Source organism: Thermococcus alcaliphilus, assembly GCF_024054535.1.
Classification (GTDB): Archaea; Methanobacteriota_B; Thermococci; order Thermococcales; family Thermococcaceae; genus Thermococcus_A; species Thermococcus_A alcaliphilus.
In genome coordinates this window covers 1-193,689 of sequence record NZ_JAMXLV010000018.1, presented here as the reverse complement: position 1 = coordinate 193,689, position 193,689 = coordinate 1, and the positions used below count along the sequence as shown (strand labels likewise).

Sequence of the window (193,689 nt, the reverse complement as noted above, 5' to 3'; positions counted from 1 at the left end):
GACTATGTATTGTCTGCTTATGAGGAAGTTCAATGCGTATCTTATGTCTCTGCAGGCGAATGGGTTGAAGAACTTCTTCTCACCAACTGTGATGAGATATGGGTTGTCGTCGTCGTGGACGGGGTTGACTTCAATGTCGTTGTAACCGGATGCTGACTTGATTAGGCTTAAGTTGGCCAGCACTTCTTGGGATAGTCCTTGGTAGAGTGACTGAGCAGTATCCCATAGGAAAATGTCCAGCTTCCCAGCCGCAACATCAAGAATGGCTGCTACTTCGTCGGATCGGGTTTCAATATGGATAACATCTGCTGCTGGGCCCTTTTCAGTTGTTTGTGCACTTGCAAGTTTGGGGGTAGTTGTCAAAACGCTAAAAAGCATCAAAAATATTATTATCCCTATAGCAAGTTTTTTGCTTCTCATTAGACATCCCTCTATTCATTATTAAGTTGCTATTTAACAAGCCTTAAGAATTTTAGCTGGATATCTAATTTTAGCAATATACTACCGTATTTATGTTTTTACTAATATATAAAGTTTTTTACAATCTTCTGCGTAAGGTGAGAATAGTTTTCTTTAAAATTATGGGATACTAAACAAACCAAAGATAAGTCAAATAGAGTTAAATTTGTCTTTTATCACGTTCGCTATTTTCTCCTTTTGCATCATGGGGTAGATTTTGTAAAGTTTGTAAATGAAATAAGCCGCTCCTGTGAGAATTCCGGCTATTACGAAGGGAATTTTTGACGGCAACGGAAGGCCGCGATGCCACTTGTAGAGAAGGTAGTTCTGGTAGTAGAAAAGGTAAGCTAAAACCGTGATTATAGCCCCCTCAATTCCAGCCTCTATCAGCTTTTTTTGATATTCTTCCATTTTACTCCCTCTCTTCACTTTGGGAAAAGTTAAAAACCTTCATTAATAACCTTTTTGATGAGTTGAGATGAGCGAATACTTTCCCTATAACTCCTTAAGGCCAAACCAAGAAGAGTTCATCAAGCTAGTGGATAATGCAGTAAGGAACGGCGAAAATCTTGTCATTGAGGCTCCAACAGGCTTTGGAAAAACTGTAAGCGTGTTGGCTGGAGCTTTACCCTATGCCAAGGATATGGGATACAAGATAATCTACCTCGCAAGAACGCATAAGCAGATGGACAGAGTTATAGAAGAGCTCAAAGCCATAAGCAAGAAAACCCATGTAAGCGGAGTTGAATTCAGGAGCAGAAAAGAACTTTGCCTCCACCAGTATATTCAAAACTTTGCCCCCGACGCTTACAATGCGATGATAGTCTGCAAGAATCTCAAAAAGCTTGGCAAATGCGAGTTTTTTGAAAACTTAAAGAAAAAGAAGGAAGAATTTGACGAACTTGTCCAGTACTTCATTCAAACGCCTGCGGAACCTATAACAGTACTCACCTATTCTAAAATGTTTGACTTCTGTCCTTACGAGCTTACCCGGAAGGTTGCACTTAATTCTGATGTGATAGTAGCGAGCTATCTCTACATGATAAATCCCGCTATCAGAGAGAACTTTATGAGCTATTTTGATTTTGACTACTCTGATTTGATAGTGATCTTCGATGAAGCACATAATCTGCCAGATCAGGCAATAAATGCCCTAAGCGACAAGGTAAGCATCCATAGCATCAACAGGGCAATAAAAGAAGCCGATGAATACAAGGAACACGAGATTGCCAATTTTTTGAGCATCTTTCTAAAGGGATTGGAGAATCTCTATCAGGAAAAATTGAAGGATATGAAGGTTGAAGAAGTTCCCATACTTCCTGAAAGCATCTTTTACCACGTTTTTGACGTTCTGGGAATTAATGAGAGACAGCTTATTAGAATTCTCGATCAGATGGTAAAGGCTGGGGATGCAATAAGGGAGGACAAAATCGAGAGAAACCTTCCTCCGAGGAGCTATGTCGGAAGGGTAGGGGAGTTTTTGCTCCTTTGGTTTGCCCTTATCGGGAAGGAGGATTATCTCTTTTTGATGAGCAGAGATAAAGGCTTCTCTCTTGAGCTTGTGGCATTGGATCCTTCAAAAGCTCTGAGTTTTATTAAGAATGTGCAATCGGCAATCTTCATGTCTGGAACGCTAACTCCCCTAGAGGCTTTTGCAGACATAATGGGAGTAGAGGGCAGGCTTAAAAAATTCCCCCGGATGGTTAAGAGAGAAAATGCCCTTGTTTTAGTTGCTAGGGATGTCTCCACAAGGGGGGACGAGAGAAGCCTTGAACTTTACAAGAAGCTTGCTAGATATGTTGTTGAAGCAGCAAAGCTCATCCCAAAAAACGTTGGCGTCTTCACGGCTTCTTATGAAGTCCTCGAAGGACTTTTATCTGCCAATGTTGATGTACGGATAAGAGAAGAGACTGGAAAAAAGGTATTTATCGAGAAGAAAGGGGCCTCTTCAAAAGAGAACGACCTTTTGGTGATGGCATTTAAGAAGGAAGCAAAGAAGGATGGTGCTGTTTTGCTTGGTGTGATGGGAGGAAGGAACAGTGAGGGGCAGGATTACAGCGGAGATGAAATGAACGGCGTTGTTTTAGTGGGCATTCCCTATGCGAGGCCAACGCCGAGGGTTCAAGCTCAAATAAGGTACTTCGAAAACAAGTTCCCTGGGAAGGGAAGGTACTATGGTTATATTTTACCGGCTCATAGGAAGCTCGTTCAGGCTGCTGGAAGGGTTCATAGGAGTGAGGAGGAAAAAGGAGCAATAATAGTCTTGGATTACCGCTTGCTCTGGAAGTCTGTTCAAAGAGACCTCCCAGATTGGATGAGAGAAACACTGAAGCCCGTTACTTTAACATCAATGAAGAGACACCTTATAGACTTTTATAGGGGAGAAAAAATTAAAGTTGAAGGGACTTAATCCCTCTTCTCCACAATATAGTATGCAACTGCCCCAATTAGGCCGAACAGCAGTGCCACAATTATCCATAGAATTTTTCTGCCAATGCTCATTTCTTTTTGGTTCTTGGCGATGTCGTAAGCCACCCATAAGAGGCTCAAAAGCCCAATGATCAAGCTTATTGCCCACCACATTCCCAGCATGATTTCACCTCGAAGTATTTGTTACTATAGGACTTTATAAAGATTTCTAATTAGAAAGAGTAAACAAGAAACAAAACACACATCATGGGCACCAATTGGAGGTATATGACAAAAGAGCAGAAGAACATGGTGTCAAACTTGATTTAAAAGTCAGAATATAAAAGAAAGGAAAGAATTCACTCCTTCTTAACGTGCTTTTCGACGAATTCCTTGAGAATGTCCTTGAGTTTTGGATATCCTATCTCTTCAAGCTCGTACTTGACTCTGACGGCTGGCTTGTTGAGGTTCATGAATCTTCTAAGATCAACTGGGGTTCCCATGATGACCACATCTGCATCTGCTCTGTTGATGGTCTCCTCAAGCTCCTTGATCTGCTTCTTACCATATCCCATTGCTGGTAGGATAACATCAAGGTGTGGGTACTTCTTGTATGTTTCAACTATTGAGCCAACGGCATAGGGTCTTGGGTCGATGATCTCTTTGGCCCCGAACTTCTTGGCTGCAACGTAGCCTGCTCCGTATTTCATTCCACCGTGTGTGAGTGTTGGACCGTCCTCAACCACGAGAACTCTCTTGCCCTTAATGAGCTCTGGCTTGTCAACGAAGATTGGAGAAGCGGCTTCAATTACAATGGCGTTCGGGTTGACTTTCTCTATGCTCTCCCTTACCTTTTGAATGTCATCTCTGTTTGCTGTATCAATCTTGTTTATAATTATCACATCGGCTGCTCTGAAGTTGGTCTCACCTGGGTGGTACTTAAGCTCGTGTCCAGGTCTGTGTGGGTCGGTAACTACTATCCAGAGGTCTGGAACATAGAATGGAAAGTCGTTGTTTCCGCCGTCCCAGAGGATTATGTCAGCCTCTTTCTCCGCCTCGCGGAGTATCTTCTCGTAGTCAACGCCAGCATAGACGACCATGCCCCTCTCTATGTATGGCTCGTATTCCTCTCTCTCCTCGATGGTGCACTCGTACTTGTCGAGGTCTTCAAAGGTTGCAAACCTCTGGACAACCTGCTTTCTCAAGTCTCCATAGGGCATTGGGTGTCTTATGGCAACTACTTTGTAGCCCATCTCTTGAAGGAGCTGGGCAACTTTCCTTGATGTTTGGCTCTTTCCACAACCTGTTCTAACTGCTGTAACCGCTACAACTGGCTTGGTGCTTTTTATCATTGTGCTCTTTGGCCCAAGGAGCCAGAAGTCAGCGCCAGCGGCATGTGCCCTTGAGGCAAGGTGCATAACGTGTTCATGGGAAACATCTGAGTAAGCGAACACAACTATGTCAATGTCGTGTTCTTTGATTATCTTCTCAAGATCGTCCTCACTCCATATTGGGATTCCGTTTGGATAAAGCTCACCAGCAAGCTCTGGTGGGTAAATTCTACCCTCGATGTCTGGAATCTGGGTGGCTGTAAAAGCTACCACTTCATATTCGGGATTGTCTCTGAAGAACGTGTTGAAGTTGTGGAAATCCCTTCCTGCCGCACCAAGAATTACGACCCTCTTTCTTTTCTTTTCGGCCATTTCTATCACCTCAAAATATTTTGGTTTAGGCAAATAGTGTTTGAATTTTGGCATTTATAACTATTTTTGTTGCCTAATGAAATATTTCGTCCAAAAATCTTCATTTTGCCCTCGTTAATCAAAAAGAAGTTTCGATAATAATAGTACAAAACTAGACATAAGAGAACACCTATTGTTTTGGTAGTATTGTTTTAAGCATAAGCTCATTTCCACTAACCGTTACTTGGGCTTCCAATTTGGTTAACTCATTAGCCTTTTTAGTGAGAAGGTTTTGAATTTCCTGAAGAGCCCTATCATCGTTCCATAGACTCTTCCATATCACCAGATAGTGCGTGGAGTTTTCCGCTAGGATTATTTTATCCCCTCGCCATGCTATAGAGGTTTTTAGGGCCTCTTCTTGGTCTACGCCATTAGTCACAAGAAGGAGATAGAAATAGAACTCCCCGAGTCGATCTTCGTGAATTATCCTGTAACCTCTGTCTAAGCTTATCTCCACTTCTTGGGGAAGAACTTTGGCTAAATAAAGCTCTGGATGCATTATCTGCTGGGTTGTTTGTGGTGGATTTGTGTAGGCTTCATTAACAAGCTCCCAACCTCCTTTTTGGTAGAGGTATTCGACGAATTTGTCACCAAAAACATAGGGAAAGTACCCAAAGTTTATGGGAGGATCTTTGAGGTATAAGGAGGTTATTTTCTTTATTCTGATACCGTGCTTCTTGCAATAAAGGTCAGCAGTTAAGTCTGCATCACCCTCAATTAGGGCTTTAATAGCAAGGCTACCGTCAAGTGTCTCTGGGTACTTTGGGTCGAAGTACTGCTTTTGTATCACGTGGGTAAATTCATGGGCTAGAACCCTCTTGGCGGTATCTCCCGTTTTAAAAAAGTTTTCCGAGATTATGTAAACTTTATTCCCGGAGGTAACCGCTATCCATGAGGCAGTTTCTTTTTCTCTTGTTTTTGTGAGGTTATAGTCAAGCGGAACAAGAAAGGTCATCTTGTATATTAGCTCCCATTTTTTGATCTCTTGGTAATCCTCTCTGCTTGGACCCCATTTTTTAAGGGCTTCTTCCTTAGTAAGGACAATTATTTTTGGATTCTCCTTAAAACTAAGCCCCCTTATTTCTTCTACTTCTTTCGATATGTTGGAGGCTATCTGAAGCACTTGCTGAGCATCTTCGCTTGGATAGGAGTAGTTGTGATACAAAAACGCAATAAAGAAAATGCCTATGAGAAAAAGGGCAAGGAGAGATTTGTTCCTCATTTAACCACCAGAAATGCAGAAATCACTCCTTAAACTCGACGAACTCTTCCTTCATGCCATCTTTGGTTATTGTAACCACCTGAATCTTCCTTTCTCCCGTGTAAACATCTCTCTTACCTGCTGTCCTGACTGCCCTTATAGCCAATTCTCTAGCCTCTTCGATTGTCATATCTTCCTTGTACCCGTCTTCAAGTATTGCTATTGCAAATGGACTACCAGAACCCGTTGCAGTGTAGTTATCAAAGATAAGCCCTCCCAAAGGATCGAGGCTTGCAAGTGTTGGTTCCTCAACGTAACCACCGATGATTATCTGCACCATGTAAGGGAACCATTTGCTCTCGTTGAGTATGTTGCTAAGAAGGTTTGCCATAGCCTTTGCCGTCATGGGTTTTCCCCAGGTGAATTGGTAGTATCTAGCCTCAGCTTCAAGCATTCTCGCTAAAGCCTGCAAATCTCCGACGCTTCCCGCGGTTGTTATTGCTATCTTGTCGGTTATGGGCAAAATTTTCTTTATGTTGAGGGTTTCCACCATGTGATCGAGAGAAGCTTGAGTGTCTGCTGCCAATACTACTCCATCTTTCAATTTAATTCCAACGGTGGTTGTTCCGGTTTTCTTTTCCATATCTTCTCACCTCTAGATGTGTATTCCTTAGAAGAGTTTTAAACCTTTGGGAATATAAGCTAAGCTAAAGCGGATTTAAAAATAATCGAAGGAGTATTCAACCTTCAAGCATGTCTTTGCAGCTCTCGCAGACCCATCTTTCATAGCCTTCGTGGACAACCCTGTGGAGCTGAGCATACTGCCCACAAACCTCGCATATTCCGTAAACTTCTCCCTCTTCTTTTTCAGCTTCCTCTTCCTCGTGATTGTAGGCATTTACCGCTGCAAGGAGATCTGCCGCCGTTACAAAGCCCATTGGCATTCCAAGCTTTGTTACAAGGAGTCTCCTCACTCCTTTTTCCATCATAAGTTCGATTGCATCCTGAATGTCATAGTCGTATTCTATCGTTATGGGGTCTTTTGTCATTATCTCACTGATTTTTACCTCTTTAGGGTCCTTCCCCTTGGCAACTACCTTGTTGAGAATGTCTCTGTCCGTAACGATACCTATTATCTCGTCTTTGTCCATGACAACCGCACTGCTTACTTTGTTCCTTGCGAGAATTTTCGCAACTTTTTCAACAGTTTCGGTTGGTCTAACAACAACTGCCTTCCTTTTAACTATTTGCTCCACAGTAATTTTTGGCATCATTGTTATTCCCTCCTGATTCATGTTGAACTACGATAAGAAACTTAAAAATGTTTTGGGATTAAATTTTCTTTTTCATTAGGTATCGAGAAACTAGGAAAAACCCTACCACAAATACTAAAACCGCCAAAATGTATGGTATTGGTGAACTCTCAACTAACTTGGGTGTAACCGTTTCGTTAATACCCTCAAGCCCTGGAGAAGGGGCTCGTTCAATAGCGTATGTTGCATTCTTGGCAACTAATTGGGGTTCTTCTTGGAGGAGCCTGTCAAATAGTACATAAACTCCCGAAGCTAGAAGCCCGGCTATTCCCAAGCTTATAATCTGTATTTTCTCAAAAACTCTTAGGAAACGTTTTTTGACTGGCATTCCTCTAGGAAGCAGAAGAATTGGCTTTGATGCAGCCCTGTAGAGCTTCACCTCTTGTAACCTCTTCCCGTATTTTTTCCCTGCAATTTCTACAAGCCCTACCCTTACCATTTTATCTATGTGATAGGAAACAGTTGACATTGGGATTCCAAGCTCCCTTGCTATTTCTGACATTGAGAGCGTCTTTTCTTGCAGAAGTCCCAGTATTAGAAGTGAAGTTTCATTTGCAAGAATTTGAGCCAATTCTTTAGCCTTCTCATCTCTCACATCAATTGTTTCAAATTCCACCTGCTACACCAAGATTATTTGGCAATAAAAATATTAAAACCTTTGTTTTCACTTCAAAAGGGATTGAAGTAAAAATCTGAGTAAAGTTATGAAAAGGAAAGAAAAGCTAAATTCATGGCTTCTCGAGGATGATCTCGATTGTTGAAGTGTTGGCTGTTCTTCCATCAGCTGTTGGGAGCTCCTCTGTGCCGATCTTTATCTCCTTAACCCTAACCTCTGGAAGGAACCTGTTCCTGACGATCTCTGCAACGTCAACGGCCCTGCTGATAGCCCTACCTCTTGCTCTGATGCTAACTTCCTTTGCACCCTCGTTGAACTGGGTTATTACGGCCAATACATAGTTCATAACAGGCTTCTTTCCTATGAAGACAACATGCTCCTCTGCCATTTTTGACACCCTCCGAAAGTTTTGTCAATAGCAAACTTTGGATATGTGGTTAAATACTTTTCGGTTAAATACCAGAGTTTCCAAATATGTCCTAAAAACTCAAGAAGTTGAGTTTTAGTTTTAACATCTTTGTGTACATTAGAAAATCTTTTTAAGGTTGATTATTACAAAAAATTGGTGATACGATGGCTATTCATCCAATTGATTACAGGTACGGTAGTGAGGAAATGAAACGCATTTGGGAGGAAGAAAATAAGCTCCAAAAACTTCTTGAGGTTGAGGCCGCCTTAGCAAGAGCCCATGCAAAGCTCGGCAACATCCCCGAAGAGAGCGCGAGGATAATCAGCGAAAGGGCAAACACAAAATGGGTAAAAGTTGAGAGAGTTAAGGAAATCGAGGCTGAGATTCACCACGATATAATGGCCGTTGTTAAGGCATTAAGTGAGGTTTGTGGAGGGCATGGAAAATACGTCCATCTTGGAGCGACTTCCAATGATATAATAGACACCGCCAACGCTCTTCTTATTAAAGAATCTTTGGAGATTGTTTTAAAAGATCTGAGGGAGCTCCGTTCAATACTCAAAAACCTCGCAAAGGAGCATAAATATACAGTGTGCATTGGAAGAACTCACGGCCAGCATGCCGTCCCAACAACTTATGGAATGAAGTTTGCCATCTGGCTAGATGAAATCCAAAGACATATTGATAGAATTGAAGAGGCCAAGGAGAGAATCCTTGTAGGGCAGATGAGTGGTGCTGTTGGAACAATGGCATCCTTTGGCGAAAAAGGGCTTGAACTTCAGCGTTTAGTTATGGAGGATCTTGGCCTTAAACCCGCAAGAATAAGCAACCAAATAATTCAGAGAGACATCTACGCAGAGCTCATGGGCATTCTAGCCTTAATAGCTTCAACCCTCGACAAAATAGCCCTTGAGATAAGAAACCTCCAGAGAACTGAGATTCTTGAAGTCAGCGAACCCTTTGGAAAGAAGCAGGTCGGCTCTTCAACAATGCCGCACAAGAGGAACCCGATAAGATGTGAAAAAGTCAGTGGGCTTGCAAGGGTTATTTATTCCAACGTTATTCCAGCTTTACTCAACAATCCGCTTTGGCATGAGAGAGACCTTACCAACTCTTCAGTTGAGCGTGTTATTCTTCCAGAGACGTTTATACTCTTAGACGAGATGTTGAAGAGCATGAAGAAGGTTTTATCTGGTTTGGAGTTTTTCCCGGAGAACATAAAGAGGAACCTCTACCTCACAAAGAACCTCATAATGGCCGAGCCGCTGATGCTCAAGCTTACGGAGAAGGGAATGGGGAGGCAAGAGGCTCACGAGTTGGTAAGGAAACTCGCCATGAAAGCATTTAAAGAGGGAAGGGACTTGTTAAAAGTAGTAAGGGAAAGTGAAGCCATGGAATATCTCACTGAAGACGATTTAAACTCCCTAAAGCCGGAAAACTACATAGGCTTGGCTCCCCAGATAGTGGATAACGTAATAGCCTACATAGAAGAGGTCGAGAGAAGAGAGAGAAGTTAGTTCCTCTCAGCTGCTTCCAAAATTTTTTTCTCTCCAAGCGGAAGGACGAGCGGTCTGGAAAGATGTTTCCTAGCATCTGGTGGAACTTCGTAAATTTTTTTCTCAAGCTGGCGGGGCAGCCTTTTTGGAATCAAGACTTTTGGCATTTTATGCCCACACTTCTTGCATTTCAGATAGTCCCCTTTGCTTTTCATCGTCCCCCCACACTTTGGGCATTTTGGCTTTTCATAAACTATTTTTTCGGCAAGCCTTATCGGGTAGAATTTTTCTAAGTTGAGAGTCAAAACACCCTCGAATTCCTTCACTCCTCCAGCTGCAATGATCTCGTCGCCTTCAATTAACATCCTAACGTATCTTCTAAATCCCTTAGTGGGCTCAAAGGCTGCAACCCTGATTGTGCTAGTTTCGTCGCTCAGCTCAAAAAACACGTGCCTTCCTTTCTCCCAGTATTCTCTACTAACTCTTCCTCTTACAACAGCACTTTCTAAGGGCTTTAATTCGCCGATCTTTCTAAACCTCAAGTGTTCATCTGTATTCTGGTTTGTTTTATAAATCTGGAAAAACTCCACAGGCTCTTCGATGATAAGGTTTTCAAATGCCCACAAGACCCTATTTTTGTCTATTCCCCTAATGCCAACCAGAACAGGGTCTTTTCCGTGGGGTGTTATTAGAACGCTCCCCTTGAAGGGGTCGACGTTATCATATGTGAAGGGATAGGTTAATCTGTCAGCTTCAAACACACTCTCTCTGTTGACCCTCCTTTCTTTTCCCCAAAATTCTCTCTTCCTATATGCCAAGAGTTCATAGGTGAAGTTTTTCAATGGATGACCAACTGCCGCTAGGGCTCCTATTATGCCCCTGCCGAGCTTGAACTTGTGGATTTCTGCATTTACTTCTCTCGCAACTTTTTCAGCATCCTCAATGGTAACGTGCTCCCATATAGCTTTATACGTAAACTCCTCCAGCTCCTTGGGAAGTTCTCCCTCCAGAAATACAACTCCGGGGTTTGTGTTCTCATGATTAAAGTCCGATAACTCCTCAACCATTTTCAGAACGAACTCTTTTATCTTTGGAATCTCCTCATCTTCCACTTCGAAACTCATTGCCACAGCTCCGTTTCCCCTTGTCTTGTACGGCACGTTTGGGTTTAGACGGATGAGCTTTGGAAGGTCTAAAGGCTCCGCTACCCTGGAGATCTCTCTATACAGCAGGGCACCTAGATAAGTGGTGCACATCCCATCCGGTGAATCCGTGTCGTCAATGCCTATGTGGAGCCTCATCATCCCTTAGGATATGCCAAATGGTTAAAAGTTTATCCATCAATGGGAAACTTTTAAATTTCCAAGCTTTATTTATAAATGATATGATGGAAAAAGAGAGATTGTTGCGAATTGTTGAAAGCATATTCAGGGGAACTGGATTTAAGGTAGCGAGAATGGAGTTTAAAGGTTCGTGCTTTGACCTAGCTGCGAGTAGGCTCTTTTTGTTGCTCTTTGTGAAAGTTCTTCAAAACATCGATTCCCTTACAGAGGAGCAGGCGGAAGATTTAAAACGTTTAGCCAAGTTCTTTGAGGCTTCTCCGCTTATTGTGGGGTTAAGATCTAAAAACGAGGAGCTTGAGGAAGGCGTAGTTTACGAGAGACATGGAATTTACGCTCTAAACCCCCAAACGCTGTATGACATTCTTGTGGAAAACGAACTACCTGCAATCTTTGCCGAGAGAGGAGGCTTTTACGTGAGGGTTAACGGAGAATACCTGCGAGAGCTTAGGGAAAGACACGGTTACAGCATTGGGGAGCTTGCTGAGCTTCTGGGGGTTTCAAGAAAGAGCCTCCAAAACTATGAGAGGGGAGAGCAGGCCATGAGCCTTGAGGTTGCCCTGAGGCTTGAAGAGCTGTTTGATGCCCCAATTGCAAAGCCCATTGATGTCCTCAACGCCAAAGTTGAAGCTAAGATGGAAGTTGAACCGGAGACAGAACTTGAAAAGGAAATTTTCAAACGCTTAGAGGATTTTGGAATGGGTGTTGTTAAAATCAAAAAAGCTCCGTTTGATGCTATCTCAAAGGAAGAGGGAGTGAAGATTTTAACCGGCATAAGCGAGAGAAAGACATCATCAACTGTGAGGAGGGCTCAAATGGTAAATGAAGTCAGCAAAATTATCCAGAGCGACGGGCTGTTCATCCTCGAAAAGACTAAAACCGAGGTTGTGGGAGAGATTCCCCTCATTCCAAAGGAGAAGCTCAACGAGATTAGGGATGCCGATGAGCTTATTGAGATGATTGAAGAACTCAAGAAGGAGATAAAGAGAAAGATATTTAGCTGAAGAAAACCTTTCTCCACATGTCTCTAATCTTGTCGACATATTTTGATGGCGATGCAACCATTACGGCCCATCTGGGTGTTTGCCTTCTCTTGAGGGCGTTTGCAAGTGGGGTAACTTTTGTTAGGGGCTTTATTTCTCCGGTGTGCATTACTACTCCAATTTCCGTTGACTTCAATCTCGGCTCGGTAAGCATTAGATCAGCCGTTGAGAATTCTATAATTACTTCTCCTTCCTTCGCTCCCACGGCATCTGCTAGTTTCCTTTCGAGCTCTTGGCGTTTCTTTATGTCTCTATAAACTGCCAACAATTCTCTTTTTTCCTCGGCGGTAAGTTCATCGGCCCCTAATAGCAATGCCGCCTTAAACAAGTCGCGGTACTTGATACGCTTGACGATTTCCCTTGGATAGCCTTCCAAATCCTCGAGCTCCACGAGAACTCTGCAGTCTGTCATCTTCCAGAACTCCCAGAGGTAGCCGTCTTCAAGGGCAAACTCCAAAGCCCTAGTCAGCATTCCCTCCGCTATCTTTACCGTGTGGTGGAAGTAGACCCTTGAGTACATCAGTGCTCTAGCTACCATCATGCCCTCAACTGCCTCAACCCCCTTCTCGTCAACAACAAGCTCATTGTTGTGAATTCTTAGAACCTTCAGAAGCCTCTCAAGGTCGATTATCCCATGGGCTACTCCGGTGTAGTGTGCATCTCTAATAAGGTAATCCAGCTGGTCTACATCTACGTCTCCATGTAGTGCCTGTCCGAGATATCTTTTTCCATATTTGCCCAGAATAAGGTCGGCAACTTCTTTTGGCTTGTATCCGTAAAAGTCAAGTATCTCAGGTATGAACTGCCTTTCTTCTATCTCTCCATCTATTATGTCAATCTTTCCAAGGATGATGTTTTGGCCGAGATGCATATGGTCGTATTCCCTCACATAGTGCTCGTATATCTGCTCGAAGGTATGTGAAAACGGACCGTGGCCGATGTCGTGAAGCAAAGCTGCTGTCTCCAGGAGGGTTTTTTCCTCTTCGCTAAGTCCCAGTTCCATGGCGAGCCTTTTTGCAATGTTGTATGTCCCTAGGGAATGCTCAAAGCGGGAGTGATTTGCACCGGGGTAGACAAGATACGCAAGGCCGAGTTGCTTTATATTCCTAAGCCTCTGAAATTCTGGAGTTTTTATGAGGTCTAAAATGAGCCCGCTTATCTTCATACTTCCATGAATGGGGTCGTGGATTATCTTTGGCTTCATAATTCTCACCTAGAATAGACTTGAGGTTTTTAAGTTAAATAATTTACCATACAAAAAGATAAAATAGGGCCTAGAGGTCTTTTCCAACTATGAAAATTCTCTTTGTCTTCCCTGGTTTTTGAGGTAAGCCTTCTCTTACTTTCTCTGCGGGGACTACCTCTACGACAAGCTCAGAGGATTTAGCCTCTTCAACCTCATATCTAACTGGGTTGTTGGCTTCGTATATTAGGCTCTTTATTTCGTCTTCTATGCCGGATGGCTTTTCTCCCACGTATCCGACCTTTATTATGGCTTTTGGTTTTGGATTACCCGGCGAGAGAGGGTGGTAGATTATCACGAAGTCCACCAAGAAGGGATATCTGTGAACGATGTCCATAACCTGATCTATGTGAAGCTTTGCCCCTCCAAGGCTTATCACGTCTTTTACCCTGATTATGTTCATGACTTTTCCATCAATTACCTTTGCTATATCTCCAATCTTATAGTTAAAGATTGGCAGTCCCGTAAGTTCGCCTTCTTTCATTATCTTGGTGATGTACATTTCGTAATAGTCCTTATACTCTGGATCCTCGTTCTCTTTTAGGACTATCAGTGATTCTGGGAAAGTGAAGGGCTCTACTTTATTTTTTTTGATAACCCTATAACCTGTTACTCCTTCTTCAGAGCTTGCATAATTATCAACTATTATTGCATTTGGAAAATTGTTAAGTATTGCATTTGCGACCTCTTGTGTAAGGGTCTCTGCTCCTACACCTATTAACTGAATGTCTTCTTTTATACTCTCCGGAAGAATGAGTCCAAGTTTATAAGCTGTTGTAGTTAAGGCAAAAATAGCAGTAGCGTTTGTCTCTCTGAGTTCTTTTATCAACAGGTCTCTATCTCTTAAATATTGGATTGGAAGGCCATGATATGCAATTTTTGGTCTTAAATTTCTAATAGCGCCAAGAACATAAAACCCAGAGGCAGATGGTAATGGCGGAAGAAACGAGGCAAGTTTGTTTGTTTCCAAATACTCTTCTACCCATGCTTTCATTTGTTCACCGGCCCTTTCAATGTCGTCTTCGGTTATTGGAATCCTTTTTGGCATTCCCGTTGTGCCACTAGTTCTCGTAAATACATGGAAAACCTCTAGACCTTTTATGTATGTTGGCCAGACCCTTTCTCTTTCATGCAGATCGTGGGGCTCTATGAATACTTTGTCAGTTAGAGAAGCAAGTGTTTCTGGTTTTAATTCATCTATATCGACATCTGAAAACTTTTCTTTCCAGAATTCCGTTGTCTTGTATGCTGTCTCGGCTGTATACCTTAAATTCTCGGGGTCTTTTTTCCCAAGCAAAATGCCGCTCATTGCTGCAACACCTTGTTATATTACTGTTGCTTTTTATTTAATCTTTTCCCCCACTCATTGTAGAAAAATTTAATAACATCCCCCACCCATTATACTTAGCAAACATCTAATTGGGAGTTCTTGGAGGATGGTAAAATGAAGTATGAAGATTTTGCAAAGGACTATGATCCCCTCAACATAACAGAAAAAGAGACTATCTCGCATCTTAGAGGAATATTTGAGTATCATCTTGAAAATACCCCCTACTGGAAGAGAATGAAAAAGAAAGTAAACTTGGATGAAATCTTTGAGGGGAAGCTTGAAGACGTTTTTGAGAACATCTTCAACTCAAATCTGGCTGTTAGTGAAAAGTACCTCCGAAACAACTGGCTTGATTTTCTTCCCAATAATTATAGGGGAAAAGTAAGATTTTACCAATCTTCTGGAACCACCCGAGAAAGGGGCATACTCCACTGGGACTACGAGTATATGAAGCTTCTTGTGAAATACTCGAAAGCGTCTTTTGACGAGATATATAAGTTAAACGAAATTTATAACGAAGAGTACAGGATGAGAGCTCTGGCTCACGGCCCTTATGGATGGTATCAAGAGGAGATAAGCGAGCTTGTGTGGTCCTATGGGGGCGTATTGTATTTTATTGGCATAGAGACATATAATCTAAAGGAAAAGGTCGAGAGATATGGAGGGAATGTGCCAGAGTTACGACCTCTTAAAATATACACTGAGAGAGTATTAGAAAAAGACAATATAAATACTGTGAAGACTGCACCACCACTTTTGTCCCTTTTTTCAAAAAAAGCTGAAGAGATACAAACAATACTCACAGGAGGACTTGATTTAACTCCACAGAAATTTAAAGAAATCCAGGAAATGTTTCCTAATGCAGAGGTTATCCCTCTCTATGGTCATTACGGTTTTGGGACTAATGTAGGAATAGTTAAAAGGGATATGCTATTATACTATCCGAACTACCCCTTTACTATAATCTTCCCTTTGGTTTGTAGAGATGAGAGAGTTGAAATTGTTAACTATAATGAAAAGGGGAAGATGGGGATAATAATGGCACGTCCTGAACTACTTGTTGTGAAGATTGAAGATGAAGATATTTATAGGGTTCCACCAACAAAACCTTTTAAGTGGGATGGATTTGGCAATCCTAAAAGAGAGGTGGGGTGAGAAAAGTGGATCCATACTCCACACTTTCAGTGCTTCCTGGAATTATAACAATGGGCTTTGATATACTGGCATTTGTGTTAATCCTCAGAATTTACTTTAAAACCAAAAGGACTTCTGCCTTTTATATAGCACTAGCTTGGTTGTTTGATTTCTTTACTGTAGTTCATTATGGCTTGATCTCCAGCACCTACACGACTGGAACGGCATATAGACTCGGATTCCTATTAACTCTGACAAGTACTTTGATATTTATTGGAATAGTTAAATGGCTTAAAGAAGAGAAAATGGGAATAGCCCCCCATTATGTTGAAGTGTTTTCTTTGTTGGGACCAATTCTAGTTCTGTACTTGATTGTAATTGGCATGCTAATGGAAGCAAAAGCCCCAGATCTCAGAGGTTTCCTAGTGTTAAGTAGTTCCCATGGAATAGCAGGGTTACTCTTCATGTGGCTTGGATACTTAGTCAGAGAAATAAAGGATATTTATGGAAAGAAGATAACTTATCTTTCAATAGTCTTGTTAATATTTGGTCTTCACTTGCTTCCAATTCCCATAACTTACACTCTTCCTGAACAGGCAATATTTGGATCAGCAGTTTCTGCCTTTCTCATAGTAGCCCTAACGGTATTAATGATAAGGCTTACATCCTCTGAAGAGTTCCTCAGGCTAAAAACAATGGAAATCCACGAAGTTGAGATAGAGCCGGGTGTCAGGATAATAAACCAAGAAGAGTACAAAAAGGTAAAAGAGAAGTTGAAAGATGCGCCTGTACTTGCGTTTGTCAGAACTTTGAACAATATCCCCGAGAATTGGACTTACTATTTCGTAACCACGGCCACCAAAGAAAGCAAAGTAGAGGCCATATCACCCATGAACTTAGAAAGGATGACAGAGCTGTCGTATAAATATCTAAAAGCAATGGAAGAAGCCGGGAGCAGAGGAATTATACTAATAGACTGCTTGGAATACTTGATCATGTACAACGAATTCACAAGCGTGATAAAGTTCCTAAACAAGCTGAAGGACTTTGTCGTGAGCCATAAGGGAACTTTGATCCTTGTTGCGGAGAGAGATGCCTTTGAAGACCAGCAGTGGGCACTGCTAACTCGCTTGCTCGAAGAAGCCAAAGAATAGCGTTTTTAGGCTTTTAAGACCTTTTCAACTTTTTTAGCATCATTTCTGGATAAAAGCTCAGAGATGCTTTTGCCTGTGGAATCTCCATACCGATGTTTATTCCAAGGCTCATTAAGTCCCTTGGAAAACGTACTTCCCATTTGGATTCAGCTGAGGAAGTTAAAAATCTGGGAGTTTTGTACTTCTCCACAAGCCTCCAGTTTTTCATCATAAACTTCAGTATGTTTGCCCTTTCATAGGGAGTTGCCTTCAGTAGAGGAGCGAGAGAAAAACCCACAGCAACATTGTTTTTAGCCGCTAGCCTCGCAAGGACGTGATCAAAACCGGAATCCTTTCTCCCGTATTCTGGGGCTATCACCGCATCAACCTTGTTCTCTATCGCGAATCTAACAACCCTTAGATTTCCCCCCTGCACATATATGAGGGTATTTGAGATCCTTTTTCTTATTTCTCTTATTAGAGAAGGCTTTTCGGTAATAATCAGCAGTGCAACATTTTTGTACTTTTCTTTAAGCCCTTTAATTTCGCTTTTAAGCTCATCAAAGTTTGGAGGATTTTTTAGGTGAACTTTCTTTGTAAAAACTACCTCATCGTACCATTCTTTGGCTTGATTGTAAGCTTCCTCACTCCTGACGTCCATTTCAATCCACTTCATTCGCTCAACCACTCCCTGATTGCCTTCACAACGCTTTCCTTTTTCATTGGGAATGCTTTGACCTTTATCTTTACTTGGATAACGTCTTCTCCTTCACCAACCTTCGCCTCTCCTAGGTATGCCTTCTGTTTGTTGAAGCGAATGAAAAACGTTCCCGTATCGTCAACCTTCTCTTCAAGGTTTTCTAAAAGATATTCCTTATCCTCTTCGCTTAAAAGTCCCTTAATGTGCTCCAACATCTTTTTTACACTTCTGCTTCTCTTTATCTCGGCGTTTATGACCTTTATCGGATTTCCGAAGTAGCCTTCGGTTTCAACTACCTCAAACTCTATGTCCTCAGAAGGAATATCCTCTGGAAAAAAAGTCCCCATAGCCTCGAGAACCTTTTCTGGATCCTCGGTTGCATGGGCAAAGGTTGACACTCTTATATGGTGAGCCTGAAGCTTTGCCATATCTTCACCCCTTTGAAGTTTTGAGAAGATTGTTTAAAAGCTTTTAACTCTCAAAATACCTATTGAATTTCATTGTTCTTCACTTCCTAAATATACCCGTCACAACAATTTTCATTGTTTGGAAAAGGTTAACTATGAAACCAGACTCCAAATTTTTCAAAATGTTATCTTCTTTTTCTTTAGGAAAACTAGCAAAACAACTACCACAACCATAAGACTGCTCAAAATAACTGTTCTCGAAGAACCCTTGTTCTTTGACCTCTCAGACAATGCCAAGAGCATCTCCGGAGTTATGTTCTTAAATTTACCGTCTTTAAAGGAATATATCATATTCTCGTTAAATACAATCCATCCTCCACAGCAAAGCGCTACCCTGTATCCATGGTTTTTAAGGGCATCCAGAAGCTCAATGCTTTTTCCTGATGTGAAATTGAATACGTGAGTTGAGTTAAACAGAAGAACTGAACTCTTTCCAGAAGCTACAAGCATGCTCCCAGGCTCAATTCCTGGTGCGGGGAACCCCTCTAATTCCTGCATGATGACTCTAAGGTAATTGCCTTCGACTTCCAGAGAGCCAACTTGGACAAGTAAAGCTCCTCTGATCTCAAATAATTCCAGCAAGACATGGATGTCCTTGACGCCCTTAATGGTTGGGATACTTGAAAGGATATAACTTTTCTTGGAGGTCGTCACCGGATAAAGTGTCGCATATTTTTCAAAGGTATGTATTTTGACGAAATCAGTGCCGTTAAATAACCATACATTAACTCTTGACTCGTTATGCGAATCTCTACTGAGAAGTACCGGCTTTCCAATCCACACCTTTGGGGGATATGGCCCTTCTCCCAACTCTCTTTTTTCTAATCTCCGATTGTAGATTAAAACCAGAGAAGAGTTCCTGATAGTGAATACTCGAACCCATCCTCCATCTGACGATACCACAAGAAAGGTTTTGCCACCATCAACAGCCAGCCCCACCGAGTATATACCGGTTTTACTGAAGTTGTACTCTCCGAGCACTTTTCCATTCTCATCAACTAAAGATTCCCCGATGAGCCAAGCGTTAAGCGCAGGGATCCAGAGCTCCTGCCCAGTGACATTAAGAGGGGCTAGGTTTTCATCTTTTAAAAGGTAGTGTTTAAACTTGAAAGTGCACTCTCCAGTGTTGGGATCATCATGGGAACCCGCTTCTATAAAAGTTAGAAAGTACTCTCTGCCATTCCACTTAATTTCTAAGTCATTATCCGTGCATAAGCTACCCCCACTAAAAGTTTTAACAAGCCTAAGGACACCATTCTGGTATGTGTAAAGGCTAACAGTTTCCCGCCTTCCCTTTTGGAGGAGCCAGTACTTGCCGTTCCAGTGTCTCACTAAATATGATGTAGTGAAATTAAGTGGTTCTACTTCAAAGGAGTAACCGTTGTAAGTTAGAGCATAAAGTTTATTCGATGTAGTGTTGAGAACCACGAATGCTACCTTGTCTCCGACAGAATAAGCGTTTATGATTTTCAGATTGTCAGTACAACCAGCCGATACTGGAATAGAGCCGATAAGTAGAAGAAAGAGAATAGAAACAAAGACAGTGTCTTTTACCACTCTGGACATTGATTCCTCACTTCATCAACATTGTTTGTATTAGCATTGTAGTAATATGCTCTCTGTGGCCAAGTATCTCCAACCACCGAATTCTTTTGTGCTGTAACATAGTCACATGCCTTATTTATTAGGTCTGGGTATGAGTTAATAGTCCCATCTACTTCCATTTCTATATATCCGTTAGGAATGCTCCATATCCAATTCAAAATCTCAACTAGTGCATCAACACCCCTTGTTAAATAGGGATACTCATTAGGAGCTCCTTCCAAAGTTCCAGTGTAATATTCTTTCCATCTTTGATAATAATGTGGCTGAACAAAGACATAAGTAAAGTATTTTGACAGGGGTTTTATGTCAGTGTTATTTAGGTTTATCTTATCGTTGACATATGGTATCCAAATTAAATGTTGCCATTTATTTTTAATGTAGTTTGAGATTTCTTGAATGTCTTCCTCATAAACAACTCCATCACTAACTTGCCATGGATTTTCAAGATACCAATAGAAGCCTATTTGATAACCACTTGTGTTATCGTATACTCCGTCAATCCATCCTTTCCAGTATTGTATCCCTCTAACTCCTCTGGTTTTACTCTCGTCGATGAGAACTGGAACCACAACAAAATAATCGATTCCTTTCAGTATCGAATCTATCCATCTTCCAAGAGATGCTCCATCTTGGTATCCATTGTTGTAGGAATATCCACTAAACGGAATATTCCCATATAATAAGTTCCCATTTTCATCTTTTGCAGCAGAATGCAGAGCTATTGCATAGGTAAATCCTCTGTCTTTCAGCTGAGATGGTGTTCCTGCGGAGGGAAATGTTTCATAATTTCCATCTTGTGCTTTAAAGTACCACAATCCATATGTGGCCGTAATATCACCTCAATAAGTAGTTATATCATAACACTTTTTAAAATTTTTGATTTTTAATACTGATATAGAGTATAAAAGAGTATAAACAGGATTTATATTGGTCTTCTTTACTTGATCTTTTTTAGGTGTAGAGCTCCTCCTATTAAAGCTACACTCGCAATTATAACTAGCAAAAGGAAAATCCAAGAAGTGTTTTCTTTTGTATCTTCCGGGACACAATATGTGCCCGAGTTGGCAGTGGAGTTTAAAGATTTGGGTTCAGAGGAAGCAGGGGCGGTTATTGGTATATTATACGTCGCATAAGGAGGCGCCAAATTCTCAAATTCGTACTTTATAGAGAGTTTGAACCCTTTTAGCTCCGGTGAAATCTTGATCCTCAACAAGAGATAAGGCTTGAGAGACTCGCCATCAAAATAAAATACATAGAGCGGTTTATCAAACAACTGCGAAAGTTCTTCCCAAGTTATCAGTTCTTTCTTCGCTTTTTCATTCAACAGGAACCTACCATCGATGGTGCCGTTTAGGTATAGAAGATACTGATAAGAAAGCCAGTATGTAAAGTTAAAGTCCAGCAAAGTTGTTCCAACATGCTTTCCGGATCTTTTGATTACCGTAAAGTTATTTTCAACGGCATCTATCTTAACGGATGGAACGATTACAATCCCCTCTTCATAAGAAAATGCCACTAAATTGTTTAACAAATCCCCGCTCCATAAATAAGATAAAAGCTCTTTGATGGGCACTTTATAGGTGGTGGAGTTGAACAAAAATACCACATAATCCCCCTCAAGTTTTCCAGGCACTGGAAGGACACTTCTCTTTACTTTGGTCAGAAGTTCAGAAAGAGTTTGTTTTGATAACCGTATTCATAATACCAACCAATATGATATGCACCGCTTGAGTTTACAAGGTAAAAGTGGGCACGCTGAGTGGTTGGATCATATTCCGCAATGCACTCCCCAAAGTTTTGGGGTTTAAGATTATAAAAACCAGTGCTCACGTAGATAACACCTTCAGTTGTCGGAGCAACAGATACCTGAAAACCTGAGGAACAAAAATCAACGGTGAGAGTTGGAGTGGCATAAACTAAGGAGTGAGCAACTAAAGAAAACAACAGCACAAAGGAAGCGAGAAGCTTTCTTCCAAAGAAAGAGTCCCATTTAACATACCACAATCCAAACTTTGCCATTGAGTCACCTCAGTCTATAGTTCTTATTATGACTACTTAAATTTTTTGATTTTTAACACTCTTATTAGTATTAATGAAATTTCACCCTGTTATTCAGGTTTAGTTTGACCATCTAAAATCACAAAAAATGATTAGAGATTAGACCTAAATGCACAAATCTAACAGAAAAGAGAATAAGAAACGCAAATTACTTACCCCTTCCTCTGTGAGCCCTAATGCTTGGTCTGACCTTCTCAGCGCCTTTGCCTTTGTTGAGCAGACCTCTGCTTCTCTTTCCAGCGCTTGTGAGCCCTCTAAAGACCCTACCCTTGTGGGCTTTTCCAGCAATCCAAGCGATCTTTGGATCTGACTTGATGACTGGGTGGTGTGGATCAACTAAGATAACCTCAAACCACTTGTACATACCGTCCTCGCCAACCCAATATGAGTTGAGAACCTCAAGGTTGGGGAACTTTCTCGCAGCTTTTTCCTCAGCAATCCACTGGAGGGACTTCTTTGGTGAGTACTTAACTTGACCCATCTTTGAGGGCTTTCTTCCGCCCCTCCACCTTGGTCTTTTCCTTCCGCCTTTTCTCACTCTAACTCTAACAAGAACGTAACCCTGCTTCGCTTGGTAGCCTAAACTTCTAGCCCTATCAAGTCTGGTTGGTCTCTCAATCCTAACAACGCTTGGCTCTCTTCTCCACTTAATCATCCTCTGCTTCAAGAGTTCTCCAACGTAGCTCTTTTTTGGGCTCTTCCAAGCTTCCCTAATGTATTTGTACATTCCCATCTTTTTCACCTCGTCCTTCACTGTTTGTGGTTCTCCGCAGAGCGGAACATCCCGCGGTTTCCACCGCCTAGTCGTGGTGAATAAAGGGCGTTGCTTTTTAAAAGTTGCGCCTCATTATTTAAAAAGCAAGCCTCAAATCTTGAGTGGGTGGTGAGAGTGAAAATAGTTCATCAAGACCCCAAGGAGGGCAAAATCAAAGTCAAGGTTGAGACGCTCGATGATCTCTGGCACCTCTATCACATTATCGAGGAAGGCGATGTTGTTTACGCTAAAACCCTCAGAAAGCAGAGCCAGAGGAGTGATTCCCTAAGGCCCGAAAAAGTCCAAGCGATACCGGTGTTTCTTGGGGTTAAAGTGGAAAAAGTAAATCTTCACAGATTCGCAAACGCCCTAAGGGTAACCGGCCCCATAGTGTATGCTTCCCGAGAAGAGGTTCCCCTCGGCAAATACCACACAATAGCAGTTGAAGAGAACGACACGATAACGATACAGAAAGAAAAATGGAAAAAGCACCATCTTGAGAGGTTAGAAGAGGCTGTCAAGGCCTCTCAAAGGGCTAAGGTTATGATAGTTGTGATTGACGAGGGGGAAGCTGACATAGCTGTAGTTAGAGAGTATGGCGTCGACATCATAGCAAACGTGACTCACAACCTTGGGGGGAAGAGGTATAACTCTGACAGGGAGAGCGAGGAGAAAAAATTCTTCCACGATCTTGCCAAAACGATGATTGAAATAATGGAGAGGGAAAATGTTGACAAGGCTATTGTGGCCGGTCCGGGATTTGCAAAGGAGAACTTTTACAAATTCTTAAGTGAGAATTATCCCGATCTAGCCAAGAAAGTTGTTATAGAAGACACAAGCGTTACGGGAAGGACTGGCATCTATGAGGTAATCAGGAGAGGCACCGTGGATAGGGTTTACCACGAAAATAGGGTTGCGAAGGAAATTCAGCTTGTAGAAAAGGTTATTGAGGAGATCTCCAAGAACGGGCTGGTTGCCTATGGCTTGAAAGAGGTCGAAGAGGCTGCAAATTACGGGGCTATAGATACGCTTTTAGTTCTGGACGAACTGCTAAAGGGAGATCACAAGGAAAAGATAGAGGAGATAATGGAGTTCGTGAGAGGCACAAGAGGAGAAATAGTAATAGTTAGTTCGGAACACGAAGGTGGCGAAAAGCTCAAGGCCCTTGGTGGCATTGCCGCACTGCTGAGGTATAAGGTGAAATGATTAATACACCTCTGCATACGCATCTCTTTCAAATTTCGGGAACCCCTCTTTCTTGCCGTTCTTAATCAATACTCTCTCCCTTTCTTCTGTGAATCTCCCAATGACAAAAGCCCCTATTCCGTTTGTTTGGAGCTTTTTGATTAATTCTCTCGTATTTTCGCTTGGTGAGATAATGATTAAAGTCCCCGTTGAAGAGACGGTTAACGGATTTACGCCGTAGAAGTTCACGACCTTCTCCACAAGCGGATGCATATAGAGGTTCTCATAATAAACCTCAAACCCCACTCCGGAGTTGTCAGCTATTTCGTGCAAAGCCGTTAAGCCGCCTTCAGTTGCGTCGTGCATTCCCCTCGCAAATTCCCTTGCCAAAAGTGCATCTCTAACAACGCTCTCAAGCCTGTACATCCCCCTTAGATGAGAGATTTCTGATGGGGAGAGTACGCTCTTGAGTTCCTCGGCTTTAAACCACGCAACCCCGACTGCGAATTCTATTGCAACTCCCTTTGTGATAACTATGTCATCTCCCGCCTTAGCTAGCGGAAGCTTTAGTTCATCCTTTCTCACGATTCCAATAGCAGTTGTTGTGGCTGTAAAGTCGTTAATGGTTTTATAAACGCCAGTGTGACCTCCCACTATGGAGGTTCCATATTTTTTGCACTCCTCTCTAAGCTCGTCCATAATAGCTTTCAGCTCTTCCTCTTTGGCTCCGGGGGGTAAAAGAAGGTCAACAATCAGCCATCTAGGCCTTGCTCCAAAAACGGCTACATCGCTTGAGGCAAAGTGGTACGTGAAAAATCCAAAATGCTCCCTTGGAACTCCAAGAACCGGGTCTGTGGCAATCACAAGGTAGTTACTCTCATCATATTCCAGAACAGCCGCATCAAAGCCCTCTTTTGGCCCAACAACGATTTTCTCATCGCCAACGGGAAGGTCAGATAGAATTATTTTTCTCAAAATTTCGTTTCTAATTTTTCCCAGAGGAAGCATTGGCAGACCTCCTTTTAATGCCTTCGAGGACAGTTTTAGCTTCTTTAAGCACTTTTTCGTTACATCTGTGGCACATTATTCTGAAAGACGGCACAAGGACGCTCATCCTTACCTTATGCTTTCTTGCAATTTTGCTTATTTCATAGTTCGCCTTATATGCCAAATCGAAGTACTCCTCCTTTATTACCTGCTCCTTGTCAATATACTGCAGAGGGCATCCTTCCCTCCACTGCCTCCTCCTTCCGTACTCATACATCCTAAAAACTCTTATATTTGCCTCTTTTGCAAGGGCCTCAACTTCTTCAGCCGTGTAGTTTATTAGGGGTCTCAAAATTGGAATCCCAATCCTCGGAATGGTGCTTAGTCTGTGGTCTCCTTCCCATTGATCCAGCAAAGCGCCTTTTATTTTGTCGTTTGCGTTGTCCCCTTTAGCGATGATGTCAAACCCATTAATCCTTGCAAACCAGTAGGTGTTTTTAAGCATGACCTTCTTACAGTGAATGCATATGGGGCCCTTTTTTCCGAGAGAGTTCCTCAGAAGGCTTTCGGTTATGTCAACGAGGTAATGCTCTACTCCAAGAGAGGCTGTAAATTTAAGCATGTGTGGAAGGGGCTCTCTCCAGCTCCATCTGTGGATGAAAGTTATTGCAGAGATATTTAAGCCAGCATTTTTGAGGAGATAAAGCGCTAAACTGCTGTCCTTGCCTCCGCTAAACATAAGCAGAATCTTCTTTTCATAGAGGCCTTCTCTACTTGCAAAGTCCTTCAGTTCCTCTATGGCCTTAGAGAGCACGGCAATCACCGGTTATGGCTTTAAGGCAACTACTCCTAGGGCTTCTTCGACTCTCTTAACTCCCTTAAACCCCACCTTTCTCAACCTCTCCATAACTCCTCTCTGGAGGTCTTTTTTCCTGTATTTCTTGCCGGGATTTCCTACGTAGTGGAATAGCCTTCCTTTTGGCTTTAAAACCCTAAACAGCTCAGCATAAAATTCTTCACTATAAAGGTGTCCAGCAAGAGAAAACCTTGGAGGATCATGTATTATTGCATCAAAGCTTTTGTCGTTAAACCTCTTTATTACCTCAAACGCATCTCCCTGGATAAGCTGAATGTTTTGGGATGTAAAAACTTCCCTGCTCCACGGGTTGAGTCGAGCAAGTTCAATGACGTTCGGATCTTTTTCAATTGTAATTACATAAGCCCCTCTTTTTGCGCTTTCTATTGCCGTATATCCCAACCCCATGCAGGTGTCTAGGACAAACTCCCCTTCTCTTGGATTTACTGCCTCTACTTTACTCCGGGTGTCTTTTAAGGGATTGGTGTCCTTTGTCCTATGCATTCTGATGCCGTTTATTTCTATGGTTGGAGGAATTGTGGGAACGAGCTTGTAAAAGCCGTCAGCGGCAATTGCGGCTTTATATAATTGCCCCTTACTCAAAAAGTAAACTGTGTTTTTGTCCTTTGCTATCCTCTTCAAGATGTCTTTTTTCACTTCACTTCCATCGGGAAAAACGACTTTATCCTCCCTAACGAGAACTACATGTGATCTGTTCGTTTTCCTTAAATCGAGGTTTACTCTAACCTCTCCCTTAGAAAGCAGTAAAATTCTGGCCTCTCTGAATGTTAGGAAGTAAATTTCTTCCATGCTCCCCACTCAAGAGAGAGAAATGCAAAGGAGTTAAAAGATTTTGGTTATCCAACGACTCTTTCAAAAACCCTTTCAAAGTTTTTGAATGCTATTGCTTCAACTTCCTTCTTGCTGAAATTCTCACTTAGTCTCTTCAAAAGCTCTGGAATTCTGCTTTCGTTTTCAAATCCCTTGACGCTTTTTCCGCTCCATCCTTTGAGGTAGTAAACGAAGTCAAAACCAAATCCGACGTGTTTGTAACCGGTTAAATCCACTATGTACTCTACGTGGGCAACCATTTTGTCCAGCGTTGGGTTTTCCTTATCTACAAAACCCGGGATTGCATTGATACCTATAACACCGTCTCTCTCTGCTAGGGCTTTTATTTGGTCGTCTTTGAGGTTTCTGGGATTTGGGCAAAGGGAGTAAGCATTCGAGTGGGAAGCTATAACCGGAAACGCCGTTGTGTCGATAACGTCCCAAAAACCCTGCTCGTTTAAATGGCTTACATCCACAACTATGCCGAGTTCTTCCGCTTTTCCAAGCACTTCTATGCCGAAGTTAGTTAGGCCTCCTTTTGTTCTCTCAAAAACACCGTCCCCTATGGCGTTTCTTAGACTCCACGTCAAAGTTAGAACCCTTAAACCTAAGGCGTAGAAAACTTCAAGCAGGTCTAGGCTATCTTCTATCGGCTCTCCACCCTCCAGTCCAAACCAGAGTGCCACTTTTCCATCCTTAATGACATTCCTCATGTCTTTTACGCTGGTCACAAGCTCAAAGCTTGGACTCTCAATGACGTCTTTGTGAAAGTTGTTCAATACCTCCAGGGCATACCTCAATGCCGTGGCTCTTTTTTCTGGTGTTGTCCAAATGGCCATTACCCTCGACTTTATTGTATCCCCGAAGAACCTCTCAAAGTTTCTCTCTAAGACTGCATTGCCGTTCTTTCTTTCCTCATAGATGTAGGTTGGCAAATCAGAATGAGCGTCGAATATCACGATTTTCACCCATAAGACTATCTGCTTTTAGTATTTTAGTATTTTCCTTAGTTCCGCTACTGTGGCGGCGCGGATATGAATGTCGGGTATCAGCTCAGCTATCTTGAAAGCACCTTCAACTTCCCCACTTTTTAGCATTCCCACGGCTATTTCTGCCATAATCTCAGAGCGCAGCTCCACGTCTTCAATGTTCATGGAAAGCTTTAACGCTTCTTTAAATCTTTCGAGTCCAGTCAGTAGCTTTATCACGTAGTGTAGATAGCGCTTGGGTATTTGGAGTTCTTGGAGATATTTAAGGGCTGTTTCGACTATGTGGCTGTACCCAAGGGTTTCGTTCTTTTTCATCCATAGTGCTACCTCTAAAAGACCAATAAATATCTTCTCATCGTTAAATGTGCGTATAATTAATTTGGTGGCGTAGATATATTTGCCTTCCGAGACGGCTTTCCTTATTTCAGGCAAACCAACTGTGGCCAGGGTTCTCGCTAGATCGATTTTCCTTTCAACAGTCGCAGCTTTTGCTGGTACGCGGAGCTTTTCAAATAAGTCATGGGCTCTCTCGTAGAATTTGATAGCCTCTTCTGAGGGGAGCTCATCTCCAACGCTTTCTATTATGTTTCCTAAGTCTATGAGGTACTCGGTCTTCTTCACATAGTTTACCCTTAGGTTGACCACTATGTCAAAAACCCTCTCAAATAGATCCAACGAGAAATCCACAAGTCCGGAAATGCCCATATAATATGCAATATTTGCAAGAGGGTGTATTTTGTCTTCAGGCTTCTTTATTTTTTCCGCTTCCTTTATTGCGTCTTCAAACAGCTCCAGGGCATATTCTGTATCTCCTATCTTGTAATATGCAGAGGCAATATTCGCGAGTGCTTTCGCTTTCTCTCCCTTGTCTTTAATTTTTTCAGAAAAATATTCTGCATCCTCCAAAAAACCATAAGCCATCTCCATGTCTTGTGGGTAAATTACCTTAGCCATAGCACTGAGAGCTAACACTTTATCTAGATTATTGTCTAGATTGTTAACTAATTCCAATGCTTCCTCATATTTTCCGTTCCTCACCAAAAACACAATATCCCCAATCTCAACCATCGTTATCAAAAAATATATTGGGGAAACAACTTAATAAACATTCCCACTTTCCTAATATCAGGTGATCCAGGATGCTTACCTTGGCCCTCTACAATTCATACGATCCCAAGAAGCTTCACGAAGCGCATCTGAGAGCCATCGCTAGAGCGGCTCCCATCTGTTATGCCTTCGATTTCCACCTTGCCCTTATAGGGTTCCCCTTTGAAAAAAAGAAACCAAATGAAATAGCTGAGGAGATATCCCAAAATACAACAATTGGGGAGGGCGGAAAATACCTCATAGAGCTTGCAAGGGCAAACAAGTTTCATCTCATTGAGTTTCCAAAAGGCGGCTTCCCTCCCCAGTTTGGGCATATTGTGGCAACTACACGGAAGCCCAATGAAAACAAGGAAATATCTTCTCATCAGCTTGCAGAAAGGGCTCTTAAAGGGGAAAGCTTTATGCTAGTTGTTGGCCTTGGAAGGCATGGACTTCCGAAGGAAATCTTTAAGTTGGCTAACTATCATTTAGATATCACCGATGGAAAGAGAATAAGTCTGGAAACATGCACTGCCATAGGATCAATACCAACGAAGATTAGAACAATCATGGAGGAATTGAAATGGAGGAAAAGTTATTAAGTGGATGGAAAGGAGACGTTGCATTTCTTCTCATCAGCCTTGTGGTTGTTTTTGCTCTTCATAGCGGTTTGAAAATTGCCCTTCATACAGACTCGCCACTGGTTATTGTAATAAGCGGCTCAATGGAACCAACATTTTACCGGGGAGACGTTGTTCTTCTCAAGGGGGTTCCTCCGAGTGAGATAAAGGTTGGGGACGTTGTGGTTTACAAGAGACCCTACACGAGGTATCCAATAATTCACAGGGTTAGGGATATAGTTGAGTACAATGGAAAAAGGTGCTTTGTGATTCAAGGTGACAACAATTGGATACACGATTTCTACCCCCTTGACATAAAGGAGTTTCCTTATCTTAAAGACTATATCGGTCTAGCTGAGGGGGATGTCCTTCCCTGCATCCCTCAAGAGGCCATTGAGGCAAAGGCACTGCTGGTCTTTCCAAAAATTGGGTATCCTCCACTAATCGTGAGAGAAAGGCTTGGACTGGGATGATGTGAAGGGTAGGTTGCTGAAGGGTGATGAGCTAATCGGCCCCTGACCGGAATCTTCCCTTCTATTTTTGTTCTTTAGGCACACATTTTTAAGCTCTAGCTCTCTTCACTCTTTGGTGATGTTATGAGGTTCATTCCCCTAATAGTTGCAAGACCTGAAGTGCAGATGGCGATAGATGAGGCAATAATGCGGGCGAGAATTGAAGGAAAAGTTGAAGATACCGTTAGGCTTTACGTTTTCAAGCCGAGTTCCATTACCATCGGTAGATTTCAGAGCGTTGAACATGATGTTAATCTTGACAAGTGCAGAGAGCTTAACATCCCTGTAGTGAGAAGAATAACCGGCGGGGGAAGCGTCTTTCACGATCAATATGGCGAGATAACCTACAGCGTGATCATAAGGGAGGATTTTCACGAGAGCTTGAAGAACATAGAAAGAAGCTACAGGTTTTTAGCGGCTCCTCTCGTCAGAGCTCTTGAAGAATTGGGAATAAGCAGTGGCTTTTCTGGGTTAAACGACATAGTGGCTAACGGCAAGAAAATCAGTGGATCTGCACAAACGAGAAGAAAAGGAATTATCCTACAGCACGGTACCTTTATGTATGCAACTAGGCTTGAAGTTCTCGCTTCAGTACTCAAAGTTTCCCGGAAAAAACTGCAAGACAAGGGGGTTTCAAGCATATGGGAAAGGGTGACAACACTTGAAAGGGAAGGGATAAGGCTCAGCAGAGATGAGGCCTACGAGCTATTGAAGTCGAAGTTCTTTGAGGAGTTCCCCCTTGAGGAAGGAGAACTGACGGATTATGAACTTGAACTTGCAGAGAAGCTTATAGAAGAAAGATACGGTAACGAAAAGTGGAACTTCCAAAAATAATGCTCAGCGATCACCTTTCCATCCTCATCTTTCGGTTCGCCCATCACTCATCATCGCATACTTTTCTTGAGGGCTTTTGTTTTTAAGGATATGCACTATCTTTTTAAACTTCCCTTGGGAGTGAAATTAGGTGGACAAAATGGTGAGCTTAATTACAGCAATAACTTTGATACTTGGCTTCTGGGGAGTTCTATATCTCGCATTTGGAAGGAGAGGAGAAGAGAAAGAAGAAGGTCTGCAGGTTGACCTTTTCGTTGCGATATGGAGAACCAAAAGGTTTGTTAACTTCATAGACAAAGTTGGGACGAAGTATAGGAAGTTCTGGAAAGGATACTCCACCCTTGGTATAATAATCGGCTTTATCGGAATGGCTTATGTTTTCTACACCCTCTTTAATCTTGCCATGCAGAATATTCGCACAAAAGCCGCCACCCCAGGTGTTCAGCTTGTTATACCGGGCATTACAATTCCCCTATGGTATGGGCTGATAGGACTTATTGTAGTTATGTTCGTTCACGAATTAAGCCACGGATTTGTTGCTAGGGCCGAGGATTTGCCCTTAAAGTCCGTTGGTCTTGTGCTTTTCTTCGTGATTCCGGGTGCGTTTGTTGAACCGGATGAGGAAGAGTTAACAAAGGCTCCTTTGCTGAGCCGTCTAAGGGTTTATGCTGCTGGCTCTATGGCGAATATTGTAACGGCTCTTCTGGCTATTCTGCTTTTGAGCTATGCTTTAAACCCCATAATACAGCCAGCGGGAGTGGAGGTTTCCAAGCTGGCTCCAGAAGGCCCTGCTAAAAGCTACCTCCAAGAGGGAGACATCATCGTGGGGATAAACGGCCAGCAGATAGCAACAGTGGAGGAATTCTTCAACATAATGAACAAAACAAAGGCTGGAGAAACGATAGAAGTTGAGGTAATACGCAAAGGGAAAAAGGAAGTCATTAACATCCCCTTGGGCTCTCACCCGGATAATCCGGAAAAAGGTTACCTCGGAGTTTATCCAGCGCAACACATAACCTCAAAGGTGGGCTTCAACGGGATCGTGCTCCCTCTGGCGTTTTCACTTTACTGGATTTACGTGCTAAATCTTGGCATAGGATTGATGAATCTCTTCCCCTTAGTCCCACTTGATGGAGGAAAGATGCTTGATGATGTTTTGAAAGCCTTCCTTCCTTCCAAAGTTGCCAAATCTATAACGTACCTATTTGTAGGGATAGGATTGTTTTTGCTCGCTGTGAATCTCTTCCCGGCTTTAAGAAGCCTTCTGGGGTGATAGAATGATCCAAATAGCCATAGCGGGTTCGAGTGATAATGAACCTCTGCCAAAAGCAGTCAAAAAGACAAAAGAATTCATCGAGGAGTTAGCTAAGCACAAAGATAAAGTAGTTCTCCTTACCGGAGGCAGAGGGGGCATTATGGAGATAGCGAGCAGGGAATTTGTAAAGTTTGGGAGAGTCGTTGTGGGAGTTCTCCCGGAGAGGCAGGAAGGAAATGAGTTCAATACAATCAGAATAAAAACCGGGATGGACTTTGCGGAGAGAAGTGCAATTATGATCAATTCAGCCGATGTTTTAGTGGTCTTGGGAGGGGGAGTAGGAACTATGGTGGAAGCATTAATGGCATATGACTATTCGAAACCCCTCGTTGTGGTCACGGACACAGGTTATCCAAGCGACAGACTTGAGCTTCTTGCTCAGGATGGCTACTTTGACCACAAAAAACTCGTGAAAGTGCACTTTACAAAAGATGCAAAGGAAGCCGCCAGGCTTGCATTGGAGCTTGCTAGATAATGTTTATCTTCCCGTTTTCTAACTTAAATATGCGCGTGGTTGGTTTAAAGCTTGGCAAAGGGGATTTTCTTATGAACATCTTCTCCTCAAGCTTTCCTTCTTGAGAGCTAAAGTCGATCTGGTACTGGCTGTAGAGGGAGAGCCATGAGAGGTATCTTTGGGAGACCCTGTCCCTGTTGAGAAGAGTTATATTTATCGGTCTCTTCCTTTTCTCATGAAGTAGAGCGTTTTCTTTTGCTGCCAAATTCTTTTGGAGGTTCCTGAGCTCTCTTTCCTCACCTATTAGAAACGCAAATCCATCCGCAGTTACCTGTATCCCAATTGGTCTCCTGTCTTTTATTCTCTCGCTCAGCATTTTTCTGTAAAGGCTCATAAACTTTGGGAGATACGTTTCCTGATCCATGTCGGCATAATAAATGTATGGCTGTTGGTAGTTTATTCCATAAAATGATGCAAAAATGTCAATTATGCCAAGATTTCCTTTTTCGCCTTCTTTAAAGATGTCAAAACCGATTCTCCTAAGCTCCATGTTCAGCATCGAAAGAGGAACTACCGAGTTGATTATCACTCCGAAATCTCCTTCTTTTATTCTTCTTTTTAGAATCTCGAAGGCGAGAGTCCATCCCTGTGAATAGGTATCATAAGTTATCAAGACAATACTGTCCTCAAGTATCCCTCCTCCCAAAGCTTCATCGAGCTGTGGAATCTTAGTATTTATGAGCTCCATAGCAATCACCAACAAAATTATTACTGTGAGTAAAGAAAAGATTTATTTAAATCTTTTCATCTATAGGGAAAGGTTTTTTAAAGAAAAGTCTCTTCCTGCAGTGAGGCGAGAGAAAAATGAAATGTACAAAGTGTGGAAGAGACGCTGTTTATCATGCGAGATACGAGGGGAAGTTTTATTGCCACAAACATTTCAATGAAATGGTTGAGAGCAAAGTAAAGCAAACCGTAAGAAAATATGGGTTAATTAAGAGAGGGGACAGAATAGCGGTGGGAGTGAGCGGTGGAAAAGACAGCGTTGTTCTTCTTCACATCCTTCACAAGCTCAGCCAGAAGTTTCCTTTTGAAATAATAGCGATAACCATAGATGAGGGAATAGCCGGTTACAGACCAGAGAGCGTTGAAATAGCGAAGAAGAATGCAAAGATGCTTGGAGTAGAGCATCGCGTCTATTCCTTCAAGGAATACATAGGCTTTACCCTCGATGAGACCGTCAATATAATGGGAAGTTTTGAAAAAGGAGAAAGGGTTGGGGCATGTTCCTATTGCGGCGTTTGGAGAAGGTGGTTGTTAAACTATGCCGCTCAAGACGTCAATGCTGACAAGCTTGCCGTTGGTCATAATTTGGACGATGAAGTTCAAATGTTTCTCATGAACATTATGCGTGGGGATGTGGCTAGACTTGGGAGAACTGGCCCTTACTATGAAGTTATTCACGAGGGTCTTGTGCCAAGAATAAAACCCCTTAGGGAAGTACCGGAGAAGGAGATAGTACTTTATGCGGTTTTGAACAACATTGAAGTAGATTTTTCTGAGTGTCCCTATGCTGTGGAGGCATTTAGGGCAGAAATCAGAGACTGGATAAATGAAATGGAAGAAAAGCACCCGGGAACTAAGTACCAAATCCTGAGAAGTTACGATAAGATGTTTCCACTTTTGGCGAAAGCTTATGCCCATAGGGATCTCAATAGATGCAAAATCTGTGGGCAGCCAACTACTGGAGAGATATGTAAGGCATGCAGCTTCAAGCTTCAAGTGCAGGAGAAGGCAAAGGAAAAGGGAATCACTTTTAGAATCGAGTGAACTCCCCATAAATTGGAATCTTTTCGCCACATCGGGGACATCTGTTGTCCCTTAGATTCCATCTCAGCACTCTGTAGCCAGAACGTATTATCAGCTTTTCGCCGCATTTAGGACAATACGTCGTTTCGTGTTCGATTGAGCCAATGTTCCCAACGTAAACGTAATTCAGATTGTACTCTTTTTGAGCGATCTTCTTTAACTTTACCAGCTTTTCTGCTGGTGTAGGCGGCTCTTTCCAGTAGTTCATCGGATAATAGCGGTTTATATGTAGGGGAACATCCTCTCCAAGCATCTTTGAGTGCATATTAAAAATCCAGTTGTAACATTCTTCAAAATCGTTGGTATTTGTAACAACAAGGTAAACCATCTCAACATGGGCTCCTAAGTTTATTGCTTCTTTGGCGTTTCTGAAAGCCTTCTTGTGATCAACACTTAGAACTTTCATCTTAGGGCACCCTTTGATGTCTATGCTGAAGCCCGAAGCTCCGCTTTCGATGAGATTTCTCAAGGCTTTGAGAGTGAAATAACCATTTGTGACCAAACAGCTGTATAGCCCCTTCCTTTTTCCGAGCTCAAAAACATCTAGGAGATAAGTGTAAAGGGTTGCTGGTTCGTTAAAGCTTGCACAAAGACCGTTATCTTCATTCTTTAAGGCTAGGCTCACGAGCTCTTCTGGCGGAACTTCCATGATCCACTCGGGAATATCGGAGAAGCTTAGATGGTAGTTTTGACACCAAGGGCAGTAGAAGTTGCATCCAAAGCCGGAGAAGGTCAATGCGGTGGAATTTGGATAGTAATGGAAGAAGGGCTTTATCTCTATGGGTCTGCTTTCGATGGCGCTCAGTTTTCCATAGCCTATGTGCACTAGTTTTCCCTCTAAATTGGTGTAGTTCCTGCATATCCCTTTCTTGCCCTCTTCTATCAAGCATCTTCTTTCACAGACAAGACACCTAACGCCCCTGCCCTGTTTTTCGTAAAGCTCTTCAATTTTCATCAGAGAAATTTGGTTTTTATTTGGCTTAAGGTTTTCTCTGAAATTCAGAGAAACCCCACGCTATAAATAAATAAGGGTACTACCCTAAATTGAGGTGAGGAATATGGAAGATGTTAAGGAACTTAAAAGTGTGCTTGAGAGGGTTGAGGGAAAGCTGATAGCGGCACAGTATATGTATGGGGCAATGTGGTTCATAGCTTTCTTAGCGGTAATGGCTCTTTACTATGTGCTTGGGGCTATTGTGGGATTTAGCAGCATTTTCTCAGCTATTTACTGGATTGGAGCGTTTGTTTTCGTTGGATGGGTAGGGATGATGGTTGGCAAGAGACTCGAAGCCCTCTTCAGATCACAGGGAAGGGTAGAAGAAGGAAGCTTCTCTATTATAGCTCTCCCTTGGATCATAGGGGCGATAATTGGATGGGTTGTAGTTCCAAGGCTTAACTTGGGGATCACGGAGGAGGCAAGTGTCGCCGCAGGCTTCCTTACGTTCATTGCCCTTGGAGTTTTTGGGATGTGGCTCGTTTTCATAAGGGCAGGAAATAAAGATAAGGGAATGATTCCGGCATTTCTGTTGCCAGCTTTAGGCGTTCCATTGGTTCTGGGAATGGAAAAGGGTGCTATGGCATGGGCAAGCTTTCTCGTTGCTGCAGGGTATGCATTAACCTCTTTGCTCTATCTTTACTTTGCCTTTAACGCCATTGAACGGTGATAAGATGAAACAACTCAAGGAGCTAACCAGTAATCACGTACTTGGAAACCCAATTAGGCTAGCTATAATGCTTTATCTCCTTCCAAGAGCCCGGGTTTTGTTTAAAGATCTACTTGAAGTGCTAGAGCTTACCCCAGGCAATCTGGATTCTCATCTTAGGGTTCTTGAAAAAGCCGGGTATGTAAAAATCAAAAAAGTCTTTTCTGATAGGCCAAGAACTGCAGTGGAAATAACTCAAAAAGGCGCTCAAGAAACTGGAGAATACTTGAGGATGCTTCGGGAAGTCCTGAATGGGATTTAATGTCCTTCTTCTGCCTTTTTCTTAAGCTCCTTGATCCTCTCAAGCCGATATTCCTCAACAAGCCTTAGGAACTCTTGAACTTCCCTTTCTTTTTCTTCCTCTTCCCAGCGCTTCAATTTTTCTTCTATTGCACCTTCGAGCTCTTTCCTATCAACTATTGCAAAGTCATCAACCCTCTTCACTTCAATCTCATTCTCATAGAGGACTGGTATTTTGTTTTCCTTTAGCGTTTCATATACAAGGTTTGGTAGTGTTTTTGCACTTATTAGGGCTTTTATCCTCCTTTCTGCAAGGTGTTCTGCTATGCTCTTTCCAGCGCCTGAAGGATTAACAACATAGAGGACGTCTTCTTTTTTAATACCCGCAGAACGCTCTAACTCTTCAATCTCTTTCCACGTCAGGTTTTCGATTACCTTCAGAGGAACTGCAGTGCCTTTAAGTTCCAACAGGTGCATCCTCTTTGCCAAGACCAAGTCTTTGCTGAGCTTTTCTATTATCGATCTCGCTTCTCTAAGTTCTTTTTCAAGGTACTCTATTCTTTTCTCTCTAATTTCCATCTCTTTCTCTCTAATAATCTTTTCCCTAATTCTCTCGTCATAGGTTGCCAATCTGTTCTCCAAGCCTTCTATAATTTTTCTCTGCTCTTCAATTACGGCTCTTAGCTCTTGATTCTCTCTCTCCAGCAGATTTATGGTATTTTCGAGTTCCCTTATCTTTTCTATGTAGGGAGTAACGTCAACAGAAGTCTCAGTTACCTCGGCAGTTTTTATTTCTTTGCTCTTTTCTTTTTCTTTTACTTTCAAAATAGCCTCTCCAAGATTGTATCCCTGTATTACGAGGGCCTTTATTTCCTCTCCCTTCTTTGTGATGCCCATCTCTCTGAGTTTTGCTTCAACATGGTCAAGCTTTGGCTTCAGGCGGAGGTATGCTTTGTAAGCTGCAGCTAATGCATCTCTTTGGTGATCGTCCTCAACGCTTATGCCTAAGTTCTTTAAAAGCTCATTCTTTTCCTCAACTTTTAAGCTCTCCCGCGGAACGAAGAGCATTGCCTTAAAAGAGCGAGAAATTTTCTCCACCAACCCAGGAGCAGGGTTCACATCGGTGGCTACTATTATTGGATGACCAACCTCGCTTATAAATCTCACAATATCACTAACAGCCATGTTCCTCTCACTGTAAAGTGCTAAAATCTCGCCGTTCAAATCCAAAGCAGCTATTCCAACGGTAATACCGGGATCAAGCCCTACAATAATGCTCTTCCTTTCTCTTATGGCGCTTTCACTCTTTAGGGGCACAAACTCAAAAGTCTTCCTCTCCACCGGGCGAATTCTTATTTCAACATCCCCTCCTTTCATAGGCTTTATAAGACCTGCAAGCTCCTCCCTGGATGTATAAACCCTAAACTCTCCCCTTTCCAGCCCCTGGTCTTTCTCTTTAATTTCAAGGTCGAAAGGTATGTCAGCCCTCTTGAGAGTCTCTTCAATTTCCCTGACTTTGTTCTGGATTAAGTTATGGACCCTTCTCCTGTATCTGTCTTGACTCCACCCACCTTTTCCTTGACTTCTCCCTCTTGAGACCTTTATAATGACCTCATCTTCAAAAGGAAGAACTTCATACCCTACTCCCTTAGCGGCTAAAAGGGCACATACCTTTGCTTCCTCATAGGGGTTGAACTTATCCCCTATTCTAATTCCATGTTCCTTAGCTAGACTCCATAGGGGTTTTTGCTCTCCAGGTCTGCCGGTTACCTGAACTATCTTTGTCCCCTGCGGAATTGCCCTTATAAATTTCCTAAGGTACTCCCCAAGCTCGTGGATGTTGTCCATGGCAACAATATCGGGTTTTTTGACCCTTATAAATCTCAGAAGTCGATAAAAAGTAAACTCACCGTGCTTGATTATCTTTCCATTAAACCAGCTAACCACGGCAAAACGTTTTGGTTCTTCACTGATTATATCAATCCCAACGATCAGAATAGGCATCACCCTCACTTCACTTACGTGTCTTATTTAAGATACACGCTTTAAAAGATTGTCTCTTCGAACTGCGGAGAAAAGCTTAAATATTCATCTGTACACAATATTGTATAAGAGGTGGTCAAAAGTGATGCTTGTATTGGATGCTTATTTTAAAAACTTTCCAGCCAGACGGAAGGTAGCGGAGTTCCTTTTTGAAAACGGACTAAGTGTGAAAAATGGAAAAATTTATCTGAGAAACGTTGAGATACCAATAAGCGAGCTTTCTCGTGTAATAGGTGTGAATAGAAAAATAATCTACCACACCATAGATTACATTGAAAACACCTATCCTCTGCGAATGATATTTGAGAAGCTAAACCCACTTCCAAGCCTTATAAACGTAGCACCCATCATGGGATGGGAGGTTCTTGAGATAGAACTTGAGAAGGAGGAGTACTCCCATGCCCTTTCTGAATTGCTTAGGTACCTTTACGAGAATGATGTTCCAATAATGGAGATATTCAGCAGGAACCTTAGGCAAGAGGACGCCAAAGCATACATCGTTATAGATGGGACTCTGCCCGTAGAGGTTTTTATGAGAATAAAGGACATCCCAGGGTTTAGAAAGCTCGTTCTCCACACTCCCGAAAAGAGCAAAGAAAAAGTTGTATGCAGTTACTGTGAAGTTAACTACTGCCCCAAAAAAGTTGTTATTGAAGGGCTAAATTACAAAGGTTAGCCCACTACCCTAAATCCTTTCTCACCCTTTGGTTCTTCCCACTCTACCTCTACCCTTGTAACCCTTGCCCAAGGCGGCCCCTGATGTGCCCACCCTATTAATGCCTCGACCCTCTCTCTTTCTCCCTCAATTACAGCCTCTACGCTTCCATCTGGGAGATTCCTTACCCATCCATTAACACCGAGTTTTCTCGCTTCTCTTTGCATGCTCCATCTAAATCCTACTCCCTGTACTCGGCCGTATATCCTTAGATGTGCCCTTACTATCTCCATCTACTCCCCCCATTAAAAGTAACCTCCATAAAATTTAAGTTTATCTTTACCAACTCTTCCCGGGTGTGTGAAATGGGTGAGATGATACTCGTATACACAACGTTTCCTGACTGGGAAAGTGCTGAAAGGATAACAAAAGAGCTGCTGGAGAGAAAACTAATTGCCTGCGCCAATTTGAGGGAACACAAGGCTTTCTACTGGTGGCAAGGAAAGATTGAAGAGGACAACGAAGTTGGTGCAGTACTAAAGACAAAAGTTGACCTCTGGAGTGAGCTCAAAGAAGCTCTAAGAGAATTGCATCCATACTCCGTGCCAGCAATAATAAGGATAGATGTGGATCACGTTAATAAAGAATACCTAGACTGGCTTTTAGAGGTAACAAAATGATCCGTAAAGTAAAGCCCCAGATAAGGGTTATCGGCTTCGATGATGGCACTTTTTCTTTTAAATCTAAGCTCAGAAAAGGTCGCACTATTTTAGTTGGCGTTGTTATGAAAGGTTCTCAAGATGTTGTAGGAGTAGTCACAAGGTGGATTGAAATCGATGGCAAAGATTCGACCGAAAAAATGATTGATGCAGTAAACAACTCTCGATTTAAGGACTTGAGGGTTATAATGCTCAAGGGAATAACGTATGCAGGGTTTAACGTCGTTGACGTGGAAAGATTAAGCAAAGAAACTGGATTGCCTGTGATAATAGTAATAAGGAAAAAGCCCGATTTAAGAGCTATGGAAGATGCCCTGAGAAAACACTTTTCAGATGCCGATGAGAGAATTGCGCTTCTTAGAAAAGCTGGGGAGATAAGGGAACTAATCCCTGGGAAAGTATTCTATCAAGCTTATGGAATCCCCCCACACCAGGCAGAGGAGATAATAAAACTAACCCAAAAGAGCTCCCTTATACCTGAACCTTTAAGATTGGCTCATATGATAGCCTCTGCCGTAATTACCGGAGAGTCTAAGAAGGAGTAGATCTAGGCTGAATCTTTGTTCTAACCAAGCCTTCAATGAAATCAGTCCCGGAGTAACCTATCGCAATCAAACCTAGAGCCATCTCGCGGGTTATCTCTTTTTCACCCCAGTAAAGGCTGACAACACCCAAAACTCCAGCTGTTGCTCCAATTAATATGCTTACAAGGAGTCTTTTTGTGTCAAAGGCATCTTTGAATTCTCTGCCTTCTGAAATAGCCTTTTCTTGTGCTTTCTTGACCCCTACAACAACCCGTAGCATCTGGCCGCTCATTCCCAAGAGCATCCCTAGGAAAAGAGAATAAAACGCTTCAGACGCCATCATCTTAAGGCCCTTATGGAATTGTGCTCCCATTCCTAATAAAGGTTGTTGGGAGATAATTACCAAACCTTTATATAGGCATCAAGGATATTATTAAATGGCGGCGGACTAGGCTGGGGGGTTCGGCGTCCCCTGGAACCCGAAACCGTCGATATGCGGGGGCCGAAGCCCGAGGGGCGGTTCCTAAATCCAGCGGCGGAAGCCGAGAGGAGCCATGAGCCCCTGTCCCACGGGGCCGGCGGTGGGAGAGGCGGAGCTGAAGGGCTCCGCTAACTCCCTTTGCCCGCCGAACCCCGCAAGGCCCGGAAGGGAGCAGCGGTAGGCGGGACGTTCGGCGCTCGTGGGGTAGCGGGGGCGAGCAAGTCTCGGTGGAAGCCGCTGGAGGAGGGTTCCCACCCTCGGGCGCGTCCGCCGCCGTAAAAATTTTAACCAAATCGGGACAATTTTCTTTTGATGATTGTTCTTTCCCAAAAATCAAAAGCTCAAAAACTACTCTTAGCTGTTGCCCTTCTTGAGCTGTTTATTGGATTATCTCATATGGGCTACGCTTATTATGTGAAGTTCACTTGGGAGTATGATGAAGCTCTCTACGACTGGGATGATGTTGGAGGAAATTACGGAGTATTTTGGCTATTTTGGGGCATTTTAACGCTTTTGTATTTATTTGGGGAGGCCAATAAAATAAAAATCCCTGTTCTGCTTTTGCTATCAGTTCCGTTATTTATGGGGGGTATTGGAGCTTTGGCTTTGGCTGATAGGTTATTTGGGCAACTTAAATTTGACGTATTCACTATTTTTGCTCTACTTTACAGCCTTTTGTTCTTTGAGTCTCTGATTGTGATAGTTTTTCTTTGGAAAAGTTCATAACCTCAAGGTTCTACCAAGGAAGGGGTGAGGTGAATGAAAAGAGCAGTTGTCTTGTTTAGTGGTGGGCTTGACAGTACGGCTTGCGTATACTGGGCAAAGAAAAATTATGATGAAGTTATCATGCTAACCATAAACTACGGCAGCAATGAGGAGAAGGTAACCAATAAAGTGGCGGAGTTTTTTTCAAAGGAGCTCAATGTTCCGCTGAAAGTCATCAAACTTGAGTTTTTGGAGGAATTCTCCAAAATTAGGGGAACAACTTTAGTTGGAGGGGAAACTCCAAAAGTCACTGCAAAGGATTTGGAGAGCATGGAAATCGCTCAAGAAACAGCAAAGAGCGTTTGGGTTCCAGCAAGGAACATAGTGCTAATATCTGTAGCCGCTTCGCTTTTGGATGCCCTTGGAGGAGGAGACATTATAGTGGGCTTCAATGCTGAAGAAGGGGTTACTTTTCCTGACAATACTCCCGAATTTGTGGAGAAAATGAACGAGATGCTAAAATATGGAACCATGGTAGATGTAAAAGTGGTCGCTCCCCTCATAAATCTGGATAAGAAGGGCATAGCAAAGCTGTTGAAAGAGCTCAATGCAAAATACGAGTATTCCAATTCATGCTACATGCCCCAAGGTTTTACGGAAGATGGGAAGCCCATTCACTGCGGCGAATGTGAGAGCTGTGTTAGGAGGCATAGGGGGCTTATTGAAGCCATCAGTGAAGACAAAACCATCTATAAAGTCAAGCCTAAGTTATAACTTAGCACTTATAACTTATACCAGTGAAAGTTAAAAGTGAGAGCTTAAAACTCCACCCTCTTTTTTACGATTTCTTCTGGCTTGATTATGCTTAGACCAGTCTTTTTTCCGAGAACCTCAATCCAGACATACCAATCCGGATTTGTGAGGTCTACTTTAGCATTTAACTCCTCCTTTATTTTTGCTCCGAGCTCTATCTCTATCTCCTTCCCAGATGAAATCCAGTTGCCCCTTCTTTTGCATCTGACTGCAAAGCTGTCTCCCTCTTTGATATATTCCTTTGCAAGCTGAAAGGCTTCCTCAAGAATCCTCTCTTTTTTGCTCTCCACGAACTTTTCTATGGGAAGTACCTTGAATATAGCCGTCGTCTCAAATTCTCTGATTCTCTCAAGGGCCTCATCTTTGCTTAAGGAAGTTCGAACTATTAGCACTCCTCTCCACTTTGTTCTCCTTACCCTTGCATCCCCAAGTGCCCATTCTAGTTCAAGGGCAGCATCTCCTTCTCTTCCACCCGGCACGGTTACAAGCAACGTTGCCATTTTCTTCACCTCTATGGACAAACTTATATATTCCTCCGCCTAAAACTTAGACTTGGTGGGTAAAATGGAAAGGCAGAGTACACTTAAAGTTTATTCCCCTCCCTCTTATGAAGTCTACGGTTTGGCAAAAAATCCTTTCGAACAGTTAGCAAGCGAGGGCATAGAGGACGTGGAGAGCATACACGTTTATCAAGAGGTAGACATGCGTCTCTCGATGATAATTTCAGAGGTAGTTGGGAATAAGAGCTCAATAGCCTTCTCCCTGATCGGCCCCCTTGGAATGGGGAAAACACAGAGGCTTAAAAGCATCTATAAAGCGATATCAGAACAAGGTGGAAAACCAATCTACATTAAAGTTGACACAAATGACATTTTGAAGCTCACGAGAGATATGTTTAACGGTCTGAAGCCTCCAAAAACAAGAACCAACATCTTTTTTGAGAACCTCTCAAAGAAGCTCGGCTTTATAGACAGGCTTGAAAAAATGCTCTCTTCAACCAAGGAGTATAAGTCTAGGGATATTGCAGAGATGCTTACAAAGGAGCTCAGCAAGTATCCATATTCCGCCCTCCTTCTTGACGAGCTGGAAAACATGCAAACGGCAAGCGAGGAGGATAAGATTCTATTTTTTGAGATGCTCAGGCATTTTATAAGCAACATGCCTCCGGGATGCATCTTTGGATTTGCATGCGTGCCGGAAGCGTACGAGGAGTACTCCAAAATCTTCCCGGCGTTCTTTATGAGGCTCCACTACGAGTTCAAGCTTAGACCCATGAGCCTTGAAGAAACCTTTGAGCTTGTCAAAAAGAGACTCAACAAGGTTAGAATAAGAGATACAGACGATCCGATATATCCCTTTACAGAGGATGCTATAAGGTTAATCCACGAGCTTGCAAAGGGCAATCCAAGGCAAATTTTAAGACTCCTGCACTATGTTTTAAGCGAGGCCAGCAAGCATAAGTTTGATCCGATAGATGACTATGTCGTCACCACAATTCTGGAAGAGCCCAAGAGCCTGGAGGAATACCTAACAAGGATTCCCAAAGAGTACAGAGACCTCGTGGAGGTTATAGTGTACAAGTTCAATGGAGGGCCAGTGAGTTATATTCAGGTTGCAAAGGAGGTCAAAAAACCAGGGGTCCAGGTTTATGAGCATCTTGAAGAGCTCATACGGCTTGGATTCTTAGTGGGAGACCCAAAGGGCAACTATAAAGTGCCAGAATACGTTAGAAAGTTCCTAGAAGAGCAGAAGGAGGGCGAGGAGTGAACTACGAAGGGCACGTGCTTAGCGGCATCTTAACCTATCCTCTTGCTGTCCTCCTTGCATCTTTTTTGAAGTATTATGCAAACATCCCTTTTGAGCTTACTGCACTTTCCATGATACTGGGATATGGGGTTTATGTTCTAGGCTCTGACCTGCCTGACCTTGATCATCCAGAGGCGCTTATACATAGGGGAGTTAAGCCTGTAGTGGCTGTAATGGTTGGCAGTGCAGTTTTTGTTAAAGGAGGGAATCTTTTATCAATTGGAAACAACGTAGTAGATCCGGTGTTTGGATGGTTTGTAGCTGGGTTGTTTGCTTTTGGCTCTTGGTACGCTTTTTCAGCCTTAATGCCCAAGCACAGGGGAATTGTCCATTCCTTAACCTTTGCACTCCTCTATGGGGTTTTGGTTTTTGCTACCTTTGAGTACGGTCTTGGGTTTAAACTTGGGGAAGCATTGTTTATTGGGTTTGCCGCATTTTTGGGATACACTCTTCATCTGATAGTCGATCGTGAGGTAAAGATAATTTAGTTCTCAAATCTGTTCCACAATGTTTTTAAATATTCAACCAAAAGTTGCAAACCGGAGGTGAGGGAAAGATGTTCAGCTTAGGGGGACTTTCACAGACAGTTGATGAAACAAAAACATGGGATGTTCTGATAATAGGAGCTGGCCCAGCAGGATTTACTGCGGCAATATATGCGGCACGCTATGGGTTGGAGACTCTTATAATCTCAAAGGACATAGGTGGAAATGTTGCCCTTACAGACCTCATTGAGAACTACCCCGGATTTCCCGATGGGATAAGCGGTGCAGAGCTTGCCAACAGAATGCATGAGCAAGTAAAAAAGCTTGGAGTGCCGATAATTTTTGATGAAGTTGAGAGAATAGACCCCGCTGAGTGTGCCTATTATGAAGGCCCATGCAAGTTCCATGTAAAGACAAAAAATGGGAAGATTTACAAGGCTAGAACCGTTATAATAGCCGTTGGGGCAGAGCCTAGGAAGCTTAGAGTTCCTGGTGAAGACAAGTTTTACGGAAGGGGAGTTAGCTACTGTGCAACCTGTGACGGTCCTCTATTCAAGGGGAAAGATGTGATAGTTGTAGGAGGCGGCAATACAGCTCTACAAGAGGCTTTGTATCTGAAGGAAATAGGGGTCAACGTTACCCTTGTTCACAGAAGAGACCAGTTCAGGGCGGACAAAATACTTCAAGACAGGTTCAAAAAAGCCGGAATTCCAGCAATTTTAAACACGGTTGTGGTTGAGATAAAGGGCAATCAGAAGGTCGAAAGCGTAGTGCTGAAAAATGTAAAAACCGGCGAAGTATTTGAGAAGAAGGTCGATGGTGTGTTTGTTTTCATAGGCTACGAGCCTAAGACAGATTTCGTTAAACACCTCGGCATTACCGATGAACAGGGATACATTCCGGTGGATATGCACATGAGAACAAAAGTAAAGGGACTCTTTGCCGCTGGGGACATAACAAACGTCTTCAAACAGATTGCAGTGGCCGTTGGACAGGGAGCAATAGCGGCTAACTCAGCAAAGGAGCTTTTGGAAGAGTGGAAAACTCAAGTGAATGAAGAGTGATTCTCCACTAAACCTTTTTTGCAAACTTTTTTTGCTGGCTTTATTGTATAACTAATGCTTAATTCCAATTATTTTCGAAACTTTTTCGAGTAAAGAAGGATTTTAGTGAGCATAAAATTATATAGGTGCAAAATATCCTATACATCGGTGAGCGAACATGGTGAAGGGACCTCAGGTTAAGGAAATCCCCGGACCGAAGGCTAGGGAAATAATAGAGAAACACCACAAGTATATGGCAACCACAACAAACGACCCAAACGAATACTTCTTGGTTATAGAGAGAACGGAGGGCAACTACTGGATTGACGTCGATGGGAATAGAATTCTCGATTTCTCCTCTGGTATAGGTGTTCTCAACGCTGGTCTTAGAAATCCGAGAGTTGTTGAAGCTTTGAAAGAGCAGCTGGACAAGGTCATCCATGCCGCTGGAACCGATTATTACAACCCCTATCAAGTAGCTCTTGCCGAAAAGCTTGACAGCATTGCCCCTGGTGACTTTGAGAAGAAGACCTTCCTTTCAAACAGCGGTACAGAAGCTAATGAGGCAGCCTTGAAGATAGCAAAGTGGTCAACCCAGAGAAAGCTCTTCATAGCCTTCATTGGGGCATTCCACGGCAGAACTCATGGAACAATGAGCTTAACCGCAAGCAAGCCCGTCCACAGGTCGAGAATGTTCCCAACAATGCCCGGCGTTGAACACGTCCCATACCCCAACCCCTACAGAAACCCATGGCACATTGACGGTTATGAGGAACCAGATGAGCTCGTAAACAGGGTAATCGAATACATCGAAGATTATCTCTTTGACCACTATGTCCCACCGGAAGAAGTGGCAGCGTTCATAGCGGAGCCAATTCAGGGTGAGGGAGGCTACGTAGTGCCACCAAAGAACTTCTTCAAGGAGCTCAAGAAAGTTGCAGACAAGCACGGCATACTCATCATAGATGATGAAGTCCAGATGGGAATGGGAAGAACGGGCAAGATGTTTGCAATTGAGCACTTTGGAATTGCTCCAGATATCATAAGCCTCGCAAAGGCCCTCGGTGGTGGAGTGCCAATTGGAGCAACGATCTTTAGGAAGGATTTGGACTTTGGTGTCCCCGGGGTACACAGCAACACTTATGGTGGAAATGCCTTGGCTTGTGTAGCAGCATTGACGGTAATTGATGAGCTTGAGAACGGCCTGATTGAAAACGCTAAAAAGCTTGAGCCACTCTTCAAGGAGAGACTTCAGGAAATGTATGATAAATACGAAATCATCGGTGACGTCAGAGGACTTGGCCTTGCTTGGGCTATTGAATTCGTAAAGGACAGAAAGACAAAAGAGTACGCAAGCAAGGAAAGAAACCAAGTTGTCGTTGAGGCACTTAAGAGAGGCCTTGCAACCCTTGGCTGTGGAAAGAGCGCTTTAAGACTAATCCCACCGCTAACAATAGACGAAGAAGAGGCCAAGATTGGTTTGGACATTCTCGAAGATGCCATCAAAACTGTTGTTGGCTGATCCTATTTTCTATTCTCTTTTTGTCCCTTCTGCGCTTGTTAGGAGTAAGCTTTTTAAGTTTAAATTTCAAGTTAAAACTTGAAAAATAAATAAAGTGGAGGGATGATAATGGCCATGGAAGCACTTGCACCATACGGTAAGTGGGTGTTAATAGCCGTTGCCGTTCTTTACTTTGTTTACCTCTTCGTGCTCAAAAAGAAAGTCTTTGAAGTTGCGGTTGGAGTGGCTTTATCTGGGATAATGGCGGCACTAGTGGCGGTAGCAACGATGCTAATCCAAGTTCCAACGCCCTTAACGAGGGGATACATCAACGTTGGAGATAGTATGGTAATGCTTGTGGCAGTCCTCTTTGGCCCCACAATAGGAGCATTCGCCGGGGGATTTGGTTCCGCAATGGCAGATTTAATTACTGGCTATGCACATTGGGCACCGTTCACTTTAGTTATAAAAGGAGTAGAGGGATTCGTCGTTGGATATCTAACTTCAAAGAAAGACGATTTTACGACAATCCTCCTAGCTACAATCCTTGGTGGAGCCCTAATGGTTCTAGGATACTTCTTCGTTGAGGTCTACTTTTACGGATGGGGAGGAGCCATAGCAGAGGTTCCAGGGAATACTCTCCAAGCAGTCACCGGAATTATCGTGGGTGGTGGAGTAGGGCACGTAATAAAGAGAAGGGTCAAGGACATGCTTGTATCACTTCAGATTTAGAGTTCTCCAATTTCCCTTATCTCCTCCCACATCTCCTTTTCTTCCCTTAAGGGTTCGAGCGATATTCTGCGTGAGGCTTTTCGGAGATGTCCGAGGAATCTTGGGTCGGCAATTATTGCGTCGCAATTAAGCTCTTTTATTACATAAACATTTAATCCAAGAGTTTTCAATTCTTTTGCGGCTTTTTCAGCAAACTTTGGGCCTACAAGCGCCACCTTTGGTTCAAACCCATCTTCTCGAATCTCTTTTATAACAGTCCTTAAGAGCTCCAAGGTTTCACCCATTTTTAGCCCCTTCTACGATTTTCACACCGCTTGATGTGCCTATTCTGTTAGCTCCAGCCTCTATCATTGCCAAAGCCTGCTCGTAAGTTCTTATACCTCCAGCAGCTTTTACTCCAAGCTTATCCCCAACAACCCTGCGCATTAACTTGACATCTTCAACGGTTGCTCCTCCAGTTCCAAATCCCGTTGATGTTTTGACAAAATCAGCCCCAGCCTCCATGGCGAGCTTACATGCTATCTCTTTTTCTTCATCGGTAAGGTAGCAAGTTTCAATTATGACCTTCACTATCGCCCCCTTCTCATGAGCAACCTTTACAACCTCTGCTATGTCATTTTTAACGTACTCGTAATCATTATCCTTCAATGCACCGATGTTAATGACCATATCAAGCTCATCCGCTCCATCTTCGAGGGCTTTCTTTGCCTCAAAAACCTTCACTTCCGTCGGCGTTGCCCCAAGCGGAAATCCAATTACACTCGCAACCTTAATCTCCGTACCCTTAAGCTGTTCCTTTGCGAGCTTTACCCTGTAGGGATTGACACAAACTGCGTAAAAGCCGTATTTCTTTGCCTCTTCACAGAGCTTTATTATGTCCTCCTTGGTGGCGTAGGGCTTTAAGTTTGTGTGGTCTATGTACTTGGCAATATCCATACCTCTCACCTCACCTTAGTTTGGGGTTATGTTGTATTTTAGGGTTTTCACCCAAAGGCTTTAAAAATTAGTCCTTGAAATACCTTCCGGGAGGCATAATGGCAGCAGAGTACATTATAACCTTTGGAATCTTTGCCTTGGGACTGCTAATGCTGATCAAGGGAAGCGACATATTTGTCGAAGCAGCTACAAGGGTTGCGAAGGGGTTTGGAGTTAGCGAGTTCATAATCGCTTTAGTATTGGCTAGCATCGCCACAACTCTGCCAGAGGTCACGACTTCTGCGATAGCTGCGTATCAAGGGCTCAGCGATATAGCCCTTGGAAACGCCATAGGGAGTGCCCTAGCAAACATAGCCCTTATTTTGGGACTGTCTGCTCTCATCATGCCGCTTGATGTTGATGAAATAGCCTGGAAGAACGCCCTTTTTATGATTGGTGTGACATTTTACGCGTGGATTTTAATGAAGGATCTTGTAATTTCTAGGATTGAAGGGTTAACGCTGATCCTGATATATCTGGGATTCCTCTATTACCTCTATAAGAAGCATGTAACGCTGGAAGAAGTTAAAGAGGGTAGAGGAAATCCCAAGAAAGATGTTGTAATTTTGTTCGCAAGCGGACTTGTGGTTGTTTTCGGGGCTAGACTTGTTGTTGAAAGCGCTGTAAAAATCGCTACAGCCCTTGGAATTCCAGAAGTGGTTATAGCCCTTACCTTGGTCTCAATTGGTACCTCTCTTCCGGAGATGGCAAACTCATTAACCGCCACACTGAAAAAAATTCCCAACATAAGCGTTGGCAACGTTGTAGGGGCCAATATACTGGATATCCTCATGGTTATCGGTATTGCGGCTTTAATAAGGCCAATAAAAGTGGATTACAGCATATATTCCTTTACAACTCCTCTAACGTTGCTTGTAATGGCGGTGCTTGCGATTTCTCTAAAGCTAAACAACAGAGTTGGGCGGAAAACAAGCGTGGTCCTCTTAGCTTTGTATGCTTATTTCCTCTATGCTAATTTCACATAACGCAGCATTCGTAAATAATCTCTACTTCCCTTATCGTTTTTGCCCACTCAATGACCTTTCTTGGCGGGTTTGTTATTCTGTCAACTCCTTCCTCTATAGCCCCTTTGTCAAACTCCAGCCTCCATTTTCCCAGAGGTCTCATACATCCGATGCTCAGCTCTCCATTGAACCTTTCTCTGGCATATTTAACAACCTTTAGGCTCTCCTCTACAGAAGGAGCTTTTACGTTCTCCATCTCCGTTCCTCTTGTGGGGATAAGCACGTCAAGAACCAAAACCTCAATTGGATACTCCACGAGCATGTCAATTGCTTTGTACTCCCACCAAACCTTTCCAAAGTCCAGACCTATGGTTATATGTGGCGCAACTTTGATCCCGTTTGATGTGAGAAGATCTATTATCTCGAGGTAGTCTCTAACGCCTTTTTCTATTTTATAAACTCTCCTAATAACATCGTCATCCCCAACAAAATCGAGAGAAACTGCATCCACATGCCTTATCCATTCCAAGTCCTTCTCGTCTATAAAACCTACATGAACATTGAGTTTTAGCTTCGTTTCTTTCTTTATCCGCTCTATCTCTGAAGAATAAAGGTCAAGTGGTACTTTCAGCCTTGAGTCCATTCCACCGCTTAAAAGACATCCCTTATAACCCTCTTTCTCAAGCGATTTGCAGTATTCGACGAGGTTATGCTTCGTTACTTTCTTCATTCCCTCAAGGTAGTGCTTCCCACAGTGGGCACAGTTTAGGGTGCAGTAGTTTCCAGTAAGGGAAATAGATGGGAAAGAAATACCCGGTATGTAAACCTTGAGCTTTTTCAAGAGAATCACTCCTCATCAACGCTTGCGTTTATCCTCTCTACGTCTTCGATAATGTCCTCCTCTTCTTCTTCGAGAAGGAACTGCTCCTCAAGCTTCTCCTCAAGGCTGATCTTTTTCTTTTCTTTCATGGTCAGCTTCTCCGCCTCAGCCACCATATTTAAAAGCACCGCTGCAAGCCTAGCAGCTGTCTCAGTCCTCATCGAGGCCTTTGCCTCAACGTCCTCATTATGGATTATCATGCTTATGTTTGCCGGTCTGAAGGTTCCATGCTGGTCTATGTATGCATCCCACAGGCTTAGGGCTATGTACTTATCCTTGCTCCCCATATAAATTCGTATCGTGTATCTCGGCTTATTTGCCATGAGCTCCACCAATCCTTGTTTGTCTCTCGTCAATAAAAGTCTTTTGAAAAAAGGTTTAAAAGCCTCAGGTGAAGTGTATAACACCCAATGAAGAGTTCAGCCTTACCTGAATCGTGATGAAGGAGTGACGGACTGGGGGGATTTCCCAATGGAAGAAGTTTACAGGCCCTTAATGGTGAGCATTTTTGGAAACCTCCTTCTAGCTATTCTGAAGGTTTTTGTGGGGTTCCTTTACTCTAGTCTGGCTTTGATTTCTGACGGCATACACTCTCTCTCGGATGTTGTGACGAGTGTTGTGGGCTATCTCGGAGTCAAAATCTCCTCTAAACCTGCCGATAAAACTCATCCTTTTGGCCATTCCAGATTTGAATCCCTGTTTGCCTTTTTTATAGGCATATTGCTCTTTCTGGTTGCTTATGAGATAGCCAGAGATGCCCTGAAAAGAATCTTCAGCGGGCATGTTATTGAAGTGAACTCAGTCATGCTTGCCGTTGTTGTGATTTCTATTGTCTCAAAGGAAGCAATGACCCAGTACGCCCTTAGAGTGGGAAAGAAGCTCAACAACCAAATACTTATTGCGGATGCCTATCACCACAGGAGCGACGCATTAAGCAGCGTAGCCGTGCTTATCGGTCTGCTCCTTCAAAGGCTGGGCTTTACCTATGGGGACGCTTTGGCAGGACTTGTCGTGGCTTTGCTTGTGGGGAAAGTGGCGGTTGAGATAGTCTTCAAGAATGTGAACTACCTAACAGGAACTTCTCCACCCTTTGAGCTGTGTGAAAAGATTAAAGAAACTGCACTCAGCGTTGAGGGTGTTGTTGGGGTGCATGACCTGAGGGCACACTACGTTGGTCCAAAGTTGCATGTTGAACTGCACATAGAGGTTCCTCCACATCTCACCCTTAAAGAGGCCCACGACATAAGCGAAGAAGTTAAAAGGAGAATCGAAAAGATTGAGGAAGTTGAGGTAGCGTTTGTCCATGTAGATATCAAAGGGATAACGGAGTGAGAGGAATGAAACTTGAAGAACTCCTGCAGAAGATAGTTCACCAAGAGAACGAGCTTTACAACCTCTACAAGCTTGGAGAGACTTTTGCTACCTATGAATACCCCTCCTTAATCGAACATTTCCAGTGGCTTGCAAGTGAAGAGCTGAGGCACAGAAATACAATCGAAAAATTCATTGGCGAGGGAACACTTGAAAACACAGCAATTATAGATTACATTGATTCTTTAAGCCTGGAGCCTTACTTCCAAGATGAGAGGGCCGAACCGCAAACCCTAACGGATCTTGTTTTAGAAGCACTCATAAGGGAAAAACACAGTTATGAGCTCTATAAAAAGCTAAGCCAGATATTCAGCGGTTCTCTAAGCGAGATATTCAGAATGATGGCTCAAGAAGAGCTCAAACATGCTTACAGGCTGAAGATTATCTATGAGGGTTTGGAAGAATAGTTGGATAAAATATCCGACTTAAGTATTTTTCTACCCTTTATTATTCCGACAGAGTCTCTCTTCAATATTTGTCATCTTGGCAATCCACACCGGGGCAAGGTATATTTACCTTACATGCTCATTATTCTCTACTGATACTTTTACTAAGGTATCACGGGATAGTAAAATAATACGACAGGGGGGTTTATATGCCAGTTGAAAAAGTGATGAAAAGAGATGGTCGAATAGTTCCTTTCGATGAGAGCCGTATAAGATGGGCTATACAAAGGGCAATGTGGGAAGTTGGAGTAAGGGATGAGAATCTTCTCGATAAGATTGTAAAGGATGTTGTTGATAGAATAAATGAGCTTTATGAGGGGCAGATCCCCCATATAGAGAACATTCAGGATATAGTAGAACTTGAGCTGATGAGAAACGGTCTTTTTGAGGTTGCTAAAGCCTACATAATCTACAGAAAGAAAAAAGCAGAAATTAGAGAAGAGAAAAGAAAAATACTGAACAAAGAGAAGCTCGACGAAATAGACAAGCGCTTTTCAATAAACGCTCTGAGAGTTCTGGCGAGTAGGTATCTCATAAAGAATGAGGAAGGAAAGATAATTGAAAGCCCAAAACAGCTATTTGAGAGAGTTGCCACTTTAGCCGCAATTCCCGATCTTCTCTATGACGAGAGGGTGTTCTCCAAAGAGGGAGGCTACACACAGGATTTGAAGAGAGTCGAGTATTATCTGCAGAACTTTGAGAACTTTGATAACGTTTACAGCATAGGCCGCTTCAAGCTCAACAAGTACCATTTTGAGAGGATGATAAACCTCTATAAGGAGCTGGCAGAAAAGGGAAAAATGAAGGTAAGCATTGACGAGTTTTTGAACATGCTTGAAAGAGGGGAGTTTGACAAATACGAAGAGGTAATCGAGGAGTTCTTCAACTTGATGGTCAACCAGGTTTTCATGCCCAACACTCCAGCACTCATAAACTCTGGAAGACCGTTGGGAATGCTTTCGGCTTGCTTTGTTGTGCCGATAGAGGATGACATGGAGAGCATAATGAAAGCAGCTCATGACGTTGCCATAATACAAAAAATGGGTGGCGGCACAGGTTTGAATTTCTCAAAACTCCGTCCAGAGGGAGATATAGTAGGAACAACAACAGGGGCAGCGTGTTTTACTGGAGACACTAGAATACTTACGGAAAAGGGTTTCATACCAATCAAAGAAATAGTACACGGGGAAAAACCAAAGATAGTCACCCACGCGGGCTTGAAGAGTATTATTGAGGCATACGATAATGGAGAAATGGAAGTTTTCAGGGTCGTTACTGAAGACGGTTATGAAGTTAAGGTTACTGAAGATCACAAATTCCTTGTCTTTGATGAGGACGGAACGCCAATCCTTAAGCCCCTCAGGGAGTTAAACATTGGTGATTACATTTACATACTTGCCTCCGAATGGGAGAGTGGTGAATACATCAGACTAAAAACAGATGTTGAACTTAAGAGCAAAGGCTACGACGTTAATTTACCAGAACTACTTGATGAGAGGCTCGCTTACCTCCTCGGAATAATATATGCTGATGGTCACATTAGACACTATTTCGAAAATGGAAGAAGAAAGAATTCTAAAATAGAAATCTATCTGAATAAAACAGAAACCGAGATAAAGGAGAAAGTTAAAAAGTATTTCAAGGAACTCTTTGGCATAGAACCTAAGGAGTTCCTCAGGGAAGAGAGCAACAAGTTAACACTGATGATACCCCCAACTAAGATTGTGAGATTCCTTGAAATAAACGGCCTTTCAAAAGATAAATCTGAGAACATACGTGTGCCCGAAGCCATTTTCAGGAGCAACCCTTCCGTCATGGCCGCTTTCTTAGCTGGATTTTTTGACGGGGACGGTTCAGTGGATCAACACTATAGAATAGCTTTCAAGTCTATTTCGAAAGATTTTATAAAAGATGCACAACTTCTGTTAATAGCTCTTGGAATAGTAACAAGCATACAAGAGTATTTCCCTTCCACTCCCGGTCACCGGACTGTTTATACCCTTAGAATCCAAACAAGAGATATGAAACTTAAAGCGTTTAGTATCTTGAAAGAGTCAGTTAAGCTCTCGAAAATAGCAGATGAAGCTATAGATAACCTAAAGGAAAACGGAAAGAACAAGAAATTCTCATTCCCATTCAATGCAATATACCGTATAAAGAACCCAGAAACCCGGGCAAAAATACAGCGAGATTACAAACTTCTTGCCTACAACTCAAAAGTCACCCACAGGGCATTCATAAAGAAGATACTGGAGCTAAAAGATGAGCTTAGGCTTGAACCGGAAGAAGTAGAGTATTTCGAAATGCTCTCAAAGCTATACCCCACAAAAATTTCAAAGATAGAACCTCTCGGAAAGGCCCATGTTTATGATCTTCAGGTTGAGGACGTTCATCTCCTTACTGGGAACGGAATTTACACCTCTAACAGCGGACCCGTATCGTTCATGCACCTCATCGATGCCGTTAGCGATGTAATAAAGCAGGGTGGAGTGAGAAGAGGAGCAAACATGGGAATCCTTGAAGTGTGGCACCCAGATATTGAGAAGTTCATCCATGCAAAAGAGCAGAATGTTGGAACAAACGTTTTAAGCAACTTCAACATAAGCGTTGGGCTGTGGGCTGACTTCTGGGAAGCCCTCAAAGAAGGGAAGAGGTATCCTCTCATCAATCCAAGAACAGGGAAAAAGGTAAAGGAAATCGATCCTAAGAGTCTTTTTGAAGAGCTAGCTTACATGGCTTGGGCAAAGGCAGATCCGGGCGTAGTGTTCTTTGACATAATAAACAGAAGAAACGTTCTGGAGCCTGCAAAGGGTGAAAAAATCCGTGCAACCAACCCATGTGTTGTTGGGGATACAAGGGTTTTAACACCCGAGGGCTACCTCAAGATTGAAGAGCTCTTTAGGATTGCAAAAGAAAGGAACGAAGAAAAAGTTGTTGCAGTTGAAGGAATAGCTGAGGAAGGAGAAGAGTTCGCTTATCCAATAACGATCCTACTTCCAAATGAAGAAGAGAAAGAAGTCATTTATGAGACTGCACACGGAAAGCAGCTCGCTGTAGCAGACCCCATTGAAACCAAAGCCTATGTCTGGAAAGTTGGAAGAAAGAAAGTGGCTAGAGTAAAGACAAAAGAGGGTTACGAGATAACCGCTACCCTTGACCATAAGATAATGACAAAGGATGGCTGGAAAGCAGTTGAAGAGCTTAAAGAAGGTGATTTAATAGCCTTGCCAAGGTTTGAGGTCGAGGATGACTTTGGAAGCGAGAGCATAGGCGAGGATGTAGCCTTTACTTTAGGATGGCTTATTGGGGATGGATATATTAACACAAATGATAAGAGGGTTTGGTTCTACTTCAACGCTGAAAAAGAAGAGGAGATAGCGCAGAAAATCTCTGAAATACTCAAGAAGCACTTTAACTCCAAAGCCGAACCTCACAGATACGGAAGTGAAATCAAGCTTGGAGTGAGGGGCGAAGCCTACAGATTCTTTGAGAAAATAGTCAAAACGAACGAAAAAAGAGTTCCAGAAATCGTTTACCGCTTAAAGCCAAATGAGATCAGAGCATTTTTAAGGGGTCTCTTCACAGCTGACGGCTACGTGGACAATGATAGTGCAATAAGACTAACTTCAAGGGATAGAGAGCTTTTAAGAGACGTCCAAGATTTACTGCTTCTATTTGGTATACTATCAAAAATCTACGAAAGGCCATACAAGGGTACATTTGAATACACAACCAAAGACGGTGAAAGGAAAATCTACGAAGCGCAAGGATATTATGAACTCGTTATAGCAAACTACAGCAGAAAGCTGTTTGCAGAAAAGATCGGCTTCGAAGGAGAAAAACAAGAAAAAATTAGACTCAATAAAACAAAAATTGACGAACCCTACGCAAGAGTTGATAGTGTGGAACTTATTGGAGAAGAAATTGTCTATGACTTAACAGTACCAGAGATTCATAGCTATGTCTCCAACGGATTTATGAGCCACAACTGTGGAGAAGAGCCCCTCTACGACTACGAATCGTGTAATCTAGCCTCTATAAACCTTGCAAAGTTCGTAAAATATGACGACGAAGGAAAGCCCTACTTCGACTGGGACGAATATGCTCAGGTTATAATGAAAGTCGCCAAATACCTCGACAACGCTATCGATGTAAACAAGTTCCCCCTACCGGAGATAGACTACAACACAAAGCTCACCAGAAGAATTGGTGTGGGAATGATGGGGTTAGCAGATGCGCTCTTCAAACTTGGCATTCCTTACAACAGTAAAGAAGGCTACGACTTTATGAGGAAGGCAACGGAATACCTGACCTTCTACGCATACAAGTACAGCATAGAGGCGGCAAAGAAGAGGGGAACCTTCCCACTTTATGAAAAGACCAAATACCCAGAGGGGGAGCTGCCAATAGAGGGCTACTACCACAGGGAGATATGGAACCTCCCATGGGATGAGCTCGTTGAAGAAATCAAGAAGTACGGCGTAAGGAATGCTATGGTGACCACATGCCCACCGACGGGAAGCGTTTCAATGATAGCAGATACCTCAAGCGGAATTGAGCCAATATTTGCCCTTGTTTACAAGAAGAGCGTCACGGTTGGCGAGTTCTATTACGTTGATCCAGTGTTTGAGGCTGAGCTTAAGAAGAGAGGACTCTACAACGATGAGATCCTTCAAAAGATAAGCGACAACTATGGTAGCGTGCAAGGCTTGGAGGAGATACCAGAAGACATGCAGAGAGTTTTTGTGACCGCAATGGATATCCACTGGCTTGATCATCTCTTAGCCCAAGCAAGCATCCAGCTCTGGCTCACCGACTCAGCAAGTAAAACGATAAACATGCCCAACGATGCAACCGTTGAAGACGTCAAGGCCGCTTACCTCTTAGCCCATGCCCTCGGATGTAAGGGAGTTACAGTTTACAGGGATGGAAGCCTGAGCGTTCAGGTGTACTCTGTGGAGGGTGAGAAGAAGAAGCGTGTACCGGCAAAGCCGAGCGAATATGCAAAGAAAATACTTAGGGAGATCGTTGAGAACGAATCGTGGCTCAAGAAGTTCATCAATGTTGAGGCGATAATAGACGGCACCAACGGGAAAGAGGCACCGACGTTTTCTTTGAGTATCTCGAGAGCCCAAAGACAGGTGGAGGAAACAGCTAAGGAGAGAAACGTAAAAGACCTTCTTGGAGTAGCCTACTGTCCGGTCTGCTATGAAAAAGATGGAGAACTCGTGGAGCTTAGGATGGAGAGCGGATGTGCCACCTGTCCAAAATGCGGCTGGAGCAAGTGCGTGATTTCTTAGTTCCTTTTTTAAATTTGTTTCATGCTGTTTTAATAAGGTGTGGGAATTCTTCAAATCGTGGTAATAATAGTATTACTATTTGTTAAGCAAAGCTTAAATACTTTGAAGTCATAAAATTAGCGATACCAAAAGCCCTTAGCGGGGGTATTAATGAGGTTCCTAATAAGAATGAGTGGAGAAAATTCAGACTTTAAAGTGCCTTATAACCATCAACATTATCTTCAAGGCCTCATATACCGGAGGATTCAAGCTGTAAACCCCGAGCTGAGCCTTAACCTGCACCGGCCAAAGGTGCCTAAGCTTTTCACTTACTCGCTCTTCATGACAGAGAAGCGAAAAACACTTCGAGGAGAGAGGTACTTCATTGGTGAGAGCAAGGCTTTCTTTTACTTCTCAACGCCCGTAGCAGAGATTGCTGAAGCATTCATTGGGGGCCTTCTTAAAGAACCGGAAGTGACGCTGTGGAATGAGAGGTTTTACGTGGAGGAGGTTAAGGCTTTAGCAGAGCCTTTCTCTTACAGCGGGAGGACTTACTCAACGCTCTCACCGATAGCCGTAACCACTTTAAAGCCCGAGCTCGGGAGGCTCAAGCATTATGATCTCTCTCCCATGGAGGGGGAGTTCTACAATAATTTGAGGGAAAATCTCAGGGAGAAGTATGTTCTGCTTTACGGGAAGGCTCCTCCAGAGGATTTTGAGGTTAGCGTATTGAAGGCAAAGCCCAAGCGCTTCGAGGTCAAGCCGGGCATCTTTCAGAGGGCTTGGCATCTCGTGTTCAAGGCTTATGGTGATGATGAGCTAATAAGGGCTGGCTATCAAGCTGGCTTTGGGGAGAAGAACAGCCTAGGCTTCGGGATGGTGAAAGTTGATGGGAGAAATGGAAAGAAAGTTTAAACAAGTAACTGGATTCACTCCTTATATGTTTCAAAAAGAAGCCATCGAACACATCTTAGAGGGCTATTCTTTAATCGTTAGAGCTCCTACTGGCTCAGGAAAAAGTGAAATGGTTCTTCTTCCATTCATATTTGAAATCAACGAGACTCTACCATCACAAATGATTTACTCACTTCCAAATAGAACCTTGGTGGAGAGCATAGGTGAGAGAGCAAGACGTTATGCTTCATACAAAAAACTCCGGGTGGCTGTTCATCATGGCAAACGGCCAGAAAGTCAACTTTTTGAGGAGGATATAATTGTGGCTACTATCGATCAGACCGCGGGGGCATATCTAAGCGTTCCTTTAAGTATGCCAAAAAGATGGGGAAATATCTTTCTGGGGACAGCTGGTTCAGCTATGCTTGTTTTTGATGAGGTTCACACACTTCATCCAGAAAAAGGCCTCTTAACTTCAGTTGCCATGAGTGTCGAGAGTGCAAAGTTAGGTATCCCATTTGTTATGATGTCTGCAACACTACCCACGAACTTTATGAAGCGACTTAAAGCGTTTGCAGAGAAAAAAGGAGGAAGAGTTGAAATAATAGACGTGGAAGATGAGGCCGAGATCAAATCAAGGGCAAAACGAAAAGTTTGGCTCAATGCCGAACCGTTATTTGACAATACACCTCTTACAGCAAAGGAGATAGAAAAACAAGCAGAAGATGTCGATAAGCTTATTGTTGTTGTTAATCAGGTTGAAAAAGCTCAACAGCTCTATCGGGAATTAAAACCTAATGTAGACAGACCCATAATTCTTATTCACTCTCGCTTCCTTGAAGAGGACAGATCCAGGAAGGAAGCACAGATCAGAGATATTTTTGGGAAGAAAGGTAAAAATGAAGCCATTTTAATCTCAACCCAAGTAATTGAAGTTGGAATGGATATATCCTCGACGAAGCTTCTAACTGAAGTATCACCCATTGATTCTCTCATCCAGAGAGCAGGAAGGGTTGCCAGATGGGGTGGGGAGGGGGAAGTTGTAGTGTACGGAGTTGACAAAGAAAAGAGATCTCCATATGCTCCGTATTTTAAAGAGCTAACTGAAGCAACAATTGAAGCCTTAAAGGATGTTGAACTTCTAGACTGGCAGACTGAAGTAAAGCTTGTTGACAAGGTTCTTTCAAAGACCTTTGAAAGCTACTTGGACCCCTATAAATTCTATGAGAGGCTTGGAGGCCTTGCAAGGGCAGTATATGAAGGTAGAAGATCGTATGTTGAAGAAAACGTTAGGGAAGCATACTCAGTTGACGTCTCAATCTTCGATGATGTGAACAATTTGAATCCTGACAAGGCTTGGAAGCTTAAGCGTATCAGACTTGACTTTAGAGTCCTCAAAGGAAAATTTGACCGTATTCTTGAAAATGGGGGAAAGATTTACCTTGTGGAGGAGAACTTTATAATCGACGAGTACTCAAGTAAATATTCTCTTACTCCAGTTTGTACCAAAGAGGAAATACAACCCTTCGAATTCTATGTAATTGAGGGCCTCAGTTATTCTTCAGAGTTGGGGTTACTCTTCGATGGAAGTGGAAATATCAGGAAATTTGATATAGAGGAGAAAAATAATGAGACGCATACATCCAGAGAGAGCAAAACGGAAAAGGAAAGTTGGGTAGAGCACTCAAGAAGGACTCTAGAGTTTCTGAGAACGTATATGCTTCCACGCTATGATTATCCGATCAGAGTGTTTGCCAAGTATTTTGACATTCCAAAAAAAGAACTTGTGAAATGGATAGAACTTAGTGTTGCTTTGCATGATCTTGGAAAACTGAACATATACTGGCAGAGAAAAGCTGGCTGGAAACCGAGAGAGGACCCAATAGCACACGGGTTTGAAAAGAAAGGTAAACTGCCTCCCCATGCCACGGTCTCTGCTAAAGCTCTCGAAAAGGTATTGTTCTCAAGTCTAGACAAGAACATTGCAAAAGCGTTTTATCTTGCTATAGCCCACCATCACTCTCCAGGAGCGAGGGAATTTTCTAAATTTAAATTATTAGACGAGTGGCGATTTCAAGTTGAGAAAGCCTTGGATAATGTTAGTGATTTGATTGATCTTTCAAAAACCCAGACAACCTCAAACAGTGGAAAATTACCTGTTGCCTACTCTCAGATCCCAGATATCCAGAAAAGAAATCCAGAATATAGGTTTTATGGTTTAGTCTCAAAAATATTGCGTATATCTGATTGGGGAGCAACGGGTGGTGGCTATGAAAGAATACTACGTTCCTAAGACTGGGCTTATATTTTTTGACATTGCGAGAGCATATGGGCTAGGCATTGTCGGGTATGCCATAGCAGATGAGCCAGATGTTATTGTGGAGGATAGCGGAATTGCATATAAGGTAACAGTGAAAGGTGATGTCGATGTAGAAAACACAGAGCAAATACAAAGCTATTTATTCTCAGACGATACCCCATACTCACAGTATTGGAAACACATTCTTAAGACATCAAACGTGAAAAACAAGTTGAAAGAAGAGACGATAGGCTTTTTTAAAAGCCCAAAAAATGTTGAAAAACTCCTTGAGAAACACTCGAAGCTCAGTACTTTCGACACGTGGATCTTTGAATCTGAAAAAAGAAAAACAACAGAAAAACAGAGTAAAAAATTACAAATACCCCAATCACTGGAATTGGGAGCTGGAAAAGGAATAAGATCCATCGTACCATCGACATTAACAGAAAAGGGTCTTGAATTACCCGGAGAACATAGGGATCAATTATACCTAGCGATTTTAGGTGCATTGAATGCTTCTGTTTATTCATTCCAAAAGTCGGGTAGTACTACCTACACGTACATCGTCTACCCTGTTCCAGGTAGGGTTGAGATAGAATATATAGTTACACGTGCCATAACTACAGAGCTCAGAGAAGCATTGACAAAATCCCACCGGGCAGGACTTCTCCCAACTTTAGCGTACATAGCGGTTGAAATAGAAATAGCGAGAAAAACATCCTTCCTAGAAGAACAAACGCTCATTCCGTCATTAGCATATGGTGTTATGGCAAGATCTCCCCAAGCTAAAGACAAGCCGTACGCTACCGGAAAATTCCCTATGAATTTAGTAAGTAAGATTCCCTCTGAGATTTTGTTTTTCTGGAGGAACATTCTGAGAAATACTCGCAAAAAGAAAGGTTACGAAGACATTGCTATAGCACTATCTAAGTTCATAGCCGAACCAACTTTGGAAAACTACTATTCTTACATTAAACTTCACTTAAGGAATGAACTGAAATCGGACTCAATAAAATTCGGATTTTATGAGAAGAATTCCCTCCTGGAGGTGCTGAAAAATGTCGAAACCTGTTGACATACCCAAGAATGAGGCCATTCGTGAATCTGAAGACAAAGATGAAAACCCAAAGCTAGCCAAGTTGTTTGAGAATGAGGCAGTCAAAGACTTTGGAATAGCCCTTAGAGATGCGTTGAACATTGGTAACGACTACTCTTCATTAGTAGAGCTAGAGTATTCAGAAACACCTGAGCAGTTCGTGGAAGTAATAAAGAGATTTCTCAGAAGATACAGGACAATAGTAAATAGGAACAAGGATCGTTATAAATTCCTGCGGATACCTAAAGAGAAAAATCTCGTTGAACTCCATAAATTGGTTGATAAATATGGTGTCAAGCTTGTTCGTTCTGCCCTTATAAGCTATGCTCTCGTGGAAAGGGAATACCCATCCAAGAAAGGAGGGGATAAGAATGAGTGAAAGCCCTGCTGAAAAAGTCTTTGAGGTTGCTATACTTGGCCGAGCTCTTTGGGAGCTCCACAGCCTCAACAACGAAGGAAACGTTGGAAACGTCGTCGAACCAAGAAGCGTCAAGATAATAGATCCAAACACTGGAAAGGCAGTAACTACTGACGGCATCTCCGGAGAGATGCTTAAACATATACATGCCGAGATGATGTGGCTCCTCGATGACAAAAGCTATCTCTGTGAGGCCTGTAAAACGCTCCATCCAGAGAGGTTCAACTACGTCGTCTCAAAGAACAAGACTAAGTTCAAAGATCCTGCACATGTTATAGAAGAAGCTGTCAAGACCTGCGACATTTGTGATATCCATGGTTTTATGGTCGAGAAGCCAACAGTTTCAAGGAAGTCCACCGTCGAGTTCGGCTGGGCTTTGGGAATTCCAGAAGTTTACAGAGATATACACCTTCACGCAAGGCACGCTTTGGGTGAGAAAGGCAAGAGACAAGAGAGTGAAGAAGGCAGAGAGGGTGGAACCCAGATGATATATCACCGACCTACGAGAACAGGTAGGTATGCAATAGTTACCGTTTTTCAACCTTGGCGCATTGGTCTTAACGAGGCGAGACAGGATATCTATAAATACGATGGGAAACGCAGAAAGGAACGCTATCAGCTTGCCCTTAAAGCATATCAGCTTATGTTCACAAGGCCTGAGGGAGCAATGACAACTACAAGATTACCTCATGTTGTTGATTTCGAAGGGGTGATAGTTTATTCTACTAATCCAGTGCCAGTACCCATAATCTCGCCCCTGAAAGATACTTACATTAGTGAGATTAAGAAGATTGCAAATACTATTGAAGGAGTCGGCGTCATAGAATTCAAAGGCGTAGCGGATTTCATGGAGAAACTCGGGGGACTAATGAATGCAGAGCCATACCAACTGGAATTTGGGGGAGAGTGAATGAGGTGGCTTAAGCTGGTCGTTCATTTCCCATCTTTCTACTCCTATAGGATTCCAGAGTATTCATCTCAGTATGCATTAACGCTACCTCTTATAGCCCCATCTACTGTAAAACTGGCAATAGTTTCAACAGCCATAAGGATAAGCGGGAAAGTTAGTGAAGGAAAAATGACATTCAATTACATAAGGGATGCCAAAGTCGGAATTAAGCCTCCAAGAGAAATAGCAATCAACAGCGTTTTTGTGAAAAGGCTCAAGAAAAAGAAAGATCAGTATGGCTTTCAGCAGAGCTTTGGCGTCAGGGAGTATGTTCACTTTTCAGAGGACGTTGAAATCTATTTAGGGCTTCCAGATGGTGTTTCCGAGGAGATAGCACACTATGCAAGGAACATAAGATATTTCGGCACGAGCGATTCATTAGCATATGTGAAACGCGTTGAATGGACTGACAAGCCTGAAAAAGGAGTATTGTTTCCCGTAGAGGATATATCAGAAATTCCTCCTGGCTCTTACATATATCCTGTGAAAGACTTTTCGTCAAAGGTAACCTTTGAGCAGATAAACCCATATTCACCAAAAAGCTCGGGTAAGCCGTATAAGACAAAATATTACCCACTAAAATTGTCTAAACCACCAGTAGAAGGCAGTAATTGGAAAGTTCTTTTTGTGTCTTAGCTTAGTTTTTCTCCCTTATATATTTCTAGGAGGGGTTCAAGCGTGAGTATAAATGATAAGTATCTCTTCAATGAACTCCTCATCACCGGCACCGAAATCAACTACCTCTTTATCTGCCCTACGAAGCTCTGGTACTTCTCGAAGGGCATCACCATGGAGCAAGAAAGTGAGTGGGTCGACTTGGGCAAATTCCTACATGAGAAGAGCTATTTCGGAGAAGAGAAAGAAGTCCAGATAGGAAGCATAAAAATAGACTTCATCAAAAAAGGAGACATTATCGAGGTTCACGAAATTAAAAAGGGCAGATCAATGGAGAAAGCCCATGAGATGCAGGCTCTCTACTACCTTTACTACCTAAAAAAGCTTGGCATAAAGGCAAAAGCTGTCATCAACTATCCCAAACTCAGAGAGACCAAAGAACTAACCTTGGATGGGAGAGAAGAAGAGGTTGAAGACGCAATAAGGGAGATCGAAAGGATAATCTCTCTTCCCGCCCCGCCGAAACCGCTCAAATCGAAGAAATGTAAAAGATGTGCTTATTATGAGCTCTGTTGGGTGTGATTGGAATGAGGAAAAAGTCCATAACCCTGCTTTCAGACGGTGCTCTTACTAGAAGGGAGAACACCCTCTATTTTGAAAACGCCCAAGGCAAAAAGCCTCTTGCCGTTGAAGGGATTTACGACATCTATATTTATGGCCACGTGAACATAAGCTCACAGGCCCTCCATTTTCTGGCCCAGAAGGGCATTGCAGTCCACTTTTTCAATCACTACGGTCATTATGATGGTTCCTTTTACCCAAGAGAAAGCCTTCACTCGGGGGATTTGCTCATCAAGCAGGCCGAGCACTACCTGAATAAAGAAAAAAGGCTTAATCTTGCAAAACTTTTTGTTACTGGTTCGGCAAAAAACATGGAGCTCAACCTAAAACGCTGGAAAATAAACGCTTCCTTTGGGGAGCTTCTAAAAGAGCTTGAAAGCGCGAGGAAGATAACGGAGGTTATGAACGTTGAGGCAAGGATAAGGCAGGAATACTATAGTCTTTGGGACAAAGTTCTGCCGGATGGATTTAAGATTGTGAAAAGGACGAGAAGACCACCAGAAAATGAAATGAACGCCCTGATAAGCTTCTTGAACTCAAGGCTCTATGCAACAATAGTTAGTGAACTCTACAACACCCAACTGGCTCCAACGGTGAGCTACCTCCATGAACCGAGTGAGAGGAGGTTCTCCCTTGCTCTTGACTTAAGTGAGATTTTCAAGCCGATAATTGCAGACAGGATAGCAAACAGGCTCGTGAAGCAGGGGATAATAAAGGAGGAACACTTCAGAGAGGAGCTAAATGGTGTCCTGCTAACAAAGGAAGGCATGAAGACCGTTTTGAAAGCCTACAATGAAGAGCTTGGCAAAAGTGTAAAACACCCCGGGCTCAAGAAGAACGTGACAAAACAGAGACTAATAAGGCTTGAGGCCTATAAGCTGATAAAACATCTCGTTGGAATCAAGGAGTACGAGCCACTGGTGGCGTGGTTTTAAAAATGGACGGGGAAACACATGAGGCTTACCCTTATCCTCCACTTCGAACCCCCATTCCTTATCCCGTATGACTATCCCCATTATCTCTACTCATTCCTACTTAATGCCATTAAACTCGCCGATAGGGAAGTCGCCAGCAGGATCCACAACAACAAGAGAGACATCAAGTTCGTTGCGTCAAAGTTCAAACCCGTTGGAAGAACAAAGAGGGTGAATGAGGGCTTGCTCGTAGAGTCAGGAACCGTGGAGCTCCACGTTGCCTCCACGGAAAAGACACTCTTAAGAGTCCTAGGTGAAGGTCTTAGATATGGAATAGGTGAGCTCCATGTGAGGGGTCAAGGGCTCCTCCACTACGAACCCAAGCTCGAAAAAACTCCCGAACATCTCTCGGGGAAGCGCTTTAAGACCCTCTCCCCCGTCAACGTCTATTATAACAACCCACCCAACGGCCTCAAACAATGGGATCTTTCTCCAGTTGGTCAGCCCAACAGCCCCTTTGAGAACGAGCCCGAAGTGTGGAAGAGACTCGTGTTTGAGAACCTGAAGTCTAAGTACTTAATGGTTTATGGAGAACCATACAACGGCGATTTTGATATTAAAGTTCTCACAAAGAAGCCAAAGAGCAAGAAATTTTTTATAAAGAGGGACGAAAAAACTGGAAAACCGATCTACACCCGGGCATGGGAGTTTGATTTTAAGATGTGGGGCGAGGAAGAGGTCCTTCGTGTAGCCTACGATCTTGGCTTAGGAATGAGGAATCCACATGGGTTTGGAATGATAGAAATGGAAAAAGGGCTCAGATAATGTCATCCAGCGGATTCTTCTCTACTCCTATTGTTTCTCTTTTCGGCATTGAGCGGAGCTTGTAAATAACGATAGAGTCCTCATTTTCATCTACAATGTCTTTGAGACCTGCCTTTATGCGCTCAAATTCTGCCAGTGTTATTTCTCCCTCAAAAACGCTGTTCTGAACCCAGTGGAGGTACTGTCTGAGGAACTTCTTAACTTTATTAACCCTTTCAACAGCAACGTCATAGACAATAATCACATACATAACTCATCGACACTAATTTTAACACGCTTTCTTTTATGTTTTTTGGAATGTTATCACGTTAGAATAGCCCTGTTTTCAGTTCACTCTTGTATTAGAGAATTAAATTTGAAATCATTCTATAAGAGGGTTCTGGAAGTCTTTAGTAACTGAAAGTTACTATCAAACAGGAGGTTATGAAACTTTGAGATTTTTGTAACGAAATTTTTTCGGAATTTTGAACTGAGGATCCCTAACACTTCTTTAATACTCTCTCCTCGTGGAAATTTAACCTTTTTGGATTTAAAGATGTTTTATGGCCTTGTTTTTGATTTTAGCTTTTGTTTTGTCTCTGGAAGTCTTGTGAACATTTTTGTGCATGAAAGAAAAGTAGTAAATTCGGGCGAGTGAGTGCTTTGAAGTCTTTTCTGAAAGCTAGAATTCTAGCTTTTTGAGGGGAGTTTTATTGACCCTTTGTGGAAAGGCTTATAAATTTTGAGTGTTCTAATTACTTTATAGGGGATTTAGAGGAAAATTCGCCCCTGTTCCAATAAGACTTTAAAAGAATTGAAAGAGCGAGCGCTCAAGGATTAATTTTGCCTCTCCTTATAGTTCCAATAAGACTTTAAAAGAATTGAAAGTTCGACAGCTCTATCTCTACACGAACTATCTCATCTGGTTCCAATAAGACTTTAAAAGAATTGAAAGAAGCAGCCAGAGCGCTTAAATGATACCTAACAGCCCTGTTCCAATAAGACTTTAAAAGAATTGAAAGAATTTATAACCGGTGGGAATACATCAAGCGAAAAGAGGGTTCCAATAAGACTTTAAAAGAATTGAAAGGCAGTCGTTTAGAGAGCCCTCACACGGCGAAGGTCCGGTTCCAATAAGACTTTAAAAGAATTGAAAGACTCCTTTATTGACAGATAGCCCTCGAATACGAGTGTGTTCCAATAAGACTTTAAAAGAATTGAAAGAACCATACATATCACCACCTCTAACTTTTTCTTCTCCCGTTCCAATAAGACTTTAAAAGAATTGAAAGACAATTAAGACGGTCTCTGTGGGGCTTATTTGCTGGGTTCCAATAAGTTCCAATAAGACTTTAAAAGAATTGAAAGAACAGTATCGGGGATAGGAAAGTTCTGACGCTTGCAGGTTCCAATAAGACTTTAAAAGAATTGAAAGCACGCCAGATCCAAGGTATGCATAGTTGCCAACCCACGTTCCAATAAGACTTTAGAAGAATTGAAAGGTAATTTACACTGACCCTAAAGCCCTTGTAAATAAAGTGTTCCAATAAGACTTTAGAAGAATTGAAAGAATAATCACCTAGCCTAACCTCTCTAACCTTTCTAGAGTTCCAATAAGACTTTAAAAGAATTGAAAGCAACGTTGTAGAGGGTCTTAATTCTAAATCTGAGTTAGTTCCAATAAGACTTTAAACCTAACACCCCCACTTCCTCATCATTATTAAATACAAAAGGATATGATGATGTTTTCTTCCCTCTTAAACCTCAGCATTTGAAAACGCTGGGTTTTTAAACTCTAACTCTTCTACTCTACCATATATCAAGGGAGGGTGAGAGAATGGACAAGGTCTATCTCACATGGTGGCAGGTGGATAGGGCAATCTTCTCACTTGCTGATAGTTTAAGAGAATACAAGCCTGATGTCATTGTTGGAATCTCGAGAGGAGGACTTATTCCAGGAGTACGGCTTAGTCACATTTTAGGAGATGTGGAGTTCAAGGTAATCGACGTAAAGTTCTACAAGGGCATTGACAAGAGGGGAGAAAAACCCACGATAACAATCCCGCTCCACGGAGACTTAAAAGGAAAGAAAGTCGTAATAGTGGACGATGTCAGCGATACTGGAAAGACGCTCCAAGTTGTTATCGAGGAAGTAAAGAAGAAAGGTGCAAAAGACATCAAGGTGGCATGCTTGGCAATGAAGCCGTGGACTTCAGTTGTGCCTGATTTTTACGTTTTCAGGACTGATAAGTGGATAGTTTTCCCATGGGAAGAGTTCCCAGTGGTGGTTAGAGAATGAGGGCGTTCATAGCGATTGATATTAACGACGAAGTTAGACAAAAACTCATAGAGGCACAAGAGAAAATCGAAAAAACAAAATCGGCGAAAATCAAATTTGTTGAACCGGAAAACCTCCATCTTACTCTAAAGTTCTTGGGAGAAATAACTGAGGAACAGGCAGAGGATATCAAAAAACTCTTAGAACAGATAGCCAAAAAGCACAAGAAGCACAGCGTAAAAGTTAAGGGCATAGGGGTGTTCCCGAATTACAACTATGTTAGGGTCATCTGGGCTGGAGTGGAGAACGATGAGGAGATAAAGAAAATAGCAAAGGAGATAGACAACGCTCTTTTCAAACTTGGCTTTAAGCGAGAGAAGGACTTTGTTTCTCACATAACAATAGGAAGGGTAAAATTCGTGAAGGATAAGGTTGAGCTCATGCTGGCATTGAAAGAGCTTTCTAACGAAGAGTTCGGCGAGTTCGAGGTCAGCGCAATAGAGCTTAAGAAGAGCACTTTAACACCAAAAGGGCCCATTTATGAAACCCTTGCAAGATTTGAGTTGAGGGATTAGGTGAAGCATTGATGGAACTGCTGAAGGAAGTTTTGGAGAGGATAGAGCCATCGGAGGAGGAGAGAGCCTTAGTCAATGCTGTAACCCGGGAAATAGTTGAGATTGCAGAAGAAGAAATAGGGAAAAAGGACTTAGAGGTTACCCCTCGTTTGGTGGGCTCAATAGCGAAGGACACCTATCTATCCGGAGACCACGATGTGGATCTTTTTTTGGCATTTCCCCTTGAAGTTCCGCTTGAGGAGCTGAGGAAAATAGGGCTAGAGCTGGGGAAGGCCATCGGTAAGAGACTTGAGAGTTACGAAATAGCCTACGCTGAACATCCATACGTAAGAGCTTTTTACAAGGGTTTTGATGTGGACATTGTACCTTGCTACAATGTGAAAAGCTGGAGAGAAGTAAAGACGGCGGTAGATAGATCCCTACTCCACACCGAGTGGGTGATAAAGCACTTAAACGGGAGAAACGACGAGGTAAGGCTTCTCAAGAAGTTTCTGAAAGGGATAAATGCATATGGCAGTGAAGTTTATGTTAGAGGCTTCTCTGGTTACTTAACGGAGCTTTTGATAATAAAATACGGTTCCTTTATGAACCTGCTTGAGAACGTCGAGTTCTTGGGGAAGAGCAAAATAATAGACCTTGAGGGATGGTTAAAGAAGGAGCCAGAAATAGCGTACAAAACTGTGGAAAGAGAAAGGGAAAGCCCCTTAATTGTTATAGACCCCGTTGATCCCAGAAGAAACGTTGCTTCTTCTCTTAGCTGGGAAAAGTTTGGAGTGTTTTATTTTAAAGCGAAAGAATTTGTCGAAAAGCCGGGAATTGAGTTTTTCTTTCCATCAAAAGCAAAAGCTGGTGATTATAAGGCCTTGCTCAAGAAAAAAGGCACAAATCTGGTTACTCTCCTCTTCCCAAAGCCCGAGCTCGTGGATGATGTTCTCCTTCCTCAGCTGGAGAGAAGTGCGAAGGGGTTTGAGAAGAGCCTGAAAAGGGAAGGTTTTGAAGTTTTTGACTTAAACTGGGGATACACTGAGAAGGCGTTCATCATGCTTGAAGTCGATAGGGTGGAGAGGCCAAGAGTAATTTTAAAACCCGGACCAGAGTTCTTGAGCGAGAGGGCGCTTGATTTTTACACAAAGAACCAAAAAGTATGGATAAGGGGAAAGAGGCTTTATTCTGAGAAAGAGGTTAAGGAAAGCATAGTGGACGTTATCGAAGACCTTCTCATCAAAAACCAAGTTGCCCTTGGCAAAAACTTGAGAGAGGTTATAAAAAATGCAGAAATTTTAATCAACTTCGTTCCTCCAGAACTTGAGGAAGAGGCTTATCTCTTTCTCAGCAAAGAAAAATGGAACATAAAGGGCTAAACCTTTGCCCTATGCTCGCACCATTCCTTGTTTTCCCAGTTTCCGTGCATTTCTCCGGAGATATGGCCTGTATCTGCCACCGCTTTTTTCATATCATAGAGAACTTCTAGGGCGTTTCTTATGTCCTCTGGGAGGTCTTCGTTTCCAACGTAGAGGGCTGCCCTTGTTATTACATTGTAATCACAGTTTGGAACCTCGCTTTTTAGGCTATCGAACCAAGCTTTTTCACTTGTCTCCCATCCTTCAAGCCCGGGCATCTTGAAAAGTTCGTAGTCGTAGTAGAGCTGGGGGAAAGCAAGAAGCTTCATGTATTCGAGGAGGATGTAGTTGGCTCTCTCGTGCATGTTCTCATCAATATAAACCTTCATGAGTTCTATAAGTGCCTTGCTGATCGCGGAGACGTTCTCAAATGTTACCCTTGTGTCGATGTTCTCCCAGAACCTGGGATCTGAGTGGTTGGCGAGCAGCATTATGTAGTATATCCTTCCCAATCTTAAAGCAAGCGTTGGATCAAGGTCTTTAAGCGGTTCCATTATGTATTCCACCGTTGTATCCATCTCAAAGTATTCGTAGTGTTCTCTAAAGAATATTCTCGCATATCTCACCAGAAATTCCTTTATATCTTCTATGCTCGCCTCTGGGAGGTACTTGTGAATCAAATCAATAACACCAAAGCGTATGCTTCTATTTAGTTCTCTGAACAGCTTTGTAAAGGCATACTTCCAAAGCTGTGAAACCTTCTTCCCTTTGTAGACACGGTTAATTACTCTGCCGTCTTCTCTTCTCATGCCGAGCCATCTGATGTCACTCGTCCTTCCGTCTATGCTGAGATCGTAATAATCACTCCAGCTCGAGTAGTCCTTGACGTTGATTCTAAAGTGCTCACTGCACTCTCCTTCTAACCTTTTGAACTCCCCATTTCTCTTCTTTCTAATGAACTCCACTGCGTTTATTGTTTCAACTCCTTTTTCCTCAAGTTTTGTAACCCAGCTGATGAACTTGTCCAGCTGCTGTGGGTTGCTCAGCAAAGCCTCAAGATCGCTTGCGAGGTAAACCAAATAGGGAATCTCAGAGTTCTCTTTGAAAACATCTATTCTACCTTCTACAACAGCCCTCACAAGGCCATCAACGTCAAGTGTGTTGAATGCAAAAGCATCGCTCAGCTGGTGATCCCTTCCAAAGACGTATCCTATTTTATCGTCGCATTTGTATGTGTTGCAGGAGAACTTTGCTTGGGGAAAGTGAAGGCCAACAAACTGCCGCTCGTCCAGAAGGAACACTATCTCCTTTTGTGTTGATTCGGCAACAATTTTGGCAGTTTCTTTAGTGATAACGTTCTCGGGAAGCCAATACCCAACAACATCCTTGTCTTTGATAAAGTGTTCATAGAAATCGAAGGAGATTCTCGCAAGAATTTCCTGTTCAAAAGTGCTGAGGTGGGGCATTATTGGATGAAAAGGCGTTGTTGGAACCGGTTCCACTTTGTTCATGAGCAGATCGACTATTTCCGCGTATATCTTTGGTTTATATCTTAGGATCATGTAAAGTGTGAAGGGCTCAAAATCAACACTCACGCATCCGGATTTTAGAGATCCTAAGGCATCGCTGGTGTATTCATATGCTTTAATAACGGTTCTTGTCCAGTTCCTGGATTTCACTTCTATATCCCTTATTTTTAGGGACACTGGGCTTAATCGCTCTGAATATTTTATCGGATCCCACCCAGAGCCATCGTGGATATAGATTAGATCACCGGGTTGATAAGCATGAAAATGGTATCCAAACTTCTGGTACATTATATCACCCTAAAGGTTTAAAGTCGAGAGAGGTATTAAGAGTTGCGGTGGTTTTATGGAAAAGCTAAAACCATATCTAGAGGATATAAATCGGAAAGCGGGTTATGCAGAAGAGCTTTATGGGATTAGAATAAGGTACATCCCCCTTATAGTGGAGGAGATGACAATCGTATTCGACAGGCAAAATTGGAAAATAAAGGTTTTGGAGGAGGGAAGGTACCTTTCTACAGATGAGATTGAAAAGCTTGAAGAGAAAATCTTGGAGAACATCGAGAAAGGCTTGGTGGAACTTTACCTGACGCTCACTTTTGGAGAAGATGTTGGACTGGGAGAGGGTTAACCCCCATAAACTACCGGAAGAACCTTTAAGGTATCTCCATCGCTTAGTGGGTGGTCTTTTGAAACTTTTCTTTCATTCAAAATTAAATGATGCTCTGAATCACTTATTTTCAAAATTTTGAGGACATCTCTAACCCTGGCTCCTTCTTTAACCTCTAGCTCAACCTCCGCACCATGTTTTAGAGCAAGCTCGCCATAGAGCCTAACCTTTATCTTCATTCTTGAGTTCCTCCAGGAACTGCTTAAACTTTAGATATATCTCCTCAGGGGCTTCTTTCAGAGGTGAAATCTTTATTTTGCACTTTTCCAAGCCTATAATCATTTTTTCAAAGAATTCGATGGCATTTTCTAGTGCCTCCTCCTCAGTGGCTCCAGGGGGGATGTCGTTGTCGAAGTAGTACCAGCTATCGTTTTCTTTGTCATACAAAGCCAAGCTCGGGAACCATTCCCCACATTCTCCCCCTATGCTGAGCTCAATCATGAGCTTGTCGTTTTCAAGGAACCCCTGCTTAAGCTTTTCACGCCACATTAACTTCACCAGAAAAGGATAAAGACAAAAGCTTAAAAACTTTCAGCACTTCTCAAATTCAACCTTTGTTGGAGTGGGGTTGGCTAGATTATCGCTAACTGGACAACGTTCCTCAACTTGTTCAAGCCACTTCTTGAGGGTCTCTTCATCAGCATCAGTCTTCACTTTAATTTTGGCCTTGATCTCTTTGTAGCCGGCTCTTTGAGTTCCTTTGCCGTAGAGCTTTCCAGGATTAAAGACACCTTCAACTTCAACACTCAGGTCTTCAATTTCTATCCCCATGTCCTTGGCTACAAGGGTCGCGACAATATTTAGACATCCTGCAAGGGCTGCAAGGGTGTAATCTAATGGGCTTGGAGCTTCCCCACCGAGTTTGTCTATTGTAATCTCAAAATTCCCGGCTTTGACCTTCATTTTTGTTGGAGAAAGCCTTTCCCCTACAACTTTGATTGTCATGTCTTTGTACTCTACCATAACAATCACCGCATATTTTTTGACAATAAAGCCTTAAAAAGTTCATCAAAACCAAAAGTTTGAAAGAAAAGGTTAAAGGTTTAGACGCTTTTTAATTCTCCTAACTTCCCTCTTTGCCTCGCTTAAGCCGAGTTCTTCAAGGACTTCCTCTTTTGGAATTCCATTTTCGTCGTAACCAATTTCCTCGTAGTACTGTCTGATCTTTGATTTTATCTCCTCCCTGCTGGGTGCTTTTCCTCTAACTGGCCCACTTGGTAGTGGTTCGTAGAATCTTGGTGGATTGTCATCGTCTTTTCTTGGATCCCAGTATACATCCGGTCCACCAAGGAGTAAAAGTATTCTCTGGAGGTGGATTATCCTCAAGCCGACTTCATTAAACCACTGCTCTGGGGTTATGTCAAACCCTGTCAAAGCATTTCCAAATTCTAGAATTCTCTCAAATCCGGGCCTTGTGACAAACATACACACAACCGCTGAGTCATAGAACGCATTTACCATTTCTCCCTCATAGCTCCTTGCTGGAAGGCCAGCGGTTGAAGTGTGATCCCCTCCTTGGACTGAGACTGCATAGCTTATGTCTTTTGTGTAGTCAAGCTCGCTCCTTATTCCATGGGCTCCTACTCCGATTCCTTTCACGTGAACTGCATATTTTGTTGCATCCACTCTCTTCATCTCGGAGATCTTTAGTGCTGCTCTGTAAGTGCCCTCGGCTAGTATCTTTCCAATACCCTCTTTCTCGGCTATTAGGTGTAAAAGCTTTGCAAATGCCTTTTCATCGCCCCACTTGAGCTCAAATCCTATGTCTTCCTTTGTGAGGATCCCTCTCTGGTAAAGCTCCGCTGCAAATCCTAAAGTATTTCCGGCGTTTATTCCATCTAAGCCAAGTTCATCCACAAGGTATGATAGGTAAACGATCTTCTCGGGCTTAAATATTCCAAGGTTGGTTCCCATATACGCTTGGAGCTCATAGTCAGGTGCATCCGTTATTGAGCCCTTGTATTCGCCGTAACGGAGATATGAGATTTTCATACAGTTCACCGGACATCCGTAATCAGCCCAGTACTTCTTTATCCATGCCCTATTTTCGAAGTTAACGACACTTATCTCCTCGTTGTCATGATATTCCTCCTGCCAGTTTCTTATCGGCTCGCTTGAGCGGTCGTGTCCCACACTATAGCCTCCAGCTCCGGTGCCCCATTCCCTAAATGTGGTCATTGAGAAGAGCTCCTTCCAGAACTCTCTGAGGAGGGATTTCATTTTTTCTTTGTCGTAAACTTCTGGAAGGGATTTGCTTCCCTTTACAACTATCGCTTTGAGGTTCTTGCTCCCCATAACAGCTCCATAGCCCCCGTAACCTGCGGCATGCATGAGCTTTGTCATTATAGCAGCAAAGCGAACCTTGTTTTCTCCTCCTTTGCCTATGTACATCATTGCGGGCTCTTTGGGGATCCCTTTCAGCATTTCCTTTTTTCTTATCTCTTCGTGCACTTCCTTTAAGAGGGTTTTATGAAGCTCAATGCCTCCCATGCCCCAGTATTTGGATGCATCTCTTATTTCCACAGTATCGTTGTAAATGAAGAGATAAACGGGCGTTTTTGCCTTTCCTCTGATTATAATCCCATCGTATCCCGATGCCTTGAGCTCTAATCCCACCTCACTGCTTAAAACGCTCCCCACAATACCATTGCTCTCTGGGGATTTAGAAACAACGGCGGTTTTCATGCCAGGGTAGTAACCGGTCAGAGGTCCGTTTAGGATTAGAAGAATGTTTTCCTCGCCAAGAGGGTCAATGTTTTCCCACTTGTCTCCAAGCTCTTTCCAGAGGAGGTAAGTTCCAAGTCCTCTTCCCCCATAGAACTTCCTTAGAGTTTCTTCCTCAAGCTCAACTTCTTTAATCTCCTCCTTTGTTAAGTCAACATCAAGGAGCTTCCCAGTGTATGCATACATTTTACTCACCCCAGAAACTCTTCTCCAAAGACCTTTTTCGCTATCTCAGAGCTCTTTTCCACGGGATCTTTTGCAAATGTTCTGAAGATCGGTCTGTAGTTTCCTGTGACAATCTTTAGGGCATCGTGCCCAGCCTCATGGCAAACTCCAACACACTTCGGATTTCCCCCGCAGAGGTCGCATATGACCACACTTCCCTTACCAACTGGAATTCTCGGGACATCTCCGGGGCAAGCTGTTATACACGCCCCACACTCTATGCACTTCGCTTCATCAACAAGCACTGCCCCTGTTTTTTCATCAACACTAAGGGCTTTTGTAGGGCAAGCATTTACACATGGGTAGTCCGGGCATTGAACACATGTATGTGGAACGTTAACTCCGGGCAAAAGCTCAAAGACCCTGATTCTTGATGCCTCTGGCCAGATGATTCCTTCGTGCTCAAGGGAACAGGCAACTTCACACAGCCTACAACCACTGCACTTATCGGGAGTTATCAGAATCCATATCCGTTCAACACTCTCCTTTTGGACTTCATAAGCTTCTTCCTCACTCATAGTATCACCAAAAATGATACGCTTTCATTTTATATAAGGGTTACGAAAATTAGAACGTTTAAACCCATATCTAAAGGAAAACGCTTAAAAAGTGAGAGAGTTTAGATTTGGGCATGAAAAGGGCAGAGCTAATTCTTCTTGGGATTACGGTCATATGGGGCTTCACGTTCCCAGCAATGAAAGTTAGCCTTGCTTATATTCCCCCAGTCCTATTTTTGGCTTACCGTTTTGGAATAGCTTCTCTTCTCATGCTCTTTGCTTTTAGAAAGAAAGTTGTGAAAAGCGAAACCTTCTTTGAAGGGTTTATTTTGGGAACAACCCTCTTTTTTGGGCATGGTTTTCAGATAGTGGGTTTAAAATACACATCCGCATCCAACTCCGCCTTTATAACTTCCCTTTACGTAGTCTTTACTCCATTTATAGCTTATTTTCTTCTAGGTGATAAGCTGAAGGTAAGGGATTTTCTATCCTTAAGTGTTGCAATAGCTGGTTTATATCTAATCTCGGGAGCGAGCTTAAGTTTTAACTATGGCGATCTGTTGACAGTTCTTTGTGCAATTTCATTTGCATTCCAGATAGTCCTTGTCCAGAAATTTGGGGAAAGAGATTACCTCAGCCTTGCCTTTTGGCAGATATTTTGGAATTTTGTGTTTTCGACAATTTATGCCTTGATTTTTGAGGGATTTGCACTGCCGGTAGGGATAACTCCGTGGCTTGGTATTATTTACACGGGAGTCTTTGCAACGGTAATTGCTTTCACTCTTCAGGTAAAGTATCAGAAAGAAACGAAAGCCCATAAAGCGGCTCTTATATACTCCGCTGAACCAATTTTTGGGCATATATCGGCATTTTTTACTATCAGGGAAGTTCTAAGCTTGAGAGGTTATCTAGGTGCTCTGTTGATTTTGACTGCGATCTGGAATGAAATAAGAAATGAAAGTCATTAGGGAGTCGGTTGGGGATTCATGTCTGTGGAAAATGCTGGGTTTTTGCTTTCTTGTGTAAGGCCAACTTCCAAGGCCATCCTGACCCTTTCAAGGTCAACTAAGGTATTTATACATCCTGCCCTTAGTAGGGGCACTGCTTGGAGTGGAATTTTTAGTATGGAAAGCTTCTCATTGGCTTCTGCAAGCTCAGGCCAGCATGCTATCCCCAGTGCAGCCTTTATCTCTCCTTTAGGGACTTTCTCCTTTAATATCTTTTTTACCAAGCTCCCACCTGGGACTATGTAGAATTGTTTGTAACCGAGCTTTTCTCCGTATTCAATTATATCGCCAATTGAACACTTTCCACACTTTGTGCATTTCCACCCATATTCGCCAAACTCTGCGGGGCATTCTTTCACGTTCCTTAAACACTGGGGGATGAAAACAGCTCTCTTTTCAACAGGCACCTTTGCAAAGTCTTCTTTGTACGCTTTGTTCTTTATCTCTACGTAGATTTGGTCTGTAAGCTCTTCATCCTCGCTTATCAGAGAGAGCGCCATTCTTACTGCATTTCTAGTACTGAGATCAGCTCCAACTGATGCCAGCTTTGCGATTATGTTATCAATCCCCATCCTTTCACCTCTTGAGATTGAATAATGGAAAGTTATAAATCTTTGGAATCAGGTGAGAACTCTTTTTAGGATTTTAAGCTCTCTTTTTTCCCAAGCTTCCTCCTCAATTACCAGAATTAGAACCCCGTTGTATAAAAGCGTGAAATCCTTTAGAGAAGCAAGGAATTTTACGAGGGCTTCAAAGCCGTTGTATGTTTTTAAGTATTCTGGACAGTCTATAACAATTATTCCTTCAAATCCCTTTTCCTTCGCTTCTCTTAGATATCTAACTGTTATATCGACGATTTTTGCCAGATCAGTGGGGAATATGGAATTTCTCTCTCCGGTGGTCGTTATGAAGAAAGCATTCCAGCTCTCAGGTACATGCAGACTTCTAACAAATGCCAATACAGGCACTTTTTCGAGCTTCTCTTTTATTGTATTGTACTCCTCAGGCTTGATTATCATCACTCCCGGCTTAAGATACATCTCCACTGGGGGCCTCTCAATTCTTATGAACTCTTCTGTAAAGACGAATTTTATCATGACGTATGCAGATAGAATGCTAAATATTGCTCCGAGGGCAAACCCTATTGGGGCGAACCACTCAACAAGTCTCAAAACAGGATAATCAAGCTCGTGAAGACCGTAGAGTGTAATAACGCCCCCTAAATACAATGCCTTGCTGTCATAGAGCTTTCTGAGAAAGAGTATCATAAGTCCAGAAGAGGTTATAAAGAGTGCCGAGACTGCATAGGGCAGACCTAGAAGTGCAAACCAATCAGAGGAGCGACCCAAATTGCCTATTAGAATGCCATATAGGCTTGTTATGACGGGAATTATCGACAGAACCCCTACTTCTCTGTTTGTGATTCCCTCCTCTTCCAGTAGCAAGATTGTGCCATAGAATAGGAACATTGCCCAGAATGCCTCCGATAGTGAAACAATGTACATGTTTCCGGTTATGTCGGAGAGTATTGAAGAAGCAGCAGCTATCCAAGAGAGAGACCAACAGAGGGCGGGCTTTCGTCTGTGTTTCCAGTAAATGTAAGCGAGAAATAGAGCTCCGGCTATTTTTGCAGAGAGACTGGATATCTGTCCTAGGAGTAGTAGTGTGTGGTTCATGTAGTCCCCCTTACTATTTAAGTGTCCTACCTATATAACATCTTTGCCTTACATCCATAATTCTTAAAACCCCTAAAGGGAGTTTTTATTGGTGGGCTGAGACGAACGTTAAAGAGGAAATTGCAAAACTGGGCTATCGCGTGAAGTACGTGTCCCATGAGCTCATCAAAGAATACAATGCATGCTACAGAGTAGTCTATCAGGGAAAACTCATCTATCCACCGGCGGCAGATAAGCTTGGAATTCCCCTCAATGAAATTTGGATATCTGAGCTTTTGAGACCGTATGAACGTTATATTCTCTATCATGAGTTGAGAGAGATAAAGCATCGAGCTGAGGGATGCAGTGTAGAAGAAGCACACAAAAAGGCACTGGAAGATGAAAAAAGGGCATTTGCTGGCGATCCTCTCTGGGAGAGGATGAACCATGAGATAAACTTAGCCCCCGAGGATGTTCTTTTGGGAGTAAAAGGTATTGGAAAGGTTTTAGCTTGGCGCATAATTAGGAATCGACCCTATGGCAGTATTGAGGAACTGCAAAAAGTAAGGGGAATAGGAAAGAAAAGGCTTAAAGAACTTAGAGAGCATTTCTGGTGTTTAGAGGAAAGAAATATAGAGAACTCCGAGAAGGAAGAGGGCCAATCCAGGAATCAGCATCGCTCTGTAAACCTTTCCTAGGTCGGCTTTGTAGTATTCTGCGGAGAAGACTAAGCATAAGTGAACCGGGCTGAAGAGCATCCCCATGTAGCCGCTCAAATACGCGAGTGCAATTTTATCAAAGCTCCCAAAAAACGGTGCTAGCAACGGGAAGGTCATTCCCACATAAGCGAAGCTTATGCCGGTCATCAATCCAACTAAAAAGGGAGTTAAAACTATTACTGCCATTATTGGGAGGTTTAACTCTAAGATAATCCTTGGAAGGGCTTCAACGGCTCCTGTGACTTCAAGAAGCTTTTTGAAATACATGACCGAAAGCAGAAGAAATATTATTTTTGGCTGTAAGGCGTATTTTATAATTTCCCCTTTGTTTATTCTCCTAAAATGGGGTATCAAAGCTGATAGAAATCCTATAAATGCCCCATAAACCATGTCATAGCCGAGAACAATTGAGATAAAGATGATCACAATTATCGGATACGTGCTTTTAAGGAACAACTTCAGCCCTTCTTTTATGTCTCCTTTTTCATCCTTAGCTGATTTTATAGGCCTAAGAAAGAAAAGATATCCAATCAGTGCCATAAGTATTGTTAGGGGAAACATCTTGCTGCTGAATTCTCTTACAGAGATGCTTAAAATTGCCGAGGCAATTATTATCGCCTGATACATTGGCCAAGAGTGCTCCCATATATGCCTGAACCAGTAATTAATGATGGTCTTTTTCTCTGGGGAAATGTTGAGCTTGTCAGCCACGGTCTCTATCATGGGAGCAGAAACAAGAGCTCCAGCAGGCATTGGCATTAGCCCTATTAACGCCGGGAGTGTGGCTAAAGAGTACTTTTCACTTGGAAACAGCTCTTTAGCTGCTCTCTCCATTATTTTGAGGTACCCGATTTGGGAAAAGATGCTCGTTAGAGCCATTATAGAGACTATAATCAGGATGAGCCTTAAGGTCTGCCACTCGGTGGAAGATACGTAGAGGGAAAGTACAAGATCTCTTGGCTTTAATCCAAAGAGAACTCCAAGCAGAAGGGAGCCTAGGAATATAGAAAGCCCGATATTCACCTTTAGTCTTATGAATCCTATTATAATTCCGAAGGAGAGCAAAAGGTAGAGGAGTTCATTCATTGTTTTCACCACTGTATTAATGTGTAGATATGTGTCTTATTGGGGCTTATAAGATTATCCCCAAGTTTTAGAAACAAAAAGTTAATAAACATTGAGGACAACGTATTTTTGGAGGTGGTGTGGATGGTGCACCAGTACATTAGAGAAAAATTAAAAGAGTTCACAAAGGAGGAGAAGGAAAAGAGGTACAAGTATCTCGGTAAAGAAGTACTGGATGTTGGTGATCCGGGGTTGGATAGCATACCAGAATTCTATGGCATAGCAAACGCTATATGGCATGATTGGAAAGAAGGCGAAATAAGTACAAAAACAGCACTTGGGAGATTAGCACTCTTAAAACTGCTCACATACAAAACAAAGAACAAAAAGATTCAGGATATCCCTGAAGAGGATTTAGAGGAAGTCAGAAAGTTCATAGATTACGTTATCCAGGTTATAAAGAACGAGAGCAGGAGAAAAGGGGAACCAGAAGAGGAAAGAACCATAGAGGAGAAGAGTTGACTTTTCCTTTCTTTCCCTCTTTATTTCAATCTTGGCAAAAGATTTATAAATAGAACTCCACAATTTTGACCGATGCCCATGAGGGGGGAGTGTTTTATCCTTCGCTTTGCATTTTGCCCATGATTCCTTGGGCTATTCTGCTAACCTAGTCTATTCTACAAATCCCAGGAGGTTTTTGAGATGATAAAGGAGCCAGAGATGAGGGAGTATAATCCACAAGTCTTAGAGGAAAAAATAGAAGCATTCTGGAAAGAAAATGACGTCTACAACAAGGTGAAAAAAGCAAGAGAAGACGGTCTGGACTACTATTTTCTTGATGGACCACCATATGTAAGCGGTGCCATACACTTGGGCACTGCATGGAACAAAATAATCAAGGATATGGTGATAAGATTCAGAACCATGCAGGGCTATAACGTTAGAAGGCAACCGGGCTTTGACATGCATGGCTTGCCAATAGAGGTTAAAGTTGAGCAAGCCCTTGGGTTGAAATACAAAAAGGATATAGAGGAGAAAGTTGGTGTTGAAAACTTCATAAAGAAGTGTAGGGAGTTCGCTCTGACTAATCTCAAGATCATGACAGAGCAGTTTAAAATGCTCGGAGTTTGGATGGACTGGGATAACCCATACATGACAATCAAGAACGAGTATATAGAATCAGCTTGGTTTACTTTAAAGAAAGCATGGGAAAAGGGACTTTTAGAGAAGGATCAGAGGGTTCTCCACTGGTGCCCCAGATGTGAAACTGCTTTGGCTGAACACGAAGTTAGGGGAGAATACAAAATAAGGGAAGATCCAAGCATATACGTAAAGTTCCCGGTAGAAGGAAAAGAAAACGAGTACCTCCTCATCTGGACAACTACACCATGGACTTTACCGGCTAACCTAGCCGTTACAGTTCACCCTGAATACGAGTATGCAAAAGTGAAGGTATTCCTTGATGGAAAGGAAGAGTACTGGATAATAGCGAAGGCGTTAGTTGAGAGGGTTCTCCACGAAGCTGGTGCCAAAGGAGAGATCGTGGAGGAATTCAAGGGCGAAGAGCTTGAGGGCATAAGGTATGTGCATCCGTTTTTGGAGGAGTACCCAAGGCAGAAGGAATTTAGAGAGAAATACGAGTGGGCTCACCGCGTAATATTAGGAGAGCATGTGACCCTTGGTGAGGGTACCGGATTAGTTCACACCGCCCCGGGACACGGTGAAGAAGACTTTGAGATAGGAAAACAGTATGGCCTACCAATCTACTCACCTCTCGACGATGAAGGAAGATACGTCGAAGGGAAGTGGCAAGGCAAGTTCGTTAAAGATGCTGATCCTGAGATAATTGAGTATCTAAAGGAAAAAGGCCTCCTTGTGAAAGCGGGGACAATAGAGCACAAATACCCACACTGCTGGCGCTGTAAGACGCCGCTGATATTTAGAGCAACAGACCAGTGGTTCCTTAAGATAAGCAAAGTTAAAGATAAGATAATAGAAGAAAACGACAAGAACGTCACCTGGTATCCGGATTGGGTAAAGATAAGGTACGACAACGGAGTCATGAACAGCGGAGATTGGTGTATCTCAAGACAGAGGTATTGGGGAATACCCCTACCAATATGGGTATGTGAGAGCTGTGGCAACGTTCATGTGGTTGGTTCATTCGATGAGCTCAAAGAGATGAGCAAGGAGCCAATAGAGAAGGACTTCCATGAAGTAGACCTCCACAAACCGTGGGTAGATACGATAGTACTCAGATGTCCCAAGTGTGGAGGGGACATGAGGAGGGTCAAAGACGTTCTCGATGTATGGTTTGACAGTGGAATAGCGAGCTGGGCTTCTCTTGACTATCCAAGGAGGAAAGACCTCTTCGAAAGGCTTTGGCCTGCAGATTTCATAGTTGAGGGAGAAGACCAGGTTACAAAGTGGTTCTACTCCCAGCAGGCGGCAAGTGTTGTTGCGTTTGACACCGTTCCGTACAAGAAGGTTGCAATGCATGGCTATGTTTTGGACGAAAAGGGAGATAAGATGAGCAAGAGTCTTGGGAACATAATAAGGCCAGAAGAAGTTGTCCAGAAGGAAGGAAGAGATCCGTTTAGATTCTACATGCTCTGGGCGACGACTCCTTGGGAGAACCTAAGGTTCAGCTGGAAGGGGCTTGCACAGGTTAAGAGAATGCTCAACATCCTCTGGAACGTCTACATATTGGCTTCAACATACATGAGCCTGGACAAGTTCGACCCCACAAAGGTCAATCCGGAGGCTCTTCCATTTAGGGAAGAGGACAGGTGGATACTTTCAAGAGTCAACACTCTCATAGATGCTGTGGAAGATGGAATAGAGACATTCTACCTCACAAGGGCAACGAGGGCAATAGAGTACTTTGTGATAGAGGACTTAAGCAGGTGGTATGTAAGGCTCATAAGGAAGAGGCTCTGGATTGAGAAAGACGACCCAGATAAGCTTGCCGCTTATTGGACATTGTGGAAGGTGTTCGACGTTCTGCTTAGATTAATGGCACCATTTACACCTTACATCACCGAGGAAATTTACCAGAACCTCATAAGACCGTTCAGCGGAAAGGAGAGCGTCCACCTCGAAGACTGGCCGAAGAAAGACGAGAGCTGGGTTGATGAAGAGCTCGAAAGGGAAATGGAGATAGTGAGAAGGATAGTAGAGGCTGGCTCTGCGGCAAGACAAAGGGCAAAGATAAAGCTCCGTTATCCTGTGAGGCAGATACTCATAGAGACCGAGGACGAAACAACAAAGAAAGCCGTTGAAAGACTTAACTACCTCCTCAAAGACCAGCTCAATGCTAAGGAAGTCAAGGTTGCCAAGGTTGAGAGGGAAATAAGAGTAAAGCCCAACTTCGCTAAACTTGGGCCTCACTTCAAGGGAGATGCGAAGCTGATTGCAAAATGGATCGACGAGCAAAACGACAGGGAGCTTTATGAGAAGCTCATGCAAGGAAAGCTGAAAGTGGAGATAGAGGGTAAGGAGTTTACAATTGAGAGGGAGCACATTGTAGTTGAGGAAGAACTCCCGGACTTCCTTGTAGGAGAAGAATTCGATCACGGCAAGGTATTTGTTGACAAGACACTCACAAGGGAGCTCATGATGGAAGGGCTTGCAAGAGAGTTCGTAAGAAGGATACAGGAAATGAGAAAGCACCTCGATTTAGACGTCAACGATAGGATAATGGTGTATATTGAAACAACTGAAGAAAACAAAGAGCTCTTGCAGAATATGCTTGACTACATAAAGGGAGAAACAAGGGCGGTTGATGTTAGGTTCGAAGAAGCTAAGGGCTACGTTGTCGAGTGGCCGGAAGTTGAGGCAAAGATAGGAATTGAGAAGGTTGAGAGCTGAACTTTATTTTCTTTGATTTCTTTAATTTATACAAATCCCAATCTATCCCTCGAGAATCTCCACCTTCAGTCCGCACTCCTTAAAGCGCTCAAAGCCCTACATAAATTTTTCGAAATCACTTTCAAGTTAACGAAAAAGCAAAAAAGCTAATCAAATCACGGAAGCGGAATCCTCTCGACCTCTATTCGATCCCACGTCGGATACTCCTCGACTATGTAGAACTTTACATCCCCTTCTATTGCATCGGCAAGCTCTTCTGCAACCTCTATGGGCATTTCAATCCTTCCCTTCTTTGTATTTATGTAGAGCCACTCCTCTGGAACCTCCGCTTCATTTACAAGCAAATTGTAGAGTTCTATTAGGTCATCATACTCCGCAATCCCGAACCTTAAGGTTCCCTCTTCCGTGATTTCCATATAGGGCTTGGCGATATTCTTTGCCATCCTCTTGAGCCTGTTTCTCAGCTGAACGGCGTCCTTAAGCTTGGCTGTGCATAGGTGGTAGTTCAGGGAGGTGTTCTCTTCTCCCCATTCAAGGATCTTCAGCCCCAGTTCGAGGCTCCCCGCTATAGCTGAACTTTCGTCGCTAACAGTTCTAAGTCCTCTTGAGAGAAGGGCATCTAAATTGGTCTCACTGAACTCAAGCTCATTTATGTTGAGAAACTTAGCTCCACGGGCATCTAAAAACTCAGCAAACCACTTAATCCTCTCTTCCTGCCCAGGAACGCTCGGAACTTCTCCGCCAACATCCCAATCAAAATCAAAAGCATTCTTTATGTTCTCAAGCTCTTTCTGGAGAAGCCTGGAGTTGGGGTTAAAAAGATCTGGGTGGAAGCGTATTTCATCCAAACCCGCTGAGTAAAGCTTTTCAAGGTTCTCTCTTGTGGCTAATGCTCCGGTAGTGTAGAGGTGGATGTGAAATTTCTCTCCAAAGTTCTCTTTTAGGACTTTTATATATTCCACAGTCCTATCTATCTTCGAAAGGGGATCTCCTCCAGTAACTCCCGCACCCAAAGCCTCCTGGATTTTGGCCTCTTCTATTATGTCGTCAAGACTCTTTATGGGCCTCTCATTTGCATAGCTGACATCTCCTCTCCTCCAGGGGCTTAGGGGGCAGTAGAAGCAATCTCTGGGACAAACCCCGGTTGTAAAGAGCACCAACTTTGCTCCTTGAACACAAAGCTTACATCCTTCTGGAAGCTCCCCAACTGCATACGAATAATACTCGGTTCTTTTCATGGTTCCTCCCTACATGCAGATTCTTTAAAAACCTTTGCTACGCAACATCGACCTGCTCGTGCGTTGGCAGTCCCCTCTTGTGTTTGAGGAGTAACTCATAAAAGAATTCTTTCATCTCGGGGCTCATATTGTCATCTAAAAGCAGATCTGCTTTTCCATTATAGCTCTTCTCGGCTTCCCTAATAAGTGTGTGAAGGGCTGGCAAGAGGTGGTTTATCAACGCCCTCACAAGCTCTGGATAAGCATCCTCGTCAATTACTTCATCGCTTTCTAAGCCGAGATAAATCACATACCCTCTCATCTGAACTGCCAGCACAAACTCATTGTCTGTAATCTCAACAAAAGAAAAATTATAGCCCTTTGAGTTCGTCTTTGCTATCATAACCCCCTTTACAGAGAACGTCACTACTTCATCGTCAACCTCGAAGAGTAAATCCTTTGCAAGTTCTCTCTGGGCTATTGCATAGAGGTTTATCATTCGACCACCTCCACAATCTCACCGTTTCCGGGCGGTAGGATTTGCATTAACTCATCAAGATCCACTTTGTATCCCCACTTCTCGAAAATTTTAGCTATTTTTTTGGCAAGTTCGCTCTTTTTTGTTCTTCCCGGGCGGATAATGATGTACTTATTCGTATGAGCCCTAACGGCATCAACAGGCCCACACATTGGGAGCTTCTCTCCTTCATATTCTACTATTCCAACGGCGAGCTTTACGGGTAGTCCATGCATCCAGTTTCTCTTTCCATAAACCATGAAGGCTCCCTTACCCAGGTATTCTCCACTTGGAGCTTTTTTTGTTACTTGGCTCGGATCTGCCCAGTAAGCGTCTCCGGAGTATATTCCATCTTTCCATGCCCTTGACATGGAAACTGCGAACTGACAGGCTTCAAATATCGTTTTCTCCCCAGCTTTCTTGCCATCTTTTATTACCACGTGTGGCGCTCCATAAATATCTGCATGGCAGTAGAGGTCGTTCTCACTCATATGTCTCTTTATGACTATCTCATTTGTTGTGGCATCTTTTCCCCCTATTATCAGAAAGCCTTCACTGCTTACAAACCATCTGAACTTTTCGAACCACTTCTTCTTTCTTTTTTCAAGCTTCTTCACGCTGAGTTCTTTTTTCTCTTCTTCCTCTATGAGCTTTTCAATTTCTTGAATCTTTTTCAGTGTGTCTTCATAAGCTTTTCTTGCCCCTTCAAGCTTGTGCTTTGCTTTTTTGGCCTTCTCATAGTAAATCTCGGCATTTTCTCCTATGCTTTTGTTGAGGTAGAGCTTTACCTTTTTACCTTCGAGTTCGACCGTTACGGCCTTCTCTTTTGGATCTACGCCTTTTATCATCTGAGCTACTTTATTGCCTGATTTTCTACCTTCTTCTATTCTTTTCTTGAATTCCTCCCACCCAAGCTTTTCAACTGCCTTTGAAAGCTCTTTGAGGAGGTTTTCCACAAAGGTGAAGTTTGCGTAGATTAAGTCGCCGATCTCCTGATTTTCCTGCATCTGCCTTTCAAAACCTTTTATCATTTCTTCTTGCTTTCTAAGAGTAATCTCTAACCCTCTTTTTTTGTCCTGAAGCTTTTTGGTTCTCTCAATTTTTGCACTCTCAATGAGGATTTTTCCAAAATACTCATCTAAAGCCTCGCTGAAAGTCTCGAAGAATTTTTTCTCATAGCCTTCATACCACTTGAGCTCGATTGGAAGGACATCTATGGGTGCAGAGTCTTTATATACTATGTTTGGCTTCTTCGGGGAGTTAAAAACTTCTTTCATCCTATCAAAGATAGCTTTGAGCTCATCTTCATTCAACTCGTTGGCTTTCTTGGTTTTCTCTATTCCAGCCCTTAGAAGAATCTCCTCCGCATATAACCCGCCCATATTAAGGCTTCTCGCCAAAGCCCTAACTATCTCAACTTCTTGAGATGATATGAGCTCTTTAAACTTCTCCCAAGAAACGTCAATGGGGTTCTCTCTCGCAGGAGGGAGTTTGTACTCGTGTTTTGGTTTTATTGCCCTATCTTTAAACTCTTCATACCTCATGGCAGAGATTATGACATTATCTTTATCAACGAGAATAACATTACCCCTTTTAAAGAGCTCGGCTATTAGTGTATATTCCCCTATTTTGAGTTTCACTATTCTATCAAAATCGTGCTGTTCTATCTTTTCAAGCCTCAAGCCGCTCAGGTATTTTCTGAGAAGCATGGTGAACGAAGAGGGCTGTTGGGGAGTTTCTTTTATATAGGTTGTTAGATGAATCCTTCTCCCTGCCTCAATAATAAGATCTTTCCTCCCTTCTCCCGCTACGTGGAGTTTTATTCTAATCTGATCTCCATCGTGGTATATTTTGTCAACCCTAGCCCCCTCTAAGGACTTCAGCTCCTCTACTATGTATTTGATGTCGACACTGCTCATTTCCTGCTTCACTCTTCCCACCTAGGGAAAGTTGTTCCAAATGCTTTTAAATTATAGCGGTGCTTGTACATTCTCTACATTCTCAAGTATTTCATCGTTATGAACCATTTTTAAACCATAAAAGGAATTTCCATTCCGAAATCGTTAAATACTCAAAAGTTAATAAAGTTCTACAGAATTGCAGCATAGAGGTGGTATTTTATGGTCAGAGGATATTTTACGTTTGTGCTACACACCCATATTCCCTATGTAAGGAAACATGGCAAATGGCCTTTTGGCGAGGAGTGGATCTTTGAGGCTATCTCTGAGACTTACATACCTCTTTTGATGGAGTTTGAGAGGCTCAAGAAAAAAGGGGTAAAGTTTCAACTGGTAATAGGTGTCACACCGATATTAGCCGAGCAGCTTGCAGATGAGTACATAAAGAGGGGATTTGAGGAATACATGGAGAGAAAACTCAAAGCCATGCGTGAGGACTTGGAAAAATACGAGGATGAAAAGCTTAAACATGCAATTTCTTACATGCTTGATTACTTCACTAGAGTCTATGGGTACTGGAAGAGCATAAACGGAGACATACTTGGGGTTCTCAAGCAGTTGCAAGATGAAGGATACATAGAGATAATAACATCTGGAGCAACCCACGGCTATCTACCTCTCTTAGAGAGGGATGAAGCAATTGAGGGACAGATTGTCAATGGAATTTTCACCTACGAAAAATATTTTGGAAGGAAGCCAAAGGGTATATGGCTTCCAGAGTGTGCTTACAGGCCAGAGGGGCTTTGGCAAAGCCCAAGCAGCGGAGAAGTGTTGTGGAGAAAAGGTATTGAAAAGTTTTTAGAAAAGTACGGATTGGAGTTTTTCTTCGTTGAAAGCCACCTGATAGATGAAGGTCCAGCAAGCTTTGGTTATGGGAAAATCCTCCCTGCAAAGACCAAGAAGTCTACACTGAGACCTTACTTCATAAAGGGAACGAACATAGCTGTGTTCGCGAGGAACAGGGAAACTGGGCTCCAAGTTTGGAGTGCGGATATAGGGTATCCAGGGGATTTCTGGTATAGGGAGTTCCACAAAAAAGCAGAAAAGAGTGGAGGACAGTACTGGAGGGTTACATCCAAAGAAGTCGACCTTGGGGGGAAAAAACCCTACGTTCCAGAAAAGGCTTTAGAAAGGGTTGAGGAACATGCAAGACACTTTGTAAGCTTAGTTAAGTCTCTCCTGGAAGAATATGAGAGAGAATACGGAGAAAAAGGCATAGTTGTTGCACCTTACGATACGGAACTCTTTGGTCACTGGTGGTTTGAGGGTGTTAAATGGCTTGGAAGGGTACTGGAGCTTATGGAAAAGGAGGGCATAGAGAGCACAACGATATCAAGGTTCCTTGAGAACTATCAAGGGGAAAGGTATGAGATAGAGCTTCCAGAGGGTTCGTGGGGAATGTACGGGACTCATTACACATGGTGGAATCCAGAAGTGGAGTGGATGTGGGAGCATATACATCTTGCAGAGAGAAGGATGGTCGCCCTTGCAAGTAAATATCTCCATGAGGACAAGTTTGGCGATAGAGTTTTAGAACAGCTTGGAAGGGAGCTTTTGCTTATTGAGAGCAGTGATTGGCCCTTCCTCATAACCACGGGTCAAGCAAAGGAATATGGCAAAAACCGTCTTTTGGAGCACACAAACTACTTCCACCGCTTGGCAAACGCTCTAGAAGAGTACTTCAAAGGCCGTGAATTCAAAGAAAGGGAATTCTTAGAAGAGGTGGAGGAGATTGACAATCCATTTCACCCAATAAACATCGAGGTTTACGTGAGTGAGGAGCCTCCGAGTGTTCCCGATTACATTGAACCACCGGAAATTCCCTTAGATGAAGAAGAGAAAGGGGAAAGCATAAGCGTTGCAAGTGCTCAGAACTTGGAGGAAAGGTGGGAGAGCAGTAAAGCCAAACGTCAGCTTGAGCTTGAAGAGATAACAAAGGAAGAAAAAGAATTCGAGAAAAAGCTTCTGGCTATAAAGGGTATAGGCCCAAAGACCGTTGAAAAACTAAAGAAAGCTGGAATTAAAAACATTGAAGACCTTAAAAATGCCGATTTAGTGAAACTGGCAAAAGAAACCAGAATTCCAAAGAAGAGACTTGAAAGAGCTTTGAAATACCTGGGTTAGAAAAGTTTATCTTCTTTTCTTTCCTAATTATATTTGGTGGAACTTATGAGAAAAATTGAAGCTGTTGTTAGGGAAGAGGATTTTGATAGAGTTCAAAAGGCTTTGAAGCAAATGGGGATAGTGCCCATGACTGCTTATCCCGTCAAGGGCAGGGGTGTGCAGGGAGGAGTACCACCTTATGAGCTCATGCCGAAGATGAAGATTGAGATAGTTGTTAAAGATGAGGATGTGGAAAAAGTCGTTAGTACAATAATTCAAAATGCGAGACGAGGCATACCCGGGGATGGCAAGATATTCATTCTGCCTGTCTATGAAGCGATAAGAGTAAGGACGGGAGAAAAAGGAAACGAAGCTCTCTATTGAGAGCTAAATTTTAATTTTCTTTTCAGAGGAATGCGTGTCTGTGCTTGTAAAACATGTAGATAGCATAGCTCAACAGCAACAGCTCGGCAATTCCAAAGAGCACCATTACTCCAGCGACGATTTGGGCAGTAGTTGGAGATACTCCCAATCCTTGAGCGGCTTCTTGAAGTCCACTGGGGCTTATGAACACATCTAAATAAGCCCTCACTGCAAGGGCACCTGTTATTAGAGGAATTGGGGTTGCTGCAAAAGCCAGCATAAGTCCCGTATATCCCCTCTTCCTTAAACTCAGGAGAGAAAGCAATATCGGGATCAGCAATATGAGGGAAGTTATTTTAAATTCCACCGGCAAGAACGCGGTTACAACAAAAAAGCTTATCATACCCCACACGTATGCTTTGTAAGCTCTGTTTACATATTTCATATACCCCGCAAAATCATACGGTGCGGCTTTGGAATATCTAAACATCGCCTCGACGCTCTTCATGTACTCTTTCTCCCCTAATCGCTCTATGGTCTTGTCGTTTGTAGAGTTCTTTAGCTTAACAGCTCGCTTTAAGAAAAAGTTAGCAAGCTCTTCGTTATCAATAACAACTTCATCAGCCATTTTTTTAAAATTCTCTTTTGCCTCCCTTATTTTGTTTAGAGCACTTTGCTTCTTCCTTGGTGAGAGGGAAGTTAAACTTTTAATTCTTTCCTCGGTCTCTTCTAAAACCTTTGCAGTTTCCCTAAGAAGCTCTGGACTTTTCACAAAGAACACCTCCTCTAAATATTATAAAGAAAAGAAAAGGGCTTTAAGATTTTTGCCCTGCCTTGAGCAACTTGCTCACTGCCAAGTACATCCAGATTAATATTACGCCCCATGCAAGGGACATAAATGCCAAAGCACTTGCCTTCATTTTTCACCACCTCAGAGCTTTATTATTACCTCGTTCTTTGCTAATTCCTCGCCATACTTCTTCTTAATGGCCATGTATGCTTCAATGGCACCAATGATGAGTATTATGAACATCACTATTCTTGCGTACCAGACCCAGTTGGCATACTGGGCAAGCTCTGGTTTAACGTATGCTGGGACTGCTTTGAAGTATCCTCCAGTTATATAGTCCTTGGTTGTGAATACCAAGAGGATTATTGTATAAATTGGAGCTATGTAAAGGATTATCGGCTTAACCCACTCTGGAACTCTGATGTATGCTCCCTTGTGAAGCTCCTCCCAGAAGTTGTCTGGCTTGAAGAGCCATACTGCAACTATAATGTCAAAGAGACCAAGTACTACGAGGAGATAGCTTCCAACCCAGTTGTCAAGCTCTGTGAGGTAGTAAAGCTCTAAGAACTTCTTTGTTGGATCTAGGACGACTGGAAGTCCCAAGAGGAAGTAGAGTATAAACACCATAACTGAACCTGTCTTTCTGCTTATCTTTAGATCCTCTTCAAGCAGAGCGACAAGATAGTTGTACATGGCTATAGCTGATGTGAATCCTGCAAACCAGAGCAATAGGAACCATATTGCACCGAATAGCTGTCCAGCTGGCATGTTCATGAAGACGTTTGGTAAAGCTATGTATGCTAAACCGACACCACCTGCTATAGCCTTTTCTGGGCCAAGGTAAGCGAAGGCTATTGGGATAGCAATTGAACCACCGAGGATAACCTCGGCAAACTCGTTGAGTGAAACTGTTGCCAAACCTGAAAGTGCAACGTCATCCTCTGGGCCCAGGTAGGAGGCATAGTTCTGTATGATACCCATACCAAGGGAGAGTGTGAAGAATATCTGTCCTGCAGCTGCAAGGGCTGATTGCCATGTTACTTCGCTAAATCTTGGCTCCCATAGGAACTCAAATCCCTTAATTGAGCTCCATTCTGGTTTTACTGGTGAACCAAGGGTGAGAGATCTCAAAACCAATAAGATAGCTGCCACATACAAAGCTGGCATCATTACTTTAACCCATCTCTCGATACCTTTGCTAACACCTTGACCTACTGCAACACCGAGGAGTGCAACTGAGATACCCCAGAAGATGAACACTTGGGTATTGTTGCTTAGATAGCTAATAAGGAACTCCACGGAGTCTTTTCCAAAGTATGCTCCGGTTGCGCTGAAGTAGGTGTATGCTGCTGACCATCCTATAATGTGCAGATAATAGCTGTTGAGCAATGTTGTAACTGAGAATGCCAACATACCACCGATCATACCAAATATCAATGCCGTCTTTGGCTTCAAGCTTTCTCTGGCCATTAAGTAGAATGTTGGGCCCAACGTACCGTGGCCATACTTACCTCCATATCTACCCTCGACCCACTCTACCCACATGATGGGTATTCCAAGGAGGAACAGTGCGACAAAGTAGGGAATCATGAACGCACCGCCACCGTTCTTGGCGGCCTGATAGGGGAATCTCCAGAAGTTTCCGAGACCTATTGCGTTTCCTGCCATAGCTAAGATCAAACCAATTTTGGTTGCCCACCTATCCCTTTGCTCCATCTAATTCACCTCGTATAGTGTTGTATGGAAAGCTGTGCCGATGTACAAATATCGGCAAATGTGTCTATGTTTTCTTCCATTAATAAACTTTTCTCTTGGCTTATTTCGACAAAAGACGATTTACAAACACTTAAAACTTAGAATCTGGATATTTGTCAAGACGACGATACTTAAAACTAGCGTAATATGATTTTTTGGACAACTGTTTAAAATTTCGCAATTGAGAAATATTATATAACTGCATAACGTTGACTGTGGGTTTAGCTTTAAAAGGATTTTGGGAATAATTAAGTATGTCCCGATGATTGGAACAAGAGTGAGCTGAATGGTGATGACCGACTTCTCGCTGAGGGCACTTTTACTTTTTTAAAATATTTTGACATAGTTAAAACTTTCCATACGTCAATACACTTTTTTAGGCATTGATGTATGCTAAAAAAAGCCTCTGGGAGCTCCTCCATCAGAAAACTTTTTTAGATGTTTTTTATTTATAGGAAAATGTATGTACATAACCTTTTGTTTAAAAATATCGGTTCTCTAACCACTTTCGGCGAAAAGTTTATATAGGCTATTGCTCAAATTTGTATCGCCAATCACCTAAATTGGAGGGATGAACATGGTTGAGCAAGACCCATTTGAAATTGCCGTTAAGCAGCTTGAAAGAGCTGCCCAATATATGGACATAAGTGAAGAGGCCCTTGAGTTTTTAAAGAGGCCACAAAGAATTGTTGAGGTCAGCATTCCAGTCGAGATGGATGACGGTTCTGTAAAAGTTTTCACAGGATTTAGAGTCCAATACAACTGGGCTCGCGGTCCAACAAAGGGTGGTATTAGATGGCACCCCGAAGAAACACTCAGCACCGTTAAGGCTTTGGCTGCTTGGATGACCTGGAAGACTGCTGTTATGGACCTCCCATACGGTGGAGGTAAGGGTGGTGTCATCTGTAATCCAAAGGAAATGAGCGACAGAGAGAAGGAGAGACTTGCTAGAGGATATGTAAGAGCTGTCTATGATGTTATAAGCCCATATACCGATATTCCAGCTCCAGACGTTTACACTAACCCACAGATCATGGCATGGATGATGGACGAATATGAAACAATCTCAAGAAGAAAGGACCCATCCTTTGGTGTTATCACAGGTAAGCCACCAAGCGTTGGTGGTATCATAGCAAGAATGGACGCCACAGCTAGAGGAGCAAGCTACGCCGTTAGAGAAGCCGCAAAGGCTCTAGGATGGGACACACTTAAGGGCAAGACAATAGCCATACAAGGTTACGGTAACGCTGGATACTACATGGCCAAGATCATGAGCGAAGAGTACGGAATGAAGGTTGTTGCAGTCAGCGACAGCAAGGGCGGTATATACAACCCAGATGGTCTCAACGCTGATGAAGTCCTCGAATGGAAGAAGAAGACCGGTAGCGTTAAGGACTTCCCAGGAGCAACAACAATAACCAACGAAGAGCTCCTTGAGCTCGAAGTTGACGTCCTTGCACCATCAGCTATCGAAGAGGTCATCACAAAGAAGAACGCCGACAACATCAAGGCCAAGATCGTTGCCGAGCTTGCAAACGGTCCAACTACACCAGAAGCAGATGAGATCCTCTACGAGAAGGGCATACTCATAATCCCAGACTTCCTCTGTAACGCAGGTGGTGTTACAGTAAGTTACTTCGAGTGGGTACAGAACATAACCGGTGACTACTGGACAGTTGAGGAGACTAGGGCAAAGCTTGACAAGAAGATGACCAAGGCTTTCTGGGACGTTTACAACACCCACAAGGAGAAGAACATCAACATGAGAGACGCTGCTTACGTAGTTGCAGTCAGCAGAGTCTACCAAGCAATGAAAGACCGCGGATGGGTCAAGAAGTGATTTCTTCTCTCTTTTCTTATTGTTCTTTTAGATTGTTAAAAATAAAGCAAGAGTTTATGCTTTTGTCCAGTACTCCTTCTCTTCAACCATAGCTTGGATCATCTCATCCTCGTCCTTGAACATTGTTCTCCTTGAGGGATTTTGCATGCCGTAGAATTCCATAAATGGGCTTGGCCTCTTTTTAAACGGGTAGTAGAGATAAATAGCTCCTAGAGTCCTATATGCTTCAGCCATCTCGCTTATGACCCCAGCAGATACTCCTTGGGCATAGTGATAGACCGCTATGGCCTTGCTCACATCCACTAAATTGAAATCTCTCTCAACGAGCTGTCTCCTTAAAATATCGGTGGCTTGTTCTATATCCTCTCTGTCGAGCTCTTCTATTTCTTCACCATCCCAGATGTTCTTGATTTTTATTCTCTGCACTTCTGGGTTTTTCTCTACTTGGGCATCATACTCTGCAACAATCCACCAGTCGTCAAGCGCTCCAGGATCTAAGACCGTGAAATGCCTGCTGAGCTTCTCGTAAAATCCCCTAATCCTATGGTAGTATTCCTCCTCATGCCCTGTCATGGGGTAGCTTAGGTACACTAAGGGTTTTTCTTTTTCATGGAAGATTAAATCTATAAACGTCTGGGGTGGGTGTCTAATTCCAAAATGAAGGACATACCTAACCTGAACCCCCTCCTTGTTGAGTTCATGCACGAGGGTTTTCACGTGGTTTATGGCATCTTCACGCCACATTACAAGGGTTGTGAGCTTAATGTTCTCTTTGTCTTCTCCAAAGCGCTCAAACCATTCCTTATCGTGGATTATCCTTCTTCTGACACTTAGGATGTCATCGAGCATTATGATGACCCTACTCGGCTTTAAGAGCTTGAGGTTGCTTAGGGTAAAACCTAAAACGCTCCCACTTCCCCATCTAAACAGAGCTGGAGTTGAGACTAAATGAAAAGCCTTTTCGCTCTTTTCGATTTCGTCTTTTATCCTTTTGAACGCCTCGTCGCGAATGCTGTTCATCAAATCCGGATGGCTTATCGCAAAGTCTAAAACGTTTTTTCTTGTAATTTTGACGCCCTTTTCTCTTCCGACTTCCTTCAGATAGTCAAACACGTGATAATACTGAAAGCTCTCACTTTTTGCAAGCTTTAACGCTTCTTCCGCATATTCATCCCGTCCGTTAAGGGGAGGGCCCGTGAGGAGTATTGTTTCTTTCATATTTCATCCCCCTCTTTCCGTAATTGGAGTTTAGGCTCTTCTCCTTTTCAACTTTATGGATGTTTAAATGAATTCATGCAAAAATTTTAAAAACATCTCAATTAATTGATAGTGGAAAATATTTGCAAAAAGCTTAGGCTTATAAGGTTATCAAATAAACTACGTGGGGTGATGTTCATGCCAAGAAACGATAAAAATAGAACTGTTGAAGGGGAGGAAGTCATTAGAGTTCCCCTCCCAAAGGATAACCAAGTGTTCGGAATAGTAGAGCAGGCTCTAGGCTCAGGATGGATGGATGTTAGATGCTCGGATGGAAAGGTTAGAAGGTGCAGAATACCGGGGAAGCTGAGAAGGAGAATGTGGATTAGAGTTGGGGATGTGGTTATAGTCCAACCCTGGGAAGTGCAAAGCGACGAAAGGGGAGACATAGTTTATCGCTATACGAAGACCCAAGTCGACTGGCTTATCAGGAAGAACAAGATCACTCAGGATTTCCTTACCGGCGGCTTAACTCTGTGATGGATTATGAAAATCCAAGACATAGATAAAGAGATATCGCAGATTCTAGGATTAGAAGAGCGTAGGGAAAAGGATAGTGAGCTCTATAAAGTGTTTAGTGAAGTATTTGACAGGACAACTGTTAACACCCTTTCCTACTTCCATCGAAGGGGAAACATAGAAAAACTGCTTGGTGTGATTTCAACGGGAAAAGAGGCGAATGTGTTTAGAGGTATCGATGCCGATGGCAATCCTATTGCTGTTAAAATCTATCGCACCTATACAACCGAATTTAGGAGAATATGGGAGTATTTAGCAGCGGATCCAAGAATTGGCTATCTACCAAAAGACATCAGAAAGCTGGTCTTTGTATGGACTAGGAGGGAATTTAAAAATCTCCAGAGGGCAATGAAATACGCTGTTAGGGCTCCAGAACCAATAGCATTTAGCAATAACGTTCTCATAATGGAGTTCATCGGGGATGAATACCCCGCTCCAAGATTAAAAGACGTGGAAAAAGAACTCACTAAAGAAGAATTTGAAGAGCTCTATAACTTTGCTATGGATTCAATTGAAAAGCTCTGGAAGAGAGGAGATATGGTTCACGGTGATCTCAGTGAGTATAACATCCTAATCTGGGATAAGCCTGTAATAATTGACTGGTCTCAGGCAACGGTGAAGAGGAATAGAATGGCGCTCTCACTGCTCTATCGTGATTTAAGAAATGTCATCAATTACTTCGCTAAAAAGGGAGTGGCGGTTGATAATCTTGAAGAAAAGTTTAGAGAGCTAGCGGGTGATTGAAATGGATGAGTTTGAAGAGAAGCTGAAAAAGTATGAGTATGTAGACAAAGAGGGAGAAAAAAAGGAGTCCTTTGAAATTGAGGAGTTTGAGGCCCTAGGCGAGCAGGAAGAGTTTGTGAGGATTCCTAAAGAGAGAATTGGAGTAGTTATAGGGAAAAAGGGCGAGACAAAGAAAAAGATTGAAGAGGCGACAAAAACCAAGATAGAGGTAGACAGTCAAACAGGGGAGGTATTTATCACTTCCACAGAAAAAACTGACGATCCTTTGGCAGTATGGAAAGCGAGAGATATTGTGTTGGCTATTGGAAGGGGCTTCTCTCCAGAGAGGGCATTCAGACTGCTTAACGAAGGTGAGGTTCTTGAAGTCGTTGACCTGACAGATGTTGTTGTAGGGAATGAGAAGAATGCCCTTCCAAGGGTTAGAGGGAGAATAATTGGTAGAAAGGGTAGGACAAGGGAGATAATCGAAGAAATGAGTGGGACAGACATAAGTGTCTATGGAAAGACCGTTGCTATCATTGGAAACCCAATTCAAGTCCAAATAGCCAAAACGGCTATTGAAAAGCTCGCCAAAGGTTCCCCCCACGGAACCGTTTACAAATATCTTGAAAGAAGAAAAAAGGATTTAGAGCTTGAGGGAGGCATGTATTATGGCGAATTCTGAAGCAAACAAGCTGTTTAAAGAGTTTAAAATCCAGAGTGTCAGTGAGTTCTTTAGAAGAAATGCCGCAATGCTTGGCTATACTGGAAAACTGCGCTCCTTTACGACTCTTATCCACGAAGCGGTAACAAACTCTTTGGACGCTTGCGAGGAAGCTGGTATCCTGCCTTACGTTAGAGTCGAGATAGAAGAACTTGGAAATGAGCACTATAAAATAATCGTTGAAGACAACGGCCCTGGAATTCCAGAAAAGTTCATAGCACATGTCTTTGGTAAAATGCTTGCTGGTACAAAGGCTCATAGAAATATTCAAAGCAGGGGTCAGCAGGGTATTGGTATTAGCGGTGCCGTAATGTTTGCTCAAATCACCAGTGGAAAAGCCACCAGAGTTATAACCTCCACTGGTGGTGATGAGATAATAGAAGCTTGGGTCGGCATAGATGTGGAAAAAAACGAAGGAAAAATTTTCAAAAAGATAAAACACCCCAACCCTACGGGATGGAGGGGAACGAGAATAGAAATGGAAGTTAAGGAAGTTCGTTACATCCGCTCCAAGCAGGGCCCTTACTGGTATCTTAAGCTTACCGCGATAGCTAATCCTCATGCCCATATTGAACTTATAGAGCCTGATGGAAAGTTGATAGTCTTTCCGAGAAGCAGTGAAGAAGTTCCAGAGCCTCCGGAGGAGATGAAACCCCACCCAAAGGGAGTAATGACAGATGATGTTTACAGAATGGCCAGAAGAACGACAAGAACAACAGTGAGGACTTTTCTTATAGGGGAGTTTTCAAGAATAAGCGACAAAAAAATAGACGAGCTTGTAAAATATATAACCGCATTGAGGCTTATAAAGGAAGAAGAGGAACAGAATGTCAGGGAACAACTCTTAAAAAGGCTCGCTGAGGGAGAGGTCGATAGAGTACTCGCAAGTTTTGGAAAGAAAGCTAAAAAAGTTCTCAGAGAAGTCAGAAAAATTATGGAAAAGTCTCCGGATAAGCTCACTTGGCACGAGGCTGAAGAAATTGTAGAAGCGTTTAAGTACATGACATTTTTAGCTCCCCCAACCCATGGATTAAGACCAATTGGAGAGGAAAACATAGAAAAAGGACTTTTAGGAATTTTAAAGCCAGAGTTCGTAACCGCCGTAACAAGACCTCCCAAAGTCTATCGTGGTGGAATTCCTTTCCAAGTAGAAGTGGGCTTGGCATTTGGGGGAGAGCTGAGCAGTGGTTTTGACCTTCTTAGATACGCTAACAGGGTTCCTCTGCTCTTTGATGCCGGTTCGTGTGTTATAACCTCCGCAGCAAGAAATATCGATTGGAAGAGATATAGAGTGGATGATCTCGAAAGAACGCCGCTGGTGCTTTTGGTTAATGTAATCAGTGTGCACGTTCCCTACACCTCTACAGGAAAGCAAAGCGTCGCCAGTGAAGAGGAGATATACGAAGAAATAAGACTTGCTGTAATGGAAGTTGCGAGAAGACTTGCTAAATATCTTGGAGGAAAACACCGCAAGCTCTACCAGGTGAAAAGAAGGAAGACGTTTGAGAAGTACGTTCCCGAGATAAGTAGAGCTTTGAGCATTCTAACCGGAGAGCCTGAAGACACAATAAAAACCCTTCTGATAAAGATTATTGAAAAGAAATTTGAAACCATAGAAGAAAAGCCACTGGAGGCTGAGGAGAATGCTTAAACGTGAGAAGCCTAAGGAACGCTTCAGCTACGATCCTAAGAAAGTCCTTCAAAAGCTTGAGGAATTCGGAAAAGAAGTTCTCGAAGAAATAAAAGCGGGTAGAAATCCCTTTATAGATGTTCCTACAAGAGGCCTCAGCAACGTTTATTTCGATGAAAAAGATCGCTTAATTAAAATGGGCAACAAGACCTCAAGGAGGTACCTCTTTCACGTTGCCCATGCTAGGAAATTTATGCAGACGCTCTTGATAGCGGCATACATAAAGAGATTGGTTGCTGAGGGTAAGCACGCAAGCTTGAGAGAAGCCTATTATGCAAACAAACACACAATCCCCGGTACGAAGGAAAACACCTTCGAAGATCAGAGCGAGAGCGATCCCATAATAGAGGATCTGGAGAGAATGTTCGGTGTTTTGAGAGAGGAAATGCACATAACTGCAGACAGAAGAGGATATGTTTATGGTGATATTGTTATTAAGGACGGAGAAGATGAGTTCAACGCGTCAAAGCTCGGTATGGGTGGATGGGCAGTCCCCGGAACCGTGGAGCATATAGAGTTCCCAGAAATTAATGTGGACTATGTCCTTGTAGTAGAGACTGCCGCTATGGCGGACAGGCTTATAGAAGAAAAGTACCCGAAGAAGGAGAAAGCTCTCATAGTGGCTACCCAGGGACAGGCTTCAAGAGGCGTTAGGAGGCTCATTCACAGGCTTCACTACGAGGAAGGTTTGCCGATAATTGTCTTTACTGACGGTGACCCTTATGGATGGTACATCTACTCTACAATCAAGCAGGGATCAATAAACCTCGCTTATCTCAGTGAAAAGCTTGCAACGCCGGAGGCAAAGTTTGTTGGCATGACGATGGACGACATTAAGAAATACGGTCTTGAAAACGTTACAGAAAAGCTCAAGGGAATTCCGCCAAACAAGAAAGGTGGTCCAACCGGGGATTACAAGCGTATTATAGAGGAGATGAACTACCCATGGTTCCAGAACAAGGAATGGCAGAGACAGCTTAAATTGGCACTCAAGTGGGGGGTTAGGATTGAACAGCAGGCTCTGGCAAACAAGAGTTTGGAGTTCGTTGCGAGAAAATATCTCCCCGAAAAAATTGCCAATGAGGAACTCCTGCCATGACGACAACTGAGGAGCTTATAGCACAGATAAATAGGGTTTTGGACGATATAAAAATAAACATGGGCAGGTTATTTGAGAATTTCGACCCTCTTTATTTAGCTTTTAATTTAAACCGCAATCTTGGCTTCCTTAAAGATTTGGAAGAAGAACTTTCCCGTAGAGTTGGTGAGACGCTCTCTTATACAATGTCAAGTAAAAGGGAACGAGATCCTCATATCAGAAGAATTCTGCTGAGAAATCACTACCGCATGCTAACCCTTGAACGGCTTAGAACGGCAATAACAGCCCATAAAATGGCCCTTGCTACAATAGAATCCAATTATACATTTTACAAAGGGAAGAAAATTATTGAAGTTAAAGACATCACTAACAAGGAAGAACTCAACTCAATAAGAATCTCTGAAAAGCCCATTAAGCTTGGAAGAATGGAAATATTGCCTCATTTGGCTTACTCTGGTGATGTTCTTAGAATTCTGGGGCAAAAGAGCAACAAAACTAGAGATACTTTTAAGGAGATAAAGTCCAAGCTCAAGGAAAAAGGTCAGGTTCAAAGAAAGGGGATGAGAATAGAGGTGGAGTACTGGCAGGGAGGAAGGTTAAAGAAAGAAAGAGTTGAGCTCCCTGTAGATGCCGATATAGACGGGGAACTCAAGAAGCGCTTTGGTCGAAAATTCAGATGGAGGCTCTTAACCTATGTGAAAACTAAGGGCGTTTTAATAAACAGTCACTACACCATAGACAACCTATCACTCGCCTATGCTTCCCTATATCCCGAAGACGGGGCTAAAATTCTTGCCTTAGATTTATTCAGATATTACTACCTAACCTCTGAAAAAGAGAGAGAAACTATTGGCCTATACCCCCAAATAAGGCCTTGTATAGATTGCCATTACTCAATCTTCGATCTGCCGTTTATGGATGAGCCAGAGTTCCGTACTGGATTTGGCAGTATGCTTATTATTAAGAAATGTGAAATTGAGACTCTCTTAAGCGGGAAGAGGAGCGAGATTTCGAACATCCCCAACTACCTTTTGGGCGGAGTTATTCTGTATGGAGTTAGCCCCTTTGATGAAGAAAAAGTGAGTAAGCTGCTTGGGATAGATGAAGAAGAACTCAAAGAAGCTATAGAGAAGTTTGTACTCTCTGGCTTACACATGGCGCTATTTGAGGATACAAGCAAATTTGAGAAGTTTATGCCAAAGAGTGATAAGGCAAAACAATTTTTGGAGCTCCTCCAAGGGTGAGAAGGATGAGGGTTGAGATAAAGGCGAGAAATAATGATGAGCTCTTAAGAAAAATAGAGGAGAAGCTTAATAGGGATGTCACTGAGGTTTACATAAATCTCAGACCAACCAAGATAATCCTTGTGAAGATACTTGAGAGGGCTCCAAATGTGAAAGTCATCGGATGCCCTCCGAGTTTGTATCCAAAGGTTTCCAAAAAAATCATTAAAGCACTTAACCAAATGGGAATCAAGCTTGTCCCTATGAACCACGCCCGAGGAAGACCTAAAAAGTATGATCCGGCTACATTAAAACTTATTGAAGAGCTCATTAAAAGCGGAAAAACGCCTAGGGAGATAAGTGAAGAACTTAACATCCCTCTGAGGACCGTCTACTACATAATAAACGGGCGGTAGATATGAGGCAAATACTGCCATTTTTGCTTATGTTGTTGCTCTTTGCCGTGCTCTTTAGGGCTACTGTGGAACATGGACAAAGCACCTTCAACATCGAAGTGATTTACATCCTGTGGGCAGCACTATTTTTTGGACTTCTTGCCTATTCAGTATGGTTTCTTTTCGAGAAGGGTATCCCTCTGCAGTCAGTTAAAAAAAGAAAGCGAACAAAAGGAGATTATCTCCGAGAGCTTGTAATTATTTTGGCGATTGTAATAGCTCTGAGGGCTCTTTTCAGCAGGAGGGTTGAGCCTTATAGGGGCGTTCAAGCGCCTATAATAAAATACCCGAAGTTCAGCTTTTTTAATGATACTTTCAAAATAACTTATGAACCCCTTCCAGGCTATGCTTATCTTGCCCCAATTTTCGTTTTTGCCCTTATCCTTGTTCTTCTTTTTATAACTAGAAGAAGGAAACCAGAAAAACTTGAGATTGCCAAATTTGATCCTGAGATAACTTTTGACTCAATTGAAGGGAGTCCCGAGGAAAGAATAATCAAAATGTACAAAAACGTCGTTGCGGGGTTAATAAGGAAAGGTTATCCCTATCAAAAAAGCTGGACCCACTGGGAGCATGAGGACAAGCTAAGGGATATTTTTGAGGATTTGGAGGATTTGGATAAACTTACCCGCGTGTTTGAGAAAGCAAAATACGGGTATCGACTCAACAGGGAAGATATTACTGTAGCAAAAGAAAGTTACGAGAAGCTTATGAGATTTTTGAGATAAGTTTAAAAGAACCGATTAGGTTCTCCTAATGGAGGTGAGAAAATGTTCGAGACTCAAGAAGAGATTCCAGAGATCAAAGAGAGACTTCACAGAGTTGGTATAACAAACTTGAGAACAATAGCGAGAATAAACTGGAAAGGTAAGCTTTACACCTTTATCCCGACATTTGAGATCACGATAGACGTTCCTGAGGAAAAGAAAGGCATCCACATGAGCAGGCTTGTTGAAAGCATCACCGAAACAATGAGTGAGGCCGTTGAGGAGGAAGTGAAAGAAGCACACACTTCTCTTGAAGAACTTGGTCTCGCGGTGATAAAGAGGTTGGAAGGAAAGCATCCCCATAAGAGGGCTGAAGTGTGGATTAAAACACAGCTTATCATGGAGAGGGAAACACCTGCCAGCAAAAAAATCAGCCTTGAGACGTATGATGTTGAGGTTGGGGTAATAAAAGAGCCCGGGCAAGTTGAGAAAGTTTTAAGGGTTAAGGTAATTGGAAACACCGCTTGTCCACACGCGATGGCTAACAATCAAGGGAAAACCCACATCCAGAGAGCAGTTGCGACACTCGAAATAAGAACAGACTACAATGAGGAAATAGCCCTAGAAGATATGATAGATGTGGTAGAGAGTTCTTTTAGCTCCCCGACATATACCTTATTGAAGACCATTGATGAGAACGCAGTTGTTCAGAATATGTACTCAAATCCAAAATTCGTGGAAGATGTTGCGAGAGAGATAATATTCAAGGCAAAGCAGAAATTTAAGGGCAAAATCCACGTAAAGGTTGTAAGTCATGAAAGCATACACAAGCATGATGTTATAGCTGAAACCTGGTATTGAGCTTCTTCTCCAAATTTTTAAAAAGAAGAGAAATCAAAGGAGCATTCTAGCATCAACTGCAACTGCACTGTCTTCGTAAGCGAAGATGGGGTTTATGTCAAGCTCCTTGATCTCTGGAAGCTCTAAGGCTAATTCTCCAACTTTGACAATTATATCCGCAAGGGCATCGATGTCAACTGGCTTTTCTCCTCTTGCTCCGGCAAGGATTGGGTAAGCCTTTATTTCTTTGATCATCTCAAGGGCTTCGTCTTTGCTTATTGGAGCAACCCTAAAGCTCACATCCTTAAGAATCTCGACAAATATTCCACCAAGACCAAACATTACTGCGGGTCCAAATTGTGGATCTCTTATCATACCAACGATAACTTCCTTGCCAAGGGGGAGCATCTTGTACACTATAACTCCCCAAAGATCTGCATCGGGCTTGTAGTTTTTGGCGTTCTCCATAATAGTTCTGAAAGCTTCTCTAGCCTCTTCGTCGTTCTTTATGTTGATCTTAACACCACCAGCGTCGCTCTTGTGGATAATTTGTGGAGAAACTATCTTCATAACAACTGGATAGCCTATTTCTCTTGCGAATTGAACAGCTTCTTCCTCATTTCTTGCAACCTTAAAATCTGGAACTGGAATGCCGTAAAGTTTGAGAATTTCCTTTGCCTCCGGTTCCACAAGTGGTCTGTTCTCAGCTTTTGCCTTTTCGATTATTTCCCTAGCTTTTGCAACTCTATCCATCTCTACCACCTCGATTATAGTGATGACAGTTTCAGTTATGTTGACAATGTTAAAAGTCTTTCCATTTCGAATGTGATTGAAGCCGTCGATTCCTATAAATAGAATGAGGGTGATATCCTCTTGGTGATTGAAATGAAGCGAAAAATTGTTGGAGGAGTTTTAGTGGTTTTTGTTCTTCTAGCCATGATTGTATTCCATCAAACGAAAGCTGAAGAGAGCCACACTGCACTTGCACTCTATGATTCAGCCAAGATTGGAGTTGTGGAAAAGACCATTCAAGTGGAGCTGAAGAAAGGCATAAATGAAGTTCCGCTGGAGATGCTTAAAGGACTTCAAATTGATGAAGTTACGCTGAAGCCTCTTGATGAGAAGGTTAAGGTTCTTGGAGTCATAAGTAAAGAGCTCAAAGGAAAGGATCTGATTGAAGCCAATATTGGAAAAGAGGTAACAATAAAACTGAAAAGCGGAGAAACACTAAGTGGAAAATTCCTGGGATACAAAGACGGGAAGATAGCAATCCAAGGAGATGGCTATTATTTGATAAGTCCAGAGGAAATAGCCTATATGAAGATAGCCTCAATCGGTGAAGAAAGTACTGCGGATGTTTATGCCATAGTAAACGCTGAGGAGGATGGAAAGTACTTCTTTAAGCTCATCTACCGGGTTGGAGGAATAGGCTGGAGCTCAAGGTACAAGCTTTACCTAGGGGATAAGGCAGAGTTTTATGGGTATGTGGTGATTGACAATCCTACGAACAAGAGCTTTGAAAACACTGATGTTCTTCTTGTTTCGGGAGATGTACAGTTTTATCAGCCTCCCCAGATAATTATGGAGAGATACTATACACTAGAGGCAGCTACAAAAGAAGTACCTCAGCAACCAATCCAGAGGACAAAATTGGAGGCTTTTTATCTCTACAAACTCGGAACTATTGACATTGAGGCGTTTGAGAAAAAGCTCATCCCTTACATCTACCAAGAGAGCGAGTTTACGCGGGAATACCTCTATGAAAGCCATCCCTACGGTGGAAGTCAAGATGTTTATGAGATTATCTCCCTAAAGACAAGTGAAGTCCTTCCCAGAGGTGTTGTGGAAATCTACAAAGAAATGGAAGACAAGAACGTCTTGATTGGAGAACAAATGATAGATCACACTGCAAAAGGCGACATTTTGAGGCTTAAATTAGGTAGAGATGTGGACTTAAAAGGAAAAACGGAAGTGCTGGAAGAAAAGCACGGGGAAAGATATTCTTACTATAAAATCAAAGTCACGATAGAAAACTTCGGCAAAGAGAGCAAGGAAGTAATTGTCAGACACTACAAGTGGCGTGGAAAAATCTTGGAAAGCTCAGTGAGCCCAATAGTAGAGACAGCCAACTACGTAGAATTCAAAGTAACGGTTAGTCCAGGAGAAAAGGAAGAAATAATCTTTGACTATGAAGTGAGTTATTAAAGCTTTCTCAAGAGGATTTCGTAGCTCTTGTTTTCTTTTACTATTTCCAGCACAAGGCTCTTCTCATAGTCCAAGAACCTTGTGCCCTTTAAAGTGTATCCCTCCTCTTTCAGATGGTTCATTATGCTCAATCCCAGGTCTCCGAAAAGCTCCGCTGCCATCGTGGCAAAACTTGGTTCTTTTATGCCCAGTTCAACATGATATTTTTTAGCCAGCTCAAAAACATCCATGCTATCACCCGTAAGATAATTGGTATTCAGAACTTTAAGCTCTTTCGATTCCTAGAAAAGTTGTTAAGTGGCGGGCCGGACGGGATTTGAACCCGCGACCACCGGGTTAAAAGCCCGGTGCTCTAACCAGGCTGAGCTACCGGCCCTCGATAAGTTAGGGATTGCAATGCTCTTATAAATTTTTTGGTCAATATTTCTCCTGAACCACAGGAATTATAAACCCTATTCCTTTCTTTTTTCCAAGAGGTGAGATAATGAGAAAAGGGCCAGTATTTTTAGGGAAAGCCCACATTCACTGGTGCGAGGAATGTAACGTTCCGTTGATAAGTGAGAAGTGTGATATGCATGGTGAGGGCTTTAGGGTAGACTTAACTCCACCTGCAGACGTGAGATTTGCTTTTGAAAAGGATTTAGAGTTTATTAAGAGGGAGTTTAAAGCCCATTACGGCGTTGATGTAGGCGAGATACTTGACGGTAAGGTAGTCCTTTTGAACAAAACCCCTGGGGAAGATGATGTATATGAGATAATTGTAGACGGCTACATTTTTGGGTGGCTTCGCTTTGATCCGCTTGAACTTAAGTGGAAGCCGGGGTTGAAGATCGAGGGTGCCATAGCCTTATGGAAGCGCTTTGGAAAGAATATGAAGAAGTGGGTTATAGTTGACAAGGGTGCAAAAGAGCCGATAAAAAACGGTGCAAACGTTTTGCCTGTGGGAGTTATCGAGGCAGAAGAGAGTATTAGAATTGGAGACGACGTTATAGTGGTCTGTGAGGATGAAGTGATTGCCACAGGAATAGCTAAGAAGAATTACGAACAGCTGATTGATAAAAAAGAGCGTGGCACTGGGATAAAAACAAGGCACCAGAAAAAGGTTCAATACCGGGAAGGTAAGAAAGCAACTATGGAAGAGGTAATAAAGGCCAACAAATCGGCACTAGAGGAGAGAGTTAAAGAAGCCAGAGCATTTATGAGAAAAACTGCTCAAAATACAAATAAGCCAATTGCCGTTGCCTTCAGCGGTGGAAAAGATAGCTTAGCCGTTTTGGGTTTAGCCCTTGAGGAATTTGAGAACTTTACGGTGTTTTTCAACAACACTGGAATAGAGTTCCCAGAAACCCTTGAGTATGTAAGAGAAATTAAGCAGGAGCTTGAGAGAAGAAATATAAAATTTATCGTGGCTGATGCTGGCGATGCATTCTGGAGCTCTCTCAGCGTTTTTTCACCTCCGGGAAGAGACTATAGATGGTGCTGCAAAGTTACAAAGCTGGGCCCAATAACCTTAACGATAAAGAAACACTACCCAAATGGTGTCTTAATGTTTGTGGGCCAGAGAAAGTACGAGAGCCTGCAGAGATACAAGCAGCCCAGAGTGTGGAAAAATCCATGGGTGCCTAACGAAATTGGAGCATCTCCAATATTCCATTGGAATGCCCTTGAGGTGTGGCTCTACATATTCTCCCGTAAGCTGAAATACAACCCCCTCTATGAGAACCGTTTGGATAGAATTGGCTGCTTTATGTGTCCAAGCTCTTCCCTAGCCGAAATTCAAACGCTAAAGGAAGAAAAGCCGCAGCTGTGGGAAAAATGGGAGAGTGAGCTTAGGAAGTGGAAAGAACGCTTTGGAATGCCAGAGGAATGGATAACTTACGGCTTCTGGAGGTGGAGGCGGTTAACTAAAGGGCAAAAGGCCATTGCAAAGGAACTTGGAGTAAAGATTCCGGAAAAACGGGCATGGGAACCTATAAGATATTCACTTGAAGAGAGAGATGGGGACTTTATTCTCAAAATAAACACGAAGATACTCCTGAAAAGAATCAAAGAAGTAGCCCCGATATTGGGTGAAGTAAGCGAAGATAAAAACTCCATAAGGGTAAAGACTATAGTGTTTACTGAGGAAGAGGTTAGGGCAAAGAGCAGAGAAGATGCTATAAGGGCATACTACCTAATAAAGAGGGCATATGAATGTGTTGGATGTGGGGTTTGTGTCGGAAAGTGTCCAGAAAATGCTTTAAGAATAAACCCCCATACAAAAAAGATAGAGGTTGATTCAGCAAGATGTATTCATTGTGGGGAGTGTATGGAAGTATGTCCACTGTTAAAAATAAAAAATCCTCAAGAAGGAAGTCAGCTTTAATAGCCATGCTATTTTTCCTGCTCTTGCCTTCAAAATTTATAGTTTCCCAGGAGTACGAATACAACTTGGACAGCTACTCCCTTTATTTTGATATTCTGGAGGATTATAAGGTCAAAGAAACCATCGAACTAGTTTTATCTCCGAACGTTCCCATATCCTATTACACTTTCTACTCTGAGTACCCAATCGAAAACCCAGAGGCAATAATTGAGATCAACGGTAAAACTCAAATAGCCAACATAAGTGTTTCTAAAATTGTGGGTGACATAAATGCCGTTTATATTGAATTTCCTGAGGTCTCGCCGGGAAGCAGGTTAAAGATAAGAATAAGCTTCTATTCAGAGGGGATGCTTCAAGAAGTTAGTGGAAAGAAGCAGTTTTCATACTACGTCAAATTTAACCAGCCGGTTGGGTATTTTTACGCGAGACTCTACGTTCCCAAGGGTTATGCAATTCTATCTCCCATAGTTCCCTCCCCGGATAAAGTTGAAAGCACGGGAAATGCACTGATTTTGGAATGGAAAAAGACAGACGTTAGACCAGAGGAGGAGTTCTATTTTATAGTGGGATTTTCAGGAGAGGTGACAAACCAGTTTCCGTTAGCGATGTTTCTGGCAACAATTTTTATAGCATTTTTAGGCGGCTTTTTTGCTGGAACTCTCTATAAGAGAAAAGAAAAAACCCTAATTGACCTTCGCTCAGATGAAGAGAAGGTTCTTGAACTGCTTAAAGAAGGCCCACTCTACCAAAGCGATCTTGTAAAGCGCCTTGGCTTTTCAAAGGCAAAAGTCAGCTTGCTGTTAAGAGACATGGAGAAAAAAGGCTTAATAGAAAGGGTTAAAGAGGGAAGAACATATCTAGTTAGATTAAAAGAAAGCTGAGCTAATCTTTATAAAGAAAAGTCATCCAAAGCTGCAAGGTGAGGAAAATGGAAGAGTATTTTGTATGTCCTGAATGTGGAAGCGAGGAAGTTGAGGTTATATCAGAGAGAGGGAGAGAAGTAAAGCTAAGATGCAGTGAGTGCGGTCATGTATGGCAGATCACATTAAGCAAGCTCATTAAAATCCCAATAATAGTTAGCAAACATGAAAGAAGCTTCAAGAGATTTGCGGAGCTTCCCGAGGACGAGGAAATAAAGGTAGGGGATATAGTTGAGATTGAGGATGATGAAGTTAGGATTACTGGAATCGAACTGGAAGAGAACAAACGGGTTGAAAAAGCCCTAATAAAGGACGTTAAGACGCTCTGGGGAGAAAGCCTGACCTACCCAAAAATAATTGGAGTTTCCATATATCTTCCCAAAGGAATTACGCAGTCATTCAAGGTCAAAGTTGATAGGGAAGAAGAATTTGCAGTTGGAGAAGTTCTGGAAGTTGGAGGTTACACCTTCAAGATAGACAAAATAAAAACGGAAAATAAAATGCTAAGGCATGGAAAAGCTAAAGCGGACAAAATTGTTAGAATTATGGGGAGACCTATAAGGGCAAGGGCAAGCAGGAGCCTTGAGATTTATAGGGGGTACAAAGGGGAATAATCTCCACAAACTTAAAATCCTTCTTTTGCAATTTTTATATGTGAAGGACATGGAAGAAGATGAGCTGTATAGGAAATGGATGAGACTTGTTGAGAACCTTGAAAGAGAAGGAATAATCAAGAGTGAAAAAGTAAAGAGAGCTTTTCTTCGAGTGCCGAGATATAAGTTCGTTCCTGAGAGGTATAGGGCATATGCTCACGTTGATGAACCTCTTCCAATTCCCGCAGGTCAAACAATAAGTGCGCCCCACATGGTCGCTATAATGCTGGAGCTTGCCGAGCTGGAGGAGGGAATGAACGTCCTTGAAGTGGGAACTGGAAGTGGGTGGAATGCTGCTTTGATTTATGAGCTCGTTAAACGAGATGTCTATACAATAGAGAGAATTCCAGAGCTTGCAGAATTTGCCAGAAGAAACCTTGAGAGAGCAGGCTACAAAGATAAGGTGCACGTAATCGTTGGCGATGGAACTAAGGGGTTTCCACCAAAAGCCCCCTATGACAGAATAATCGTTACCGCCGGAGCTCCCAAAGTTCCCGAACCTCTGATAGAACAGCTCAAAGTGGGAGGCAAAATTTTAATTCCTGTAGGAAGTTACCACCTGTGGCAAGAGCTCCTTGAGGTTATAAAAATAAGTGAAGACAACAGGGTAAAGATAAAAAACCATGGTGGCGTGGCATTCGTGCCTCTAATCGGAGAATATGGATGGAGGGAATGAGATGTACCTCATAGCGTTTGATTTAGAAGGAACCTTGGTAAAATCCAAATCAAGCTGGGTTGAGCTTCATAAAAAGTTTGGTACGTGGGACAAAGGGAAAGAATACGCAGAAAGGTTCTTTGCTGGGGAGTTTGACTATGCAACATGGGCAAAGTTGGACGCTTCTCTCTGGAAAGGGAGAACAAAAGATGAAGTTATGGAATGGGCAAATTCAGTTGAGTATTTTGAAGGTGTGGAAGAGCTTTTTCAATTCTTGAGAAAGAGGAACTTTAAAATTGCAATAATCAGCGGCGGCCTTAAATGCCTTGCTGAGAGGGTAGGAAGGGAACTTAAGGCTGATTTTGTGTATGCAAATGAGCTTGTCTTTGACGAAAAAGGCAAGATAACCGGAGAAGTTCTTCCATGGGTGGACTTCAGAAACAAAGGGGATATATTGCTCGAGCTTAAAGAAAAGCTCAAGCCAAAGCTGACCATAGCCGTAGGTGATGGGCACAACGATATAGCCATGTTCAAAGTTGCGGATGTGAGCATAGCTATTAACCCCCATGAGGGGGTTGAAGGAGACTATCTTGCGAGAAACCTATATGAAGTAAAGGAAATCATTGAGAAAATTCTAAAAGAAAAAGGGTAGGTCAGAGAAGGGCGTGTTCATCACAATCAGCAAAGCAAAAGCTCATCATCCCTTTTCTATATTAAATTCTGCAAGGTTTTTTAAAAGTTTAAAGCCCTGAACTTTTTAGCACGAGCCACCAGAATAAGTCGCCGTAAAACACCGATATTAAGAAGCCCAAAAATAAGGCCGGTGCAAAGGGCATCGCATTCCTTACAACAAATTCATCTTCCAACTTTCCTTCGTTCACAAGAGCTTTGAGGGTCTCTATGTCCTCTTTTCTGAGCCCTTCAGCCGTTGGTGAGGCGATTAGTTTGTCGTATTCAACTCTCAGCGCATTTAGGTTAAGAGTTTTCAAAGCCCTAATAACCTTGTCAAAAGAACTTTCTCTGTCTCTATAGATTTTGCCGTCCTTTTCATATATCCACTCGCCGAGGATGTCCCATTCCTTAAGCTCATTAGCAGAAACTTTTTTTGTCAATACTTCCTCCCTTAAAACCTTTACAAGGGAAAAGAACACCTTAAAGGTATAAAATGTTGCGGCAAGTTTCAAATAGCTGTAGATGATTTCCGGCGTTTTAAATGCACCATAAGCAAAAAGCATTAACCCAACGACATCTCCAACCTTTTGCAGTTTTGCTAAGATAACTATCGCTATTGCCCATATTAAAACCCCAAATTGAGGAGGAATAGCTCTCCCGACAATTCTGAGAATCACAAAAGCCGCGGATATCCAGAGGGCAAGCTCAAAGGGCTTGAGCCATTTATCGATGAAAATCTCCTTTAATCGAGTAGTTTTTCTCCTTATTACTAACACTGCGAGGGAATAAAAGAAAATGAAGGGGAACACAGCAAGTATGCTGTTAAATAAGAGGGTTATGCCGTGCAGGGGATATCTTACCGCATACGGGGGAACTATCTTTGCATAGCTTGATGCGTACGGAAAGAGAGCTGAGTAGCCCATTAAGATAACAACGTCCCCACTTGCCCAGCCTCCCATGAGATAGAGCAGATAACCCAACAAAAATCCGATGGCGAGTCCTATTAATCCGGAGAATGCGTAGAAAACGTCATGCTTTACGGCAATCCCATAGTAAAGATAATAAAGAATCCCAATCCCGGCAATTGGAAAAACGTGCTTATCATCTATAAATCCAGTTTTTATATCAGTGTAAGAGGTTAGAATACCCATTATAACCCCGAGACCTATTAAAAAGAGCTCCATTGAACCACCTCACAGAGTCTCAAGAATCTTGTCCTTTACGGTATCGATGTATTCAGTTACTGAGGAGTTTAATGCCTGAACACTTGTGAAAACAACTCTTATGGTTACCATAACCAGTATCAGAACAGCAGCCAGTATGAAAAGATACTCAAGTGCACTTTGAGCTCTTCGCATTTTATCACACCAAGTATATTTAGCTCTCAAATGATTTAAACCTTTTCATTTTTGTGCAATCTTTTTAAGGCATCTACTCCACTAACTAAGGGAGCAATGAAAGTGCACAAACTATACGTTAGGGATGAATATCTTGAGATGATAAAAAGCGGAGAAAAGCGGATCGAGGTTAGAGTAGCCTATCCACAGCTAAAGGGGATCAAGCCCAAAGATAAAATACTATTTAACAACGAAGTTCCTGCGGAGGTTATCTCAGTTAAAAAATATGAGACTTTTAGGCAGGTTTTAAGGGAGGAACCCATAGAAAAGATTTTTCCAGATAAGCCCAGCTTTGAACAGGCTGTGAAAAGATTCCACAACATGTATCCAAAATGGAAGGAGAATCGCTATGGAGTAATTGCCATAAAGTTCCGCCTCCTAAGACCAAGGAGGGAATAAAATGAAGAATCTAAAGTTCGATGGAAAATACAAAGATATGCTCCTTAGCGGGAAGAAAAATGCCACTATAAGGATGGGCAAAGTTAACCTAAAACCAGGAGATGAGGTTCTTATCCATGCAGGAGGTTATGTTCTTGGAAAGGCTAAGATAAAGAGAGTTGAGAGGAAGAAAGTTTCTGAGCTTACTGATGAAGACGCTGTTAAGGACGGGTTTAAGAACAAAGAGGAGCTTTTGGATGCCCTTAGAGAACACTACAAAAACATAAAATCTGACACGGAGGTGACTATAATTGAATTTGAATTCACAAAGCTGCTGGATAAGCCCATATTGTCGGCAGATTTTCCCTATGAGGGCAACAATCCAATCGAGATAGCAGAGCTCGCATTGAAGCACTTGGAAGATTTAAGTTTTGAAGAGGTTGCACTTTTAAAGCTCTTTTTGCAGTCAGGCAGCCTTAGAAAAGCAGCTTATAAGCTTGGAGGGCTCAACAAGAGGTATAAAATCCGAGAAGTCCTAAGGAAAGCTTATGAAGAACTTAAGAAGATGGGCATTATGGAGCCGAAATTATGAATTAATTTGGCTTTAGGGCTGGAAAAGTTTGTTTCTTGCTGAATATTTTACTGGATATATTTTAAACTTCTCACTTCCAATTAGATGATGCAGCTCTCTCTTGAACTCCTCCAGCTCTCTGCCCTCTTCAAATCTTAAAACTGCTATGAAGTCGTATTCTCCGTACAGCCAGTGACCTTTTATTGGAAGTTTTTCCAATACCTCGTCTCTAACTCCCCATATCAGCAGTACAGCCTCGAGCACAATCACCCCCTTCGATTATATTCTCTTGCTCTATAAATACATTTTCCAAGATTTTACGTTTAAATGGCAAAATCAGGCAAAAGTATTTTCATTTAGTTGTCTTTTATCCAACTATATTTCACGCTTGTTAGATATTTAATCCCTTCACAATAAAGGATTTTTAAGACGAGAGACAATTTTTGTATTGGTGATAAGTAATGATAAAGGCGGTGTTTTTTGATTTCGTTGGTACGCTGCTCAGCAAGGAACATGAAGACATTACCCACCAGAACATAATAAAAGAAGTTTTGAGAGGGGTTAAAGCGGAGAACGTTGATCCAGTGGAGATATGGAAAGAATACGAAGCTCTTACAAGTGAAAGATTTAAGAAATTTGCAGGGAAGCCCTACAAACCAATTAGGTTGCTTGAGGAAGAAATTATGCAGGAGCTTGCTAAGAAATACAATTTTGAAGTCCCTCCCAAGTTCTGGGAAATTCACCTTAAAATGCATCAAAAGTATGGGAAACTCTACGATGAAGCCCTCGAAACTCTAAAAACCTTAAGAGCCAATGGATATCATGTAGGACTCATCACGGATTCTGACAATGACTATCTCAAAGCCCAACTAGAAGCCTTGGGTATTCTAGAACTCTTTGACAGCATAACAACAAGTGAGGAGGCAGGTTTTTACAAACCCCACCCACGGATATTTGAGTTAGCTCTGGAAAAGGCAAATGTTAAAGGAGAAGAGGCAATATACGTTGGTGATAATCCTCTTAAAGATTGTGTAGGCGCTAGGCAGGTTGACATGGTCAGTGTTCTGCTGGATAAGAAGGGAAACAAAAAAGAGCTGTGGAAAGAGTGTGAATTTGTTATAAGCGACCTTAGAGAGATAGTGGTAATAATTGAAGAGCTAAACGGTCAGTAACGGCAGGGATCTTCACAGCTCCGCTAGCGAAATTTTCATCATCCCGTTTTAGCTTTTCATCTCAACTTAATCTTTTCTTTGCTTCCCACAATCTTTGGAATGCCGTTATCCATGCTAAAACTGCAACGGCATAAACACCAATATCGACCCTGTTGAAAAGGGCTGTCACAATTATTATGAGGAGCCTCTCTGCCCTCTCAGCTATTCCAATCGCGAGAGTACCGCTTCCAGCAAGTTCCGCCCTGCATCTCTCGTAACTAACCAAATATGAACCTATGAGCGCAATAACTGCAATCTCCCATTTTACCAACCCTCCATATGCGATTCCAAACAGCACTGCCCCATCGCTTATTCTATCGAAGGCTGAGTCCAAAAATGCTCCAAACCGTGAAGTTTTTTCTGTAAGCCGTGCCAAAGTTCCGTCAAGGGCATCTACAAGTGATCCAAAGAGCAGTACTAATGCGGCAATCCTCTGAGAGCCTTGGGCAAAGAAATACGCCCCCAAAAGAGATATCAACAGTCCAACAAATGTAAGCTGGTTGGGGGTAATTCCTATTTTAGCTAAAGGCTTTACTATGGCCTCTAAGTATCCCTTAACGTTTGAGCGGTATCTATTCAACATCTCCCTGCTCCTCCAGAGATATTACCTTCTTCCCTTTTTCTTGCGGGATTATCTTAACCTTTGCATTTTTGAATTCTTTTTTAAGTCCTTTTCCCTCAAGAAGTCTATCGAGAAACACCGCCAATGCTGCAACTTCGCTGTGGGGCTGATTCCCAACAGCCACGTTGTAGTGGGCAATCTCATAAACTTCCCTCGGGACTTTCTCAGCACCAACAACAATCAAGATGTCCTCCTTCTTTGCCACTTCCCTTATCTTTGGGATAGCTTCATCAATGTGTATTCCATACATAGTTAAATGAACTATCTTTCCTTTCCACTCTCTCAAAATCTGCCTCCAGTGTGGGTTGAATTCAATCTCAAACGGCCCTCCCCAGCGTTTTACAACGTCTGTAACGCTCTCATACACATGCTCATCCTTTTCGGCTGCTATTATGATTTTATCCGCTCCAAAAGCCCTCGCAGTTAGGGCTACATGGGTTGTTATTCTTTTGTCCCTTTCCGGCCTGTGTCCTAATCTAAGCACTACTATCATTTGTACACCTCCATCAGGATATCCCAGTACTCTCTAAAGTTTTCTGGCCATGGCTTGTCTTTATAAAATTTGTATAGTGCATCAACGTTTTTTGCAAGATTCTTCGGATCAGCCTTCTGAAAGACAAGGTTTAGTTCTCTTTCAGGGGCAGAAGCAAATAAGAAAAGGGTGAATATACGCTCGTTTTGATTCATGTTGATCAGCACCACTGATAATTTTGGCTTTACTGTAGGGTTAAGTCTTTCAGAGACGACCTTCTTTAAGGAGTCCTCTATATTGGCCAAGTACTCGGGGCTTACATCCACGTGCTCGTGCTTTTTTTCTTCTTCCGGTGCTTGAGCTACAAGATTGTATATCCCATTTGTTACCATCTGATAGATTTTGGGGAAATATGGGGTTGCTATGTATTCTTCTCTCGAGCCAAAGAATTCTCTCTTGAAGTCTACAACATACCATATCCCCGCTGAATAAAACTCTGAAATTGCATTCTCCGTGCAGTCTTCCCCGTTATAGAGTGTTACAACCCTAGCCGGAATATTCAAAGATCTTAAAATCCCTGTAAAAAGAAGTGTGCCCTCTTCGTAGCTTATCTTATTCTGGGGAAGTATATTAGAGGGGTTTGTGGTCGTTGTGATGTCCCCAAAGGTGTATCTGCTTTTAATCATATCATAAACTGCCTTCGCAGCTTCAATCTCTGAGGTAGCGTTTTTCACAAGTGAAAGTGATTCATTCTTTAATAGTTCTCGGTTTATCTTAGATGTAGAATTGAATTTTTCTTTCCAAAATCCATCAACGAGGTAAGGTAGCTCTATCCAGTAGTACTCCTCACTATATGCGAGTCTTAAAGTGTCGTCATCATAGTTCCACGGTCTCCAAAGAGTTTTGATGAATCTGTTTTTAAGCTCCCTTTTCTCCTCTCCATTTTCAGAGTAGATTACGGAGATAGTTATATATCCCTCTTCTGGCATGTAGGGGGCTTTGATTACATAAATCAGCCCATGTTCTTCCCCAGGAAGAATATTTGCTGGAACCTCTGGCTCTCTGACAATTTCCATGCCATCTAATAGATTCAGTGAGATTCCCCTAAGTGTTATGGGAGCGTTGCCCGTATTTTTTAGTGTTATCTCAACTCTAAATTCACTACCCCCTTCAACTTTCTCTGGAGAAGCAACGCTTGCACTCAACACCCCAAATAAAGGTATCTCGCTTTCTTTTTCCACGACGTTTATTATCAATTCTTTATAGAATCCACCCCATGTTCTCTGAAGTTCATCCACTATCTCTACGGATGCTTTGAGTATATATCTACCGGGATTTGAAGGAGCCTGGACTATCCATATAAGCTCTGTGGTCTCACCTACTTTGAGAGGTGCCTGCAAAGAAGGAGCTTGAAGTACCCTAAAGTCCGGGTTGTTAAGATACAGGTTAACCCCAGTTATCGCGACTTTTCCAGTGTTGTTGACCTTAACTATTATATGAAAAATATCCCCCTCCTTAACGGCGCTTTTGTCTGTATTAATCTCAACTTTTGCCGGTTCCTTAACTAAGCATCCAGAAGAGAAAATCAGAAGAATGAGCACGATTGGAATAAATTTTAAATACCTCATGCTTTCCCCCAAAGTTCTTTTAAAGATAAACCTTAATAATTTTTAGGTGGTGCCAGTGATAACTCTAACTACAGATTTCGGCATTAAAGGGCCCTACGTGGGAGAAATGAAAGGTGCCATTTTGACAATAAATCCAGAAGCAAAAATAGTTGACATTACTCACTCGATAACACGTCACAGCATTGTTGAAGGCTCTTTTGTTATGGAGCAGGTTGTAAAATATTTCCCCCCAAATACTATCCACGTAGGGGTTATTGATCCAGGGGTAGGCACCGAGAGGAGAGCAATCATAATAGAAGGTACACAATTCTTAGTACTTCCCGACAACGGTTTAGCAACGCTTCCCCTCAAGTGGATACAGCCAAAAGCGGCATACGCAATAGACCTCAAAAAAATGGAAAATATCATAGGAAGGAAGATAAGTTCGACTTTTCATGGGAGAGATGTGTTCGGTCCTGCGGGAGCTCTGCTCAGCCTTGGGTATGAGCCTTCTAGGTTTGGAAAAGAAATTGACATAGAAAGCATAATCAGGCTTGATCTAGAGCCCAAAAAACAAGAAGATTACTGGCTTTTGAAGGTTATCTATATCGATGACTTTGGAAACGTCATTCTAAACCTCGAGAACTATGAACGACCGAAATACGTCGAGATTCTGGGAAGAAAAATTCCTTATTTGGACACCTATGGCAAGGTAAAACCTGGAGAGTTGCTTTCTCTTCCAGGGAGTCATGATTATCTTGAGATAGCGGTTAATCAAGGTTCAGCTGCAGAGCTTTTGGGACTGAAGGTTGGGGATGAAGTGAAGGTAAAACTACTCCATGAGGAGGGATAGATAATGAGGGGTCTTTTCGTTGGTAGATTCCAGCCAGTACATAATGGACATTTGAAAGCCCTCGAATACGTTTTTGAGCAGGTTGATGAGGTTATAATTGGTATTGGAAGTGCTCAGGTTAGCCATACTTTGAAAAACCCATTTACAACAAGCGAAAGAATGGAGATGCTTATAAGGGCTTTAGATGAAAAAGGAATTCCGAGAGGAAAATATTTCCTCGTTGCTTTGCCAGATATAAACTTCAACTCTATTTGGGCTCCGTATGTAGAAGCAATGGTGCCGAAGTTTGACGTAGTCTTTACCGGTAATTCCCTTGTCGCACAGCTTTTTAGAGAGAGGGGTTATAAAGTAGTAGTTCAGCCAATGTTCAGGAAGGATATACTCTCTGCTACAGAAATAAGGAGAAGAATGATTGAAGGCGAACCATGGGAGGATCTGGTACCAAAGAGCGTGGCGGAATATATCAAAGAGATCAAAGGGGTTGAGAGGATAAGAATGCTCGCAACGGATCTTGAAAAGAATGAAAAAGAACTCCAGGCACCTATAAGGATTCCGGAGTTTTGAGGCGAAGTAAATGAGGGGAAAGCCAGCTCTTATGGTGGCATATTCCCTCTTTGTCTTTTTCGTCGAAACCTACTTTGGAATCGGCAACTGGAAAGTTGTCAGTCTCTACATGACTACTCGAAGAGTTGGACAGGATCCCTGTGTCGCGTTTTACTGTGTAACATCCACTTGGATCCTTGCAGTTGGGTTCTTAATAATACCTCTCATTCTCGGTTATTTCATCCTTAGGCGCTATGGTTTGAAGGAACATGCGGGAAGCCATCTTCTCTTTGGGTTACTTTTACTTCCAGTTGGCATCTGCAAAAAACTATATGGTGAAGGCTTTGTGATGATGCTCATCTTCCTCTTCCTTGCAACTGGTCTTTTGTACCTCCTCCAGCGGGACTATTATGAAAAACGCATTGACGAGCTCGCTCTGGTGGTTTTTACATGGTTTGTAACAACATCGGCACTGATGGTCAAGCCCTGGGCATGTTGAAAGCTTTATCAGATGGACATCTTAACCGACAAATATTTATAGTAGCGGACTCAATCTTTCCACCATGAGCGACTCAGTGCGGCAACTCAAAAGACTCCTGAGCTACCTCAGAGACCACAAATTCCACTTCGTAGGCGGCTTATCCATAGTCCTCCTTATGTCCTACACTAACGGCGTGATTCCTGTCCTCATAAGGGAGGCCATAGACCAGGGTGTAATCACCGGCGAGTATCGGGTTGCTATCAGGTACGCTCTCCTCGTGCTTCTCGTTGCTATCCTCAACGGGGCCTTCAGCTTCAGCGGGAGGTACCTTTTGGTTAAGGCGGCCCAGCACGCCGTCTATCATCTCCGTATGGACGCTTTCAGGGCAATCCAGCGGCACAGGATGGAGTTTTTTGACAAGACCTATTCCGGCCAGCTCATAAGCAGGATAACCAACGACACCGAGAGGATAACGCGCTTTTTATCGTTCCGTGTAAGGATGTTCGTCTATTCCGTCTTCCTCATCATTGTCTCGCTCTACTACATGGCCCGCATGAACAGGGCCCTCACCGGTGTCGCTCTCCTCACGATAGCCCTCGTGGTAGCTTTGAACACAACCTACGCGAAGAAAGTGAGGCCCATATACGACGAGGTGAGGCACCAGACGGGAGTTATAGCCTCGGTCTCGACGGGCAGCATAGCAGGAGTTAAGACGATAAAGGCCCTCTCCGTAGAGGAAGAAATCCAGGGGAAGTTCCAGGAGGAGAACGAGGAATTATACACGCTCAACGTCCAAGCCACCAAGATAACCGCCCTCTACGGAAATGCGCCATTCCTCGTGATGGGGATAGCGATGAGCGTCATGCTCTACTACGGCGGAAGGGCGATAATGGGCCAGAACCTTACCGTTGGAGAACTCACCGCCTTTCTAACGTACATGCTAACCATGACGTGGCCCCTTAGAGCTCTCGGCTTCACCATAGGCGACATCCAGAGGAGTCTTGCCGCTGCCTCAAGGCTCTTTGAGGTTATCGACTCCGCTCCGGCCGAGGTTGACCCGCCTGATGCCGTCGAGCTCACCAACCCACGCGGGGAGATCGAGTTCAAGAATGTATGGCTCACATACCACACTGGAAAGACCGTGCTAAAGGGACTGAACCTGAAAATAAGGCCGGGCGAGAAAGTCCTCATAACCGGGCCGCCCGGAAGTGGGAAGAGCACCCTGTTAAAGCTCATAGCGCGCTTCTACGAGCCGAAAAAGGGGGAAGTCCTCATTGACGGCGTGGACGTGAGGAAGATAAAGACGGCCTGCCTGCGGAAAACAGTCGCCTATGTCCCCCAGGAGCCCTTCATCTTCAACAGGAGCATAAGGGAGAACATAGCCTTAGCGAAGCCCGACGCGAGCCTTGAGGAGATCATCAGAGCTGCCAAGATAGCGAAAATCCACGACTTCATCTCCTCGCTTCCCGATGGCTACGACACCGTTGTCGGCGAGAAGGGCGTAACACTCTCCGGCGGCCAGAGGCAGAGGATAGCCCTGGCGAGGGCCCTTCTCCTCGAGCCCAAGATAATCCTCCTCGACGACCCGGTCTCGAACCTCGACGCAAAGACCGAGGAGAGCCTGATCGAAGACCTTAGGGACATCCTCGAAGGCAAAACCGCCGTTATCGTCTCCCAGCGCCTTTCAATGGCGAGGCTCGTGGACAGGGTCATAGTTATGGTCGATGGCAGGATCGTTGAGGACGGGAAGCCTGAGGAGCTGGCAGGGAAAGGAGGCCTCTTCAGCGAGATGCTTGGCAGGGGTGGGTGGAATGGCCAGTGACTCGTCCCTCGCGCTCCTTAGAAGGTTCATAGGAGAGGCCCTGTCCCATAAACGGACCCTCGCGATAGTCGTTGCGAGCATAGTGGGCTCCGCCCTGGCCACGCTCGCTCCCCCGTACATCCTGAGGATAGCGATAGACCGCTACATCCTAGCTGGCAATTATTCGGGCTTTCTGATTGTGGCTCTGCTCTACCTTGCCTCCCTCGTGGCCCAGTGGTTCTTCGCCACGCTCCAGATGTTCTACATCGAGATCTTTGGCCAGAAAGTCCTCCGAGACCTGAGGGCGAGGCTCCACGAGAAGGTTCTCCGCTCAAGTCTGGACTTCTTCAAGGACAAATCGACCGGAGACCTCGTTTCGAGGATAGTGAACGATACCGGAATAGTGAACGACGTCCTCGTCTCGGGCCTTCTCGGCAGCCTGGGAAGTTTGCTCAGCCTCATAGGCATAATAATCGCCATGCTCCTTCTCGACGTGAAGCTGACGCTTGTGACCCTCACGAGCGTCCCGCTGATGGCCATCGTCGCTTACTACTTCGGCGGGAAGATGAGGAGGGCATACAGGGAGACGAGGCAGAAGATAGCGAGGATTTCGAGCGTCGTGGAGGAGAGCGTCGCTGGTGTGGAGACCATAAGGGCCTTTGGAAGGGAGAGCGATGTAGAGAGGGAGTTCTCGAAGGTCTCAAGGGAGACCATAAAGGCCTACTTGAGGGTGGCCGTGTATATGGGCCTCTTCTGGCCTCTCATGAACATAACCAGCCTGCTCTCGGTCATAGTCGTCATAGCCTACGGGGGATATTTAGCCTACCAGGGCGCAGTTAGCGTGGGTGTCGTCGTTGCATTCATCCAGTACGCCCAGCGCTTCCGCGGGCCGATAAACGAGGTCATAGGCCTCTACGACAGCCTGCAGTCGGCTTTGGCCGCGCTTGAGAGGATATACGAGGTTCTGGATGACGAGAACGTTGAGGACTACTCTGGAAGAGAAGTGGAAAGGCTGAAAGGTGAGATTAAGTTCGAGGACGTCTGGTTTGAGTACGAGAACGGCGTCCCCGTCCTCAAGGGGATAAACCTCCACATACCTCCCGCCACGAAGGTGGCCGTTGTCGGAAAGACTGGAGCCGGAAAGACCACGATGGCGAACCTGATAATGCGCTTCTACGACCCGACGAGCGGCAGAGTGCTCTACGACGGAATCGACGGGCGGGAGATCAGTAGGAAGAGCCTGAGGAAGAGAATAGGCTACGTCCCGCAGGAGACATATCTCTTCCCGGGGACGATAATGGAGAACATCCTTATGGCGAACCCGGAGGCGAGCGAGGAGGACGTGATAAGGGTCTGCAAGCAGCTTGGCGTCCACGAGTTCATAGAGAGGCTCCCGCAGGGCTACAACACCTCCGCGGGAGAGGCCGGAAAGCTCCTCTCCGTTGGGGAGAGACAGCTTATATCCCTCGCGAGAGCACTTCTAAAGGATCCGGACATAGTTATCCTCGACGAGGCGCTCTCAAGCGTTGACCCGAAGACCGAGAGGCTGGTGCAGGATGCCATGCTCAGGCTGATGGAGGGCAGGACGAGCATCATAATCGCCCACCGCCTCGGAATAACGCGCTTCGCCGATAAGGTCGTGGTGGTTGACGATGGAAGAATAGTGGAGGAGGGTTCTCCGGAGGAGCTGTTAGCAAAGAAAGGCCACTTCTACAGGCTCTACACATCGCAGATGGGCGAGGCGTGAGTTTTTTACTTTCTTCTCGAAATCCATAAGTAGTAACAATCCAGCCGCTATGAAGCCCACAAGGCTTGCACCGTAGGGCAACGTTGGGTGAATGCTCGCAAGGAAACCTGCCGCGACCGGTGTTACGAGTCCGAGAACCTTCCGGTAGCTCGATATCGCCGCGTGGAACTCTGTTGTCCTCTCCTTTGGAATGAGCTTGAAGAGCCACGAGCGGTAGAACGGGAACCACAGCGCGTTGCCGAAGTCGCCAACGGCGTAAACGGCCAGGACTAGCCAGAAGGATGGAGAGAGCGCCATCACGAATGCGTAGAAGGCGTTGAGGAACATCCCAAGGGCTATGGCATGGAAGCCCTTTTCCTTTGGAACCCTCTCGCTGGCGTAGGTGCCAGCTATTCTCATCAGACTGCTCGCAACGGTTATCAGCGTTGTCTCGAAGACCGTCTTGTGGAGAACGAAGACAATGTAGTTTATGAGGATGAACTCCGGCGCAAGTCCCCACGCGAGCGTTAAGAGGGTCTCAAACGCGATTAGGCGTTTAAACTCTCCAACCCTGAATGTGAACCCTTCCGGGCTTATCCTCTCCTCCCTACCAACGCTCGGGAGGAAGAGCCAGAGGTAGGCAACAGTCACGACAGAGAGAAGGCCGAAGAAGAGGAAGGTCAGGCGGTAGTGCTCCGGCTTGTTGTACACATACCCGAGGAGGTAGCCCATTATCGGAAAGCTCACTAAGGTGGCTATCTCAGGCAGGCGGAGGTGCCATGCAAATATCTCCTCATACTTGTCTTCAGGGTAAATTATCTGCTCGTAGGCCTGGTAGAGAGGGTAGAGGAGCGTGGAGAGCTTGTCGATCACTTTTCCGCCGAAGAGCATCAGCGGCGCTATTGCTCCTTTGGCAAGGCCGTACATTACGTATGCTATCCCATCGAGGATGTCTATCGCTATCAGGCCCTTTTTGATGTCCCAGCGGTTGAAGAGCCTGCCGAAGAGGTAGGTGAGCGGGATCGAGGCGATGTTGACTATCGTGAAGAACGCCCCGACTTCGAGAACGGAGTAGCCCGTCATCATGAGGTAGAGGGGGAAGAGCGTCCAAGTTATGAGTCCAGGCGCTATGAGTGCATGGTATATCATGTAGGTCCTGGCTTCCCTAGGAATCTCGCTCCAGCGCATAAAGAACCCCTCTGAAGGCTTAAAGCGTCGTGTTTTGGGTGAACAATTTTTAAATAATTTTCGGCAGGAGTAATGGGAGCATCCTTGAGGGAACTTAAATAGCAGGGTCTTGTATGTTTTTTCCATTCTCAAATCTTGAACGAATTACCGAAAAATTTATATGTAATCATTTGATTACATGTTATCAAGTGATAACATGGATGTGGAAGAACTGGCAAGAATACTTGATGGGCTGGGACATCCACTAAGGCTCAAAATTGTGGGGGTGCTTGCCAAAGAGAACAGACCAATGTACCTTAATGAGATAGCCGTAGCACTGGGAATAAGCAGGGCCCTTGCAAAAATCCACTTAAAAAAGCTTGAAAAGGCGGGAATAGTTAAGAGCAGAGTCGTGATAGATGAAAAACGAGGAATAGCCTTGAGGTTTTATGAACTTGTCCCGTTTGATATTAAGGTCTCTCCTGATATCCTGAAGGAGGTGGTTGGATGAGAACGAGAGATGTGATTATTTTAGCAAGTTGGTTAGTCGCAATAGTTCTGTCTACAGTAATAATCCTGAAAGGGGGCGCAAACTACCCGAACATCGGCATTGCAATACTATTGTTCCTGATGGCGGCAGGCATCTCCTATTCTGTTGGCTACTCTTTGCATGACAGGGAAGAAATTAAAACGGCAAATGAAATCTCCAGACTTGTTTCAAAGCTAGAAGGTATTGAAAAAAGGCTTGAAGCAATAGAAGGGAAGGTAGAGAAGGTGGAAAGGTTTTTGGAGGAATGAAATCTTTTTTCAAACTTTTAACTCCTTCCTGAACACCAACACATTGGGCTCCTTGCAGTTGTCCCAGACCTCAAAGCCAAGCTCTCTGAGGGGCTCAAGTAATTCCTTCCTTTCTTCGGGCACCATAATTTCAATGTATTTTTGATTTGCGTTCAAAGCTTCTTGTGCCATGCAGGGGAGGAGTTGTTCTACATATGACTTTGAAAGGTGAAACGGTACAAAAGCACTCTCAGAGTCTTTGGGCATCATGAACTTGGCTCCGCCGCATTCTTTGATAATAGCTTTTTCCCTGAGCCAGTCTAAAGCTTCCGGGACTTTATGAACGAACTTCCATCCCACGGGAATATACTCCTCGTATTCAAGCTCTTCTAAAGAGGTTATTGTGCTGTCGGATGGCTTTGAAGGTTTAATTCCTTCTACAGCTTTCCCCATAATGTAGTAGCGCTTGACGATCTTAAAACCATCTTTCTTTGCCATTGCTATGCTCTCCTTGTTGAGGAAATAAGTCGAAAACTCCAGAGCGTTTATGATACCATCTTTTGCAAGTCCCCTTCCTTTCTGTATCATGAAATTGTGAATCATTCTTCCAAAGCCCTTGCCCCTGTAGTTAGGGTGTACTCTAAGCCCTTCAAGCCACCCGACCTTATCGGGTAAAAGAGTCAGCTTTGCCGTTCCGATGACTTTTCCCTCAAGTTCAAGAACGTAGAAGTTCCCATCTTCTACCCAGCTATCAAAAACCCTAGCAAGGTAGTCTTCACCTTCCCATGTTAGCTTTGCTATCTCTTCGATGAATGGCTTGTCCTCAGGCCTAGCTTCGCGAATTATAGGATCCATATAATCCACCGGTCGAATATCTTTACTCACCCTTTTAAGCTTCATGCCCTAAAAAGATGGAAATTTTGAGGTGTAAAAAATAAAATGAGAAAAGGGATATCCTCACTTTTTGGCCATTGCGAGCAACATTCTCCATACCCTAACAGTGTATTCGGATGTGGGTGGATAGCTCTGCACGACCTCCACTATCTCCGCGTTCTTCTTAAACGTCGGAGAGTCCTCTAACACTTTCTCTAGCACTTCTTTGTTTGGTGCTTTCCACAGTGTATAGGCACCAAAGTCTGTGTTGTAGCTTGCAAGGAACTCTATACCATTGGGCAATGAGGGTATCCGCTCAAAGAATTCTGCGGCCTCTTTTACAGCGTTTAAGAGCTCTTCGTTCGGGTATCTGTGAGTTATGAGGTACATTGGCATCTAAAACACCTCCAAACTTTTCCTCAATTTTACACACTGGAGGGAGCATCCAGAAGAGGAGAGCATATTGTACTTTTGTGCTCCAGCTTTTTAACACTCCCCTTCTTGTTGGACTTTTAATTGAAAGTTGCACTTACTATATATAAAGTTTTTCCTTGAATTAAGTATTACTTATTTGCGTATAATTTTTACATATAACAACACACAGGCTTTCGAGATTTAGCTTACCTCGATCTTAATTACATCCCAGCTCTTCCAGCCATTATCTCCGAGGACAACTATGTAGAGGTAATAGATTCCTGCTTTTTGGGCTGTTGCGAATTTGTCCAAATCATAGCGATCTTGCAGTGGAGCATATAGTAGGCAGTATCAAGGTTTTGAAACGCTTATGCGGTATCCTAAAAATCTTTTTATAAAGACCAGCCTTAATCCATTTAGGGTGTTGAAATGATTCCCCGAAAACACCTCGAAGTCCTCCGCAGGTTATATGAAAGGTTAAGCCAAAGCGACGTCACCTGGGCGGTTACGGGGAGCCTTGGCTTTGCCCTCCAGGGCGTTCCAGTTGAGCCCCATGACATTGACATCCAGACAGACAGGGAAGGGGCATACGAAATTGAAAGGCTCTTCTCTGAGTTCGTGGTCGAGCCTGTCAGGTTCAAGGAGAGCGAGAAAATCCGGTCTCACTTTGGAGTGCTGATGATCGATGGGGTTAAGGTTGAGATAATGGGCGACATACAGAAAAAAGTCAATGATGAGTGGGAAGAACCAGTAGATATAAACAGATACAAAAGCTTCGTAGAAATTGAGGGCATGAAAATCCCCGTTTTGGATTTAGAATATGAATATCAAGCCTATCTCAAGCTTGGGAGAATTAAAAAAGCGAAGATGTTGAAGAGGTTTTTGGAAGAAAGAAAATCTCATTTGGAGTAAATCCTAATGTTCTAAATCCAGCCTTTTTATTCCTTCAACGACCGTGACCATGAAGTTTCCCAACTTCTCCCTCTACGAGAACGTCATCTCTGATAGGTAGTTCTTTTGAGTCTTTTCATAAACATAAAAAAGGTTCACCAGCAGATTGGGGGTTTTAAACATGGCAACCTTGAAATTACACAATGCAAAAGGCTTTTTAAATCTTTATCAAGGAACTAAATTTGGTGGTTGCATGAAGAAGGGCTTGTCTTTCCTTCTCATAACATTACTCTTAGCTTCAGCCTTTTCAACATATTCTTGGTGGCAGTGTAAAGAGAAAAATAAAGAGATGTTAAAAGATACCTATACGAAATTTGAGATAAACAGATGGGAGCTTGAGCATATAGGGGCGAGTTTTGAATATCTTCTTCAGAACAATGCCTCTAATGAGGTTATCTTCCTTTACGCCGTGAACTACAGAGATCATGTGTATGTTGTTAAGAACTTGTTTGAGTTCCTTTGGTCTCACTCTAAAGATGAAAGGGAGAAATTCTGGAAACTTAGAGTGGCGATGTCAAATCTGGAGGTTTTCTTGAATTCCGCCGCCTTTAAGCCACACGAGGAACGAAAAATGATGCTAAGTGAAAACGTTGAAACGCTGAAACAGTTCGATATTTTGTTCAAAGAACTCAACAAGTACCGAGATCCGTTTGATATTCCTGATGAGCTTGCAGAAAAAGCATTCAACCTAAGTAAACAGCTGAAGTGGTAGCTCCCACGGTACAAGGTGTTTTGACTTTTGATCCAAAAACTAATAAATAATGAACCTAACAACTATACAATGGTGGTATAAGGTGGAGATCGCAATGACCGAAGGTGCTAAAATATGGGAGTCAATTGTTCCGGGAGAGAGTGTCTTGATAGAGTACGATTCACTGACACTTCCCTACAAGGGGTTCTACTACTTGCTCACCTGGGCCAGAAAAAAAGGCTATGACGTAATGATCATTGATATTCTCGATACTCTATCCTTGTACAAAACCCAGATAAGCCTTGCAAACTTGGAAACGGAATTTTTTGAGAACTTAAAGGTCATTAAAGTTGGTGGTCGCTTAAACGTAGGCAAAGTACTTGCTAGGCTACCCGCGAGTGATATTCCAAAGCTCATTAAGGATTTTGAATTAACTTGCACTCCCTACTTCTCCCAAAATGAAACCAAACAAACCATCGTTGTTGTTTTAGGCTTATCTAGAGTGTTTTTGCTTGCTGAATCAAAGTTTGAAGCCCTTATGCTCATTGACCTTCTTGTGAAATACGGGAACTCCCAGAAAAAGACTATATTTTACTTTGTGAACATGGATGTCTTGGGTGATGGTTCCAGATACGTAATGTCTCTCTTGGAAGAATTGGCAACCACTGTAATAAGAGCTGTGAGAGCAAAAGATGGGGAAGAAACCAAGCCATACGTGTATGTTATGGTTTTAAAGGCTATTAACACAGAGACGGAGGGCTTTAAACTAAAACTCTAGCACTTTTATTGTTTAATTTTTCTGGTGTGTAAGGTGAAAGTTGTCCTAATCTCGATGCACGTTGAAGATGGAAACTTTGAGACTAACTGGAAGGAGTTCAAACAGAGGTTTAAAGAGGCATTAGAGTACAATCCAGATATCTTGGTGTTTCCGGAGTACTGCCTAACTGGCTTTAGAGAGTGGGACTTCGGTGGAGCAAAGCTATATGATGAAATTGTCGAGAGAGTGAGCACTCTTGCGAAGAATAATGCTGTGTATGTAATCTTTGGGCTCTTGGAACCGTATAAGAACTGTGTTTATAACTCTGCTCTCTTGATAAACCGTGAAGGAGAAGTTATTCTTAAGCACCGGAAGTTTCAGGAACCAATGAAGTTCTGTACGGGCAATACAGTGAAGACCGCTAAGACTGAGTTCGGTAAGGTTGCAATCATCATCTGTGGTGATCTTTACAACAAGCGCATAGCGAAGTGGATAAGAAAGAAAAAGCCCGATTTTCTGTTCGTACCCATGGAATATTCACCCGAGAGCGGAAAGATAAGTGAAGAAGACCTTAAGGCAATGTCCGAAAGGGCTAAACTACTTGGTGTTAAAACTTTCATTGTGAACAGTTACCCTCCGGGCGGGACTTGGGTGTTTGATGAGAGCGGAAATCTCTTGAGCCAAAGTAAAGGAGATAAGCTCTTAATTTTTGAAGTTTAGCAATTTCTCCATTATAAGTGCTCTTCCCTTGTATCCCCTTTCTTCGTACCATTTTACTGCAGGGTTATCAACTTCCACCCTAAGTACAACTTTCTTTGCTCCCTTCTCTCTTGCCCATGCTTCAGCTCTTCTTAAAAGGGCTGAACCGATTCCAAGCCCTTTTGCCTTTTTAATAACTTCGATGTCGTAAATGTAGGCTATTTTAACGTAATCAACAGTATCGAGGGTCAAACAAACCCAGACATGGCCCAGTAGCTTTCCTTTCTCATCGAGGGCTGCGAAGAACTTGTGTTCTCCATGTGAAAGGAGCTCTCTAAAGAGTTCTTCGTGCCTCTTTGCGAAGTCCTCATAGGGAATGGAAAAGCGAACGAATGAGTAGCTTATTTCCCTGTCAAGCTTTTTGATCTCTTCCAGATATATCTCCCCGTCAACTATCGTGTACTCCATGAAGCACCTCCTCCCTTGTTATTTCAACCCATTTGCCTTCCTTTAGATAGGCATATCCTTTTGTATACTGCTCAAAGATTGAGTATATCCTCTTCCTGAACTCCAGGGGGATGTTGTCGAAGTGAGAATTTCTATCATCGAAGTGGAGCATCTCCACGTGGTCTCTCCTCTTCCCGCTTAGCGGAAAATTGGGGGTTCTCTGCTTTATTAGATAGAGTGAGTGCTGGAGTTCATCTTCGTCAAGTCTAACTTTTCCTTTCGCTATCCTCTTGGGGAGTGTTTCTATATGGTGTGGTTTGTATTTGATGAGCTGGGGATCTATTCCATTGGCGAGCAGAAAAGTTTGGATACCATTACACTTGAAGCATGTGCCACAGGGGACATAATCTTCACCCTCCTTGTGAACTGAGTGACAGCTCCTCTGGAGTTTAAAGAGCTCCGGATAGCGGTTGTAGAGGATTCTCTCAACGATAAGTCCCGTTATTGGTCTTACGGCAGACCACTGCCTTATATTTAAGCCCCTCTCGGCGAACCATCTCGTCATATACTTGTCGAAGAACTGGCTCTGGTCGAGGACGGCATAAAAGTGAGGTATCCCATGGAACTCGTAGGTGAGACCTCTTGGGTCGTCATATTCGTTGCCTAGCAAAACATTTCCTATGTTGTACTTTTCAATTAGTGGCAGGAAGGAGAAGACGTAATGCTCAAAGAAAAATAGCCTTATCGGATATACCTCAGCCTTTGGCTTGCCTACGTTTTGAAGTATCTTCATGTGCTTTTCTATAAATGTGTAAAGCCTGTCCACGTTGCTCCACACTTTCTTGGTATTTGGCTCATGCTCCTTGAACCACTTGTACGCTGTTAGGGCAACTTTCCAGTGTCCACCGGATTCGTTGAAAAAGAATGGATAAACCTCGCACCCGATCTCCTTCATAAGCCCATAGGTGAGAAGGCTCTCCTTTCCACCACTAAGCATTACAGCGCATTTGTTGTAGCCGGGAGTTAGTTTTACATTTTCCTCTTCAACTCTTTCCGGGACAACCTCCGCTAAAGGCTGCGGTTTTATCTCTTTGGGGATGAACTCTTCCCTGACAAATCCTGTCCTCTTGTATATCCTGTTCACAAGGATATCATTTGCAGTAAGCCCCATCATATCCTTAAAGAACTGCAGGTCTCTTGGATCGAGGGGAAAGTTAAAGAAAATTTCTGGGGTGAAGAGAGCGTAGTTTATCGCTGGAGTTATGACCATAAGCTTTGCGAAGACTTCATTTCTGGGAATTTTTTCTTCGTAGGTGTGAATGAGCCTAAATTTTTCCTCATTTCCATCAATAGAAATTGTATAAACGGAGGAGATCCTCCGAGAAGAGAGCTTTGGCTTTTCAATGGATATGTAATCAAAGCATTTGAGAGGCATTTGCAGTCACCTCTTGCTGGGCCACTGCTTTTAAGTGTTCTGCGTCTTCAAGAATTGCCTTAACTATGTCTTCGACACCCTCATATAGAGGTACTCTCGTTAGAATTCCGTAAGTTGCTTCTATTTCCCTGGCTTTTTGGATAGCTTCTTCCTTCGTAAGTCTTTCAGAGTTTATTGTGATAGCTATTGGCTTCTTACCAGAGAGGAGTTCAATCAGCTGTATGTACCTCTCTAATGGTGGAATTTCGTACTGAGGGAAGTCATCGAAGAATTTTCTTGCCGGGGCATGCTGGAGCACAATGTAGTCTGGTCTACCTGAGGCTATTAACTCAAATCCACCTGGATAAGCTGGGTGGAGGAGAGAACCCTCTCCGTGTGTAACAATAACATCCGGATTTTCTTCTTTCCAAGCTCTCCAGATAACGTCCTCAATAGCCCCTGCAACGAAGTCGTTTACTATTGAGTCCATTACTATGCAGTATTTTGCCCCTTGCATCCACCCTGTTTGTCCCATTGCCACAAAAACGCTCTTCTTTCCAAAGTGCTTAAATGCCTCATGAAGCATTATCGCGGTAGTTCTTTTGCCTATTGCACCATCAGTCCCCAGTACGGCGACTTTTATGGTCTTGACTTCCTCAATTTTTCCTGTGAAAGGAATTTTTAGGTCTCTGTATATCTTCCTTACATCTATCAGCTGAACCTTGTACCTTTTGGCTAAGCGAGAAAATTCGGGATCGTCGCTGAGGAAGTTGTGGAGACCATTAACTATGTTCATCCCTCTTTTTATTGCTTTTTTTATAATCTCCTTGTAGAGCGGAGGCAAATATCCGCCAGGAGTTGCCACTCCAATTATGAGATACTTAACATCGGGATTCTCTGCAACTGCTTCCTCGAAGCTTCCGTAGATGGGAATGTTGCGGGGTATTCCATCCAAGACTTCTCCAGCGTCCTTTCCAGCCAAAGTGGAATCTATTACCCCCACAATCTTAAACCTCTTAGAGTATCTAACCAACCCATGGGCAGTCTTTCCATCGCTTGTGTTGTATCTTCCTTCTGCAAGAATCAAGGCTTTCTTCATTTTCAAACCCCTCCAGTAAGGAGCAGGACGAAATTCTCGTTATTTACACCGAATTTTCTAACAAACTTAACAAGCCCGGCTAAAGTTAGAGCAGAGGCTGGGAGAACCTTTATCCTCTCACTCATTTCCAAAATCTTGGCATATTTTAAGGCTGTATCATCGGCAAAACCAAAAACATACCCTTTCGATGCTTTTACAGCTTCAAGGGCATTTTGAAGATCAAAAGATATCGATGAGACAAGGGGTTCGTTGAAATGAGTTTCAACAAAGTCTCTAACTTCTTCCATACTACCGGTATAAAATGCGTTCAGTATTTGATTTCCGTAGCTTGTTGTAACTCCAATGATTTTTGGCATCTTTCCATATTTTTTGAAACCATAGTAAACCCCCACTAGAGTGGAACCGTTTCCTACGGGAACAAAGACTGCATATGGCTCAATTTCTTTGAGAATTTCTTTTGAAATGAGGGAATAAGCTTCGTAATCTATTATGGGTTGCGATCCCGGGTTTGCATCGTAATAATTCATAGTTGCTGCAAAAGTTTTGCTCATAAAGACTGCTGACTCATATGACCCGTCTACAAATATAACCTCTGCCCCATGCCTTTTCATTTCTTCCATTCTTGAGTTTTCATAGTGCCTTGGAATAAAGATCACGGCTCTTAATCCCTCTTTTTCTGCAAAATATGCTATAGATGTCCCGTAATTACCACAGGTTCCCACAGTAATCCCAGAAAAGCCAAGGGCTTTTGCCCGTTTAACGTGTGCCTTTGCGATCCTATCTTTGTGTGTTTTTGTTGGATTTGCTGCTTCGAGTTTTAGATAGATTTTTGAAATCCCCAATTTCTCCTCTAGGCTTGTTGCTCTGAATAGGGGGGATTCATCAGAGTTCAATTCTGTCTCCATTTCTCACACCAAATCCGCCTGTTTTTGAACTTGAGGGCTCAAATTTGGATTTTTATACTCTACGCTTATTCAGCCCTTGTATTATGGATATTAGCCATTCTAAAGTTGGTTAAGGGTATATAAACCTTTCTCCCAGGTATGGCTGTTATATCCAATTAACATTGTTATACAGCCCTAATATTTTTAGATCTTGAATGAGAACCGAGAAACCATGACGAAAAGTTTATAAACCCATGATTTCTGTATATAACGCCCCGAGAGGGGGCGGGAGGTGTCAAATATGCAACCCCCAAAGAAAAAGAAGAAGGTAGAGGACTACGAGGAGGAGCCATTGGTAGAAGAGGAAGAAGAGTTTGATGAGGAATTCGATGAAGATTGGGATGAAGAGGAATGGGAGGAGGAAGACTGGGACGAAGATGAAGACTGGTGAACTGCTCTTCTCTTCTTCTTTCATTACTTTAAGGTGTCCCCAATGAAGGCTTCTCGGAAGAGGGAGAATGCATCCCTAAGAGCCATCGAAGATTCAGCCCTATTTGCCTACACAAAGAAGTCCAAGATTAGATGGTTTTACGCATTTGTCCCCTTCAAGGTTTCAACAGGTGGTACCTCTACACTGATACCCCTCCTAACTTTAGAAGCAGGTGGATCTCCTCAAGAAGTAGGAGTAATTAACGCTATTGGAAGCATTGCCTCAATGATAGGGGGAGTATTTTGGGGAAAGCTCTCAGATAAAATGCTTAAAAGAAAACCTTTTTTGGTACTGGGCTTTATCGGAACATCTTTGTTCTCGTTTCTAATGGCGTTTTCAAGGAACATTACTCAGCTAATGGTCCTCAGCTTTCTGTATTCTTTCTTCATCGCAGCCACAATTCCAATTCCGGTTATACTTATTGCAAGAGTCCTAAAGAAAAAGCAACTCGACTACGGAATTGCGAAGTTCAACGAGATAGGTGGATGGGCATGGGTCGTGGGGCTTATTCTAGGGTTTTTCCTAGCTTATTTTCTAAGTATTAGACAACTTCTTGTAGTTTTTGCTGTTGTTAATATTCCTTCGATTGTTTTGGGAGTTAAGTGGATTCAAGAAGCCCCGTTTAGGATTGAGAGAAAGAGTCTGGGAGTTTATGCAAACTACATTGTCGAAAAGTTTAGGTATCTGCCAAACATCATGATTCATCTGCCCGACTACAACAAGCGGGCTCTCACAAGATTTTTGGAGTTTAAGGAGTTTTATCTTGCCTCAATCCTCTTCTGGGTAGGAGCGATGTTATATTTTTCACAATTCCCAGTCCTGTTAAAATCCCGCAATGTTAGCACTTCCGAGATATATCTCGCTGCTATTCTAAACTCATCAATAGCTGCCTATATGTATATGAAAGCCGGAATACACACCGAGAGAAGAGGTGGAAAAGTATCTCTCATTAGGGGATTGAGCATAAGAAGCTTTGGGTTCTCTCTTATTTTACTTGGCTTACCCCAAACTAAAACGATGTTCAAAATCTGTGCATTCATTTCCTACGCACTGGCCGGATATTCTTGGGCATACATAGGCATATCAACAACTTCAATAATCTCTAAGCTTGCGAAAGAGAAAGAAAAAGGGGCAATGATGGGCTTTTATAACTTGATAAGCTCTCTTGGTGCTATCGTCGGAAGTATCTTGAGCGGATTTATCGTGAAAGCAGGTGGATTCCTTACAGACTTTCTTCTTGCTTCCCTTTTAATACTTCTCAGCATTTTTATCATTTTGAAGTTTAGTGCAGATGCTTCCTCTCAGCACAAAGCCTAAATATTCGCTTCCCCAATCTTTTGTGGTGAAATTTATGGAGCTTTATGATGTCAATGAATTCTGGAAGTTTGACCTTAGGGTGGGCCTTGTTAAAAAAGCTGAAAAGCTGAAGAGAACTAAGAAGCTCATAAAACTCGAAGTGGACTTTGGAAGTGAGCAGAGGACTATAATAACTGGTTTAGCTGATCAATACACTCCCGAGGAGCTTGAAGGAAAGAAGTTTATTTTCGTCTTAAACCTGAAGCCCAAAAAGCTTTCAGGTGTTGAGAGCCAAGGAATGCTTATAGTTGCCGAGAGCGAAGACGGCAAAGTTTACCTTTTGCCAGTTCCGGATGAAGTTCCAATAGGAACGAAGGTGTGGTAGATGCTTTTTGGAATTCCTTCATCTAAAAAACCAAACCTCTACATCCTCGGGATTCCGTGGGATAACTCCTCTTCCTTTAGAAGAGGTTGCGCTGAAGGGCCAAAAGCCATAAGGGAGGCAACTTCCGAGGAGCTTTACAACAGCTTTAATGAAGACCTGGTCAATCTAGCTGAACATTGGAGCTACAAGGATTTAGGAGATATCAAAGCAGATACCTTTGAGGAGCTAGTTGAAAAGGTCAACAAAACAGTTAAAGAGCATTATAATGGAGAACTCTTCCTTTTTTTAGGTGGAGACCATTCTATAACCTATACCACTTTTAAGGCGATTGAAGAAGCCTCAGACGAGGATTTCGGCTTGATTTACTTTGATGCTCATCCAGACATGTATCCAGAATACGAGGGTGACAAGTACTCCCACGCGTGCACGGTAAGGCGATTGGTAGAGGAGGGCTGGGTAAAAAGGGAGAACGTTGTCCAAATTGGTGTGAGGGCACCTACAAGAGAGCAGGTCGAATTTGCAAAGGAGCATGGAGTAAAAATAATCTCTGCATCAGAGATTTATCAATCTCCAAGAGTCCATGTGCCTTTCGAAAAAGCATACCTTTCGTTTGATATGGACGTCCTAGATCCTGCCTTTGCCCCTGGTGTGGGAAATCCTGAGCCGGGAGGTCTAAGCACGAGGGAGCTTGTCGAAGTAATAAAGAGCTTGAACGTGGAAATAATTGCCTTTGACATTGTGGAGCTTAATCCTAATTATGATTACAAAGGTATAAGTGCTTTTGCTGCTGCAAAGATAATAAGGGAAGTTCTGGGGAGAGCCGCAAAAACCAAATGACGCTGCATGTTGGAGGTGAATTCATGCTGAAATGTACTGCATGCGGGAGAGAGTACTCTCTGAGAAAGCCATATCAGAGGTGTGAGTGCGGAGAACCCTTGGAGCTTGAACTTTTCAAGAGCGTTCCCGGAATAGGGAGAAAAGTTTGGGAGAAATTCTCCGGATTTTTCCCATTCGAGCTTAAGCCAGAGCTAAGTCTTGGAGAGGGGGACACCCCACTGACAAAGGCAAAAAAGCTCTCAAAGGAGCTTGGAGTTAAACTTTATCTCAAAAATGAAACCACAAATCCCACGTGGAGCTTTAAGGACAGGGGGACTTATCTTGGCATTCATAGGGCTCTTCAGCTGGGGTTTGAAAAGATTGGCACGGTCTCAACGGGCAATATGGCGGCAAGCATTGCCGCTTATGGAGCTTTTGCTGGACTTGAAACGTACATTCTCGTTTCATCGACGATAGCAGAGGAAAAACTCAAAGCTTTAGAAGTTTATGGGGCAAAAATAATCAAAGTTCATGGGGATTACGGGGAGCTCTATTACAAAAGCCTTGAAATAGGCCAGAAAAAGGGTATATACTTCATAAACTCGGATGATCCCTTTAGGATTGAAGGGTACAAGAGCATAAGCTTCGAAATAATTGAGGAAATAACTCCAGATTATGTCGTTGTCCCTACTTCCTCGGGAGGACTGTTTAGGGGGATTGTGAAGGGATTTTTAGAACTTAAAGAGAGTGGGTTAATCGAAAACCTCCCTCGTTTTGTGGTGGTTCAAGCGGAAGGCTGTTCTCCAATATGCAAAGCGTTCAACAGTGGAAAAGATAGAATAGAGAGGTTTGAGAGCCCGCACACAATAGCCCACGCCATAGAAAATCCCTATCCGCCAAGCGGGAACGCAGTGGTGAGGCGTTTGAGAGAACTTGACGGACTATGCATTACCGTTAATGATGAAGAAATCTTGGAATCCCAAAAAGCCCTTGGCAGAGAAGGCCTCTTTGTTCAGCCTGCCTCTGCAACAGGAGTGAGTGCAATAAGAAAGCTCAGAGAAAGAGGCGTCATTGAAGAAGGAGCGAAGGTTGTTAGCATTCTCACTGGGGCTGGATTGAAGACTCTAACTCACGTTGAGACCCCAAAAGTAGATGAATGCTCTTTGGAATCCCTTGAGGAATGTTTTAGGTGGTGATGCAATGTTAATTGGTGTCGCTATGATGCCTCATGGGAACCCCGTTCTCAAGCCAGAGGACGAGGAGACGAGAAAGCTTGCAGAAGTCCTTAAGGAAATTGGCAGGGAGCTTTCAAGAGCAGAGGTTTATGTTCTTATAAGTCCTCATAACGTTCGCATGAGTGAAGCCCTTGGGGTTATAATGGCTGAGAATCTAATTTCGTGGCTCGGTTTTGCTGGAGTTCAGCTTCCAGGGGAGTATAAAACGGACAAAGAGCTTGCCAGAGAGATATACCTAAAGGCAAAGACTGAAGGTTTGCCCGTGGTTGATATAAACTTTGCCTCGCTGAGTGGGGAATACTCCCGTTTTCCCTTAACTTGGGGAGAACTTATACCTCTCCACTTCTTGGAAAAGAGACCGCTAGTGCTTTTAACTCCCGCACGGCACATTCCGAAAGAAACGCTTGTTAAATTCGGGGAAATTGTTGGGGAAGTCCTTGAAAACTACGGAAAAAGGGTAGCCTTCATAGCGAGTGCAGACCATGCCCATGCACACGGCAACGGCCCGTACGGCTATGCACCCGAAGCTAAGGAATATGATGAGCTTATCATGAGAATAATCCAAGAAAGTAGACTTGAAGAGTTCCTTGAGATACCGGATGAGCTGATAAACAAAGCTTTGCCGGACAGCTACTGGCAGCTGCTCGTCCTTTACGGCGTTTTAAGAAAGGTTCCAATGAAGCTCATAAAAACTGCTTACGCTTGCCCATCATACTTTGGCATGGGCGCGGCTTTGTTCATAAGGGAATAGCTAGCTCAAGATTGAAGCGAGTTCAATGACTTCTTCTTTTTCTCCATACAAAATTATCAACCTCCCATAGGCCATCACGTCTGAGCATTCTAAGTATACGGCTTTATTTCCTTCCTGAAGCATCGTGGCATTGATAAGCCTTCCAATGAAATTTCTCTTTTCCAGAGCTTCGGGAGGAACTTCTATACTTTGCCATCCTTTATTTTTGAGAATCTCTTCGAGATCTCTGAGAGCGTTTTTGCATTTAGGACTCTTGTGTGAGCTGGGATAGACAAAAATTCCCATATAAACACTGGTTATATTTTGGAACACAAACCCACCGGTTCCGTTAACTATTCCCTCCTCTCTCTTTAGATATCCGCTAGGCCTTAGACCATATTCTTTTGTCCAGTCCATTTCTTTAAATGGGAGGGAAATTTCTCCGAAATAGGGGTTAACGTAAACCTCATTTTCATAAAGGGTGTAGTAGATGACTTTCTGTGGAGAGGGTCCAATACTGGGAACGTTGATTGTATACACAAAGATAAGAAGCGCGATGAAAAAGATTGCCAAAAAGGCTATTCTAGCTGGTTTTTCTTCTTTATAAATCTTCAACGCTACAATTTTAACCAAAAATCCTACAATAAACGCAGACAAGACACTCCCAATTATTGGCAAGAAAGAGACACTACGTGGCAAAATCTTAGAGATGTCACTTATATCCAGCAAAATCATTATAGCCAGTCTTATTGGGATTAATAGAAGCAAAAGCAATAGGGAAACCAGTATTAAGATAACGGTTTGACGTCTCATTGTGCATCACCTTTTAAGCGGGCTATGGTATAGTATATGAATGCCCCTAAAAGGAAGGAAACCACGGGAAATAGATAAAAGAGAAAGAAAACAAAAAAGCCCGGGTCATCGCTGTGATAAGAGCTGGAGCGAAGGTCTTCAATCATTGTTACTATAGAAAGTGCTATTGCTACTATGAGGGGAGCGATGCTTGCCATTACAGCAAATTCTGGGAGAGAAATCTGCAATTTCCATAGAAAAAGTGTGGTTATTGAAGCCACAATAAGGGTTGGATAGATAAAGAAGAGAATTTCAGGGTGAATTCTGCCATACATGCCTTCGAGTTTTTCTATCCCAAAAGCTGTTAGAGTCCACAATGGGGTTGCAAAGATTAGAAAAAGGAAAGCCTTGGTGTTTTCTTTCATTTCCAATCCCCTAAAGTGCTGTAGGTGGAACTAGTATTTATCTTTTTGCTAGAGCCATCCACAAATCTTTTTTCTCTATGTGGATGAAAATGAAGGTTATCTCTTCTTCTGGAAGCTCCAGAGCTTTCGTATAAATTGAGACGCAGTAAGAATCAAGCTGAAATGGTATGTACCAGTATACGAATGAGTCAACAACTGAACTTCCTTTGTAAATCTTAAAATCAATTCTCTGTCCTCCTGTGGTTGTGATGTTCTTTGGAGTGTTCCATATTATTCTGTATCCTTTAAACAACACTTCACCTGAGAAGTTAACCTCTTGCACCCCTAAAACCACATATTCATATAACTCGCCGTTTAGTTTAAGCACTGTTTCGCTTAGGATGGTCATGTTGAGGTAGGCTGGATCGCTCTGGGGGTTTAAGGGTGATTTTAAGGTAGTATCACATTTATTAAGATTTTCTTTGGCTTCATTTAGGAATGAAACAACCTTTGAAGCCTCGTTTGGTGAAGAAGTGGGTGTGGTTGAGGGCCGAGTTATACATATGGAAACTAAGACGATCAAAGAGAGAAGAAGGACAAAAAGGGCCTTCTTCATGTTTCCCACTCCTATCTTTTCTCAATCTCTACAACCCTTCCTTCACTAATTTTTACAGTTACGCTGTCTCCTTCTCTTAAGCTAAGCACTTTGAGGATGAGCTCATCGCTTAACTGGTCTGCACTTAAATGGAGAGTTTCGTTTCCAATTATTAGTATCCAGTGGGTGTTTCCCTCTTTGATGTATGAGTAAATTCCCTTAACAACTCCGCTGATCTCTTCAACCTTTGCTCCTACCTGCCCATAGAGAAGGAACGCTCTAACTTCATCTTCGTTTTCAAAAATCTGCACATCTTTGGTCTCCGCATTTACAAAAGCTATCTTCGCAACACCCGAACCGCTTCCGGGAATTATTGCAACTCTCCACCAGAGTTCTCCGTTTAGGAAGATTGGAATCGGCTCAACGGCCATAAACTGGCTCCAGTCGAAAGTTGGGAGGGCTTTTTTAACATAATCTATTGCTTTTACTGGCCCTGTTAGAGGGGTTTCAAACTTTACTTGGCTCATTTCTCCAGTTTGAGCGTTAATTAGGTATATTGCAGCTAATCCATGGGCCCTACCATATGGTTCCACAGCAATCATCCAGTATTCTTTCCCATCGTTGGCAATTACCAAAAAGGGTTGCCTGTTTCCTTGACCACTCACATCTATAAGCTCTATCTGGTTCTCGTGGTGAAGCCAGAGGTTCTTTATGTTTGAAAGCACACTTTCCTTCCAGTAATTTTGAGCGTGAACGATCTTTCTTGTTAAAAGCTCTGGGAAGATTGGAAAGTCTTTCAGCCGTTCATCTTTAACGGCTTCTTCAGGGGTTAGATCCTCTATGTTGCCATCTTCATCAACGATTAAGACTCCTCCCCATTTGGGAACGGTATAAAAGACGCGGAAGCTGTACGAGATGTAGGGAACGACGATGTAAATCTTGCCCTCGTAATAGAGTGCCCGCGGAATGTCGAGGTCTATTAGATAGTGCTTTTTGTAGAGATTCCACTCAAGGTTGTCAAATATCTGCATTCCTGGACCGACTTGGAGTTCGTTCTCGATTCTTTTCATTCTTGCTTGGGTGGTGTTCATGTCAACGAAGAGAACACCCTTATCTTTGAGCCTTATTGCGTTCCATGCTCCATCGGGGATTATAAAGAACCCCCAAACCGGAGTTCCGTCCCTAATGGTTAGATGGGAAGAACCTAGTGTATATCGGGCATATTCTATCGTATCGACCGCATAACGGTACGCAGTTAACTTGGGCAAAATCCTGATCTTACTGCTTGAAAGTTCGAGCTCGTTTGAAACTTGGGTGGGGTGATATTCTTTGTAAAGGGCGGTGTTTGAAAGGGCTCCAGTGAATACCGAGATAATGATCAATAAGAGAATCACTAAGGCAAAAATGCCTCCCAATGAGGCGTTCCTTTTTGTTGGCTCCTCAACAAACTTTTTCTTGGAGCTGTATATTAAGATGGCTGCTAATATGATGAAGAGGTATATTATCGTTGGGTTCCTGTAAAAGCTCATTGCAATTCCATGGAACCACGGTCTGAAAAACCATAAGATTCCTATAAAAACCAAAACTGGCAGAAAGAGCTTAAGCTCTTCTTTTCTCATTTTTCTCACCTTAACTAAAGATCAGCGTAAGAGTTTATAATATTATGTGGCAGATTCTAAGAAGGGCGGTTAAAATGGTGTATCCAAAGTTCGTTGATGAGAATGTGGCTTTTTCACCTATGCCTTACCCGGAAGACATTCCAGAAATTGCAGAAAAATTTGATGCTGTGGTCGTTCTTACCTACGAATACGAGCTGTATTACGACTTGGAGGGGCTTATCAAAAGGGGTATTGAAGTTCTTTATGCACCAATAGAGGACTTTACCGCACCATCTTTAAAGGAGCTGCTTAAGATTGTCGAGTGGATAGAAAAGAAAATCAAAGAAGGCAAAAAGGTCTTGATACATTGCCTCGGCGGAAGTGGAAGGAGCGGGACAGTAGTGACTGCATACCTTATGTACGCTCATGGGTTTTCTTTAAGGGAAGCACTTGCAAAGGTGCGCTCTCTTAAGCCTTCTGCCGTCGAGACTCAAGAACAAATGGAAGTGCTGAAAGAGCTTGAAGAGCATCTAAAAGGCTGAAATTTACTATATCAATGTCAAAATTTAAGGTTCAACTTTAGAACTATTTTCGTCAAATTTTCGTTTTATTTTGAATAAAGGAAAAATATTTAAGGATGAATGTCCAAAATAGTAATGTAAGTCTCCAAAATCGGCCCTACTCGGGCTCTTAGTGGAGGTAAAGAGACATGAAAAAATTCAACCTCTTGTTGGCTTTCTTTTTGGTTGGTTTGGTTTTTATAGCTGGTTGCATTGGAGGAGGAACAAAGACCCAAGAAACTTCTACCCCAACACAAACCACCACGCAAAGTGAAACCCTCACCCAGACTACAACCTCTTCTCCGACCCAAACTACAACGACTTCTTCCCCCACACAAACAACCACAACTTACACTACAACCACCACAACTGAGACTCCAACTCAAACTACAACTACTCAAACTCCCACAGAGGAAGCTTATTGGAGACCATGGGAGTATGCTCCCTTCGAGCTTAATGGAAAAAGGTACATCATAACCTATTACAAATACTACTACAAGGTTAAGCCAAATCAAACGGCTCCTATGTATGAATACGAAATTGAGAAGAAAATTGGAAAAGAAACAATCCACGTTTATGGACAAGATATTCAGATGAACAAAAAAGATTTGGGCGAATTCGAGGTTTGGGCGTATCAAACGGTGGTTACTCCAATAAAGGCTGAAAGCTTAGAGGGAAAGCTAACAATAACAATATGGTACAAGAGCAACCAGACCACTGCCGCTATTTATCCATGGGATATCGCATGGTTTGGCGCACTGTCTCCCTATGGGGGAGATGCACAGTTTGTGGGGATGAGAATTGAATACAATGGAAAAACATTTGCATTCTACAATCCAACGCCATTCCAGAGCGGTTTGTTCCCCTACTTTGAGGGGGACAATGACATTCTCTCTGAGGTTGACTATGATTTGAGCTACCTCTACATGGGCTGGTTTGCAACAATTCACTTTGGGATATGGTACACATGGGAAGATTACAACCTGCTCGTTCCACAGAGCGGAACCTGGAGCGATGGACTGCACACATGGACTTGGGAGACAAAACCCGATGGAAGTATTACGCTTGGAGGTCTCTCCTTCAAGGTTGTAGAGGCTCAATGGAGTTACGCTGGAGCAGAGGGGCTCTCACTGAGTGGAAAAGGAAAGATCTCCCCTTACCTGCCTCTCGTAATAGAGGGCGAGGGGACTTATGGGTATAAAGATCCAAAGACCAACGAGGAGCTTTATATATATGCATACCTCAAGCTCGAAGACCTTGGAGTGGAGCAAGTAAGCTAGCTCTCTCCTTCTTCAAATTTTTCAAAGCTGATAACTTCTTTAAGGGCTTTTCTTTCGTATTTAGGCTTTTCATCGTCGGGATAACCTATAGGCAGTATTGTCTGGAGCTTGTAATATTTAGGAGCATTTACAAGTTCTTCAAGCTCTTTGGGATTGGGAGGAGTGTAAGTTACCGTGCCGAGCCCTTCTTCCTCAAGGGCAAGCAAGAGATACCCTACAGCAAGCCATGTGGATTGGACTGCAAAAGGCGCCCTAACATCGGTAAACACGAGAACAAGATAGGGAGCTTCACTCAAAAAGGGCTTTTGCCATGTAAACCCCTTCTCCTGTAGCCACTCTCCAAGTTTTCCTTTCATCTTCTCGTAAAACTTTCTCTCTCCTCTCTCGCAGATCTCCCGAATACGGTTTTTCATTTCAATGCTCTCAACGATAACGAAGTGCCACGGCTGGGCATTCATTCCAGAGGGAGCTTCTTTTGCTGCTTCTAAAGCTCTTAAGAGCTTCCCTATAGGTGGCTCTTCTTTTCTGAATTTTCTCACGGTTTTCCTTCTTTTAGCAAGCTCAGGTATCATTATCCCACCTCACACGTAAAAGAGCATCCCATCGTATGCTACAAGAACTTTTCCTCCATATTTCTTTCTTACGTACTCATCCAGCATTAAAAACGGCAGGTTTTTGTGAGATATGTGGCTTAAAAGCGTTCTTTCTGCCAGTTTAAGCCCAATTTGAGCTCCCTCATCGACGTTGTTGTGATAAGGATCATCTATGCCCGGTGAATAGGTGGCATCCACAATAGCTAGGCGAAGGTTTTTCTTATCTAATAGGTCGAGTGTCTCTTCGGGAAGTCCCTTGGTGTCATAAAGAACCGCCACACTCTTGTTGTCTTCCTCTATCAGGTAGCCTAGGGTTTCCACTTGATGGTTGAGTTTTAGAGCGGTTATTCTAAGGGAATCAATTTCCAAGACATCTCCGGCTTTGATAAACTTTACATCGATATTCTTGGGGTCATTAACCATGAGCCAATCTGCATCTCCTTTTGGGGCATAAAGGGTTGTTTTCTTTGCAATCCATCGGAGCTTATATAAGCCATATATGTGATCGTGGTGCCAGTGAGTGAGGAGGATTGCCTCAAGAGGAACGTGCAGTAAATCTCTAATATCCGTCCCAACGTCTATAAGAACGGCTTTTTTATTTTTGGTGATTATAGCCAGCGTAGAGGGTTTTCTTTGGGCGAAACCTAATTTACGGGCTTCTTCACATGTTTGGCATGTGCAGAGGTGTGCTGGAATTCCTTCACTGCCCCCAGTGCCGATGAAGTACACTATCATTTGAGCCACCAGAGTTAGAAGTGCTGAAGAGGTTATAAGGTTTCTTCCAAAAGAAATTTATTGTTTCACTCCAAAGTAGCGTTGATGAGAGGAAAAAACACAAAGTTTATTGCCGACATGATGCTCGGAAGGCTGGCAAGGTGGCTTAGGTTATACGGTTACGACACGCTCTACGGGATAGAGAATGACGAGGAAATTTTGAAGGTTGCTAAAGAAGAAGGCAGAGTAATTCTGACGAGGGACGAAGATCTTGCAAAGAGGTGTGAGAATGCAATTCTTATAAAATCCAACAAGTTTGAAGAGCAGGTAAAGCAGCTTATGGAGCTGGGCTTTGAGTTTAAAGAGCTATTTCCAGAAAACGCACGATGCCCAAAGTGTAATGGGCTAATTAGAAGGGCCAAAAAAGAAGAAATCAAGGGGAAAGTGCCAAAAGGCGTTTATGAGGATTACGATGAATTTTACATCTGCACTCAGTGTGGTCAAATCTACTGGCCCGGAAGGCAGTGGAAAGAGATGGTAAAAATAGATAGAAAGTTGAGAAACCTAAAGGAAAATAAATAGCTTAGACAAGAGGATGATAACAGGCAACAAAGTGTTCTTTGCTTATTTCTACAAGTTCCGGTTCCTTTGTTCTGCATTCTTCTGTCATAAGTGGGCATCTTGGGTGGAATCTGCATCCACTTGGAGGATTAACAGCGTTAGGAACTTCACCTGTTATCTCTATCCTCTTTTTCTTTTCCCTTTTAACGATTGAAGGAACGGCTTGAATTAGTGCCATTGTGTATGGATGGGCAGGATTTTTGAGAACTTCCTCTGTTGGCCCTACTTCCACAATTTTTCCCAGGTACATAACAGCTATTCTATCAGCTATAAGCTTTGCAACGGCTATATCGTGTGTTATGAAAAGCATGCTTAGGTGATATTCCTTCTTAAAGCTTTCAAGAAGTTCCAAGATGGAGGCTCTCATTGAAACATCAATCATGGAGACTGCTTCATCCGCAACTACGAACTCTGGTTTCAGTATCATGGCTCTAGCTATGACAACCCTCTGTCTTTGCCCACCGCTCAGATGGTGGGGGTATCTTTCGTAAAACTCCTCTTCTGGTGTTAAACCCACTCTGCGAAGCATTTTTAGGGCCATTTCTCTTGCTTCTTCTTTTGTCGCTAGGTTGTGAATCAAAAGTGGATGAGCGATTGCATCTCCAATTTTCATTCTTGGACTCAGACTTGCATACGGATCCTGGAAAACCATTTGCATTCTTCTCCTGTAGGGTCTCAACGCCTCGTAGTCGAGGTGAGTAATGTCTACCCCATCAAAGATTATCTTCCCATCGGTGGGCTCAATAAGTCTTAGAATAACCCTGCCCGTGGTAGTTTTCCCGCATCCACTTTCTCCAATTAACGCGAGGGTTTCACCTTTTCTCACCTCAAAACTTATTCCATCCACAGCTTTGACGTATTTTTGGGGCTCTTTTCTGAGAGTTTCCAGAATAGTCCTCTTGACTGGGAAATATTTCTTGAGGTTTTCAACTTTGAGTATGCTTTCCATTTTTATCACCTGTACAGGTGGCAACTTACGAAGTGACCTTTTTCAATTTCAATAGTTTCAGGTTCTATGGAGTCACAAACTCCCTTTAAAGTGGCTTTTTCTTTAAACACGGGACATCTTGGGTGGAATCTACACCCACTTGGAGGATTTCTGAGATCGGGAGGATAGCCGGGTATTGCTTTTATCTCTTTTTCACTCCATAAATCAGGAACACTTGCAAGGAGTGATTGGGTATAGGGATGAAGGGGATTTTCAAGAATTTGCTCCACCTTTCCAAACTCCACTAGTTTTCCTGCATACATTACAGCTATTTTATCACTTCTCTCTGCCGCAAGGGATATATCATGTGTCACAAAAAATATGCTTGTTCCCTCTTTCTTGAGGCTCTCAATAAGATCCATAATTGCATCCTGCACTATAACATCTAGGGCAGTTGTGGGTTCATCTGCTATAAGGAGCTTTGGATTAAATGCCATGGCAATGGCTATGGCAATCCTCTGTCTTTGCCCACCACTGAGCTGGTGAGGATAATAGCTCATTCTATCTTCTGGGAGGTTTACCTTCCTAAGCAGTTCCTTGGCTCTATTATATGCTTCATCTTTTTCCATACCATGTTCCGTCATAACTTCCACTATTTGATCGCCAATTTTTCTTAGAGGGTCTAAGCTCGTCATAGGATCCTGGAAAACCATGCTGATTTCTTTTCCCCTTATCTCTCTTAGCTCATCTTTCGTTAATCCAAGTATGTTTTTTCCCTCAAAGATAATCTCCCCATTGACGATTTTACCAGGGGAGGGGACGAGGTTCAAGAGAGCGTAAGCTACTGTAGATTTTCCGCTCCCACTTTCCCCAACAAAGCTTACCCATTCTTTTTTGTCTATTGTGAAAGACACATTTTCAACTGCTCTCACAGTGCCGGCAAGGGTGTAATAATAAATGCTTAAGTTTTTTACTTCCAGCAGCATTTTAATCACCTCGTCCCAAGGGAAATTCTTTCGCTTAAGGCTTCTCCAATTAGTGCAAATGCCATTGCGAGCAGCATTATCATCACTCCTGGGAAGAACACAAGCCACCAGTAGCCATCTAAGAGGAATGGTTGTCCTACTCTTAAGTCGTATCCCCAGTCTGGAGTTGGAGGTGTCACAGATAATCCTAAGAAACTCAGTCCTGCCTCTGTTAGAATAGCATCTGCAACGCTTAAAGTGAAAACGACTAATACAGTTGGTGCTAGGTTGGGAAGGATATACTTAAACATTATCTCCCTGTTCTTCGCTCCTAATGCCTTAGCAGCCTCGACAAATAATTGTCCTTTTAAGCTCAGCGTTTGTCCCCTAACCATTCTGAAATACGTTGGCACATATACAAATGATATCGCAATGGCAGTGTTTACCGGACTTGGGCCTAGAACTACGGCAATAACTATTGCAAGTATGAGTGCCGGAAATGCGTAGATGCTGTCCATGATTACACTTAGTACCCTGTCTATCTTTCCTCCGTGGTATCCAGAGATGAGGCCTAGAGGAACGCCTATGCTCATAGAAAGCATAGTAGCTATAAACACGACATAAAGAACTACTCTCGATCCCCAGACTATTCTTGAGAAGACGTCTTGTCCTAATCTGTTCGTTCCCATCGGATGCTCCTTACTTGGCGGCGCGAAGCTATCTTCCGTTGTCTTTGTAGGATCATATGGTGCTATAAGCGGTGCAAAAATCGCCATTAGAATAACTATCAGCACTATTGCAAGTCCAAACAATAAAAGCCCTCTTCCGGGTTTTTTATCAAAGATGAATCCTGTAATTTTGGTTATTACTTCCATTTAAATCACCTCAGTATTTAACCCTCGGATCTAAGAGTGCGTATACAATGTCTACTATCAAGCTGATAAGCCCCACAAAGAACGCAAAGAACACCACCGCACCTTGAATAGCGTTATAGTCTCTGTAATCAATTCTGTCTACTATGAAGGTTCCCATGCCTGGCCAGTTGAAGGTAGTTTCAGTTAAAACTGCACCCCCAAGCAAAATTGCAAATTGAAGTCCCATTAGGGTCACGACGGGAATAAATGCATTTTTAAGAGCGTACCATGTAACTTTCCAGTCCCTAACTCCCCTAGCATAGTAGGAGCGGATAAAATCTTGACTAAGGACGTCGACCATGTTGTTTCTAACAAGCCTTGTGTATGCTCCACTAAGCACTATGCCTAATGTCGTTGCTGGAAGTATGAGGTGCCTTATTGCGCTGGTAAATGCTTCCCAGTTTCCAGTTAATATGCTGTCCAATACATAAAGGCCGGTTATTCTTTGCAACTCTATCCCGGGGTCTATTCTTCCAGAAGTTGGGAGTACATGAAAGTGTATACCAAAAACATACTGAAGCATCATCCCAAACCATGGAATAAAGAGTGTGTATGCTATTATGCTGTATAGCCTCATTCCTGTATCAATCTTTGTACCTTTCTTTGTTGCTGCTATTGTTCCGGTCAAAAGGCCAAGGAGAACGCTTACAGTGAATCCAAAAATAGTTAATTCTAACGTGGCCGGGAATCTCAATTTTAAATATTCAACAACAGGCTTTCCCATAGGGAATGCTAAAGTTACTCCAAAATCCCCATGAAGCATCTTCCAGAGATAATCAAAGTATTGAACATACAGGGGCTTATCAAGCCCCGCCATTTCCATCAAATGCTGAAGCTGTTCGGGAGAAATATTTTTGGTTCCAACAACGGCTAAAACAGGATTTCCGGGTAAAATTCTGAGGAATATAAAAACAATCGTATAAAGGATCAAAATTGTTGGGATTATCATGAGACCCCTTATCACTATGTATTGACCGATTCCACGAGCCATTTGACCACCACCTTGATTTATTGCAGTTCAAAAATTCAAAAAGAAGGGAGAATAAAGGAAAAATCAGCTCTTCTCCTTATAAATGGTGGAGTACTTGAATATCATATCTGGTCCTATCGTTACGCCCTTGACATCTGGACTGGTCACAACAAAGAGTTTCCCTTGTATCAGCGGTATGTAGGGAACTTCTTCGGCAAGTATCTTCTGTACTTGTTCGTAGAGCTTTGTCCTTTCATTTTGGTCTGTGAGCGATTGGGCTTTTGTTAATAACTCATCAACGGTTGGATTCGCGTATCCTGTTCCAGCCCAACTGTTTGCGGTGCTCTTTAAGAATGGAGTTGTGTAATCGTCTGGATCCAGATAGTCTGGATACCATCCAAGGAGATACACTTGCATTTGTCCCTTTCTTGCATAATCCACGTATGTTCCCCATTCGGCACTCTTGATGTCCACTTTTATTACTCCAGTTCTCTCCCACTGTTCTTTAAGTACTTGAGCAAGGTCTGCTTCAGTGTCACCATAGTGAGTTGGAGTGTACCAGAGCTGTATCATTAATGGGTTATTCTCATCATAGCCTGCCTCTTTGAGCAACTTCTTAGCTAGCTCAATATTGCCATCACCATACTTCTCTTTGAATGCATCTATGTGGGACCACATTCCATTTGGAATCAGGCTGTATAATGGCTCAACTGTACCTTTGAAGACTTTGTTTGAAATCTCCTGCCTGTCGATTGCCGCTGCAAGGGCTTGCCTTACTTTCACGTTGTTTGTTGGCTCGGCCTTTGTGTTAAGACATACATATCTTATGAATCCTCCAGGTACTTCGATAACTGAATATTTGCCCTCACTCTTCAAGCTCTCAATATCTGTTGGCCTTAGGGTTCTCCATGCAATGTCTATTTCGCCGTTTTGTAGTGCCAATCTCATGGTTGAAGCGTCTCTATAGAACTTGATTATTATCCTCTTAGTCTTGGGAGGCTCTCCGTAGTAGTTCGGATTGGCTTCGAGGACAAGCTCTTCATCTCTAACCCATTTGGCTATTTTATATGGCCCAGCTCCACCTGCAGTCTGATCACTTTGAATCTCATTTGGAGAATAGCTTGGATGAACTGGGAAATATGGTGGCGTTGTCAAAAGTGCCAAAAAGTAAGATGTTGGCTGTTTCAGGTAGAACACGACTGTATAATCGTCCTTTGCCTCAACTTTTTCCACAAAGTCGGTAACAAGCCACGAAGGATCTCCTTGGATTGTCATTACTCTCTCTATGCTTCTTACAACGTCTTGAGCTTTTAGAGGTGTTCCATCTGCAAATTTTAGGTCTTTTCTAAGGTGGAACGTCCAAACAGTGGAATCTTCATTAACTTCCCAGCTTTCTGCAAGAGCAGGTTCTATCTCGAGAGTTCCGGGCTTGTACTTGACAAGCCCCTCCATTATGTTGTTGAGAACTTCCCATGTGTAGAAATCATATGCATTTGCGGGATCTAAGTCTGTGACTTTATCCGTTACTCCTATTACTATTTGCTCTGCGTATCCTGCTCCGCCCGTTTGGGTAGTTGTTTTTTCTCCTCCTATACATCCACTGGCCACTACACTAAAAACAAAAATGGCCAACAATGCCAAAGATAGTACTTTACTCTTCATAGAGATTCACCAAAGTGTATCTAAGAGGGGTCATGTATTTAAAATTTTTGTAGTCATTTAGGTGGCAAAATTGCTAAATTGGGGAAATTTTTACTTTTTTGTAAAAGTCATCTGATGCTCAAACAGACATAGGCGAAAAATTACTCCAAAATCATTTTTTTGCACCCTTTGATTTCCCTTTGCAACAAAATCTCTATAAAGTAGAATGCCATAGACAAGCACATGAAATGGTTGGAGTGGGAGCCGTTTTACGTCCAAATTCTAGACAAAATGGGCTACGATAGAGGGAGAGACAGAGAAGCTGCCTTTCTATTGAGAGAACTTTTGTTGGAGAACAAAAACTACATTCTGGCTGAAGACCTCAAAAAAAGAATTAACGAGAGAGTTCATGTTTTTGGAGCTGGACCGAGCTTGGAGAAAGCACTCGGGGGAGAAAAATTTGGGGGAACCTTAATAGCCGCCGATGGGGCAACCTCAGCCCTTTTGGAATATGGCATCACTCCGGATATTATTGTCACTGACTTGGATGGAAGGTTTGAAGACATAAAGGGGGCAAACAAGCTTGGGGCTTACGTTGTTGTTCATGCTCACGGGGACAACATGGACAAGCTTAGAGCTTATGTGCCAAAGCTCAAGAACGTTTTGGGGACGTGCCAAACAGAGCCTTTAGACATTGTTTACAACTTTGGCGGTTTTACCGATGGAGACAGAGCTGTTTTTCTTGCGGAGGAGCTTGGAGCTAGAGAGATAATCCTCGCTGGCTTCGATTTTGGAGAAGTAGTGGGAAAGTGGAGCAAACCCTATTTAACGGAGCACACCCCAATATGGGAGACTAAAAAGAAAAAGTTTGAAATCGCTCAAATGCTTCTGGACTGGCTTAAAAAGAATGGGAGAGCAAGGATAATAAACCTCTAAGCTCGGCCACTCCCGTAGTCATCACCACTCAGTTGGTCAAAGTATCCTCATTGTTCAGAAGTATTATCCCGTCGAAAGATTTAAGCCTTTGTCAATTGTTAGAAACAGGAACTATTTCTACATCTCAAAGACCTGTTAGGGCAATACTCCCGACTTCTTCAAATGTTACTGTTTCATTCAAAAAATAAGGAAAAGAGAACTCATTCTCCCTTTTTGTTGTTACATCCCTTTAATATCTTCTCCACATCAAAGCCTTCCTCATACTTCTTGAGCTTTCTTTCGAAGAACTCCATGAAGAGCTTGTAGCGCTTTGCCCTGTGTCTTGGGCTTCCCCTTAGGCTGTGCCCGTGGGCGCCGCGTTTAAAGATTGCAATGTAGACTTCTTTACCTAAGTCCTTAAGCACGTGGTAGAACATCACGCTCTGGTCGAGTGGGCAGCGGTAGTCTTCAAGGGAGTGAATCAGCAGTAGAGGGGCTTTAACGTTTTTGGCATAGAAGAGTGGGCTCAGCTTTTTGTAATTCTCGTTTTCGAGTGGGTTGTCTCCTATTACCTCCTTGTCGAACCACAAGCCTATATCGGAGAAAGCGTAGCTTGTGAGCCAGTAGCTTATGCCGTTCTCGCTTATCCCTGCTTTAAAGAGATCGCTCTGTGTTAGTGCCCAGTTTGTCATGAAGCCGCCATAGCTTATACCTGTTATCCCAACCCTCTCCCTATCTGCCTGAGGCTCAAGTTTAAAGAACTCCTCTACTCCGTTTAGAATATCTTGGAAGTCTTCTAAGCCCGTTCTCTCAAGAACTCTTAGGGCAAAGTCTTCATCATAGCCATTGCTTCCCCTTGGGTTAACGAAAACCACGTAATAGCCTTTGTCAGCCATTAACTGCATCTCGTACTTGAAGTAATAGCCGTACATTCCTTTAGGCCCGCCGTGGACAAACACTATCACCGGAGCTTTTTCGCCTTCTTTGATATCAGGCTTAATGTACCACCCATCAAGCTCTAAATCAAGGCTCTTGAACCGGAAGTGCCTTATTGGTCTTGCCTTAAGCTTCGCAAATATCGGCCCATTGTAGTCTGTTATCTGCTTCAGCTCTCCGTCCCAAAGGTAGAGCTCCCTAAGCCTTGTGTCGGTCTCTTTAAGGAGAACTACTTTTCCATCTCCGCTCACGTCGAAACCCATTACCCAGGAGCTGTCCTCTACTATTGGGGCTAAAGTTTTTCCTTCGAGCTTGTAGAGGCTTATTTTTCCTTCTTTTGCCATGGTGAAGTAGAGGTTTCCTTTCTCATCGAGCTTTCCTCCTCCGTTGTTGTGGACGAATTGTTCCGTTAGTGGTTTGACGTCTTTGCCGTCCCAGAGGTAGAAGAAGTTATGCTCGCTTCTCTTCTCTTTCTTTGGCTTTCCATAGAGTAAAACTAGCTCTCCATTGGAGTGTACAGCAGCATATGAAACTCCTTCAAAGAGTTTTTCACTCTCTCCATCCTTGTAGAGATACACGTCATAGAACTTGAAGAACTGAAGCTTCCCATCCATTCTGTGGGGGGCGTTGTAAATAACTGCATCCCCGTGCCATATTGCGGAGGAGAACCTCTCTGCATCAAACTCCTCAAGAACTTCTTCGCTCTCAGTATCGACTATCCAGAATGTTGTCTTCTCACCATCAAAAAAGCCCTTAGCATCGAACCACACGGGAACGTCGTCTTCAAAGACGAAATCCTCGTCGTCTCTTCTTTTGAAGCCCGTTATTAGTATTCTCCTATCATCTTCATTCCAGCTTACGTCGAGGATGTTCTTTGCCTCAAGGACTTTCTTTCCGCTCATTGAGCTCAAATCATAAAGCCACACTTCTGCAGTTTTCTTTTCTTCATTTGCCCTTACAAAGGTTATTTTCTTTCCGCTTGGAGAAAACCGAGGCATCGATGCATTTTCAATGAATTTTCTTCCGCCTTCTTCAACCTCTTCAACCACTATAGTGTTTTCATACTTGTTGTCCTTTAGGTTTGCCTTTGTTAGGACGTATGCAACCTTCTTCCCATCCTTTGATATCCTCGGGTCACTCAAATAGGCAAACTTAGAGAAGGTGTTTTCATTCCATTCGATCTTACTCATAACGCTATCACCTAAATATAAAATAAGCCCTAAATTATTTAAAGTTAATTGATGACCTCTACTCCATGAAGAGTGAATACGCTGTCTTGGGGATACTTTTAATCGGCCTAATTGTTTCAATCGTCTCCAAAAGCTATGTTGGTGTAGCAATAGCTGCCTTGGGAATCCCTCTGTATCTTGCTTACATCTCCAGGGAGATGAACCTCCTCGCAAAATCTAGAATTTTTGATCGAGACTTGTTTGTTATGATCGGCATAACGATTTTCATAATCCTCCTCTTTGAGTATCTCATTGATCCAAGAATAGGGCTCATTATTGCGGCGTTTTTGATTCCCCTTTCAATATGGGGATGGGACAGATTAAAGACTAGAAAGTAGCTCCCTGATCTTCTCAATGTTTTTCGTCCTCTTATATTCCCTCAACGCCTCTCGTAAAGCGTTTAGGAAGCGAGTATCTAGGTTAAATTTTTCCCTAACCCTTTTTGCGATAATGTTGTCGTTGAGAAATATCATTGCCATGGCAGAGGTTACGTTCTTTGGCTTTCTAAAGCCCGCTTTTTCAAAGTCGATTATCCAGACGGTATCGTTGATTATAATGTGCTTTCCTCCCTGTATCTGCCCGTGATCAATGCCTAGAACATCGAGCCGATACGTTTTTTCAAGTATCTGAAGTATGTGCTTTTTTCGAGGAGTTGCATAAAGCAGGGGCTCACCTTCGGCAAACTCTCTAACGAGAAATTCTCTCCCCTCAAAAACACCATAATCCACCAAACGTGGCGTTATTTCTTCTCTTTCAAGAAACTTCAGGATTTCTGCTTCCCTCTTGAAGTTCTTTCTCGGTGAATCAGGTCTCTCGAGCTTTATGATAACCTTTTTGCCCTCTGCATTTCCAGTAAACACTAAGCTAGTTGTTCCTTTAGAGTAGAATTTTTCGAGCTTAACTCCCCTTTTCCCGAGAAGTTCTTTGAACTTCTCGAGCTCCTTCTGACTTATGAGATGCTCCATTTTTCTTCCCCGATAGTTTAATTAACATTGCTGGGATATTTTAAAGCTGGTGGTGTACATGCTCTTTATAGATAAGTCCAAGCATATTTTTGCCTTTGGGCCAAATCTTAGACCAGCTGCAGAAGCAGAAAACGGAGAGATAGTGGTTTTTGAGACTTTGGATGCTCTTTCCAACCAGATAACCTCAGAGGAGCAAACCCTTGCAGCTGTGGACTTCTCAAAGGTAAATCCCGCAACAGGGCCACTTTACGTAAAAGGTGCAAAACCAGGAGATGCCTTAAAGGTTGAGATTCTGGATATAGAAGTGGCAGACAAGGGAGTGGTTGTTATTGCACCAAATGCAGGAGTTTTAGGGGATATGGTTAAAGAGCCGAAAACTAAAGTCTGCAAAATCAAAGACGGCTTTGTCTATTTTGGAGATCTTAGAATACCTGCAAAGCCTATGATAGGAGTTATCGGCGTTGCATCTCTAAAAGAAATTCCATGTGGCGAACCCGGCAAGCACGGTGGAAACATGGACACCAAACTCATAAGAAAAGGCACCACTCTTTATCTGCCCGTCTTCGTTGAGGGAGGATTGCTGGCTATTGGAGACCTACACGCGGTAATGGGAGATGGGGAAATCTGCGTCTCAGCTTGTGAAGTCTCGGGAAAGGTGACGGTAAGGGTTGGCATTGTAAAAGGAATGGCTCCTCCATATCCGGTACTTGAAACAGAAGGCTCCTTGTATATACTCGTTTCCGAGGAAGATTTATGGGATGCTATTAGGCAGACAACTGAACTCGGTGTTAAAGTCCTTCAAAAAGCCTTAGGATTAAGCTGGGAAGAAGCATACATGCTGGGGAGCCTTATTTTGGACGTTGAGATAAGCCAGCTGGTGGATCCTAAAAAGACCGTGAGAATTAAGATTCCAAAAGAGTATGTGTCGGCAAAAGATGTTTTAAAGGCGCTATCTTTGGAATAATTAGCTTCCCCTAATTTGTCATTTTTTCCTTATCAATGACGATAAGCTTAAATACTCAAAAAACCAAATATTATTGGTGGTAAGCTATGGTGACGGCGTTTATTTTGATGGTGACGGCCGCTGGAAAGGAAAGGGAAGTTATGGAGAAACTTCTTACCTATCCGGAAGTAAAGGAAGCATATGTGGTTTATGGAGAGTATGACCTTATAGTTAAGGTTGAGACAGATACGCTCAAAGATCTCGACCACTTCATAACAGAAAGAATAAGGAAGATGCCCGAAATACAAATGACCTCAACCATGATAGCTATCTGAAGTTTTCTCTTCTTACTTTTCCTTGAGAACTGAACAAAAACTTAAAAAAGCAGAAAACCAGAGAAGTTCATTTGTTCATCATTAGTCTTATTCTCTCTGCTGCGTCTTTTGCTCTATCCGATATGTTGCTTAGCGTTTTTGCAATGTTGAGGAGATACATTCCAAGTCCCCACTCTAACCTGGAAGAGTTTTTGAAAATTATCTCCATGAACTTGGTATCGAGTTCATCTATTTTGTGCTCAACGCCTTCTATTTCCTTGATTATTTCGTACTCCCTCTCGATTTCTTTCTCACCGAACCCGCTCTCTATAACTCTATCCATTTGAACTATTGCCTCATAGACGAGTTTTGCTGCTTTGATGCTTTCCTGACTCATCTTCATTATTAGACTTCTCACTTCCTCCTTGAGGTCTTCGGGAGTATCGTTTGGGTCTCTAACTAGAAGCCACTTTGCAGTGTTCTCAGCGGCATCTGCTATTTTATCCTGCATCTGAAGATACCTTAAGATGTCTCCCCGGTTAACGGGCATAAAGAGTTTTGAACTTAAGCTATCCCTTATCTCCTCTTTGATTTTGTCGGCAAAGTCCTCGAGATCATCTACTTTCCTCGCGTATTCTCTCATTGCCTCGTATTCTCCTTTATCCCATGCCTCAAGGGCCCTCTCAAGAGTTTCTACAGTCTCTAAAACAACTTCAGCGTGCTTTATTAAAGGCTTAAACGGGCTTTTAGCGAATAATTTTGTCCAGACCTGCATCATTTTCACCCCACAATCATTAGTATCTTAAACACAATGCCCGCAATTATAGCCGCCACAGGCACGGTTACAAACCAAGATATGACTATATCCTTAACGATGTCCTTGTTTATTGCTTTTACTCCTCTTGCCAGACCCACACCTATAACGGCTCCTACAACGGTGTGTGTTGTGGAAATTGGCAGTCCCAACCAAGAGGCTACCAGCACTACTGTTGCAGCGGAGAAATCTATGCTAAATCCTCTCGTGTTTGTCAGCTCGGTGATTTTCCTTCCAACGGTTTCCATAACCTTGTATCCATAAGTTGCTACTCCTATGGCTATTCCTAAACCACCCATCGCTAAAATCCATCTTGGCACTGGAACCTTCATTCCAGCTAACCCCATAGTTGCTACTGCATAAACTGCCGCAACAGGTCCGACTGCATTTGCAACATCGTTTGCACCGTGGGAGAGAGCAACATAGGCGGAGGTTAGCACTTGGACCTTTCTAAATATCGCCTCAGCCCCCCAGTATGGATCGGTCGCTTTGAAGTTTCTTCTCAAAAGTGCAAAGCTGACCAAAAACGCTCCGATTCCTGCCGCAAGACCGTATCTACTCACCGCAATGAAAAGAGACTTCCCATGCATAACCTTGATATAGAACATTGAGCCTATGACAACAAATGCAAGTCCTATCCACACAGGCGCCCATTTTTTAGCGCTTTCTATTGGATCTTTTTGCTGGAGTATGGTTTTAGAGACAAGTTTTATGACGACGAATGCAACTATTGCGCCAAATATCGGAGAGAGTATCCAGCTGGCAACTACTTGTGCCATCTTGCCCCAATTCACTATTGAAGTTCCGGCATATACCATACCATAACCAACTATGCCTCCTATAATGGAGTGGGTCGTTGACACTGGCAATCCAAACTTTGATGCAAACAGCAACCATAGCGAGGCCGCAAGAAGGGCGGCAATAGAGCCATAAACAATAACATTTGGATCGCTTATTTGAGACGCATCGATTATTCCTTTCCTAACAGTTTCGGTAACGCTTTTTCCGAAGAGATAAGCACCTGTGAATTCAAGCACGCCCGCTATTATAACTGCCTGCTTTGGTGTTATTGCTCCGGCTCCAACGGCTGTACTCATTGAGTTTGCAGCATCGTTTGCACCTATTGCCCATGCCATAAAAAGGCCAACCGCAATTGTGATGAACAACCAGGGATCACTAAGTAGCTCGATCATTTTCATCACCAGAGCAGGCTAAATATGATGTATATAAATACTTTGCCGCAATAGAATATAGCTGGATACAGTTGACTATATAGAATATATAGAAAAGGGAAAAAGAACTATTCGACTTTCACAGGCTCTACAGCTATGGTATCTCCTGCGTTTATCCTTACGTAGTGGTAGAAGCCTCCTTCGTCGGGTTTTGCATATGGTGGTGCCCCTCCGCCGCCGGTTATCACCATTTTCACACCATCCTTTTCGCCGTACCAGTAGATGTGGATGTGCCCAAACACTCCAAAGGCGTTATATTCCTTCATGAGCTCTAAGAGTTTTTTGGCATCCGTTGGATTCATTGCATGGTCTCCCTCAGGCCTGGGATCTATTGGAGGTGTGTGCATAACTATAACAGGTCTTTTGCCTAAGGCTTTTGCTTTTCCAAGCTCTTTTTCAAGCCACGCCCACTGAGCGGATGTTAGCTTGTAGTTGTTCTCAACGTTATTGGCAAAGATGAAGTAATATTTGCCAAGAACAAAGGAATAATCTGTTGGTCCAAAGAACTTGTGATAGATGTTCTTTCCTTCTCCTTGGTATTCGTGATTTCCGGGAGCAACAAACACGGGCTTGTTGAACTTCCACTCCTTCAACAGCTCTGCCCACTCTTCAACTTTCCCCGAGTAGACCAAATCTCCGCTGTCAATTATAAAAGCTCCAGTATCTTCGTTCATGAGGTCTCTTATCTTGAAGAATACCTCCGGCTGCTTTGTCCCGCTTCCAGGTCTGTGGTCGCCAAATGCCAAGAACGTGAAGCTCTCCACTTCTTTGGGAGTTATAGAGAAGTCCTCACTCGTGGTAAGCTCTATCCAAGTATCTCCTACCTTAGCCCCGTTTGGATACTCAACGAACTGGGGATTTATGTTCTCGATTACGTAGGTTATCTGGACGCCTTTCGGATCCTTGACCTTAACGCTTACGTTGAATCCAAGGGCTTTTATATGGACTTTTGAGCCGTTTACAAGTCTTATAAAGCCTCCGCTTACAGTTATGTTCTCTCCTTTAACGATTCTCCAGCTGTAAATGAAGGGCTCTTCCACGTATATCTCCTTTAGGAGCCAGTATTCGTCATTATCTTTTATTCCATCCCAGTCGTTATCCCCTATCACTTTAATGACTACTCCTTCGAAGTCACCTCTCCTCAGAACAACAGAAGGATTTAACTCTCTCCCCTCTTTTAACTCTTCTGCAAATTTTAAAGCCGCACCTATCCCAGATTTTCCATTCCCTGTGAAAATAAGCCTATCCTTGCCGTTTTCTTTGTATGCAATTATAGTCCCTATCTCCTCACCAACGAATTTGATCCCAGACTTGTAGACCACATATCCAAAATACTCCCTTGGAGTTGTGACAATGGGCTTTCCTCTAAGAAGCTCCCTTGCATCTTCCGGAGATAAGATCGCTATACCACTTTCAAACTCGTTTTTAGTCTTAATTTGAGCATTTGGGAAGTAGTGCTTTGCAAGCTCTTCATATCCCTCGCTTACATAAACTGTCTCAGTGCTGAATATCTCCGCCCATTTTTGGATTATTTCTCCCCTGTTGTAGGAGCTAAAGTCTATTCCTCCTTGAGTAGTTGTTGAAGTCGTGGTGGAGGTTTGAGTACATCCGACTGCAAAAACTAATAGTCCTATAAATAAAATAGGCAACATCTTTCTCATTTTGCTCACCACCTATAATTCATCTAATCCACCTTTTTCTTAAATCTCTTTTGAAGAATCGTACTTTTCTTGAGGACAAAAAACGGCCCGATAACAATTACGAGCGCACTACCAATGCCAATCAACAATGCCGAAAACTGGGAGCGTTTGATTAGGTACACCCTTCTAACCACGAGAAGTTTGGCCGGCAAAAGAGAACTTTGGGAATTATCATAGTATATCTGGTATATCCCCTCTTTTGAAGTCTTGAAGTATAAGTATAAGCCTCCCTCATTAATTTCCCTTCCAGAGGCTTTCTCTACAGCGTAAAGGACAACGCTCCTGTTGCCGCATTCTACGGTGGCATTTACTTCAAAAAGAACGCCTTTTGCAAGCTTCCACTCTTCTATAAACACATGGCCGGGCTTTATCGCTATCTCATCCTCCCACTGCTTGTACGGCTCATAGGTTTCTCCAAAGTTCATACCAATAGCTATTAGTAGCCCTCCAAGCAAAAACGGAAACACTAAAGCTTTCCACCCCTTAATCACATTCAGCACCTTTATTGTTCAACACTTTAAGGGTTAAGAACTTTGTCCTTTGCAAACGTTTATAAGGTGACAAATGTTAGGAAGAATGCAAAGAAAAATCCAGTTAGAGCGCGGAACGTTAGAATTATCCGATAATACACTGTTCTGTTCTCTAATGGACATAAACTTGAGGAGATGTAAACATGAGTTTTGAAAAGTTAGGACTATCAGAAAGCAGTTTAAATGCCATACGAAGAAAAGGGTTCAAAAGACCAACTGATATCCAGCGAGAAGTTATTCCAAGACTTCTAGGTGGAAATAAGGATATAATTGGGCAATCACAAACCGGAACAGGTAAAACCGCCGCGTTTGCCCTTCCGTTGATAGAGCTCATAGAGGAAGATATAAAGGATGTGCAGGCGATAGTTATAACTCCAACAAGGGAGCTTGCAATCCAGGTTGTGGATGAAATAAGATCATTGAGAGGAAAAAAGAGAGTCTATGTTCTTCCAGTCTATGGGGGTCAGCCCATAGGGCCTCAAATTAAAAGCCTAAGGAAAGGTGTCCACATAGTTGTTGGCACTCCTGGAAGGGTAATAGACCACATAGAGAGAGGCACACTTTCGCTTAGCGGTGTGAGCTACTTTATACTGGATGAAGCCGACAGAATGCTAGATATGGGCTTTATAGATGATATCGAGAGAATTTTGAGGTATACAAATGAAGAGAAAAGGGTTCTGATGTTTTCTGCTACCATTCCAAGGGAGATCCTTCGCTTGGCAAGGAGGTATTTAAAAGATTATGAGGTCATAAGAGTCCAGGAAAAAAGCCTCGCCCCAGAGCAGGTTGAACAGTACTACTTTGAAGTGCGCCCAAACAACAAATTTAAGCTTTTGTGCAGGATTCTCAATAACGAGGACTTTTATGGGATAGTGTTCTGCCAGACAAAAAAGGAGACAAGAGAACTGGCAGCTAGGCTTAAGGCTAAAGGGTACAAAGCAGAGGCTTTGAACGGGGATATCCCTCAAAAGGGAAGAGAAAGGATTTTGGAGCGTTTTAGAAGGGGCAAGACTGAAATCTTGGTTGCGACGGATGTTGCGGCAAGAGGGTTAGACGTCAAGGACTTAACGCATGTAATAAACTATTCAGTCCCCCAAAATCCGGAGGCTTATGTTCATAGAATTGGCAGAACCGGAAGAGAAGGCAAGAAAGGAAAAGCCGTAACCTTTGTGGCTCCATGGGAATCCCCCAAGCTGAGGGACATTGAAAGGACTGCAAGGGTAAAGATCAAAGAAATGAAGCATCCAAGGAGGCAAAGACAAGACATGTTTTTTGGAGCTTCTTGAATTTCCAGATCACGTTCTTTTCATTTTTATATTCTTATTCTGTGGAGGGGTATCATCAAATTCTTTATTGCTGTAGTGAAATTCCATCCCAAGAGGGCTTTTTAGAATGAAAAATCCCTAGTAGAAGGGCAAGGTAAAAGGAACCACGAACCTTGATCAAACTTCGCGCAGGCAAGCAAACTTTTGGAAAAAGTTTGACCAAAAGAGTTCCCTTCTTAATAACAGGCAAAAACCAGTTGTGCACTACTCAAAAGCACTTTTGGAGGGGTTTACTTCCTAAATACGCACTTTCAATCAGGTTTCAATCCAATTTTAGCGTCCACAGGACGCTTTCTCGAGTGAAACCCTCATAAAAGAGCACGTAAACAAGAAACCCCGTTCATTTATTGTAAATCCTTAGAAAAGCACTTAACATTCCGCCAGCGCTTACGCAGGTAAGGGCTGTTATGGCGGGCCCGGCGGGATTTGAACCCGCGACCTTCGCCTCCGGAGGGCGACGCTCTATCCTGACTAAGCTACGGGCCCTCGATAATATTCAGCGAAAATGAGATTAAAAATCTTTTTCCCTTCTGACCATAATTTTTTTAATTATTTCCTACAATTGACAATATGATCTCAAATGTGGTGAGCTATTATGGATGAAAGCTATCTAGCAAAATTTATTCATGTCTTTAGCATATTCGTTGCCACTGGAACCTTTGGAGTGCTCTTTCACACATATTTGGAGCACAGGATAAAAGCGCTCCTTTTTTGGTCAGCTGCATGGGTGTTTTTCATACTAATGCAGGTGGCTTTTTATACCGGAAATAAAGAAGGGATTGCACTCTTTTACTCTTTCTTCTCAGGGACTTTGATATATGGAACCCTAATGTATTTCAAAGAGTATGGGGATATTAAAACATCAATAAGGCCAGAATTAATAGGAATTATACCTCCAATCTTTGCCCTTTATGGGATATTCTTAACTCATTTAGGGCTTTCTTATAGCTTTTCCTCTATCGAGGTGCCGTTTGTCGTTCTCTCAGGAATATTCTTCCTATTTTCTGGCTTTGTATTCCTGGCAATAGGTAAAAAGAAAAGGAACATCTTTTACCTCAGCGTTGTGACAATTACATTTGGAATCTTTGTTATTCTCTACCCCGTAAGGCTGAGTTTTCCCAGCCTTAGGTTTGTATGGATATTCATCGGCACTGCTCTCTCTGTAGGCATGGCACTTCTTATGATAAACCTTGTGACTTCCAAAGAATTTCTGTTCTTCGAGGAGCCCATAGAGCCAAGGGTTGTTTTGGAGCCTGGTGCCAGACTTATCACCCCAAAGGAGTACGAGCAGATAAAGGAGAACCTTAAGGATTACCCGGTGCTGGCATTTGTTAGAAGCTTAAACGTTCCAGAAAAATGGAATGCCTACTACCTAAGCACCGAGGAGCGAGAAAATAGGATTTCTCCTACAAATCTTGCCTACATGGCTCAGATGACAAGTGAATACTTCAGAGAAGCAAAGGAAAAAGGTCTCGAAGGTGTGGTGATAATAGATTGCCTGGAGTATCTGGCAATGTACAATGGGTTTGAGTCCATTGTAAAATTTTTAGCTGCATTAAAGGACTTTGCACTAATAAACAATGGAGTGCTTCTTGTAGTTATTGAAGAGGATGCTTGGAGTAAACGTCAGCTTGCAATCCTAAGGCGCATTTTCAGTTAGAACTTTTAAGTCATAAGTTACAAGTTATAACTTCAAAGTTAAGTTTAAGAAAATCAAAAGCCTAAAACTTAAGGTGTCCCCATGAAGATCATTCCACTTGCCTCTGAAAGCCTCGGTGTTAGAAGCCTCGCAACTTTCCTAGAGGTTAGAAAAGTGGGCATTCTTATCGATCCTGGAACGGCATTAGGTCCAAAACGTTATTCCTTACCTCCAGCTAAAGCAGAGCTTGAAGCCCTGCAAAAGGCAAGGGAAAAGATACAGCGTTATTCAAAAAAAGCCCAGATAATAACAATTTCCCACTATCACTACGACCACCATACGCCGTTCTTTGAGGGAATTTACGAAAGTTCTTCTCCGGAAAAAGCGAAGGAACTTTACAGTGGAAAAACACTCCTCATAAAACATCCCACAGAAAACATAAACTTCAGCCAGCGAAAAAGGGCATGGGCTTTCCTCAAAGAAGCTCAAAAGATAGCGAAAAAGATTGAATATGCGGATGGAAAGTTCTTTGACTTTGGGGACTTTATAATCGAGTTCTCCCCGGCAGTTCCCCATGGGAGTGAGGGCTCGAAGCTCGGCTTTGTCGTGATGGTTATGGTAGACGATGGGAAGAAAAGGGTTATTCACGCAAGCGACATTCAGCTTTTAAACAAAGCCTCGAAAGAGTGGATAATCAGGCAGATGCCGGACGTACTAATCACAGGAGGCCCACCTCTATATTTAGAAGGGTATCGGGTTAAGGAAGCTTGGAACACAGGGCTCAAGAACCTCAACGAGATAATAAGAGAAACGAACGCAGAAATTATCTTAGATCACCACGTGGTTAGAGATAAAAGATACCCCGAATTTTTTGCCCAGGTTGAGAAAGAGCCTCTGACCTTTGCGCGCTTCTTGAAAAAAGAGGACAAACCCCTAGAAGCCTACAGAAAAGAACTTCACAAACTTGAGAAAGGAGAAAAAGCCGAAATACCGTTTGAGATTGGGTGGTAGTCATGAGAATACTGGAAGAGCTTGGGACTCTCTTCTTGATCGTAGGCCTTGCCATTGCAATGGCGTTCCTAATAATTCTCACGAGAGTCCTTGCAACGTATACCAACATATTGATAACAATGATTGGAATGGTGGCCTTTGTGGGCTTGATAGGGTTCGTATTATGGCTTCTGGATAAGAGGTCAAAAATCTAAAAGCCTGAAAGCCCATCTCTTTGCTTTCTCTATCTCTCCCTCTCCTATATTTCCAATGCCGCCTCTTAACATGAGGGTACCAACGATTTCTCCCCGAATTCTCTCCTTTAAGGGCTTTATGTAGTGGTTTTGAATATGCCATCTGACAAGGCTCCTAAATGCAACTGCAAAGCAGACAATAAAAATCGCCACCTTTTTCTTCTCAAGCTCCTCGGAGTGCTTTTCCAAAAACTCAAGAATGCTTTTTAGAGGTTTTTCATAGTAAATTGGCGTTCCTACGATAACGAGCTCACAGTCTCCAAGGGTCGTTACTTCACTTACCCTTTTGACCTCTACACTTGCATATTCCTCAATCGCTTCTTTTATTGCCCTTGCAACCTTTTCCGTCGTCCCGTGCTTGGAATCGTAGAGTATGCACACTCTCATCCGGCATCATTTTTAATTCTCCCGGAAGTTTAAATACCCATCTTTGCTACCATATCTTTTTAAATGCTCTAAGGGATTGGATTGCGATGAGAGTTCACATAGAAACTTATGGGTGCACAAGGAACAAGGCAGATGCAGAGATTATGGAAGCCCTGCTGCTCAAAGCGGGCTATGAGATAGCGGACTTGGATAGTGCGGAGTATGTTGTTGTTAACACCTGTGCCGTCAAAGACCCAACGGAAAAGCACATGAGCAAAAGGATTAAAGAGCTCATTGATAGTGGAAAAAAGGTTATAGTGACGGGCTGTTTGCCACACGTTAATCCAGATGCAATAGATGAGAGAGCCTCTGGAATTCTTGGGGTTAAAAGCATAGACAGAATTGTTGAAGCCATACAATTGGCAGAGAAGGGAGAAAAGCTAATCAGTGTTGAAGGGTGGAAAGAGAGGAGCATTGACAAATTAGAACTCCCCAGAATTTGGAAGGGAGGCGTTGTTTTTGTAGTTCCGATAAGCGAAGGGTGCTTGAATGCCTGCACGTATTGTGCCACAAGATTTGCGAGGGGAGTTTTAAAGAGCTATAAACCCGAGCTCATTGTGAAATGGGTAAAAGATGCTGTAGCTAAAGGATATAAGGAGATTCAGCTCTCAAGCGAAGACACCGGTTGCTATGGCTTCGACATAGGCACAAACCTAGCAAGGCTTTTGGATGAGATTACGACAATAGAGGGCGATTTTAGGGTAAGGGTTGGTATGATGAACCCCAACAATGCAATCAAAATACTAGATGAGCTTATAGAGGTTTACAAGGATGAGAAAATATACAAGTTCCTGCATTTGCCGGTGCAGAGCGGCGACAATGAAATTCTAAGGAAAATGGGAAGAACGTATACGGTTGAGGAATTTGAAGAAATAGTTAAAGAATTCAGAAAGCACATCAAAGACCTCAACTTGAACACCGATATAATAGTTGGTTTTCCAGGAGAAAGCGAAGAAGCCTTCCAGAATACGGTAGAGCTGGTTAAGAGGATAAAACCGGACAAGATAAACGTTTCACGCTTTTCACCAAGACCTGGAACATTAGCGGCAAAAATGGAAGGACAAATAGTGGGGTGGAAGGTAAAGGAGCGCTCCCGCTATCTGCACAGATTAAGGCTTGCAATAAGCTACGAGATAAACAAAAGATACATAGGCAGAGAAGTAGAAGTTTTGACACACTCTCCGGGAGAAAAAGGAGGAATAGAAGGAAGGACAATGAACTATAAGGATATAATACTTCCCGATGCCCCCCTTGGAGAATTCGTGAGGGTAAAGGTTACAAAAGCAACCTCGACATACCTCATGGGGGAAGTTATAGGATAAAAAGAAAAGGTCAAAGCCCCATTAAGGCTCAAATAAGCTCCCTGTCTGTTTTTGTTAATCTTTTCGCACCGTTCTTTGTTATAACGACGGTATCCTCAATCCTAACGCCGCCAAACTTTGGAATATATATCCCCGGCTCTATCGTGATTACCATGCCTTCTTTCAGCACGGTCTCATCTTGCTGAGAAACTCTAGGCCACTCGTGAACCTGAAGTCCTATTCCATGTCCGAGGGAATGGATGAACTTGTCACCATAGCCGTACTCCTCTATTACCTTTCTCGCAACGCTGTCGAGTTCTTTTGCAGTCATTCCTGGCTTTGCAGCTTCGACGGCTTTCTTTTGAGCTTCGAGGACTATCTCATAAATCTCCCTCTGCTTTTCATTTGGAGTACCCACAACTATTGTCCTCGTTATGTCGGAGTTGTAGTGCCTATATAGGGCTCCAAGATCTATGACAACGAGATCCCCCTTCTCAATCCTTTTGTCGCTTGCAACTCCATGAGGCAGGGCGGAGCGGTAACCGCTTGCAATTATCGTGTCAAAAGCTGGTTTCTCAGCACCTTCGAGTTTCATCACATATTCAACCTTAGCGGCAATCTCTTTCTCGCGCTTTCCTTCGCTTATCTCCTCTATGGCAGTCATAACCCCTATATCCGCCAGCCTGCATGCGTCTTCGATAAGCTTTATTTCCTCTTCGCTCTTTATCATCCTGAGCTCCTTTATTACATCGTCCAAAAGCTTGAATTCTTTAACCCCGGCTTTTTCCTTCAAGGCATTTTGGAAGGAAATGCTCATGTTGCCTTCAACTGCAAGCGATTTAAAGCGCTTGAGGTATTCATAGAGCTCGTCCATTTTCTTGAACTTCTCAACGCCGACCCTAGCTTCCTCTTTTGCCTGCTCGTACTCGAGTTCAGGGACAAGTAGAGTTTCTTCCTCTAGGGTTACTACAAGATAGCCACCAACCAAGGGCGCGGCGTTTGTGAAGTAGAAGAGGTTTGGAGCACTTGTTATTAAAGCAGCCTCAACTTCGTTCTCTTCTAAATATTTTTTGATGGCTTCAATCCTTCCCATGTTTTTCACCAATTTAGATGACTTTTATCGTAATAAAATGCTTTCGGTAGGTAGTGTGGAAAAGTTCAAAAACCGTCTCTCTAATTATCACTGGTGGGCGAGATGTTTGAGGAAGTTGAGGTTGAAGCTTACGTTTATCCTACGGAGGACATTGAGAAGGTTAAGAAGGCTATGCTTAACTTAGTGTCACCCCTCGAGTTTGAGGCGTTTGACAAAGGGGATTACATCCTTTTAGTAGGAAAGACGAAGGATAAAAAAGCACTTCAGAGACTTTATGAACTCTTCAGGGGACAGCAGATTCTTGATACAGCGAGAGCAATGCTGGAAGAAGGTTACTTTGGGGAAGAGATAATAATTAAGGTGCACAAGCAGGTCGCATATGTGGGCAAGGTCAACTTTAACGAGGAATCTCCCTTAGGTCCGATAACGATAATAATAAGAACAAAGGATCCGCAAAGGCTAATGAAGTGGCTGGCTCCAAGAACAAAAGATGGCGTGCCGATAGAATAACTAGCTCGGATGCTTTAGCTCTACTCCCATTTTTGTAAGGCTTTTTATCATACCCACCTGAATGTAGGCTGAAATCCTCGTCGTTTCGCCGTATTTTACATCTAAGATTTCCCCTATGGAGTTTATTAAAGCTATTACCTTTGGTACCTTCTCCCTTTCCTTGACAAGAATCTCAAAGAGCCTGTATTTCGGAAGGGTGAACATTACCTCCTCAAGGGCGGTGTAGAGTTCTTCCAGATCCCTCTCCTTTGCAGATATTGAGGCGATCCCACTTACGGTTATTCCCTTTCTGCTGATCAATTCCTCAATTGCCTTCTTTTTGTCTGAAAGGTCTTCCTCGCTTGTAAGGTCTTTCTTGTTTAGAACGACTAAGATGGGCTTATCCAATGCTTTGAGTTCTTTTAGCACTTCTATCGATGCTAAAAACTTTCTCTTTATCTCTCTCCAAGGTTCGCTTGAATCCAAAACAAGAAGGACAATATCTGCCCTCACTATTTCCTCAAGGGTTGAATGAAAAGCTTCAACTATAAAAGGCGGAAGGTCATCTATAAAACCAACGGTATCGGTTATCAAGGCTCTTTTTCCGTTTATTGTAAACCTTCTTGTGGTCGTGTCAAGGGTTGTGAACATCTGTGTCTTTGCCTCTATATTCTCATCTGCTAGTGCATTTAAGAGAGTTGACTTACCAGCGTTTGTATAGCCTGCTAAAGCAACAAGTATAAATCCAACTTCTTCTCTTCTCTTTCTTTTTACTTCTCTATCTGCTTTAACCTTTTCAAGCTCTTTTCTTATTTTCCCCATTCTGTAGCGGATGTGCTTCAGATACTGCTGCGTCTGATATTCACCCATACCTTTGAAACCCGCCCTATCTCCAAGCTTAATTCTCCTAATGGCTTCTTTTACAAGGGGCAACTCGTATTGGAGGTTTGCCAGCTCGACCTGAAGCTTGGCTTCTTTTGAATGTGCTCTCTTCTCAAATATCTCAAGAACAAGCTGCCACTTGTCAATGACGTCAATTTTAAGCTCTTTTGTTATGTTGAAGGACTGGGAAGGGGTGAGTGGATTTGCAAATATTATCCTATCAGGGTTGAGCTCTTTTATGAGTTCCTTCACTTCTTGGAGCTTTCCGGGTCCTATGTTATACTTGGGGTGTTCTTCCCTGGTTTGTTCAACTATTGCGAGAATTTCATAACCGGCACTTCTCAAAAGCTCCTCGAACTCTTCTTTATTGACCCTTCTATTGGGTGAGTGTCTTATTACTCCAATAGCTCTCATCGATTGGAGCTAAGCAAAGGGGTTTATATTCTTTTGGATAGGTATTTATACTCAAAAAACTAATTTTACACGGTGGTATTATGGAGTGTGAAGACGTACAGACAAAACTTAAGGAAATAGAGGAACTTCTGCAAACACTTGGAAAGCAGCACCCAAAGGAAATATCAGCCTTTTCAAGGTTTTTGAGGGAAGTTGCTGAGACAAAAGCTTTAACAACAAGAGAAAAAGAACTTATAGCTTTGGCTTTGGGGATAGCTGCCGGTTGTGAGTGGTGTATCTATTTGCACACCCAAAAGGCCATGGAAGCGGGAGCAAAGAAGGAGGAACTTATAGAGGCCGGATTGGTAGCAGTTCTAATGGCTGGGGGACCTGCTCTAATGCATTTAATTCCTCTAATGAAAGCAATTGAAGCATTTGAAAAGGAACATAAGGAAGAGTAAATCTAAGATTCTTGGAGTTTTAATATTGCCTCTGCCAGGTCTCCTTTTGTTTCTTCCAATGCTTTTTTGGCCGTCTCGTAGTCAACGCCTGCCTGCTCCATAACGAGTTTTATGTCCTCTTCGGGAATGTTGAGAACTTCTCTGACTTCCTCCTTGCCCACTATTTGGTAGCTCTTCTCTCCCATAGCTGTTATTACGGTTACTGCAGCGTCTTTGATAACGATTTCTTTGTTTTCAAGTCTTATTATGACCTCCTTAACTCCCTCAAGCTCTTCCATCTTAATTCCAAGCTGTTTCATGAGCTTCTGCATTTGTTTGGGGTTCATACCCTTCATTGGCATCATACTTACCACCAGAAAGGAATCAAAAAAAGGATATATAACGGTTTCCCAAAAATGAAAATGTCATCAAGATTTCTTCTCCTCTTCCGGGAAGTTTAAAGTCTATTCTGGGTTTACTTTCTTTATAAACTAATATCCCATCTCAAAGATTTCTGTTAACTCCTCTTCCTCAACCTGTTTGCCGAAACTTATTTTAAGGAAAGGTGGAGTAACGAGGGTAGTAAGGAATATCATCAAAACTATAACGATATATGCCTCTTTTCCTACTATCCCTTCATTGAGCGCTACAGTCAGCATTGCAAGTTCTACACCCATTCGAGGGATCATTCCCACTCCTATTCTAATAGACTCCTTAAGAGTTAAACCTCCTACAAGAGCTCCAAGACCACAACCAATTACTTTACTAACTATTGCTCCCAAAGAGAATACAATGGCAAAGAAGCCTATTGATTTAATATCCTGCATTGGCATGTTCATTCCCACATCAACAAAAAACAAAGGGATAAAGATAGCATGAGCAATAATACGAGTGTGTTCAAATATCGGTTTTCTAAACTCAGTTTCGCTAAGTGCTAGTCCAAATAGGTAAGCCCCTAGTATTGATGCAAGATTCATGTGTTCGGCAAAATAAGCAAAGGCGAATAGTACCGCCATTGAGAGTGTTATTGTGGAATCGGCAAATCCTAAGTGAACTACTTTCTTTAAGAGCCGGTCTATTGCTGGAGGAACAATGTAGAGAGCAACTGCAAGAAAGAATATTACCCTCAAAATGATTGAGGCTATAACGGTATAATGAACACTTCCCTGAACTAGCAGTGAGATGATAACTGTCAGGATAATAATACCAAGGATGTCATCAACTATTGCAGCAGTTAAGATAGTCATCCCCTCCCGAGTTTTTAGGGCATCAAGTTCCATGAGAACTCTAACAGTCAGGCTAACACTTGTTGGGGTCGTAAGAGCCCCATATATGAGTGCTTGGTTAAATCCCTTAAACGGATAAACGATGGCAAATCCAATTAAAAAAGCAATGAAAACCCCTATTCCTGCCACCGAGACACCAGCTCTCCCGGCTTCTTTGAGCTCATCAACACTGCTTTCAAGGCCTGCAAGAAAGAGAAGAAGGAGAACTCCCACCATTGAGATATCTTTGACTTCCTCTGTTGGAGGAAAGAACGTTCCGAGTAGTATTCCCCCAATTATTTGACCAAGAACAACTGGTTGCCCTATTCTTGCAAATATCCACCCAAATGTTTCAGCAATGGCTAACATAAGGGAAATATACATTATCAATTCTACTTGCATCTCTCCTCACCGGGCAAAAATCCGAAGAAGTCGTATTATTGATTGGGCTGAGAATGTTCCAACGACCTTTCCTCCTCTTTCAACAACCGGAAATTGTTTTATACCGGTTTCAAGCATCATCTCAAGGGCATATCCAAGTTTATCATCGGGTTTTAGAGTTAAGGGTCTTGTGTTCATTATTTCCTTAACTGGCCTTTCCCAGTCAAAGTGAGCTTCTTTTATTGCGTCAATTCCCACCAAAATGTAATCAGAAGGGGGGACTATGAGATTTATCAATTCATCAGTAGAGATAAACCCAAGAAGTCTTTCATCTTCATCAGTTATGACAGCACATGTTCTGTACTCCAATTTTTTTAATTAGGGTTTTAATTTTGTCCTCTGGAGAGAGTTTTAGGAAGTCTTTTTCCATAATTAACTTGAGTGGCATCTTTGAAATTTTAATTATGTTGAGTTTAACTTTCTCCTCGATTTCACTCTCCATAATTATCCCCTCACGGATTGGATACTCTGCTTTATATGTTAAAAAATATTTTGGTTATAAAGGCAGTTGTTGACAAATTTTAGCTTATTTTGGAAGTCATTATAAAAAATTTCAAAAAAGGTAGATATAAAATAAAGTTTTTTATTCTTCATCTTTTTTGGCGTTATCAGGGAAGTTTGAAGTTTCTTCGTTGCTTTTCATTATTCTTTGCCTATATTCTTCGTACTTCTTCCTCGCTTCTTCAGCCTTCTCTTTTTCTCCCAAGTATTCATAAGCCTCTGCAACGTGCTTCCACCACATGGGGTCTTCTTCGGCCTCTTTTAAGCAGTATTCAAGGAATTTTTGATAAGCCTCTTTTGCAAGCTCTTCGTTTCCAAGCTTCCTCGCTATATTGCCAACATCCTCCCAGAAGACGCCCTCTTCTTGGGCTTCACCTTTGTAGTATTCCAAAGCTTTTTCCCAGGCTTCTCTTGCTTTTTCCTCATTGCCAAGCTCTTCATAAAGCTTTGCAACATCTTCCCAGAACCACGGCTCTTCCTCGGCATATCTCTCTAACGCTTTTGCGGCTCTCTCCATGTTGCCAGCCTTTTTCCAGTACTCGTGAGCCTCTTTGAGGTAGTAGGTGTCTTTTTCCTTCTCGTAAAGCTGCTCATAGATCTCTGCAGCTCTTTCGTATTTTTCAGCCTTTTCATATGCCCAAGCTGCGCTTTCCATCCAGCCAAGCTTTTCATACATCTCTGCGGCTTTTAAGTAGTTCCCTTTCTTTTCATATTTTCTTGCAGCGGCCTTATATTTGCCAGCCCTCTCAAGACTTTCAGCACTTCTAAAGCGGTCAGTTAAGCTCAAATCGGGTTCACTTATGTACCATATACCAAACGCAAGCCCGAGAACAAAGAGGACTATTATTCCACCAACTATCTTTAGCTTCTGCCATGTAATGCTTAGATACGTTGCATAGGCACTTAATGCTGTTGGAATTACTAAAAGCCCAGCGTACTTCCAGCTTTCTGCGTAAAGTGTCAATGCCAAGAAAAATCCAAGCATTAGAGTTAATCCTAAAAATCCTAAGCTCAGCACTATCCTAACCAGCATCCAGAAGCCCCATTTGTATATTATGCCTGCTGCTATCGCAATAATAGCCACGAGGAACCCTATGAGGTAGAGTTTTAGCTTGTCCATTTTTTCACCCCCTCCAGCATGAGTAAAAACTTTTTGTAGTCTATTTTTGGAGTGTACCATCCTAAGCCGCTTGATGCAACAACTCTATGACAGGGAACCACTATAGGATAGGGGTTTCTTTTCATTGCCCCTCCGACGGCTCTTGGTGAGCTCTTGAGCATTTTAGCAAGCTCACCGTATTTTATGACTTCCCCTCTTTTAACCTTTTTTGTAAGCGTCTCGTAAACTTTCTTCTCAAAGGGAGTGGTTCCCTCAAAGCTAAGGTACTCCAGTGCTTCTTCGTTTTTAATTTCCCCCACAAGAACCTTGTAAACCAGTTGAGGAAAGTCGCTCTCCTTTTCCCTTAGATCAACATTCACACCACGCTTTTGTAAGTGTTTTGCCAAACCCCTAATTCTTTCTCGAAGAAACTCTTCTCCATCAAGGGAAAAAGCTATGCCTTGAATTTTCTCTTCATAGATTGCGGCTATCTGTATTTCTCTTCCGCCTATTTTGAATGAATCAATAGCAATCATCTTTACATCTCTCCAATCTTTCAATGGCTTTTCTTAGAGGCCCATACATGGAGTGTATCTCCTTTGCGTATATAAACCCTCTTCCCAGAAAACGCTGGAACATTAACACAGAGAGTTTTCGTCTTTCCAAATCCTTTGGATACTCCAAAGTGTTTAAGAGCTTTTCCCAAAGTCTAACCAATCTGATTCTCTCTTCCTTTGTAGACTTTCTAAGCTTCTCTTTTACCTCTACAACTTCAGCCTTTGTTCTTTGCTTGTAAATCTCGTACAGTACCACAGCGACAGCATGGCTCAAGTTCATTACTGGGTATTCTTCGCTGGTAGGAATTGTAACTGTAAAATCTAGCTTTTTAAGTTCTTCATTGTCCAATCCCCTGCTTTCCCTCCCAAAAACTAGCCCAATACTCCCATCGTAAAGAAAAGCCCTCTTTGCGAATTCTTCCGGTGTTATGGGAGTTCTCTCCGGAATATAGTCTCCTCCCGCTATCCCACTAGTTCCTACAGCTAGATCTACCATTTTAAGGGCTTCGTCAAGTGAATCAACGAGTATTGCATTTTCCAAAACATCTACAGCATGGACGGCAAATTTTCTAGCTGTTTTGTCATTAGGACTAACCTTGGGATTAACTAAGATAAGCTCCTTTACCCCAAAGTTTTTCATAACCCTTGCAATAGCTCCGAGGTTTATGGGATATTCGACCTCAACGAGTATTACCGTCAGCTCCATGACTGCAAGATATTTAAGGGAATGTATTAAAATGGTTACGGTGAATATTGTGAAAAAGACTCTGCCAATAGGCATATATCTCCTATCCCTTGCAGTTTTTGTTTATGGAATGATAAGAGAGCTCCCGAGTAAGTTGGGTGATAGCCCTGGATTGTTTTATCTTTCTCCCCTTCTCATAGCACTTCTCTCGGTTGCCTACTTGAATAAAAACTCAAGATTTTTTGGAGGAGTTTCCCTATCCTCGGCGTTTATGGTTGACATATTCTACTGGGCAGATGTTAAGATTCCCTTATTCCTTGCTATAGGCCTTTTGCTCTCACTTGTTGCCATAATTTTTGCTCTCCCCAAAGCGAGCCAGCCGGTTAGCTTAGCTGAAAGAGTCATCAACATTGGCATCGGGCTTGTTTCTTTAGCTACTCTGCTAAGAACTTTAAATATCGTGTGGCCAGATGAAATAAAGCCTTGCATATTTTCTTTAGCAATTGTTGGGATTTTGTTGCTCTTTCTCAAAAACAGAAAACTTTCAATCGGCGGAATTCCTCTCTTGGCAATGTTTTACACGGCCCTTTCCTACACAATCTACACGTTTAACTACTCACTTCGGGGCTACTGGTGGGTATTCTTTGCAATTTCTCTTACATTGTCCGTTTACTCGTTATTTCCACTAAGGAAGGTGATGAAAGGATGAAAATTTACGTTCTCGGTGCAGGTTCCATAGGTTCCCTTTTTGGCGCACTTTTAACGAGAATTGGGGAAGATGTGACGCTGATAGGTCGGAAAGAACATGTAGAGGCTATAAACAATAATGGTCTCATGGTTGTTGGGGCTGAGGAGTTCACAGTGTATCCGAGAGCCGTTACCGAAACTCCTCCAGAGCCTCCGGACTTGATAATCCTAGCAACAAAATCCTATTCCTCTGCTTATGCCTTACAATGTGCCAAAGAAAGCATAGGAGAAAACACATGGATACTAAGCATTCAAAACGGGCTTGGGAACGAGGATGAAGCATTAAAATACACAAAAAATGTTCTGGGCGGGATAACTACCAATGGGGCAACCCTTGAGAGATGGGGAGTTGTTAGATGGACTGGAAAGGGAATAACAATAATCGGAAATTACCCTAAGGGAAAAGGAGAATTTGCAGAAAGGCTTGTTGCCCTTTTTAAGAAAGCCGGGCTAGAGGCGGAGATTAGTGAGAACATAGCAGGATGGAAGTGGGCTAAGGCTATAGTTAACTCCGCAATAAACCCAATTGGAGCTATTATGGAAGTCAAAAATGGCGATATTCTGGAAAATGATTATCTCTTAACCTTGGCGATGGAAGTGGTGAAGGAAGGCTGTCAGGTCGCTACTCAATGGGGGATTGAGTTCGATATGCATCCAATGGAACTTCTCCTCGAAACCCTTAAGAGAACAAGAGAGAACTATAACTCCATGCTTCAGGACATAAGAAGGGGCAAAATGACAGAAATAGACTTTATAAATGGTAAAATCATCGAATACGGTGAGGAAATAGGGCTAAAAACTCCCCTAAACTTTGCACTCTGGAGTTTGGTAAAGGCTAAGGAGTCACAAACTAAATAAAGACTCCCATTGATAGTATACTGGGGATGAGATATGCCCATATTTGGAGGGAAGGAAAATAATGTTTTTGCAACAATTGACAGACATCTTGATGCGGTAAATTCCACCATAATAAAACTTAGAGAACTTGTGGAAGCTTATCTCAATGGAGAAGTTGAGAGGGCAGAGGCTCTAATGAAAGAAGTTGAAGAACTGGAGAGGGAAGCAGATACTTTAAGGAGAGAAATAGAGACAATGCTTTATCAAGGCGCATTTTTACCGGTTAACAGAGGGGATTACGCTAGATTATCTGAGCTAGTGGATAGTGTGGCAGATGCAGCGGAGAGTGCCGCCCATTCTCTGATCTTAGCAAAACCCAAAGTGCCCTCAGATCTGAAGGATGAGATCCTAGAGCTTTTAGATTATTCCTTGAGGACATATCAACTCCTTGAAAAGGCTGTTAAAGCACTCAACACAAACGTCGATGAGGCGATTGAGTATGCAAAAAAGACTGAAATGGCAGAAGAAGAGGCTGATAAAATTGAGTATTCCCTTTTGAGAAAGGTTTTTGAAAGTGAGAAAATAACAACATTCGCAAAAATCATATGGGATAAGGTTATAACAAAGATTGGAGATATAGCCGATAGAGCGGAGGATGCCTCCGATCAGGTTTTGCTTATGGCACTAAAAAGGAGGGGTTGAGAATGAAAGTGTTAGTTGCCGCACCTTTGCATGAAAAGGCAATCGAGATTTTGAAAAACGCTGGATTAGATGTAGTCTATGAGGAATACCCTGATCAAGAAAAGCTCAAGGAACTCGTTAAAGATGTCAGCGCTATAATAGTGAGGAGCAAGCCCAAAGTGACGAAGGAGATTATAGATGCCGCACCGAGCCTCAAGGTTATAGCCAGAGCTGGCGTTGGTTTGGACAACATAGATGTCGAATACGCAAAGAGCAAAGGGATTGAAATCGTCAACGCTCCCGCCGCATCAAGTAGAAGCGTTGCCGAGTTGGCTATCGCATTGATCTTCAATGTAGCCAGAAAAGTAGCCTTCGCTGACAGGAAGATGAGAGAGGGAATATGGGCTAAGAAGCAGTGTATGGGCTTTGAGCTTGAAGGAAAGACTCTTGGTGTTGTAGGATTTGGAAGGATAGGATACACCGTAGCAAAGATAGCAAACGCAATTGGGATGAAAATTCTTCTCTATGACGTTATCAAAAATGAGGAGAGGGCAAAGGAAGTTGGTGGAAGGTTTGTAGAGCTTGAGGAGCTTTTGAGAAACAGCGATGTTGTTACAATCCATGTGCCTCTCCTTGAAAGTACTTACCACCTAATTAACGAAGAGAAGTTGAAGCTCATGAAGCCCACTGCAATCCTCATCAACACATCAAGGGGCCCCATTGTAGACACAAACGCTTTAGTGAAGGCACTTCAAGAGGGGTGGATTGCTGGAGCTGGCCTGGATGTCTTTGAGGAAGAGCCCCTTCCCAAGGATCATCCCTTGACAAAGCTTGACAATGTGGTCCTAACTCCTCACATAGGAGCATCTACGGTTGAAGCCCAAGAAAGAGCCGGCATAGAAGTTGCTGAAAAAGTCGTTAAGATTCTGAAGGGCGAGTAGCCCTTTAGCTTCTTTTTGGCTTATTTTCCCTTCATGCTGAAGTGGGAACTTATAACTTAAAAGTTAAAAAGTTAAAAGAAATGTCAGAGGAGTTTAACTTCTTCTATTGGCCTTATTTTAAGAACCTCCTTGTTTACGAGGTTTTCCGGAATTTCGCCCCTAAAAATCGATAGCAGATTGTTTACTGCTTGGAACCCCATGTCCTCCATAGCCTCTTTCGCCAATCCTGCGTGATGTGGAGTAAGCACGGTCTCCCATTCCATTTCAAAGAGTTCGCTTTCTTGAAGTGGCTCTTTTTCGTAAACGTCAGTGGCAAATCCCTTGAGTTTTCCTTCTTTTAGGGCTTTAATAAGGGCTTTTTCGTCAACTAAGCTTCCTCTTCCTATGTTTATTAGATACTTTCCTTCCATGAGCTTAAGTCTTTCCTCATTTATTATGTGGTATGTCTCGGGAGTTGAAGGAAGGGCAAGGATAACTATGTCGCTCTGCTTTAAGACCTCCTCAAGTGGAAGCCACTTTGCACTTACTTCCTTTTCTATATCCTCTTTTCTGCTTCTGCTCCAGTAGTAAATCTCCGTTCCAAGGGCTTTCATTCTTCTTGCTATAGCTTTGCCTATTGGGCCCATTCCGAGGATTCCAACCTTCTTGCCGTAGACTGTTTCCACTCTTTTGTACCATCCCCAAACCGTCCTGTGAGAGTCCCAAAGGCCCCTTCTCACGAACTTGTCTGAATAGGCAATTTTTCTCAGAAGAGCTATGGTCAAACCCACGGCAAACTCTGCAACGGCTTCACTTAAAACTCCACTAACCTTTGTTACGTATATTCCCTTTTCAGTTGCTGCTTCAAGGTCTATATGGTCGTAGCCAGCGGAGTGGGTACTTATGACCTTAAGCTTCTCTCCTTTCTCAATTATTTCTTTATCCACCCTATTCAAGGGTGAGACTATTAATCCGTCGTATTCGCCTATTATTTCCAGTATCTTTTCCTTCTCTGGATAAACTAAGACATCAACGTCGCAATACTGCTTCAAGAGCTCTAAAGGTTCACTCTTCATGTTAAAAAGAACCAAGACTTTTGGCTTCATTTCTTTCACCACTAAAACTTTCATCGAAACATGTTAATAAAACTTTTTGAGAAATCTGCGAAAGATTAAAAAACATTGGACATTTTTAAGGGATAGGTGGTGAGTTTATGGGTGATGCCAGTAAAAAACCAAAAGTAAAGAGAGAAAGGTGGTCTAACGAGTTCAGCGAATGGTACAATGAAATGATAGAGCTCGCTGAGATACAGGACAAGAGATATCCAGTAAAGGGAATGAACGTTTGGTTGCCATATGGATTGAGAATTATGAGAAACATCGAAAACTTCATCCATGAGGAGATGAGAAGAACCGGGCACGATGAGGTGCTCTTTCCAGCTTTAATTCCAGAGACAGAGTTTGAGAAAGAGGCAGAGCACATAGCGGGATTCCATGGGGAAGTTTTGTGGGTAACACAAGCTGGTGAGAAGCCCCTAGATATAAAGCTTATTTTGAGACCAACTAGTGAAACCGCTATGTACCCTATGTTTAACCTATGGATTAGGTCTCATGCAGATCTGCCCTTCAAGGTTTACCAGATAGTTAACGTTTATAGATATGAAACGAAACACACAAGACCTTTGATCAGAGTAAGAGAAATAAGCAGATTCTTTGAGTCTCACACCGCTCATGACAGCTTTGAAGATGCCGAAAGGCAAATAAAAGAAGACCTTGAGATATTTGACAACCTTGCCAAAAAACTCGCTTTACCTTACATTGTCTCAAAAAGACCGGACTGGGATAAGTTCCCAGGAGCATTCTACTCTCTTGGTGCAGAAGTAATAATGCCCGATGGAAGGACTCTACAAATTGGAACAATGCACAACTACAAGCAGAATTTTGCAAAGGCATACGAGATAACCTATGAAAAAGAAGACGGAACCCACGACTATGTTCACCAAACTACATTTGGAATGAGCGAAAGATTGCTTGCTGCTGTCATGGCGGTACATGGAGACGACAACGGCCTTGTACTTCCCCCAACAATAGCTCCCATTCAAGTGGTGATAGTTCCGATCCCAATGAAGGACTCTCCATACGATGTTAATGCCTATGCCAAGGAAATTGCCGAAGAGCTCAAGACGGCTGGCATTAGAGTTCATGTGGATGATAGAGAGGAGATAAGGCCTGGAAGGAAATTCTACGACTGGGAAATTAAGGGCGTCCCATTGAGAATTGAAGTGGGGCCGAGGGACGTCGAGAGCAAAAAGGCAGTGTTGGCAAGAAGAGACACCTTTGAAAAATTCACCGTCGAGAGGGAAAAAATCGTTGAAGAAGTTAGAAAGACCCTCGATGCAATAATGGAAAACCTCTACGCAAGGGCAAAAGAGTTCTTGGAGAGCCACATAAAGAGAGTTGACACAATAGAAGAAGCTAAACAGCTCTTTGAAGACAGAAGAGGAGTAGTAGAGCTTCCATGGTGTGGTGAAGAGAGCTGTGGTGTTGAGATGGAAGAAATCCTAGATGCAAGTATGCTCGGAATACCATACCCAGAAGAAACTGCAAAGATTGAAGGAAAGAAGTGTGCCCACTGTGGAAAAGAAGCGAAGTACATAGCAAGGTTTGCAAGGACGTACTAACTCTTTATGCTTTCTTTTATTGCTATTTCTATTGCTTTCCTTATCATCTCGAGACTCATCGAAGGTTGTGGCTTTTCTAAAACCTGCTCAGGGATATATGGGACGTGTATAAAGCCCGCTTTCGCCTCTAATCCATTTATTGCTATGTAGTGCAGAGCTGTGTACATGGCGGTGTTGCATACGTAGGTTCCGGCTGAGTTGGACACCATGGCGGGAATTTTATTCTCCCTTAGAGCATTTACAATTCTCTTTACAGGTATTGTAGCAAAATAAGCCGCTGGAGCATCTTCAAATATTGGTTCGTCCTCTGGCTTGTATCCCTCGTTGTCTTCCATCCTTGCATCCATAACGTTTATCGCGACCCTTTCAACGGTTATGTTAACCCTTCCACCAGCCTGGCCTGTGAGGACTACAACATCCGGCCTAACATCTTCTATAATCTTGGGCAGCTTTTCTTTAACTCCCTTAAAGCTCACTGGAAGCTGATGCTTTATTATCTCTGCATTTCCGATCTTCTCAGGAAGCTCCTTGACGGCTTCCCAAGAGGGGTTTATTTTCTCTCCCCCGAAAGGCTCAAAACCAGTAACCAAGACTTTCATTTTAGCCACCAAAAAAAGCTAAAGTTTAATTAAGATTTAAAGGTTACACTTTTCGGTGAAGCTTATGAAGTATGATGTTGTGATAATAGGTGGGGGAGCAGTTGGGAATTATCTTGCAAATCTTCTTGCGGGAGAGTTTAAGGTTGCACTAATTGAAGCAAAGACCTCTTTTGGAGGTAAGGCGTGCACGGGTATAATCGGGGCAGAAAATTTTGAAAAGCTCAACCTTCCAAGGGAAGCAATTCTTAACGAGTTCAGAGGCGCGGTGTTTTATTCCAGAATTCAGAGCTTTGAAATAAAAAAGAAAGCCCCACAGGCATATATGGTCGACAGGAAGATTCTCGAAAAGAGCCTTGCCGAGAGAGCGGTCAAAAAAGGTGCCGAATACTATATGGGGGCCAGATTCTTAGGGTTTAAAAATGGAAAAGCTCTTGTACAGAGGTTTAACGAGAGGTTCGAGATAGAGGGCGATTTCTACGTTGGAGCCGATGGAGTGTCAAGCAAAGTCGCCCAGGAAATTGGGGCAAGAGCAGAGGCGGAATTTTTGAGCGGTTACGAAGTTGAAGTAGTTGGAGACTTTAAAAAGAAGGATTTTGTTGAAGTGTGGGTGAACAAAGACATAAACGGGGAGTTCTTCATGTGGGTTGCTCCGGTAAACGAATCCCTAGCAAGAGTGGGCACTTTTGGAAGCTACGATGCACTTATGAGGTTTTTAAGGCTAAGGCTCCTCAAAGAAACACAAGTTGTTGAGATAAAAGCCGGAAACGTCGGTTTTGGATTTAGAAAGCCATGGGTAAAGGGAAACGTTGCACTAGTGGGAGATGCCGCTTTGCAGATAAAGCCTCTAACGGCTGGAGGTATTGTATACGGGATGCTCTGTGCTCATGCACTCAGATACGCCATAAGAAGGAATAACTTGGCTATTTACGAAAAGCTCTGTGGAGATATAAAGAAGCAGATCGCCTTTGGGCTCAGAGTTAGGAAGCTTTTCAAAGCCCTCGACCAAGAAAAAATAGAGAAGCTCTTTGAAGTTCTTTCAAGCAGAGAAGCGATAGAAGTAATAGAGAACTATGCAGACTTTGACGACCACAAGAAAACAATAACTGCTCTTGTAAAGCATCCACGTTTGCTTGCAAGGGCTTTGAGAGTCACTCCAATGTTATTGAGATACCTGGTGATGTAAAATGGAGTGGGAAATGGGGCTTCAAGAGGAGTATCTGAAGCTGATAAAAGAGGGAAAAAAGAAGATTGAGGGAAGGCTGTACGATGAAAAACGAAGGCAGATAAAGCCGGGAGATGTAATAGTTTTTGAGGGACGCTTAAAAGTAAGAGTAAAAGCCTTGAGGGTCTATCCATCGTTCAAGGAAATGCTTGAGAAAGAAGGACTTGATAGGGTTCTCCCAAACGTGAAGAGCATAGATGAAGGAGTAAAAATCTACAGAAAATTTTACAGCGAAGAGGAAGAAAGGAAATATGGGGTTGTAGCGATTGAAGTAGAGCCAATAGAGGAGATAGAAAAAAAGGAAGGGACTTCAGCCTAGATATTTCTCCTTTATGTATTCTATGAAGTATTCTGGATTTATGCCTTCTCCGAAGCTTCTCTCAAGCAACTCCTTTGGTGGATACATGCTTCCGTATTTGTGCACTTTTTCCCTTAACCATTCTCTTATCGGCGCAAATTCTCCGTTTGCGACCTTTTCGTAGAAGTCCGGGATGTCTCTAAGGATGTAGCTCCTAATCTGCGTTGCCAAGAGTGTTCCGAGGCTGTAGGTGGGGAAGTAGCCAACGGTTCCGTGGGCCCAGTGAATATCTTGGAGAATTCCCTCTTTGTAGTTCTTTGGTCTTATGCCGAGAAGCCTTTCTATCTCGTCGTTCCAGAGCTCAGGTAAATCCTTAGCCTTGACCTCTTCGTTTACCATGAGCTTCTCAAGTTTATACCTCAAGAGGATGTGCAGGTTATAGGTAACTTCATCTGCCTCTACCCTTATGAAATCTGGCCTAACTATGTTGAAGTAGTTATAGATGTCATCTTCAGTGTATTTTGATATGAATGGAAGATTTTCCTTGAGAATTGGATAAATTAACCCTGCAAATTCCCTGCTTCTTCCAATGATGTTCTCCCAAAATCTGCTCTGGCTTTCGTGGATTCCAAGGGATACTCCTCCAGCTATTGGAGAGAACATAAACCTCTCATCCACCTGGAGCTCGTAGAGCGCATGACCAAATTCGTGAACCACAGCTAAAAGGGTTCTCCTGAAATCAAAGCCCTCGTATCTGGTTGTTATCCTTACATCGTGGATTCCGAACTCCGTCGTGAACGGATGAGGTGACACATCCAAGCGACCTCTTGTTCCTAAAGGATATCCCAAGAGCTCAAGAACTTTCAAGTTGACTTTTTTCATACTCTCAACATCGTATTCCTCCTTCTCTAGGGGATGTTCTCTAGGAACCTTGCCCTCTTCAAGTATTCTGTCCAGAATTGGCTTCAGTTCTTTCTCTAGTTTTTCAAATATCGGTTCCAAATCCCTCGTCCTCAATCCTTCCTCATAGAGGTCAAGGAGGGCATCGTATGGATACTCCTCATAGCCGAGGTACTCTGTTGCTTTCTTCGCAAGCTCTATTATTTTATCAAGCCACGGTTCAAACTTCTTGAAGTCATCCTTTTCCTTCGCTTCAGCCCATGCCATGGTTGCTTTGCTTCTAACTTCGCTTAGCTCCCTAACGAACTCCGGCGGAAATGCCTTTGCTATTCTTATCTCCCTCTGCAGTACTCTGACGACTCCTCTCTCATAATCGTTTAACTCTTCTCCAGCTGCTTTCTCTACAAGCTCAACAAACTTTGGCTCCAGCATAAAACTATGGGCCAAAACTGAAAGCTCCCCCTGTGCAGTGCTCCTCTCGGTTATTCCCATTTTGGGCATGTTTACTTCCATATCCCACCCAAGGACGCTCTGAGCGTGTCCAATTGCCCATATTTTCCTATAGTGGGCTAAAATCTGTTTTATGGTCTCGTTTTGGAATATCTCCTCAGCCATCTTTGTTCACCTATGTGTATCTAAGCTCACAATATTTTTAACTCTTTCGACATGCATCTTAACGCAAAAAACTCGCTTGAAAACACTAAAACTTTTTAGAAAACCAAGAAAAAGATATTGAGGATGCAAGATGAAAGCGGTAATTCTGGCGGCTGGGCTTGGAACTCGAATGGGAAAACTCAGCAAGGAAACTCCCAAGGGCCTAATAAAAGTTGCTGGAAGGGAGATACTTTACAGAACGATGAAAATTCTTGAAATGGAAGGAATTGATGAGTTTGTGATTATTACCAACCCGTTATACAAAGAAAAGTTTGAGGAATTTTTAAGGAAAAATAACTTTAGATATCAGCTCGTGATTAATGAGTTCCCAGAAAGGGGGAATGGATACAGCTTATATCTCGCCCGTTCATACGTCTCAGGCAGGTTTGTTGTAGTGATGAGCGACCACGTTTATGAAGAGACCTTCATTAGGAAAGCTCTAAAAGGTAAGGGACTTGTAGTTGATAGGGAAGGGAAATTCACAAATACTGAAGAAGCCACAAAGGTGAAAATAGACGATGGAAGAGTAGCAGATATTGGAAAAGCACTTGAAGAGTACGACGCCTTGGATACGGGATTTTTTGTTCTAGAGCGGGATATCTTTGAGATAATAGAAAAGCTGATCAGAGAAAAAGAGAAGCTTGAATTAGCTGAAATCGTCAAAGAGGCTGGCTTGGAAGTATTTGAAGTAAGTGGACTTTTCTGGATGGACATTGACACACCAGAAGATATCAAAAAAGCCAAGAAGTTCTTGATAAGGAATGCCATAAAAGGCAGTGGGGATGGAGTCATATCGAGGTATTTGAACAGAAGGATATCCACAAAGATCAGTGAAGCTCTCGTAGATTATGTTGAACCAATCCATATGACGCTATTTTCCTTTGTGGTTGGTATAATCGCGGCTGTTGTAGCTTTTATTAGCCCTCCTATTGGTGGGCTGCTGTACCAGTTAAACTCAATTCTCGATGGAGTCGATGGGGAGATAGCAAGGGCTGCAATGAAAACAAGTAAGTTCGGCGGATATTTTGATTCTATCTTGGATAGATACGTCGACTTTTTCGTGTTGTTGGCACTTGCCCTCCACTTACACCCAAACATATGGGGGTGGATGGTAGTTTCCCTAGCCATCTTTGGATCTGCCATGGTAAGCTACTCAACAGAGCGTTACAAAGGCGAGTATTTTGTTGACATATATAAAGCAATTCCCCAAATGAAATACCTTTTCGGTAAAAGGGATGAAAGAATATTCTTAACAATGGTTCTTTGTTTGATTGGGAGAATAGAGCTGATTTTCATAACACTAGCATTGATAACCCACATCCGGGTGTTCGCTACAGTTTATTTAGTGCAAAAAAAGGAAAAACTTCCAGAGTAGTTTATGGACATCTGCGTACATTAATGAATTTGTATTCAACATAGTGTTCCGATGTGAACATTGCTGTTTAACATCTTACTTTTCTGCAAATTATTTTATTTTCGTCAAATTTTATAATTTGAAATGCATAATTATATGTTGATATTTGTTCGAGGTGTTGCTTTATGTTTGGGTATATGGGAAAAATATTGAGAGTTAACCTAACGACGGGAGAAATAAAAGTGGAAGAGCTAAAGGAAGAAGACGCAAAGGAGTTCATTGGTGGTAGAGGTCTCGCAACAAAGCTTCTTTTAGAGGAAATAGATCCAAAAGTTGATCCATTCAGCCCAGAGAATAAGTTAATCTTTGCCACAGGCCCCTTGACCGGAACAACCGCCCCAACCGGTGGCAGGTACATGGTAGTTACAAAGTCCCCATTAACGGGCTTCATAGCCTCAAGTAATTCCGGTGGCTTCTTTGGACCAGAGCTCAAGTTTGCAGGTTATGACTTCCTTATTGTTGAGGGAAAGGCAGATCACCCAGTTTACATCAGCATAAAGGATGAAGATGTGGAGATCAAAGATGCCTCCCACCTCTGGGGTAAGAGAGTTGGCGAAACAACGGACAAGCTCCTTGAAGAGTTTGGAGACAAAAAGGCGAGAGTTGCTTGTATAGGGCCTGCGGGAGAGAAACTTGTAAGGTTTGCAAACATAATGAACGACAAACACAGAGCAGCTGGAAGAAGCGGTGTTGGAGCAGTAATGGGAAGCAAGAATTTGAAGGCTGTTGTCGTCAGAGGAACAAAGCAGGTAGAGCTTGCTGACAAAGAAAAGTTCATGAGTGTCGTTAAGGAGAAGATAAAGAAGATAAAGGAGAATCCAATTACGGGCGGAGGACTTCCACAGTATGGAACTGCAGTTCTAGTAAACATAATAAATGAAAACGGCCTTTATCCAACGTACAACTTCCAGACAGGAGTCTTTAAGTACGCCTATGAGCAGAGCGGTGAAGCTTTGGCCGCAAAGTATTTAGTGAGGAACCACCCATGCTTTGCATGTCCAATTGGATGTGGAAGAGTCTCATATCACCCAGCTGTAGGAATTACCGAAGGTCCCGAATACGAGAGCATATGGGCTCTTGGTGCGACCTGTGGTATAAATGACCTGGCAAGCATAGTGATAGCAAACCACCTCTGTGACGAATTTGGTCTTGACACGATTTCAACAGGTGGAACTCTAGCGGCAGCTATGGAGCTTTATGAGAAGGGAATCATAAAGCAGGAAGAGCTTGGAGATGCACCACCATTGAGGTTTGGCAACAGCGAAGTTCTCCATTACTACATTGAAAAGATAGCCCTTAGAGAGGGCTTTGGGGACAAACTAGCTGAAGGAAGCTACCGCTTGGCTGAGAGCTACGGGCATCCAGAGTACTCAATGAGCGTTAAGAAGCAGGAGCTCCCGGCTTACGACCCAAGAGGAGCAGAAGGACATGGTGTCACTTATGCTACCTCCAACAGAGGTGGATGTCACGTTAGAGGATACATGATCAGTCCAGAAATCCTCGGTGTTCCAGTAAAGCTTGATCCTCACGATGTAAGCGAGGAGAAAGCCAAGTGGGTTAAGATATTCCAAGACCTAACTGCGGTAATTGATTCCTCCGGATTGTGCCTCTTCACAAGCTTTGCACTTGGAGCAGATGATTACGCTGAGATGCTAAATGCTGCAACAGGCTTTGATTACACAACTGACGAGTGGCTCAAGGCGGGAGAGAGAGTATGGAACATTGAGAGGATCTTTAACCTTAAAGCCGGCTTAGTCCCAGAAAAAGACGATACTTTGCCCAAGAGGTTCTTAGAAGAGCCGATGCCTGAAGGGCCCAACAAAGGACACGTGGTAAAACTCCATGAAATCCTTCCAAAATACTACAAGCTCAGAGGCTGGGACGAGAAAGGATATCCAACTGAGGAGAAGCTTAAGGAGCTTGGTTTGGATAAGTATTATTAACTTTTCTTCATTATTTATTTTTGGGTGAGGAAAATGGTTAAGGTAAGGGTTTTTGCTACACTCAGAGGCATTGTTGGAAAGAGCGAGCTCGAAGTTCAGGCTGATACGGTGGGAGAACTTTTGGAAAAGCTCTATAACGAATATCCCAAAATGAAAAAAGAGCTCGAAAAGGGAGCCGTTATCTTGGTTAACGGAAAAAACATCGAGCACCTTGAGAAACTTAACACCAAACTCAAGGACGGAGACGTGGTAAGTATATTCCCTCCAGTGGGAGGCGGTTGAATGCATGAGTTCCATTGGGACAACGCTAAGATTCTGCTTCCTAAAGCCCCAGATATGAGATACCTCTACATTGAAATAACAAACCGATGTAATTTGAGATGTGAGATGTGTTTTAAGCAGTACTGGGAAGATGAAGAGGGCGATATGGATTATGACCTTTTCTTGAAAATTCTGGATGATGCCAAAGAGTTTCCTAACTTAAAGATGATTTACTTTGGTGGTATTGGTGAACCCCTTGTGCATCCCCGTTTTATGGACATGGTAAAGGAGGTAAAAAAGAGGGGATATGCAGTAGGTATTTCAACGAACGGTTTTCTTCTTACGGATAAACTTATTGAAGAGCTTGTAAGGCTCAGAGTTGATTTGATATACATTTCTCTGGATGCAATCCCAACACAGCCAACGAGATTGGGCCATATAATGCCCAGCGTTACAGTTGAACGGCTCAAAAAGTTTGCTGAGATAAAGAAGAGAGAAAATACGGAGATTCCGCATGTTGGAGTTGAAGTAGTCTTGACAAAAGAGAACTACACACAAATGGCAGAGCTTGTGAAGTATCTCTCTAGGTTTAACATAGATACCCTGCTTTTCTCAAACCTAATGCCGATTACAGCAGAGCATGCCGAAATGATAATCTACGACGGAAGTGTCGATATAAGCAATGCACTTTCCAAACTTTATCCCCAGATATATCGTGGATTTCCAGTTAAAGTAGCAGAATTTAAACTTAGAAGTGAAAGACACTGTGACTTTGTTGAAAATAACGTCGCTGTGGTTAGGTGGGATGGAGAAGTTGCACCTTGTTATCGCTTTCTTCATACATACCCGGAATACATTTTCGGAAGGGAGAAAAGAGTGGAAGCTTATTCCTTTGGCAATGTGAAAGAGAAATCTCTGAAAGAAATATGGACGAGCAGAGAATATACGTGGTTTAGGTTTAGTGTTAGAAATTCCCTCTATCCCTCCTGCACAGATTGTCCTGTTGTTGACGCGTGTGATTATGCCAAGGGCTCAAAAATGGACTGCTGGGGAAACGTACCAAGCTGCGGAGATTGTCTGTGGGCTAGAAGGATAGTTCTCTGCCCGATTCCAAGAGAAGAACATGGAAAGTTCTGGTAGTATTTCATTTAGCCTCATAAAATTTTGAAAATATGTTCATTGGTAATGTCCTCTTTCTTGATTTTATTTCATTGAGGTTCATAAATGTGCTAGAAAGTTTTAAATAATTCCTTGACGTTAATCTTAATGCCATAGTGCACTATGCAGTACTCTTTGGAGGTGCTAAGATGAGTGCCATAATGGACTTTATAAACTGGCTGGATGGCATGGTTTGGGGTCCCCCAATAATGATTTTACTGGTGGGTACAGGGTTGTTGCTAACAATATACCTTGGGGGCATACAGTTCCGCCGACTTGGGTGGGCTATAAGGTTCACCCTCTTCGAGGGAAGAAAGAAGCAAGGTGAAGGTGATATTACACCATTCCAAGCTTTAATGGCAACCATTGCTGGAACAGTTGGTATAGGAAACATAGCAGGTGTAGCAACTGCAATAGCTGCCGGAGGACCGGGTGCACTGTTCTGGATGTGGGTCACAGCTCTCGTTGGAATGGCAACTAGGTACTCGGAGGGACTTTTGGGAGTTGCCTTTAGAAGCAAGTTGCCAGACGGAACAATGATCGGTGGAACCTTCAACTTCTTAGAGAGAGGACTGGCAGAGGAGGAAATCTCACCAACTTTCAGGACAATAGCTGGACTCTTCATAATCCTCTTCGCAATATTCATCGGCTACGAATCCACAAAGCTAAGCGGAGGTTTAATGATACTTGCTATCATAATAGCAATTCTCTTCCTCATACTGGCACTATACCTATTAACAGGGCGCTCACTTCCAACCCTTGGCAAAACCTTGGCAATACTCTTCGCGTTATTTGCAGCGATTTCAGCATTTGGAATTGGAAACATGACACAGGCAAACTCTCTAGCATTGGGAATGAAGCAGGCATTCAACGTTCCAACATGGATAACAGGTATCTTCTTCGCGTTCATAACCTTCATAGTTATCGTTGGTGGAATTAAGAGAATCGGAGAAGTTGCAGAGGGCCTAGTCCCCTTTATGGCAATAATCTACTTCATCTTTGCAATTGGTGTCTGGATTAAGTACGCTGGTCAGCTGCCATCTGCAATAGCCCTCATATTCAAAGATGCATTCACTGGACAGGCAGTTGCCGGTGGTGCAGTAGGTACCGTAATAAGGTGGGGAGTAGCTAGAGGTCTATTCTCCAACGAAGCTGGTCTAGGAACTGCTACACTCGCTCACGCTGCAGCAAGGACAGATCATCCATCAAGACAGGCTCACGTGGCAATGCTTGGACCATTCATTGACACACTCATTATCTGTTCATTAACAGGTATCTCAATTGTGGCAACGGGGGCATGGGAAACTGGAAAGACAAGCACTCCTCTAACCCAAGAAGCTTTCGCAAGGGCATTTGGACACATAGGTGAAGTCATGGTGGTTATAGGTGTTATCCTCTTCGCGTACTCTACAGTGCTTGCATGGTCCTTCTATGGCAGACAGAACATTATGTACCTTGCAAAGTGGATTGAAGGCGATCCAGAAAAGTTCGCGAAGCTCTATCCAAAGCTTCACTTGATCTACAACCTCCTCTTCGTAGTGTTCCTATACATAGGTGCCACAACAGCCCTTGAAAACGTATGGACATTCTCAGACATGATGAATGGACTTATGGCAATACCAAACCTTGTTGGGCTCATACTCCTAGCAACGGTCATCAAGAGGTACACCGACGAGTTTGTCTCTGCAAACCCATGATTTCCCCCATTTTTCTTTTTGACTTTTTATCGTTTTGTGAGGTGATTTAAATGGAATATCCAAAACTAGTTGTTACTCCTCCAGGGCCAAAAGCCAAGGAACTCGTAGAGAGGGAGAAAAAGGTTATTTCACAAGGCTTAGGTGTTAAGCTTTTTCCTGTTGTTCCCGAGAGAGGTTATGGAGCTCTGATAGAGGATGTAGATGGCAATGTTTTTATAGACTTTCTTGCAGGAGCAGCTGCAGCCTCAACTGGTTATGCTCATCCTAAGTTAGTTAAAGAAGTACAAGAGCAGGTGGCAAAGATACAGCACTCGATGATCGGCTACACATACAGCAAAAGAGCGATAGAAGTTGCGGAGATTTTAGCTGAGAAAGCCCCAATAGGAAATCCAAAAATTCTCTTTGGGTTAAGCGGGAGTGATTCCATTGATCTGCTTATGAAAGTTGCCCGTTTTGCCACAAGAAAACCTTGGATAGTTGCCTTCATTGGGGCTTATCATGGCCAAACCTATGGAGCAACGTCTGTCGCTGCCTTTCAAAGCTCCCAGAAAAGAGGATTCTCGCCACTAGTCCCGAATGTAGTCTGGATTCCATATCCCAATCCTTACAGAAACCCGTGGAGGATAGACGGTTATGAAGAACCCAACGAGCTGATAAACGCCTTTTTGGACTATCTAGAGAACTATGTCTTTGCCCATGTATTGCCTCCGGATGAGGTAAGCATTCTTTTAGCTGAGCCTATTCAAGGAGACGCTGGAATCGTTGTTCCACCAGAGAATTTCTTCAAAGAGCTCAAAAAAGTGCTAGACGAATATGGAATTCTCTTGGCAATGGATGAAGTGCAGACAGGAATTGGGAGAACTGGAAAGTGGTTTGCAAGTGAGTGGTTTGATGTCGAGCCCGATTTCATATCCTTTGGAAAGGGTGTAGCAAGTGGAATGGGTCTTAGTGGAGTAATTGGAAAAGCCGAGCTTATGGACATGACAAGCGGTTCTGCTCTGCTCACACCTGCCGCCAATCCCGTTATTTCAGCGGCAGCATATGCGACGCTCAGGATAATAGAGGAGGAAAACCTTTTAGAGAACGCACTGAAGGTTGGGGACTTCATAAAGAAGCGCTTGCTTGAAATGAAGGATAGCTATGAGGTCATCGGAGACGTTAGAGGCAAAGGGCTGATGGTGGGTGCAGAAATAGTGAAACCTAACACCAAGATTCCAGACCCAGAGTTAACCGGAAAAATCTGTTGGAGGGCATTTGAGCTCGGCTTAATTTTGCCGAGCTACGGCATGTTCGGAAACGTCATAAGAATAACGCCACCGCTTGTGATAACAAAAGAAATTGCAGAAAAAGGCTTGGAGATTATGGAACAGGCATTAAAGGATGCCCTTGCTGGAAAGGTAAAGCACAAAACCGTTACGTGGCACTAGTCCTTTTCTTTTTAACACCTTTTGTTTGAAACGCCACCATTTATAAACTTCCTCGCTTAGAGTTTTCTGGTGAAGATCATGCACGAATGGGCGCTCGCTGATGGTATAGTTAGGACTGCAATTGAATTTGCAAGGCAGCATGGGAAAGACAAAGTTTTGGGCATGAGGATCGTCCTTGGAGAATTGCAGGACGTTAATCAAGAGATACTTGAGTTTGCCATCAACGAAATAAAGAAGGGGACTATTGCAGAGGAGGCAGAGATTGAGTTTGTTATTGAGGAGGCGGAATTTAAGTGCAGAAACTGTGGAAACGAATGGAAGCTCAAAGATGTCAAAGAAGGTTTTGACGAGAGGATAAAGGAGGATATCCACTTTATTCCCGAGGTAGTTCATGCTTTCCTTGCCTGTCCGAAATGCGGTAGCAGGGACTTTGAGGTTACAAAGGGGAGAGGAGTTTATCTTGCAGCAATAAAGGTCGAAGGTGATGAGGAGTGATTGACCCAAGGATAAAGGCAGTTGAGGCCAGGCTCGAAAAAGTCAAGAGGATTATTCCTGTAGTGAGCGGCAAGGGAGGGGTAGGAAAATCAATGGTTTCCACTACTCTGGCCTTAGTTCTGGCAAAGAAAGGTTATAAAGTTGGCCTTCTCGATCTGGACTTCCATGGGGCAAGTGACCACGTCATACTGGGCTTTGAGCCCAAGGAGTTTCCCGAAGAGGACAAAGGTGTTGTTCCTCCAGAAGTGCACGGAATTAAGTTTATGAGCATAGTGTATTACTCCGAAGATAAGCCAACCCCACTGAGGGGAATGGAAATAAGCGACGTCCTGATAGAGCTTCTAGCAATAACAAGATGGGATGAGCTTGATTTCCTCATAATTGACATGCCTCCGGGAATGGGAGATCAATTTTTGGACGTCTTGAGGTTCCTCAAAAGAGGGGAGTTTCTGGTTGTGGCTACACCCTCAAAGCTTGCTATCAACGTTGTTAAAAAGCTCCTTGAGCTATTGAAAGAGCAAAACCTCAAAATAATTGGCATAGTGGAAAATATGAAGCTCGATGAAGAGAAGGACATTGAGAACTTCGCCAGAGAATTTGGCGTGCCTTACCTTGTCGGCATTCCACTCTACAGAGACCTTGATGAAAAGATAGGCAACGTGGAAGAGCTTTTGAGCAGTGAATTTGGCAAAAAGGTCGAAAAAATTGCAGAGTCTCTTTAATTTCAATTTTTGGTGATAATTATGGAGGAATTTTTTAAAGGGGCAAAAAAGGTTGTTGTATGTGGAATCGGAAACGACGTCAGGGGAGACGATGCTTTTGGTGTCTACGTTGTGGAAATGCTAAAGGAGAGAGTTTCAAATCCCAAGGTGGTGTTTTTAAACTGCGGGGAAATGCCCGAGAGCTATGCCGGGAAGATAATAAGGGAAAACCCCACTCACGTGGTTTTTATAGATGCAGTACACTTTGAAGGAAAGCCAGGCGAAATAGTTTTGGCGGACCCTGAAGGGACTCTAGGAGAGGCTTTCTCAACCCACAAGATGCCCTTAAAGCTTTTGGTCAGCTACCTAAAAGGACACATAAATGCAAAGTTCATTCTCATCGGTGCCCAGCCAAAGCAGACGGGACTTTTTGTTGATATGAGCGAGGAGCTTAAGGAAAGTGCAGAAAAGCTGGTTAGTATTTTAGAGAGAATTTTGGCAGAAATTTAAGACTAAGACCTTGGTAAGCAAGAACTTTTAGTTTTTAATCCCTTCTTAAGGATTATTCAAAAAGGGGCTCAGTTACGGGTCCAGCTCATCATATTCAGCCGGGGAGACCTTATGGTCATCATTGCCATAAACTCTTAGGGGTGAAGCTTAAGGAAGAATTATGGTGTAGAGATGTTTCTGGAGAATTTATGGCGGGCCCGCCGGGATTCGAACCCGGGACCTCCGGCTTAGAAGGCCGGCGCCCTATCCTGCTAGGCTACGGGCCCTCGGAGTTTATTGGGCTTGATTGCATTTATAAATCTTACGGTTTTTGGAAATGATACTGTCAGGATAAGCAGTGAGGCGTCAGGTTTAAATCCCAGACACTACCACAGAAAAAGAAAGGGGGGAAACATGCAAGCTGAAACCATTATTCACTGGATGGTTTCAGCCTTAAAACCTTTTCGCCGAAACAAAAT

Annotated in this window: 206 protein-coding genes, 3 tRNA genes, 1 other RNA gene, 2 pseudogenes and 1 CRISPR repeat array; of the genes and pseudogenes, 114 read left to right on the top strand and 98 right to left on the bottom strand. The window is 42.9% G+C overall.

Going from position 1 to position 193,689, the window contains the following annotated elements; translation table 11 throughout:
* Together NF859_RS03775 and NF859_RS03770 are read right to left on the bottom strand one after the other, a co-directional pair.
* A pseudogene (locus tag NF859_RS03775) lies at positions 1 to 420 on the bottom strand (ABC transporter substrate-binding protein); the annotation flags it as partial.
* Between the two features lie 189 nt (positions 421 to 609).
* Positions 610 to 888, bottom strand: coding sequence for a hypothetical protein (locus tag NF859_RS03770; protein ID WP_252743068.1), 279 nt, complete (start codon positions 886 to 888; stop codon positions 610 to 612).
* 49 nt (positions 889 to 937) lie between these two features.
* Here NF859_RS03770 and NF859_RS03765 point away from each other — a divergent pair, with 49 nt between their 5' ends.
* Positions 938 to 2,869 (top strand): helicase C-terminal domain-containing protein, encoded by a 1,932-nt coding sequence (locus NF859_RS03765; protein WP_252743067.1) that lies wholly within the window; start codon positions 938 to 940, stop codon positions 2,867 to 2,869.
* Here the strand turns inward: NF859_RS03765 and NF859_RS03760 are convergent.
* The 7 genes from NF859_RS03760 to albA form a co-directional block, all read right to left on the bottom strand.
* Complete coding sequence (locus tag NF859_RS03760) at positions 2,866 to 3,051, bottom strand: PLDc N-terminal domain-containing protein (protein WP_252743066.1); 186 nt, start codon at positions 3,049 to 3,051, stop codon at positions 2,866 to 2,868. The two genes, NF859_RS03765 and NF859_RS03760, sit on opposite strands and share 4 nt — an antisense overlap.
* Positions 3,052 to 3,227: 176 nt before the next feature.
* Entirely contained in the window at positions 3,228 to 4,571 is a 1,344-nt protein-coding gene (locus NF859_RS03755; protein WP_252743065.1) for a cyclic 2,3-diphosphoglycerate synthase, read from the bottom strand.
* A 169-nt stretch (positions 4,572 to 4,740) separates the two neighbouring features.
* Positions 4,741 to 5,832: an eCIS core domain-containing protein gene (locus NF859_RS03750; RefSeq protein ID WP_252743064.1), complete on the bottom strand. Its 1,092-nt coding sequence runs from the start codon at positions 5,830 to 5,832 to the stop codon at positions 4,741 to 4,743.
* A gap of 22 nt (positions 5,833 to 5,854) precedes the next feature.
* Positions 5,855 to 6,454, bottom strand: a complete 600-nt coding sequence (gene psmB, locus NF859_RS03745; RefSeq protein ID WP_004067422.1) for an archaeal proteasome endopeptidase complex subunit beta — start codon at positions 6,452 to 6,454, stop codon at positions 5,855 to 5,857.
* A gap of 97 nt (positions 6,455 to 6,551) precedes the next feature.
* Positions 6,552 to 7,085, bottom strand: coding sequence for a CBS domain-containing protein (locus NF859_RS03740; RefSeq protein WP_252743089.1), 534 nt, complete (start codon positions 7,083 to 7,085; stop codon positions 6,552 to 6,554).
* 58 nt (positions 7,086 to 7,143) lie between these two features.
* Positions 7,144 to 7,740 carry an ArsR/SmtB family transcription factor gene (locus NF859_RS03735; RefSeq protein WP_252743063.1) on the bottom strand — a complete coding sequence of 199 codons (597 nt, stop codon included), beginning with the start codon at positions 7,738 to 7,740 and terminating at the stop codon, positions 7,144 to 7,146.
* A gap of 112 nt (positions 7,741 to 7,852) precedes the next feature.
* A complete protein-coding gene (gene albA / locus NF859_RS03730) occupies positions 7,853 to 8,128 on the bottom strand; it encodes a DNA-binding protein Alba (RefSeq protein ID WP_004067437.1) in 276 nt (91 codons plus the stop codon).
* A gap of 185 nt (positions 8,129 to 8,313) precedes the next feature.
* Between albA and purB the strand changes: the two genes are divergently transcribed.
* A complete protein-coding gene (purB, locus tag NF859_RS03725) occupies positions 8,314 to 9,666 on the top strand; it encodes an adenylosuccinate lyase (protein WP_252743062.1) in 1,353 nt (450 codons plus the stop codon).
* Here purB and tiaS read toward each other — a convergent pair.
* Positions 9,663 to 10,946 carry a tRNA(Ile2) 2-agmatinylcytidine synthetase TiaS gene (tiaS, locus tag NF859_RS03720; protein ID WP_252743061.1) on the bottom strand — a complete coding sequence of 428 codons (1,284 nt, stop codon included), beginning with the start codon at positions 10,944 to 10,946 and terminating at the stop codon, positions 9,663 to 9,665. The genes purB and tiaS overlap by 4 nt on opposite strands.
* Before the next feature lie 86 nt (positions 10,947 to 11,032).
* Between tiaS and NF859_RS03715 the strand changes: the two genes are divergently transcribed.
* A complete protein-coding gene (locus tag NF859_RS03715) occupies positions 11,033 to 11,989 on the top strand; it encodes a transcriptional regulator (RefSeq protein ID WP_252743088.1) in 957 nt (318 codons plus the stop codon).
* On the opposite strand, the gene NF859_RS03710 is transcribed toward NF859_RS03715, so the two are convergent.
* Together NF859_RS03710 and NF859_RS03705 are read right to left on the bottom strand one after the other, a co-directional pair.
* Positions 11,982 to 13,232 (bottom strand): HD domain-containing protein, encoded by a 1,251-nt coding sequence (locus NF859_RS03710; RefSeq protein WP_252743060.1) that lies wholly within the window; start codon positions 13,230 to 13,232, stop codon positions 11,982 to 11,984. The two genes, NF859_RS03715 and NF859_RS03710, sit on opposite strands and share 8 nt — an antisense overlap.
* A gap of 70 nt (positions 13,233 to 13,302) precedes the next feature.
* A complete protein-coding gene (locus NF859_RS03705) occupies positions 13,303 to 14,580 on the bottom strand; it encodes an AMP-binding protein (protein WP_252743059.1) in 1,278 nt (425 codons plus the stop codon).
* A gap of 135 nt (positions 14,581 to 14,715) precedes the next feature.
* Here NF859_RS03705 and NF859_RS03700 point away from each other — a divergent pair, with 135 nt between their 5' ends.
* Together NF859_RS03700 and NF859_RS03695 are read left to right on the top strand one after the other, a co-directional pair.
* Positions 14,716 to 15,756 carry a hypothetical protein gene (locus tag NF859_RS03700; RefSeq protein ID WP_252743058.1) on the top strand — a complete coding sequence of 347 codons (1,041 nt, stop codon included), beginning with the start codon at positions 14,716 to 14,718 and terminating at the stop codon, positions 15,754 to 15,756.
* Between the two features lie 5 nt (positions 15,757 to 15,761).
* A complete protein-coding gene (locus NF859_RS03695; RefSeq protein WP_252743057.1) occupies positions 15,762 to 16,889 on the top strand; it encodes a DUF835 domain-containing protein in 1,128 nt (375 codons plus the stop codon).
* A gap of 13 nt (positions 16,890 to 16,902) precedes the next feature.
* Here NF859_RS03695 and NF859_RS03690 read toward each other — a convergent pair whose 3' ends face one another.
* From NF859_RS03690 to NF859_RS03660, 7 genes are all read right to left on the bottom strand, one after another.
* A complete protein-coding gene (locus NF859_RS03690; RefSeq protein ID WP_252743056.1) occupies positions 16,903 to 17,544 on the bottom strand; it encodes a Ribonuclease P protein component 3 in 642 nt (213 codons plus the stop codon).
* Entirely contained in the window at positions 17,541 to 17,996 is a 456-nt protein-coding gene (locus tag NF859_RS03685; RefSeq protein ID WP_252743055.1) for an RNA-binding protein, read from the bottom strand. Before NF859_RS03685 ends, NF859_RS03690 begins: the two co-directional genes overlap by 4 nt.
* A gap of 156 nt (positions 17,997 to 18,152) precedes the next feature.
* The gene (locus NF859_RS03680) at positions 18,153 to 19,601 is read right to left on the bottom strand and encodes a hypothetical protein (protein ID WP_252743054.1); all 1,449 of its coding nucleotides are present in this window, start codon (positions 19,599 to 19,601) and stop codon (positions 18,153 to 18,155) included.
* Entirely contained in the window at positions 19,586 to 20,455 is an 870-nt protein-coding gene (locus tag NF859_RS03675) for a hypothetical protein (RefSeq protein WP_252743053.1), read from the bottom strand. Before NF859_RS03675 ends, NF859_RS03680 begins: the two co-directional genes overlap by 16 nt.
* 122 nt (positions 20,456 to 20,577) lie before the next feature.
* Positions 20,578 to 21,273, bottom strand: a complete 696-nt coding sequence (locus NF859_RS03670) for a hypothetical protein (protein ID WP_252743052.1) — start codon at positions 21,271 to 21,273, stop codon at positions 20,578 to 20,580.
* A gap of 26 nt (positions 21,274 to 21,299) precedes the next feature.
* Positions 21,300 to 21,659, bottom strand: coding sequence for a hypothetical protein (locus NF859_RS03665; protein ID WP_252743051.1), 360 nt, complete (start codon positions 21,657 to 21,659; stop codon positions 21,300 to 21,302).
* Positions 21,660 to 21,846: 187 nt separating this feature from the next.
* Positions 21,847 to 22,431 (bottom strand): 50S ribosomal protein L15e, encoded by a 585-nt coding sequence (locus tag NF859_RS03660; RefSeq protein ID WP_004066319.1) that lies wholly within the window; start codon positions 22,429 to 22,431, stop codon positions 21,847 to 21,849.
* Between the two features lie 156 nt (positions 22,432 to 22,587).
* On the opposite strand from NF859_RS03660, the gene NF859_RS03655 reads away from it, so the two are divergent.
* On the top strand, positions 22,588 to 23,658 hold the full coding sequence (locus tag NF859_RS03655; RefSeq protein ID WP_252743050.1) for an mRNA surveillance protein pelota: 1,071 nt from the start codon (positions 22,588 to 22,590) through the stop codon (positions 23,656 to 23,658).
* Here NF859_RS03655 and NF859_RS03650 read toward each other — a convergent pair whose 3' ends face one another.
* From NF859_RS03650 to NF859_RS03630, 5 genes are read right to left on the bottom strand one after another with little or no spacing between them, the layout of a single operon-like run.
* Positions 23,659 to 24,645 carry an AIR synthase family protein gene (locus NF859_RS03650; RefSeq protein WP_252743049.1) on the bottom strand — a complete coding sequence of 329 codons (987 nt, stop codon included), beginning with the start codon at positions 24,643 to 24,645 and terminating at the stop codon, positions 23,659 to 23,661. It abuts the gene before it with no gap.
* Complete coding sequence (locus NF859_RS03645) at positions 24,623 to 25,438, bottom strand: 7-cyano-7-deazaguanine synthase (RefSeq protein ID WP_252743048.1); 816 nt, start codon at positions 25,436 to 25,438, stop codon at positions 24,623 to 24,625. The genes NF859_RS03650 and NF859_RS03645 overlap by 23 nt, the downstream gene beginning before the upstream one ends.
* 12 nt (positions 25,439 to 25,450) lie before the next feature.
* On the bottom strand, positions 25,451 to 26,290 hold the full coding sequence (locus NF859_RS03640) for a class I SAM-dependent methyltransferase (protein WP_252743087.1): 840 nt from the start codon (positions 26,288 to 26,290) through the stop codon (positions 25,451 to 25,453).
* Between the two features lie 47 nt (positions 26,291 to 26,337).
* Entirely contained in the window at positions 26,338 to 27,270 is a 933-nt protein-coding gene (locus tag NF859_RS03635; protein ID WP_252743086.1) for a dipeptidase, read from the bottom strand.
* A gap of 27 nt (positions 27,271 to 27,297) precedes the next feature.
* Positions 27,298 to 28,368 carry a hypothetical protein gene (locus NF859_RS03630; RefSeq protein ID WP_252743085.1) on the bottom strand — a complete coding sequence of 357 codons (1,071 nt, stop codon included), beginning with the start codon at positions 28,366 to 28,368 and terminating at the stop codon, positions 27,298 to 27,300.
* A gap of 71 nt (positions 28,369 to 28,439) precedes the next feature.
* Between NF859_RS03630 and NF859_RS03625 the strand changes: the two genes are divergently transcribed.
* The 5 genes from NF859_RS03625 (at position 28,440) to NF859_RS03605 (ending at position 32,142) form a co-directional block, all read left to right on the top strand.
* The gene (locus NF859_RS03625; RefSeq protein WP_252743047.1) at positions 28,440 to 28,988 is read left to right on the top strand and encodes a DUF531 domain-containing protein; all 549 of its coding nucleotides are present in this window, start codon (positions 28,440 to 28,442) and stop codon (positions 28,986 to 28,988) included.
* On the top strand, positions 28,970 to 29,479 hold the full coding sequence (locus tag NF859_RS03620; RefSeq protein WP_087035273.1) for a signal peptidase I: 510 nt from the start codon (positions 28,970 to 28,972) through the stop codon (positions 29,477 to 29,479). The genes NF859_RS03625 and NF859_RS03620 overlap by 19 nt, the downstream gene beginning before the upstream one ends.
* Positions 29,480 to 29,602: 123 nt before the next feature.
* The gene (gene lplA, locus NF859_RS03615) at positions 29,603 to 30,352 is read left to right on the top strand and encodes a lipoate-protein ligase large subunit (protein WP_252743046.1); all 750 of its coding nucleotides are present in this window, start codon (positions 29,603 to 29,605) and stop codon (positions 30,350 to 30,352) included.
* A 139-nt stretch (positions 30,353 to 30,491) separates the two neighbouring features.
* The gene (locus NF859_RS03610) at positions 30,492 to 31,625 is read left to right on the top strand and encodes a site-2 protease family protein (protein WP_252743084.1); all 1,134 of its coding nucleotides are present in this window, start codon (positions 30,492 to 30,494) and stop codon (positions 31,623 to 31,625) included.
* 4 nt (positions 31,626 to 31,629) lie between these two features.
* Positions 31,630 to 32,142, top strand: a complete 513-nt coding sequence (locus NF859_RS03605; protein WP_252743045.1) for a TIGR00725 family protein — start codon at positions 31,630 to 31,632, stop codon at positions 32,140 to 32,142.
* Here NF859_RS03605 and NF859_RS03600 read toward each other — a convergent pair.
* A complete protein-coding gene (locus tag NF859_RS03600) occupies positions 32,135 to 32,869 on the bottom strand; it encodes an RAD55 family ATPase (RefSeq protein ID WP_252743044.1) in 735 nt (244 codons plus the stop codon). The genes NF859_RS03605 and NF859_RS03600 overlap by 8 nt on opposite strands.
* 116 nt (positions 32,870 to 32,985) lie before the next feature.
* Between NF859_RS03600 and NF859_RS03595 the strand changes: the two genes are divergently transcribed.
* Entirely contained in the window at positions 32,986 to 33,951 is a 966-nt protein-coding gene (locus tag NF859_RS03595; protein WP_252743043.1) for a TIGR00269 family protein, read from the top strand.
* Here the strand turns inward: NF859_RS03595 and NF859_RS03590 are convergent.
* The gene (locus NF859_RS03590) at positions 33,938 to 34,945 is read right to left on the bottom strand and encodes a radical SAM protein (protein ID WP_252743042.1); all 1,008 of its coding nucleotides are present in this window, start codon (positions 34,943 to 34,945) and stop codon (positions 33,938 to 33,940) included. The two genes, NF859_RS03595 and NF859_RS03590, sit on opposite strands and share 14 nt — an antisense overlap.
* A gap of 103 nt (positions 34,946 to 35,048) precedes the next feature.
* On the opposite strand from NF859_RS03590, the gene NF859_RS03585 reads away from it, so the two are divergent.
* Positions 35,049 to 35,654, top strand: a complete 606-nt coding sequence (locus NF859_RS03585) for a hypothetical protein (RefSeq protein ID WP_252743041.1) — start codon at positions 35,049 to 35,051, stop codon at positions 35,652 to 35,654.
* A 4-nt stretch (positions 35,655 to 35,658) separates the two neighbouring features.
* Positions 35,659 to 35,955 (top strand): transcriptional regulator, encoded by a 297-nt coding sequence (locus tag NF859_RS03580; protein WP_252743040.1) that lies wholly within the window; start codon positions 35,659 to 35,661, stop codon positions 35,953 to 35,955.
* On the opposite strand, the gene NF859_RS03575 is transcribed toward NF859_RS03580, so the two are convergent.
* Positions 35,952 to 37,937, bottom strand: a complete 1,986-nt coding sequence (locus tag NF859_RS03575; RefSeq protein WP_252743039.1) for a DUF460 domain-containing protein — start codon at positions 37,935 to 37,937, stop codon at positions 35,952 to 35,954. The genes NF859_RS03580 and NF859_RS03575 overlap by 4 nt on opposite strands.
* 121 nt (positions 37,938 to 38,058) lie before the next feature.
* Between NF859_RS03575 and NF859_RS03570 the strand changes: the two genes are divergently transcribed.
* Complete coding sequence (locus tag NF859_RS03570; RefSeq protein ID WP_252743038.1) at positions 38,059 to 38,652, top strand: regulator of amino acid metabolism, contains ACT domain protein; 594 nt, start codon at positions 38,059 to 38,061, stop codon at positions 38,650 to 38,652.
* On the opposite strand, the gene NF859_RS03565 is transcribed toward NF859_RS03570, so the two are convergent.
* Entirely contained in the window at positions 38,649 to 38,924 is a 276-nt protein-coding gene (locus NF859_RS03565) for an acylphosphatase (protein ID WP_004066355.1), read from the bottom strand. The two genes, NF859_RS03570 and NF859_RS03565, sit on opposite strands and share 4 nt — an antisense overlap.
* An 81-nt stretch (positions 38,925 to 39,005) precedes the next feature.
* Here NF859_RS03565 and cutA point away from each other — a divergent pair, with 81 nt between their 5' ends.
* Together cutA and NF859_RS03555 are read left to right on the top strand one after the other, a co-directional pair.
* Positions 39,006 to 39,311, top strand: coding sequence for a divalent-cation tolerance protein CutA (gene cutA, locus NF859_RS03560; protein ID WP_048874650.1), 306 nt, complete (start codon positions 39,006 to 39,008; stop codon positions 39,309 to 39,311).
* Positions 39,308 to 39,895 (top strand): endonuclease dU, encoded by a 588-nt coding sequence (locus NF859_RS03555; RefSeq protein ID WP_252743037.1) that lies wholly within the window; start codon positions 39,308 to 39,310, stop codon positions 39,893 to 39,895. The genes cutA and NF859_RS03555 overlap by 4 nt, the downstream gene beginning before the upstream one ends.
* Here the strand turns inward: NF859_RS03555 and NF859_RS03550 are convergent.
* Complete coding sequence (locus NF859_RS03550) at positions 39,882 to 40,217, bottom strand: hypothetical protein (protein ID WP_252743036.1); 336 nt, start codon at positions 40,215 to 40,217, stop codon at positions 39,882 to 39,884. The genes NF859_RS03555 and NF859_RS03550 overlap by 14 nt on opposite strands.
* 98 nt (positions 40,218 to 40,315) lie before the next feature.
* On the opposite strand from NF859_RS03550, the gene ffs reads away from it, so the two are divergent.
* From ffs to queC, 3 genes are all read left to right on the top strand, one after another.
* Positions 40,316 to 40,628, top strand: an RNA gene (gene ffs / locus NF859_RS03545) — signal recognition particle sRNA.
* A 39-nt stretch (positions 40,629 to 40,667) separates the two neighbouring features.
* Positions 40,668 to 41,081 carry a hypothetical protein gene (locus NF859_RS03540; protein ID WP_252743035.1) on the top strand — a complete coding sequence of 138 codons (414 nt, stop codon included), beginning with the start codon at positions 40,668 to 40,670 and terminating at the stop codon, positions 41,079 to 41,081.
* Positions 41,082 to 41,114: 33 nt separating this feature from the next.
* Positions 41,115 to 41,834: a 7-cyano-7-deazaguanine synthase QueC gene (queC, locus tag NF859_RS03535; protein ID WP_252743034.1), complete on the top strand. Its 720-nt coding sequence runs from the start codon at positions 41,115 to 41,117 to the stop codon at positions 41,832 to 41,834.
* A gap of 44 nt (positions 41,835 to 41,878) precedes the next feature.
* Here the strand turns inward: queC and NF859_RS03530 are convergent, their stop codons facing one another.
* Positions 41,879 to 42,373: a THUMP domain-containing protein gene (locus tag NF859_RS03530; protein ID WP_252743033.1), complete on the bottom strand. Its 495-nt coding sequence runs from the start codon at positions 42,371 to 42,373 to the stop codon at positions 41,879 to 41,881.
* Between the two features lie 64 nt (positions 42,374 to 42,437).
* On the opposite strand from NF859_RS03530, the gene NF859_RS03525 reads away from it, so the two are divergent.
* From NF859_RS03525 to NF859_RS03505, 5 genes are all read left to right on the top strand, one after another.
* On the top strand, positions 42,438 to 43,640 hold the full coding sequence (locus tag NF859_RS03525) for a hypothetical protein (protein WP_004066373.1): 1,203 nt from the start codon (positions 42,438 to 42,440) through the stop codon (positions 43,638 to 43,640).
* Positions 43,637 to 44,167 carry a metal-dependent hydrolase gene (locus NF859_RS03520; RefSeq protein ID WP_252743032.1) on the top strand — a complete coding sequence of 177 codons (531 nt, stop codon included), beginning with the start codon at positions 43,637 to 43,639 and terminating at the stop codon, positions 44,165 to 44,167. The genes NF859_RS03525 and NF859_RS03520 overlap by 4 nt, the downstream gene beginning before the upstream one ends.
* Before the next feature lie 68 nt (positions 44,168 to 44,235).
* Positions 44,236 to 45,228: a thioredoxin-disulfide reductase gene (gene trxB, locus NF859_RS03515; protein ID WP_252743031.1), complete on the top strand. Its 993-nt coding sequence runs from the start codon at positions 44,236 to 44,238 to the stop codon at positions 45,226 to 45,228.
* A 157-nt stretch (positions 45,229 to 45,385) separates the two neighbouring features.
* Entirely contained in the window at positions 45,386 to 46,729 is a 1,344-nt protein-coding gene (locus tag NF859_RS03510) for an acetyl ornithine aminotransferase family protein (RefSeq protein ID WP_252743030.1), read from the top strand.
* Between the two features lie 108 nt (positions 46,730 to 46,837).
* The gene (locus NF859_RS03505; protein WP_004066383.1) at positions 46,838 to 47,440 is read left to right on the top strand and encodes an ECF transporter S component; all 603 of its coding nucleotides are present in this window, start codon (positions 46,838 to 46,840) and stop codon (positions 47,438 to 47,440) included.
* Here the strand turns inward: NF859_RS03505 and NF859_RS03500 are convergent.
* The gene (locus NF859_RS03500) at positions 47,437 to 47,724 is read right to left on the bottom strand and encodes a family 4B encapsulin nanocompartment shell protein (protein WP_004066384.1); all 288 of its coding nucleotides are present in this window, start codon (positions 47,722 to 47,724) and stop codon (positions 47,437 to 47,439) included. The two genes, NF859_RS03505 and NF859_RS03500, sit on opposite strands and share 4 nt — an antisense overlap.
* On the bottom strand, positions 47,717 to 48,376 hold the full coding sequence (deoC, locus tag NF859_RS03495; RefSeq protein ID WP_252743028.1) for a deoxyribose-phosphate aldolase: 660 nt from the start codon (positions 48,374 to 48,376) through the stop codon (positions 47,717 to 47,719). The genes NF859_RS03500 and deoC overlap by 8 nt, the downstream gene beginning before the upstream one ends.
* Positions 48,377 to 48,474: 98 nt before the next feature.
* Between deoC and NF859_RS03490 the strand changes: the two genes are divergently transcribed.
* Positions 48,475 to 49,401, top strand: coding sequence for a calcium/sodium antiporter (locus NF859_RS03490; RefSeq protein ID WP_252743083.1), 927 nt, complete (start codon positions 48,475 to 48,477; stop codon positions 49,399 to 49,401).
* Here NF859_RS03490 and lipS1 read toward each other — a convergent pair.
* Together lipS1 and NF859_RS03480 are read right to left on the bottom strand one after the other, a co-directional pair.
* Positions 49,394 to 50,221: a LipS1 family lipoyl synthase gene (gene lipS1, locus NF859_RS03485; RefSeq protein WP_252743027.1), complete on the bottom strand. Its 828-nt coding sequence runs from the start codon at positions 50,219 to 50,221 to the stop codon at positions 49,394 to 49,396. The genes NF859_RS03490 and lipS1 overlap by 8 nt on opposite strands.
* A 5-nt stretch (positions 50,222 to 50,226) precedes the next feature.
* On the bottom strand, positions 50,227 to 50,592 hold the full coding sequence (locus NF859_RS03480) for a hypothetical protein (RefSeq protein WP_252743026.1): 366 nt from the start codon (positions 50,590 to 50,592) through the stop codon (positions 50,227 to 50,229).
* Positions 50,593 to 50,731: 139 nt separating this feature from the next.
* On the opposite strand from NF859_RS03480, the gene NF859_RS03475 reads away from it, so the two are divergent.
* The 12 genes from NF859_RS03475 to cas6 (NF859_RS03420) all read left to right on the top strand — a co-directional run bounded on the left by NF859_RS03475 (position 50,732) and on the right by cas6 (NF859_RS03420) (position 65,987).
* A complete protein-coding gene (locus NF859_RS03475) occupies positions 50,732 to 51,592 on the top strand; it encodes a cation diffusion facilitator family transporter (protein WP_252743082.1) in 861 nt (286 codons plus the stop codon).
* 5 nt (positions 51,593 to 51,597) lie between these two features.
* On the top strand, positions 51,598 to 52,038 hold the full coding sequence (locus NF859_RS03470; RefSeq protein ID WP_252743025.1) for a ferritin family protein: 441 nt from the start codon (positions 51,598 to 51,600) through the stop codon (positions 52,036 to 52,038).
* Between the two features lie 188 nt (positions 52,039 to 52,226).
* On the top strand, positions 52,227 to 57,377 hold the full coding sequence (locus tag NF859_RS03465; protein WP_252743024.1) for an adenosylcobalamin-dependent ribonucleoside-diphosphate reductase: 5,151 nt from the start codon (positions 52,227 to 52,229) through the stop codon (positions 57,375 to 57,377).
* A 150-nt stretch (positions 57,378 to 57,527) separates the two neighbouring features.
* On the top strand, positions 57,528 to 58,271 hold the full coding sequence (cas6, locus tag NF859_RS03460; protein WP_252743023.1) for a CRISPR-associated endoribonuclease Cas6: 744 nt from the start codon (positions 57,528 to 57,530) through the stop codon (positions 58,269 to 58,271).
* A complete protein-coding gene (gene cas3 / locus NF859_RS03455; protein WP_252743022.1) occupies positions 58,246 to 60,543 on the top strand; it encodes a CRISPR-associated helicase Cas3' in 2,298 nt (765 codons plus the stop codon). Before cas6 (NF859_RS03460) ends, cas3 begins: the two co-directional genes overlap by 26 nt.
* Entirely contained in the window at positions 60,521 to 61,624 is a 1,104-nt protein-coding gene (locus NF859_RS03450) for a hypothetical protein (RefSeq protein WP_252743021.1), read from the top strand. Before cas3 ends, NF859_RS03450 begins: the two co-directional genes overlap by 23 nt.
* Positions 61,608 to 62,024, top strand: coding sequence for a hypothetical protein (locus tag NF859_RS03445; protein WP_252743020.1), 417 nt, complete (start codon positions 61,608 to 61,610; stop codon positions 62,022 to 62,024). Before NF859_RS03450 ends, NF859_RS03445 begins: the two co-directional genes overlap by 17 nt.
* Positions 62,017 to 62,973 (top strand): DevR family CRISPR-associated autoregulator, encoded by a 957-nt coding sequence (locus tag NF859_RS03440; RefSeq protein ID WP_252743019.1) that lies wholly within the window; start codon positions 62,017 to 62,019, stop codon positions 62,971 to 62,973. Before NF859_RS03445 ends, NF859_RS03440 begins: the two co-directional genes overlap by 8 nt.
* Positions 62,974 to 63,648, top strand: a complete 675-nt coding sequence (cas5, locus tag NF859_RS03435) for a CRISPR-associated protein Cas5 (protein ID WP_252743018.1) — start codon at positions 62,974 to 62,976, stop codon at positions 63,646 to 63,648.
* 48 nt (positions 63,649 to 63,696) lie between these two features.
* Positions 63,697 to 64,209 carry a CRISPR-associated protein Cas4 gene (cas4, locus tag NF859_RS03430; RefSeq protein WP_252743081.1) on the top strand — a complete coding sequence of 171 codons (513 nt, stop codon included), beginning with the start codon at positions 63,697 to 63,699 and terminating at the stop codon, positions 64,207 to 64,209.
* 5 nt (positions 64,210 to 64,214) lie between these two features.
* Positions 64,215 to 65,183 (top strand): type I-B CRISPR-associated endonuclease Cas1b, encoded by a 969-nt coding sequence (cas1b, locus tag NF859_RS03425; protein ID WP_252743017.1) that lies wholly within the window; start codon positions 64,215 to 64,217, stop codon positions 65,181 to 65,183.
* A gap of 18 nt (positions 65,184 to 65,201) precedes the next feature.
* A complete protein-coding gene (cas6, locus tag NF859_RS03420) occupies positions 65,202 to 65,987 on the top strand; it encodes a CRISPR-associated endoribonuclease Cas6 (protein WP_252743016.1) in 786 nt (261 codons plus the stop codon).
* Here cas6 (NF859_RS03420) and cas2 read toward each other — a convergent pair.
* Positions 65,980 to 66,237, bottom strand: coding sequence for a CRISPR-associated endonuclease Cas2 (gene cas2 / locus NF859_RS03415; RefSeq protein WP_252743015.1), 258 nt, complete (start codon positions 66,235 to 66,237; stop codon positions 65,980 to 65,982). The genes cas6 (NF859_RS03420) and cas2 overlap by 8 nt on opposite strands.
* A 520-nt stretch (positions 66,238 to 66,757) precedes the next feature.
* Positions 66,758 to 67,603: direct repeats of the CRISPR family, unit length 30 nt; unit sequence GTTCCAATAAGACTTTAAAAGAATTGAAAG.
* A gap of 200 nt (positions 67,604 to 67,803) precedes the next feature.
* Here cas2 and NF859_RS03410 point away from each other — a divergent pair.
* The 3 genes from NF859_RS03410 to cca are packed head-to-tail and all read left to right on the top strand — an operon-like array spanning position 67,804 to position 70,180.
* The gene (locus NF859_RS03410) at positions 67,804 to 68,265 is read left to right on the top strand and encodes a phosphoribosyltransferase (protein WP_252743014.1); all 462 of its coding nucleotides are present in this window, start codon (positions 67,804 to 67,806) and stop codon (positions 68,263 to 68,265) included.
* Entirely contained in the window at positions 68,262 to 68,819 is a 558-nt protein-coding gene (thpR, locus tag NF859_RS03405; protein WP_252743013.1) for an RNA 2',3'-cyclic phosphodiesterase, read from the top strand. The genes NF859_RS03410 and thpR overlap by 4 nt, the downstream gene beginning before the upstream one ends.
* 11 nt (positions 68,820 to 68,830) lie before the next feature.
* Positions 68,831 to 70,180, top strand: a complete 1,350-nt coding sequence (gene cca / locus NF859_RS03400) for a CCA tRNA nucleotidyltransferase (protein ID WP_252743012.1) — start codon at positions 68,831 to 68,833, stop codon at positions 70,178 to 70,180.
* Here cca and NF859_RS03395 read toward each other — a convergent pair.
* Positions 70,177 to 71,976: a polysaccharide deacetylase family protein gene (locus NF859_RS03395; RefSeq protein ID WP_252743011.1), complete on the bottom strand. Its 1,800-nt coding sequence runs from the start codon at positions 71,974 to 71,976 to the stop codon at positions 70,177 to 70,179. The genes cca and NF859_RS03395 overlap by 4 nt on opposite strands.
* A gap of 55 nt (positions 71,977 to 72,031) precedes the next feature.
* On the opposite strand from NF859_RS03395, the gene NF859_RS03390 reads away from it, so the two are divergent.
* On the top strand, positions 72,032 to 72,316 hold the full coding sequence (locus NF859_RS03390) for a hypothetical protein (protein ID WP_252743010.1): 285 nt from the start codon (positions 72,032 to 72,034) through the stop codon (positions 72,314 to 72,316).
* Here NF859_RS03390 and NF859_RS03385 read toward each other — a convergent pair.
* The 5 genes from NF859_RS03385 to NF859_RS03365 all read right to left on the bottom strand — a co-directional run bounded on the left by NF859_RS03385 (position 72,313) and on the right by NF859_RS03365 (position 75,822).
* A complete protein-coding gene (locus NF859_RS03385; RefSeq protein ID WP_252743009.1) occupies positions 72,313 to 72,534 on the bottom strand; it encodes a MoaD/ThiS family protein in 222 nt (73 codons plus the stop codon). The two genes, NF859_RS03390 and NF859_RS03385, sit on opposite strands and share 4 nt — an antisense overlap.
* On the bottom strand, positions 72,518 to 72,844 hold the full coding sequence (locus tag NF859_RS03380) for a hypothetical protein (protein ID WP_252743080.1): 327 nt from the start codon (positions 72,842 to 72,844) through the stop codon (positions 72,518 to 72,520). Before NF859_RS03380 ends, NF859_RS03385 begins: the two co-directional genes overlap by 17 nt.
* 42 nt (positions 72,845 to 72,886) lie before the next feature.
* Positions 72,887 to 73,318, bottom strand: a complete 432-nt coding sequence (locus NF859_RS03375) for an OsmC family protein (protein WP_252743008.1) — start codon at positions 73,316 to 73,318, stop codon at positions 72,887 to 72,889.
* Between the two features lie 72 nt (positions 73,319 to 73,390).
* Entirely contained in the window at positions 73,391 to 75,265 is a 1,875-nt protein-coding gene (locus tag NF859_RS03370) for an aliphatic sulfonate oxidoreductase WOR-like subunit (RefSeq protein WP_252743007.1), read from the bottom strand.
* A gap of 5 nt (positions 75,266 to 75,270) precedes the next feature.
* The gene (locus NF859_RS03365; RefSeq protein WP_252743006.1) at positions 75,271 to 75,822 is read right to left on the bottom strand and encodes an aliphatic sulfonate oxidoreductase polyferredoxin-like subunit; all 552 of its coding nucleotides are present in this window, start codon (positions 75,820 to 75,822) and stop codon (positions 75,271 to 75,273) included.
* Between the two features lie 113 nt (positions 75,823 to 75,935).
* Between NF859_RS03365 and NF859_RS03360 the strand changes: the two genes are divergently transcribed.
* Positions 75,936 to 76,769: a DMT family transporter gene (locus NF859_RS03360; protein WP_252743005.1), complete on the top strand. Its 834-nt coding sequence runs from the start codon at positions 75,936 to 75,938 to the stop codon at positions 76,767 to 76,769.
* Here the strand turns inward: NF859_RS03360 and NF859_RS03355 are convergent.
* Together NF859_RS03355 and NF859_RS03350 are read right to left on the bottom strand one after the other, a co-directional pair.
* Entirely contained in the window at positions 76,766 to 77,380 is a 615-nt protein-coding gene (locus NF859_RS03355; protein ID WP_252743004.1) for a DUF116 domain-containing protein, read from the bottom strand. The genes NF859_RS03360 and NF859_RS03355 overlap by 4 nt on opposite strands.
* 48 nt (positions 77,381 to 77,428) lie before the next feature.
* On the bottom strand, positions 77,429 to 78,484 hold the full coding sequence (locus tag NF859_RS03350) for a DUF835 domain-containing protein (protein WP_252743003.1): 1,056 nt from the start codon (positions 78,482 to 78,484) through the stop codon (positions 77,429 to 77,431).
* Between the two features lie 419 nt (positions 78,485 to 78,903).
* Between NF859_RS03350 and NF859_RS10745 the strand changes: the two are divergent.
* Positions 78,904 to 79,122: pseudogene (locus NF859_RS10745) on the top strand (ComEA family DNA-binding protein); the annotation flags it as partial.
* On the opposite strand, the gene NF859_RS03340 reads toward NF859_RS10745, so the two are convergent.
* Positions 79,081 to 80,268: a TIGR00529 family membrane protein gene (locus tag NF859_RS03340; RefSeq protein ID WP_252743001.1), complete on the bottom strand. Its 1,188-nt coding sequence runs from the start codon at positions 80,266 to 80,268 to the stop codon at positions 79,081 to 79,083. The pseudogene NF859_RS10745 and the gene NF859_RS03340 sit on opposite strands and share 42 nt — an antisense overlap.
* 123 nt (positions 80,269 to 80,391) lie before the next feature.
* Here NF859_RS03340 and NF859_RS03335 point away from each other — a divergent pair, with 123 nt between their 5' ends.
* Both NF859_RS03335 and ileS read left to right on the top strand, forming a co-directional pair.
* Complete coding sequence (locus NF859_RS03335; protein WP_252743000.1) at positions 80,392 to 80,769, top strand: hypothetical protein; 378 nt, start codon at positions 80,392 to 80,394, stop codon at positions 80,767 to 80,769.
* A 180-nt stretch (positions 80,770 to 80,949) separates the two neighbouring features.
* Positions 80,950 to 84,117 carry an isoleucine--tRNA ligase gene (gene ileS, locus NF859_RS03330; RefSeq protein ID WP_252742999.1) on the top strand — a complete coding sequence of 1,056 codons (3,168 nt, stop codon included), beginning with the start codon at positions 80,950 to 80,952 and terminating at the stop codon, positions 84,115 to 84,117.
* 155 nt (positions 84,118 to 84,272) lie between these two features.
* On the opposite strand, the gene NF859_RS03325 is transcribed toward ileS, so the two are convergent.
* From NF859_RS03325 to rqcH, 3 genes are read right to left on the bottom strand one after another with little or no spacing between them, the layout of a single operon-like run.
* Complete coding sequence (locus NF859_RS03325) at positions 84,273 to 85,355, bottom strand: radical SAM protein (RefSeq protein WP_252742998.1); 1,083 nt, start codon at positions 85,353 to 85,355, stop codon at positions 84,273 to 84,275.
* 37 nt (positions 85,356 to 85,392) lie between these two features.
* Positions 85,393 to 85,833, bottom strand: coding sequence for a hypothetical protein (locus NF859_RS03320; protein ID WP_252742997.1), 441 nt, complete (start codon positions 85,831 to 85,833; stop codon positions 85,393 to 85,395).
* Positions 85,830 to 87,782, bottom strand: coding sequence for a ribosome rescue protein RqcH (gene rqcH, locus NF859_RS03315; protein WP_252742996.1), 1,953 nt, complete (start codon positions 87,780 to 87,782; stop codon positions 85,830 to 85,832). Before rqcH ends, NF859_RS03320 begins: the two co-directional genes overlap by 4 nt.
* Before the next feature lie 189 nt (positions 87,783 to 87,971).
* Here rqcH and NF859_RS03310 point away from each other — a divergent pair, with 189 nt between their 5' ends.
* Complete coding sequence (locus NF859_RS03310; protein WP_252742995.1) at positions 87,972 to 89,933, top strand: 1,4-alpha-glucan branching protein; 1,962 nt, start codon at positions 87,972 to 87,974, stop codon at positions 89,931 to 89,933.
* Positions 89,934 to 89,978: 45 nt separating this feature from the next.
* On the top strand, positions 89,979 to 90,296 hold the full coding sequence (locus NF859_RS03305; protein ID WP_225807730.1) for a P-II family nitrogen regulator: 318 nt from the start codon (positions 89,979 to 89,981) through the stop codon (positions 90,294 to 90,296).
* Between the two features lie 22 nt (positions 90,297 to 90,318).
* Here NF859_RS03305 and NF859_RS03300 read toward each other — a convergent pair whose 3' ends face one another.
* Together NF859_RS03300 and NF859_RS03295 are read right to left on the bottom strand one after the other, a co-directional pair.
* The gene (locus NF859_RS03300) at positions 90,319 to 91,047 is read right to left on the bottom strand and encodes an alpha-glucosidase (protein WP_252742994.1); all 729 of its coding nucleotides are present in this window, start codon (positions 91,045 to 91,047) and stop codon (positions 90,319 to 90,321) included.
* 159 nt (positions 91,048 to 91,206) lie between these two features.
* The gene (locus NF859_RS03295) at positions 91,207 to 92,781 is read right to left on the bottom strand and encodes a sodium:neurotransmitter symporter family protein (protein WP_252742993.1); all 1,575 of its coding nucleotides are present in this window, start codon (positions 92,779 to 92,781) and stop codon (positions 91,207 to 91,209) included.
* 616 nt (positions 92,782 to 93,397) lie between these two features.
* Here NF859_RS03295 and gdhA point away from each other — a divergent pair.
* A complete protein-coding gene (gdhA, locus tag NF859_RS03290; protein ID WP_252743079.1) occupies positions 93,398 to 94,660 on the top strand; it encodes a glutamate dehydrogenase in 1,263 nt (420 codons plus the stop codon).
* A gap of 54 nt (positions 94,661 to 94,714) precedes the next feature.
* Here gdhA and NF859_RS03285 read toward each other — a convergent pair whose 3' ends face one another.
* A complete protein-coding gene (locus NF859_RS03285) occupies positions 94,715 to 95,878 on the bottom strand; it encodes a hypothetical protein (protein ID WP_252742992.1) in 1,164 nt (387 codons plus the stop codon).
* Positions 95,879 to 96,049: 171 nt separating this feature from the next.
* Between NF859_RS03285 and eif1A the strand changes: the two genes are divergently transcribed.
* Genes eif1A through NF859_RS03240 form a run of 9 tightly spaced genes read left to right on the top strand, consistent with a single transcriptional unit; the run spans position 96,050 to position 103,918 of the window.
* A complete protein-coding gene (gene eif1A / locus NF859_RS03280; protein WP_435371996.1) occupies positions 96,050 to 96,397 on the top strand; it encodes a translation initiation factor eIF-1A in 348 nt (115 codons plus the stop codon).
* 6 nt (positions 96,398 to 96,403) lie between these two features.
* Positions 96,404 to 97,180: a serine protein kinase RIO gene (locus NF859_RS03275; RefSeq protein ID WP_252742990.1), complete on the top strand. Its 777-nt coding sequence runs from the start codon at positions 96,404 to 96,406 to the stop codon at positions 97,178 to 97,180.
* 1 nt (position 97,181) lies between these two features.
* Positions 97,182 to 97,844: a KH domain-containing protein gene (locus NF859_RS03270; RefSeq protein WP_252742989.1), complete on the top strand. Its 663-nt coding sequence runs from the start codon at positions 97,182 to 97,184 to the stop codon at positions 97,842 to 97,844.
* Positions 97,831 to 99,534 carry a DNA topoisomerase VI subunit B gene (gene top6B / locus NF859_RS03265; protein WP_252742988.1) on the top strand — a complete coding sequence of 568 codons (1,704 nt, stop codon included), beginning with the start codon at positions 97,831 to 97,833 and terminating at the stop codon, positions 99,532 to 99,534. The genes NF859_RS03270 and top6B overlap by 14 nt, the downstream gene beginning before the upstream one ends.
* Positions 99,527 to 100,672 (top strand): DNA topoisomerase IV subunit A, encoded by a 1,146-nt coding sequence (locus NF859_RS03260; RefSeq protein ID WP_252742987.1) that lies wholly within the window; start codon positions 99,527 to 99,529, stop codon positions 100,670 to 100,672. Before top6B ends, NF859_RS03260 begins: the two co-directional genes overlap by 8 nt.
* Complete coding sequence (locus NF859_RS03255; protein WP_252742986.1) at positions 100,669 to 101,916, top strand: DUF530 family protein; 1,248 nt, start codon at positions 100,669 to 100,671, stop codon at positions 101,914 to 101,916. The genes NF859_RS03260 and NF859_RS03255 overlap by 4 nt, the downstream gene beginning before the upstream one ends.
* 5 nt (positions 101,917 to 101,921) lie before the next feature.
* Positions 101,922 to 102,311, top strand: coding sequence for a DUF1699 family protein (locus NF859_RS03250; RefSeq protein WP_004070150.1), 390 nt, complete (start codon positions 101,922 to 101,924; stop codon positions 102,309 to 102,311).
* 2 nt (positions 102,312 to 102,313) lie between these two features.
* Positions 102,314 to 103,078, top strand: coding sequence for a DUF4129 domain-containing protein (locus tag NF859_RS03245; RefSeq protein WP_042701672.1), 765 nt, complete (start codon positions 102,314 to 102,316; stop codon positions 103,076 to 103,078).
* Between the two features lie 42 nt (positions 103,079 to 103,120).
* Complete coding sequence (locus tag NF859_RS03240; RefSeq protein ID WP_087038115.1) at positions 103,121 to 103,918, top strand: GTP cyclohydrolase IV; 798 nt, start codon at positions 103,121 to 103,123, stop codon at positions 103,916 to 103,918.
* Positions 103,919 to 103,951: 33 nt separating this feature from the next.
* Here the strand turns inward: NF859_RS03240 and NF859_RS03235 are convergent, their stop codons facing one another.
* Entirely contained in the window at positions 103,952 to 104,650 is a 699-nt protein-coding gene (locus tag NF859_RS03235) for an acetate--CoA ligase family protein (RefSeq protein WP_004070156.1), read from the bottom strand.
* Between the two features lie 132 nt (positions 104,651 to 104,782).
* On the opposite strand from NF859_RS03235, the gene NF859_RS03230 reads away from it, so the two are divergent.
* Positions 104,783 to 106,102, top strand: coding sequence for a DUF4139 domain-containing protein (locus NF859_RS03230; protein ID WP_252742985.1), 1,320 nt, complete (start codon positions 104,783 to 104,785; stop codon positions 106,100 to 106,102).
* Here NF859_RS03230 and NF859_RS03225 read toward each other — a convergent pair.
* Both NF859_RS03225 and NF859_RS03220 read right to left on the bottom strand, forming a co-directional pair.
* Positions 106,099 to 106,332, bottom strand: coding sequence for a hypothetical protein (locus tag NF859_RS03225; RefSeq protein ID WP_004070161.1), 234 nt, complete (start codon positions 106,330 to 106,332; stop codon positions 106,099 to 106,101). The genes NF859_RS03230 and NF859_RS03225 overlap by 4 nt on opposite strands.
* A gap of 68 nt (positions 106,333 to 106,400) precedes the next feature.
* A tRNA-Lys gene (locus NF859_RS03220) sits at positions 106,401 to 106,478 on the bottom strand.
* A 108-nt stretch (positions 106,479 to 106,586) separates the two neighbouring features.
* Here NF859_RS03220 and NF859_RS03215 point away from each other — a divergent pair.
* Genes NF859_RS03215 through NF859_RS03195 form a run of 5 tightly spaced genes read left to right on the top strand, consistent with a single transcriptional unit; the run spans position 106,587 to position 111,347 of the window.
* Positions 106,587 to 108,467 carry a phosphoadenosine phosphosulfate reductase domain-containing protein gene (locus tag NF859_RS03215; RefSeq protein ID WP_252742984.1) on the top strand — a complete coding sequence of 627 codons (1,881 nt, stop codon included), beginning with the start codon at positions 106,587 to 106,589 and terminating at the stop codon, positions 108,465 to 108,467.
* Positions 108,419 to 109,348 carry a helix-turn-helix transcriptional regulator gene (locus NF859_RS03210; RefSeq protein ID WP_252742983.1) on the top strand — a complete coding sequence of 310 codons (930 nt, stop codon included), beginning with the start codon at positions 108,419 to 108,421 and terminating at the stop codon, positions 109,346 to 109,348. Before NF859_RS03215 ends, NF859_RS03210 begins: the two co-directional genes overlap by 49 nt.
* 47 nt (positions 109,349 to 109,395) lie before the next feature.
* Positions 109,396 to 110,001 (top strand): HVO_0476 family zinc finger protein, encoded by a 606-nt coding sequence (locus NF859_RS03205; protein ID WP_252743078.1) that lies wholly within the window; start codon positions 109,396 to 109,398, stop codon positions 109,999 to 110,001.
* Positions 110,002 to 110,050: 49 nt separating this feature from the next.
* Positions 110,051 to 110,716 carry a protein-L-isoaspartate(D-aspartate) O-methyltransferase gene (locus NF859_RS03200; RefSeq protein ID WP_252743077.1) on the top strand — a complete coding sequence of 222 codons (666 nt, stop codon included), beginning with the start codon at positions 110,051 to 110,053 and terminating at the stop codon, positions 110,714 to 110,716.
* 1 nt (position 110,717) lies between these two features.
* Positions 110,718 to 111,347, top strand: a complete 630-nt coding sequence (locus NF859_RS03195; protein ID WP_252742982.1) for an HAD-IB family phosphatase — start codon at positions 110,718 to 110,720, stop codon at positions 111,345 to 111,347.
* Positions 111,348 to 111,435: 88 nt separating this feature from the next.
* Here the strand turns inward: NF859_RS03195 and NF859_RS03190 are convergent, their stop codons facing one another.
* Both NF859_RS03190 and NF859_RS03185 read right to left on the bottom strand, forming a co-directional pair.
* Entirely contained in the window at positions 111,436 to 112,551 is a 1,116-nt protein-coding gene (locus NF859_RS03190; RefSeq protein WP_252742981.1) for an A24 family peptidase C-terminal domain-containing protein, read from the bottom strand.
* A gap of 9 nt (positions 112,552 to 112,560) precedes the next feature.
* Complete coding sequence (locus NF859_RS03185) at positions 112,561 to 112,725, bottom strand: class III signal peptide-containing protein (protein ID WP_004066951.1); 165 nt, start codon at positions 112,723 to 112,725, stop codon at positions 112,561 to 112,563.
* Between the two features lie 96 nt (positions 112,726 to 112,821).
* Between NF859_RS03185 and NF859_RS03180 the strand changes: the two genes are divergently transcribed.
* Both NF859_RS03180 and NF859_RS03175 read left to right on the top strand, forming a co-directional pair.
* Complete coding sequence (locus NF859_RS03180) at positions 112,822 to 113,163, top strand: ASCH domain-containing protein (RefSeq protein WP_252742980.1); 342 nt, start codon at positions 112,822 to 112,824, stop codon at positions 113,161 to 113,163.
* Position 113,164: 1 nt separating this feature from the next.
* Positions 113,165 to 113,734, top strand: a complete 570-nt coding sequence (locus NF859_RS03175) for an ASCH domain-containing protein (protein ID WP_252742979.1) — start codon at positions 113,165 to 113,167, stop codon at positions 113,732 to 113,734.
* A 12-nt stretch (positions 113,735 to 113,746) separates the two neighbouring features.
* Here NF859_RS03175 and NF859_RS03170 read toward each other — a convergent pair whose 3' ends face one another.
* Positions 113,747 to 113,977: a hypothetical protein gene (locus NF859_RS03170; protein WP_252742978.1), complete on the bottom strand. Its 231-nt coding sequence runs from the start codon at positions 113,975 to 113,977 to the stop codon at positions 113,747 to 113,749.
* A gap of 197 nt (positions 113,978 to 114,174) precedes the next feature.
* On the opposite strand from NF859_RS03170, the gene NF859_RS03165 reads away from it, so the two are divergent.
* On the top strand, positions 114,175 to 114,885 hold the full coding sequence (locus tag NF859_RS03165; RefSeq protein ID WP_252742977.1) for a TIGR02253 family HAD-type hydrolase: 711 nt from the start codon (positions 114,175 to 114,177) through the stop codon (positions 114,883 to 114,885).
* A 61-nt stretch (positions 114,886 to 114,946) separates the two neighbouring features.
* Here the strand turns inward: NF859_RS03165 and pgsA are convergent, their stop codons facing one another.
* Genes pgsA through NF859_RS03150 form a run of 3 tightly spaced genes read right to left on the bottom strand, consistent with a single transcriptional unit; the run spans position 114,947 to position 117,646 of the window.
* Positions 114,947 to 115,507 carry an archaetidylinositol phosphate synthase gene (pgsA, locus tag NF859_RS03160; RefSeq protein WP_252742976.1) on the bottom strand — a complete coding sequence of 187 codons (561 nt, stop codon included), beginning with the start codon at positions 115,505 to 115,507 and terminating at the stop codon, positions 114,947 to 114,949.
* Positions 115,497 to 116,039: a tRNA (cytidine(56)-2'-O)-methyltransferase gene (locus NF859_RS03155; protein WP_252742975.1), complete on the bottom strand. Its 543-nt coding sequence runs from the start codon at positions 116,037 to 116,039 to the stop codon at positions 115,497 to 115,499. Before NF859_RS03155 ends, pgsA begins: the two co-directional genes overlap by 11 nt.
* On the bottom strand, positions 116,036 to 117,646 hold the full coding sequence (locus NF859_RS03150; RefSeq protein WP_252742974.1) for a transglutaminase domain-containing protein: 1,611 nt from the start codon (positions 117,644 to 117,646) through the stop codon (positions 116,036 to 116,038). Before NF859_RS03150 ends, NF859_RS03155 begins: the two co-directional genes overlap by 4 nt.
* 55 nt (positions 117,647 to 117,701) lie before the next feature.
* Between NF859_RS03150 and NF859_RS03145 the strand changes: the two genes are divergently transcribed.
* The 5 genes from NF859_RS03145 (at position 117,702) to NF859_RS03125 (ending at position 123,050) form a co-directional block, all read left to right on the top strand.
* The gene (locus NF859_RS03145; protein ID WP_252743076.1) at positions 117,702 to 118,478 is read left to right on the top strand and encodes a (R)-S-adenosyl-L-methionine hydrolase; all 777 of its coding nucleotides are present in this window, start codon (positions 117,702 to 117,704) and stop codon (positions 118,476 to 118,478) included.
* A gap of 3 nt (positions 118,479 to 118,481) precedes the next feature.
* Positions 118,482 to 119,042: a nicotinamide-nucleotide adenylyltransferase gene (locus tag NF859_RS03140; RefSeq protein ID WP_252742973.1), complete on the top strand. Its 561-nt coding sequence runs from the start codon at positions 118,482 to 118,484 to the stop codon at positions 119,040 to 119,042.
* Between the two features lie 10 nt (positions 119,043 to 119,052).
* Positions 119,053 to 119,520: a hypothetical protein gene (locus NF859_RS03135; RefSeq protein ID WP_252742972.1), complete on the top strand. Its 468-nt coding sequence runs from the start codon at positions 119,053 to 119,055 to the stop codon at positions 119,518 to 119,520.
* A gap of 64 nt (positions 119,521 to 119,584) precedes the next feature.
* Positions 119,585 to 121,324, top strand: a complete 1,740-nt coding sequence (locus NF859_RS03130) for an ABC transporter ATP-binding protein (protein WP_252742971.1) — start codon at positions 119,585 to 119,587, stop codon at positions 121,322 to 121,324.
* Entirely contained in the window at positions 121,314 to 123,050 is a 1,737-nt protein-coding gene (locus NF859_RS03125; RefSeq protein WP_252742970.1) for an ABC transporter ATP-binding protein, read from the top strand. Before NF859_RS03130 ends, NF859_RS03125 begins: the two co-directional genes overlap by 11 nt.
* Here NF859_RS03125 and NF859_RS03120 read toward each other — a convergent pair.
* On the bottom strand, positions 122,994 to 124,217 hold the full coding sequence (locus NF859_RS03120; RefSeq protein ID WP_252742969.1) for an MFS transporter: 1,224 nt from the start codon (positions 124,215 to 124,217) through the stop codon (positions 122,994 to 122,996). The genes NF859_RS03125 and NF859_RS03120 overlap by 57 nt on opposite strands.
* A 178-nt stretch (positions 124,218 to 124,395) precedes the next feature.
* On the opposite strand from NF859_RS03120, the gene NF859_RS03115 reads away from it, so the two are divergent.
* Together NF859_RS03115 and NF859_RS03110 are read left to right on the top strand one after the other, a co-directional pair.
* Positions 124,396 to 124,707: an ArsR/SmtB family transcription factor gene (locus NF859_RS03115; protein WP_252742968.1), complete on the top strand. Its 312-nt coding sequence runs from the start codon at positions 124,396 to 124,398 to the stop codon at positions 124,705 to 124,707.
* A complete protein-coding gene (locus NF859_RS03110; RefSeq protein WP_252742967.1) occupies positions 124,704 to 124,994 on the top strand; it encodes a hypothetical protein in 291 nt (96 codons plus the stop codon). The genes NF859_RS03115 and NF859_RS03110 overlap by 4 nt, the downstream gene beginning before the upstream one ends.
* A 9-nt stretch (positions 124,995 to 125,003) precedes the next feature.
* On the opposite strand, the gene NF859_RS03105 is transcribed toward NF859_RS03110, so the two are convergent.
* Both NF859_RS03105 and NF859_RS03100 read right to left on the bottom strand, forming a co-directional pair.
* On the bottom strand, positions 125,004 to 125,828 hold the full coding sequence (locus NF859_RS03105) for a GNAT family N-acetyltransferase (protein WP_252742966.1): 825 nt from the start codon (positions 125,826 to 125,828) through the stop codon (positions 125,004 to 125,006).
* A gap of 102 nt (positions 125,829 to 125,930) precedes the next feature.
* A complete protein-coding gene (locus tag NF859_RS03100) occupies positions 125,931 to 126,242 on the bottom strand; it encodes a hypothetical protein (RefSeq protein ID WP_252742965.1) in 312 nt (103 codons plus the stop codon).
* Between the two features lie 447 nt (positions 126,243 to 126,689).
* On the opposite strand from NF859_RS03100, the gene NF859_RS03095 reads away from it, so the two are divergent.
* The 4 genes from NF859_RS03095 (at position 126,690) to NF859_RS03080 (ending at position 129,379) form a co-directional block, all read left to right on the top strand.
* Positions 126,690 to 127,172 (top strand): nucleotidyltransferase domain-containing protein, encoded by a 483-nt coding sequence (locus NF859_RS03095; protein WP_252742964.1) that lies wholly within the window; start codon positions 126,690 to 126,692, stop codon positions 127,170 to 127,172.
* Between the two features lie 232 nt (positions 127,173 to 127,404).
* Positions 127,405 to 127,923, top strand: a complete 519-nt coding sequence (locus tag NF859_RS03090; RefSeq protein ID WP_252742963.1) for a hypothetical protein — start codon at positions 127,405 to 127,407, stop codon at positions 127,921 to 127,923.
* 82 nt (positions 127,924 to 128,005) lie between these two features.
* Positions 128,006 to 128,680 carry a DUF257 family protein gene (locus NF859_RS03085; protein ID WP_252742962.1) on the top strand — a complete coding sequence of 225 codons (675 nt, stop codon included), beginning with the start codon at positions 128,006 to 128,008 and terminating at the stop codon, positions 128,678 to 128,680.
* A 33-nt stretch (positions 128,681 to 128,713) separates the two neighbouring features.
* A complete protein-coding gene (locus NF859_RS03080) occupies positions 128,714 to 129,379 on the top strand; it encodes a carbon-nitrogen hydrolase family protein (RefSeq protein WP_252742961.1) in 666 nt (221 codons plus the stop codon).
* Here NF859_RS03080 and NF859_RS03075 read toward each other — a convergent pair.
* From NF859_RS03075 to NF859_RS03060, 4 genes are read right to left on the bottom strand one after another with little or no spacing between them, the layout of a single operon-like run.
* The gene (locus tag NF859_RS03075) at positions 129,362 to 129,826 is read right to left on the bottom strand and encodes a GNAT family N-acetyltransferase (protein ID WP_252742960.1); all 465 of its coding nucleotides are present in this window, start codon (positions 129,824 to 129,826) and stop codon (positions 129,362 to 129,364) included. The two genes, NF859_RS03080 and NF859_RS03075, sit on opposite strands and share 18 nt — an antisense overlap.
* Positions 129,807 to 131,240 (bottom strand): hypothetical protein, encoded by a 1,434-nt coding sequence (locus tag NF859_RS03070; RefSeq protein WP_252742959.1) that lies wholly within the window; start codon positions 131,238 to 131,240, stop codon positions 129,807 to 129,809. Before NF859_RS03070 ends, NF859_RS03075 begins: the two co-directional genes overlap by 20 nt.
* Positions 131,221 to 132,318, bottom strand: coding sequence for an N-acetyltransferase DgcN family protein (locus NF859_RS03065; protein WP_252742958.1), 1,098 nt, complete (start codon positions 132,316 to 132,318; stop codon positions 131,221 to 131,223). The genes NF859_RS03070 and NF859_RS03065 overlap by 20 nt, the downstream gene beginning before the upstream one ends.
* 2 nt (positions 132,319 to 132,320) lie before the next feature.
* Entirely contained in the window at positions 132,321 to 133,223 is a 903-nt protein-coding gene (locus NF859_RS03060) for a pyridoxal-phosphate dependent enzyme (RefSeq protein WP_252742957.1), read from the bottom strand.
* Positions 133,224 to 133,503: 280 nt separating this feature from the next.
* Between NF859_RS03060 and NF859_RS03055 the strand changes: the two genes are divergently transcribed.
* Genes NF859_RS03055 through NF859_RS03030 form a run of 6 tightly spaced genes read left to right on the top strand, consistent with a single transcriptional unit; the run spans position 133,504 to position 138,175 of the window.
* On the top strand, positions 133,504 to 133,653 hold the full coding sequence (locus NF859_RS03055) for a hypothetical protein (RefSeq protein WP_252742956.1): 150 nt from the start codon (positions 133,504 to 133,506) through the stop codon (positions 133,651 to 133,653).
* Positions 133,654 to 133,695: 42 nt separating this feature from the next.
* Complete coding sequence (locus NF859_RS03050; RefSeq protein ID WP_252742955.1) at positions 133,696 to 135,009, top strand: MFS transporter; 1,314 nt, start codon at positions 133,696 to 133,698, stop codon at positions 135,007 to 135,009.
* A gap of 34 nt (positions 135,010 to 135,043) precedes the next feature.
* A complete protein-coding gene (gene metG / locus NF859_RS03045; protein ID WP_252742954.1) occupies positions 135,044 to 135,373 on the top strand; it encodes a methionine--tRNA ligase subunit beta in 330 nt (109 codons plus the stop codon).
* Positions 135,374 to 136,210 carry an agmatinase gene (speB, locus tag NF859_RS03040; protein ID WP_252742953.1) on the top strand — a complete coding sequence of 279 codons (837 nt, stop codon included), beginning with the start codon at positions 135,374 to 135,376 and terminating at the stop codon, positions 136,208 to 136,210.
* A gap of 23 nt (positions 136,211 to 136,233) precedes the next feature.
* Positions 136,234 to 137,385, top strand: coding sequence for a threonine synthase (gene thrC / locus NF859_RS03035; protein WP_252742952.1), 1,152 nt, complete (start codon positions 136,234 to 136,236; stop codon positions 137,383 to 137,385).
* Positions 137,386 to 137,389: 4 nt separating this feature from the next.
* On the top strand, positions 137,390 to 138,175 hold the full coding sequence (locus NF859_RS03030) for a DODA-type extradiol aromatic ring-opening family dioxygenase (RefSeq protein WP_252742951.1): 786 nt from the start codon (positions 137,390 to 137,392) through the stop codon (positions 138,173 to 138,175).
* Here NF859_RS03030 and NF859_RS03025 read toward each other — a convergent pair whose 3' ends face one another.
* Genes NF859_RS03025 through NF859_RS03010 form a run of 4 tightly spaced genes read right to left on the bottom strand, consistent with a single transcriptional unit; the run spans position 138,176 to position 141,564 of the window.
* Complete coding sequence (locus NF859_RS03025) at positions 138,176 to 138,967, bottom strand: hypothetical protein (protein ID WP_252742950.1); 792 nt, start codon at positions 138,965 to 138,967, stop codon at positions 138,176 to 138,178.
* A complete protein-coding gene (locus NF859_RS03020) occupies positions 138,964 to 139,371 on the bottom strand; it encodes a hypothetical protein (RefSeq protein WP_252742949.1) in 408 nt (135 codons plus the stop codon). Before NF859_RS03020 ends, NF859_RS03025 begins: the two co-directional genes overlap by 4 nt.
* 37 nt (positions 139,372 to 139,408) lie before the next feature.
* Positions 139,409 to 139,966: a hypothetical protein gene (locus tag NF859_RS03015; RefSeq protein ID WP_252742948.1), complete on the bottom strand. Its 558-nt coding sequence runs from the start codon at positions 139,964 to 139,966 to the stop codon at positions 139,409 to 139,411.
* 11 nt (positions 139,967 to 139,977) lie between these two features.
* Positions 139,978 to 141,564: a hypothetical protein gene (locus NF859_RS03010; protein WP_252742947.1), complete on the bottom strand. Its 1,587-nt coding sequence runs from the start codon at positions 141,562 to 141,564 to the stop codon at positions 139,978 to 139,980.
* Between the two features lie 74 nt (positions 141,565 to 141,638).
* Here NF859_RS03010 and NF859_RS03005 point away from each other — a divergent pair, with 74 nt between their 5' ends.
* Entirely contained in the window at positions 141,639 to 142,085 is a 447-nt protein-coding gene (locus NF859_RS03005) for a protein-tyrosine phosphatase family protein (protein WP_252742946.1), read from the top strand.
* 167 nt (positions 142,086 to 142,252) lie between these two features.
* Positions 142,253 to 143,383, top strand: coding sequence for a hypothetical protein (locus tag NF859_RS03000; RefSeq protein WP_252742945.1), 1,131 nt, complete (start codon positions 142,253 to 142,255; stop codon positions 143,381 to 143,383).
* Here NF859_RS03000 and NF859_RS02995 read toward each other — a convergent pair.
* Complete coding sequence (locus NF859_RS02995; protein WP_252743075.1) at positions 143,380 to 143,958, bottom strand: nitroreductase family protein; 579 nt, start codon at positions 143,956 to 143,958, stop codon at positions 143,380 to 143,382. The genes NF859_RS03000 and NF859_RS02995 overlap by 4 nt on opposite strands.
* A gap of 6 nt (positions 143,959 to 143,964) precedes the next feature.
* Positions 143,965 to 144,711: an MBL fold metallo-hydrolase gene (locus NF859_RS02990; protein ID WP_252743074.1), complete on the bottom strand. Its 747-nt coding sequence runs from the start codon at positions 144,709 to 144,711 to the stop codon at positions 143,965 to 143,967.
* 84 nt (positions 144,712 to 144,795) lie between these two features.
* Between NF859_RS02990 and NF859_RS02985 the strand changes: the two genes are divergently transcribed.
* The gene (locus NF859_RS02985) at positions 144,796 to 145,272 is read left to right on the top strand and encodes a DUF5615 family PIN-like protein (RefSeq protein ID WP_252742944.1); all 477 of its coding nucleotides are present in this window, start codon (positions 144,796 to 144,798) and stop codon (positions 145,270 to 145,272) included.
* A 1-nt stretch (position 145,273) separates the two neighbouring features.
* On the opposite strand, the gene NF859_RS02980 is transcribed toward NF859_RS02985, so the two are convergent.
* From NF859_RS02980 to NF859_RS02960, 5 genes are all read right to left on the bottom strand, one after another.
* Complete coding sequence (locus NF859_RS02980; protein ID WP_004066754.1) at positions 145,274 to 146,260, bottom strand: ABC transporter ATP-binding protein; 987 nt, start codon at positions 146,258 to 146,260, stop codon at positions 145,274 to 145,276.
* A 5-nt stretch (positions 146,261 to 146,265) separates the two neighbouring features.
* Complete coding sequence (locus NF859_RS02975; protein WP_252742943.1) at positions 146,266 to 147,225, bottom strand: ABC transporter ATP-binding protein; 960 nt, start codon at positions 147,223 to 147,225, stop codon at positions 146,266 to 146,268.
* Between the two features lie 5 nt (positions 147,226 to 147,230).
* On the bottom strand, positions 147,231 to 148,079 hold the full coding sequence (locus NF859_RS02970) for an ABC transporter permease (RefSeq protein ID WP_252742942.1): 849 nt from the start codon (positions 148,077 to 148,079) through the stop codon (positions 147,231 to 147,233).
* A 10-nt stretch (positions 148,080 to 148,089) separates the two neighbouring features.
* The gene (locus tag NF859_RS02965; RefSeq protein WP_252742941.1) at positions 148,090 to 149,109 is read right to left on the bottom strand and encodes an ABC transporter permease; all 1,020 of its coding nucleotides are present in this window, start codon (positions 149,107 to 149,109) and stop codon (positions 148,090 to 148,092) included.
* Between the two features lie 63 nt (positions 149,110 to 149,172).
* Positions 149,173 to 150,750, bottom strand: a complete 1,578-nt coding sequence (locus NF859_RS02960; protein ID WP_252742940.1) for an ABC transporter substrate-binding protein — start codon at positions 150,748 to 150,750, stop codon at positions 149,173 to 149,175.
* Between the two features lie 222 nt (positions 150,751 to 150,972).
* Here NF859_RS02960 and NF859_RS02955 point away from each other — a divergent pair, with 222 nt between their 5' ends.
* A complete protein-coding gene (locus tag NF859_RS02955) occupies positions 150,973 to 151,665 on the top strand; it encodes a 6-hydroxymethylpterin diphosphokinase MptE-like protein (RefSeq protein WP_252742939.1) in 693 nt (230 codons plus the stop codon).
* Between the two features lie 200 nt (positions 151,666 to 151,865).
* Here the strand turns inward: NF859_RS02955 and NF859_RS02950 are convergent, their stop codons facing one another.
* Complete coding sequence (locus tag NF859_RS02950; protein WP_252742938.1) at positions 151,866 to 153,770, bottom strand: S9 family peptidase; 1,905 nt, start codon at positions 153,768 to 153,770, stop codon at positions 151,866 to 151,868.
* Positions 153,771 to 153,835: 65 nt separating this feature from the next.
* Here NF859_RS02950 and NF859_RS02945 point away from each other — a divergent pair, with 65 nt between their 5' ends.
* Positions 153,836 to 154,147, top strand: coding sequence for a hypothetical protein (locus tag NF859_RS02945; RefSeq protein WP_252742937.1), 312 nt, complete (start codon positions 153,836 to 153,838; stop codon positions 154,145 to 154,147).
* On the opposite strand, the gene NF859_RS02940 is transcribed toward NF859_RS02945, so the two are convergent.
* Complete coding sequence (locus NF859_RS02940; RefSeq protein ID WP_252742936.1) at positions 154,130 to 154,774, bottom strand: serine/threonine protein kinase; 645 nt, start codon at positions 154,772 to 154,774, stop codon at positions 154,130 to 154,132. The two genes, NF859_RS02945 and NF859_RS02940, sit on opposite strands and share 18 nt — an antisense overlap.
* Before the next feature lie 58 nt (positions 154,775 to 154,832).
* On the opposite strand from NF859_RS02940, the gene NF859_RS02935 reads away from it, so the two are divergent.
* Together NF859_RS02935 and NF859_RS02930 are read left to right on the top strand one after the other, a co-directional pair.
* Positions 154,833 to 155,738, top strand: a complete 906-nt coding sequence (locus NF859_RS02935; RefSeq protein WP_252742935.1) for an acetamidase/formamidase family protein — start codon at positions 154,833 to 154,835, stop codon at positions 155,736 to 155,738.
* Positions 155,739 to 155,824: 86 nt separating this feature from the next.
* Positions 155,825 to 156,052 (top strand): Lrp/AsnC family transcriptional regulator, encoded by a 228-nt coding sequence (locus NF859_RS02930; RefSeq protein ID WP_004066764.1) that lies wholly within the window; start codon positions 155,825 to 155,827, stop codon positions 156,050 to 156,052.
* Between the two features lie 67 nt (positions 156,053 to 156,119).
* Here the strand turns inward: NF859_RS02930 and NF859_RS02925 are convergent, their stop codons facing one another.
* From NF859_RS02925 to NF859_RS02910, 4 genes are all read right to left on the bottom strand, one after another.
* Complete coding sequence (locus NF859_RS02925; protein ID WP_252742934.1) at positions 156,120 to 156,806, bottom strand: TIGR00153 family protein; 687 nt, start codon at positions 156,804 to 156,806, stop codon at positions 156,120 to 156,122.
* A gap of 5 nt (positions 156,807 to 156,811) precedes the next feature.
* On the bottom strand, positions 156,812 to 158,038 hold the full coding sequence (locus NF859_RS02920; RefSeq protein WP_435371995.1) for an inorganic phosphate transporter: 1,227 nt from the start codon (positions 158,036 to 158,038) through the stop codon (positions 156,812 to 156,814).
* Positions 158,039 to 158,145: 107 nt separating this feature from the next.
* Positions 158,146 to 159,738: a metallophosphoesterase family protein gene (locus NF859_RS02915; protein ID WP_252742933.1), complete on the bottom strand. Its 1,593-nt coding sequence runs from the start codon at positions 159,736 to 159,738 to the stop codon at positions 158,146 to 158,148.
* A 23-nt stretch (positions 159,739 to 159,761) separates the two neighbouring features.
* Positions 159,762 to 160,268, bottom strand: a complete 507-nt coding sequence (locus NF859_RS02910; protein WP_252742932.1) for a hypothetical protein — start codon at positions 160,266 to 160,268, stop codon at positions 159,762 to 159,764.
* Positions 160,269 to 160,450: 182 nt separating this feature from the next.
* Here NF859_RS02910 and NF859_RS02905 point away from each other — a divergent pair, with 182 nt between their 5' ends.
* Positions 160,451 to 161,593 carry a DEAD/DEAH box helicase gene (locus NF859_RS02905; RefSeq protein WP_252742931.1) on the top strand — a complete coding sequence of 381 codons (1,143 nt, stop codon included), beginning with the start codon at positions 160,451 to 160,453 and terminating at the stop codon, positions 161,591 to 161,593.
* A 447-nt stretch (positions 161,594 to 162,040) separates the two neighbouring features.
* On the opposite strand, the gene NF859_RS02900 is transcribed toward NF859_RS02905, so the two are convergent.
* A tRNA-Arg gene (locus tag NF859_RS02900) sits at positions 162,041 to 162,118 on the bottom strand.
* 109 nt (positions 162,119 to 162,227) lie between these two features.
* On the opposite strand from NF859_RS02900, the gene NF859_RS02895 reads away from it, so the two are divergent.
* From NF859_RS02895 to NF859_RS02885, 3 genes are all read left to right on the top strand, one after another.
* The gene (locus NF859_RS02895; RefSeq protein WP_252742930.1) at positions 162,228 to 163,292 is read left to right on the top strand and encodes a DUF835 domain-containing protein; all 1,065 of its coding nucleotides are present in this window, start codon (positions 162,228 to 162,230) and stop codon (positions 163,290 to 163,292) included.
* Positions 163,293 to 163,373: 81 nt separating this feature from the next.
* On the top strand, positions 163,374 to 164,282 hold the full coding sequence (locus NF859_RS02890) for an MBL fold metallo-hydrolase (protein ID WP_252742929.1): 909 nt from the start codon (positions 163,374 to 163,376) through the stop codon (positions 164,280 to 164,282).
* 2 nt (positions 164,283 to 164,284) lie between these two features.
* Complete coding sequence (locus NF859_RS02885; RefSeq protein WP_252742928.1) at positions 164,285 to 164,476, top strand: hypothetical protein; 192 nt, start codon at positions 164,285 to 164,287, stop codon at positions 164,474 to 164,476.
* On the opposite strand, the gene NF859_RS02880 is transcribed toward NF859_RS02885, so the two are convergent.
* On the bottom strand, positions 164,465 to 164,902 hold the full coding sequence (locus NF859_RS02880) for a flavodoxin domain-containing protein (RefSeq protein WP_252742927.1): 438 nt from the start codon (positions 164,900 to 164,902) through the stop codon (positions 164,465 to 164,467). The genes NF859_RS02885 and NF859_RS02880 overlap by 12 nt on opposite strands.
* An 86-nt stretch (positions 164,903 to 164,988) precedes the next feature.
* On the opposite strand from NF859_RS02880, the gene NF859_RS02875 reads away from it, so the two are divergent.
* Positions 164,989 to 166,263, top strand: coding sequence for a tRNA (N(6)-L-threonylcarbamoyladenosine(37)-C(2))-methylthiotransferase (locus NF859_RS02875; protein ID WP_252742926.1), 1,275 nt, complete (start codon positions 164,989 to 164,991; stop codon positions 166,261 to 166,263).
* Between the two features lie 28 nt (positions 166,264 to 166,291).
* On the opposite strand, the gene pepQ is transcribed toward NF859_RS02875, so the two are convergent.
* Positions 166,292 to 167,335 carry a Xaa-Pro dipeptidase PepQ gene (gene pepQ / locus NF859_RS02870; protein ID WP_252743072.1) on the bottom strand — a complete coding sequence of 348 codons (1,044 nt, stop codon included), beginning with the start codon at positions 167,333 to 167,335 and terminating at the stop codon, positions 166,292 to 166,294.
* Between the two features lie 102 nt (positions 167,336 to 167,437).
* Between pepQ and NF859_RS02865 the strand changes: the two genes are divergently transcribed.
* The gene (locus tag NF859_RS02865) at positions 167,438 to 167,845 is read left to right on the top strand and encodes an RNA-binding domain-containing protein (protein ID WP_252743071.1); all 408 of its coding nucleotides are present in this window, start codon (positions 167,438 to 167,440) and stop codon (positions 167,843 to 167,845) included.
* Here NF859_RS02865 and hflX read toward each other — a convergent pair whose 3' ends face one another.
* On the bottom strand, positions 167,846 to 169,120 hold the full coding sequence (gene hflX, locus NF859_RS02860; RefSeq protein ID WP_252742925.1) for a GTPase HflX: 1,275 nt from the start codon (positions 169,118 to 169,120) through the stop codon (positions 167,846 to 167,848). It lies immediately after the preceding gene.
* 80 nt (positions 169,121 to 169,200) lie between these two features.
* On the opposite strand from hflX, the gene NF859_RS02855 reads away from it, so the two are divergent.
* Positions 169,201 to 169,560: a carboxymuconolactone decarboxylase family protein gene (locus NF859_RS02855; RefSeq protein WP_252742924.1), complete on the top strand. Its 360-nt coding sequence runs from the start codon at positions 169,201 to 169,203 to the stop codon at positions 169,558 to 169,560.
* Positions 169,561 to 169,562: 2 nt separating this feature from the next.
* On the opposite strand, the gene NF859_RS02850 is transcribed toward NF859_RS02855, so the two are convergent.
* The 7 genes from NF859_RS02850 to NF859_RS02820 all read right to left on the bottom strand — a co-directional run bounded on the left by NF859_RS02850 (position 169,563) and on the right by NF859_RS02820 (position 174,108).
* On the bottom strand, positions 169,563 to 169,904 hold the full coding sequence (locus tag NF859_RS02850; RefSeq protein WP_004066781.1) for a nascent polypeptide-associated complex protein: 342 nt from the start codon (positions 169,902 to 169,904) through the stop codon (positions 169,563 to 169,565).
* Positions 169,905 to 170,030: 126 nt separating this feature from the next.
* Positions 170,031 to 171,206: a cation:proton antiporter gene (locus NF859_RS02845; RefSeq protein WP_252742923.1), complete on the bottom strand. Its 1,176-nt coding sequence runs from the start codon at positions 171,204 to 171,206 to the stop codon at positions 170,031 to 170,033.
* Positions 171,207 to 171,212: 6 nt separating this feature from the next.
* Positions 171,213 to 171,554: a CBS domain-containing protein gene (locus NF859_RS02840; RefSeq protein ID WP_252742922.1), complete on the bottom strand. Its 342-nt coding sequence runs from the start codon at positions 171,552 to 171,554 to the stop codon at positions 171,213 to 171,215.
* Positions 171,523 to 171,687: a hypothetical protein gene (locus NF859_RS02835; RefSeq protein ID WP_252742921.1), complete on the bottom strand. Its 165-nt coding sequence runs from the start codon at positions 171,685 to 171,687 to the stop codon at positions 171,523 to 171,525. Before NF859_RS02835 ends, NF859_RS02840 begins: the two co-directional genes overlap by 32 nt.
* Positions 171,688 to 171,828: 141 nt before the next feature.
* Positions 171,829 to 172,866: a tetratricopeptide repeat protein gene (locus tag NF859_RS02830; protein ID WP_252742920.1), complete on the bottom strand. Its 1,038-nt coding sequence runs from the start codon at positions 172,864 to 172,866 to the stop codon at positions 171,829 to 171,831.
* A complete protein-coding gene (gene otg, locus NF859_RS02825) occupies positions 172,854 to 173,381 on the bottom strand; it encodes a methylated-DNA--protein-cysteine methyltransferase (RefSeq protein WP_252742919.1) in 528 nt (175 codons plus the stop codon). Before otg ends, NF859_RS02830 begins: the two co-directional genes overlap by 13 nt.
* Positions 173,368 to 174,108: an RNA methyltransferase gene (locus NF859_RS02820; protein WP_252742918.1), complete on the bottom strand. Its 741-nt coding sequence runs from the start codon at positions 174,106 to 174,108 to the stop codon at positions 173,368 to 173,370. Before NF859_RS02820 ends, otg begins: the two co-directional genes overlap by 14 nt.
* A gap of 40 nt (positions 174,109 to 174,148) precedes the next feature.
* Here NF859_RS02820 and NF859_RS02815 point away from each other — a divergent pair, with 40 nt between their 5' ends.
* The 4 genes from NF859_RS02815 to NF859_RS02800 are packed head-to-tail and all read left to right on the top strand — an operon-like array spanning position 174,149 to position 177,293.
* A complete protein-coding gene (locus tag NF859_RS02815; protein WP_252742917.1) occupies positions 174,149 to 174,796 on the top strand; it encodes a hypothetical protein in 648 nt (215 codons plus the stop codon).
* On the top strand, positions 174,793 to 175,692 hold the full coding sequence (locus NF859_RS02810) for a 2-dehydropantoate 2-reductase (protein WP_252742916.1): 900 nt from the start codon (positions 174,793 to 174,795) through the stop codon (positions 175,690 to 175,692). The genes NF859_RS02815 and NF859_RS02810 overlap by 4 nt, the downstream gene beginning before the upstream one ends.
* Before the next feature lie 33 nt (positions 175,693 to 175,725).
* Positions 175,726 to 176,373, top strand: coding sequence for a TIGR00153 family protein (locus NF859_RS02805; protein ID WP_252742915.1), 648 nt, complete (start codon positions 175,726 to 175,728; stop codon positions 176,371 to 176,373).
* 2 nt (positions 176,374 to 176,375) lie between these two features.
* On the top strand, positions 176,376 to 177,293 hold the full coding sequence (locus NF859_RS02800) for a D-2-hydroxyacid dehydrogenase (RefSeq protein ID WP_252742914.1): 918 nt from the start codon (positions 176,376 to 176,378) through the stop codon (positions 177,291 to 177,293).
* Positions 177,294 to 177,376: 83 nt separating this feature from the next.
* Here NF859_RS02800 and NF859_RS02795 read toward each other — a convergent pair whose 3' ends face one another.
* Positions 177,377 to 178,378: a 2-hydroxyacid dehydrogenase gene (locus NF859_RS02795; protein ID WP_252742913.1), complete on the bottom strand. Its 1,002-nt coding sequence runs from the start codon at positions 178,376 to 178,378 to the stop codon at positions 177,377 to 177,379.
* A gap of 107 nt (positions 178,379 to 178,485) precedes the next feature.
* On the opposite strand from NF859_RS02795, the gene proS reads away from it, so the two are divergent.
* The gene (gene proS / locus NF859_RS02790; RefSeq protein ID WP_252742912.1) at positions 178,486 to 179,952 is read left to right on the top strand and encodes a proline--tRNA ligase; all 1,467 of its coding nucleotides are present in this window, start codon (positions 178,486 to 178,488) and stop codon (positions 179,950 to 179,952) included.
* On the opposite strand, the gene pcp is transcribed toward proS, so the two are convergent.
* On the bottom strand, positions 179,949 to 180,551 hold the full coding sequence (gene pcp / locus NF859_RS02785) for a pyroglutamyl-peptidase I (protein WP_252743070.1): 603 nt from the start codon (positions 180,549 to 180,551) through the stop codon (positions 179,949 to 179,951). The two genes, proS and pcp, sit on opposite strands and share 4 nt — an antisense overlap.
* A gap of 64 nt (positions 180,552 to 180,615) precedes the next feature.
* On the opposite strand from pcp, the gene NF859_RS02780 reads away from it, so the two are divergent.
* The gene (locus NF859_RS02780; protein WP_252743069.1) at positions 180,616 to 181,734 is read left to right on the top strand and encodes a geranylgeranyl reductase family protein; all 1,119 of its coding nucleotides are present in this window, start codon (positions 180,616 to 180,618) and stop codon (positions 181,732 to 181,734) included.
* 1 nt (position 181,735) lies between these two features.
* Positions 181,736 to 182,092 (top strand): ASCH domain-containing protein, encoded by a 357-nt coding sequence (locus NF859_RS02775; RefSeq protein ID WP_252742911.1) that lies wholly within the window; start codon positions 181,736 to 181,738, stop codon positions 182,090 to 182,092.
* Here the strand turns inward: NF859_RS02775 and NF859_RS02770 are convergent.
* Complete coding sequence (locus NF859_RS02770; RefSeq protein WP_252742910.1) at positions 182,084 to 183,586, bottom strand: carboxypeptidase M32; 1,503 nt, start codon at positions 183,584 to 183,586, stop codon at positions 182,084 to 182,086. The two genes, NF859_RS02775 and NF859_RS02770, sit on opposite strands and share 9 nt — an antisense overlap.
* 130 nt (positions 183,587 to 183,716) lie before the next feature.
* Between NF859_RS02770 and NF859_RS02765 the strand changes: the two genes are divergently transcribed.
* The 9 genes from NF859_RS02765 (at position 183,717) to hycI (ending at position 193,231) form a co-directional block, all read left to right on the top strand.
* Complete coding sequence (locus tag NF859_RS02765) at positions 183,717 to 185,000, top strand: bifunctional L-myo-inositol-1-phosphate cytidylyltransferase/CDP-L-myo-inositol myo-inositolphosphotransferase (RefSeq protein ID WP_252742909.1); 1,284 nt, start codon at positions 183,717 to 183,719, stop codon at positions 184,998 to 185,000.
* Between the two features lie 164 nt (positions 185,001 to 185,164).
* Complete coding sequence (locus tag NF859_RS02760) at positions 185,165 to 186,982, top strand: aldehyde ferredoxin oxidoreductase family protein (RefSeq protein ID WP_252742908.1); 1,818 nt, start codon at positions 185,165 to 185,167, stop codon at positions 186,980 to 186,982.
* Between the two features lie 33 nt (positions 186,983 to 187,015).
* The gene (locus NF859_RS02755) at positions 187,016 to 187,264 is read left to right on the top strand and encodes a ubiquitin-like small modifier protein 1 (RefSeq protein ID WP_252742907.1); all 249 of its coding nucleotides are present in this window, start codon (positions 187,016 to 187,018) and stop codon (positions 187,262 to 187,264) included.
* The gene (locus NF859_RS02750; RefSeq protein WP_252742906.1) at positions 187,265 to 188,383 is read left to right on the top strand and encodes a tungsten cofactor oxidoreductase radical SAM maturase; all 1,119 of its coding nucleotides are present in this window, start codon (positions 187,265 to 187,267) and stop codon (positions 188,381 to 188,383) included. It begins immediately after the preceding gene.
* Between the two features lie 167 nt (positions 188,384 to 188,550).
* Positions 188,551 to 190,098, top strand: coding sequence for an alanine/glycine:cation symporter family protein (locus tag NF859_RS02745; protein ID WP_252742905.1), 1,548 nt, complete (start codon positions 188,551 to 188,553; stop codon positions 190,096 to 190,098).
* Positions 190,099 to 190,148: 50 nt separating this feature from the next.
* On the top strand, positions 190,149 to 191,525 hold the full coding sequence (locus tag NF859_RS02740) for an alanine/serine racemase family protein (protein WP_252742904.1): 1,377 nt from the start codon (positions 190,149 to 190,151) through the stop codon (positions 191,523 to 191,525).
* A gap of 78 nt (positions 191,526 to 191,603) precedes the next feature.
* Positions 191,604 to 192,020, top strand: a complete 417-nt coding sequence (gene hypA / locus NF859_RS02735; protein ID WP_004066801.1) for a hydrogenase nickel incorporation protein HypA — start codon at positions 191,604 to 191,606, stop codon at positions 192,018 to 192,020.
* Complete coding sequence (locus NF859_RS02730; protein WP_252742903.1) at positions 192,017 to 192,742, top strand: Mrp/NBP35 family ATP-binding protein; 726 nt, start codon at positions 192,017 to 192,019, stop codon at positions 192,740 to 192,742. Before hypA ends, NF859_RS02730 begins: the two co-directional genes overlap by 4 nt.
* A 21-nt stretch (positions 192,743 to 192,763) precedes the next feature.
* Complete coding sequence (hycI, locus tag NF859_RS02725) at positions 192,764 to 193,231, top strand: hydrogenase maturation peptidase HycI (protein WP_252742902.1); 468 nt, start codon at positions 192,764 to 192,766, stop codon at positions 193,229 to 193,231.
* Between the two features lie 189 nt (positions 193,232 to 193,420).
* Here the strand turns inward: hycI and NF859_RS02720 are convergent.
* Positions 193,421 to 193,497, bottom strand: a tRNA-Arg gene (locus tag NF859_RS02720).
* Positions 193,498 to 193,689: the final 192 nt, after the last annotated feature.

Coding starts and splice junctions, on each gene's coding strand:
- ileS (WP_252742999.1), top strand. CDS start 80,950: ATGATAAAGGAGCCAGAGATGAGGGAGTATAATCCACAAGTCTTAGAG.
- NF859_RS03445 (WP_252743020.1), top strand. CDS start 61,608: ATGTCGAAACCTGTTGACATACCCAAGAATGAGGCCATTCGTGAATCT.
- NF859_RS03090 (WP_252742963.1), top strand. CDS start 127,405: ATGAAGAAGGGCTTGTCTTTCCTTCTCATAACATTACTCTTAGCTTCA.
- NF859_RS02945 (WP_252742937.1), top strand. CDS start 153,836: ATGAAGAGTGAATACGCTGTCTTGGGGATACTTTTAATCGGCCTAATT.
- NF859_RS03140 (WP_252742973.1), top strand. CDS start 118,482: ATGAGGGGTCTTTTCGTTGGTAGATTCCAGCCAGTACATAATGGACAT.
- NF859_RS03665 (WP_252743051.1), bottom strand. CDS start 21,659: ATGGCAAAGTTTGGATTGTGGTATGTTAAATGGGACTCTTTCTTTGGA.
- NF859_RS03555 (WP_252743037.1), top strand. CDS start 39,308: ATGATCCGTAAAGTAAAGCCCCAGATAAGGGTTATCGGCTTCGATGAT.
- NF859_RS02800 (WP_252742914.1), top strand. CDS start 176,376: ATGAAAGTGTTAGTTGCCGCACCTTTGCATGAAAAGGCAATCGAGATT.
- NF859_RS03755 (WP_252743065.1), bottom strand. CDS start 4,571: ATGGCCGAAAAGAAAAGAAAGAGGGTCGTAATTCTTGGTGCGGCAGGA.
- NF859_RS02740 (WP_252742904.1), top strand. CDS start 190,149: ATGGAATATCCAAAACTAGTTGTTACTCCTCCAGGGCCAAAAGCCAAG.
- NF859_RS03195 (WP_252742982.1), top strand. CDS start 110,718: ATGTACCTCATAGCGTTTGATTTAGAAGGAACCTTGGTAAAATCCAAA.
- NF859_RS03210 (WP_252742983.1), top strand. CDS start 108,419: ATGTCCACTGTTAAAAATAAAAAATCCTCAAGAAGGAAGTCAGCTTTA.
- speB (WP_252742953.1), top strand. CDS start 135,374: ATGCTTTTTGGAATTCCTTCATCTAAAAAACCAAACCTCTACATCCTC.
- NF859_RS03260 (WP_252742987.1), top strand. CDS start 99,527: ATGCTTAAACGTGAGAAGCCTAAGGAACGCTTCAGCTACGATCCTAAG.
- NF859_RS02855 (WP_252742924.1), top strand. CDS start 169,201: ATGGAGTGTGAAGACGTACAGACAAAACTTAAGGAAATAGAGGAACTT.
- NF859_RS03115 (WP_252742968.1), top strand. CDS start 124,396: ATGTTATCAAGTGATAACATGGATGTGGAAGAACTGGCAAGAATACTT.
- NF859_RS02950 (WP_252742938.1), bottom strand. CDS start 153,770: ATGAGTAAGATCGAATGGAATGAAAACACCTTCTCTAAGTTTGCCTAT.
- NF859_RS03230 (WP_252742985.1), top strand. CDS start 104,783: ATGAAGCGAAAAATTGTTGGAGGAGTTTTAGTGGTTTTTGTTCTTCTA.
- albA (WP_004067437.1), bottom strand. CDS start 8,128: ATGGCAGAGGAGCATGTTGTCTTCATAGGAAAGAAGCCTGTTATGAAC.
- NF859_RS03360 (WP_252743005.1), top strand. CDS start 75,936: ATGAAAAGGGCAGAGCTAATTCTTCTTGGGATTACGGTCATATGGGGC.
- NF859_RS03365 (WP_252743006.1), bottom strand. CDS start 75,822: ATGAGTGAGGAAGAAGCTTATGAAGTCCAAAAGGAGAGTGTTGAACGG.
- lplA (WP_252743046.1), top strand. CDS start 29,603: ATGAGGTTCATTCCCCTAATAGTTGCAAGACCTGAAGTGCAGATGGCG.
- NF859_RS03055 (WP_252742956.1), top strand. CDS start 133,504: ATGCAACCCCCAAAGAAAAAGAAGAAGGTAGAGGACTACGAGGAGGAG.
- metG (WP_252742954.1), top strand. CDS start 135,044: ATGGAGCTTTATGATGTCAATGAATTCTGGAAGTTTGACCTTAGGGTG.
- NF859_RS02915 (WP_252742933.1), bottom strand. CDS start 159,738: ATGAGAAAGATGTTGCCTATTTTATTTATAGGACTATTAGTTTTTGCA.
- NF859_RS03120 (WP_252742969.1), bottom strand. CDS start 124,217: ATGCGCTGGAGCGAGATTCCTAGGGAAGCCAGGACCTACATGATATAC.
- NF859_RS03175 (WP_252742979.1), top strand. CDS start 113,165: ATGAAGAATCTAAAGTTCGATGGAAAATACAAAGATATGCTCCTTAGC.
- NF859_RS02930 (WP_004066764.1), top strand. CDS start 155,825: ATGGTGACGGCGTTTATTTTGATGGTGACGGCCGCTGGAAAGGAAAGG.
- NF859_RS03225 (WP_004070161.1), bottom strand. CDS start 106,332: ATGGATGTTTTTGAGCTGGCTAAAAAATATCATGTTGAACTGGGCATA.
- NF859_RS03740 (WP_252743089.1), bottom strand. CDS start 7,085: ATGATGCCAAAAATTACTGTGGAGCAAATAGTTAAAAGGAAGGCAGTT.
- cas5 (WP_252743018.1), top strand. CDS start 62,974: ATGAGGTGGCTTAAGCTGGTCGTTCATTTCCCATCTTTCTACTCCTAT.
- NF859_RS03750 (WP_252743064.1), bottom strand. CDS start 5,832: ATGAGGAACAAATCTCTCCTTGCCCTTTTTCTCATAGGCATTTTCTTT.
- NF859_RS03295 (WP_252742993.1), bottom strand. CDS start 92,781: ATGGAGCAAAGGGATAGGTGGGCAACCAAAATTGGTTTGATCTTAGCT.
- cas6 (WP_252743023.1), top strand. CDS start 57,528: ATGAGGTTCCTAATAAGAATGAGTGGAGAAAATTCAGACTTTAAAGTG.
- proS (WP_252742912.1), top strand. CDS start 178,486: ATGGGTGATGCCAGTAAAAAACCAAAAGTAAAGAGAGAAAGGTGGTCT.
- gdhA (WP_252743079.1), top strand. CDS start 93,398: ATGGTTGAGCAAGACCCATTTGAAATTGCCGTTAAGCAGCTTGAAAGA.
- NF859_RS03700 (WP_252743058.1), top strand. CDS start 14,716: ATGAAGTATGAAGATTTTGCAAAGGACTATGATCCCCTCAACATAACA.
- NF859_RS02885 (WP_252742928.1), top strand. CDS start 164,285: ATGAGAATACTGGAAGAGCTTGGGACTCTCTTCTTGATCGTAGGCCTT.
- NF859_RS03185 (WP_004066951.1), bottom strand. CDS start 112,725: ATGCGAAGAGCTCAAAGTGCACTTGAGTATCTTTTCATACTGGCTGCT.
- NF859_RS02805 (WP_252742915.1), top strand. CDS start 175,726: ATGCCCATATTTGGAGGGAAGGAAAATAATGTTTTTGCAACAATTGAC.
- NF859_RS03310 (WP_252742995.1), top strand. CDS start 87,972: ATGGTCAGAGGATATTTTACGTTTGTGCTACACACCCATATTCCCTAT.
- NF859_RS03630 (WP_252743085.1), bottom strand. CDS start 28,368: ATGGTTGAGATTGGGGATATTGTGTTTTTGGTGAGGAACGGAAAATAT.
- NF859_RS03240 (WP_087038115.1), top strand. CDS start 103,121: ATGTTCGAGACTCAAGAAGAGATTCCAGAGATCAAAGAGAGACTTCAC.
- NF859_RS02970 (WP_252742942.1), bottom strand. CDS start 148,079: ATGGAAGTAATAACCAAAATTACAGGATTCATCTTTGATAAAAAACCC.
- NF859_RS03015 (WP_252742948.1), bottom strand. CDS start 139,966: ATGAAGAAGGCCCTTTTTGTCCTTCTTCTCTCTTTGATCGTCTTAGTT.
- NF859_RS03565 (WP_004066355.1), bottom strand. CDS start 38,924: ATGGAGATAGTAAGGGCACATCTAAGGATATACGGCCGAGTACAGGGA.
- NF859_RS03150 (WP_252742974.1), bottom strand. CDS start 117,646: ATGAGGTATTTAAAATTTATTCCAATCGTGCTCATTCTTCTGATTTTC.
- NF859_RS03610 (WP_252743084.1), top strand. CDS start 30,492: ATGGTGAGCTTAATTACAGCAATAACTTTGATACTTGGCTTCTGGGGA.
- NF859_RS03125 (WP_252742970.1), top strand. CDS start 121,314: ATGGCCAGTGACTCGTCCCTCGCGCTCCTTAGAAGGTTCATAGGAGAG.
- NF859_RS03710 (WP_252743060.1), bottom strand. CDS start 13,232: ATGAAGCCAAAGATAATCCACGACCCCATTCATGGAAGTATGAAGATA.
- trxB (WP_252743031.1), top strand. CDS start 44,236: ATGTTCAGCTTAGGGGGACTTTCACAGACAGTTGATGAAACAAAAACA.
- NF859_RS03020 (WP_252742949.1), bottom strand. CDS start 139,371: ATGAAAGAAAACACCAAGGCTTTCCTTTTTCTAATCTTTGCAACCCCA.
- NF859_RS03105 (WP_252742966.1), bottom strand. CDS start 125,828: ATGGATCCTATAATTCGCGAAGCTAGGCCTGAGGACAAGCCATTCATC.
- NF859_RS03070 (WP_252742959.1), bottom strand. CDS start 131,240: ATGCCTCTCAAATGCTTTGATTACATATCCATTGAAAAGCCAAAGCTC.
- NF859_RS03605 (WP_252743045.1), top strand. CDS start 31,630: ATGATCCAAATAGCCATAGCGGGTTCGAGTGATAATGAACCTCTGCCA.
- NF859_RS02820 (WP_252742918.1), bottom strand. CDS start 174,108: ATGGAGCTGACGGTAATACTCGTTGAGGTCGAATATCCCATAAACCTC.
- NF859_RS03270 (WP_252742989.1), top strand. CDS start 97,182: ATGGATGAGTTTGAAGAGAAGCTGAAAAAGTATGAGTATGTAGACAAA.
- NF859_RS03155 (WP_252742975.1), bottom strand. CDS start 116,039: ATGATAGTAGTGCTTAGATTAGGACACAGGCCGGAAAGGGACAAAAGA.
- NF859_RS03180 (WP_252742980.1), top strand. CDS start 112,822: ATGAAAGTGCACAAACTATACGTTAGGGATGAATATCTTGAGATGATA.
- NF859_RS03600 (WP_252743044.1), bottom strand. CDS start 32,869: ATGGAGCTCATAAATACTAAGATTCCACAGCTCGATGAAGCTTTGGGA.
- otg (WP_252742919.1), bottom strand. CDS start 173,381: ATGATTGCTATTGATTCATTCAAAATAGGCGGAAGAGAAATACAGATA.
- NF859_RS02905 (WP_252742931.1), top strand. CDS start 160,451: ATGAGTTTTGAAAAGTTAGGACTATCAGAAAGCAGTTTAAATGCCATA.
- NF859_RS03395 (WP_252743011.1), bottom strand. CDS start 71,976: ATGTACCAGAAGTTTGGATACCATTTTCATGCTTATCAACCCGGTGAT.
- NF859_RS02975 (WP_252742943.1), bottom strand. CDS start 147,225: ATGCTGCTGGAAGTAAAAAACTTAAGCATTTATTATTACACCCTTGCC.
- NF859_RS03325 (WP_252742998.1), bottom strand. CDS start 85,355: ATGAAAAGAACCGAGTATTATTCGTATGCAGTTGGGGAGCTTCCAGAA.
- cas3 (WP_252743022.1), top strand. CDS start 58,246: ATGGGAGAAATGGAAAGAAAGTTTAAACAAGTAACTGGATTCACTCCT.
- NF859_RS02960 (WP_252742940.1), bottom strand. CDS start 150,750: ATGAAGAGTAAAGTACTATCTTTGGCATTGTTGGCCATTTTTGTTTTT.
- NF859_RS03550 (WP_252743036.1), bottom strand. CDS start 40,217: ATGATGGCGTCTGAAGCGTTTTATTCTCTTTTCCTAGGGATGCTCTTG.
- NF859_RS03765 (WP_252743067.1), top strand. CDS start 938: ATGAGCGAATACTTTCCCTATAACTCCTTAAGGCCAAACCAAGAAGAG.
- NF859_RS03250 (WP_004070150.1), top strand. CDS start 101,922: ATGAGGGTTGAGATAAAGGCGAGAAATAATGATGAGCTCTTAAGAAAA.
- NF859_RS03640 (WP_252743087.1), bottom strand. CDS start 26,290: ATGGAAGAAATTTACTTCCTAACATTCAGAGAGGCCAGAATTTTACTG.
- NF859_RS02830 (WP_252742920.1), bottom strand. CDS start 172,866: ATGGACAAGCTAAAACTCTACCTCATAGGGTTCCTCGTGGCTATTATT.
- NF859_RS02955 (WP_252742939.1), top strand. CDS start 150,973: ATGAAATGGTTGGAGTGGGAGCCGTTTTACGTCCAAATTCTAGACAAA.
- NF859_RS03095 (WP_252742964.1), top strand. CDS start 126,690: ATGATTCCCCGAAAACACCTCGAAGTCCTCCGCAGGTTATATGAAAGG.
- hflX (WP_252742925.1), bottom strand. CDS start 169,120: ATGAGAGCTATTGGAGTAATAAGACACTCACCCAATAGAAGGGTCAAT.
- NF859_RS03060 (WP_252742957.1), bottom strand. CDS start 133,223: ATGGAGACAGAATTGAACTCTGATGAATCCCCCCTATTCAGAGCAACA.
- NF859_RS03620 (WP_087035273.1), top strand. CDS start 28,970: ATGGAGGAAAAGTTATTAAGTGGATGGAAAGGAGACGTTGCATTTCTT.
- NF859_RS03470 (WP_252743025.1), top strand. CDS start 51,598: ATGAAACTTGAAGAACTCCTGCAGAAGATAGTTCACCAAGAGAACGAG.
- cas6 (WP_252743016.1), top strand. CDS start 65,202: ATGAGGCTTACCCTTATCCTCCACTTCGAACCCCCATTCCTTATCCCG.
- NF859_RS03585 (WP_252743041.1), top strand. CDS start 35,049: ATGGAAGATGTTAAGGAACTTAAAAGTGTGCTTGAGAGGGTTGAGGGA.
- NF859_RS03375 (WP_252743008.1), bottom strand. CDS start 73,318: ATGGTAGAGTACAAAGACATGACAATCAAAGTTGTAGGGGAAAGGCTT.
- cca (WP_252743012.1), top strand. CDS start 68,831: ATGGAACTGCTGAAGGAAGTTTTGGAGAGGATAGAGCCATCGGAGGAG.
- thpR (WP_252743013.1), top strand. CDS start 68,262: ATGAGGGCGTTCATAGCGATTGATATTAACGACGAAGTTAGACAAAAA.
- NF859_RS03010 (WP_252742947.1), bottom strand. CDS start 141,564: ATGAGAAAAGAAGAGCTTAAGCTCTTTCTGCCAGTTTTGGTTTTTATA.
- NF859_RS03510 (WP_252743030.1), top strand. CDS start 45,386: ATGGTGAAGGGACCTCAGGTTAAGGAAATCCCCGGACCGAAGGCTAGG.
- NF859_RS03005 (WP_252742946.1), top strand. CDS start 141,639: ATGGTGTATCCAAAGTTCGTTGATGAGAATGTGGCTTTTTCACCTATG.
- NF859_RS03320 (WP_252742997.1), bottom strand. CDS start 85,833: ATGATAAACCTCTATGCAATAGCCCAGAGAGAACTTGCAAAGGATTTA.
- NF859_RS03190 (WP_252742981.1), bottom strand. CDS start 112,551: ATGGAGCTCTTTTTAATAGGTCTCGGGGTTATAATGGGTATTCTAACC.
- NF859_RS02775 (WP_252742911.1), top strand. CDS start 181,736: ATGGAGTGGGAAATGGGGCTTCAAGAGGAGTATCTGAAGCTGATAAAA.
- top6B (WP_252742988.1), top strand. CDS start 97,831: ATGGCGAATTCTGAAGCAAACAAGCTGTTTAAAGAGTTTAAAATCCAG.
- NF859_RS03025 (WP_252742950.1), bottom strand. CDS start 138,967: ATGAGACGTCAAACCGTTATCTTAATACTGGTTTCCCTATTGCTTTTG.
- NF859_RS03410 (WP_252743014.1), top strand. CDS start 67,804: ATGGACAAGGTCTATCTCACATGGTGGCAGGTGGATAGGGCAATCTTC.
- NF859_RS03245 (WP_042701672.1), top strand. CDS start 102,314: ATGAGGCAAATACTGCCATTTTTGCTTATGTTGTTGCTCTTTGCCGTG.
- NF859_RS03595 (WP_252743043.1), top strand. CDS start 32,986: ATGAAATGTACAAAGTGTGGAAGAGACGCTGTTTATCATGCGAGATAC.
- pcp (WP_252743070.1), bottom strand. CDS start 180,551: ATGAAAGTCTTGGTTACTGGTTTTGAGCCTTTCGGGGGAGAGAAAATA.
- NF859_RS02965 (WP_252742941.1), bottom strand. CDS start 149,109: ATGGCTCGTGGAATCGGTCAATACATAGTGATAAGGGGTCTCATGATA.
- NF859_RS03065 (WP_252742958.1), bottom strand. CDS start 132,318: ATGAAGAAAGCCTTGATTCTTGCAGAAGGAAGATACAACACAAGCGAT.
- NF859_RS03135 (WP_252742972.1), top strand. CDS start 119,053: ATGAGGGGAAAGCCAGCTCTTATGGTGGCATATTCCCTCTTTGTCTTT.
- NF859_RS02940 (WP_252742936.1), bottom strand. CDS start 154,774: ATGGAGCATCTCATAAGTCAGAAGGAGCTCGAGAAGTTCAAAGAACTT.
- queC (WP_252743034.1), top strand. CDS start 41,115: ATGAAAAGAGCAGTTGTCTTGTTTAGTGGTGGGCTTGACAGTACGGCT.
- purB (WP_252743062.1), top strand. CDS start 8,314: ATGGCTATTCATCCAATTGATTACAGGTACGGTAGTGAGGAAATGAAA.
- NF859_RS02990 (WP_252743074.1), bottom strand. CDS start 144,711: ATGATAGTGTACTTCATCGGCACTGGGGGCAGTGAAGGAATTCCAGCA.
- NF859_RS03385 (WP_252743009.1), bottom strand. CDS start 72,534: ATGAAGATAAAGGTTAGGCTCTATGGCGAGCTTGCTCTAAAACATGGT.
- NF859_RS03685 (WP_252743055.1), bottom strand. CDS start 17,996: ATGGCAAAGCTTCAGGCTCACCATATAAGAGTGTCAACCTTTGCCCAT.
- NF859_RS03705 (WP_252743059.1), bottom strand. CDS start 14,580: ATGAGCGGCATTTTGCTTGGGAAAAAAGACCCCGAGAATTTAAGGTAT.
- thrC (WP_252742952.1), top strand. CDS start 136,234: ATGCTGAAATGTACTGCATGCGGGAGAGAGTACTCTCTGAGAAAGCCA.
- deoC (WP_252743028.1), bottom strand. CDS start 48,376: ATGGATATTGCCAAGTACATAGACCACACAAACTTAAAGCCCTACGCC.
- NF859_RS03100 (WP_252742965.1), bottom strand. CDS start 126,242: ATGCCAATGTACCTCATAACTCACAGATACCCGAACGAAGAGCTCTTA.
- NF859_RS03660 (WP_004066319.1), bottom strand. CDS start 22,431: ATGGGAATGTACAAATACATTAGGGAAGCTTGGAAGAGCCCAAAAAAG.
- NF859_RS03450 (WP_252743021.1), top strand. CDS start 60,521: ATGAAAGAATACTACGTTCCTAAGACTGGGCTTATATTTTTTGACATT.
- NF859_RS02795 (WP_252742913.1), bottom strand. CDS start 178,378: ATGAAGCCAAAAGTCTTGGTTCTTTTTAACATGAAGAGTGAACCTTTA.
- eif1A (WP_435371996.1), top strand. CDS start 96,050: ATGTTCATGCCAAGAAACGATAAAAATAGAACTGTTGAAGGGGAGGAA.
- NF859_RS03590 (WP_252743042.1), bottom strand. CDS start 34,945: ATGAAAATTGAAGAGCTTTACGAAAAACAGGGCAGGGGCGTTAGGTGT.
- NF859_RS02920 (WP_435371995.1), bottom strand. CDS start 158,038: ATGATCGAGCTACTTAGTGATCCCTGGTTGTTCATCACAATTGCGGTT.
- NF859_RS03715 (WP_252743088.1), top strand. CDS start 11,033: ATGGAAAAAGAGAGATTGTTGCGAATTGTTGAAAGCATATTCAGGGGA.
- NF859_RS03130 (WP_252742971.1), top strand. CDS start 119,585: ATGAGCGACTCAGTGCGGCAACTCAAAAGACTCCTGAGCTACCTCAGA.
- NF859_RS03580 (WP_252743040.1), top strand. CDS start 35,659: ATGAAACAACTCAAGGAGCTAACCAGTAATCACGTACTTGGAAACCCA.
- NF859_RS02835 (WP_252742921.1), bottom strand. CDS start 171,687: ATGGAGAGTGAAATCGAGGAGAAAGTTAAACTCAACATAATTAAAATT.
- NF859_RS03505 (WP_004066383.1), top strand. CDS start 46,838: ATGGCCATGGAAGCACTTGCACCATACGGTAAGTGGGTGTTAATAGCC.
- NF859_RS03255 (WP_252742986.1), top strand. CDS start 100,669: ATGACGACAACTGAGGAGCTTATAGCACAGATAAATAGGGTTTTGGAC.
- NF859_RS03285 (WP_252742992.1), bottom strand. CDS start 95,878: ATGAAAGAAACAATACTCCTCACGGGCCCTCCCCTTAACGGACGGGAT.
- psmB (WP_004067422.1), bottom strand. CDS start 6,454: ATGGAAAAGAAAACCGGAACAACCACCGTTGGAATTAAATTGAAAGAT.
- NF859_RS03575 (WP_252743039.1), bottom strand. CDS start 37,937: ATGCCTATTCTGATCGTTGGGATTGATATAATCAGTGAAGAACCAAAA.
- NF859_RS03000 (WP_252742945.1), top strand. CDS start 142,253: ATGAAAAAATTCAACCTCTTGTTGGCTTTCTTTTTGGTTGGTTTGGTT.
- NF859_RS02745 (WP_252742905.1), top strand. CDS start 188,551: ATGAGTGCCATAATGGACTTTATAAACTGGCTGGATGGCATGGTTTGG.
- NF859_RS03370 (WP_252743007.1), bottom strand. CDS start 75,265: ATGTATGCATACACTGGGAAGCTCCTTGATGTTGACTTAACAAAGGAG.
- NF859_RS03340 (WP_252743001.1), bottom strand. CDS start 80,268: ATGAATGAACTCCTCTACCTTTTGCTCTCCTTCGGAATTATAATAGGA.
- NF859_RS02985 (WP_252742944.1), top strand. CDS start 144,796: ATGAGAGGAAAAAACACAAAGTTTATTGCCGACATGATGCTCGGAAGG.
- NF859_RS02850 (WP_004066781.1), bottom strand. CDS start 169,904: ATGATGCCAATGAAGGGTATGAACCCCAAACAAATGCAGAAGCTCATG.
- NF859_RS03335 (WP_252743000.1), top strand. CDS start 80,392: ATGGTGCACCAGTACATTAGAGAAAAATTAAAAGAGTTCACAAAGGAG.
- cas2 (WP_252743015.1), bottom strand. CDS start 66,237: ATGTATGTGATTATTGTCTATGACGTTGCTGTTGAAAGGGTTAATAAA.
- NF859_RS02770 (WP_252742910.1), bottom strand. CDS start 183,586: ATGGCTGAGGAGATATTCCAAAACGAGACCATAAAACAGATTTTAGCC.
- NF859_RS03305 (WP_225807730.1), top strand. CDS start 89,979: ATGAGAAAAATTGAAGCTGTTGTTAGGGAAGAGGATTTTGATAGAGTT.
- hycI (WP_252742902.1), top strand. CDS start 192,764: ATGGAGGAATTTTTTAAAGGGGCAAAAAAGGTTGTTGTATGTGGAATC.
- NF859_RS02780 (WP_252743069.1), top strand. CDS start 180,616: ATGAAGTATGATGTTGTGATAATAGGTGGGGGAGCAGTTGGGAATTAT.
- NF859_RS02895 (WP_252742930.1), top strand. CDS start 162,228: ATGGATGAAAGCTATCTAGCAAAATTTATTCATGTCTTTAGCATATTC.
- cas1b (WP_252743017.1), top strand. CDS start 64,215: ATGAGGAAAAAGTCCATAACCCTGCTTTCAGACGGTGCTCTTACTAGA.
- NF859_RS03050 (WP_252742955.1), top strand. CDS start 133,696: ATGAAGGCTTCTCGGAAGAGGGAGAATGCATCCCTAAGAGCCATCGAA.
- NF859_RS02935 (WP_252742935.1), top strand. CDS start 154,833: ATGCTCTTTATAGATAAGTCCAAGCATATTTTTGCCTTTGGGCCAAAT.
- NF859_RS02890 (WP_252742929.1), top strand. CDS start 163,374: ATGAAGATCATTCCACTTGCCTCTGAAAGCCTCGGTGTTAGAAGCCTC.
- NF859_RS03500 (WP_004066384.1), bottom strand. CDS start 47,724: ATGGGTGAAACCTTGGAGCTCTTAAGGACTGTTATAAAAGAGATTCGA.
- NF859_RS03275 (WP_252742990.1), top strand. CDS start 96,404: ATGAAAATCCAAGACATAGATAAAGAGATATCGCAGATTCTAGGATTA.
- NF859_RS02755 (WP_252742907.1), top strand. CDS start 187,016: ATGGTTAAGGTAAGGGTTTTTGCTACACTCAGAGGCATTGTTGGAAAG.
- NF859_RS02750 (WP_252742906.1), top strand. CDS start 187,265: ATGCATGAGTTCCATTGGGACAACGCTAAGATTCTGCTTCCTAAAGCC.
- hypA (WP_004066801.1), top strand. CDS start 191,604: ATGCACGAATGGGCGCTCGCTGATGGTATAGTTAGGACTGCAATTGAA.
- NF859_RS02810 (WP_252742916.1), top strand. CDS start 174,793: ATGAAAATTTACGTTCTCGGTGCAGGTTCCATAGGTTCCCTTTTTGGC.
- NF859_RS03355 (WP_252743004.1), bottom strand. CDS start 77,380: ATGGGGATTGATAACATAATCGCAAAGCTGGCATCAGTTGGAGCTGAT.
- NF859_RS03475 (WP_252743082.1), top strand. CDS start 50,732: ATGGAAGAAGTTTACAGGCCCTTAATGGTGAGCATTTTTGGAAACCTC.
- NF859_RS03690 (WP_252743056.1), bottom strand. CDS start 17,544: ATGAAGTGGATTGAAATGGACGTCAGGAGTGAGGAAGCTTACAATCAA.
- NF859_RS03390 (WP_252743010.1), top strand. CDS start 72,032: ATGGAAAAGCTAAAACCATATCTAGAGGATATAAATCGGAAAGCGGGT.
- NF859_RS03625 (WP_252743047.1), top strand. CDS start 28,440: ATGCTTACCTTGGCCCTCTACAATTCATACGATCCCAAGAAGCTTCAC.
- NF859_RS03440 (WP_252743019.1), top strand. CDS start 62,017: ATGAGTGAAAGCCCTGCTGAAAAAGTCTTTGAGGTTGCTATACTTGGC.
- NF859_RS02765 (WP_252742909.1), top strand. CDS start 183,717: ATGAAAGCGGTAATTCTGGCGGCTGGGCTTGGAACTCGAATGGGAAAA.
- NF859_RS03380 (WP_252743080.1), bottom strand. CDS start 72,844: ATGTGGCGTGAAAAGCTTAAGCAGGGGTTCCTTGAAAACGACAAGCTC.
- NF859_RS03680 (WP_252743054.1), bottom strand. CDS start 19,601: ATGTCCAGAGTGGTAAAAGACACTGTCTTTGTTTCTATTCTCTTTCTT.
- NF859_RS03165 (WP_252742977.1), top strand. CDS start 114,175: ATGATAAAGGCGGTGTTTTTTGATTTCGTTGGTACGCTGCTCAGCAAG.
- tiaS (WP_252743061.1), bottom strand. CDS start 10,946: ATGAGGCTCCACATAGGCATTGACGACACGGATTCACCGGATGGGATG.
- NF859_RS03200 (WP_252743077.1), top strand. CDS start 110,051: ATGGAAGAAGATGAGCTGTATAGGAAATGGATGAGACTTGTTGAGAAC.
- NF859_RS02925 (WP_252742934.1), bottom strand. CDS start 156,806: ATGCAGGTCTGGACAAAATTATTCGCTAAAAGCCCGTTTAAGCCTTTA.
- NF859_RS03110 (WP_252742967.1), top strand. CDS start 124,704: ATGAGAACGAGAGATGTGATTATTTTAGCAAGTTGGTTAGTCGCAATA.
- NF859_RS02760 (WP_252742908.1), top strand. CDS start 185,165: ATGTTTGGGTATATGGGAAAAATATTGAGAGTTAACCTAACGACGGGA.
- NF859_RS03525 (WP_004066373.1), top strand. CDS start 42,438: ATGGAAAGGCAGAGTACACTTAAAGTTTATTCCCCTCCCTCTTATGAA.
- NF859_RS03650 (WP_252743049.1), bottom strand. CDS start 24,645: ATGCTTCCTCTGGGAAAAATTAGAAACGAAATTTTGAGAAAAATAATT.
- NF859_RS02865 (WP_252743071.1), top strand. CDS start 167,438: ATGTTTGAGGAAGTTGAGGTTGAAGCTTACGTTTATCCTACGGAGGAC.
- NF859_RS03465 (WP_252743024.1), top strand. CDS start 52,227: ATGCCAGTTGAAAAAGTGATGAAAAGAGATGGTCGAATAGTTCCTTTC.
- NF859_RS03205 (WP_252743078.1), top strand. CDS start 109,396: ATGGAAGAGTATTTTGTATGTCCTGAATGTGGAAGCGAGGAAGTTGAG.
- NF859_RS03030 (WP_252742951.1), top strand. CDS start 137,390: ATGTTAATTGGTGTCGCTATGATGCCTCATGGGAACCCCGTTCTCAAG.
- NF859_RS03350 (WP_252743003.1), bottom strand. CDS start 78,484: ATGAACCACACACTACTACTCCTAGGACAGATATCCAGTCTCTCTGCA.
- pepQ (WP_252743072.1), bottom strand. CDS start 167,335: ATGGGAAGGATTGAAGCCATCAAAAAATATTTAGAAGAGAACGAAGTT.
- NF859_RS02980 (WP_004066754.1), bottom strand. CDS start 146,260: ATGGAAAGCATACTCAAAGTTGAAAACCTCAAGAAATATTTCCCAGTC.
- NF859_RS03760 (WP_252743066.1), bottom strand. CDS start 3,051: ATGCTGGGAATGTGGTGGGCAATAAGCTTGATCATTGGGCTTTTGAGC.
- NF859_RS02875 (WP_252742926.1), top strand. CDS start 164,989: ATGAGAGTTCACATAGAAACTTATGGGTGCACAAGGAACAAGGCAGAT.
- NF859_RS03215 (WP_252742984.1), top strand. CDS start 106,587: ATGAGAAAAGGGCCAGTATTTTTAGGGAAAGCCCACATTCACTGGTGC.
- NF859_RS03075 (WP_252742960.1), bottom strand. CDS start 129,826: ATGGAGTACACGATAGTTGACGGGGAGATATATCTGGAAGAGATCAAA.
- NF859_RS03490 (WP_252743083.1), top strand. CDS start 48,475: ATGGCAGCAGAGTACATTATAACCTTTGGAATCTTTGCCTTGGGACTG.
- cutA (WP_048874650.1), top strand. CDS start 39,006: ATGATACTCGTATACACAACGTTTCCTGACTGGGAAAGTGCTGAAAGG.
- NF859_RS03235 (WP_004070156.1), bottom strand. CDS start 104,650: ATGGATAGAGTTGCAAAAGCTAGGGAAATAATCGAAAAGGCAAAAGCT.
- NF859_RS02880 (WP_252742927.1), bottom strand. CDS start 164,902: ATGAGAGTGTGCATACTCTACGATTCCAAGCACGGGACGACGGAAAAG.
- NF859_RS02845 (WP_252742923.1), bottom strand. CDS start 171,206: ATGCAAGTAGAATTGATAATGTATATTTCCCTTATGTTAGCCATTGCT.
- NF859_RS03530 (WP_252743033.1), bottom strand. CDS start 42,373: ATGGCAACGTTGCTTGTAACCGTGCCGGGTGGAAGAGAAGGAGATGCT.
- NF859_RS03540 (WP_252743035.1), top strand. CDS start 40,668: ATGATTGTTCTTTCCCAAAAATCAAAAGCTCAAAAACTACTCTTAGCT.
- pgsA (WP_252742976.1), bottom strand. CDS start 115,507: ATGTTGAATAGATACCGCTCAAACGTTAAGGGATACTTAGAGGCCATA.